Raw genomic sequence first — 230,686 nt, 5'->3', positions numbered from 1 at the left:
TATCGTTTGTTTTGGGATAAATTAAACAAAGGGGAATATGATTTAGGGGAATATAAACGTATAGGTAAAGGGGGAAAAGAAATTTGGATTCAAGCTTCTTATAATCCTATTTTTGATTTATTTGGTAAGCCCTATAAGGTTATTAAATTTGCTACAGATATAACTAGTCAAAAATTAAAAAATGCTGAATATGAAGGGCAAATTAGTGCCATTGGAAAATCACAAGCCATTATTGAATTTAATTTAGATGGTATTATTCAAAATGCGAATGATAATTTTTTAAATACAATGGGTTATTCTCTTAGTGAAGTTAAGGGAATGCATCATAGAATGTTTTGTGAATCAAATTATACAAATTCAAATGAATATCGTTTATTTTGGGAAAAATTAAACCGAGGTGAATTTGATTCTGGTGAATATAAGCGGATTGGTAAAGGTGGCAAAGAAATTTATATTTCTGCTTCATATAATCCTATTTTTGATTTAAATGGAAAACCTTTTAAAATAATTAAATATGCTTCTGATGTAAGTAAACAGAAATTAAAGGATCAAGAGTTAAATGCTCTTTCTAAAACACAAGCCGTAATTAATTTTAATTTAGATGGAACTATTATTGAAGCAAATGATAATTTTTTATCAACAATGGGATATAGAATAGATGAAATAAAGGGAAAACATCATTCTATTTTTTGCGATTCTAATTATACAAGTAAATCGGAGTATCGTGAATTTTGGAATAAGTTAAATAATGGTCAGTTTGTTACAGGACAGTTTCAAAGATTTGCTAAAGGCAATCGCGAGATTTGGCTTCAAGCATCTTATAATCCCGTATTTGATCTTGCTGGTAAAGTATTTAAAGTAGTAAAATATGCTACTGAAATAACCAAAGAAAAAAAAGAATGGCTAGAACTTGTTCGTATTTTGGGAGAAACAGCCATTCAGTTAGGCGCTGCTTCAGAAGAGCTTGCTACCACGGCTTCTCAATTAGCATCTAATGCTAAAAAAACTACAGAACAATCTATAAGTGCTTCTGCCGCTTCAGAAGAAGTTTCAAAAGGAGTTCAGTCTGTTGCAACAAGTACAGAAGAGATGGCCGCTTCCATCAAAGAAATTTCAAAAAACACAACAGCTGGTTCTGAAAAAACAAAACAAAGTATGAAACGTGCTCAAGAGACAAATGTCTTAGTGACTCAATTAGGAATGGAAAGTAAAGAAATTGGTACGGTGATGAAAACGATAAGTTCTATTGCACAGCAAACAAATTTATTAGCATTAAATGCTACAATAGAAGCGGCAAGAGCAGGAGATGCTGGTAGAGGATTTGCTGTTGTTGCAAATGAAGTCAAAGAGCTTGCAAAACAAACTGCAAAAGCGACAGAAGATATTTCAGTTAAAATTGGAACTATTCAACAAAGTACTTCAAATGCAGTGTCCGCAATTGGAGATATTTCTAAGTCTGTAGAAGAAATCAATACCATTTCAATGACAATCGCATCAGCCGTTGAAGAACAAGCTGCTACGACAAATGAAGTATCACGAATTGTTTCAGAGTCCAGTAAAGCTGTGGAAGGAATTTCTATTTCAATCAAGGATGTTTCTGAATCCGCGGCTCAAAGTTCAACGGGTGCTTCGCAACTACAGGATGCAGCAAAAGGTTTAAGTCAATTAGCAATGAAACTCCGTGATTTAGTAGCTAGATTGGAAGCAAAATAATTAAATGCTTTCAAAATAAATTTTTTATTAATAAAAATTTGCTCTAAATGTTTAAATAAAAATAGAAATAATAATACTATATGAATTTAAATTTTTATATATTTGCATTGTTTAATTATAACCTAATTTATATATAAAGAGAATTTTTATTTAAATTCAAAATTCTGTCAGTAGGTTTGATAAATAAACAATTCCTATTATTCTATAAATAAACTAAAAGGAGAATTATGTTTATCAGAAATTATTATTTTAAATTTATAAAATTATTTATTTTATTGGGTTTATTAAATAATTTTGAATCCTATAGCAAGGAATTGCTTTTTTGTCATGATGAAATAGAATCGTTTCCTTGGTTTGAGCAAAATGGAAATGGATTAAATACGGTTGAAATGAATTTGGTTGATGAAAAGCTTGAGGATATTGAAATAAAGCAACAATCATTGCCTTGGCTGAGTTGTTTAAGAGAATTAAAACAGAATAAAATAGATGGTGTATTTGCAGCTAGTTATTCACCAGAAAGGCTTGAAATAGGAGTCTATCCAGGGATACCATTAGGTGCGAAGGATGGGATACCTGATGAAAGTAAAAGAATGCATATTTCTGAATATGCTCTTTATAAAAAAAAAGGGTCTCAAATTAAATGGGATGGAAGTAAGATATCTGGTGCTAAAAGGGTTGGAGCCCAAAGTGGATTTTCAATTCTCACTTTGCTTAAGAAACAAAAGGAACAAAAAAATATTGAGTTTATAGATGAGTCAGAGCAAAGTTCAAATGCCTTGATTTATCATATTGCCAAAGGAAATTTAGATGCTGTTGCCATGTTGTCACTTCAAGCAGATAAAATTATTAAATTAAATAAAGATTTTTCAAATATTGAAAAAATAGAACCAGCATTAGAAAAAAAAGCATATTATCTAATTTTATCGCATAAACTTGTTAAAGAAGATCCTGAGCTTGCAAATAAAATATGGAAAACATTGCAAGAAGTAAGAAACTCTACCGAATACAAAGCAAAAGTAAAAGAAATTTTTAAAAAATATTTTTAAAATTCGATTTGTTCATTAAATAATTCAGTAAAAATAAAAACAGATAAAAGTTGTTCTTATCTCTCATGATAATAAGATATAAATAAAAATATTTTTAATATTTTAGTTACTTTATTTTTTATTTGAATTGGCGAAAAACTTTAAGCATTCATAATTATTATTTTAATTATAAAAAGTATTTGTTAATTATGATAAAAAAATAAATATATAATAATTAATATTTTTAAATTTTAATTTAAATCTATAGTATTTTGATAATTATTTAAATAAATAAATAATTGACTATTTGTTTATTTAATTTATAAATAATTTGGTTTGTTTTTAATACTATAAAATAAACTAAAATAAAAATTTTTATTAATATTATTGTTTCCTTGGAAAGGATTTTCTTGTGAAATTATCGCAATCAAATATTTTTTTTCTATACTCAGCATTATTTTTTAATGCAGGTAGCTATGCAATGCAAGAGAATATAGAAGATATCCAAACAAAAATATCAAATACCATTAAATGTGATAATGATTTTTTATATTCTAATAAAAATAATAATTATGATAAAGATAAGCCTAGGAGTGCACCAATTCCTCAAAATGAATTATGGCCTGAAGGCAAAGTTTATTACAAATTTTCACCAGGACATTTTAATTTTGAACAAGTTGCAAAAATTAAAGATGCAATGAGAACAATAATGGAACTTCCAAAAGTTTCTATTTCTTTTGAAGAAGCAACACGGAGTGTGGGTAACAATTATATATTAATTACCCGTGTGAATAATCAAAATCAAGATTTAGGTTGCTCTGCAAATGTGGGTAGGGTGCATCCAAATAATCCTTCTCCTCACTCTTTAACTTTGGGCACTGGGTGCGTAAATGATAAAGGAACAGTTTTGCATGAATTGCTTCATGTATTAGGATTCTATCATGAGCAATCGAGAGAAGATAGAGATGACCACGTTTCTATCTTGTGGGAAAATATATCTACAAATGCAAAATATAATTTTTCTAATTACAAAAACCACAATAATATTCGATTTACTCCATATGACTACGACTCAATTATGCATTATGATCCATATGGATTTTCACAAAACCTATATCCAACAATTATTCCTAAAGAATGTTTAGCTAATTATCGCCAAAACCCTTATAATTATTATAGATATAATACTGAAAATTGGTATGGACATCATGCCGCATTATTTAGAAGTTGTCCAAAAATAAAAGAAATATCAGTGCATAAAAATAGTTTAAGCCCTGGTGATATTTATTCTTTGCAAATGATGTATCCAAAAGCTAAAACTGATGAAAATGATGATAAAACTGATGTTATAGAAGATAATAATGGCATTCCTAAATACGACAAAAAAGAACTAGAACTTTGTTTAACTAAAAAAGAAAGTACGGAATGGAAATTAGAAGAAAAGAAAGGAATTAAAATTTGGACTATGTTCGAACCAAATCATGATGGTAAAAGTTGTACTTTATATTATCAAGTGTATACATATATAAGTGATAAAGAAGGATGGAAAGTAGAGCCCAAAAAAGAATTTATTTTTTCAAAATAAAGCAATTTTAAAGATAATTAAATTTTATAAATTTATATATCTTTTACCATAATGAAAAAATCTAATTTATAAATTAGATTTTTTCATATTTTGTCTAATAAAATAATAAAATACAAGATATAAAAAATAAGCTGTTATATTTGCAGAAATAATCCAAATGGCGTGCTCAGTTAATATGTCTAAAGAATTTCTTACATGACAATTAAATAATAAAATGATTGAAGTTGATAAAATTGGTAAAATTATTACTAACCATGAAAGCTTTAAAAATATATATCTTCTTTTATAGCGATTAAAAAATAAGAGTGTAAATAAAAAAGGCATAATAGTATAAACAACTCCGCAACAGAAAGATAATAAAAAAGAGTTATTTATTAAGTTAAGAATATTATAAGAAGATAAATTATGATTATATGTAGTGCAAATTGTTAACGAGCAAAAATATCCTAGGATAGAAAAAAATAAATATATGAAACATATTTTTATTTTTGATTGAACTAGATCTTTTGATATTTTATTTTTTAAATAATGATTTTTCTCAATAAATTTAGAGTTATCAATGTCAGAAGGATTTAAAAACTCTTCATAAAATTTATGTTGTTCTTTTTCCATAATACACCTCATTATTTTTTTTCTGAAACAATATTTTTTATTGAGCTTAATATTCTTTGATAAGACTTTCTTAAAGAAACTTCACTTTTTCCTAGTTTTATTGATATTTCTTTAAATGAAAATTCTTCCACATTTCTCATTTTAAATAAAGATCTTTCTTTTTCTTTCATGCTTTTTAAAATCATTTCTACTTTATCGAGTTTTTCGTCAGAGATTGTATCTTCTTCAATTTTAGATAATTCTTCTGGTAAGTCAGTATTTTTATTTAAAACAGAAATATTTTTTCTTAACCAGTCAATACAAGTATTATGAACTATTGTAAAAAACCAAGGAAGCGCAGCTCTTCCTTTTTCATAATGATGAATGCTTTTGTGAAGTTTAAAAAAAACTTCTTGAACAACGTCTTCCATATCATTATGCGGTATTCCCCGCTTTATTCCATATGAATAGACTTTATTGTAGTGGCGATTAAAAAAAAGATTAAAGGCAAAACTATCTCCTTCATACCAACGGTTTAACAAATTTTCATCACTCTCTAAATTAGAATCATTTTTGGGCATGATATTCCTCAATAATAAATCTTATCATTTGCAAATCAAGGTACGGAGCAAATTGATAAGAAAAAGGAAGTAACAATTTATTTTTATTTTGTCACATTTTTAAGTTCCAATACGAATACAATAAGGTAAGAAGAATGATTTAATTGTCCTTATTAAATTGTTCTTCTTTTACAAGTTTAATTAAGGGGTTAAAAAAAATGAAAAAAAATGTAATAGTAGTAGCTTCAGTTTTATTATCTGTAATTTCTTTAACTTCGATCGCAAGTGAAAAAAAAGAGAATAATATAGAATATAGTAACGATATGAGTATAGACAAAAATAAAACTCAAAATAAAAATTTAAACGATAGAATTTCCTTCTTAGAAAATGAAAATGCAAAAAGAGTTTTAAAAGAAAGGTTTGAACGTCAAGATGCAGATAAGGTTCATCAAGAAAACTTAAAGTCTCTTAAAAGCAAATGATATTTAAAAAATAAATTAAAATAGGGTCGTTTTTTTATTAAATTTTATATATATAAAATCTCATTCGTATCAATTTTTCAATTCATAGGAATGGATGGAATTTATGAAAAAAATAAATACGGCAATTGTAGGTTTTGGACTATCTGGTTCAACATTTCATGCTCCTGTTTTTCTAAGTGTTCCGCATTTTGAATTTAAATATGTTGTTTCATCAAAACCTGAAAATATAAAATTAAAATATCCAAATGTAAAAGTGATCTCTAACTTTAATGACCTATTAAATTTATCAGATCTAGATCTTATTATAATTACAACACCAAATAACACTCATTATTCTTTAGCAAAGCTTGCACTTCTGAGTGGTAAAAATGTAATCGTGGACAAGCCTTTTGTATTAAAATTTCAAGAAGGACTAGAGCTTTGCGAAATAGCGCGTTCTAAAAATCTTTTTTTAAGTGTTTATCAAAATAGACGATGGGACAATGGTTTTTTAACTTTAAAAAAATGTCTGAGTGAAGATTTATTGGGTGAAATTTTTAATTACGAATCTTATTTTGATAGGTTTCGACCAATTGTCTCTGAAACAAAATGGCGTGAGTTAGAGGGAGAGGGAACGGGTTTATTATTTGATCTAGGTTCTCATTTAATCGATCAAGCAATTGAATTATTTGGTATGCCTGAAGAAATATTGGCAGATATTGAAATGCAAAGAAACGGAGCTAAGGCTATAGACTATTTTAAATTAATTTTTAAGTATAAAAAATTAAGAGTTACCATAGGAGCTTCAAGTATAATGTCTTTGCCTCGTCCTGTTTTATCTGTACACGGAACAAAAGGAAGTTTTGTTAAATATGAACTAGATCCTCAAGAAAACGAATTAAGAGCAGGAAAAACTCCTTTAATTTCAAATTGGGGTGAAGAAAGGGAAGGTAGTGGAGGTGCTTTTGTTTCTTTATTAAAAGATGAAAAAATTTCTGAATCTAAAATAAAATGTGTTCCTGGTTCTTATCAAGAATACTATGAAAAAGTATTTCAAAGTTTGATAAATAAAAATCAAAATCCTGTAGAACCTTTATCTGCCTTAAATGTGATCAAATTAATTGAATTATCTTTAGAAAGCGCAAGTTCAAAAAAATGGATTGTTATTAATTCTTAATTATTCAATTGGTACTGATTTAAATTTTAATAATCTTAAAGCATTTAAGGTAACTAGAACAGTTGCTCCTGTATCAGCAAGAATAGCCATCCAAAGTTGAGTATCACCAAAAATTGTTAAAATGAGAAAAATAGCTTTCAAACCAATTGCTAGAAAAATATTTTGTTTAATATTAATCATAGTTTTTCTTGATAATACAATGGCATCTACAATGGAATTTAAATTATTTTTTGATATTACAATTTGAGAAGTATCTACGGCAACATCGGTACCTCCACCCATGGCAATTCCAATTTCTGCAGCGGCAAGGGCAGGTGCATCATTAATTCCGTCCCCAACCATGGCAACTTTTTGCTCTTTTGAAATGTTTTGAATATAAGAAAGTTTATTTTCTGGTAAAAGTTCTGCTATCACTTCTGTATTTATATTTTTTGTGATTGCATTTGCGGAAATTTTATTATCACCAGTTAAAATAATGCTATTAATTCCTAATTGCTTTAATTTTTCTATTGATGATTTTGCTTCGGGTTTCAGAGTGTCTGATAATGCGATAAAACCTAGGGCTTTTTGTTCTATTAATACAACAGCTATTGTTTTTCCTTGCTCTTGATAACTTTTTATTAGTGAATTCTGTTCTAAATTTAAAGCATTTAATTCATTTGCATAAATAGGAGAGCAAATGATTGCTATTTTATTCTCAATTAGAGCGCTTGCGCCTTTTCCAGATAAATTTTTGGCATTTTGTACTTCGTTTAAAGTTATTTTTCTTTCAAAAACTTCATTAAGAATCGCTATAGCAAGTGGGTGGGTTGACTTTGACTCTACCATACCCGCAAATTTTAATAATTTTTCTTCGTTACTTTCAAAAGAAATAACATTTGTTACCTTTAGTTTACCATGAGTTATTGTACCTGTTTTATCAAAAGCAATTTTTTTAATTTTTCCTAAGGACTCAAGCGCAGAAGCGTTTTTTATTAAAATACCCATTTTTGTTGCCGCTGTAATGGCAGAAGCAATTGCAGAGGGAGTGGAAATAACAAGTGCGCATGGGCAGCCAATGAGAAGTATAGTAAGACCACGGTAAATCCAGTCTACCCATTGCATTTGAAAAAATAGGGGAGGAATGATTGCGGTTAATAAACCTATTAATAGAATAATAGGAGTGTATATTCTACTGAAACTTTCAATGCTCCTCATTACTCTTGATTTTGAACTTTGAGCTTCTTCTACCATTTTGAGCATTCTGGTAACAGCATTATTATTTCCGGGTAGTGTTGCTTTAACAATAATGTTTCCGTCCGTATTAATAGAGCCTGCAACAACTTTATCTCCTTGTTTTTTATAAACAGGTAAGGACTCTCCTGTTAACAAAGATTCATCAATATTTGCTGTTCCTTTAAAAATTTCACCATCTATAGCTAAACGCTCTCCAGGTTTAATCTCTATGTGGTCTCCTATTTTTATTTCTGAAGATTTTATTTGTTTTGTTGTTCCCTCTTTTGTAACAAGGAGAGAAGTATCAGGAAGTAAAGATGCTAAGGATTGAATTCCTTTTTTAGCGCGCCTAGAAGTATATCCTTCTATTGTTTCACCTAGCATAAATAGGATAATTACTGCTGCAGCTTCTTCGGATGCTCCAATAAAAATAGCACCTATGGCAGAAATACTCATTAAGGTCTCTACACTAAAAACATATCCTACTTTCATCATGGTCCATGATTTTTTAAGGATTGGTAAAAGAGCAATTAAAGTAACAATTGCAAAAGAAACAAGACCGAAACTTTTTGAAAAATATTCAACTATCCAAGAAAGGGCAAAGGCGATGCTTAAAAAAGTAATGGGAAGCCAATTCGTTGAATCGTGGCTATGATTATGGCTATGGTCATGACTTTGTTCTTTAGTGTGATTATGCTCTAATTTATGGTTATCAACTTTTTCGGTAGAGAGCTTTTTTTCCTTTATTTTGTTAAAATAATTTGATTTTTTATTATTAGAAATTACAAACTCTCTTTTTAATTTCTCTTTAATTCTTAAATGCGTTTTTTCACCATTATATTTAATTGCTTCTGGTATTTCTGTTAATTCAAAACCAAGGTTTTTAATCCCTTTTTCTACTTTATCTCTTGTGTCGCTATTATTATAAAAATTTAGGGTAAATAACGATGCCGTAAAGTTTATTTTTGCTTGGTTTACCCCAGAGATTTTATTGCAAAAAATTTCAATTTTGTTTGCACAACTGGGACAATCCATTCCTTTAATGTTATATTTTACTGTAATTAATTCATTATGTTTCATGTTAGCCTCATTTGAACTGCAAAAAAGTTGCAAAAGTTTTGACAAACGATATCAACTTTATTATCTTATTATAGGGTAGGGGGGTATACTATGTCAAGCACTAAAAAAAACAAATTAAAACATATTATTACAAATAAAGACAAGCTTATTTCTAGGGTTAAAAAAATTAAGGGACAATTGGAAGGTGTAGAAAAGTCTTTAGAGAATGATCAAGACTGTAAAAAAATTCTTCATATTATCTCCTCTATAAGAGGAGCGTTGGGAGGGTTAATGGCTGAGGTCATGGAGAGTCATATCATTAATCACATGGAAGAAGATAAAGAAACATTAACAGATAAAGAAATAAAAATGGCTCAAGAATTAGTAGAATCTCTTAAAGTATTTATGAAATGAGGTTATCTCAATAAAAAAAATCGTGTTATTTTTTAAATTTTTTTTAATTGGCTTGACAGTCAATAATTAGATTGTTATGTTTTTCACTTAGGTGATTAAACCAAAGAGGATTTATGAAAAATATCGCTTTTCTTCTAAAAAATTCAAATGCCATCTCTGCTAAAAAACTAAATATTTCCTCTATCATCAACGTCCTCATTATTATTGTTCTAGTCATTATTAAACCCGAGGGCGATTTTTAAGGTTATTACTAAATAATAACAGCTAAAAAACCCTCCGCGCATCCGAGCCCGGGGGGTTTTTTAGTTCCAAATGAAGAGATTAAAAATGAAAAAATACAATGGTGCTTCCGTGCTATTGAAGTCGTTACTTTGTCAAAATGTAGAAATTATTTTTGGATATCCTGGTGGAGCGATCATGCCAATATACGATGCTCTCTATGACTATTCCGATTCTTTAAAACACATATTGACAAGACATGAACAAGGAGCAATTCATGCAGCAGAGGGTTACGCTAGAGTAACAGGAAAAACGGGCGTTTGTTTTGCAACATCAGGTCCAGGAGCTACAAATTTATTAACAGGCATTGCAGATGCAATGTTAGATTCAGTACCTATTGTATGCATAACAGGACAAGTATCTAGTAATTTATTAGGTACTGATGCATTTCAAGAAGCAAATATAATTTCATTAACTACATCAATTACTAAATGGAATTTTCAAATTACAAAAGCAAATGAAATTCCTTATGCTGTCGCAAAAGCTTTTTTTATTGCTCAAAATGGACGACCTGGTCCTGTATTATTAGATATTACAAAAGATGCTCAATTTGAATTTATGGAATATGTAAAAGAAAGTTTTTTCTTTGAAAAAAATAAAAAATGGCATCCATTTTTTAATGCCAATGACATAAAAAAAGCTGCTGAATTAATCCAACAAGCTAAAAAACCTTATATGTTAGTTGGGCATGGAGTAAGTATTGCCAATGCTGAAAAAGAATTACTCGAATTTGCTGAAAAAACAGATATTCCTGTCGCATGCACCTTATTAGGTTTATCTGCATTTCCATGTGACCATTCTTTATATGTTGGAATGCTTGGAATGCATGGTAACTATGGAGCAAATATATTAACAAATGAAGCAGACCTAATTATTGCAATAGGAATGAGATTTGATGATAGAGTTACAGGTAACTTAAATACTTATGCGAAACAAGCGAAAATAATTCACATTGAAATTGACCCTACAGAAATAAATAAAAATGTTTTTTGTGATGTTCCTTTAGTGGGAGATGCAAAAAATATTTTAAAGTTACTTTTACCAGAGGTTCGAAATAATAAACATAATTTGTGGATGCAAGAATTCAGAAAATGTTACGAAAAAGAGTATCATTCAATTATTAAAAATGAATTCTTTCCTAACGATAATCAGAATTTAAAAATGGCACAAGTGATAAATTGTCTTTCAGAATTAACTAATGGAAGTGCTGTAATTGTTACTGATGTTGGGCAACATCAAATGTCGGCTGCAAGATATTATAAATTTAAAACAAAGAATTCAATGATTACTTCTGGTGGCCTAGGAACAATGGGATTTGCTTTGCCTGCTGCAATTGGTGCTAAATTCGGTGCGAAAGATAGAGAAGTTATTGCCATTATCGGTGATGGTGGCTTTCAAATGAATATCCAAGAGCTTGGAGTTATAATGCAGGAAAAAATTCCTGTTAAAATAATAATTTTAAATAATAGTTTTCTTGGAATGGTAAGGCAGTGGCAGGAATTATTTTTTGAAAATCGACTTTCTTTTACTCATATGCAAAATCCAGATTTTATTCAAATAGTAAAAGGTTATGGAATTAAAGCAAAAAAAGCTGTCAACAAAGAACAATTAGAAGAATATATGCGTGAAATGATTTTATCAAAAGAATCATATTTTTTAGAAGTAAGTGTTGAAAAAGAAGAAAATATATTTCCAATGATACCTTCTGGTGCTGGTGTCAGTGATGTTCGTTTATCTTAGGGAGAAATTTTATGAGGTCTGTATATGAAATATCTTTGATAACAGAAAATACATTAGAAATTTTTCAAAGAGTTGCTATTGTTTTTTCGAGAAATCGAGTCATGATCCAAAAAATGAATTTTCAAACCTATAATAAGTCTCAAAACTCAAATATTAAAATTGAGATTTTTTCAGACGAAATTAAAGTAAATCGAATATTAAAACAATTGCAAAAAATTATTGAATTATTAGATATTCAAGTTGTAAACCCAAATCATTTTCAAAATATAGCTCATAATAAGGAAGTTTATTTATGTCAAAATTAAAATTTGCGTATACTGAAGAAACAGTTGTTACAAGAGAAGAGTTTCCTTTGCAAAAAGCAAAAGAAGTATTAAAAGATGAAGTGATAGCAGTTATTGGGTATGGCGTTCAAGGCCCAGCACAAGCGCTAAATTTAAAAGATAATGGATTTCATGTTATTGTTGGACAAAGAAAAAACTCACCTTCATGGGATAAAGCTGTTGAAGATGGATGGGAACCAAATAAAAATCTTTTTTCAATAGAAGAAGCTTGTCAAAAAGGAACTTTTATTTGTTACCTTTTATCTGATGCGGCACAAATGCAAATGTGGCCAACGGTTAGAGAGTTTCTCACACCAGGAAAAACCCTTTGTTTTTCTCATGGTTTTTCTGTTACTTATTCAGATAAAACGGGTGTTGTACCTCCACCTCATGTTGATGTTGTTTTAGTTGCACCAAAAGGTTCAGGAAGAAGTGTACGAAAATTATTTGAACAAGGAAAAGGAATTAATTCCAGCTACGCAATTGAACAGGACTATACAAAAAAAGCAGAAGAAAAAACTCTTGCTTTTGGAATTGGTGTTGGTTCAGGTTACTTATTTCAAACAAATTTTAAACATGAAGTTTACAGTGATTTATTTGGTGAACGCGGCGTATTAATGGGTGCGCTTGCAGGAATTATTTCTGCTCAATACGAGGTTCTAAGAGAAAATGGACATTCTCCAAGTGAAGCATTTAACGAAACAGTCGAAGAACTTACTCAAAGTTTAGTTCCTTTAATTTCTGAAAACGGAATGGACTGGATGTTTAAAAATTGTTCAACGACAGCACAACGAGGTGCTTTAGATTGGATGCCAAAATTTAAAAAAGCAACTCTGCCCGTTTTTCATTCTTTATATAAAAGTGTTTCCACTGGTGAAGAGGCAAGAATTGTCATTTCATCGAATAGCAGAGAAGATTATAGAGAAAAATTAGAAGCTGAACTTCAAAAATTACATAATGAAGAAATTTGGCAAGTTGGACAAACAGTTCGAAAACTTCGTCCTTAAATTTTAAATAAAAAATATTTTATGATGGAAAAAGAAATGAGCATGAAACTAAATAAATATAGCTCCCGAATCACAGAACCAGCTTCTCAAGGTGCATCTCAAGCAATGCTTTACGGAACCGGTTTAACAGAAAATGATTTAAGTAAACCGCAAATTGGGATTGTAAGCATGTGGTATGAAGGTAACACATGTAACATGCATTTATTAGATTTATCTGAAAAAGTGAAAGAAGGAGTGACTGAGTCGGGTTTAGTAGGCATGCGTTTTAATACCATAGGGGTCAGTGATGGGATATCTATGGGAACAGATGGAATGAGTTTTTCTTTGCAATCAAGAGACCTTATTGCGGATTCCATTGAAACTGTTGTTTCCGCTCAATGGTATGATGGGTGTATTGCTATTCCAGGATGTGATAAAAATATGCCCGGATGTTTAATTGCTTTAGGGAGATTAAATCGTCCTGGATTGATTGTTTATGGAGGAACAATTAATCCAGGAGTCATTGAAAATAAAAAAATTGATATTGTTTCTGCCTTTCAATGTTACGGCGAATTTCTTGCTGGAAAAATAAATGATCAAGAAAGAAAATCAATATTAAAAAAAGCCTGTCCAGGAGCAGGCGCATGTGGCGGAATGTATACTGCAAATACAATGGCAAGTGCCATTGAAGCTTTAGGAATGAGTTTGCCTTATAGTTCTTCTACGCCCGCTAAAGATCAATTAAAGTTACAAGAATGTTTTCAAAGTGGATTCGCTATGCGTAATTTACTTGAAAAAGATATAAAGCCAAAAGATATTATGACCAGAAAAGCATTTGAAAATGCCATGGTGTTAATTACAGTTTTGGGTGGATCCACGAATGCTGTGTTACATTTAATTGCTGTTGCAAGATCGGTTGATGTTCCTTTAAGCCTTGATGACTTTCAAATGATCAGCAATAAGGTACCATTACTTGCCGATTTTAAACCTAGTGGGAAATACACAATGGCTGATCTCCAAGAATATGGAGGCATTCCTGCGGTAATGAAAATGTTATTAGAAAATGGTTTATTACATGGTGATTGTATAACTGTTACAGGTGAAACTGTAGCAGAAAATTTAAAAAAAGTACCCTCACTTCATCCTGAACAAAAAATTATTCATCCTTTATCTTCTCCTATTAAAAAAACAGGGCATTTACAAATTTTAAAGGGGAACTTAGCACCAGAAGGATCAGTAGCAAAAGTAACAGGAAAAGAGGGGCTATTTTTTCGAGGACCCGCTAGAACATTTAACTCTGAAGAAGAAATGCTAAAGGCTTTAGAGAATCATAAAATTTTTAAAGGTGACGTTGTTGTTATTAGATATGAAGGACCTAAAGGTGGTCCTGGAATGCCAGAAATGTTAAGTCCAACTTCAGCACTAATGGGAGCAGGTTTTGGAAATGATGTTGCTTTAATTACAGATGGAAGATTTTCTGGCGGCTCTCACGGATTTATTATTGGACATATTTCACCAGAAGCACAAGAAGGTGGTCCTATTGCGTTGGTTTATGACAATGACTTTATTTCAATTGATGTTGAAAAAAATCAAATTCATCTCGAAGTTTCGGATGAAGAACTAAATAATAGAAAAACAAATTGGAAAATGCCTAATTATAAAGCTACAAAAGGTACTTTATTTAAGTATATAAAAAATGTTTCTTCTGCAAGTTTAGGCTGCGTAACAGATATTTAATTTATTCAACACTGGTATTAAATTTTTTCATAAAGTTTAATATTTCTTCATTTATATATGGCTTTCCAAAAATAGCGATATAGTTCATTTCAAACTTAAAATTTACATCTGCTGTTATGATTGCTTTTGGAATATTTGGGTCTAGTTCTTTTGAAATGATATCAGCAGTGAAATGGGGAAGTTTATTATCTAAGAAAAAAAGATCGGGTTTATTTACTTTACTTGTTTCAATTAAATCATTTGGGTTATTAAAAGTAGAAATAATAAAGTCTTTACTCGAAAATGTTTCTTTAAAAATATCAAGAATATCTGTTTCATCATCAAGAAAATATATTTTAATTGCCATGCGCATCCTCATTATTTAATGGAAAAAAAATTTCAAAACAGGTATTTTTAAAATTATGATTTAAATGAATAGAAGCTTTGTGTTGTTCCAGTATCCCCTTGACAATTGCTAATCCGAGGCCTGTTCCTTCACCAATTGCTTTTGTAGTAAAAAAAGGTTGAAAAATTTTCTCTTCACTTTCTTTTGAAATGCCATTGCCTGAATCAATAATTTGTAAAATGGCTTGTCCCTTATTTTTAAATAGATTTATTTTGACCCACTTTTCTTCTAAATTTTGAATGGCGTCTATTGCATTATTTAAAAGATTTACAATGACTTGTTCGATTTCAATCAAATTGCAAAAAATAAAGATATTTGGAGCTATATCTAATTTTAATTGAACAAAAGATTGTTTTGCTTTTTCTTCGATCATGATTAAAACTTCATTTAAAATTTCAGAAAATAATTCGAGGCGATATTCATTTTGGTAGTTTGATCTTGAAAACTTACGAAGCCCTCTGATAATTTTAATTATTCGTTCTGATGCTTTTTCCATAGATTTTAATTTTTCACTAAATTTAATTGGATTATCTTTTAATATCTCCAACATTTTAATATTCCCATCAATAATTGTTAAGGGATTATTTATTTCATGAACAATTCCTGCAGCCATTTCTCCTAATGAAGCTAGTCTTGAATTGTGATTCACTTTTTCTTTTTCCAAAAGCAAGCTTTTTTCAAGTTCTATTTTTTCAGTAATATCATATAAAATAGTTGTAATAGAAACAATTTGATAATCTGTATTTATAACAGGAAACATATATATATCGTAAACGCAAATGTTTCCTTTATAATTTGGTATTTGTCTTTTAAAGTTTAAAAGAGATCTTGTATTTAATATTGTTAAGTCATTGTTTCGAAAGCCCTCTGCTACTTCTTTTGGAAAAATATCAAAATCAGACTTTTGAGTAATATCTCCTTGAGGAATATTGAAATCAAATTTAAATTTTTTATTTATGAAATTATATTTTCCTTCTTTATTCTTTGAACTAACGGCACCAGGCAAATAATCTAGCGTTAATTTTAATAGACTTTGACTTTCAAATAAAGCTTTTTGGATTTTTTCCATTTCTATTTGAGATTCTTTAATATTAGTTACATCTTCAACTGTTGAAATAAAAATATAATCTTTTAGGTTATTATCAAAAAAAGTTTCCGTATAAATTTTTACCCATATAATTTTACCAGTTTTAGTGAGATATCTTTTTTCTATAAAATTATTAGTACTCATTTTATCAATAAATTTATTTGCAGCATCTTTTGTTTTTTCTTTGTCATCGGGATGTGTAACTTCAAAAATATTTTTTTTCTTGAGCTCGTCTTCAGAGTATTCAAGTAAATTACAAAATTTAGGATTAGCAGAAATAAATTCATAATTTGAATTTAACTGAGTCATGCCTATAGGTGCATTTTCAAAGATAATTCGATAAGATGTTTGAATTTTGTTATTTTGGTTTTCGAGGATTTTGATATCAGTTATATCTGTAACAATTACGTAGAAACCTTCAATTTTATTATTATTAAAATCAGGAATATAATTAGCCACAGTATATTTAGATTGCCCGTTTGGAGTTATAATTTCTCTTTCAAATGATTGAGCAGAACCTTCTAAAACTTTTTGAATAAAAGGAAGATTTTTCAAGTAAAGATCTTTACCCAAAACTTCTTCCATGTGATGGCCTATAATGTTTGAGGGCGATTTGCCAAAGTAGTTAGAATAGGATTGATTACAAATTATGTTTATCTGATTATAGTCCCAATAGCCAATCATGGATGGAATATTATCAAAAATTCTTTTCCATAATTCAGTTGAATTAAAAGATTCATTATATTTTGAATGATATTCTTCATTATTTTTTACATCAATAAGCATGCTTTTAATATTATTTTTAATATTTTCTGAATCGCTTTGATTTGTTATTTTATCAAATTCAAGAAGGATTTGATTTATTTTTTCTTTAAAAGAGTAATTTTTAAAATTCATTAAAAAACTCCTAAAATAAATCAAAATCTTTTTTCTTTTTTCTCATATTTACAGTATATGATATTAGATAAAACAAATTGAATTCAAGGGTATTAAAATTTTAAATTTATTAACTAACCCACTAATCTTTTCACTGCTTCAATTAGAACTTCAGGTTTAAATGGTTTTGTGATCCAACCACTTGCCCCCGCTTTTTTAGCTTCTGCTACAATTTCGGCAGCGCCTTCGGTTGTTAACATAAGGATTGGTGGGTGTGGTAAATCATTACTGGTATTGATTGCTGTTACCATTTCAATACCACCCATATTAGGCATATTGATATCACTAATGATCACTTTTACATCTTTATTTGCTTTTAATTTTTCTATACCATCAACACCATCTTCGGCTTCAATGACTTCAAATCCACCTTTAGTCAGGGTGAAATTTACTTGTTGGCGAATCGTTTTTGCATCATCAACAATTAATATCTTGTTAGCCATTTTATTCTCCGTACAATCGTTCATAAGAAATTTGATATCATTTAATTATACTCGGAAAAGTTTATTTTCATCAATAGACAAAATTCACACATCATCTATGTTCTGGGAAATATCTTTGTATGCTAATCTATTGAGTGGGTAAAAATTTACATTTTTATTGATTTATTAAGTTTTTAGATTTTCTCAAACTTTTATTAGTTACTTAAATCTATAAGAGGTAGCTCTATGAATGATGCAAACCAAACGATGTTAAATACAACTCCAAATTTAAATTTATCGACTATCAATCCTCTTAAAGCTGATGACTATATTGGGATGGCTGAAAACTCACCTATCAATATTTTGTATTGTGATCTTAATTTTACTATAATTTATGTTAATCCAACTAGTTTGCAAACTCTTTTAAAAATTGAAAAATATTTGCCAATCCGAGTTTCTGCAATTCTTGGATCGTCTATTGATATTTTTCATAAAGTACCAGCGCATCAAAGAAGAATTTTAGCAAATGACAAAAACCTTCCTCATAGAGCGATTATATCTGTTGGACCTGAAAAATTAGATCTTCTTGTCTCTGCTATTTATGATTCAAATAAAAATTATATTGGGGCCATGGTCACCTGGGAAATTGTTACTGAAAAATTAAAGACAGCTACAAATTTAGCACGTATTAATTCTATGATGGAAAATATTCCTATAAATGTATTGTTTAGCGATTTAGATTTTAACATTACTTATGCAAACGCAACAAGTTTAAAAACTCTAGAAAGACTTGAAAAGTATTTACCTATAAAAATTAATGAAATTGTTGGAGCTAATATAGATATTTTTCATAAAAACCCAGCCCATCAAAGGCGAATGGTTTCAAATGATAAAAACTTACCTCATAGAGCAATTATAAATGTAGGACCCGAAAAACTTAGTTTATTAGCTTCTGCAGTCTATGACTTTGATAGAAAATTTATTGGAGTCATGGTTACATGGGAGATTATTACAGATCGTGTAACCTTAACTGAAAATATTGGGGAAGCATCAAGGCAGCTGGCTGCTGCCTCTGAAGAATTAAATGCAACATCAAAACAAATGAGTTTAAATGCGGACAAAACAACATCTGTTGCAAATTCAACAGCAGCTGCTTCGGAAGAAGTTTCTCATGGAGTAAGATCGGTTGCTACAAATACAGAAGAAATGACGGCAGCTATTAAAGAAATTGCAAGAAATGCGGCAGAAGCGTCTGCAAATAGTTCATTGGCACTTAAGCAAGCTCAAAATACAAATTCTATTATTATTAAGTTAGGTGAAAGTAGTAAAGAAATTGGAAATGTAATAAAAGTAATTAGCTCTATAGCACAACAAACAAATTTATTAGCATTAAATGCAACGATTGAAGCTGCTAGAGCGGGCGATGCCGGCAGAGGTTTTGCTGTGGTTGCAAATGAAGTAAAAGAACTTGCAAAACAGACGGCAAAAGCGACTGAAGATATCACCAATAAAATTACAGGAATTCAAAACGATTCAAAAAGCTCAATTGAAGCTGTTACATTAATTAGTCAATCTATTGAAAAATTAAATAGTATTGCTACTGCCATTGCGGCTTCTGTAGAAGAGCAAGCGGCAACAACAAATGAAGTTTCCAGAATTGTTCAGCAATCTGCTGAAGGTGTATCTAGTATCTCGCAAAATATAAAGGTGGTATCTGAGGCCGCTTCGCAGACTTCAAACGGATCTTCGCAAGTTTTAATTTCTGCTAAATCATTAAGTGAATTAGCAATAAAATTAGATGAATTAGTTAAAAATATTAAAGTTTAATATAATAAAATGTTATACATGTGTTGCCATGGTAATGAGTTCTTCTGGGGTCATTCTGGCAATTTCATTTAATTCTTCTTTCAAATATTTTTCAACTTCTACCTTAATTTGTTTTAAAACCAATGCTTTGACTGCTGACTTTATTCCACTTTTAAATTCTTCTGTTAAATAAGGCATTTCAATTTTTACATTAGAAGAATTTAATTCTTGTTGAGTTTGTGTTGAGATGTTTTCAGATTCAATCATAATCCCTGCAGCTCCTTGTTTCATTATTTGAGAAATAAATTGAAAAACCTTTACCCATTCTTGATTTAGTTCATTTGACCATGAGCGCCCTAAAAACTGAGAAAACGTTTTTAAAAAAGATTGACTTATCCAATCATAATGGAAGTCTTCTATTCCAAATTTACTAACTTTATTTTCGAGTTCTATTAAAAATTTTGTTAATATCTTTGGTTTATCTAAGTTATCAATTATTGTAATCATGGTATTCATTAATGTATTTTTTTGTTTTGTGAGATCGTAGGGAGATAATAAATTAACAGATACTGGAAAATCATGGAATAAATTTTCATAAAAACGATGAATAATTTGATCCAATATAGGTTTTGTAAGATCAAAACATTCTCGAATTAAAATTAAATTCATTTTCATATTTAGTTCCTTTATATAAATTCATTTAAATATAATTATTGTATTTTAAAATTGAAATAGGAAAATTTGAACAAATGTCATTTAAACAAAATACTATAGTACAAAATTTCTATATAAATTAGGAAAATATTGCCTATATTATATTGTATTTAATATGGATTATAATTTAATAATTAAAATTTAAAAGAGTTGAAAATGGAAAATGTAGACTTAAAAATATTATGGATAGAAGATGAACCTGATTTTTTAGAAATTGCTAAAAACATAATTATAAAAACAGGATATATTCCTTTAGTTGCTCAATCTCCAGAAGAAGGAATAAAATTATTTAAAGAAGAAATAAATAATATTGTTTTAGTATTATGTGATTATATGATGCCAATTATGAATGGTTTTGAGGTAAGAAAAGCTACCTTACCTTTTGGGGAATCCGTCCCTTTTGGAATCGTATCAGCCTATGTAACAAAACAAATGGCACTAGATGCATTGGGCTTAAAAATTTGTGGTTTTTTTGATAAGCCTTTTCATATTGAAAACATGATTGAAATTATTAAAAAAGAATCAGAAAATAGAGCATCTTTTTTAAAGGAAAGCAAAATATTAGAAGGTATTTTTATAGAAGAGGCAACTTCTATCTTAGATGATATTGAGCCTGCTTTATTATCATTAGAAAATGATCGCACAAATTTAGAAATTTTAAAAACAATATCAAGAGGGGCTCATACCTTAAAAGGCTCGAGTGGTTGTTTAACAAATAATATAATAACAAAATATGTTCACAAGTATGAAGATCTTGTTTCTGCATTGCAAAAAAATACATTAAATTTGACAGATGATATATATGATATTTTATTTAAAGGTTTCGACAGAATTAAAGAGTTGATAAATAGTATTTCAAACAAAAAGTTAAATACATATAATATTGATTTACTTTTACCAGAAGTAACTATTGATTTAAATAAAAATAAAGTTGACAAACAAGAAAACAATAATAAAGAAAATAATAAAAATAATGATCATCAAGTTCAAAAATTAAAGGATAATATAGCTGTACCTATTTATATGTTAGATGAACTTTCTGGTTTTTCTGGTGAAATAACCGTAATTCGTAATATGGTTAATAAAATTATTCGAACACTAGAACAAAAATATAATGATAATAAAGATATTCAAAATCTAGGTGAATTATTTGACGAAATGAATAAAATAAATAGTACCATTCAAAATAGAATTACGGATTTATGTAAAGTTCCTTTATCAAGTGTTTTTAAACCAATTCCAAGAATAATAAGAGATCTTTCCAAAGAATTAGGAAAAAATATTTTTCTTAAAATAGAAGGTGAAAATTTACGAGTTGCGAATAGTTTAGTTGTTGTATGTAGTAATAGTTTAATACATTTAGTTAGAAATAGTGCTGATCACGGAATAGAATTGCCAGAGGATAGAATTAAATTATCAAAACCAGAAATGGGAACAATACATATTAATTGTATTGAAGATAATAATGACGTTGTTATTTCGATAAAAGACGATGGAAAAGGACTAGACTTAGAAAAAATTAGACAAAAAGCGATTGAAAAAGAATTATATACAGATAAACAATTATCACTTATGTCAGAACAACAAACTTATGAAATTATTTTTGCTTCAGGATTTAGCACAGCAGCTAAATTAACCGATGTCTCGGGGCGAGGAGTTGGAATGGATATGGTGAAATCTTCGGTTGAAGCTGTTGGTGGAAAAATTGAAATTAATTCAAAATTAGGAGAAGGAACTACTTTTAAGTTAAAGTTACCAAAACCAAAATCAGTTTTAATTATTAACTCTCTTTTAGTACAATGTTTGGATCGTTGTTTTGCTGTTCCACAAGACTCAATTGTCAGTGTTCTTTCCTTAGAAAAAGAAAAATATAGTCAAATGGTAAAAAGTTTATCTTTTGGTGAAGTTTTACAGTATGGAAATCATCTTTATCCGCTACTTGAATTAAAAAAAGTTTTAAAATTAGCTAATACTTCATTAAATGAAGAAAAAAATGTATTTGATATATTAATTTTACAAACGGATCACTTTACATATGCATTGCAAGTAGATGGTATTTTGGATTCAGAAGAAATTGTTTTAAAAAGATTAAACCCATGTTTTAATTATAAAGGAATTTATTCTGGCGCTACATTTATGGGAGATGGATCAATTGGATTAATTTTAGACGTAAAAAATATTGCGTTGGCATCGGGAATAAAATTAGAAAATATAAAAGCTGAAATGAGTAAGATTAAATCAAATCAAAATTTAGTAAAAGAAAATAATAGTTTAATAAATTATTTATTATTTAAAATAGAATCAAAGTCAACATATGGCATTCCTTTAAAAAATGTTTTTCGTTTAGAGGAAATTGATAAATCTAAAATACAATATTCAGGAGCAAATAAGGTTATTACATACCGTGATGGAATCATGCCTATTTATTCAATGGAAAATATACTAAATTTGTCAAAAAAATCAGATCTAATTGATGATTCAAAAGATCAATTATCTGTCATTGTTTTAGAAAATATTGAAGGATACATGGGTTTTGAAGTTCCAAAAATAATAGATATTGTATTAGGTGATAATGAAATAAAAAAAGAAGTTCGGGATAGAGTTGGCGTTTTAGGAAATGCCTTTATTCAGGATCATACTGTAACAATTTTAGATATGCCTTCTGTTTTAATGAAAACTAATAATTTAAATAATTAAAAAGGTCTATGGAATGAGTGTACAAAGTGAATCTGCTTTTACTGAATATATAGAAGAATGCCAAGAAATGTTAGATAGAATAGCATTAAATATTGAAGAAACAGAAAAAAAAGGATTTCATAAAGAAACTGTTGCTTCTATTTATAGAGACATACATACCATTAAAGGGTCTGCTCAATTATTTGGGTTTTCCAAAATGGGAAATATAGCTCATATTATGGAAAGTTGTCTTGATCCTTTAAGAAAAGAAAAAATAAAATTATCTCAAAAATTATTAGACAGTATCTATATTGGAATTGATTTTATCATAATCTCATTAGAAAATGTTAAAAAAACTAAAAAAGAGACTATAAAAGATGAGCGATTAAATAATTTATTTAAAAAATTTATATCATCTGTTCAAGAGATTTTCACAAATGCCAACGATCTAACTAAAGATAAAGCATTTATTTCCGAAGAACTTTTGATACCAGAAAATATTAAAAATTTAATGAAGGAAACAAAAATTGTGACCTCTGAGATAAGTAAGGAAAATCCAGGGTTTGGTGTTTTTGATGAAGTAGCAACACCTTCTATATCTGAATCGACTTCTATTCCAACTAAAACAGCCGAAGTAACAAAAGTCCCCCTAGTTTCAAGCAAAAACATAGAAAATGAAAATAAAAAAACAGAAGATTTACCTAATAATCAAGAAGTAAAAAAATCGTCAACCGACGAACAATTTAATGAAACTATAAGAGTTCAAGTTGGTTTATTAAATAGTCTAATGAATTTAGTTGGGGAGCTCGTCTTAATTCGTAACCAGTTGTTAGAGCATGCCAAATCAAATGATGAAGATCCTGAGTTTTTGAAAATGAGTCAGCGATTAAATATCCTTACTGCTGAATTACAAAATGAAGTTATGAAGACAAGAATGCAGCCAATTGGCAATATATTGACTGTATATTCTAGAGTTGTTCGAGATTTATCCCGTGAGCTTGGAAAAAAAATAGAATTGCAGCTTATAGGCATTGAAACTGAATTAGATAAAACTGTTATAGAAGCGGTCAAAGATCCTTTGATGCATATTGTTCGAAATGCAATTGATCATGGGATTGAAAATTCAGAGGATCGAAAAAAAGCAGGTAAAAAAGAAACCGCATTAATTCAAATTAAAGCATATAATGAAAATGGCCAAGTTATTATTGAAATTATTGATGATGGTAGGGGATTAGATCTAAAAAGAATTTCAGAAAAAGCAGTAGAAAAGGGAATACTAAGTTCTGAACAAGTCGCAAAAATGTCCGAAAAAGAAATTCAATTATTAATATTTTCTCCAGGTTTTTCAACAGCAGCATCTATTTCAAATATTTCAGGAAGAGGTGTTGGAATGGATGTTGTGAAAACGAATGTTGAAAAAATTGGAGGTGTTGTCGATTTAATAAGTACATATGGAATTGGAACTACAATTATTATTAAAATACCACTAAGCTTAGCAATTCTTCCTGCATTAATTGTGAAATCACATTCTCAACGTTTTGCTATTCCACAAACAAAATTAGTGGAATTATTAAGAATTGATGGTACAGAAAACACTTCAGAAAAAATTGAGCCTTTACAAGGTAACATGGTGTTTCGCTTAAGAGGTAAGCTTATTCCAATTATTTCATTATCTGAAGTATTGTTTAATAAAAAAATAAATATATCTTTTATTAATGAGAATGTAACAAATGTTGTTATTTTAAATGCAGATAATTTTATGTTTGGACTTATTGTCGATGAAATTGATGATTCCGCAGATATTGTAGTAAAACCACTGTCCCAATTTTTAAAATATTTAAAAGTATTTTCTGGTGCCTCCATAATGGGAGATGGTTCTGTTGCTTTAACGATAGATGTTTTAGGATTAGCAGAAAAAGCTCATTTAGCGATTGAATCCATTGATGTTTCGAAACAAACGGTAATTAAAAGTAAAATTTCAAATTATTACCATTTAGATATATGTGAATATTTGTTAATTGATGTAGGGTCTCCAAGTTCTTACGGAATTCCTTTGTCAATTGTAAATAGAATTGAAGAGTTTGATAATACAAGTTTTGAATACTCTGGAGAGCAAAAAGTAATTCGTTATCGAGATTCATTATTGCCTATTTTTTCCTTACCCGATTTTTTAAAATTGACCTTTGATTCTTCTGTTTCTTTAAATACAAATAAGACTCCTATTATAGTTATTAAACGTGGTGAATTATATTATGGAATAGAAGTACTAGCGGTTTATGATATTATCGAGATCTCTACTAAAATAAATCAAACAGTAAAAGATAGAGTCGGAATTTTAGGAACTGTCTCTATAAATGATAAAATTATAGTGATTGCAGATATATTTGGTATGATTGAAAATTTAAAAGAAAAATTAACAGTCGGGCATTCAAGCTCAAATCATGAAATAAAACAAATAGAAAAAATAAAAGATGTTAAAAATTTAAGGTCAAATCATCGCATTTTATTTGCTGAGGATAGTTCCTTTTTTAGAAATTACATTAAAACGGTTTTAGAAGATTCAGGCTATAGTGTAGAAACAGCATATGATGGTTCAAATGCACTCGAAATTTTAGAATCTTCTCCAAATAAACATTTTTCATTTATATTATCCGACATTGAAATGCCAACAATGGATGGATTGGAGTTTGCTAGACGAGTTAAAGAAAAAGACCATTTAAATCATATTCCTATGTTCGCAATAACAACAAAATATAGTCAAATTGATATTGAGGAAGGTAAAAAAGCGGGATTTTTAAAATATCTTGAAAAATTAAATGCTGAAACATTAATTTCAGAAATTGATTCCACAATATTTAACTCTAAAAATGAGGATTCCAAAAATGCATGAAGTATCAACAATAAATACTTCAAATACAAAATTAAGTTCAACTCATAAAGAAACAAAACAATTTTCAACATTTTATTTAGAAAATCGGTTGTATGGAATTGAAGTTGGGCGAGTTCAAGAAGTCGTTCGAGCAATGACAATGACATCAATTCCTTTGGCTCCTGAATATGTAAGGGGACTTATTAATTTACGCGGGCAAGTCGCAACAGCAATTGGTTTAAGACAGTTATTTAGGTTTTTAGATTCTATGCCTGAAGAATTTATAAATATTGTTTGTAAAGTGGAAGGAATGTTAATTTCTTTTCAAGTTGATGAAATTGGTGATGTTATAGAAGTTTCTGAAGACGATTTTGAGCAAACTCCTCAAACCATTTCTGATGATATTCGTAGTTTTATGCTTGGTGTTTATAAAATTCCAAATTCTCTTTTAAGTGTAATTAATGTTGATAATATTATTAAATATTTAAATGCTAAAGAATAATTTATTTAGTATTAGATTGGATTTAAGATGCGTGTTTTAATAGTTGATGATTCCGTTGTTTTTCGTTCCCAAATTAAAGCAGCCCTAGAAGAAAATAACGAGATTGTTGTGGTAAATACAGCCGCAAATGGAAAAATTGCTTTAGAACGCCTTGAACAAAATGTTGTTGATGTTGTTATTTTGGATCTTGAAATGCCTGTAATGGACGGCATTCAAATGTTAGAAGAAATGCGTAAAAAAGGATTTCATCAAAAAGTAATTATTTTTGCTGCCCCTACAGGTGAAGGGGTTGATCTTGCATTAAAAGGATTACGAGGAGGAGCTGCGGATTTTATTTCAAAACCAAGCTCATCGAGTGAATCTCTTGAACAGGCTCTTGAAGGAATAAAAAAAGAACTTATTCCTAAAATATTACAATTTAAAAACCAATTTAAAGGTAACACAGATAAAATTTCTCAACCTATTACTGAAAATCAAATAAAAAAATTTGATAATTTAAGAGACCATGTTTCAAAAAATGAAATTTTAAGTTTTAAAAAACCAAGAGTAATAGGGATTGGCTCTTCAACAGGAGGCCCTACAGCATTAGAAAAAATATTAATCAATATAAAAAGTCTTCCTTTAAATATTCCCATATTTATTGCTCAACATATGCCTCCTAAGTTTACAGAAGCGTTGGCAAGAAGATTGGAAACTATTTGCGGACATCCCGTGCATGAAGCAACTCATGGAGCTGTAGTTCTTTCTGGGCATATTTATGTAGCTCCAGGTGATTTTCATATGACAGTAGAAAAATTACCTGATGCAAATCATTGTATAATTCAATTAGATCAAGGGCCAAAAAGAAATTCAGTTCGTCCTGCAGTAGATAATTTATTTGAGTCTTTAGCAAAGGTTTATGGAAACCAATGTGTTGCTTTTATTTTAACGGGCATGGGCGAAGATGGAATGGTGGGAGCGAAAGCAATTAAAGATGCGTCAGGTTCCATTATTATTCAAGATGCGCAAACTTCAACAGTTTGGGGAATGCCAGGCGCTGTTTATGCTTCTGGTAATTATGACGCCATGGTTAGTATTGATGGATGTTCTGATTATTTAGTCCAAATGGTAAAGTGAGGGTTATCAAATGAGTGTTCTGTTTAGTGAATATTTAATTGAAAAAAAAATGCTAAGTATGGAACAAGTTCTTGAAATATTTATTGAACAGTTAGAAATTATCCCTTCTACAGCTGAGCTTATTTATGAATTTAATCTTTTACCTAAAAATGATCTATTAAAAATTTTAATGAAACAACAGTTTGAGGGTTTGGATTTTCATACAAGCGCAAAATCGCTTGGTTTATGGAATTCTGAAGTGTCTGACTCTGTAGTAAAAAAACTAAAAGAAGTATATAAACCCTTTACTGAAATTTTAATTCAAAAAGAATATTTAACTTTAGAAAATTTATCTAGTGCTATTATTTCATTCACTGAGCAAAACATTCAAGAATCACATACTCCAAAACCTGTAATTGAGAACGTTCATAAAATTAATAAAGAAATGTTATTTGAATATTTAGATTGTTTTGAAAATATTATTTCTGTAAAAATAAGATCTTTTATTGCTAAAATTAAAAATTCAGAAATCACTCAAGATAATTTTATGAATGAAATTAAAAATATTAAATCTGAATTTATTGCTTTACAAGCTGCAGCAAATTTTGTGAATGCAAAATATAGTGAAAAAATATCAATATTGGTTTCAAATTACATAGAAAATATTATATCGTTAAAAAATGAATTTAATATTAACAAAACAAAGGAAATTATTGAAAGAGCTTTTAATTCATTAGAGGGTTATTTTCAGTCATTAAAGTTAAATGAAACTGAAGAATTAAAAGGATTAAATTCTCAAATTGTTTATGAAGAATTAAAAGATTTTGTTGAAAAGTGTTAAAGAAATGAAATAATCTTATTTTAAGGAGATATTTAATTGGAAATGGAAAATTATAAAGACAATTTAATTAAATATTTTTCATCCTTAATAGAATTAGAAACTGGAATTCAATATGATGAAACAAACAAATATTTATTATTAACTCGTATTCAAAGTTTGTTAAAATTAATTAATATAAATAGTATTGATTCTTTATGGAATGAAATTCAAACAAAAGGATTAAATTCAGAAACTAAATCTTTAATTTTAGATTTAGCAACAAATAACGAAACCTCTTTTTTTCGTGATCCTAAAGTATTTGAATTTTTTAAAACTGAATTTGTTCCGAAAATCATGGCAAATAAAAATAGAATACGAATTTGGTGTGCAGCTACAAGTACGGGACAAGAACCTTATTCAATTGCGATTATTATGGCTGAATTAAAAGAACAAGGAATAAATAAAAATTACGAAATTTTAGCTACAGATATTAGTGATCGGGTATTAAAACAAGCAGAAAAAGGACTTTATACACAACTTGAAGTCCAAAGAGGACTTTCTCCTGAGCATTTAAGAAAATATTTTAATGAAGAATTATCTGACACTTCTTTGGTGCCAAGTTATAAAGTAAAATCAGAAATATCATCATTTATAACTTATAAACAATTAAATTTGTTACATCCTTGGCCAAATTTTGAGCCTTTTGATATTATATTTTGCAGAAATGTATTAATATATCAAAGTTTAGAAAATAAAAAAAATGTAATATCGAAATTTGCAAAATTATTAAACCCAGAAGGATATTTAATACTTGGTGGAGCTGAGAGTTTATTACAGCTTTCGAACGATTATGATTTAATAAACTTTAATAATATTACTGTTCATAAACTCAAAACTGAAATTAAGAATTAAGTTAGATTATTTCACTAGGACAAGATTATGAATAATGTTTCTTTTGAAAAAGAACTAAGAAATACATTTATAACAGAATCAAAAGAAATGCTTGATGAAACAGAAACTATTTTTATTAATTTAGAAAAAAATCCGAATGACTTTTCTCACTTTGATAAGCTTTTAAGAATTATTCATACAATAAAAGGTTCTGCTGCCGTTGTTGGTATTGAAAAATTAGTGCATTTTACTCATGTATACGAGACTTTATTAATATCCGTAAAAAATAATAAAACAATTTTATCTCAGGAAATTATTGATATATTAATTGCTGGTAACGACTCTTTAAAAAAATCTATGGATATAATAGAAATTGAGCCAAAATCAGAGCTTGCACATTTTAATCAGATTAAAGATAGTATTGAAAAAATTTTAAATATAGAAAAAAAAGATAATAGTGTTAAAAATACTGAAAAAATAACAACTTCTCAACCTATTGAAAATGTAAAATCAATAGGAAATGTTTTAATTCTTGATGATGAAAAAGAAATTTTGGAATATATGAAAATTATAATTGAGCAACAAAATTATCATGTTTATGCAATAGATAACGCTCAAGAAGCGCTTGATGTTTTAAATACAAAAAAAATTGATGTTATCTTTACAGATTTAAAAATGCCAAAAATGGATGGATTTCAATTTACAGAAAAAATTAGAAAAATTAATAAATATATTCCAATTATTCTTGTTTCGGGAAATTTAGATTTAGAAAGTTCTAAAAAATTTTTAAAACTGGGAGTAAATGATTTTATAGATAAACCTTTTAATACAAACAATCTTTTATTTGTATTAGAAAGAGCTATGAAAACTAAATATATTTGGAATGAATTGTTAAAAATATCAAAAGCATGTTTTAAAACCTACGTTTATTTTCAAAAAATGGATTCTTTTATAAACAATGAAAATGTAGCTTCTGATATTTTAAAAGACAGAGAGATTTTAAAAAATTGTCTAGATGAAATAAAAGAAACTACAATAAACATTCTCGATTTTGAGAAAAGTAAAGCAAGTTAAACGAATTAAGAGACAAAATCAGTCCATTGGGTTACGTTTAGAAATAATGAAAAACCAGCTACATTGGATATATTAAGAGAAAGTTTTTGATTTTCTCTTGGTGTAAAAATTCCAGCCTTGTATAAAGAGTCAAATGCTCTTTGAGAAAAAACCTTTGAAAAAATCGGTGGTTGAAAAGCGATTGTTCTTAAAAAGGCAGCTGAGTGTGTTGTTATTGTCTTTTGAATGAGTTCATCTCTTGAGAAAACGCCTTTTGATTTAACTAACTCAAGAGCAGTTGCCATTAATATCCCGTAGAGCTCCACTTCTGGTCTAATGAATCTTGATAAAAATTCTAGTGTTTCCAGCTTTTTAGCATTATTTGAAATTTCAATTCTTATTTTATCTTCAGACTCTGAATGAATTTGTTTTATCAAACCTAGATTTTCAAAAATATTTAAACATGAGCTAGAAATTAAATTACTTGATGTTTTACTGTCCCAAAATAATTCGTCTTGCCATATTCTTCGAATTGAGGAAATTGTAAATTCAATTTTTTGAGGAGTTCTTTCCTCTTCTTTAGAATTTAATAAAACCTGAGCAATAATACCAAAGGGTGCTAAAATATGGAAAATGGTGCCTCTATACCACCATAAATTCATTTCTTTTTCTTCATTGCGAATATATTCAGTTTTATTTTCTTGGTTTGTTTCTTTGTTCATAAGTTTCCAACGCAAACCCATTGCAAAGGTTTGTTCTGAAAGATTATGAATAGAAGGAAGATTTGTATTAGATAAATTAAAATTATTTCCCTTTTCACTCACTGAATTTTCAAACTGGCTTAAATAAGAAGTTAAGTATTCAAAAATATGCTCTGCTTCTAAACTTGTGGAAAGTTTCCAATTTATTTTTTTATTAAATATATTAATTAAATAGTTTAATAAGATGGTTTGGTATTGTAATTCTTCAAAATTAATTTTATTTGATTGTTGAGATAAAAGGCATGATGCCAATATTGAGGTACCGGAAGCCGTTGCTGCGCAGTTAATTCTTTGATTCACTCTTTTAGAAATGTATTTTACAAGACTTTGAATTTGAGGATCACGGGTGTCAAAATTATCTGGTAAATCTTTTAAATGATAGGGAAGTAATTCATTTATTGAAAGATCAGCAGGAATTTCTTTTCTTACTTTTTCATTATACTCTTGCCAAATATCTCCAATTTTAATGGGATCTCCAAATGAAACATCTACACTTCCATAATTTGTAAATACTTTTCGAATGCCGTTCAAAAACTGAAATGCGTTTTCTTTTTGTTTTTTAGCTCCTTTGAGTTCTTTTGCATATGAGTCGTCTTCCATTACTTTATCGTATCCAAAGTAAACAGGAACAATATAAGTGTTTTCAGATTTTCTTTTAATTATACTTTGTACACAAATATTAAGCATTCCCATTTTAGGAGTAAGTAATTTTCCAATTCGGCTTCTTCCTCCTTCTTGAAAAAATTCTACTGGAAAACTATTTTGTAAAAGAAAATTAACATATTCAGAAAAAGTGTGAGCATATATTTTATTTCCAGAAAAACTTCTTCTTATAAAAAAAGCGCCACCTCTTCTTAAAATAGAACCTATAGGCCAAAAGTTAAGATTTATTCCCGCTGCAATATGAGGAACAACAAAACCTTTTTTAAATAAAACATAAGAAAGTAACAAATAATCAAAGTGACTACGATGACTTGGCATCCAAATAATTTGTCCATCTTTTGCAACGCGTTCAATATGTTCAAAGTTTCGAACTCTTACCCCTTCGAATATTTTTGTCCAAATAAAATCAAAAAACTTTTCAAGAGCTCTCACGGTAACATAATTATAATTAGCACCAATTTCACGAATATATTTTACTATTTGTTCTTCCGTTTTAAGTGGATTTTCAGATGAAGAAATAAATTTCTTTGTTGTTGAAGTTGAAAGAATCCATTGACATATTTTTTCATTATCATACAGAGTAGGACCAAAAGCAGCTGTTCTTTCTTTGGCAAATTCAATATTAAATTGCCTTCTCATTCGCCTTGCATATTCATAATCTTGATCTTGATTTTCAGATGTTAGTTCAGATTTTTCTGTTAAACCAAATTCAATATTAGGAGAATTAAATGTTTTGCCAAAAGAGATGTTAACTTCGCCTCTATGTAGAATTAACATAAATAACTTTTGCAAAGCATTCCCTGTGCCATCATCTGGAAACAAAGATTTTAAAAGAAATCCTTTTTCGTTACGTTCGGGAGCTCTACTCCAAAATATACTTACTGGAATAAAAACAAGTTTTTCATTTTTTGCTCGAGGATCATTTTTAATTAATTTAACAAAATCACTTAAAAATCGATCTTTGTATGAATTTGAAAAAAGTAACGACCCTGACTTAATGGCAAGCAAGGCAGCATGTCTGAAACGTTTTGGTTTTGCTTCTGTTGAAATCTTTTTTTGTTCAAATGTTTTTAAAGTTTTATTTAATACAATGGTATCCATTACAGACATTCTTGGTAAAACATAAACAATTGCTTTTCCATTATGCTGATTAAAAAAAGTTTCTTTTGAAACAGATTTAGGATAAACCCTTATTCTCATAAAAAAAGATAAAGGTGAATACAGCCAAGCCCAGTTTGTAAAATGGATACCCATTATTTTATACATATTTGATTTTCTCCGCAAATCTAAACTAAAACGCCTTAGCAATAAGATCCTCAAGAGCTTTAGTATTTGCAGAATCGTTTCCAAGTAAGATATTGTCAATAAGACGTGTACTTGTACCTTCAAATTCTATGATTTGGGCTATGGCAACAACCGCTTCGGCTTCAGAAGAAAGGTTTCCTTCATATTTTTGGGTAAGGTCATTTACCTTTCTAAATTCAAGATATTGAGGTGTTAAGTTTTCTTTTTTTAATTCATTCAGAGAAATTTTTAATAATTGATTTATGGATTTTTCTCCATTTAGAAATTCTTTTGCAATTAATGCAAGTGCTTTAGGGATAATGGAAGCTTTTTTTCTTGCTTCTTCACTAAGGTAACGATTACGGCTGCTCATAGCTAGGCCGTCTTTTTCCCGATAAGTGGGAACCATGATTACTTTTGTCGGATGGAAAAGATCATTTGCCATTTTTTTAATAACTTGAACTTGTTGAAAATCTTTTTGTCCAAGATAAATGTAATTTGCTTGAACAAGATTCATTAATAATAAAACAACTGTTGTGACACCATTAAAGTGACCAGGCCTATGAGCACCGCATAAAACTTCTGTTATACTTGAAACACTTACTTGAGTTAAAAAACCTTGTGGATACATTTCTTCAATGCTGGGCGCAAAAATAACTTTAGCTCCATGTTGTGTTGCAATATCAATATCATTTTGAAAAGTTCGAGGATATTTAGCAAAATCTTCATTTGGACCAAACTGTTTCGGATTTACAAAAATAGAAACAACAGTACAGTCATTTTCTGACGATGATTTTTGAATTAGACTGACGTGCCCCTCATGAAGTGCCCCCATTGTAGGAACAAATCCAATTGAATTTTTATTTAATCTTTGTTCAGATAAATAGGAGAAAAGTTCATTACGTCGGGTGATGATAGCATGGGGCACAGAGTTTATCCTCCAAGATATGCCCGTTGAACGTCTTTATCATGAAGAAGTGATGAGGCTTCACCCTTTTTAATAATTGTCCCAAGTTCTAATACATAGGCTCTATGAGAAATTTTTAAAGCAAGACGAGCATTCTGTTCAGCAAGTAAAATAGTCATTCCTTCACGATTCAATTCAACGATGATTTTAAAAATTTGTTGAACAACTAAAGGAGCGATCCCAAGACTGGGTTCATCCAAAAGTAGTAACTTGGGTTTTGCCATGAGGGCACGTGCAATTGCAAGCATTTGCTGCTCACCACCAGAAAGTAAAACGGCTTTTTGATTCATGCGTTCGCCTAGTCTTGGAAACCAAGCGACCATTCTGTCAATATTACTTTGAATTTCAGCTTTGGAGAAAGAAAAACTATAACATCCCATGATCAAATTTTCTTTTACAGACATATCTGGAAAAACCATTCGTCCTTCTGGTGACTGGCTAATTCCAAGTTTAACTATTTCATGTGTCGCTAGTCCAGTAATGTTATTTTTAGCAAAAAATATTTTACCTGATTTTTGCTTTATAAGACCAGAAATGGTTCTTAAAAAAGTAGTTTTTCCAGCTCCGTTACTTCCCACTAAAGAAACTATTTCACCTTCAAAAACTTCTACATGAATTCCTTTTAAAGCTTGAATAGCACCATAATCGACTGCTAAGTTTTCAACGAGAAGCATTTTCTGTTTCCTTATCTAATTTGACAATAAAGTCGTCTTCAACATCAGAACCTAAATATGCTTCAATTACTTCATGATTTGTCTGAATATCTTTAGGAAGTCCTTCAGCTATGACGCTGCCATAGTTTAATACTGTTATGTGTTCGCATAAATTCATTACAAATTTCATATCATGTTCAATTAATAAAATTGAAATTCCTTGTTGAGAAATTTTTTTAACAAGTTCCTGTAGGGCTAATTTTTCTGTAGGATTCATACCAGCAGCAGGCTCATCAAGGAGTAGTAATTTAGGATCGGTCATAAGGGAACGCGCTATTTCTAGTTTTCGTTGTAGACCATAAGGTAACGAAGTCGCAGGATAGTTCTTAAACTTTTTTAAACCACAAAATTCAAGAAGATCCTCCATTTTTTTAATTAATTCTTTTTCTTTTTTTCTTGTCTTAGAAAAAGAAAATAATGAGGAAAAAAATTCTCCTTCTCTTTTAATGCATGCTCCCGACATTATATTTTCTGCAACAGTCATGTTGGCAAATAAACGAATATTTTGAAAGGTTCTGGAAACTTTATAGTGAGCTATTAAACAGGTAGGTAACCCAACTAACTCTGAATTTTCTACTAAAACGGAACCAGAAAATGGTTTATAAACACCTGTAATAATATTAAAAACAGTTGTTTTTCCTGCTCCATTTGGTCCAATTACCCCAGAAATGCCACCCTTACGGACATTAATATGAAAGTCATTTAGAGCAACCAGTCCACCAAATTTTACTGTTACATTAGATATAGAAAGAATATTACTCATTTGTTTTTCTCATTCTTTTAAAGCTTTCCATTAATGATGCTACACCTTTTGGATTAAGTAACATAATAATGACAACAAGCACAGAAAATACTAATGTTCTATTTGAAAATATTGAATTAAATATAGTTACAAAAGATTGACTTAAAAGCCCCTTTTCAACTAATTTATACAAATAGGGATCAAATATTTGTGGAATAAAACGAAGGAGTTCTGGAATAACAACAATAATAAAAGCACCAAATATACTTCCATATACACTATACATTCCACCTATAACAACAGCTAATACAAGAACAACACTATTGTAAAAACCCGCTTCATCAGGGCTAATAAACTGAAGGGTATGTGAATAAAACACACCAGCTAATCCAGCGAGCGATGTTCCAATAAAAAAAGAAATTAGTTTTGTTTTATAAATGTCTATGCCAATACTTTTTGCTGATATCTCATCGTCTCTAGTCGCACGTATTGCAAATCCAATATTTGTTTTATAAAAACGAATAATAAATATAGCTACAATTATCATTATTATAAATATAAGCGTAGGTGAACCAAGCTTTGGAATATCTTTAAATCCTCTTGTGCCACCAACAAAATCTAAATTTTTAAATATGGTAGCAACAATTTCGCCCACTCCTAGGGTTGCCATTGCTAAATAATCTCCCCTAAGCTTTAAACAGGGAATCGCAACAATAAGTCCCGAGATAGAAGCAGAAACCATTCCTACTATGCAGGCTAATAAAAGTAACAGCGAATGATTTTCTATTCCTAATTTTGGTGCAATAAAAACAGTAAACATAGCAGAAGTGTATCCACCAACAGTATAAAATGCCGCGTGTCCTAAAGATAATAGCCCTGTTCCACCAAGTACAATTTGAAGACTCATTGCTTGAATTGCTAATATACAAAAGACGATAAATGGCAATTGAATATAATTAAAAATATCTGTCATAGTTTATACTTTAACTAGCTGGGCTCTTCCGAGTATGCCTTGTGGCCTAACAAGAAGAACAATGATTAATATTACAAACGCAAATCCATCTTTATAAGTAGATAACTCATAACTAACGAGCATACTCTCGGATATTCCTAAAAAAAGGCCTCCTAAAACAGCTCCTCGTAAATCACCAATTCCACCTAAAACAGCAGCTGCAAAAGCTTTTAATCCTGCATTCACACCCATTAATGGAAAAATTTGATTTGTTGCCATTCCTTGAATTGTACCAGCAATCACGGCGAGCATGGCTCCAATAAAAAAAGTAAGACTTACTGTTCTATCAAATGGAACACCACAAAGTTTTGAAGCATCTGCATGCATTGCGAGTGCTTTAATTCCTTTTCCTGCTTTTGTTTTGTTAAGGAATAACTCCAATGAAATTGCTAATGCTATTGTTAGTAGAAAAATTCCAATATCTCTTATGCGGACAAATAATTCACCAAAAGTAACAATATTACCTGGAATATTTATTGGATAACTTAAAGAGTTTGGAGAGAATAAAACTTGAACAATATTTTGGAGGAATAAACTCATTGCTACTGCAGTAATTAAAGGAGCTAAGCGATTGTGCTTTCGAAGTGGTTTATAAGCTACGCGTTCAATTACAATTGCAATGGCGCCAACTGCTAAAATAGCAAATAGTAACGCAGCCCAAATTGGTGCTCCCATGGTAAGAAAAAGCATTACAAAATAAGCGCCAAGCATAAATAATTCGCCATGCGCAAAGTTAACAAATTGTAATATTCCAAAAACCATCGAATACCCTATTGCAATTAGTGCATATAAACTACCAATTGCAATTCCGTCGATCATAGCTTGAATAAAATCTAACATGAGATGCTACCTTAGTGAGAGAGTTCCATTTTTGTCTGTTTACTTAGCATCAGGTGAAATACTCGTAATAAACTTATATCCATTTGGTACATACTCTAGTATCACCGCTGGTTTAATTGGGTTATGATTCTTATCCATTGTAATAGAACCAGTTATACCATTAAAGTCTTTTACTTTCGATAGAGCTTCCGTAATTTTTTCTGAATTGTCTGATTTTATTTTTTTGATTGACTGATATACAATATTAAAGGAGTCATACCCTAAAGCAGCATGGGCACTGGGGCTAGCATTATATCTTTTAAAGTAACTGTCTACAAAAGATTTTACTTTAGGTTCATGGCTTTCAGTTGCATAGTGTGTAGATGTATAACCGCCAATTTCAGCGCCTTTAGCAATCGCTCTTAATTCAGGTGTAAACCATCCATCACCACCTAACATTTTAGATTTGATTTGCAGATCTTTTGCTTCTCTTAAAATGACTCCGACTTGTTGGTGAAACCCAGGTATAAATACGACATCAGGTTTTATTTTTCTGACATCTCCTAACTGAGCAGTAAATGTTGTATCTTTTTGTGAGTATTTTAATATCTTTAAAATTTTACCACCAGATTTTTCAAAAGTTGATGAAAAATTATCACTAAGTCCTTTACTATAGTCAGAATCAGAGTCTTCTAAAATAATTGCTGTTTTTCCATTTAAATTTTTTGATGCAAAATTTGCCATTACAACGCCTTGGAAGCTATCAATAAAACATGTCCTAAAAATATATTTTTTTCCTAAAGTAACAGCATCGTTGGTTGCTGCTGGTGATATAATTGGTACTTTAGCTTTCTCGGCAATAGATGCTGCTGCAATTGCATTTGAGCTAATAACTTCTGCGATGACAACAGAAACTCTATCTGAAGTAATTAATTTATTGATTCCTTTTGCTGCCTCTAAAGGAGTGCTTTGCGTATCTTCTACAATGAGTTTGATTTTTATGTCAGGATCATTCATTTCTTTAAAAGCAAGATCAATTCCATTTTTTGCTTCTTTACCATAAAACGCTTGACTTCCAGTTAAAGGTAACAAAACTCCTACTTTTATTTCTAAAGCGTATGCGTTAAATGAAATAACTAAACTTGAAAATAAAGAAACAATTATTTTAGAATTACTATATTTTTTCGAAAAAAAACTCATTAAAAAAATCCTCATTTGATTAGAGATGAACCTAGTTTGAAAAAATTAATTATTTGGATTAACACTAGTTATATATTTATAACCTTTTGGCGTAAACTCAAGAATTACTGCTGGCTTTGATGCGTTATGATTTTTATCTATCGTAATTACTCCAGTTGCGGCGTTTAAATTTTTTGTATTAGCAATTGCTTTATTAATTTTTTCAGGTTCATTTGAGTTTGCTTTTTTAATTGCTTCTAAGACTATATTTGCTGAGTCATAGCCTAATGCAGAAAAGGAACTTGGTTCTATATTATATTTTGCTTTATAAGCCTTCACAAAACTTTGTAAAGTAGGATCCTTTGATTCGGCAGAATAATGATTTGATATAAATCCTCCGTTTTCAGCCCCTTTAGCAATTGTTCTTAATTCCTGTGTATCCCAACCGTCTCCACCTAACATTTTGGAATTGATTTGAAGATCCTTTGATTCTCTTAAAATGACACCAACTTGTTGATGAAATCCTGGAATAAATACGACGTCTGGTTTTAATTTACGTATTTCACCCAATTGCGAAGTAAAATTTGTATCTTTTTGTGAGTAACGTAATATTTTTGTTACTTTACCACCATCTAATGTAAATTTATCTGAAAAGTTTTTACTTAAACCAATGCTATAATCTGAGTCAGAATCTTGCAAAATTACAGCAGTCTTTGCATTTAAATTTTTATATGCAAAGTTTGCCATGACTAGTCCTTGAAAACTGTCTGTAAAACATGTGCGATAAATATAATTTTTGCCGATTGTAACGGTATCATTCGTTGAGCCAGGTGACAAAATGGGGATTTTAGATTTTTCAGCAATTGATCCTGCTGCAATTGTGTTTGAACTCACCATATCTCCTATAACAACAACAACTTTATCGGAGGTAATAAGTTTATTTATTCCTCTAGCTGCTTCAGATGGAGAGCTTTGAGAGTCTTCAACAAATAGCTTAATCTTTAAATCTTTGTTATTCTTATTATGTTGCTCAAGAGCCAAATCAATTCCATTTTTTGTTTCTTTGCCATAATAAGCTTGAGACCCTGTAAAAGATAATAATATCCCTATTTTAGCTTCAAGTGCAAAAATATTTTGAATAAATGAAGCGCTTACTAGAAAACTTACGGCTGGAAATACAAATTTTTTTAAACTGGCTGTACAACCCATTTTTGATCCTTAATTGTCTATAAGTTGTTAAAATTACTGCTATAGGATAGCAAAAGTATAATGTAATAGTAGGTATACTTATTCCAAGATTTTGAGAAATATCATGAATTATCAAATAATGCAAATCTAATTAAAAAATTGAATTAAGATTTCATTAAAATCAAATGAATTTCGTTAATTTAGTTATTTTAATAATAAAAAAGCATAAAGAAACAAAATGATCTTTATGCTTTTTGAAAGTAAATTAGAAATATTTATGGATTTACACTTGTAACATACTTATATCCATTTGGAGTAAATTCTAGAACAACAGCTGGTTTTAATGGATTATGATTTTTATCCATAGAAATAACCCCTGTTACTCCTTCAAAATTTTTGATGGCAGCAAGTCCTGCTGTTATTTTTTCAGGATCGTTTGATTTTGAATCAACAATTGCTTTGCGTACCATGTACAAAGAGTCATAAGCAAGAGCTGCAAATGCACTTGGTTCTTCTTTAAATTTTTCTTTATAAGCTTTCACAAAACTCTGAAGTTTTTTATTTTCACCAGACGCAATATAATGATTTGAAATATAACTTCCATTTTCAGCGCCTTTTGCGATTTGTTTTAATTCAGGAGTATCCCAACCATCACCACCTAAAACTTTAGATTTTATTTGAAGGTCTTTAGATTCTCTCAATATAACTCCAACTTGTTGATGAAATCCTGGAATAAAAATAATATCAGGTTTTGATTTTCGGACTTCACTTAATTGAGATGTATATGAAGTGTCTTTTTGTGAATAACGCAATACTTTTGTTACTAGACCCCCATTTTTTGTAAAATGTTCAACAAAACTTTTACTTAAGCCTTTGCTGTAATCAGAGTCGGAGTCCTCAAGAATGATTGCTGTTTTTGCTTTTAAATTTTGTGATGCAAATGTGGCCATTACTGTTCCTTGAAAACTATCAATGAAACAGGCCCTAAAAATATATTTTTTTCCTTGAGTGATAGAATCGTTGGTTGCGCTAGGTGATACAATTGGAATTTTTGATTTCTCAGCAATCGAAGCGGCAGCAATTGTATTCGAACTTGTCATATCTCCAATAACTACTGAAACCTTATCAGAAGAGATCAATTTATTAATCGCTTTTGCGGCTTCGGCAGGGGTACTTAAAGTGTCTTCTGTATACATTTTTATTTTAGGTTCTGAATTTCCCATTTCAGATAGTGCAAGTTCCATTCCTTTTTTTGCATCTTGGCCATAAGATCCTAAGGTTCCAGTCAGGGACAAAACAGATCCTACTTTAACTTCTAAAGAAAAAACTTGAGTAGTAAATAAAAGTCCTGCTGGAAGCAAAAAACATTTCATAAATATATTTTTATTTGTAAGAAAAGAACTCACAGAATATACCTCCTATATTGTAGGAAAGAAAAAATTATCTTTTGAAAACTATAAATATACATGAATCAGATTCATTTTGATTATGACAAAATTTTATAAAAATACAAGAAGAATTTAAGATATACTTGTCCAATTCTATAAATTTATATTAGCCTATAATTGTTGATATGGGCTGTTAGTTTTAAGTTATTTGAGGGACCTATGAAGATTGCAATTGGACAAATTAGAGTGGTTTCAGCTAATTGTATAGAAAATTACGAAAGTATTAAAATTGAGGTAGAGAAAGCAATTCACAATGCTGTTAACTTAATTATTTTTCCAGAAATGGTTTTACCTGGCTACTTAAATGGTGATACATGGGAACAAACTTCTTTTTTAAAAGAATGTGAATATTTTCATTTTGAAATAACTAAACTATCTCATAAAATAAATATTATGTTTGGCTCAGTAGGAATCGATTGGAATAAAAAAAATGAAGATGGAAGAGTTAGAAAATACAATGCAGTTTTTATAGCTTCTAAAGGAAAACTTTTAGAAAATTCCAAAACAGGTCTACCATTTTGGATTAAATCTTTATTACCAAACTATCGAGAGTTTGATGACTCAAGGCATTTTTATGATTTAAGAAAACTATCCCAAGAGATGGATTGCAAACCAATTGATCTTTATGAACCTGCAATATTAAACATTGATCATAAAGAATTTCATATTGGATTATCAATATGTGAAGATGGTTGGAGCCATGATTATACTTTTCATCCAATAGAAGAATTTTCTAAAAGATATAAACATGATTTTTTTGTAAACTTAAGTTCTTCTCCATTTACTCTTGGTAAAAAAGAAAAAAGAGAAAAACTTTTTTCATCTATAAGCTCTAATGTAAAAGTTCCCATATTTTATGTTAATTGTGTTGGGGTTCAGAATGTAGGAAAAACTATCTATGGGTTTGATGGATCATCAACATATTACTCTTCAAATAATGAGATCGTATGTATTGGTGAATTTTTTAAAAGTTCACTAGCTATAGGTCAATTTAATTCAAATAATAAAAAATTTATTTTAGAAAATAAAATCAATAAAAACGAGAATATTTTAGTCAAAGATATGCAAATATCACTTGAATATATTATTGAAAAATGTTTACAAGAATGGAATATTAATAGAGTAGTTATTGGAGCAAGTGGTGGTATTGATTCTGCACTTAGCGCCGTTTTATTTTCACGTGTATTGGGTTCTGAAAATGTTTATTTATTAAATATGCCTTCCAAATTTAATTCAAGTCTTACAAAAAATGCGGCGTTTAAATTAGCTGAAAATTTAAATTGTCCTTTTGCATCTGTTGGGATTACAAATTCTATTGAACATACGAAGACACAATTAAATGAAATTGCTTTTTTAAGATCGACTTCCGTATTAGATATCTCAACACTCGTTTTTGAAAATATTCAAGCGAGAGACCGTGGTGGTCGAATTTTATCCGCATTGTCCGCTTCATTAAAAGGTGTGTTTTCTTGTAACGCTAATAAATCTGAATTAACTGTAGGATATTCTACTTTATACGGAGACCAGGCCGGCTTTTTAAGTCCAATAGCAGATCTTTGGAAAAAAGATGTATATGAATTATCTAAGTTTTATAACAATGAAATTTATAAATCTGAAATCATTCCTATAGAAACAATTCAAGTTGTTCCAAGTGCTGAATTAAATGAAAATCAAAATGTTTTAGAAAACAAAGGCGATCCTATTCAATATACCTATCATGATTATTTGTTTCGTTCTTGGGTAGAACATTGGGATAGAAAAACTCCTGAAGACTGTTTAAAGGCTTATTTGGATGGAACTTTAGATTCTATGATTGGTTGTGAAGAGGGGCTTTCTAAAAATTTATTTCCAACTGTTCAATCTTTTATTATTGATTTAGAACGTTGGTGGTTAAACTATAAGGGAATGGGAGCATTCAAGCGTGTTCAAGCTCCGCCCATTATAGCAATTACTAGAAGAGCATTTGGTTTTGATCATCGCGAACATATTGGAAGATCTCATTTTTCAGAATGTTATATGAGCTTAAAAAAATCTTTGGAGGTTTAAAAAAAAATATGTTGTGATATTTAATTTCAATTTTATAAGACCTATTCTCATTTTTAGATGATATTTTTACATATCAAAACTAATAATATAGATTATTAATCTATATTATAATTTCTTAAAGGAATTTAATTCTATATTTAATTTAAGATTTCTTATGTTTTGTATTGTTCAAAAAACTTTTAAGGTAATGAATTTATTAAAAGATAAAAAAAATAAATTTTATCTTTTTTAATTCATTTAAAATAAGTAGATTCAATGAAGAGGATGTAGTAACAAAAAGCCTTTTGAAGAAGGAGTCTTCAAAACGTTAAGGAGCACAAACTTTATGGATGAAGTTAAGCCAAATAAGGACGAAGAAAAACACATTCGTACCTTATCGCTATATCTAGAGAAATTTCACTTAGCAACAGGTTATCAAAATAAAGAAGTTGCTGAACTTCTTAATATGGATAAAAGTTATTATAATAAAATTAGATTAAAAAAATTCTCTCCCATTTCAAATAGTATATCCATTTTAAAAAAGTTCGCTTCTTTAAATGATAATGATTTGATAAAATTTATTTCTGAAATTGAAGAATTAAATTTTGAAAATAATTCTTTAAATAATCAAGGTTATGATTGGGAAGTTATTCTTAAAAAAGTGTTTATAGATGCAGGTCCTATTTTACGAAAAATATTAATTGAAGACCGATTGCGAAAAGTCATTGAAAAAAATGATTCTTCTATAGATTCTATTATTAAAAGTTTTATTTTACTTTGTTTGATTATTGATATTTCAAAAGATGAAAAATGGTTTAATGTGATATTAGATTTTATTTTAAATGTTCATTATAATTTAGAGGGTGTAAAAGATAGTGAAATAAGCCATTTAATTGATAAATTAAGAAAAATAAATTAACTATTATTTCAATAAATGGTTTTTTATTAATTTAAAAAGAGAAAAATAGATCTAATTATTTCTCTTTTTAAATTAAATTTTTTTTATAAATTATACTTTAAATTTCTTTAAAAATCTACAAAATTCTTATTATTAACTAAAAAATATTATTGGTTTAATTTTTGTAAATTAGTAAATATTAACTAATTGTAATTATTGTTTAATTAATAATCTATTATTTCTTTGTTATCTTCGATTCTAATGATTTTTTTGGAGGTAATTTTGAAATTTCCATCGATTAAAAGCCCTGATATTGATTTAACCATTAAAAATCCAAAAGAAATTATTGGAGATGTTAAGCAATGGAGACTTAACAGAAAGCTAAAAGATGAGTTAAAATCTAAAAAAGCAATATTACCTTTAGTCTATTTTGAGAATGAAGAAATATTTTTATATTTTGATGCCTTTATTAGATTATGTAGCGCATTTGTTGCTACAAATAAGGCTTTAGATAGCCAACCTAATAATGGTGGCATAAAAAAGGCATTGCAAGATAAAAATCAGCAATTATTATATTGCTTTCAAAATCATGTTACCGCTTATAATATTAAAAATAAATTTCATATTTATAAATTTGAAAAACAAGAAAGTAATAAAATTAATTATAATGATATATATACAAAAAATCAATTTGAAAAAAATAAATTAAAAAATATAGAATCATTAGCTAATGACTATGATAATCTTGAATATTTTAAGCAGAGTTTAGCAAATTATTTTGAGTCAAACTTTATAAAATATGCTCAAAGTAATAATTATTATGATAAATTTCGGTATTATAGAATTTTTACGAATAAAGAAATATTTGATACATTTATTGTTACCTTTATAGATTTAGCTCTTGCAGGAATATCTGCTGCTATACCAGGGATTACTCCTGCAGCTGTTACAGGTAGATTTATTTTTGCCTCTTTATCTGGAGGAAGTAAAGTTGCAAGTCCTCTTTTGCAAAGAGCATATTTTACTTTTAGAAGTGAGAAATATGACGGGTTAAATTTTGAAATACCATCAGAATTTATTGAAATATATGATAATAATACTAATAAAATACTGAATGAATTACAGAAAAAATATAATAAAAATAGTGAAAATTTAATTGAGCAAAATAAAATTATATCTCAAAATAGAATTCGTAATGAAAAAGAAATTAAATCAAATAAATCTAAATTTAAAGAAACAAATTTTAATAATATTAATCAAAAGTATAAAAATATAAAAAATGAATATGATTCTTTTAAGAGATATTTTTCTGAATTAAATTCTTTGAATAAAATTTCTGTTTCATTAGAAAAAATGACTAGACAAGCTTCAAAAAATGGATTGGTTAATTATAATTTATCTATTTTATTTCACTATTATAAAGAATTAATAGAAAAAAATGAAAAATTAAGCAAAAAAACAGGATTTGATTATATTGCTATTCAAAAAGATAATAAATTAAGAGATTTGTATAAAAAAGATCTTGATGAAATTAAACATTTGTATTTTAAGACATTAAATTATTCAAGATATTTGAAAGCTCTAAAAACTCCATTAAGTCTTCAAATAGGGTCAGCTCGTTTGGGTTTGTTAAAATCAATAGATTTTTTATTTAAGTCAGATTCAGCTTTATTTCAATTTGTTAAAAATAACATTAAAATTGATGATAAAAGTATTTATCAATATATAGAAGTAATTAAAGATACTTTAAATAAAAAATACAAAAAGAAATTAAGTGATGAAGAAGTAAATTTTTATTCAAGTTTAATATTTAAATTTTTAATTTCAAGTTATTCATCAAAAAAAGATACAGATACGTTTAATAAAAAATTAGAATCTCAATTAAATTCAGATTTCAATATTAAAAAATTTGGTAATGATGCTTCAAAATGGATGAAAAAAATTAATTCAAATTCATTATTTTCGGATAGAAACTATGGATATACTAAAAATCTTTTTACTGGAAATGATTTTGATAATGATTTAATTTTAAATAGTGTAAATAATTCATCTAAAAATGAATTAATGAGTATTAAAGGAACTTCTCAGACTTCTTATGTTACTTTGGGTGGTACTTTAATATATGATGTCGTTCTAGGCCTTTGCTATTTTCAATCCGACGGAATTCCTTCAGCAAAAAAGGAAAATTTTAATGAGTGGCTTAAGGTTCTTTTTGGCATCTCATTTATGGCTCAAAATGCTATGGGTTTTGCTAATGGGATTTCTGTTTGTTCCACAGGAGTTGCTTTAGATCAGCTTTCCAGTCATTTAAATGGAATTTCAACATCTTTAAATAGTTCTTTAATTAATCGCTTATTTCCTCCTGATCCTATCTCTATATTTGTACAAGATATAGGATATTTAGCAGTAACTAACATTATAGGACATGCTGAAAAAAAAATGTGGCAAAGTATAATTAAAAATTATTATGAATACCGTGAATATGATAAAAATTTAAGAGAAAGAGTAGAAAATTTTGAGAGAGATTCTACAAAAGAAAAAAAACTATATAGAAATCATCACAGAATAAGTAAAACAGGATTTCTTTCAAGTTTTTTTATGAACTTTTCAACTCCTGGAAGTGGTATTTTACATCCTGAAATTCTTCAATATGCTAAATATAAATTAATTCCTGATATAAAAATGGATAATCAAATTCTAAAACCAGACAGAAAAATATGGAGACCAGCATACGATTATTCTAAAAAACAAGACAAAGGTGCCACTGAATATATGAGAAATATCTCAAAGTCTTATTCAGATGCTTTATGTTCAACAATGAAGACAACAATTAGCGTAAATTCAGATATTATTAAATTAATTGATTTGATCATTCGAGTAGAAAATCAAACTAATAAAATTACTACTGATGATATTAATTCTTTTAAAACCTTTAATAGTTATTTACATGAACATGGAAAAAATGCGACTGCTGATGATGTTATTCGAAGTTTTACTAAATTAATAATGAAAATTTTAGGTGTTTCCACTCAAATTGAATCGTATAATCGCTATTTAGATGATTTTGTAGAAGCTCTTATTAATGAAGTTGATGATACCTTAAAAATTTATTTAGGATATACAATTGAAGATTTAAATGATGTTTCTAATTATGATGTTTTAAAAAATTTAGCTCAATTTGGTGAAATGGAAGAAATTTCAAAAAGCGTTTTGAATCAAGATCTCAATAGGTTTTAAATAATATTAACCTAAATAAGACCATTTTTTATTTTGCATCATTTCTAGGAAATACTTTTTTTAAGGATTCATCATGCTCTTGAAGCATTCTGCTTCCTCTAGTTACCGTTGCTATACCAACTCCAAGTTTTTCTGATATTTCTCTTTGTGCAATTCCTTTGCAAATCATATCTACAATTAAAATTCGTTGAGATATGGCATCAATTTCTGCGGGGGTTAAAAATACTTTAATAAATTGCTCACATTCAACCATATTTAAGCCTTTTGCATTTACTTCTGCAATAAAATCAAGAATTTCTCTTGCTGATTTTTGAGATTTAGTTTGATTCATATCGGGCTTCCTTTAAAAATAAAATGATATGATTGAGCTTTTGGGCTTTACGGATATCGTATTTCCACATGCTTGATTGCTCAAGCCATGTGACGGCCTTTCCAGCGAAAAATGTCCACTATAAATTGCGTTTGAAATTTCTAATTCGGAGTTGTTACTTTTGGAAAAAATAGAAAAATTCATTTTGTTTGCTTTCTTGATTTCAAATTCGACAGAAGAAATAATAATTCCTCCATGAAAGTAACAAATTCCACCAAAAGGTAATTTTGAAATAAATCTTTCTGCTTCTAAAATATTAGCCATTTCGTGATCTCTTCTTCCTCCTAATCCAAAAAAAACTTCAATAAAAATTGAGCTATTTGAATTATTAGAAAAGATCATATCAAGTAAAACAGAGAAGTCACTAAAGTTTTTATTCTTTTCAAGTAAGATGTCTTTGATATAGAAATCTTGACTTATTCTATTTTTGTTACTTATAGAATATTTGTCAAGATATTTTTTTGAAGTTTTTGTAAGGCTATCTTGATCACCAGCCCAAATTATATTTTTCACATTCTTCTTTATTTTAGTAAAATGTTTAAGAGCCCCATCTGCTACATATATCATTTCATTATTTATATTCTCAAATTTTGTTGATTTAAGATTATGAGAAATAACTTGAATATTTGAGTTCTTATTTTTACCATTTAATAAAATTACAAACTTTTTAATTTTAGGCCTCTGGTTCATGTTCTAAAGAATGTTTTTTAGAATGGTTTGAATGATTTTGATGTGGATTCACGATTTGATGATCGTTTTGATCAACAAGCCAAATATGCCTCATTTTTGCTTCAATTTCTTCTGATTTAAAGATAAGTTCACGTGCTTTTGAATAGCCTAACATTAAACCAAAAACAAAACATATAAAGGCAAATACAAATCCGACAGCAAATATTCCTGCTATAATATTTTGTATAGATGTAGCAGAAATAATTTCTGAAAGTCTTCCTTTTTGCGCTTCTTCTATTATTTTGCTTTTGAACAAGGCTATTACAAGTGCAATCGAGGCAAAAAAAACGATTGGAATTAAAAATGATAAAAGTGGATAAAAGAAACGCACAAGATTTGCGTTTGCTCGTGCTTGTAATATTCGTCTAGCATGTTCGGGAAAATTTCGTTTTAAATAGGATTCAAAACTGGAATCAAATGTTTTTTTTGAAAATACCATAAAAGAATAAAGCCTCTTTATTTTCTAAAAGTTAACTTTTAGTTTCTTGTTCATTTGAGACTTTTATTTTTTGCATAACTCCATCCGAAATTTCTCTCCATTCTTTCATTAATTCATACCATCCTCTAGGAAAGAAAAAACGGAGTTTAGCGAGTCTTAAAAAGCCTGGAAAAAAATTGACACTTTCTTGAACAATTAGACTTAACGCTAAAAACGTTGGAGTCAAGATCAAGAATGCGATCCATATTACGACTTTATTTATATGCGGTAAATAGTTTCCTAAGAAATAAGTGAAAATGGATGACATCAAAAAAGCCCAAAGAGGAAAAAACCACATTCCATGTGCAATTTTCATTGTTGCTCTAACATCACGGTCTGAGGTACTTTTTTTTGCAAGTCTTTCACAAAATTTTGCAGGTAACACCCAAACAATTGTTCCTAAAGTTTCGATAGGAAAAGAAATAAATAAATAAAACCAACCATGCCTGAAAATAATCCAAAAAAAGTTTCTTTTTTTATAATTAATATCGCCCCAAACTAATTGAGCTGCAGAAACATTTACTGCTTGCATCATGCGGCGCATTGTTTGAATTCTTGCCATTAATATAGGGTCAGAGTCAAAATCGGGACGATGTTTTTCTACAAATATTCGAAATTCTCTTGCTGAATATGCGCTTCTACCATATGCAAGTTCAAATAAAAATCTCCAGTTACGTTTTTCGTCCCAGGTAAAGAAACTAGCAAATCCCGATTCAAGAGATTCTCTTACTCCATCCATAATATCTTTTACAGAATATTCACTAGAAGTAATTACTATAGGTTCACAAAAATGGAGATAAAGCTCACTTCTAAATTCATCTTTTTCAGAATAATCAATAACTGCTGGTTGAACAACGACAGAAAAATTAGAATCTTTTGCTTTTCCCATAGCCTGTAAAGCCATTCGAGCGAGACCTGTTTTTAATTGAAATATATAAGGCTCATCATGGCTAACTCCTTCAGGAAAAATTAAAATACAATCTCCTTCTAAAAGAGCATCGCTCACTTTTTGAAAAGCCTCACTATTCGATTTTGCGCGCCAATCGGATTCAAAGTTACCTTGTTCAAGCATTTCTTTTTGTGCTTTAATATCTTTTTTAATATCTTGTAATCTTGTTACAGGAATCGCTCTTGTTAAAGCTAAAAACTGTTTCATGACAGGAATATCCCAAAGGGTATGTTTCCCAAGTGGGCGTATGGTAACAGGAGCTAAACCCAACATTACTGCTGGATCAACGATACCACTCGAATGGTTTGAAGCCCAAATAGCACCACCACCTGTGTAGGGAGTTCCTGAAATGCATATTCTTTTGAAGAAAATCCGGCACAGGATAAACGCGACAATTCGCATCATTATTAGATCGCCTCAATAGTTTTGCAGTGTTCTGAAATTGAGTATATTGCCTAAGAGGACATTAGAAAATGTCAATTTCACCTAATGGAGCAAGAATGTCATCACAAAATAATGTCAAATGGGTAGGTTCCAAAAATAACATGAATTTAAATAGTCCGTTAAAATTAATCGCCCAGACAAAAGGTAACAATATAAAAAATATCATTATTTCCTTACATGGTTTTGGTGATAATGCGGCAAATTTTTCATCATTAGCAAATGAAATAAATATTGATGACGTTTTGTGGCTATTTCCTCAAGGACCTAAAAATTATCCTATGGGTATAGAGGGTGCGCAATGGTTTCCCTTGTTTAGCGATCCTAAAGAAGAAAGACGAGTTTCAGAAGATTGTATTTTACAAATTATGTATAATGCAGCTGAGCAATGTAAATTAGAAACAAAAAAAATATTTTTGTTAGGTTTTTCTCAAGGCGCAGCCATGGCGGTTCATTGTGGCTTAAAGAGCAAAGAAAAACTTGCTGGAATTTTATCACTTAGTGGTTTTATGATTCAACCTCATGTCATTAAAAGTTCTTATTCTGGAGATCCAATTGATACTCCTTTATTTGTCGCGCATGGTAATCAAGACCAAGTTATTTTTCCAGCAACTTATTTTGATATGTTAGACTCTCTTAAAGATATGGGAGCTAAAAAAATGAGATCAAAAATGTATTCAATGGGACACAATATTTCGCAAGAAGAAATTCGAGATATTACTAAGTTTATAGAGGAATATCGTTGAATAAAAATAACATTGATATTGAAAAAACAATTGAACTTGAAAAAGCAAGGTTACAGCTTGAAAATCGTGATCAAGGAGGCATGACAGCTTACTTAGTAAGTCTTGAATTACCTGAAGATGATCCCACAGAAATTCAAGAAAGCCTTCAAGAGCTAGGTGCTTTAGTAAGAACTCTTGGTGATGAATGTATCGGTGTTACTGTTCAAAAAAAATCAAAGCCTGTTCCAGCTACTTATATTGGACTTGGAAAAGCTGAAGAAATAAAAAAATCATGTATTTTATTAAATATTGATTATGTTACTTTTGATCAAGAGTTATCACCTACACAGGTTCGAAATCTTGAAAATTTAATTAACAAACCTGTGTTAGATAGAACTAGTATTATTTTACAAATATTTAAAAAAAATGCTCGATCCAAAGAATCTCGAACTCAAGTTGAAATTGCTCATTTAGAGTATATGGCTCCTAGGTTGTCGAATGCCTGGATTACATGGGAAAGACAAAGAGGAGGCGGAGGAGTAGGCGGCCGCGTGAAGGGCGCTGGTGAAACTCAAATTGAAATTGATCGAAGACGCATGAAAGATAAACTTGCTTCTTTGAAAAAAGATCTCGAAAAAATACAGAAAGAAAGAGAAACTCAAAGAAAAAATAGACTAGATGAATGGAATGTTGTTTTAGTTGGATATACAAATGCTGGTAAAACAACATTAATGAACGCTTTAACAGAAAGCCATTTGTCTGCAAAAGACTCGCTTTTTGAAACACTAGATTCAAGTGTACGAAGAATTCGTGGCACAAATAATATGAATATATTAGTTACAGATACTGTGGGGTTTATTAGAAATCTACCGCATGGTCTGGTTGCAAGTTTTAGAAGTACTTTAGAAGAAGCATCTAAGGCCGATTTATTAATATATATTGTTGATATATCTAATCGATCTTATAAAGATCACATAAAAGTAACAGACGAAGTGCTTTCTCAAGTTGGTGCATCAGATGTACCTAAAATAATTGTATTTAATAAAATAGATTCCATTGTTGGAGAACCTCAATTACCAAGAATTTTGGCAAGAAGTTATCCAAGAAGTATTTGTATTTCAAGCCATAAAGAAGAAGATATTCGACGTTTTAGAGAAACTATAATTCAATTTCTTTCGCAGAATATGGTAGAACAAACTTTTCATGTAAATTATGGAGATTCAAAATTACTCTCTTTAATTTATTCCCACACTCGTGTATTAGATGCAAATTGGACCTCTGATGAAGGTATTTTTAAAGTTCGAATGTCTAAGAGTGTCTATCAGCGTTATTTTGTTATAGGAAAAAATGAGGAAGCTCAAGAATGGTAAGTCAAGATGAAGCGAAGCAAGTTCCAGAAATTATAAAAAATAAAATTCTTGAATTAAAAGCAATTGAAACTAAATTAGGACATTTGCCTCCTGAAAATTGGAATGTTGGTGAGTTATTTTCTCGAATCGAAAATAGCAATTATCATCAAAGTATTGCTCAAATGGAAAAACAAACAGAAATTTTATTTATGGAAATATGTGAAGAATTGTTTAAATATAATTTTGAATCTTCTGATATTGTAAAAGAAATAAATTCAGTATTATGTTATTTAGGTGGACCAAAATATTGTAATGAAGATGAAGTAATGGAAGCCCTAGGAAAATAAAATGCCAAAGTCTTTGCCCAAGTTTTTTTTTGAAAATCAATCAATAAAAGAAAAAACATATTATAAAATGGGGGGGATTGCGCGTTACTTTGCTGAACCTCAAAATATTTTTCAAATTCAAGAGTCTTTAAATTGGTGCCAAAAAAATAAATTACCATGTTCTGTTTTAGGATCAGGAAGTAATTCTGTTTATTCTGATGAAGAATTTAATGGACTCGTAATTTCTCTTGAAAAATTATCAAAATGGTTTTGGGAAACAGATGAGTATTTATTTGTAGAAGGCGGTGTTACAAACACAGAAATTGCCGAAATTTGTATGGTAGCAAACCGAGAAGGTGCTTCTTGGATGTTTCGAATGCCAGGTCAAATGGGTGCATCTATTCGCATGAATGCAAGATGCTATGGTGGTGAAGTTTCGCAAATTGTCAAACACGTTTTTACGATAGATACTCAAGGAATTTTAAAAACCTACGCTGCTGAAGAAGTTTTTCAAGGATATAAATCAACTTTATTAATGACAAAACCTGAAATTGTTATTGGGGCGCGGCTGTATTTTCCTAAAATAAAATCATCTGATAAATTACTTCAACATATGTTAGAGTGCGAAGCAGATAGACACAAAAAAAAGCATTTTTATTTGCCAAGTTGTGGCTCCACTTTCAAAAATAATTACCAAGTTGGAAAACCAAGTGGGCAGGTTTTTGATGAGCTTGGTTTAAAAGGATTCAAAGTTGGAAATGCAGAAGTAAGTCAATTTCATGCTAATTTTGTTTGGAATAAAGGAAATGCATCAACTACAGATATGCTGACTTTAACATCTAAAATGAGAGAAAAAGCAAAAAAAATTGCAAATGCGGATTTAGAACTTGAAGTCCAACCTGTAGGATTATTTTCAAAAAAACTTTTTGATGATTGTGGAATGAGATCTCTTGGTCCCTCATATGAAGGTCCTCAATCTAAAAAATGGATGGGGTTATTATATTTTCCAAATCAACTGGTAGCACAAATATTAAAAGATGAACTCTCTTATCCTATTTCTATTTTTGAATCTCCTTTTTTAGAATTTGCTCAAATTCCATTTCATGGTGTTCCTTCAATTGGTGTCTATATAAATCAACTCACTTCAGTTGAAGATGCAAAAAAGAATCCAGAAAAATCTTTTTTAGAATGGAAAACATATACAACAGAAAATCCAAATAAAGTTTTTCCTATTTCTGTTGAGAAATCATTGGAGAATAAAAATAATAAATTCATAGATGAATTATGGAAATTTAGTGTTAGTGAAATATTTTTTGCAGACATAAAAAATCCAAAACAAAATTATTTTGAATTTGAAATGACTCCTCTAGGTGAATGGATTGCAATTGAATTTGATGGAATTAGAAAACGTTCAAAAAGAAATTTAAAAATAAAAGAAAATTTGTGGAAAGGAATTCATATTGAAGATTCATGTATAAGTTTTCATAATGACCTTGAAATGCGTTATGTATTTGGTATGAAATTTCCTTATTCAATATTAAAAAATATTATTGATTCTGATGAAAACACAATTTTAATTCAATGTGCTTTAAGTTTAGGTCATTCACGTTACTTTTTATCCCCCTTTTGGAAACACAACGAATATATACAAGAGAAAAAAAGTGGAAACGTAATTGAAAATAAGGTAAATCCAGATTTTCATCAGCCAGAAAAATATTGGAAATTAAAATTAATTTAAATAATAATTAATTTAAAATTCATTCAGTCATGAAAAAACTTCTTTGACCAGTTAAGCCATTTAGCCATCAAAGCCATATCAAAACCAGAAGTGAAGTCTTCTATTATTATGTTTGCATTTTTTCTCATTGAAGTGGATAATAAATAATTATTATTTAACTTTAATAAATAATTATATTTTGTTGGACCAACAATATCTCTTAATGAATTTCCTAGAATATTATCAATTGTAGCACCCTGAATAGTATAAACTAATTGACTTTGCATAAATTTATTGTTGCTGCAAACATTAGAACGATTATCAATATTGCTTTGAAAATAGTCCCATATTTTATCTGAATTGTCCGAATTTGCCCAAAATCCACATAAATAATTAGATCTTTCCCAAATTAAATTTGTCGTTGGCTTATATTGTAAAATAATTGCACGCTTACCGCTTTCCACAAAATCGCCAAAGTGACTTTCTGGAGAAAATTGACCTGATTGTGCAGCATAATTACCTAAATATTTTGTTAAAGCTGTTTGAATTTTTAATTTCATATTAGGAGAAAAATTATCCCAATTTTGAACTGCTTGAATATCAATGATAACGACTTCATTTTTATTAACAGGCTGATCTAAAAAATTTTTCACTTGTTCTAAAATAGATTCAATTGTTAATGAATTTGCAAAAACACTATGGCAGACTAATAAGTTAGTTCCATCAGAGCATAAACGAATATCTAGATATCTTATTCCTCTATCAAGTTGTTCTGAAATAGAATAATATTGCGTTCTTGCTAAATTATTAATTTGAGCACCGCTGATAATGGCGGGCAATGTAGAGTCTGGAGATATTTTTGTACCTAAATCATAAGTACCAGAATCATGGCTTCCAGGAATCATCAATTTATTAATAGACCTGTCTTTGATTACACTATAAATTTGCCCCATCCATCCTGTTACTGTTTCTTTTTTAGCAGCACTGATAAGTATTCTATCTTGTGTGTTTCTTATGCCTAAAATAGAAACTCCATGACTCATGTAATCACCATGACTCCAATATTTTGGATTTTGCGATGTCAATCCTCCTGTTAGTGATTGATTTAAACTTAAATTTGCATGAAATATTGCAACTGGCTCTTGAAAATCATTTACAATAATATCAAATGGAGCAACTCCTAAAAATAGACATCCATTACTAAGCTGTGTATCTGTTTCAATATAATAACCCATTACGTTTGTTGTAAATTGATTTCCTGCAATATTTAAACCATTTATGCACTTCATATTTGCTGGTGAATAATGAATCCCAACATTACGGTCTAATTCTGGATCGTAATGATTTTGAAAAAAAAGAAGAGCTCCTTGCCCTGCAAAAATTTTTCCAGAGAAAAAAAGAAAAATTAAAAAAGTAAAAACCTTTATTTTCATAGTGACTCCTATTTTGGGTAATTTTGAAAATAATATTATGCAATCTAAATTTTAAAGTAAATAAATAATGAAAATATCTTTTATTTATTTGTATTTTAAAAATTATTAATAATCATAATAAATTAATTTATTCTTTAATGGAAAAATGAGATAAATTTTATGAAACTTAATTATTCATATTCTTTAATTAAAACAGCACATTTTTCAACACCATCACATTCTGTTAATGCGCTTTCAATTTCACCAAGTTCAATACGATACCCTCGTATTTTAACTTGAAAATCTTTTCTTCCAATAAATTGAATTGTTCCATTTTTCTGCCAGCATCCTAAGTCGCCAGTTTTATAAAGTCTTCCCAGTTGTTCATGTTCAAAAAAACGTTCATTTGTCAGTTCCATATTCCCCCAGTAATTAAGCGCAACACCTACACCACCAATATGGATTTCACCAATCACGCCAACAGGGCAATGCTCACTATTGTGATTTAAAATAAACATTTTTTGGTTTGGCATTGCAATTCCATAGGGAATACTACTCCAATCTTCTTCAACTTTTTTTATTTCATACCAACAAGACCAAATACTTCCTTCCGTTGCGCCACCTAAACTTGTTACGATAGATTTGTTAAAATATTCTTTTATTTTCATTGGTAATTTAACTGGAATCCAATCCCCGCTAAGTAAAAACAATCTAAGTGGTATAAGGTTTGATTGATCTTTTTCATAAGATATTTCATCTATTAATAAACTAGCTAATTGTGGTACCGTATTCCAAATAGATATTTGATATTTTTTTAAGAGTTGTAGCCAATGCCTAGGATCTTTTGTCTGATTTTGATCTGGAAAAACTATTGTTCCACCAACAGATAAAGTACCAAAAATATCATAAACGGATAAATCAAAACTGAGTTCGGATAATGCTAAAATTTTATCTTTATTAGTAATAGAAAAATTATTATTAATAGCATCAATTGTATTTAATGCTCCTTTATGACTGATTGTAACTCCTTTTGGTTTTCCAGTAGATCCCGATGTAAAAATAACATAAGCAATATCATCTGCTTTTACATCAGGTAAATGAAATTCTTTTAAATCTTCAGAACTTAAAATACTTCTATAAATATTTGATAAAATATCTTCAATAACTATTATTTCATATTTTTTTAATAAAATTTCACGAATATTTTCTATCTCAAATTGAGTTCTAGAAATTAATAAAATTTTTACATTTCCTTGATCCAAAACTTCGATTAATCTGCCAATAGGCCAATCAATATGAAGTGGTAAGTAAGCATTTCCTGATTTCATGATTGATACAGCAGATATTACTTGTGAATATCCTTTTTCAGACAAAATTCCGATTAAACCTTTATGTGTGATATTTGATTTTTTATTATATTGAATTAATATTTTTGAAAATATTTCACTTTCATCTTTTAACTGTTGATAAGTATATTGCTTAAAAGTTGAAGCATCTATAACTGAAATATGATTCCCAAGTAATTCTTTTGTTATTAATTTTTCAAATTTACCAAATAAAGTATCTTCGCTTATTTCTTGAAACATATCATTAGCAGAATTTATTAATACTAAGTCATTATTTGGAATTAAATATTTTGGAAAATATTCGCATTCCCAATCCAAATTAGTAATATTTATTAACTCATTAGAAAATGAATTCATAATTTCTTGAATTACATTGGTATCAAATAATTGTTCTACAAAATTCCACTCTAAGACTAGGCCATCTTCTGATTCAAATGTTTTAAGATCTATCCATGTTTGAGAAGTTTGAGAGTATGAAAATTGAATTTCTTGAAAAAATTCATTCAAAGAAAATTCTAGGTAATTATTTTTGTATGTGTTATCAAATAAACAAGTTAATTTAATAGGAGATATTATTTTATCGATTAAATTTTTTAATATATTATTTTCAATGGATTGAAAGTTATTTTTTTCTATAAATGAGTATTTAAGATCATTTGAATAAATATTTTGAGTTTTAACTAATCTATTATTGATTGATTCTTTTGATTTGTCATCATAAATATAAATAAATGAATTTGAGAAATTTTCAACAAGTTGATTAAATTTTTGATTTATTTGATTACGGCCAGAAAAATTTAACTGAATACCTAATTTACTTTGCCCACTCCAGTAACTAAGTGTGCTTGACAATATATCTAAAATAAAAGCAGATTTACTCACACCAATTGTATTAAGTTTATTTTTTAATACATTCCAGATATCATTATTAATTAGGATTTTGTTGCTTAAAAAATTTGGTTTTTTTATTAAACTTGGTTTACACTTTAATGGTAAATTAAAATCAAAAACATAATCATCAAATTTTTTTTCCCAGTAATCTTTAGCTTGAAGATATAGATTACTTTTATCTATATCATTTTTTTGTTTTTGATAATCTAAAAAAAATGTATCTAAATCATCAAAAACTAAATTTGGATTTAAATATAATTGAGTCCATTCGTGAAATAAAATTTCAATACTTTTAATATCTAAAATAAGGTTATTGAAATTAAGGTGTAAAATAATAGAATCATTTATTTTACTAACGAATAAATCAAATGAAGGAAATTCATTAGATTGAAAATCTTTTTCAATGATACTTTTTCTTAATTGCAAGAATTTTTCTTCGGATTCATGGGTATATATTTTTATTTTATAATAATTATAATCTCTAAGAAATATTTGATGATTATCGAAAAATATTGTTCTTAAAGCTAAATGTCTATCTATTAGCTTATTAAAAGAAATTTCTAAATTTTCTAAATCAAGATAGCTATATTTGTATTCAATATATATACTATTTGAAGTGCTACATAATTCTTTGTCATAAATTTTTGCGAAAAAGTGTTCTTTTTGCATTTTATTTAGTGAAAATACTTCAAATTTATTTTCAGAATACAATTGATTTATTATTCTATTTTTATTATAAAAATTTTGCCCTAAATTGTTCATTTTAACCTCATAATTCATTAAAATTAATAATTTCTTTTAAAATAAAATTTTCTTCTTGAATTATATTTCTATGACTTGAATTTAAAACAGGAGTTAGTTTTAAATTTTCCATTGAATTTATTACTTTTTCAAGATTATTCAATTTTAAATTCACAAATAATTCGCTTTGTTTTTCAAGATTAATTCCACCAAATTCTTTTTCTATTTGCATTGCTTTAAAAAGTAATACTTTAGTGTTTTTTAATTTTGAACAAATTTCTTGACCTAATATCTTATACTCTATATCAATATTTGAAATAATATTATCAATATAGTATTGATTATACTTTTGTGAAATTAAATAGTTTTCAGTGGATTTTTTATGCAAATTAATTTCATCTTTTGAAGACTTAGAATTTAGATCGTTAGCACTTCTTAAAATTGTATCTAATAAATAAACTTTAATATTTTTAATATTTCTTGACTCTAAAATTGCAGCAATTTCAAGTGCAATATAACCACCAAGTGACCATCCAAATAAATGATATTCCGTTTTATTTGTGCTTATCATAACTTTATCGATTTCATTAATATAATTTAGAGCTAATTCATTTAATGAATTTATTTTATCTACATGATGAATATTATAAGATTCAACACCATAACAAGAAAAATGATTTTCAAATGAAATTGCAATATTAGAATAAACTTCACATCCTGCAGTTGCAGGATGAATCATAAATAAATTTGGTTTTTCTCTTGATTCATTAAATTTAATAATAGGCTGATAGCTTATTAACTTTTGTTTTGCATGTTTTTCAATATCATTTGCTATAAAATAGTTATTATCTATTTTGCTTTGTATAAATATAGAGAGTTTTTCAATATCATAATATGTAAATATGTCTTTTAATTGAATAGAAATATCAAAATTAGCACCTAGTCTACTTACCATTTGAATACTTATGAAGCTATTTCCACCTAGTTTAAAAAAATTATCATTTATACTAATTTTATTAGATTCAATTTTTAAAAGGTCAGACCAAATATGGGCAATTGTATTTTCAATCTCATTTCTTGGTGCTATATGATTTAGAATTGGAATATTTTGATTAGTTTCTATAATGTTTTCTATATTTTTTAAATTGTTTTTATTTTCAATATTTGATTTCAAATTTTTAATTAGATCATATTTTAAATTATTTTTTTCTTCATAAGAAGAAGAAAATTTATTCAATATTTTAATATACTCATTCTTAAAATCAATAATGGTTTCTTCATGGAAAAGACTGACAGAGTAGTTGAAAGCTCCTTGTAAATTTTTTTCACTATTATCTATATGTAAGCTTAAATCAAATTTAGCTGGACTGAATAAATCATAAAGAGGTTTATAAGTTTTAATTTTATTAGATATGTGTTCATTTTGGGTTAAAATAGGACTGTGATTTTGAAGTCCAAACATAATTTGAAAGATTGGATGCTGTCCAGGGTTACGAGTTGTTACAATGTTATCAACAAGTTTTTCAAAAGGTAAATCTTGATTTTGTTGTGCTTCTATGACTCCATTGTTAACTATTTTTATAAAATCATGAACAAGCATTTCTTGATCAATATAAAAACGTAACGCTAATGAATTTACAAAAAATCCTATTAAATTCTCAATTTGTTGATAATGGCGATTAAATACAGGAGTGCCAATGATTATATCAGGTTTATTACTATATGAATTCATTAATAGATAAAAAGCAGATAATAACAAGCTAAATAAGCTTACTTGAAGTTCTTTTGCTAAATGATTTAAATTATCTGATATAAATTCATCAACTTCAAAGCGAATATTTTTACCAATGAAGTCAAATTCCAATGGCCTTATTTTATCCACAGGTATAACTAAATTTTGAAATCCTTCTAATTTTTTTTCCCAATATTTCATCTGTCTTTCGAAAATATCTTCACTTAAATATTTTTTCTGCCAATTTGAAAAATCTTTATATTGAATTTCTAATAAAGGAAGTTTTTGAATTATATCACTCTCAAAAAATTCGTCTGAAAAAGATTTATAAAGAATATCTATTTCATTTAATAAAATTTCTATAGACCATCCATCAAACGCAATATGGTGAATGATAAATCCTAAGTATATTTCATTCTGATTTTCCTCATTCATTATTTCATAAACAAATACCTTGAAAGGGACTTCATTATCTAAATGAAAAATATAACTGCAATCATTAATTAATACTAAATCTAATTGTTCTTTAGAATTAAATTTTTTGTATTCAATATTTAATGGATATTCATTTTCATCTTTTACGATTTGATAAGGCAACCCAGAATTATTTTGAACTATAATAGTTCTTAATATTTCATGCCTAGAATAAATCGAGCAAATCGCTTTTTTTAAGGCAATCATATTTATTGTTTTATCAATTTGATATATTAATGGAATATTATAAATGTTTGAACCATTACTGTATTTTTCTATAAACCAGAGTCTTTCTTGTGCAAAAGATAAAACTTGATCTTCTGGTTGAGTTATTTTAATTTTTTCGATTTTAGTTATCTTATTTTTATTAGAATTCAAAAAAATCTCTATATTTTCAATGTTTCTGCACTTATAAAGAATATTAAGATTAATGTTGCTATTTAAATGTTTATTAATTTTACTTACTAGTTTTATCGCTAGAATACTGTTACCACCAAGTTCAAAAAAATCGTCTTGTGCACTAATATTATTTAGCTCAATATTTAAAACATTTGACCAGCATTCAGCAAGATCTTTTTGAATTTTATTTTTAGGATCATATGAATAAATAGGAAAAGATAATTTTGGTTCAGGTAGGGCTTTTCTATCTAGTTTTCCATTACTTGTTAATGGCAAACCTTTGAGGTGAATAAGAGCACTTGGTATCATATATTCAGGAAGCTTTAATTTTAATTTATTTATTATTTCAACTTCATTTAATTGATATTTAGATACATAATAAGCAATAATTGATTTATTTTTAATTTTCGAAAAATCTTTTTCTGATTTTTCTGATTTTAATATTTTATTTTCATAAATTGATTTTTCTTTATTTATATCAAGGAATAATTCATTTATATTATTTGATCCAATGTATTCAAAATCTCCATCAAAATTCTCACAAAAAAGTTCCGTAGTTTTATATAGTTCAATATTTTGAATATTATTTTCATTATTTAAATAATCTGAATTGGTATCATTTTTAGTTATACACAACTCACCAATCGCTCCAATTGGAGCTTTTTTATGATCTCTTGTTAAGATATAACTTTTTATTTCTTGAGAACATACTTGAAATAATATTCTATTTAATGAATTATTTTTATCCAAGATAAAATTTATTTTAAAAGCTTCAAATTCTGAATATTCGTAATAATTAATAAAAATTTTATTACTAATTTTTTCTGGATAATAATTTATATTATTAATTTTATTATGATTCAAAATAACTCGATCCAAAAAAGGTATATTACAAAAATCAATTAATTCTGATGCCTCTTTAAATTCATTTATTGAAAAACGGCAAATATTTATTTCAAAATTTGACAATATTTGCGATATTTCATTTAGATCAAAAATATTATTAGTAATATATAATTTTGCTCCTGTTATAAGACAAGATAAAATATCATAAAAAGAATAGATTGAACTCAATTTATCTTTCCATAAAAATGAATCTGAATATTTAATATTATTATTCTTAATGTTGTTAAATAATCTAGTTTTAATAGTATCATTGTTTAGTGTAATCTCATTATTTATACCATAATTATAAGAAACAAGTTTAACTATATTATTATTGTTTGTTTTATTGTATTTTAAATTATTTATATCTGATTCTGAATCAATTTGATCTTTTGTGCTTATTTTATCTATTATTACTATATTTTGATTATAAAAAGTTTTTATTCTTTTTTCATAAAATTTATTTGTAATAATTATGTTTGCATTTGTATTATCTAAAATGAATTTTAGTTTTTTATCAGGATAAACTGTTTCTACTGGTACGATCATGGCTTCTAATTTTAAACAAGATAATAAAGAAATTATTGGATATTCATTTCGATCAAGCATGATAGCAATTTTTTCACCGGATTTGACATTATACCTCTTCTTCAAGTAATTAGATAATTTATTAGAATTATTATTTAATTCTTCATATGTATATTTTTTTTCATTAAATATTAAAGCAGTTTTTTTGGGATTATTTTTTACTTGATTTTCAAATAATTCTAAAATTGATGTTGTATTATATTGTTTGATTGGAATTAAATTTAAATTAGAAAGTTTAGAGGTTAAATAAGAAATTGAGCTTATTTTTTTTGAGTAATTTGTGCTAATATGTATTAATATATTGCTAATAAATGTAAAAATGTTATCTATACAATTAGGGTCAAAAAGTTCCCCTGCATATTTAATGCATAAGTTTAGCTCATCTTGGTTATCTTGGGCTATCAATAATAATGGATAATCAATTTTTTCAAAAGTTTTAATAAATTTTATTTTATCTTTAATGGAGGGATCTATTGTTATAGGGTAATTTTCAAAGACAACAATGCTATCAAATAGTCTCTTTCCATTTTTTTGAATAAAAGCTAAATCTACATTGCTCTTCTCATTAATAGTATTGATATCATCTTGTATTTGTTTTAATATTTCTATTATTGTTTTATCTGAATTTTGTTTATGATCTATTATTAATGGTAAAGTATTTATGTATAGTCCAACTGAATTTTCGATATCATTTACAGGAATATTTCTACCTGATAGAGTTATTCCAGCTATCGTTTGTTCACAAAATCCATAAATGTTTAAAAGTTTATGCCATGCAAATTGAATCATTGCGTTAATTGTAATTCCTTCATTTTTAGAAATTTCTTTTAAATTTTTATATAGATCATTTTTATATATAATGATCTTTTCTTGTGGGCTATTAATATGGTTATAACCCGAGATATCTAAATTATTTCTTCTGGATTCATTTGAGAGTAATCCTTTTAAGTTTGCTTTATTTTCAAAATTTAAAATATAATTATTCCAGTATTTATTATCTTTATTTTTTATATTTTGGATATATTTTTGGGATTCAGAGTGACATTCATCTGGTTCAATATTAATATTATTATTATTTCTTAAACAGAAATATGAATTGTGTAAATAATTCAATAAAATCGAAATACTCCATCCATCAAGAATGGAATGATGAGTGCTAAAAATGCATGAATATAGATTTTCACTTTGTTTGATTAAATAAACTCTAAATAGACTTCCCTTATTTAATTCATAATTTTTTAATTTGTCATCGTTCAGAATTTTATTTATAATTTCTTCTTGTTTTATTAAATTCTTATTATCTGAAATATCAATATAACTCCAATTTAATACTTGTTTATAATCAATGATTTGAACCATCTCTTCATGCCAATCAAAACGAGTACGTAACGCATCAAATTTTTGTTGTGTAAATTCCCATGCATTCTTTAAATCATTAACTGAAACTGGCATTTGATATTGCCAAATCATTTGTATAATATAGGAATCATCTATTTTGCCTTGTTTTAAAGAATGATAGATAAATCCTTGTTGCAGACTATTTGCAAGAAATATATTTTTTACTTCATTATTGCTTTGAATATTATCTAAATAATCTTGATTTATTATATAATTAATATCATTTCTTGTTAAAATTGTTCTTTTTTGATCAAGTATAAATTCTATATGACTAATTAATTCCTGTTTAAATCTATTTTTTAATTCTAAAGTAATATTTTTATTAAACCTTGAATCAATTTTAAAAAATAAAATTCCTGAAAGAACACCGCCATTTAATGTTAAATAATTTTTGTCTTGGTTTTCAGAATGTATAGAGCATCCTGAAATTTCATTAGCAATATTCCAAGCTCCTTTGGATGTATCTTGTAAACTATGTTCATAGGTTTTAAATTGACCTAAATAATTAAAACTTATTTTAGGAATTAAATCATTTTGATATCCATAAAATGATGAAAATCCTATTCCGTTATTAGGTATATTTCTTAGATATTCTTTTGTATAAATGATATTTTTTTGTATATTACTATTTACTTCAATTTGAACAGGATACATGCATGTAAACCATCCTAAAGTTTTTGTAATATTTATATTTTTTGAAATATCTTCTCTACCATGACCCTCTAATATTATAAATTGACTTGATTGATTAAATATTTTAGCAAGAGCAGATGTAAAACTTGCTATTAAAATATCGTTTATTTGAGTATTAAAAATTTTATTACATTTTTCTAAAAGATTTTTTGTTTCTTCGAATGAAAGCTCAAATTCTTCATGACTCCTCATTCCGTTTTTTTCAATAAAATTATCATATAAATTAAAATTATCTTTATAATATTTATATTTCTTTAAAATATTATCCCAATAATCTTTTTCAGACTTATTTAGACTTGCATAATCATTAATTGCAAAGGTCCATTGCCGAAAACTGCTCCCTTTTTCGCCTAAATTTTGGTTTTCATATAAATTTTTAAGATCGTCTACTAATATTCTCCAACTTACGGTATCTACAATTAAATGATGCAATGAAGTAAATAACCTTGCTGTGTTGTCTTTGTATCCATAAAGATAACCAAAGCAAGAAATAGGACCTTTTTCTAAACAAAAATGACTCTGCCATTCGGTTAAAATCTGATTTAATTTTTCATTAAATTCACTTGTTCCTTCACTTAAACCTAATGAATTTATGTCTAAGAATTTAATATCTCCATGCAATGGTTCAGGGGTGTAAAATTGGATATATTTTCCATTATCTTTTTTAAATCGAAGACTAAAAGCATCATGTCTTTTTCGCAATTCACTAACTATTCTTATAAAATTAGTTTTTTCTATAATAGGGATTTTAGTGATGAAAGATTGATTCCAATGCTCTTGTTTGGGAAAATCGTTATCAAAGAACCATTTTTGATTAGCTAATAAAGGAACTTCACCTGATAGAATCCCAGATTCAGAATAAATCGTATTTTCTTTTTCTATTGAATTCTTATTTAATCTTATATATTTGCATAAATTATCTATATTTTTATTTAAGAATATATCTTTAACACTTATATTAATTCCCATTTTCTGTCTTAACTTACTTACAATTTGAATGCTTATAATGCTATCTCCACCAAGTCTTAAAAAATGATCATTCATGCTAATTTTATTAAATTCAATTCCTAAGACTTCAGACCAAATTTCACATACTTTTCTTTCAATTTCATATCTTGGCGGAATATAATTTGTTATGTTATTTTTTTCAGGGTTAGGTAATCTTGCTTTATCTATTTTTCCACTGCTATTTAGAGGAAATTCTTTAATAGGAATTATAAATTGTGGAATCATATAATCAGGTAAATATTCTTGCAAAAATGATACTATTTCCTCTTCTTTAATTTCATTTTCATGATTCGGGATATAATAAAGGGCTAAATATTTATTTTCAGATTCTATATTTTGAGAATCAATGCGATTTTTGACTAAAACAACCGCCTGTTTTATTTTGTTATTTAGTGTTAATGTATTTTCTATTTCACTAATTTCTATACGATATCCTCTTATTTTAACTTGAAAATCAGTTCTGGCAATATATTCAAGTTCACCATTAGGTAACCAACGGACAGTATCTCCTGTTTTATAGAATTTTGTATTCTTATTTTGCTCTTTTTCAATTTTATTTTGAAATGGATTTTTTATAAACTTTCCTGAAGTTAATTCTTCATTATTTAAATATCCTCTTGCAATATAGTTTCCACCTAAATAAAGTTCACCTTCTGAACCAATTGGCAATGGTTTTAAATTTTTATCTAAAACATATGCTTTAAAATTAGAAATAGGTAAACCAATATTGTTTGATTCCTCATTTAATGAGCATTTATGTGCATGCGACATTATGGAAGCTTCAGTTGGTCCATAAAGATTATAAACTTGAATATTATTTTCAAGCATATTATTTAAAATAGATCTGTTTATTTTATCACCGCCAAGTAATAATAGTTTTAAGCGTTTAAATTTGTTTTTTTCTAAAACTACTGGTGATAAAACAGTTAAATCAATGTTATTGTTGCTTATATATTGATCTAATAAATCAATGTCTTTTCTTGTATCATTATCAATTATATGTAATGTAAATCCATTAAATAAGTATGTACAATACTCAAATACATGAGCATCAAATACATAATTCGAAAAAAATAAACAGTTTTTAATTTCGCATTTTTTATCAAAATTAATTAATTTTTTCATATATTGAGTTAGATTGTAGATATTTTTATGCTCAATCATTACACCTTTAGGTTTTCCAGTTGTTCCAGAGGTATAAATTAAGTATGATAAATGATTAGGTTTTGTATTATTTTCATGATTATTTTTATCATGTAAAATAAGTTCGTTTTGTGTTTCATTTGAATCTATTTCTATTATATGAATAGCATGATTTTCATTTATAGAGCTATGAATAAAATTAGTATGAATCTCATTAGTGATAATGATTTTTGCTTTGGTATCTTGTAATATGAAATGAATTCTTTCTTTCGGGCAATATGGGTCAATGGGTACATAAGCAGCTCCTGCTTTTAAAATACCAAAAATTGAGATCATCATATTAAAATTTCTATCTAAACATAAAGCAATTAAATCATCAGAATTAATTTCATATCTACATTTTAATAAATGAGCTAATTGATTTGATTTCTCATTAAGTTCTGAATAAGTGAGTTTCATACCATAATGAATAAGTGCTATTTGATTTGGTGTTTTTTGAACTTGTTCTTCAAATAAACCGTGAATAGTGTTTTCAGAATTATAATTTACATCTGTATTATTCCATCTATTTATAATATTTTCATAATTTTCATCGGATAAAATATTATATTTACCAATTGTTTTGAATTCATATATTTTATTTTCGTCTAAAAGGTCATTAATTACTTCTTTATAAAGTAACTTATAACTATTTATAAAATTATCAAGTAGATCTTTATCTATAGAGGCTGATTTGTAATTAACTCTAAATTTAACTTCATTATTAGAGGCTTCAAATTCAAAAATGACATCATGAATTAAAGCAATATTTGAATTTTCAATTATTTTTTCTTGAATACCATTAAAATGAGTTGGGAAATTTTGGAAATTTGCACTAGAAAAAACTGTTGTTATAAGATCTTTATTAATATAAGGAATTAGCTCATATAAAGGAAGATGATTGTTTTTAACATTATCAAATTTTAATGATTTCAAAAAATTTTTAGCTTGATTTATAACATCTAAAACTTTAAATTCATTTTTAATTTGAAAAGGAATGAGATTTAAATTTGTGTATGATCCATAAATGAAATCATTTCCCTCTTTTATTGCAAAGGGAAAGGTTATGGAAAAATTTTCTTGTTGAGTATATTTGAAAATACTAATTGCAAAAATTATTTTTGAAAATAGATATGATGTTAAAACATATTTTTTTTTGATTTCATTTAATTTTTTAAAAGTATCTTCCTCTAATTTAAATCTATATTCAGAAATTCCAAACATGGATTGTATTGAGTTAAAATTATTTTTAATAAATAATTTATTATTATTTGTTTTTTTTGTCTTTAAAAAATTCATATTTACAGGTTCTGATAGGTTTAGTTTATTTTTCCAAAACTCAATCATATGTTCTTTGTAAGTTTGAATTTCATCTATAAACTTTTTAGAAAGAAAATTTATATTGCTTATTTGTTCAGAAATACATTTTGGGTTTTTGTAGTTATCATTATTAAAATAGTTTGATAAATCATCAAGAAATTGAACCGTAGAGACACCATCAATAGCAATATGATGTATTGCCATTAATAATCTACTTTTATTTTCAGATTCATGTATAATTAAAAATCTATAAATGGGACCGTTTTGTAGATCAAAAGGTTTTTTTGCAAATTCAAGTGTTTTTTCTTCAATTTTATCTGTATAAGTAATTTCTAAATCAAATATATTTTCATTTTGAACCCAATAGTAATCATCTTTAATAATTTCTATATGTGAATTTAATATAAAATTTTCTCTAACTATTCTTTGAAATGCCTTCTTTAATTTAATTAAATCAAATTTTCCATTAATTTCTTGATTTTGAATCATTGTATAATCTGTTCTTGCTGGATCTAAATTCCAATCAAAATAAAAAGTTTTTTGATATGGGGAAAGCAATGCCTTACTCATTTATATTTTCCTAAAAAAGTTGTTTAATGTAATATTTAATTGTTAGAATTTTATTTTTAAATTAATCCATAATATATACCTAGTTAAAGCACATCATGAGCTTATGTTAAATTTTGAGATATTTATCTTTGATTGTTTATTTAAAAAATAAACTACGTTATTTTTTGGAATTTTGCAAGATTCATGATTCTTAAATTCAGATATTTTTTTTTATTTATTTAAAATTATCTTTAAATAAATATATAAATATAATAAATATAATAAAAATAAAAAAATATTTATTATATTTATATAAAAGCATATTCGATTTTGTTTTATTGTTATAAATTTAAAATATCTAAATATATAAAGTTATAGATTATTCAATTGAAAGCATTCATGCTAATTGGGCCTTTTTGCATGGGGCCAAATGATTTATAATGATTATTTGTTATCCACCAATTACCAGTTTTTCTATCAACTACAATTCTTTTTGGACCTGCTTTAGTTTGATTTTTGTGAGGAAAACGAAATTCCCAATAGTCTCCACCATCTGGTAATTTTTGTTCCTTTATACCATCACCTCTATTTTCAAACACTTTACCTTGTGAGTAATCAAGTTCCGCAATTTTCTTAAGAGCTCTATTAAAAGTACTCGAATTTCTTTTAACTTCTATAAATCCATCATCAGCATTAGATCCAGTGGCAGCTTCTGCAGAGTTATTATTTAAATCAAATGCTTCTTTAGGAGTTGTTTCTTTAACTTTTGGAGTAGCAAGTGCGTCTGGGAATCTTCCATTTGGAGCTCCTTCTATTTTAGGAACCCCTTTTGAAGTTGGATATAAAACAGTTTCTGCAGGTTCAGGAAGAGGGCCATTTAAAACAATAGAAATAGCACTTTCTTTTAATATTTCGTCTAAATGAATTCCAGAATTTGGTCCTAATGCCATTCCTTTGGGCATATGCCAATTATTACAAACTTGATCTCCTGCTTTTACATAAGCGCTATCTGTTGCTGCAATACTATAAGATGCAACACCAATTTGATCATATTCTAAGCCAAATGAACTTTGGCATGTAGTAACAAGTTCTCTGCAAACATAATTTAATTGGACACCAAAACTTTGAGATAATTTTTCATATTCATGTTTAGCGTTAATAGATTCTCTTGAATTTCTTGAAAGGACAGATTGATGGTGTAATAATTTATCCATAATAAGCATATATTTTTGGATAGAATTAATTTCTTCATCGGAATTTATAGGATACCAGTTATCTGATTTATTTAAATTCCTATTAAAATATTTATTATTTTCTGTTTGTAAATATTCATCATCAATATAATCTAATACACCATTTCTTTTTGCTATATGATGTTCTTGAATGGGAGTATTTTCGTAAGTAATAAATTGCGATAAATAAAAAATTTCTCTCCTATTTCTTGCTAATGGCTTTTCTTTTGAATCAAAATGGATTTTGAATCCAGTATGTAAATTATAATTTGGAATATTTGCTAGCCATAATTCTCCTTTAATCCAATATCCATGTTCATCCTTAGGAGCCCAAGAATATTTTTCTGTTAAATTTGGTTTAGCCCATTGCCATTTTGAGGAGTCATTTTTATTTACGCAAAATAAATATGAGCCCATTCCTTCTGAATAGAGACTTTGTGAAAATCCGTTTAAATGAAAAAAACAAATAAAATAATATAAAATGAAGCTTTTAAGAAAAAAATTAAATTTTTTTAATAACAAAGTAAACACCTCCTTGTGTTTTAATAATAGATATAACTTGTCTATAATATAGAAAAAAGGGTTATTTATAATTGAATTATGAGGATATAATTCAAATAAGATGTTTTCATATTACAAAATTCTATAAAATCAAAATTTTTTTGGTACTCTATTGAGAAAATTAAAAAGGTGAAAATAATTTTATTTTTATGATAGGATACTTAAGTTAAGATTTTTAAAGTTTCACAATAAATTTTAGGAAAAGTTTATTTTATTTACTTTTTATAAAGGATAAATTCATGAATAGATTTTTAACACTATTAATTGTAATATCGATGGAATTTTTATTACCTAGTTTCTGCTTTGCACTTGAAGTGGGAAGTTCTGCTCCTCTCTTTTCATTAAAAAATCAAAATGGCAAGACAATTTCTTTGGAAGAAAATAAAAATAAATCTTGGTCGGTAGTCTATTTTTATCCAAAAGCAGGAACTCCAGGATGTACAACGCAGGCCTGTGCTTTTCGAGACTCAATTAAATTAATTACAAAAGAGGGGGCTGTCGTTTATGGCATTAGTACAGATAGTGTTTCATCCATAAAAGAATTTTATGAAAAACATCATCTCAATTTCGATCTTTTAAGCGATGAAGATGGAAAAATATCTGTTGCTTATGGAACTAAAATGCCACTTTTAACTATGTCTAAAAGAGTTACTTTTATCGTAGATGATAAATTGATCATAAGAAGTGTCGATGAAAATGTTGACCCTGCTTTTGATGCTAAAAAAGTAGCAGAAAAAATTAAACAGTTTAAGTCATCAAAATAATAAAATAATTTCGTTAAAATCAATTATTCGTTCTTTTTATTGAGACTTTATTTGAATACATTTGTCCTTATTAGCAAAGGCATTAATTATAATATTTGTAGCTGATGCAATAACATCATCACGGTATTTTGCATTTTGTTTCTTTTGGGTAAAGTAAATTGCCACAACAATAGGAGGGCAATTTGGTGGCCAAATAACTCCAATATCGTTTGTCGTGCCATATTTACCTTTTCCTGTTTTATCAGCAACAATCCACCCTTTTGGAACGCCAGAACGAATTTGAGCATCACCAGTAATGCTATCTTTTAGCCATGTTTGCAAAAGTTCACGTTGATGTAGTGCTAAGACGTCACCTAGTACAATCTTTTGTATGCTTTTTGCCATTGCTGAAGGAGTTGATGTATCTTGTAAGTCATCAGGTATTGCTGAGTTTAGTTCTATTTCATAACGATCGAGTCTAAAATTATTGTCTCCAATTGAGCGTGCAAATGAGGTAACAGCATTAAGCCCTCCTATTTTTTTTATTAAAAGATTTATGGCAGCATTATCACTTGTCGTAATGGTTGCTTTGCAAAGTTCTTCAATTTTCATTCCATCTGAAAGATGTTTTTCAGTAATAGGGGAGTGAGCAATGATATCGTCTTTTTTATAATTTATTTTTTCTTTAAGAAAGTTCTTATTTGTCATGCTGTGCTTTAGAATGGCGGCAACGCCCATTAATTTAAATGTGCTACAAAAAGCAAAACGTTCTTCTGCACGATACTCAAGCTTTGAATTGTCAGCAGTATTTATGGCAGAAATTCCAATACGTCCATCAGAGGATTTTTCGAGTTCCAATAGTTTTTCTTGGAATGGATATAATTTTATATTTTGAATTTCTGTGTTAGGTATTGCAGGATAAGCATTGTAAGATATTAAGGGAATTAAAATTGTTATTTTAAAAACGAATTTCTTTAATAAATAGTGTCCCATATAATTTTTCCTTATAGATTCGTGTTTCTTTATTTAGAGAAATGAATTTCTTGAAAGCTGCATCGTTTCATTTTTCTTGAGACGGGTAAGCCAAAATTCTTCTATCTTTTTTTTTAGAATGAAACAATTATCTAAGAAGGTAAAATTTGAATTTTTATAAATCAAATGCTCTTCAAATAAGAAGAGCATTTATTTTTATTTCTATGGAGTAGGGGCACTATTATCTATAGAAATATGAACATTAATATTTTTAAATGAGGGAATATGCCATCCAAGAGAGTTTATTACTAACGTTCCAGTAAGTTTGGCATCGTTTGGTAAATCTTTATTTTCAGTTGGATCATAGCTAATTGAAAATTGATTTGTATAATCCGTTTTAGAAGGATCGCTGGTTGAATATACCATTGCACGATTTAATTTTGTATTTTCCCCATTTTCTGCAAAATTAAATGCATTTAATGTAATTTCATAGATTTTATTTGTTTTAACATCAGTAACACTGGCTTTGATTGCTGTTATTTTAGGATTGTCCCAATAGCCCCAAGATGTTTTATGATCATCACTTAATGAAGAATTAGGCAGAGTAAAAGCATATGAAGTATTATTTTTTATACTTAAATTTGAATTGATATTAACGGATTTATTATCACCTTTATATTCTAAATTATAAATTTCTGGAATAAGGCTATCATTATTTAATTGATTTGATAATGTGGAAAATGCAATAGTTAATGAATTAGGTTCAGTTGTTAAACCATTAAAATACAAATGATCTGTTCCATCTATTGTTGTAGTTTCAGAGTTGTATTGAATATTTTCTTGACTTGTTACATTCAATTTTTCGTCAGCGTTCATTATAAATAAGTTATTTTCTGGAATGTAAACAACATCATTTAATTTAAAAGTATTTAATGAAATATTACATTTTTTACCTGTGTCAAGTAGAAAATTAGGATCGGAATCTTGGTTTATAATTTCTATTGTGCCTTTGGGGTTTCCATCACAGTTAATAGTTGTATTTAATTCCCATTTAACTGTTTTATCATTTAGAATATTATTTGAGCTGTATTGTGAAACGGAGTAAAAATTTTTGACATTAAGTTTGGTTTGAATCACAGAAGCAGGAGTTGTATTTGATTGATCTGAAGATGGGGTATTTTGCCCTGTATGCCCACAACTTGTTAAAGCGATTGAAGATAAAGAAAGCAAAGATACAAATGCAATAGAAAATATCTTATTCATTATAAGTCCTTATGGCTAAAAATAGTGTTCTTTTAAACTTTCCATCCTTGAATTATTTAAGAAGGTCTTTATATATTCTGCAGAAAACCTTCAATTTATTTTCTATCAATATTAAAATTGAGAATGAATAGAGATTTTAATAGTCTATTTTTTTGACATAATTTTCATATTAATTAAGATTTATTTGGTATAATTGATTTAAAAATTAAAATTTCTAGTAAAATATCTTTTATTTAAAAGGACTTTAAATGTTTATTTTATTTTTTTGTCACTTTATGACTTTTTGGCTAAAATATGACATAGTATTTTTGTTTCCAAGACTCCAGAGAAGCCGATTTAGGTCTTTGCTTAAATTAAATTATAATTTTTTATTTTATGGTGAAATATGACAAATCTATCTGTTAGTCCAATGAAAGAAAATGAGATTCAATATATGGTTGATTATTGGTTTAATTGTAGTAATGCCGATTTAGATAGAATGGGTGTGGACAAAGCCAAATTATCATCTAAAGAGAAATTTCATAATGATATTCTAGCTTCATTTAAGCATCCTTTAGAGGATTGCAAATCTTTTTATATGATATGGTATATAAACAATGAACCAGTTGGGCATAATGCTTTTAGAGATATCGTTAAAGGTGAGTTGGCTAGCATGCACTTGCACATGTGGGTAGATAAGTATAGGGGAAAAGGTTTTGGAGCAAAGTTATTTTGTCTTTCTGCTTTGGAATTTTATAAATTATACGAACCCAAATTAATCCTTTGCGAACCCGCTTTTCATAATCCTATGCCAAATAGAATGCTTCAAAAAATTGGTTATAAAAGTTGGCGCACAAATTTTTCAAAGACAGGCTATATTTCAGCAATATGTGAAAATACAAGCTATATTATTGATAAAGAAACATCCTTAAACTATTTAAATAGGAATTAATTTAAATTTGAATTTTTCTTCCTGATATAAGATAAAATACAATTCCACCTGCACTGTGAGTCCTGTTATTTTGAATTCCTGATATAAAGTCTAAACTTGATTTACGCAAATTCTCCCAATTTGAATTAAAATCATTTAAAATTCCACCTCCTGCTAAAAAGTATTTTTTTGTTTCTTCATAACTCCACATTAGAAAATCTTTATCAATCCATTCTGAAAATTGTTTTAAATAAACTTTTTGTTCTTCAGAATGATAAGGGGGAATTAATGGAGAAGCTTTGTCTGATTGATAAACCTTTATGTCTGACAACTTTAGTTGAGAAAAGTAACCAGGAATAAGATCTCCAATTGAATTATGGCCAAGACCAAGAATGGATTTCCCCTTTTCACAGATGAGGGCAAACTGAATTCGTTTTAATTTTATTTCAATGGGGTCATCAAAAGAAAGTGAATGTTCAATTAAATTAGACGCAGAATTATTAGGTTCTGCAGCAAGCAAAAGTCCTCCAGGTTTTAAAACTCTTTTCATTTCGTTAAGTACTTTAATAACATCTTTTATATGAATTAATAAGGTTTGGCATGTTACCATATCAAACGTGTTATCTTGAAATGGAATTTGGTCTGCAAGAGCAACAGAATAATGAAAGCGTTTTTCTAGTTCATATGTATTTGTTAAACGAATTGCATTATGAATAGATTCAGATTCCATATCTATTCCAGAAATAACACATGTTTTAGATAAAAAGGGATTAATTACTCTACCCCAATGTCCAATACCACAGCCTACATCTAAGACTGAATTTACCTTATTTAGGCACCAACGTTTTGCCATAAGCTCGATAAAATCTTGGTTCCACCAAAAGTTACGATATTCACCAAAAAAATCTTGGGAATGAGGCTTCTTTTCTTCATAAAGAGACATATTAACCTCGTTATTATTATTTATTTAAGATTTTGCATTCAAAAATTAATTTTATTTGAAAAATAATAAAAAAATCTATTTTTATGGTGGTGTGACATTTGATTTTAATTTTAGATCAAAAATATAAGTAAACATTATAAATTCCTTTTATGTCTAAAACAAAATATTTAGAAAAGAATATCTTGTCAAGTTTAAATTATTAATTTATTGTTCTGTAAATTTTATGAAACTTTTGTTTTCATTTTATTTAGAAGTTGTCTAATTTCAAATAAATCACCACTAAAGCAACTTGCATCTAAAGCTTCCGCTTCTTTTGGCATTCCATATATAACACAAGATTCTTCATTTTGTGTTATGGTTAAACATCCATTTTGTTTTAATTTTAATAAACCATGGGCACCATCATTTCCCATACCTGTAAGTAGAATTCCTATTCCTTTTGCTTTTGTTTTAGCTATGGAATCAAATAAAATATCAACACAAGGACGGAGATCTTTTTTAGGAGGAGACATATCTGGTTCAACTCTGTAATTACCAGTACTTCCTTTTACTATAATATGATTATCACCGTCCGCTAGGTAAATATGACCATGTTTTAAAAGGGGGCGTTCCATAGGAGATACATATTTTAATCCTGAAGTTTTCTTTAATTTTTCTATAAATTCTTTAGAAAATATGTGAGGTAAATGTTGAACTATAATAATAGGTGGAAACTTATTTGGAATATTTTTTAATAATTCTACTAAAGCAACAGTGCCTCCTGTGCTAGCTCCAATAGCAATAAAATCAGGAATCAAATTATCTATAAATACTTTAACTTTTTTATTTTTATCTATTGCCTTATTATTTTCTTTTTGTTCTGTTCCTGGAGTTTCAATTGAGTTTAATAGCTTTTTTAAATACAATATAATTTGAGAGGTATTTATATCAAAAGATCTCCAATCTTGAAAATCTTTGAAAATTTGGCTTTCATGATAAATATCTAAGCTATAAGATAATTTTTGACTAGGAAATATAATTGTTTCTATTACAAAAATATTTTTGTTTTTTTTGACAATTGTTAATAATAATTGAATAAGTTCATGAGATTTTGAATCACGATCTATTGCAACAACTTTAAGTTGATTATTATCTTCAATTGATTTTAATTGATCTAAGGAGTTTATTAATTTAAAATCTTTAAATTCTTTAGAAAATCTGTCAGAAAAATTTTTTAGTCTTATGGGATCGCTATTTGAAAAAAGCAAAAAATCTATGTTTAAATTTTCTGAGTTAATTTTTATTGGAGATAAATTTTTTTTATAAATTGAATTTCCAATATGAAACAATTTAAATTTATCAGCTTCAATTTTTTCACTGTGACCAATACAAATAATTCCATTTTCGTCTGTTATTAATTTAAAATTACTAATAATTTTATCAATATCATTTTGTTTGAAATATATAAATAAATTTCGGCATAAAATAATATTAAAATGGTCATTTTTATCCAAAGAGTTATTAAAAGAAATATTATTTTTTAAAAAGTTATCATCTCTAATGTCACCTTCAAAAAATTGGCAATGATCTCTAATTTCCCTTTTTATTGCAAAAAATTCTTTAACATTTCCTGACCCATTCAGAATATATTTATGAAATTGTAAGGGAATATTTTGTAAATCATCTTTACAATACACAGCATTCTTAGATTTTTTAATTGATTGAGAATCAATGTCAATACCAATAATATTATAATTTATATGGGGAAATTTTTCAGTTATTGTTTCTAATAAAAAAGCAAGAGAATAAACTTCTTCTCCCGTAGAGCATGGAATAGATAAAATTCTTATGAATTGAATATTATGATTTTGAATTAAATTAATGATTTCATTTTCTAATATTCTAAAATGCTCAAACTCTCGGAACCATCCTGTGGTATGAACAGTAATTGCAGATAAAAATTTATCATATTCTTCTTGATTATTATCTAAAAACTTTAAATAATGATTTAATTCAAAATTTTCAGTTAAAATCATTCTTTGTTTCACATTTTCTATAACAAAACTTTTTATTTGATTAGGATGAGATTGAATTCCCGTTATTTCTAAAGATAAATCTAATAGTACATCAATTTCATCATTGTTTAATTCTATCTTCATTGGTCTTTGTTTTCATTAAATGCGGCATCATCGGCTGTTATTTCTTTTTTTTCAGGACTACTATTTTTTCTTAATTTAATATTTTTTGTTACTTTTCCTAATAAATATTTTAAATCATTATTAGATTCAATGATTTCTCCATTTTCTTTTTCTTTTATAATATTTCTATCTTCCCAGGAGTTGGAAAGTTTTTCAATTAATTGCATTTCTTTTTCTTTTTTTGAACCTAAAGAAACATTTCCTAAAATTAATACCTGTGTTGCTTTCATAATCTTCTCAACAACTATACCTTCTTGCTTTAATTCTTTTGATAATTCTCGAGCTTCAATTGCGGAGGTATTATTTTGTTTCGTTGCTTGGTCCATTTTTGACATTGCTTTCACAACTTGTTGAACACCAACTTGTTGTTCTTTCGTAGCTAAAGTTATACCTTTTAATCTTTCATTGATACTTTCAATTTCCTGTGAAATAGTTACAAATTCTTTAGCAGCATCACTTGATACAGCTTGTGCATCTGATATTTTTTTAGAAGTAATTTCAATAATTCTTGAGACTTGATTATGGCTATCTTGAAGCAGCGCTTGAATTTCTTTTGCTGCATTTCCACTTGTTAAAGCTAAATTCCCAACTTCTTCTGCAACCACAGAGAAGCCTTTACCTTGTTGTCCTGCTCTTGCTGCTTCAATGGAGGCATTAATAGATAATAATTGCGTTTTAAAAACAATATCATTAATAATAGACGTTTTATTTGTAACTTCATTTATGATGTTTGCCATGTTTTGTAGGTCGGAGTTTGCATTTTGAATAGATTCCATGGAATTTGTCAGTTTGTCCATGATCACGTTACCTTTGTCTGTTTTTTCATTAACGGTAGAAGCAAAAACACTACAGTCTTTTACATGTTCCATTGTCTGTGTGATCATACTTGAGATTTCACTCATTGCACTCACACTTTGCTGAACGGCATCGGATTGTTCTGCAGTAGCTGTTGCGACTTCATCAGAGGAAATTGCCATTTTATTTGCAGTATGAAATGTCTTTGCTGCCGAAGTTTTTAAGTGCTCACTAATTTGAATAAAGTTTTTAGTTAATATATTAATAAACATAAATGCAATAATGACAAATATAAATGCTATTAGTAAAATCGTAGAAATAAATTTATACTTTAAATAGTTAATATGGCTAAAAAATGAATTTACTTCAGCTCTAATTAACACCATCCAGCCATTAGAGTATATCCATTTTGGTGATTCAATATAGGAAAAACCACCAACTGTATCAAATTTTTTTCTTGGATGATAAGAATAATAAATTCCATTTTTCTTTTCTTTAAAATAAGTAGCTCTTTCCGGATTTCTTTTAAAAAGATTTAATTTATTTAAAACATTAAAATCTCTTTTAAACTCATTTGATTTAGAATAATAAGGATCATACTCTGCAATTACATTTCCGTTGTTATCTAATATACAAAGCTCCGTTGTTGTATATCCTTGTTTAGCTAATTGAGTGTATGTTTCTTTAAGTTCATCTTCAATATAAGAGAAATTTGCTCTATTTGAAATAACACCAATCATTTTACCAGCTTTATTAAATACGGGAGCACTATAAGAATTTGTATAAGATTTATTGCCTAAGACTTTTGATGCAATAAGATCTTCATAAGGCCCTTCAAAATATGTTCCTTGAAATTTTTTTTCTGGATCTTCTGTAAATTTTTTATTGATTACGCTTTCAAACCATTTTTCTTTAGCAAAATTATCTTGTTTTATTTTTTGATAATTAATAGGATTTCCTTTTGAATCTAATGTATTTGATGCAATTAAATTACCATTCATATCTACAAATAAAATTAAATCATAAATTCCGTAAAGTGATGAATATTGATTTAATGTTTCCTGCATTTTTTGTTTATCAATTTGCTGAAAAACAGGATTGATAGCAAAAGCTTGAACATCTCCATATCGTTCATAAAACTGAGCAGAAATAGCATTGCCTAAATTATAGGATTCAGATTCCAAAACATGTTCCATATTTTTAGATAGATCCGAACTATTATTTAGCTGTTGAAAGATGGAAACAAAGCATAATGAAAGTATTACAATAGATATTAAAGTAATTATTTTAAAACGCATAGAGAAATAATGGTTTTTTAAAATCATATTGAATCCTTTGAGCTTAATTGAATACTAGATAAATTTGTAATTTCTTGTTTATCCAAAATAGAGTGCAGATCAATTATTGTAATAATTTTATCATTAAATTGATGCATACCGAGTATGTAATCATTTGGTATTTTTGATTCAATTTTAGGCCTTTGACTGTTTTCCATAAAGTTTAAATGAAAAACACCTTCTAACTGATCTGTTAAAACAGCAATTGAGCCACCTGTGGTATTAAAAATTATCATGGCAGAATTTTTTGGTGGAATTTCTGGAACTGGATATCCAAACCTTATTCGGAGATCAATTGTACCTACTATTTCACCTCGTACATTAATTACGCCCATATAAGAATGAATAGTATTTGGAATGGGTTTTGGATTTTGGCTTTCAATGACTTCTCTTACTTGGAGTAATTGTGTTCCATAAATTTCTTCATTTAATTTAAAAACAAGATATAAATCTTTGCTTTCTTCTTCTATGTTCATAATCTTCCTTCCAATAAATTAGAATCTAATTCTTTATTTTTAGGAATTATTATTTGATTTATTAATTCTTTTAAACTTAATATAAATGCGGGTTCTCCATTTGGAAGTACAGTGGAACCGCTATAGTATTTTATAACATTAAATTTATCGCTTTTTTTTCTAAAAACAACAGATTCAATCCCAATGAGCTCTTCTATTTCAAAAGCATAATAAAAATGATTATCTTCAACAATAAGAGCAATTGCATTTTTAATTAAGCTTGATTTATTTTTATCTGTGTTTTTTAAATATTGACTTAATTCTTTTATTATTACTGTATTATTTCTTAATAAAGCCACTTTTTCGCTGTTTGTAACTTTTTCATATTTAATTTTTGATAGATCTAACACTTCAGAAATTTCTGAAATGGGAATAACATAATTTAAATTATCAACCTTAATTGTAAGCACATCAATAATGGAAAGATTTGCAGGTAGATGGAATTCAAATCGAGATCCAAAGTTAATTTGGCTTTGAATATTTACGTATCCTCCAATTTCATCTAAAACTTGTTTCACTACATCTAATCCAACACCTCTACCAGAAACTTCTGTTATTTTTTCTGCGGTTGAAAATCCAGGTAAAAAAAGTAATTGATATATTTCTTGTTCATTTAATTTTGTCTTTTCGGCAATTAAGTTTTTTTGGACGGCCTTTTGAAAAATAATTTTTGGATTTATCCCTTTGCCGTCATCAGAAATTGTAATAACAACATGACTTACATTTTGTTTAGCTTCAAGCTTAATGGAAGATTTTACAGTTTTATTTTTTTCTAATCTTTCTTGGCTTGATTCAATACCATGGTCTACTGCATTACGAATAACATGAACGAGAGGGTCTATAATTTTTTCAATTATATTTTTATCTAATTCAACAAAATCACCATCTGTTATAATTTCAAGATCTTTATTTTGTTGCATGGCGAGAGACTTTGCTGTTCTTTCTAATCTTTGAAATAATGAAGTTAGTGGAAGCATTCTTAGTGCAAAAACATTTGATTGCAATTCTTTTATAATTTTTTCACATATTTGAACAGAATTGATAAATGATTTATTATTATATTTTCCAATTGAACTACAATGTGAAATAATAGCATGATGAGAACATAATTCACTTATATAATGAATCATAATATCAATTTTGTTAGAAGGAATGCGAATCGTATCCACTTTTTGTTGTGACTTTGATGTTGTTAATTTATCATCCTTGCTTTCTTCTTTATCTTTTACAAAATTATCTTTATAATTAAATATACTAAAACCTTCAGTTTCTTTTAGTTCAGGTTTTTCAATAATCGAAAGGTATTGATTGATTTCATTTTCAATTTCAAAAACTTCATTTGGAATATAATTTAAATCGTTTGCAAACTGATCACACCAGTTATCCATTATAGAATGGCATTTTAAAAATAAGGTAATAAAACTTGAATGATATTGAATTTTTTCGTCTCTTAATAAAGTGATTAAATCTTCTATTTTATGTATAAAAGTTCCAAAGGCATTTAAATTAACTGACCTCGAAGATCCTTTTAGATTATGAGCAAAACGAAATAAATTTTTAATGGATTCGGGGTTTGGATTTTTCTCTAATTCAAGGCATGTTTTTTCCCAAAGCTCTAAGGTGTCTTTAGCTTCTTCAATAAAAGTAAGAATAAATTCTTTTAAATGCTCACTGTTATCCATTAAAGTTTTCCAGAATTGAGTAATATTTCTGTTTAATGGTGATATAATCGGTTTTTTTTTAATTTTTTTCAGTGAATATTTAGTTTTTTAATTTGAACATTTGATAAAAATATCTGCATAACCTCTATTATACCAATGCCTAAGATTTAAAATTGGTTTTAAAATGGAGTTTTGAAAAAGATAAAATTCATTTTCATAAATAGGGATAGATCTTGATAAATAGACAGTTTTACAATGATCTTTATAGAAATTTGTTTTAACAAAATCAATATTATTTTTATCTAAATATAAGTAATTATAATAAAATTTACCTTTATTTTTAAAAAGATGAATATATTCTTGATTTGAACTTAATAAAATAAAATTATGCTGATTTTTAATATAAAAATAACGATTTAAATCGCATTTTAAATTTTTTGTTATGTCATCACATTGAATGTCTTTGTTGAATCCGTAATATTCAGGAGTTTCTACATTTTTATCTAAAAATTCGAGAGCTTTTATGTCATGGTGTTTGAATCTTTGAGCGAAAGTATTTAAAAAACCAAATGAAATATTTTCAATTTTATAAATTGTAAATAAAAGAATAAGTATGCTATTTATAGAAATAATGATGAATGAGATATTAAATATTGCTTTTAATGATTTAAGCGCTATTAAATATTTATTATTAGAAATATTATCATTTATTAATTTATATAAATAAAGAATAGATTGACATAAAATAGGGACCATTAATATAAAAATAGGAAATAGAAATCTTTCCTCTTTGTGTCCAATAAGGCTATGAAAACCAACAAAGCTAAGAATAGACCATAATAAAATGCTTTTTGTAAACTTTATTATAGAGATAAAAATTCCTAAAATTATAAAAAATCCCAAAGGGGGGGCAAAAAAATCAAATAAAATATTTATATAATAATAAAAAGGAGAAACTCCAAAATTAGCAGCAACTCCTTTTAATATATTGTAATCAAAATAATTCCAGGGTGCGAATACTAATTTTCCATAGCAATATGTATCAATTAAAGTTCCTAAAAGAATACAAATTCCAATAGGTGAAAAATATGTTAATATAAATAATAATTTTCTTTTCGTATTAAAAAAGATCCATAATGCAAAGCCAATTATAAAGAAGGCACTTTGAAATCGAGTTTCAAAAGCAAATCCAGAAAAAAGTCCCGATAAAAAAATACCAAAATGATTGAAAGATAGTTTTTGTTTTAATTCTGAAATATTAAATAATTTATCTTTAATAGAAAAAATAAAGGTAGAAAAAGAAAGTAAAATAAATGTAGAAGAAATGTTTTCGGATGAGGTTCTTGCAGATAAAAAGGGAAAAATATAAAATAAAAATATAATTCCTGTTGATATCTTCCAAATTTTGTTTCCATTAAAAATTTTATATAATGTCAAACTAAATAGACATTGACCAATAAATGCAAATAAACTCGACTCAAGGCGAATTAAAAAACTTATAAAAAAAGGATCATTCAAATTAAAAAAAAGTGAAAATAATTTTAAACTCAAGAAATAAGAAAAGGGTTGAAACCAAGGACGTATTTGAGAATTATATTCCCAAACCATTTTATCTGGACTTGTATTGAAAGTTAAATTATGAATAAATTCGAGAATTTGATAATGCTCATCTTGTTGGTAATATCCTAAAGTACTATAAGCGGATAAAATATTTGCTAATAATCCTAAAGTAGCAATAAAAAAAAAGAATTTTTTATTTGAAATATTTGAAAAATAATGAAGTAACATCAAATCCTCTGATTTATAAAATATCTATAGATGATGAAATTTAATATGAATTTATTCAAAATATGATGACATTATATTTTTAAACTGTTCAATTTCATCCCAAGTATTATAAATATGCGGAGATATTCTAATACCATAACTTTCTTTTCTATCAACATATACATTTTTTTTAATTAAAAAGTCTAATAAATTTTTATCATTATTTGACTTAACGACTAGAGTTCCACCTCGCTGATTTGGCTCAATAGGTGAATTGACAGTAATAGTTTTTAAATTTTGAAAAAAATGAATTAAGGAATCAATATATTTTTGATTTAAATTATAAATTTCTTCAATTCCAATATTCATTAATTTATGAATGCTTTCTGTTGCAAGTATCATAGGCAAAATATTAGGAGTGCCATCTAAAAATTTACATGCTGAATTAGCTAACCTAAAGTCTTCTATGTCTTCTGTAAAAATATTTTCTAATGAAAACCAGCCACAAGAGTTATTTTTTAAATTTTCATTTATTTTTTCATTTATCCATATAAATCCAGCTCCAGATCCGCCACAAAGCCATTTTATACAAGACCCCATGATAAAATCACAGTTTAATTTTTTTAAATCAATGGGAACGATACCAACGGATTGGGCTATATCAACAAGACAAAAAATATCAAGTTCTTTGCATTTGTTTGCAATTTGATATATAGAATTTTTATAAGATGTGGAATATGTCGTGTGTGATATAACTGCAATATGTGTATTCATATCCAATTCTTTTTCCCAAAATTCAAATGGTACTTTCCCATTTTTACTTTTTATTATTTTTATTTCATAGTCATTTTGAATGAATTTTTTTAAAATTAGAATTATTGAGGGAAACTCTAAATCACTAATAAGTATTTTTTTTCTTTGTTTTCTCTTTGGTAATGAGGATAATATTTTAATAAAGCCTGTAGAAATATTGTTTTGATAACAAAATTCTTTGGATTTTCCATTTAATAACAAGGATAAAGATTCATGATATTTAGATATGGAAGGTATCCAATCTTCCCAAGCGAACCCCCCTTTTTTTTTCCAAGAATTAAAATACTCATTTTTAACTAATTCTTGTTCATAACTAAAACATCCTAAAGAATGGTTTATAAAATAGATACCTTCAGGTTTTATGAAGCTACTTATTAATTTATGATTCATAAATTTTATTGCCTTATCTTCTTTTTATTTATAAAATAATAAACAGATTTTATTTCTATGATATTAAATTTGGATTTGATATTTAATATAATTATATTTGAGTTTAATTTATATTAATTTACACTTGAATTTTCAGATAAACTATCTCTTACAATACCATATTGACTTCCCCATTCTGAAGTCATTTTTGATCGAATATCCCACAATTCTGGGAATAGAGAACGCGCTATTCTGTTTGTAAGATTTGTAACAACATTTCCTTTCATGGAATGCGCTTGTAATCCTATGCTTCTTCCTATTAATTTCATGTGAAAATAAAGAAATTTATTGTAGAGATCATCAAGTTCTAAAAAGGATTCCGCAATAATAAAAGCATCACATTGTTTATATTCTGTATTATAAATTTTATGAAGGTTATCTATATTGTCATTTAAGTAAAGAGATTTAAAAGAACGCCATAAATAGGGAGCAATTTTAAGAAAAGATTTAAATCCTGGGGAGTCTTGACCGCTTCCATTCCCTAATTTTAGCCTAATGTCTTGATATTCTCTTGGAGACATAGGGTATAATAATTCTATTGTAGTTAGTAAATTTTTTTGTGCTTTATGGGCTCTACTAAAATTACTTAATATCCGATTTGTATTTTTTTCTAATATATATTTATTTATTTCTAATAAGGAATGATTTAAGGATTTAAAAAAAAGTTCTTCGGCTTGGTGGACTAATTGAAAATGCAATTCATCTGGGTTGCATAATTCAGGATATGTAGTTTGTAATGATAAAAGTTCTTTTGTTTTTAAATAAATTTCATAATCACTTTTTCCTTCGCCTACCATAATATTAGCAATATCTTCATAAAGAAGTTCATTGTTTTTCATATGATTCCCTTTAAAATATTTTATAAATATATATGTTAAATATATATTTTGTTATTTAAATTCTTAATCCATTCGATCACATTAAGTGCAAGATGGAATTTATATCATATTTTGAATAAAAGGAAATCAAATTTAATAAAATTTGATTTCCTTTAAAAACGACTCATATTAAAAAATAGATTACCAAAAATTACTTAAATAAATGATTTATAAAAAAAGCCATTTTTTTATTTTTGTCTATATTATGAATTATAATATCATTCTCTGTATTTTCTTCTTTCCATTCAGGATTTTGATTTTTATATTTTAGTGTAATTGTTTCTTTAGTTTTATCTATAGTATAATTTTTTGCATTAAAGTAGAAATGATCATTTATATAAAAGTTTTTATTTAAATTTGAATCATGAAAATAGTACCTGTCATGATGATGTTTGCTTTCTCCCAAATATATTTTATTGTTTTTAGATATAATTAATTTGTTTTTATCTACATGATATTCTGCAGACTCATTATCGTTAATGATTATTTTAATTATTTTTGAATTTGTATTTATTGCATTTAAACTTTCAAATAGATTTTTTCCTAATTTATTTTGAGTCCATGTTTTACTGAGTGCTATTAAAGACAGTTCTTTTTGAGAATTTAATTTATAAATATATCCTTTTTTTGATTCAATATAAAAAGAGCCATTATCATAACTTGCTTTATGAATTGAAAAATTGTATGTTTTTATTTCTACTTCTTTATTATTAGTAATTTTAATTATCTTTGACAAGTTATCACTTGATGTAAAATAGTATTTAATGTTACCTATTAAAAAGCTATCAATAATTTCTTTTACATGAATAATTTCTTTTTTTAGTGATAAATAATAAAATTTAGTTTCATTTCCTTGAATGTCATTTGTTATTCTTACTAAATCGGATATATTTGTTTTGACTAAATTTATATCAGCTATAAATTTAATGGTATTATTTATTTTATATGCAGTAGATAATCCAAAAGGTCCAAAATGATATTTTAAATCGCAATATTTATTGTGGTTTTTATTCAGGTATAAATTTGCTTCTACCGAATTTGACAATTCATAATATTTTGTTTCTATTAAATGTAAACCTTTTTCGTTTAATTCATATAATGTATAAGTATTTGGGAATGTTTTTCTAATATAAAACTTATTATTTGCATAGTAACTGTCATATTTTATATATAATATTTCTTCCTTTGTTTTGTAAACTAATGTATTTGAATCTTTAAGCTTAAATACATAACTATTATTTATTTTTCCAATTACCTCAATTTCGTTATTATTAATGTAAGAGTATATGTACTCTCTTTTTTCGATGTCATAAAAAATAGTCTGAACTTCTGAATTCGGTTTTTCTAGGAAATTTTTTATTTTTAAATATCTATTTTTATATTTTATACTGTATTCAAAATTGTTAAAATATTTTTCAATTATATCAAATAAATCTTGATTATTGAATTTTTTAGCATCTAAAACCGGATTTATATTAAAGGGCAATATTCTACTATCTTTAAATATATAGACAACTCCAGTCGGGTCATGAATATAAATTTCACTTGGCTTTAATGTTGGAAAATGAATAGAATATTCTTTATTTTCATATTGAATATTTAACATTTTATTATTTTCATTGAAATTTACATTTTTTAATTTTTCATCAATATGAAAATGCCACGCATCTGATTTTAATAATTCTAATTCATATTTTGCTCCCTCTGATAAGTGAACATGATATGAATTTAAAGAATCTGATTTGTCATCGATAACATTAAATATATATTTAATATTATTTTTAGAAAATTGAGGTATTTTTGGAGTTAGAAAATATAAATCTTTGCTTTCTGAACTTAATTTAATTTTTATTTCTGTTTGTCTTCCTATGAAAACTAATCCAGCTAATGCTTTCTCTCCTCCCCAAAAATTAAACTCATCAAATATAAATTTTCCATTTGAATTTTCTTGTATTTTTCTTCCTACGTCAAGCTCCGCATCTCGTCTTGATATTATTCCTGGTACAGGGCTAGCATAACGGAGGCTTATTTCGTATTGAGCTTGATTTGGTAGAATGATTTTATCTATATTGTTTAATGGAAATTCAACAGATTTATTTTGTTTATAATAATTTCCTAATGATTCTCTTATTTTTATAAAGTTTTTTGGATCGGTATCAAATTCGTATATATTAGCTAAATTTCGAGATTTAATAGGAGGAGTAAGATGATCACCAAATGTTATTTTATAAGAATTATTTTTTGTGAAGTCTAATTCTTCAATAACGATGTCTAAATGATCGCTTTTTATTTCTTTATCTTTTTTTTCAAAGTTTTTATGGGCAAGAGAAATCATTGTTTCATCTTTATCAGGGTAAAAATTATTTTTAGATAAAATAAGATCATGATTTTTTTTGTAATCTAAAAAGTATTTCCCAGTGGATAATACTTGATCAATAGCATGGGCTGAAGCTTCTGCTAAAGCTGTAAATCCAACAGTAAGACCTGCGAAAACAACACCAAGTCCGCCTAAAAAAATGCCAGCCGTTGTTTCGCCAAGAATGGCTCCACTTCCAGATAAAATAACAGAAGCTGTGTCAAATGAGAGTTGGGTTTTATATTTAATAAGATCCGAATTATTTTCAGAATATCCTACCTCAAAAGCATCAAAGACAACATTAAATAGACTCAAACCGACATTTAAACCTGTAGAAATTTTTGAAAATGTTTGAAATGGTTTGATTGCTTGCATTTCATTGCTATTTATCATTTTAATAACATGAGTTATTTTAATTCCACTATCTACAACATCAGACGTAAGCTGTACTAAATTAGTATATATTTGAATTTTTATGATATTATTTAAAGTTGAATTTATTTTTATATCTTCATCATTAGCGAAAAAATCAATTATATTTTTAATTAAATAGGCATGTGATAAACCAATTGTTGGGTGCGTTAAATGAAGATCTGAGTCATTTTTCATTTTACTATGAAAAGCAGAACTATGAAATTCGATTAAATCGACAAAACCATTTATATTTTTTAATTCATTATTGTCATTAATAGAAAAATTTGTCCTTGTTTTAAATTTTTTATTATAAACTTCTATAGATTTTTTTGACTTATTAACTGTACTTAATAAAGGGAATAGGTCTTCATGAAGGTTTAATTTTTGAAATGACTCTTTAAATTTGTTTGAATAATAATGAGCTTCAAATGAAATTTCATTTTTATAGTTATAAATTTCATTTAAAAGACTCTTTTTTGTTTTTATGAAATAATCGTTATTTTTAATGTTTTTATTATTGATTTCTAAAGTATTTAGATAATTTAATACTTCATAAGCTGCATCAAATTTTTCATAAATATTTTCTGAGCTAATTTCATTTAATTGAATTAGTTTTTTATTAAAAATGATATATTCACTTTCTGTCAGTAATTCAGTAAATTCCTTTTCTTCAGTAACTATTTGCAAACAAGCTGATTTTGAAGTTGAGCGGTTTTCTGAAATATTTTTTTTATCATCAGACTTTGATTTTGAATTATTTTCAGAACAACTTGTTAAAAATAATCCAGATAATAAAATTGAGCATTTATATAAATTTTTCATATTGGGCCTTCGTGTGAATTAATTTTTTTTGCTAAAATCAGTTTCATAAAGATAATTTCTGAGTTCATTACTTACGGTTGTTATTTCTATTTTAATATTTGGTCTTAAAGCAGAAAATAAAATATAAGCATTTTTGCAAGAAGGACATGTCTCATAAGAAGTATATAATTTTAAAGTTCCAGATGCATACTGATTTAAATCACTTGTTTTTAAAGATTTAAACTTTTTAATATTTTGTATATCAATAGGAAATTTTTTTCCTAGGTTCCAAGTTTCGTGAAATTTATCATAAAGTAAACTATAAAAATTATTATTATTTTCGGTGTTTTTACTCGGGCTTGTTAGTTTTAATACTTCTTCTAAAATTAATGCTTCAGCATCCGATTTTCTTACTTTATTATTATAGTCTTTTACTTCAGAAGAATGTGTTTTTATAATTTCATCTGTTATATATTTATTTTCACCATCATATTTTTCACCTTTTTTGATTTCATTTTCTTTGTCTTCTATATCTTTATTTATTTTATTTATTTCTTCTTTTGCATTTTTAATTTGTGTTTCAAGATTCTCTTTTTTATTAGGAGATTTTGGAATTGCATTATTAAGAGTTTCAATTTTTTTATTCAAAGAATCTATTTTCTTTTTATTTTCTTCAATCACTTTTTTTAATTCGGGAAATTGATCTTTTTCGGGAGGTGAAAAATACTTTAACTTTTGAAATTCAGGTTCAATATAATTCGCAAAAATTTTATTTCCTTCAATAGCAGAATTTATTTGAAATTCGCCACTTATGGAATACAATTCATACTCTTTTTTATTTTCAAGATGTAATTTTCCAAATGAAAAAGTTTTTGGACTATGGCCTATATTAATACCTTTTTCATTTATTAATTGGTGTTTTAATTTGTTTTTTAAGAAATCACTAGTATTTGTATTATCTAATTGTGTAAAAATTTTCTTTCTTATTTCTGTTATTGCCGATTTAAAATATTCAAACTCAGTGCTATCTTTTAATGCCTTTTGAAGTTTGAAACGATTGCTGAATTCAATGCGAATATCACCAGTTATTTCCTTGTTTAAATCTTCTTTGCTTATGGATAAAGTTTGTTCTCTTAAAGAGTTGCTCGTAATTGGGCAAGTATAAACCTTAACAGAGTGTGCTTGAATACTTTGAAAGCAAAGAGTCCATACTGAGATTTTTAAAATGAATTGGACCTTTTTTTGAATAGACATTTTGTCCTTTCTTTAATTATTATTTAAAAATAATAAAATAGATATATTTCTATTTTAATTTATTTGCGTATTAAATTATTAGAAGAGCAATTTCAAATATTGGGATAATTAAAAAGATTTATAATTATTAATTATAAATCTAATATTTTTATAAATTTAAATATATGGAGGGGATATTTATTTAGAAATTAATTTTTATTTCCACGCCAATGCTCTGCTAAGATAACACTAGCAGCGCAAGCAATATTTAAACTTTCCACATTTCCAGAACTTGGAATACGGACTGTTTTATCTCCTGCTTTCATTAAGGGTGCTGTGATTCCATTTCCTTCAGAACCAAAAACAACGAGCATTTTTTCTGGTAATTTTTCTTCATAAATAGATTTACCAGTATGGCTTGAAGTGGTGAGAACTTTATAATTACTTGCTCTAAATCCTTGAACAGCTTTTTCAAAATTATCTGTAGTAATTACTTTAATCCATTCGGCACCACCTTCAGAGGTTCTATATGCAGATGCATTTAAAGCGGCTTCTGTATTTGATAAAAGAATAGCGTCTACACCAAAATTTGCACATACACGCATAATAGCGCCTAAGTTATGTGGATTTTGAACATTTTCAAGAGCAACAACACAGCCTGTTTTTCCAGTTGCTATTTTTTCTTTTAAGTATTCTTGGTAATTTTGTGATGGCATTTTTTTAATTAAAAAACAAACACCTTCATGGTGGTTTGATTCAGATACTTTAACAAGCTCTTCACTGGAAAGAATACGATAAGCAAGCTTTTTTTCGGAACAGTATTTTAATATTTTATTAAAATCTTTTATATTTTCATCTGTTAAATAAACACGGATGATATCATGAGGTCTTTTGTCAAATAGCATTTTGCATGCATGAATTCCACAAATTTTCATTTCAACATTTTTACGTGCTTTTGGAATTTTTCTATTTTCCCCATGTCTTTCTTGTGCTTCAGGTTCGTCTGAAGTTTTTTCAATTAATGGATTTTCTCTTTTTTTGAATTCAAGTTTATTTTCTTTAAATTCAGGCTTTTTTTTATTGTATTTAAATTTTTCTTTTTTTTCCAATTTTATTCTCCATTGTAGCTTATATACTCAAGTGATTCGCCTTGAGGTAATGTTTCAACTCTTGTTAACTTATTCGAGATTATTTTTGATCTGTGTGACGCTTCTCCAATTTGTTTACTTGCTTCATCAAGTTTTTCTTGTGTTTTCTCGAGAAGCTCGCCAAATCGACTAAAATCTTTTTTAATCGTACCTAGCAACTTTCGTATTTCATTTGAGCGCTTTTCAACAGCAAGAGTTCGAAATCCCATTTGTAAGCTATTCAAAAGTGCTACTAGGGTTGAAGGCCCTGTGATAACCACATTGTGTTCTCTACGCAGGTTCTCCTGCAAACCATTAATCCTTAAGACCTCAGAATACAATCCTTCTGTTGGCAAAAATAAAATGCCAAAGTCCGTGGTGTATGGAGGATCGATATATTTCCCTTTTATCTCTTTTGCAAAGAGTTTTATTTTTAATTCAAGCTGCTTTATTGAATTTTTTGTATCCTCCGTATTCCCTAATTCCGTAGACTCAATAATTCTTTGATAATCTTCTATTGGAAATTTAGAATCTATAGGAAGCCACAGTGGCGTTTTATCTTCATCATTTCCTGGAAGTTTTACAGCAAATTCAACTATGGCATTGCTGCCTTTTTTGGTTTTTACGTTTCGTTCAAATTGCTCTGGAGTTAAAAAATCGCTTAAAATTCTATCAAGTTGTTCTTCCCCAAAAATTCCTCTTGTCTTGATATTCCCTAAAACCTTTTGAAGGTTATTGACTTCTGTTGCCATTCTTTGCATTTCACCTATGCCTAAGTTGACTTGGTCAAGTCTATCACCTACTAGTTTGAAAGATTGATTTAAACGTTTTTCAAGAGTTGAATTTAGTTTTTCATCAACAGTCATACGCATTTGTTCTAATTTAATTTCATTTTCTTTTCTTAAATTTTCTAATTGGTATTCTAAAGTGTTTCGAACGTCTTTTATGCCATTTAAATTATTTAATGTTAAATTATTTAAGTGTAAAGCAAAATTTTCTGATATTTCTTGTCTTGTATTTTTCAAATTTAACATAAACTCTTCTCTGTTTAATCTCATTTCTTCTTTCATCAAATTTGCAACTTTTGAATCTGTAATTTCTATTTTTTTAATTAAATCTTTATGTTTATAAATTATTTGTATCCAGTAAATAAAAAAGGCAATTAGACTTATGAACATTATAGAATTATCATATATATAAGTCATTTATTTATCCCCAATTATTTTTAATAAATATATAAATTTTAAAGACACCTACATCTCTGATATTTTGCCATAAAAAACGGCATACCATTGAAGTTCTCATTTTGACGCTATAAGTCTTTTGTCATGCGGCGAGTTATCCACTTTCAATGTGGATAACTTATTTTGGATTTTCTTTAAATATGCCTCTTTTTTAGATTATTTAACTAAAAACTAAGATGCTGATTAAAATTGACAATTATGTTTTGTCAGGAGAAGGATGATAATTCAGAAGGGAGGGGGTTATGAGCTTAAGAGATCAGCTGTTAAAAGCGGGGCTCGTTTCAAAAAAACAGGCCCAAAAAGTCGAAGCCTCAAATCGGAAACAAGGCCACGATTCCAAAAAAAACAAAGAACTTGCAGATGCATTGCAAGCTGAAAAGCAACTAGAATTAGATAAAATTGAAGAAGAAAAAAATAAAAGAAAAGAAATAGATAAAGAGCTAAACAAACAAAGAGACTTGCTAATTCAACAAAGAGAAACTTATTATCGAGCAAGGCAGATTTTGAATAGTAATTGTTTAAACGCTCCTAATGCAACGGAAAGTTATTTTTTTGAAGAAAATAATAAAGTAAGGAAAGTTATGGTAACAGCATGGCAAAGAGAAATGCTTGCTCGAGGCAAAATGGGAATTGGCAGAATGCAAGATGAAGTGGATGAATTTTATATTATTCCTTTATTTGCAGCAAAAATTATTCAAGAAATAGCACCGCAAAGGCTTTTAACTCTACACTCGGAGCTGGACGACTCTGAAGAAATTGATTTTTATTAAAATGATTTAGAAAGTAGCTTCATTTTTTAAACTATGTATACTTATGTCAAATATTTTGGAGTACAAATCAAATGCAAGAAAATAAATCAATGAAATCAAATAATGCAAAAGTAATCGGTTTTTTTGTAGGAGGGCTAGTTCTTGGTGCCTTAGCGGCAACAGGTATTATGATTTCAAAAAATAGCAAAAAAGCAGTCGATTTGACTTCTACTTTAGGAAAACAATTTATTGTAGTTGATGGTAAAACCTGGGATTCAGGTGTATTGCCTGGCGATTCCGCAATGGATTATTTTACATTGCAAAGTAACATTTACAATGCGGAAAAAAACTTTGCAGGACAAACTGCAGTTCGTATTGCTCTTGCCAATGATGCTGGAAAAAAGGTAACAGCAACGGAACTTCCAAAAATCGAAGAATTGTTGCCTATAGCTAATGTCTCAGATGAAGAAGCTAAAAAATATTATGACAAAGTTGTAAATCAAATGGGACCTGGTTTTTTTGGAAATCAACCTTTTGAAAAAATTAAAACCCAGCTTCAAATGCAAATGTCTCAACAAAAAGCTGGTGAAACGATTATGCGTAAGTTGCAAGAATTAGAAGCAGGAGGAAGAATAAAAATACTTTTGACACCCCCTTTGTCACCTTCTGTTAACTTAGATTTAACTGGTTATCCTGTAAGAGGTAACAAAGATTCTAATATTGTTCTTGTAGAAGTAGCTGATTATCTATGTGCACATTGTAGAGAGTCTGAACCAGTAATGGAAAAAATTGTAAAAGAGTTTTCTTCAAAAGTTAAATTTATCAATATTGCGTACCCATTATCTCCTCAAGGATTAAGTGGGTCATTGGTTCGTGGTGCCTATTGTGCAACGAAACAAGGAGAAAGCTTATTTTGGGATTATCATTCAAAAGCATTTCAAGTTCCATATGCAAAAGCAAATGTTCCTACTGGTGTAGATCCTACAAAAGCGTTTAGTGATGTTGCAATTGAAGTTGCTAAAGAAACAAAATTAGATATCAATGCTTTTTCAAGTTGTTTAACATCAAATGAATCAAACGAATATATTTTAAAAGTACAAGGACAATTTAATTCATCAACAGGATTTAAAGGAACACCAACATTTTATTTAAATGGGAGATTGTTAGAGGTAAATCCTCAGCAACTTGAATCTACTTTAAAAACAGCTTTAAATTAATAGTGTCGTTTATTTTTTTTCAGAACCTTTAAGGGGGATAATGTGAAGGCTCCAGCCCGTATACTAATTGTTTCTACGTTGATTACTCTTTTTGTTGTTTTTATCGTTCTATATAGATACGATCTTTTGAAATTTAATAAAGGATCAAATGAAACGATTGCTGAAAATGCAGCTGCTCCTGTTGTCATGGAGTCAGAGGTAGCAAATGCAGCTCCGCCAAAAGGACCCTCTGCAGAACAACTAGCTAATGGTAAAAAGCTTTATGAACAAGCAACTTGTACCCTTTGTCATGGTCCTACAGGAAAAGCAGATAATCCTACTGGTCAAGCTATGAAAGCAACGAATTTAACCACAGGCCAATTTAAGCACAATAAGAATAATCTTCCTGCTGTGAAGTACATTGCTAAAGTGATTGAAGAAGGGGTTGCAGGAACAGGAATGGCAAGTTTCAAAACTCAAGTTCCAAATGAAAAAGATAGACTTGATTTAGCTGAATATGTTCATTCTTTAGCTGGAAAAAAATAACTTTTAGCTATCAAATTTTTCAGATCTTTCTGGAACATATGCAATTGAATTGCATTTTTCTAATGTCTCAATTGCAAATCCTCTTGTTTCATCATTAAAATATTTAAACTCAACGCCAGCACAATATTCTCCATTTGTGTTACTATTTCCATTCCATAAAACTTCAGCAATACCTATTATTTTTTTGCCATTTAAAAATGTAATGTCTAATTGAATAAAAATGCCTGCTTCAAGAAGATTTTTCCCAGTTGGTATTAATGCTCCGCCACGTCCCATTAAAAATGGAGTTTTTTCATTAGGGTCTTGATTGATTTTAATTTCGATTTCTATTTGTGAACTTGGTTTTATAGCGTAACGTTCGTGTGAAGGGGAACATAACCACTCTAAATTTTTTATTAAATCAGGAAGGTCAAATGGTTTAGAAATAAGACCTTCTGCTCCATGAGCATGAATTTCTTCACGTGTTACATCTGAAAAAGCTGTAATAAATAGAAAAATTGGTTTTCTTAAGTTTAATTTTTTTGTTTCATCAAGAAGCTCTATTCCATTTCCACCAGGCATACGGACATCACTTATGATTAAATCAATTTTTTCTGATTTAACAATATGAATGCCTTCTTTTCCATTTTTAGCTTCACGTGTTTTTGTATCAATAGATTGAAGCTCGGAAACCAGCATTTCTCTTAAATCAGGCTCATCATCGACAACAAGTACCAGATGATCCTTCAAGTAAGTCATAGTTTTGCTCCAATAAATTGTTACTTTTCGACCTGCTACGAACATTATCGTTTTAATATCTATCAATACAAAATTCTTGTGTTGAAAATCCGACAGTCTTACTAAAAATAATTTAAAAGAACCGATATAAGCTATGGTATTTCTGAATTCGTTCAACTTGATGAGGGTAAAAAAGTGAGTGAAACTCCTCAAAAAAATTCAATTACACATGAGGAGCTTATATCAGACATTGAAGGATTTAATAGTTTAGCAAAAATCCTTTTAGAACGCACTGGTATTTATATGGATTCAAGTGATAAAAATTTTTCATTAATGTCAAATAGAATGCATCGTGTATTAAGAAAACATGATTGTAGTTCTTATAAAGATTTTATTAAATTAATTGAATCTGGTGTAGCAGATATTATGAATGAGTTTTTAGAGGTATTAACAACAAATACTACTCATTTTTTTAGAGAAAATGAACATTTCACTTTTTTAAAGAAGACTTTATCAATAATTGAAAAAGATCTTGAAAAAGAAAAAAGAAATGAAATACGAGTTTGGTGTGCAGCGGCAAGTACGGGAGAAGAGCCTTATACAATACTCATGACTATCTTAGAATATTTAGGCAATTATCCAAAACTTAGCATAAAAATGCATGCAACAGATCTAAATACTCAGGTGCTTGAAAAAGCAAAATTAGGAATATATAGACCAGAAATTTCTGAAAATATCACTCCCGATCTTTTATTAAAATATTTTGACAAAGATTTAAAAACGCAAAATTATCAAGTAAAAGAAAAATTCAGAAGTATGATTGAATTTAGTAAATTTAATTTAAGAAATGAAACATACTCTTTTCCCTATAAATTTGATGTTATTTTTTGTCGAAATGTAATGATATATTTTACTCAAAATGTGGTAGAAGAAACAATTTTAAAACTTTCTGGATGCCTTTCTAAAAAAGGTTATTTGTTTATCGGGCATTCGGAGGCTATGATTGGTGATAAACATAAATTAAAATCTGTTATTCCCGCAGTATATCAGCATATGACTTAAATAAAATAAAAATATTCCGATAAAAATAAAAATTACTTAGGAATATTAAATGGAATTCGCTTGTAATTGTATAAATGAAAAAGATAGAATAAATACGTTAGAAAATTATTATATTCTAGATACAGAAAATGAAGAAATATTTGATGACATTACTCTATTAGCTTCTTCTATTTGTAAAACATCTATATCTCTAATTAGTTTAGTTGATAAAAATAGGCAATGGTTTAAGTCAAAACATGGTTTAAAAATTGAAGAAACATCGAGAAAAATCTCCTTTTGTGGTCATGCCATTCATCAAACTAAAATCTTAGAAATACAAGATGCTAAAAAAGATAAACGTTTTTTTGATAATCCGTTAGTGGTTGGAGAGCCTTTTATTCGATTTTATGCAGGGGCACCATTAATTTCTTCAAATGGAAATATAATAGGAACATTGTGTGTAATTGATCAAAAACCAAAAAAATTAACAAAAGAGCAAAAAAAGCATCTTGAAAAACTTTCAAAACAAGTTATAAAAATTTTAGATCTACGAATTGAAAATAATAACTATTATAAATTAAAAAATCATTTAAATACCATATTTGATAATATGAATAATGCTTTTTTAGTTCAAGACGAAAATGGAGAAATTAATAAATTCAATAAAACAGCTTTAGATATTTTAAAATTAAAATCTAATGAATCGTTAAATCTTAATTTTTTCTTAGATCAAATTGACATCCTGAATGAAGATGGAAAAAAAATTAATAAATATAAATTTCCATCTAATATTTCTTTGGAAGAAGGAGAAAATTTAAGAAATATTGTGATTGGTCTAAGAAATAAGAAAAAAGAAATAATTTGGTTACGTATAAATACAACCGTTATTTTTCATCAAAAAAGTACAAAAATACTTTTTGTAATAACTGAATTTACAGATATAACAGAAAATAAAATTTTGTCTGATAATGTTAAAAAAATTCAATTAGAGATATTAGAAAAAAGAATTTTTTTGGATATCATTTTACAAAATATTCCATCTGCAATTATAGTAAAAGATGTAAAAAATGATTTTAGAAATTTAATATGGAGTAAAGGGGCGGAACAAATTTTAATGCGTTCTGCTGAAGATGCAATTGGAAAAAATGTATACGATCACTATCCTAAAGAAATTGCAGATAAATATCATAATTGGGATTTAGAAGTTATTAAAAACGAAACTGTTCTAAAAATTGAAGCTGCAGAAACTTTAGTTCCTCATAAAGGGAAAATATTAGTACAAACAAGAAAAATTCCAATTAAAACAAATTCAAATGAAGGTTATAGGTATTTATTAACCGTTTTAGACGATATAACAGAATTATATAAAAATAAAGAAGATGCTCAGGCTGCTGCAAAAGCTAAATCTGAATTTTTAGCAAATATAAGCCATGAAATTAGAACACCAATGAATGGAATAATTGGTATGTGTGATTTATTATTAGATAATAATTCTTTGCCTAACCAAATTGAAAAATTAAAAATAATCCAAAATTGCGGAAGTGTTTTATTAAATTTAGTTAACGATGTCTTAGATTTTTCAAAACTTGAAGCTGGAAAGTTAAATTTAGAAAAAATACCATTTAATTTAAATAAAAGTTGTTTTGAAATTGTTGAATTATTAAATAATCAAGCCTCTGTAAAAGGTCTTATTCTATCCTATAAATGTGATCCTTTAATTCCAGAATGGATTTTAGGTTCTCCTAATCAATTTAGACAAATATTAATGAATTTAGTTACAAATGCAATTAAGTTTACAGAAAGAGGATATGTTAGAATCTTCTCAAAATTAATTAATGATATTGATAATAATTTAGTAATTGAAATTTCAGTTGAAGATACAGGTTTAGGAATTTCAAAAGAAAATCAAAGTAAATTATTCCAAAATTTTTCACAAGTAGATGCTTCAACAACAAGAGTTTATGGGGGAACAGGACTAGGGCTTGCCATTTGCAAAGGGCTTTGTGAATTAATGGGTGGTACCATTTGGTTAGAGAGTATAAAAGAGAAAGGTTCTGTATTTTTCTTTACTTTTACAGCTCAAAATTTAGATGAAAATCAAAAATTGAAATTAAATAAGCCCTCATTCATTTTTGATTCATTTATGGAAAAAAAATATCCATTAAATATTTTAGTCGTTGAAGATAATAAAATTAATTATCAAGTAATTAATGGAATTCTTGAAAAATTTGGATATAAACCCGATTTAGCTACCAATGGTATCATTGCTTTAGAAAAAATAGATACAAATAATTATGACCTTATTTTTATGGATAGTCATATGCCAGAGCTTGATGGATTTGAAGCAACAAAACTAATTATTAAAAAATATGAAAAGTTAAATAAGAAAAGACCACGTATTATTGCTTTAACAGCAAGTTCAATGAAAGAAGATAAAGATCACTGTTTTTCAATAGGTATGGATGGTTTTTTAAGTAAGCCCATCTTAATTGAATCTCTTTTTCAGGAAATTGAAAAATGTTTTTTGAATATTGAAAAGGAATATAATTTAAATTTTAAAAATGAGAATTCTAAATTATCATTTAATTTAAATAGTTTTTTAAATAATTTTCATGGTATAGAAGATTTAGCTTACATTACTATTGGGAATTTTGTAAAACTTTTGCCTAGCTATAAAAATAAAATAGATCAGGCAATTAAAAATAAAAATGCTTTTGATATAGAATATTCGGCTCATAATTTCAAAAGTGCTTTATCATATATAAACGCAGAAAAATCTTTATTTATTGTTGAAAAAATTGAAAAAATGGGTCGTGAGAATAAAGTTGATTTAGCAATAAATTTATATGAAGAATTAATAAATGAGTTAGATAATTTAATGAGTGAATTAATGAATTATGAACAAAAGAAAGAAAAATAATTTTTGGTATTCTATTTAATTTAAAAAAAAATTATAAATAATATTATTGAATTTTTAATTTTTATATTATATAAAAAATTTGTTATCCTGTTTTGAATTTTAAAAAATGGAATTAATCATGAAAAAAAATATAGTGGAAAAAATTTGGGAAAATCATAGTATTGATAATCTTGAAGATGATTTTTCTGTTCTTGTTATTGACTTTATTCTTTTACATGAAGTGACATCAGCTCAAGCTTTTAAAGAACTAGAAGAAAGAAAAATTCCAATATTAAGCCCAAATCAATGTGTTGCTACTGTTGATCATATTATTTCGACAAGTAAAAACAGAAAACAAATTGATAATAATGAAGCTAAAACGCAAGTTGAAATATTAAGAAATAATACCAAGATAAACAGAATTTCCTTATATGATTTTGAAAGTGGTCATCAAGGAATTGTACATGTCATTGGACCAGAATTAGGTATCACACAACCAGGTTTAACAATAATATGTGGTGATTCACATACAGCTACTCATGGTGCTTTTGGAGCCCTAGCCTTTGGAGTTGGTACAACTGAAGTTACTCATGCTTTAGGAACAGGATGTTTGTTACTTAAAAAACCGCTTGTCATGAAAGTAGAGTTTCAAGGAGAAGTTTCAAAGGGTGTTTTTGCAAAAGATCTTATCATGAAATTAATTGCTACCATTGGAATTGGTGGTGCAACAGGCCACATTATTGAATATGGTGGAGACATAATTCAAAAAATGACAATGGAAGAACGAATGACAATTTGTAATATGAGTATTGAATGTGGTGCAAAAGCAGGCTTAATTGCACCTGATAATACGACATATTCATATATAAAAGGGCGTCCCTATGCACCACTAAACAAAGATTGGGAACAAATGATTTCTTATTGGAGTTCATTTAAGAGTGATCAAGGTTGTTCATACGATAAAGAAATCATAATTGATATTTCAAATATGAAACCAATGGTAACTTGGGGGACAAACCCTTCTCAAGCAATTGAAATTGATAAAAATATACCTTTAGAAAAGGATATGAATTTAAACGATCTTATTATGTATAATCAAGCGATTGATTACATGAAACTGAATCGTGGTTTTCCTATTGAGGATACAAAGATAGATTGGGCATTTATTGGCTCATGTACAAATGGTAGAATTGAAGATTTAAGAATATCAGCTCAAATTTTAAAAAATAAAAAAATTCATCCTTCTGTTACTTTTTATATTGTTCCAGGATCTGAATCCATTTTAAAACAAGCTCAAATAGAAGGATTAGATAAAATTTTTAAAGAAGCAGGAGCCGACTTTAGAATGCCTGGGTGTTCATTATGTCTTGGTATGAATGATGATAAAGTACCAAATGGAAAAAGATGTATCAGCTCTTCAAATCGAAATTTTATGGGACGACAGGGCACTGGTAGTTTTACACACTTAGCTTCTCCCGCAACAGTAACGGCAAGCGCCATTGAAGGCAAAATTTCTTCTCCCATAAAATATTTTTTAAATTAGGAAAATTGGTATGAATAAAATAGAATTTATATCTGGTAAATGTATACCATTAGAAATGAATGATGTTGATACCGATCTCATTATACCTGCTCAGTATTGCGCTTCCATCTCAAAAACTGGATATGGTTTGAATCTGTTTAGAAGATTAAGAGACCAATCAAAAGATTTTGTTTTTAATCAGATTAAATATGAAAATTCAAATATTTTAATTAGTCAAAAAAATTTTGGATGTGGTTCTTCTCGTGAAGCTGCTGTTTGGGCATTAAAAGAGTATGGAATTAATGTTGTAATTGCAAATTCTTTCGCAGATATATTTTCAGGAAATTGTTTAAAAAATAAAATATTACTAATTACTTTAGAATTGAATATTATTTATAAATTGATTGAAGATTCTAAAAATCATTCACTCACCTTAAAAATTGATTTAATAAATAATACTATTAGAACTTCTTTAAATGAAATAATTCAAATAAAAATAAGTGATTTTCAAAAATCATTTTTTATAAATGATTTTAATGAGATTGATTTCTTGCTATCTTATAAAGAAAAAGTTTTAAGTTTCAAAAATTATCAATTAAGTAATAAAATATTGCCTATATTAAATCAATAGTAAAAAAGGGACAATGATGAAAAGATCAATTGCAATTTTGTCAGGTGATGGAATTGGACCTGAAGTTATGGATCAAACAATTCGAATAATTAAAAAAATTGAAGAAAAATTTGGTCATCAATTTCATTTGCAGTATGGAGATGTTGGTGGTGTAGCTTATGATAAATTTGAAAAACATTTACCAGAAATGACCCACCAGATATGTGAATATTCTGATGCTATTTTATTTGGTTCTGTTGGTGGACCATTAACAGAATCGCATTTAAAAAAATGGCAAGACTGCGAAAAAAACTCAATATTAGTTCTACGAAAAAAATTTCAATTTAGTACCAATATGAGACCGATTAAAGTTTTTCGTGAATTAAATGCGATAAGTCCTTTAAAAGAAAGCATAGTAGGTGCTAATGGAATAGATTTTATTATATTAAGAGAGCTTTTAGGAGATGTTTATACAGGTGAACATAAAACATATATTGAAAATAATTTAAGAACAGCAACTGATCTTTCATTATATAATGAAAAACAAATTAAAATATTGGCTCATCATAGTTTTAAAGTAGCACAAAAAAGAAAATCTAAAGTAACATCTGTTGATAAAGCAAATGCTCTAGATACTTCTAAGCTTTGGCGCACAATAATGAATGAAGTTTCAAATCAATATCCGGATGTTTTTTTGGAGCATATGCTCGTTGATAATTGTGCATATCAATTTATGATAAATCCTTCACAATTTGATGTAATTGTTACAGCAAACTTATTTGGAGATATTCTTTCTGATGCTGCTGCAGGATTAACAGGAAGTCTAGGTCTAATACCGTCTGCAAGCTTTAATGAACAGGGATTTGCTTTATATGAACCCTCTGGAGGATCTGCTCCTAATATTGCAGGAAAAAATATAGCAAATCCTATAGCGCAAATTTTATCTTTTGTTTTATTATTAAAGCATTCATTTGAATTATATGAAGAAGCAATATTAATAGAAAAAGCAATTCATCAAACCTTAAAAAATGGCTTTAGAACGCAAGATATTTGTTTTTCAGACAACAACTATGTATCCTCATCCAAATTTACAGATATTATATTAAGTTTTATTTAAAAAAATATTAAAAATTAAAAATAGAAAGAGGATAAAATGAAGAGAATAACAATACTTGATACAACTCTTCGTGATGGAGAACAAGCGCCAGGAAATTCAATGACTCTTTTTCAAAAAGTTGAATTAGCGCTTATGCTTGAAAATGCTGGTGTAGATTGTATTGAATTGGGTTTTCCTGCTTCTTCAAAAACAGACTATGAAGCCAGCAAGTTTATATCTTCTAAATTAAATAAAACAAATTATGCAACTTTTTCAAGGGCAAATATAAATGATATTAAATTAGCAATAGAATCTGGAGGTGTAAGTGAAAGACATACAGTCCAAATAGTTGCTACAGGAAGTGATCTTCATTTAAAAAATAAAAGAAAAATTACACGAGAGCAAGGACTAATTGAAGTTAAAAATTCTGTTTCATTTGCCAATCAAAATGGAATAAAAAATATAGCTTTAGGAATAGAAGATGCTAGTCGGGCTGATTTATCTTATATGAAATTAATGATAGATGAGGGAATAAAATCTGGAGCAAATCAAATTATAGTTGCAGATACTACAGGATTTGCTACACCAACAAGTTTTTCAAAATTAATAAAAATGATTCGAAGTTGGTTGTTACCTAATATAAAACTTTCTACTCATTGCCATAATGATTTAGGACTTGCTCTTCCAAATGCTTTAGCTGGAATAGAATCTGGGGCTGATGAGGTTCAAGTTACTTTAGGGGGGATAGGTGAACGTGCAGGAAATACTTCTTTAGAAGAATTAGCTGCTATTTTATATTATAAAAAAAATGATTATGAAATGTTTACAAATATTCAAATTGAAAAATTGTATGGTATTTATAATTTATTAAGAAAATTTATTCAATTAGAAGAGCCAAGAAACAAACCTATATTTGGTAAGTATACATTTAGTACAGCGGCTGGTATTCATCAACAAGGCATGATACTTGATCCAAATACTTATGAATATGTAAAGCCAGAGCATTTTTCTAGGGAGCGTTCTATGTTTATTTCTAGATATTCCGGTAGAAATATTATTAAATACGCTTTATCAACATTAGATATTTCTCTTGATTCTAAAAAAATTGATGAGCTTTATTTTGAATGTATAGAAAAAAAATCGGCGAATTATTTTGATAATTTTCAAAACTTAATAGAAATATTAAAAAATGAGATAAAAATTCCTAAACAGAATATTCAATAATTATGTTTCTGTATTTGCTAAGCCAAGATAATGAGATACTCTGGAATAAATTTTATTCCAAATAAATTTCTCTATAAGAACTTCACCCGTTAAAATTCCTTTTGCATCAAGAATTAATAAAGACTCTTTTGCTTTTGATTCTTCAAACTCTTCTTTCCATTGATAATTTAAAGCAATAAAGCCTACTTTAGTATATAAAGGTTTTAAAGGCTCTGGAGCGTTTGCAATGATATGAGTATGGCCAGACTCAATTACAATGCGAACAATTTGTCTTATCATATTTATAAATACGTCACTCTCTCTGTATTCTTTATCCCATGCGAATTTAGAAATTTCAACAAATTTTTTGGACCAAAGCCATTCTGGAACTTCATTTACAAATTGATTCATTTCTGTTTTATTTTTATCTCTTAGATTATAAATAATTCGAATACAAGCAACAGGTTTTTTTCCTACTTTACATAATACTTGTCTTGAATAGTTATCATATATATCTTTGTAACTTTCATCATTATTCTCAGTATCTGTTTTTATCGTTTCAAATAAACCAATTTTTCTAAGTTGGATTACTTTTTCCATATCAAATTTATCAAGCGCATAATAATATGATAAACTATTTTCAATAATATCTACAGGCAAATTATTTTCTCTTAGCTCTTTTGGTGTTACTTCCACTCCGCAAAACAAAATATACTCAACCATAACCTGTAAAAATTTTGAATTTGTATTTTCAAATTTTACATGCACATAATATTTATCTTTTTCAGAAGGTTTATTTGAGTTTATTGTTTGTTCTATTTTTACATTAACAAAAAACTCATCTCCAGCAGGAATGCTTACTTTTAATTGAAGTTCTAAATTAGGAATGAGCGTTTTATTTCTTGCCGATGTCATTAAAATCATTCCAGTAGAATGAATGCTTTTAATTTTAAAAATTAATTTTTCATGAAAAAAGAAAGGATCTTCACACCAACAATGAGGCGAAAAAATATCTGGAATTTCGTAATTTTTAATGTCACTTTTTAAATTATTGTCATTAATAAATTCTATGCCATATCTTAAATATTTAATTTCTTCTATTGTATTTTCAAGAATATAAACAACCCTACCACGACAAAAAGAATTTTTTTTATTTCTTGTTTCATAATATATTTTTACGGTGTCGCCTTTTTTGGGATAAGTAGATAATTTTTGATCAATAATATAAATGTTACTTCCCCAAGGTGAGATATCTGTTATTTCACCATGAATTGATCGAGCTTCATCTTCGTCTTTTATATAAATTTTTATACCTTCGCCAATAAAAACGCTTCTTCGCGTATCTCTGCGATTTTCTATTGTATCGGTCATAATTAAATTCCAATAAAACGTATTTAAAATATTAAATTCGTTCGTTTATTAAATTTTTTACTAAATGCTCTTCGGAAGAAACAAATAAATAAGAAAGAGGTACGCATGAAAGAGTCAAATTATTTATATAAAGAAAAAAACAGAAAGGCTACTGGGATACCAAGTATAAGGGAATCAATACGATCAAGAAAACCGCCATGCCCTGGTAGTAAATTGCCACTATCCTTATATCCTCCTGCACGCTTAAAAGCACTTTCCATTAGATCGCCTAACTGTCCTGCAATTCCCATACATATTCCAATAAGAATGGCATACCATGCAGGGAAGGGCAGGTTAAAAAAATGAGATAAAACAAGGGCTGTTAAACCACTGAAAAGTAACCCCCCGATGGCGCCTTCAATGCTTTTTTTAGGAGAAACTTTAGGAATCAGTTTGTGTTTTCCAAAACGAGAACCAATAAAATAAGCTCCCGTATCTCCCATGAGAATGGTTGCTAAGCAAAAATAGAGCTGTGCGCTTCGGTAAGATCCATCAAATTGAATCATGCTTAATTTAAGCAAACAAGCAGCAGGCAGGGCAAGATAGATAAAACCAGCAATGACATTTAAAAGCTTATTTGATGCCGTATGCATGTCATGAGCTCTTCTGTATATAAGTATTGCTGAAATAAAAAAACAAAGAAATGTCCAGCTAATAGGAATAATAAGTATTTTTTGAGGCTGATTTTCAAAAATATATGTTGAAAAATAATAGGAAACAATTAAAAATGCATATGAAAATCCAATTGCAAAATGTTTTGCTTTTAACTTTGGTCTAGGTTGTTCGATGGCAACGGAGCCATCCATGATGTTCCAACGAAGAGCTGCAAACTCGGTTCCGGAAAGAAAAATAGCTACTGTTATTATGATAACGAATAGATGGGGAAAAAGATGTTCTGGTGAAAAGCTTAAAACATATACAATAAGAGCGGAAAAAATGGTTGCAGTTAATAAACGAGTTTTGAGCATATATAAAAAACCAATCTTATAAATTTGAAAAGTATCCATTCCGGTTTGACCGGTTTGCATTCTGCAATATGCCATAGTAATCAAAGTCTATCAAATAGACATTCCTGCGGCCTAAATGGTCGCTTACTTTGGAGTCTAGTATATGAATGTTCTTCAGTTTAAGAAAAAGAGTAAAGATAAATCAGCAAATGTATTGTTTAGTTCTAGTGAAATTAAGATGCTTCCTCAAGAAGTATCTGCAATAGGGATAGATCTTGGAACAACAAACTCAGTGGTTTCCGTGTTTTCATATGGCGCAACCCATCCTGTTACCTTAAAATATGAAGATACTTTATTAGTTCCTTCAATGGTATATTTTGATTCTGAAAATAATATTGATATAATTGGGGAACAAGCAAAACGAAAGTTAGATACAGCACCTTCAGAGGTTATAAAAAGTACAAAAAAAAATATGGGTAAAAGCGCTTCTTATTTTAAATCAAATGAAAAGTCGTATACTCCCGAAGAAATTGCTTCTTTAGTGTTAAATTATTTAGTTTTACACCCTGTTTTACAAGAAGAAAAAAATAAATTTGGTGGCATTTGGGCTGTTATTACTGTGCCTGCGCATTTTGATGATGCAGCACGATTAGCTACAATTGCAGCAGCTGAAAAAGTAGGAATCCATGTATTAAGAATTGTGAATGAGCCTACAGCAGCTGCGCTTGCCTATAGTATGATGCCCGAAGATAAAAAAAATGATAAAGAAACACTCGCTGTTTTTGATTTTGGTGGTGGTACTTTTGATGTAAGTATTGTTGATAGAGACGGTTTTGTTTTTAATGTTCTAAGTAGTGAAGGTGATGTTCATTTAGGTGGTGATGATATTGATGATGCTGTCGCTCAATTTCTTTTAACTAAAGTCCACCCTCAATTAGTAGCACGTCGTGCATTAAAAGATTCAGAACTTTATCGTAATTTATTAGTACTTGCTGAAAACGCAAAAAAAACTCTTCAAACAGAAGGGTTAGTTGAGGTTTCACAACAAGATCTTGATGGAAAAGGTTCTAGCATTCAGGTAGAAATAAACCGAGAACAATTCGAAAATTTAATATCGCCCACTTTGCAAAGAACACTTTATTTAACTGAAAGTGCAATGCATGCTGCAAAACGCAGTCCTAAAAATATTTCTCGTATTCTTCTTGTTGGAGGAAGTACACGTTTAAGTTTAGTTAGAAAAATGCTTTCCGATTATTTTCCTTGCATGGTTGATGCTCGTCTTGAACCAGATTTAGCTGTGAGTTGGGGTGCATCTTTACAAGCTGCAATCATTTTAGGAATTCAACCAGATACTATTTTAGTTGATGTCTGTAGCCATACTTTAGGAATTGGCGTTGTTGAAAATACAGAGTCAATTAATGAAAATTTTAAAATTGTTGCTAAAAAATTTGGTATTCCATACCCTATTTCAGAACAAGAACTTCATCGAAAATTAGGTTCTCGTATTGAAGAATTTAATAAAGAGCTTCAAAAAATGTTATTTGTTGCTCCTATTTTACATAGAAATAGTGCTCTTCCTGCAAGAAGATCCGAGTTTTTTAATACTATTTACAATAATCAACATGCTGTTCATGTTGTTGTGGTTCAGGGTGACGGTGATACCGTAGGTGAAAATAGATTGATTGGTTCTTTTCTTTTTGAATTAGAACAACCTTGTCCTAAAGGAACTAGATGTGAAATTCAATTAACCTATGATGTAAATGGAATGGTACAAGTTTTTGCTAGACAATTAGGTACTAAAAATGAAGCAAAAGCACAATTCGATAGCAGAACTGGTGAGGTAACAGGCTGGACATCTCTTGTTCAAGAAGATATGAATCCATTTATAGATGATGTGAAATCAGATAACGTTGATGAGATATATGCAAATGTGAATCCAAAAGAGATAAAATCAATTTATAATGAAGAAAAAAATATATTATCTTTTCCTTTTGGTGGTAAAACAAATAAAATTGAGAATGAATATAGTTCCGATTTTAATTTGAATGCTGGTATTGTGAATGCTTTAATATTAAGGGCAAAAAGAAGATTATCACAAATGGATTCAGCTTCTTTAGAATTTCTTAAGGTTTCACAATTATTGTCTCAATATTCGGACTTATTATTAAAGTCACAACAGGGACAAGACAACGATGATGATATTGAAAGTGTTGAAATTGAGTTACTTTCTATGCTAGAGGGTAAATAAGTTGATAAAAAATTCATTAATAAAAAAAATTGCAATTGAAATAGAAAATGATTTTTCTATATTTGAGGAATACTTACTTACTCCAACAAAAATTCATGAATTTAAAAACTTTTTAGCAAAGTATAGAGGTATTTTTGATTCTGAATTTAAACATAATTATGAAATAAAAAAAAGCGCTGAACAAACAGCTGAAAATATAATTCAATTTTTTATAAATATTTTTTCAAAAATTGGGTTGGCAGAAGAATCTGTAGAAAATATTAAAGAAATTCTTTCTGAAACAGAAAAAATAGTTAATTTAACCCTCTATTATTGGTTTGGGTTAAATGATCGTAATTACCAGTTTAGAACTTTAATTCATTTTTATAATATTGATGGAATTGGTTCTGTTTTTTTAACTAAAAATAAACAAGATTTTGCCGTATCATTAAGTGAAGATGGAATTCGTTTTGGAGTTGTCGAAAGTGCGCATGAGCCAAAATGTATGCCCGTTTCAAAAGTTTGTGAACTTAGCCTTTTAAATGAGTTTTCAGATGAAAGATCTTTAATTGCAAGAATAAGAACAATTCAACGTGAAATTTGTTTATTAATAGATGATTGGGAGCATTTAAACTCCATTTTAGCAGTTGAATATGGTCGAATTTATGTTGAGCTTCAACAAGAGCAAAATAAAAAAAATGAAGAAGCCTTTGAAGAAGTAGTCTTAAAAATGAATTTAAGAAGAGATACATTAGCACAATGGTGTCTTCAATCTTTTTGTGATTTTCAAGAATGGCTTACTCAATTTATGAGTTATAAAAATCTTTCAGAAGATATTTATTCTGAATTAGATGCCACATCAGGCGTCCTGCTCTCAGGTATTCAAAAAATATTTTTACCAGCGTCTGTAAGTAGGCATAGATATTGTGATGAAGTTCTTCCGTTGTTAGAAAAATTTGCTAAATCACGAATTAAATTAAATGAAGAAGATATGTCTTCACATTTGTTACTTCAGGCTGTTCAAAGTGCAATGGGTCATGATTTTTTGTTAAATGCAATGGATATCATAAACAAAAGACCATATGAATGGAAACTTTCTTTTGATCCTTCATCAGCTTTAAAAGCATTTTGTTGGAGTTACTCAAAAGATCATCATTTATTATTAAGCATTATTTATGCAATTTGTTTCTTTAAAAAAGTATTGCCTAATTCTTTAGATTCTAATTTATTATCAGATATTGCAACAACAATTCAAATGCCAGAAACTTTTCCGCATGACCTTTCAAATAGAGTTATTCATAATAAAAAGACAAACATAAGTGATTCTGATAAACAAATTCTAATAAATACTTTAAATCAATATATAGATAACAATGTAAAAATAAATAAAAATAATGAAGAACTCATTCAATATATTCGTAACGTTATTTCTCAAAACAAGGTTGTCAGCGAATGAATCATTTTTACGATGAAAAATTTGAAGAAAATATGATTGTTCCAAGAAGAAGAGCAGCAAGTGAAATTAAATTGCTGAGACTTGAGCTTATTCCCAAAGGGAAAACACCATGTGAAGAAATAGGAAGCGAATGGTCTTCTGCTCAACCAGCAGAAAATCTTTCTCCTTCGAAAGCAGCTTCAAGTCTTGGAATTGAAATATGGTCACCACAATCTGTAGTGAAAAAAAGATATAAAATACTTCAACTCCGATATCCGCCAGATCAATTCGTAGAAAAACACATTGAATGGCGTCCTTCAGCTGAGTTACTTGGCAATCCAAGAAGTCGTTTAAATTGGTTTTGGCAAAGTGGATTTGTTCCTTTACCAGAAAGTAATTTAAATTTTAAAGAAGGTTCAATTTGGGATAAAGAAAATGCAGAGCCCATGATTCACTCACGGCTCGCATTAAAAAGATTAATTGAAAATTTTAAATAATTATTTAATAACGGTTTGGTCCATAGCCATTGCATTAAAAAAAGCATAAGTCATATAAAAGTTTCCGTTGTCTCCCGCATCTGAGCTCCAAGAATTTCTAATTTTTAATAATTTTTGACCATCATCATATCCAGTAACAATAACTTCATGGCCTGCGTCTGGTTTTTCTGGGCAGTAGTTTGTATTATCTCCTGGTTGCTTACAAGCCCAGAGTCCTCCTTGATTAAAATCTCCATCATCCACTTTTACATCAAAACCATTTACGGAAACTTTATTTCCCTTAATATCTGCTAAGGCTGTACCTATGACAACTCTATTTCCGTTATCTAAAGCCGCTTTTAAAATATCTAAATCAGCTTTTCCAAAATACTTGTAGTTTAAATTATTTGTAAATTTTTTTGTACTTCTTGTTGTGTATTTAGAAGGGCTAATGCTTTGTGAAGGATCCGCATAAGAATCTCCAAAACAATTCCCTTTTTTAATAATCCCATATTTTTTTAATGGATCTACAACTTGAGTTGCATTGTCTGCGCCATTCCAATAATCATTTCCTAAATATTTATTAAGTGCTAAAATACATTGTTGATCAATATAATCATTTAATTGAAGTTTTGCATCTAATGCCGCTGTTGTTGCAAAAGTAACACATGTACCATGAGAACCTTGATCTAAAACGTCCACGCCATTCATTCCAAGATCTACAGCATTAAAGCTGTTATCAAATGAGGTAATTCCATTTGAATAATCCCTTTCTCCGCCTTCTTGGATGAGTTTAGCCATGGCAGTTCTATTTTTTTGGATCATGGCATTCGTTGGTTGAATAGACATTAATTTGATAGTTTTAAATCCATTTAAAGCATCAACATCATAATTAGAATTTATATTATTATTTTTAATTTTCAAAGGTATCTTAGCATCAATTGTTCCGTTAACAGAAAAAAGTTCTGATTTGTCTGCAAATGCAGACAAAGAAAATAATGCAAAAGAAGAAATGAGGAGAGTGCTTTTTAAGTTACTTAACATGATAAGCTCCTTTGAAAATTATAATTAAATTAATTATTTATTTTAATCATTTTTTATCTAAATTCAGTCTGATTCATTGCCATTGCATTAAAAAAAGAATAAGTCATGTAATAATTGCCTTTTTCTCCAGCATCACTTCCCCAAGAGTTTCTAATTTTAAAGAGTTGTTGTTTGTCATCATAACCAATTATAACCACTGCATGACCTGCATTTTGGTCAGCACAATAATTAGTGGAATTTCCAGGTTGTTTACATGCCCAAAGACCGCCATCATAGCTACCTGATGATCCTTTAATTTTAACATCAAATCCATTTACTGAAATGGGATCAGATGTGTCCGCAAGAGCTGTTCCAATAGCGACTCTATAACCAGCTTTTAAAGTTGCTTTAACTACATCAGCATTTGCTTTTTCTGTATAATGATATGTAATTTGTCCTGTGTAACTTTTATCACTTCTTGTCAAATATTGCTTTAAGGTGACTATTTGAGATGGGTCTGGATATTTATGTCCAAAACAATCATTTTTATGAACAATTCCATACTTTTTAAAAAGATCTATTATTTTTCCTGGTTGTTCAAGATTACTCCAAAAATTTCTTTCATCAAATAAATTTGTTAATGCAAAACTACATTGGAGATCCATTAAATCGCCTTGTTTTAGTTTTGCTGCAAGAGCTGCAACTGAAGAAAAGGTAACAGGTGTTCCATGTGCTCCCTGATCTAATACAGGAACGCTTCCCATACCAAGATCAATAGAAGTTGCTGAATTTGTAAATGGTGTGATTCCATTTTTATAGTCAAACTCACTAATATTATTCATTTCTTGAATTGCTATTTTATTTTTTTCTTTAAATAAATCACTCACAGTGATAGAGTTTAATTGGATATTTTTAATTCCACTTAAAGATTCATTGTTAAAACTATTTGCATCTAAATTTCTATTTTTTAATGGTATAATTACGGAATGTGTCCCTTCCATTCTATAATATTCAGATTTATTATCCTCAGCAAAAGCAGATATAGATAATATCCCAAAAATAGATAAAGATATTTTATTTAACAAAATGATTCTCATAAAATTCCTCAAAAAAAAATTGTGAATATTAAATTAATTAATATTCACAATTTATATTTTTATTATTTTAATTCAGTGTGATCCATAACCATTGCATTAAAAAAGGCATATGACATATAATAATTTCCTTTTTCGCCAGCGTAAGTGCCCCAAGAGTTTCTAATTTTAAAGAGTTGTTGTTTATCATCATAACCAATTATAACCACTTCATGTCCTGCATTTTGGTCAGCACAATAATTAGTGGAATTTCCAGGTTGTTTACATGCCCAAAGACCGCCATCATAGCTACCTGATGTTCCTTTAATTTTAACATCAAATCCATTTACTGAAATGGGATCAGATGTGTCTGCAAGAGCTGTTCCTATAGCGACTCTATAACCAGCTTTTAGAGTTGCTTTAACTACATCAGCACTTGCTTTTTCTGTATAATGATATGAAATTTGTCCTGCGTAACTTTTATCACTTTTAGTCATATATTGTGTTGGACTAACTTTTTGTGATGTGTTTGCATATTTACTACCAAAACATTGATTTTTTGGAATGATGCCATATTTTTTGAGTGGTTCTAATATTTGAACAGCAGTATAAGCGCCATTCCAATAGTTGTTTCCTAAAAATTTATTTAAAGCGAGGCTACATTGTTGGTCTATGTAATCACCTTGTTTAATTTTTGCGTCTAGAGCTGCCGTCGCTGCAAAAGTAACACATGTTCCATGAGCTCCTTGGTCCAATACTGGAACATTCCCCATACCAAGATCAACTGAAGTTGCCGAGTTTGTGAAAGGAGTTATTCCGTTTCTGTAGTCTATTTCACCACCATTAGCGGTCATTTCATGAATTGCGGCTCTATTTTTTTCTTTAAAAGATTCACTTGTTGTGATTGTCATTAATTGAATAGTTTTGATACCTGTTAAACTTTCAATATCAAAACTATTAGTTTCTAAACTTTTATTTTTTAATGGAAAGCTTGCTGAATGCGATCCTTCAACACTATAATATTCAGACTTGTTTGAATCAGCAAATGCTGAAACAGATAACAATCCTAAGACAGATAACGTAACCTTACTGATCAAGTAATTACTCATAATAACCTCCAAAAGAATTGTTGATGTATCTAACAATTCAATCTATATTTAAAATTTTATTAAATAAAATAATTGTAAATATAGATTGAATTGTTAAACCTAAATTAAAGTAATTCATAAAGATAATTTCGTAAAGTAAATCAAATTTTTTTTGGTAATTTATTTAATAGGTAACCATTTATTTATATATTTTTTGTTAATTTAATATTGAAAAAAAACAAATTATAACAAAATATAAATATAATATTTTAAATATATTATTTAATGTCTTATTTTTTTGTTTATATTCAATTGAGCTTTCTCTAAAAAATAATATTAAAAATTAATAGGAATTAAAAAGGTTATCCAGCCAGAAATTTTGTAAATTTATTTAAAATAACAATTTATAATAAATCTACAAAATTTATTTATCATAAAATAAATATCTAAATTTGTTATTTTTAATAAAATATAAAAAATATTGACTTGTGAATTTTTTGTGAAAAATTTATAATAAACATTTATAACTATTTATTGATTTTATTTCTATAAATATAACATAATTTTAAATTTAAAATAAATTTTGATTATGTTGAATGATTTGAAGATAATTTTTATGAATGCTGTGTTTTAGAAAATCATTTTTAATTTATTATTTATTATAACTTTCTTTTTTATTGATATATGTCGCGTTTAATTAAAACAAAAATTTAAATTCATAAATTATTTTTTATTTTTATTTTTTAATGTCATTATTTTGACGAGGGTGGAAATAAAAAGTAAACAAAAATTAAAAAAATAATAATCTTATGAAATTACTATATAAAAATATATTTATTTCATAATTATTAATATCCTTGAAATCTCATTTACACACAAATTTTACCGAAATACCTATTGTGGAAAACTTTTGCTTTGTACTTAATAGGAGCTAATGATGGCTGATGCAAAATCAGAACATCTTCGGGTTGTCGTTATAGATGATCAATTAAATATGCGTAAAGCTCTTTACCGGATTTTTGATAAAACGGGACGTTATGAAGTAGAAGATTTTGGAAATGCAAAAGAAGCCATAGCTTGGTTAAAAACACATGGTGTTGATATTGTAATAACAGATATTTATATGCCATTAGGGGATGGGTTTGAAGTATTAGCTTATATCCGTGGCCGTGCCATGCAAAATGATATTCCTGTCTTATTTATATCTGGGGAAGCAACAAAAGAAGATATTGTTAGAAGTGTTGATCTGGGAGTGAGTGATTATATTTTAAAGCCATTTGAGCCACATGATATTGTTCAAAAAGCTGAGGTAATTATTGAAAAATATAGAAATCCTCCCGAAAATATCAAAAAATTGAGAAATGCAGAATCTTTATTTTTTAATGAAAAATATGCGGAAGCAAAAGCTGAATTCGAAAAAATACACGCTCAAAATAAACCAACAGCACGTTCATTAATTGGATTAGCCCAAACGGAAGCCAAACTTGGCAATATTTCAGAAGCAATGGTGCATGTGAATCAAGCAATAGAAAATAATAGTATGTACTATCCTGCCTATTCTGCAGGAGCAGATATTTTAATCTCAAATAAAAAACGCACCGAAGCGATCCCATTTTTAGCAAAAGAATTAAAAATTAATGGTAAACAAATTCATAGAAGAATGGTTTTAGCAGATATATATATAGAAAATTCAAAAACGCCTGGATATTATGATAAAGCTTTAGAGCAAATGAAATTAGCTTTGCAAGATGATCCAACAGATGAAACTCTTTTGTTACGTTTTGCTGAAATCATGTGGGGGTCAGGTAATAAAGAAAAGGCCATTCATTATTGCATGAAAGCAAGACGGCAAAACCCAGAAAGTACAAAATCATTAATGCAACTTGCAAATATGTATATTCAAGATGGTCACCCTATTAAAGCAATAAATTTATTTTCTGATATTTTAAATAAAAATGCGAATCAATTTGATGTTTACTTATGTCGGGCTAAGGTTTTTGAAAAAATGAATGAAAATGAGAAAGCTATAGCTGATTTAAGTAAAATACCTAAAACAATAGTTGATTTGAGACTTGAAGTATTAAAATCGAAGGGGCGTGTTTATGCAAAAATGGGTAAAATCCCTGATGCAATTGCGGCGTGCGAAGAAGTAGCAAATATGGAGCCTACTGCAGATAACTTAGCTCGTGTTGGTTTATTGTTTATTAGATTAAAAAACTACCGAAGCGCTTTAGGGTGGTACGAACAATCTACTTTAATGGATCCAGATCATTCAAAGTATGTTTATAATTTAGGTTGTTGCTATGAGGCGTTAAAAGATAAAAAGAAAGCAATTGAATGTTACGAGCGTTCATTGTATTTAGACCCTAATGGTAAGGAAACTATAGTTGCGTTATCAAGAATTAAAGGAACTCCGGTACCAAAAGCAAAAGCTCCTGTGAAATCTATGCCCCCAAAAGCAAGTTAGCATTCAAGTACTTTGATTTTTTATATATAATCAATTACATTAAGAATGATTAAGCTGCTTTTAATGAAAGGCTATAATATGAGTCATAATAAGCATATCGATAAAAATAAATCAGAAAAAAATAAAAATCAAAATGAAGATGAAAATCAAAAATGGTTTGATCGTGATGATTTTCAAGATTTGGCAAAAATAGGTGGCGATATTTTTAAAAAAACTGTTGCCACTGGTAGAGATGTCATTAAAGAAGTGAAAGATAATTTTCCAAAAGAAGCAACTCAATTATTAGCTAAAGGTAAAGAAGAATTACTTAAAGGCTTAAGTCAAGAAGTTGCTAAAAATATGGTTTCATTTGGAATTGAGAAATTTTTTGCAGTAGCCCGTCAGCATCGTATTGAGTTTTCAATACGTTTTAAAAAAAATGATGAAGATTCTCCTAAAAATGAAGAAGTAAGAAAAACATATAGAAATAAACATTAATTTTATATAAAAAAAAATCAAATTTAAATCCTAAATATATTTTAAAAAATAATTAAGAGTTTAGACTATCTTGTTATTTCTTTACTTGATTTGTTTTGATTAAGTCTTTATAAAGTTTTTTTATTTCGGATAGGAATGATTAAATGATTCTTAAAAATTTAAAAATTTATTTCTTTATAAAAATATCATTTTTTGTTTTATTTCATAATTATGCAATTGCATTAACAACTGCTGATATAATAGAAAAAAATATTATTACAAAAGATAAAAAAATATCAAATAATTTAAAAAAAGTTTTAAATTTAACATCTATATACCCCAAAGATGACTCTATTACAGAAGCTTTGTATTGGATTGATGGTACATATGATACACAATATTCCTGGATTAGAAAAGATAAAAAAGAGTTTTTAGATATAGAGAATAACATAAATATTAGCGATGATAATCTTGATGATATTATCAAAATAATTAATGAAGATATTGGATTTAAAAAAGAAGTCGCACCTTTAAATAAAAATTATAATGCAATACTATTTTTAGGTTCTACATTATTCAGAGTTCGTGATAAATTAGCTTATTTAAATCAAATTATTGATGATGGAACTATTAATCCTACAATGACCTATTTAATAGGTGGAGAAAGATTACTTTCTGAAAAAATATATGAAACAAATGAAGAGTTATTCAATAAAAAAAATGGGATAATTACATTTAATAATGACTATAAAATTCCTAAAATTCTTCCCGAATTAAAAGATGAAAGAGAAATGTTAAAGTTGGTGTTTTCACAATCGCTTCATCCTTTATTAAAAAATAAAATTGCCTTTGTATTTACTGAGAAAGAATTAAATAATAGCAAGGTATTAACTTCAAATAAAATAAAAAATTTTTTTAATGAGTTTGGTTGGAATTTAAAAGAAGGTAAATATCTTATCATAACGCAACAGCCTTATGCTTTATATCACAAACTAATTGTTGAAAAAATCTGTAAAGAAGAAAAAGATAAATGTCAGGGACTTGAATTTGAATCTATTGGTTCTTGTTCTAAAGAGACAATTGGATCTATTGTAGAAAAAAGAAAATATGTTTCAAGATTATTAGATTCTTTAGGTCGAACTCTTTTGTTAATTTCTCAAAAATAATTTTTTAATTAAAAAATTTAATAAAAAAAAGGGAGAGTTTCACTAAATAGGAAACTCTCCCTTTTAAAATATAGAACGATAAAGTATTAACCTTTTGCAGCAGCTGCAACAGTAGCTGCAACTTCAGCAGCAAAATCTTCTGCTTTTTTCTCAACACCTTGACCGAGTTCAAGACGGATAAATGAAGTTACTTTAAGGTCGTTAATTCCTAGTTTTTTACCAACTTCTGAAACATAAGCAGCAACAGATTTGCTGTCATCTTTTACAAAAAGTTGATCAACTAAACAAATTTCTTTGAACCAAGTTTTAATGCTGCTTGGAACAATTTTAGCAAGAGCAGCTTCTGGCTTGCCTTGTTGAAGAAATTTATTACGAATAATTTCTTCTTCTTGTTTGATAGTTTCAGCAGGAATTTCTTGTTCATTTAAAAATTGTGGTTTCATCGCTGCTGCTTGAAGAGCTACGTCTTTACCAAGTTCAATTAAACCTTGGTTATTTAAGTGAGCTTCAATTCCAGAACCAGCAAGTTCTACAACAACACCAATTTTACCACCGCCGTGAACGTAGGAAGTAACAAAGTTTTTGCCAGAACCAACACGTGCAAAACGGCGTACAGTGATGTTTTCGCCAATTTGTGCAACAAGTGCTGTAGCTGCATCTTTAACGTTTCCAGAAGCATCATAATTTGTTGCTAAAAGAGCGTCTAAGTCTGCAGGTTTTGCAGAGCTAATAATATTATGTAGATTGCTTACAAAAGCTTGGAAGCCATCATTTTTAGTAACAAAGTCTGTTTCACAATTTACTTCAAAAACAAAACCGAGATTATTGTTGTCTACAACAGTAGAAACAACACCTTCGCTAGCAGCTCTTGATGCTTTTTTAGCAGCGCTTGCTAAGCCTTTTTCACGAAGAATTACAACTGCTTTGTCCATATCACCTTCAGCTGCATCTAGCGCTTTTTTGCAATCGGACATACCAGCAAGTGTCATTTCGCGAAGTTCTTTAACCATTTGAGCGGTAACTGTAGCCATTCCTTATTCCTCTTTAAAATAAAATGCTGTTAATAATTAAGAAAGGCGTTCCTTACGGAACACCCAGAGGTTTAGTTCGCTTCGTCTTCATCGCGTGACTTAAGGCGTTTTACCTTAACTTGGGAACGTCCGCTGTCAGAAGAAAATGAGGAGTCTTCTTTTCCGGATTCAGATCTACGGCGTTGTTTGCCGGAAAGAGCTGCGTCTGAAATTAAGCTCGCATAAAGTTTAATTGCTTTAAGGCTGTCGTCATTACCAGGAATAATGTAGTCAACGCCGTTTGGATCACTATTTGTATCTGTAACAGCAATAACTGGAATTCCTAGGCGGTTAGCTTCTGCAATTGCTGTGAATTCTTTTTTCGCATCAATAACAAAAATCGCAGAAGGAAGTCCTGGCATATTTTTGATTCCGCCTAGAGAGCGCTCTAACTTAATGCGAAGACGCTCTTTAAGAGCTACTTCACGTTTTGTGATGCTTTCGTAAGTGCCATCGCTAGCCATTTTTTCAATACGTTTTAGTTTAGTAATACTAGAACGAACTGTTTGCCAGTTCGTCATCATACCGCCAAGCCAACGGTGGTGAATATGGAACATTCCAGCTCTTTCCGCTTCTTCAACGATGATTTCTTGAGCTTGTTTTTTTGTAGCAACAAAAAGGATATGTCCGCCTTCAGTAACAGTTTGTTCAACGAAAGATAGAGCATCTTTAAATAATTTTTGAGTTTTTTGGAGGTCGATAATATGGATACCGTTGCGCTCACCGTAAATAAACGGACGCATTTTAGGGTTCCAACGACGAACTTGGTGACCAAAGTGGACGCCCGCATCAAGGAGGTCGCGCATTTGAACTTCAATAGACATAGAAAAACTCCTGCTTGGTTATTTGGTTTAACCCCTTGTAATACCCAGACTTTTTAGTCCACCAAGCTTTGGTATTACAGAGAACGCTCTAAATCAGGCACAGAACTTAAACAATTTTTTGCCAATGAAGTCAAGGATAATTAAATTCTTGATTTACCAACAATTAAAATTTGTATAGTCTCCTCAAGTTATTTTCGCACACCCACTGTGTATGTGGGGAGCGCTATTTAAAGGAGCTATTTGTGAGTTTAATTCAAATATTTTTGCCTGATGGATCTTCTCGTTCTCTCCCTTCAACTTCTAATGTACTAGATGTTGCAAAAAGCATAAGTCCTGGACTTGCTAAAAGTTCCATTGCGGGGAAAGTGAATGGCAATTCAGTTGACCTAGATTACTCCCTCAAAGACGGGGACAAGGTTGAAATTTTAACGGATCGCTCTGCAGAAGGTCTTGAGGTTATCAGGCACTCTACAGTTCACGTTATGGCTATGGCAATTCAAGAACTTTTTCCAGGCACTCAAATTACAATTGGGCCTGTTGTAGAAAATCAATTTTATTATGATATTTACCCTAAAGATGGTGTAAAAATAGGAACAAATGATTTTCCTCAAATTGAGAAAAAAATGCAGGAAATTATTGCTGCAAATATTCCATTTGTGAAAAGAGTTGTTTCTAAAGAAGAAGCTATCCAGCATTTTGAAAAACTAGGTGAAAAGTTTAAAGTTGAAATTGTAAAAGAATTGCCAACAGAAGGCGATATAAAAATATATGCGATAAGTCATTGGGATGATCTTTGTCGTGGTCCTCATGTTTCTTCCACAGGAAAATTAGGTGCCTTTAAATTAATGAGTGTGGCTGGTGCTTACTGGCGTGCGAATAAAGACAACGAACAGCTTGTTCGTATTTATGGTACCGCTTGGGCGAATAAAAAAGATCTCGATGCTTATATAAATATGCTAGAAGAAGCAAAAAAACGTGATCATGTTTTACTTGGGCGCCAATTAAATTTATTTACATTAATGAGTGATATTGCACCTGGTGCCGCTTTTTTCTTTCCAAATGGGGCGAAAATATTTACTCTTTTACAAAATTATATTCGCGTAAAATGGGCAAAATTTGGATTTCAAGAAATTCAAAGTCCACAAGTTATGAATGTTAATTTATGGAAAGTAAGTGGTCATTACGAAAAATATCGTGATGATATGTATATTTTTAAAGATGATCATGATGATGAATTTGGAATTAAGCCAATGAGTTGTCCAGGTCATGTGCGTATGTTTATGGTTGGTCAAAAATCTTATCGTGATTTGCCGTTACGTTATGGTGAGTTTGGTGTTGTGCATCGTAACGAATTAAGTGGTACTTTACATGGTTTGACAAGAGTTCGTCGTATTACTCAGGACGATGGTCACATTTTTTGTATGTTAAGCCAGGTACAATCTGAAATTATTTCTGCATTAAAATTTGTTCAAGAAGCTTATGCTGATCTTGGTTTTAATGAAGTTGTTTATATGCTTTCTACTCGTCCCGAAAACCGAATTGGTGCAGAAGAAGTTTGGGATGTTGCAGAAAATGCTCTGGAAGAATCTTTAAAAATTTCTGGAGTAAATTATCAAATTAATGTTGGTGATGGTGCATTTTATGGTCCTAAAATCGACTTTAAAGTGAAAGACGCAATTGGGCGAATGCATCAATGCGCAACAATTCAATTAGATTTCCAAATGCCTGCTCGTTTTGGAATTTCCTATCAAGCGGCAAATAATACACAAGAAACACCAGTAATGGTGCATCGTGCGGTATTAGGTTCGGTTGAACGATTTATGGGTATCTTTATTGAGCACTGTGCAGGACATTTCCCTATTGGTTTATCTCCAGTTCAATGTCGTGTTGTTACAGTAACAGAAGCGCAAGAAGATTATGCTCGTAAAGTAACTGAATTTTTAAAATCAAATGGGATTCGTGTAGAAACAGATTATAGTAACGATAAATTAGGTGCAAAAATAAGAGATGCTCAGTTGCTTAAAATACCTTATATGTTAGTAATCGGTGATAAAGAGGTTCAAACGAATACTCTCACCGCTCGCTATCGTGATGGTAAAAATTTAGCTCCTATGTCTCCTGAAGATTTTCTATCTTTTGTTAAGTCGGAAAGTGGCGTCTTTTGGGGCTTAGATACAAATCAGAAATAATGAAACATTATCCCTATTTTTTACGAAAGGTATTTTTTTATGATTATCTTATTAATGAAAACAAATTATGGCGATATTTCTATTGAACTTAATGACGAAAAAGCGCCAATGACTGCTGCTAATTTTGTTAATTATGTTACATCAAAACATTTTGATGGCTCAATTTTTCACCGTGTTATTCCTGGATTTATGATTCAAGGTGGTGGTTTTGATTCCAGTATGAAAGAAAAATCAACAAATAGACCAATAGAAAATGAAGCAAAAAATGGATTAAGCAATGACCGTGGTACACTTGCTATGGCTCGCACAAATGATCCACATTCTGCTACAGCTCAATTTTTTATTAACTTAACAAACAATGACTTTCTAAATAATCGTGGTGACCAATGGGGTTATGCTGTTTTTGGAAAAGTAACTCAAGGTATGGAAACTGTTGATGCCATTGCTAAAGTAAAAACTGGCAACAGTGGTTTTCATAGAGATGTTCCAGTTACTCCTGTAATTATAGAATCTGTTTCAGTAGTTGAATTAAATTAATATTTTACAAATAAAAGATAATCTTTATTTTTAGTATTGAAAAAAATAAAAGAATCCTTTATAGATTAATAAATAATTTATAAAGGATTCTTTTATGCTTGAAGAGTTAAGAAAAATACCAAAAGCAGAATTGCACATTCATATTGAAGGCTCTTTAGAGCCCGAACTTTTATTCTCAATAGCAGAAAGAAATAAGATTGAATTACCTTATAAAAGTATTGATGAAGTAAGACAACTCTATCAATTTCATAATTTACAGTCATTTTTAGATATTTATTATCAAGCTACTAATGTTTTAAAATTAAAAAAAGATTTTTATGAACTTACGTATTCATATTTGGAAAGAGTACATAGAGACGGAGTTTGTCATGTGGAAATCTTTTTTGATCCACAATCTCATACTTCGCGAGGGGTTTTATTTTCTGATGTTATTGAAGGAATTCATGAAGCTCTTGAGCAAGGAAAAAAAGATTTTAATATAAGCTATTTTATTATTATGTCCTTTTTAAGGCATTTATCCGAAGAAGATGCTTTAGAAATTTTAGAGCAGTCATTACCATATAAACATTTGATAAAAGCAGTTGGTTTAGATTCTTCTGAGCAAGGAAATCCTCCAAGTAAATTTAAAACTGTATTTTCTAAATGTAAAGATCTTGGCTTTTTAACAGTTGCGCACGCAGGAGAAGAAGGACCACCGGAATATATTTGGGAAGCTTTAAATTTATTAAATGTATCTAGAATTGATCATGGTGTAAGAAGTATAGAAGATAAAAAATTAATTGAACAGATAATTGAAAATAAAATTCCACTTACCGTTTGTCCACTTTCAAATATAAAACTAAAAGTTTATGAGGATTTAAAACAACATCATATAAAAGAATTATTTGATCTAGGTGTTCGAGTTACTATCAATTCAGATGATCCCGCTTATTTTGGGGGCTATATATTAGAAAACTACATTCAATGTAAAAATAGTTTAGGTTTTACTTTTAAAGATCTCTGTAAAATTTCAAAATATTCAATCGAAGCCTCTTTTTTATCTCAGGTTGAAAAAGATCGCCTTTTAACCGAAATTGATGAAGTTGAATCAAGTTATTTAATTTAAAAAAAAGATATAAAATAATTGATATTTAGGTAAAACTTGACATTTAATTTTGTCTTCCTTAAAAGTGTGGATGTTGTCTTTGATGTGTTTTTGCATTATTGATATCGCAAATTCCTTGTAACTTTGGGACTAAAAAAAGTGACATCCGCTATTCCAAAAAAAATTCTTATTATGCTTCCAAGACAGCTTGGTGATGTTTTGCTTGCAACCCCTCTTGCTTCTGTTTTAAAACAAAAATATCCTACGGCTCAAATTGACTGGTGGGCTCATCCCATGGCTAAAGAAATATTGAGTGGAAATCCTCATATAAGCACAGTTCATTATCTGCCGGTATGGCGTAAAAAAGAATTCAAAAATGTTTTTTTTATAAAAAAGTTTTGGCATTGGTTACTTTATTTGTGGTCTGAAATTTATTTGTTTTTTTATATTAGATCACAAAAATATAATATAATAATTGATGCCATTAATTATCCACGTTCTAGTTTTCAAACTTTATTTACAGGTGCAAAAATTAGAATTTCTTTTAAATGTAATTCTATCCGAGATAAAACTTATACTCATCTTGTTCAACGTGAAAAATTAGATACCGGTTACCTTGGATATACAAGATTATATCTATTAGAACCACTTGGTATTTATATGGATAAAATAAATTTAGAAGAAGTTAAAATTGATCTTCCCATTGAAGATATGAATAAAGTAAAGCCTTCAAAATGGATAGAAGAGCAATTATCTCAATTACATGTTCAAAATTATATTGTTATGAGCCCTACATCTCGTTATCTTGTCAGATGTTGGCCTATCTCTAGTTATACGGATTTAGCTTTGCAATTAGCCCAAAAATACAATGTTGCTACTGTCTGGTCCAGGGCGCCAGGAGAAGAAGAGTATATATTAAAAGTTCATCATAGTTTTAAAGAAAAACTGAAACAAAACTCATTAAGTGAAAACATGAGTCTACTCCCACCTCTTATGTCTATTCGAGAGATTGCTTATTTAACAAATAAATCATTAGGTTGTATAGCAAATTCAAACGGTATGAGTCACATTGCTGTGGCTTCTGGGGCTAAAATGATTCAGCTTCATGGCCCTACACAACCTATAAATTGGTGTCCACCAAATAAACTTAAATATATTTCTTTGCAAAGAGATGTGGGTTGTGTTGGTTGCTCAAGTAATTTTTGCAAGTTAGCACAAAGAGAATGTTTAGATGAATTGCGTGTGAGTGTTGTTTTTAAAGCGATTGAAGAGTTATTTTTTCAAAAGTTTTAATTGATGGACAAAGAAAAGCAAGCTAAAAAAAGCCCCTTTCATAGGGGACTTTTTCATTATGAAGTCCGAATTTTCTTATAATTTTGATTTTAAGAAAATTTTATTTTTTTCAGCTAATTTCACTGGGTCAATTGGATTATTCATATCAACAAAATTATCATAATGGTCAGGTGAATACCAACGCTTTCCTGTTATTCTATCTACAATAACACGTTTTGCATCTCTGACTCTAACTAATTCTTCTACTAATGGAATATCTATTTCATAAAGCTCAGAATTTGGTGATAAATCTTTGATGCGTCCTTCATTATTATAAAATCTTTTTGCTTTATTAAAATCAATAAGATCTGAATGGCTATAAGCTCTTGAAGGTACTTTTGGTTTTGAGTTCCCTCCTATTTTATACATTTCAATTCGCAAGCTACCAGCTCTTTGGAATGAGTTCGTGGTTTCATTAAGTCGTTCCGCTGAAGCAGCTTTAGCCATATCCGCATAAGATGATTTACGTGCACCCATTCCTTCCGTATTTTGGTTGCTAGATGAAACTAAATGATCAGCTATTTGTGATGGCCTTCTTTCAGATCCAGAGGTATTCATATTTAATTCACTAGCAGAACGTGTGATTTCATTTAATCTGGTTCCAAACGGATCTATAGGAGATATAGCTCCTTCATTTGAAGGAGTGTTTGGATTTGTATTTATTCTTTCAATTTGAACAACTTTTCCTTCTATCCCACTTGAAGGTTTTTTAAACAAATCTGAATAGGATACTTTTCTTCCTGTGCCACCATTATTGGAAAATGCAAGTGAATTTGGCCTTGAAGCAAGAGAATTTGGTACATTTCCTCCTTTTGCTGCACCTTTTATTGGTCCAGATGTTATTAAATCTACTGCTATTTCTTGTACTAGATTTCCCACTGTTAATTGAGAAGTTGTTACTAACCCTTCTGGATAGTCCCAGTTAGGGCATATTAGGTTGTCTGCAACAACATAACCCCAATCCGTACTTGCTAAAGCGTTCCCAGCTGCTCCAACAAAGCGGAATGATTTTCCAAAGGTATTTACACAATAATTTACAAGAGCACTACAAGCACTTAATCCACTTCTTGAAGGAATTTTATTTACTTGTATTGAATTTTGATTATTGTGCTCAGTAATACTAGCTCTTTTTTTGCGACTTAAAGTTTCATTTGAATATGTATCCCAAGATTCCCAATTTTCAAGTTTCTCCCAATCGTATGATTCGTCCATTTCTAAATTAAAATTATTAAAAAAAGCATTAATATCTAATTCTAAAAGTGAGATTGATTGAACTTGTGAATTGATATTTGTCTTATTTTCAACTGAAGTATCTCTTTTTATACGATAATTAAGAAGATCATTTGTGTCTAAACTCAATGCGCTATGTAGAGAAATAGGAGCATTTATTAATTTTAAATTACCTTCTAGCCAAAAGTAAGGAGTATTACCACTAGGAGCGATTGGGTTTGTTGCCCAATGCCATTTGGAATTTTCATTTGAACAAAATAAAAATGAGCCATCAGCAAATGCAAAAGAATGAATGAATATTGCTGAAATTGCAATTGAAGTTTTTTTATTCAAAATTGACATAATTAATCCCTTAATTAATAAAATTTAAATTAAATATTAAAACAAATAGAGAATTAAAAATTTGAAATATAAAATAAATATCAGTTTTTTTTATTAAATAAATTTCTATGATGTTATTTTTTATTTTAATTTATTATTTAATATTCTTAAATTTTATATAACTTATAATTAATTTTAACTATGTTTTAACATATTGAAATAAAATGTATTATAAAATTTACTATAATCGATTATGTAGAATGATTAATACAATTAATCAATATTGATAGATTACCAAAAATTTAAAAAAAGTCAAATTTATATTATAAATATTAAATATAATAATTTTAGATATATTAATATTTTTTTTAATTTAAGGAATTATGTTGATTTATTTTTTTTATTTTTTTGTTTATAATTATTTAAACTCATTTTTATTTGTTTTTAAATTTATATTTATTAGTGATAGATCACTCAGAGATTTATTTTTGCTGTCAAAATTAAATAATAAATGATGAACTTCATTTGGAAGGTAAAAGGTTTCTAAAATATTTTCGCTATCATCATACCAATCATGATGAGCTGTATATAAAGCTTTGTATGATGTTGAAAGAAGTTTTTTACTTGTACGGAGCTTATTATTTCCAATATCTGTTATATTATAGGACCTTCTAAAATTTTGTTGGGTATCAATTACTTTAAAAAACCACTGATAAGGTCTTGGCATTTCTGCTTGATTAGAACAGTAATCATTTATAATCCAATCATATGAAGAGCCACCTTCTTTAATTTGTTTTGAAAAATAACATACTTGACTTCCATCTGTAACACCATAATTTGAAAAAAAGGAATGATTATGCATATTATAATAGTTTTTATACCCATCTAAGTTTGAGAGAGGAGATAAATAGTTATTTCCATTACTCGATGGGTAAATGGATAATTCAGTCGTGCTTTTTTTATCTAAATTACTTATTGAAAAAGTTTCAATATCAAATTGATAAAGTGGTTTTGAAACATTTTCTTTAATTTTATTATAATTTAAAATTTGAATAGTACCATAATCTTCAGAATTTTCTTTTGAAAGGTAGCCATAGTCTTTATAAAACCGAACTTCGTTACCTTGGTAGGAAGAGACTAGTTTTGAAGAATTCTCTTTAGTTTCATTAAAGTACCACTTTTGTCTGGGATTTCTAAGATCACAAATTTCCATTTTTAAATAAGGGTTATCTTCATTTTCTGGAAAGGAAAGACAATAATATTGATTATTTTTTCCATCATTAATTTCTGATATCAATTGACCAAACTCTGTAAATAGCCATCTATTTTTTGAATATGGTTTTTCACAATAATCAATATACAAATATTTCTCATATGGGGAGAGACAGTAAGTTTCGCTATTATTTCTACTAACCTCAATTCTTATAGATTTTTTATCAAACATGATTTTTGGAGTTTCAAGCTTTAATGAATTTGGAATGGTTTTGTTACTTGTGAGAGATAAATCGCAATCTAACTCTTGAGGAACAATGGATCTTTTTTTATACATATGACTAGAATTTTGTCTTCTTGTATTGCATAAATAATGACTATTAAAACCATGAATATATCTATAATTAGGTACGGATCCTAATAAATAATTATTTTCATGAATAGCAGGTTCAATATTTGGATTATAATGTGGATTTTGAATTGTTTCTATGAATTCGTAATTTCTTGTTTCGTTAGAATAACGGAACCTTCTTGCAGAAACAATTGAGTCATTGTGTATATTATACAAAGCTGCGTATTCTCTCCGTCTTGTATAGTATGGTCTTAAGTATTCCAAATTTTCTAAATTTATATTATCTTCATCAATTTCAAGATCACCTCCATGCGTAATATTTATGTGATTAGAGATTCCAAGTTCATTTCGATAGGCTGCATCTAATATTCTTTCATATGTTTGAGTGACACTAATAAAATTAGATTGAGGTACAATTTGATAGATATATATTTCATTATATACCTCATGAGCTCTATGTGAAGTTGGATTATACGAATTCAAAAATGCTTCATTGTTTGCCAATGCGTTATCCATTGTGTTTTGCCATACAGATGATGTTCTTATAAAAGCACTAGGGTTAGTTAATTGTGATAAAACATCTTCCGATTCAATAATTCCAGCAAATAAATTTTGATAAACGGAATACATATATTCTGAAAGATCTGTGCTTGTACCAAAAAATCTTTTAAATCCCATTTTAAAAATTTGACTTGGCGGAGTTGGTGTCGCTTTATATACATGTTTTGGTATTTCATTATCACTATTTGGAGAAGCATAAGTTTCATATGAAAAAAAATAAAATGTAACTGTACATAATAAAAAAGTAACAATTTTCATTGATCTAAAACTCCATTATGTGAAAAAAGGACAGTAGCAAAATAAAAATAAAATAATTAAACGTGAGGTTCAAGTTAAAATTTTAATATTTATTCAATATATTCATTGGTTTAATAATCTATTTTAAATTTAAAAAAAGGAAAAATTTAATTTAAAGAAATTAAAGTACCATAAATATTATTATTTTTATTTTAATAAAAATATTTTTATTAAATTTGTTAAATTTTTGCAAATAATGTAAAAAATGAAATTAAAAATTAATTATTTTTAATTTCTTAAATGTCATTTCTTTAGTGAGGTTAAACAAATGGTTATAAAAAATAATTTCCGATCTAATCTTATTATTATCAGTTTTTTCATATCACAAAATATTTTTGCAAATTACTATAGCGAAGAAGAGCTCCAACAACCTTCTCGAGAGCATGTTGTATCCATTGATTCTATTTATAAGAATCAAATGGATTTAGATAAAATTCAATATACGAAAAAACAATATGAATATCACAATTTGAAAAAACGAGGTTTGCTTGAAGATTTATGGTGCGTAATTGGAACTTACTGTCCTTGGCTTAATCCAAGACCTGCAGTGTATTCAAATCAAAATGAACAAAATAATCATATTCTTTTACCTACTCCGACAATAAATGATTTAGTGCACCCTGAATTTGATCCTCAAGCAGTGCCATCAATCCTTCTAAATGAAATTCAGGAAATAAATATAGTACAACCAAATGATGCGGCTGATTCCGCTTTGAATTTTTTACTTCCTGATACTTATGTTGATTCAAGGCAAGATCTTTACCCAAACGAAACACAAAGTATTAAAAAAGAAACATCTCGAGAAAGAATAAGAGCATTAAAAATAGAGTTTTGGAATTTAACATGGCTTCAACTAGAAGATTACAGAGATAGATTAAGTGAATATATTCATTCCATACAATTCCCTACTGCTTCTTCTGTAATAGATGTTTCGTTAGGTTCAGCAACTGAATTGGTAAGACAAGATCCAGAATCTGCTTTGAATATTCTTGATGCTTACATGCTTGTTGCTAAGTCAAACGGTGCTCAAAAACAACCCCAGCAAAAGACGATAGAGTTTACAAAGGCAGAAAGATTAATTGCGGCAACTTGTACGTTTACACGCTCTGAGCTTATTGCAGAGCCAGAAGCGGAATGTGCATCGCTTGCTTTAAAGAAAATAAAACCAAATAATAAAAAAACCATAGCGACATCAAGTCATATTTTAACATCAAAAAGTTTTTATTTGAGAGATAATAATTCGAACCAAATAACATTTAATTCAATAATATCTGGAATCAAACCTAGAAATTTACCTTCAAATTACTCACGTGATCACATAGTCGCAGTTGGTTACGATGGAGCAGAGCCTACAAATGGAAATTATAATTTATTTTATTTAATGGATTTTCGGAATACCACAAAGCAACGCAGTCCATTTGGAATTGATCATATATTAGGCAGTCCAAACAAACAAGAGAAAAGCCACAGAGATGAATGGAAAAAACTTGGTATAGATGCTGATCAAAAAGGTAGAAGCGAACTTGCACGTATTATAATGACAGCATTAACTTCGCCTGAGCAACCAGAGACTCAAAAGAAAAGAGGAGTAAACAATAATAATAACTTATCAAGAACCTATTCAAGAATTGTTGTTCCTAGGATTGATGGAAGAGGAAATGATATTTATACGGACATCCTCATAGCCTTCAGCATGAATGGAAATGTCATTACAGCTTATCCTATTCGAAATGCTGAGCATTTAATTGAAGAGACAAATAATTCACATGAGAAAGCAAAGAGTTCGCAGGAAGAGATAAAATAAATTATGAATATTTAATACGCAAATAATATTTTTCTTTTATATAATTCAAGTAAAGCATCAGTCGCAAGAAAAAAAAGGAAAGAAATTAAGGTAGCAAAATTTTAATTTAATATTTTGTTACTTCTGGAAATAATTCAGAGGCTTTGTAAGAACTTCTAACTAATGGGCCAGATGCTACAGCTTTAAAACCCATTTTCTTCGCGACTTGTTTCCAAAATTCAAATTCATCGGGATGGACAAAACGTTTTACTGTTAGGTGTTTTGGAGTGGGTTGAAGATACTGACCAATTGTAATAATTTCGACACCAACATTACGAAGATCGTGCATGGATTCTTCTACTTCATCAAATGTTTCCCCAAGGCCAAGCATAATTGCACTTTTTGTGAACATACCTTTTGGACCTATTTTTAGAGCATTAGCTAAAACAGTTAAACTTTGATCGTATTTCGCACGAGCATCGCGAACCCGAGGACTTAAGCGACGCACGGTTTCAATATTATGTGCAAAAACATCGAGACCTCTTCCTGCATGAACAATTTCATGGATAGAGGATTCTTGCCCTCGAAAGTCTCCAGCTAATATTTCAACTCTTGTATTTGGATTTTCTTTATGTATGGATTCAATTGTTTTTGATATATGATTAGAACCTCCATCAGGAAGATCATCTCTATCTACCATTGTAATGACAGCATAACTTAAATTCATAGTCTTAATGCTTTCCGCCACTTTAAAAGGCTCTTCGGCATCAAGCAATCCAGCAGGATTTCCTGTTTTTATATGGCAAAAACGACATCCTCTTGTACAGACATCGCCCATAATCATAAATGTAGCTGTTCCAGTATTCCAACAAGCAGAAATATTTGGGCAGCGTGCTTCTTCACAAACAGTGTAAAGTTTTTTTTCTCTTAAATCTTTTTTAATACTATATAAAACATCACCACCTGTAAGACCAACTTTTAACCAATTTGGTTTTAAAGGACGACCCGTTCTTGGATTGTATTCAGGTTCTACAGATAAAGCAGCAAGTTTGTGATAAACCTCTTCACGATTTTCAATCACAGATTGAAATTTTTGTTTGATGTTTTGATTGGTTATATTTTCCACCTGCATGTTTGCACTCCCTAAAAGACTTATGGCACATTCGGTCATGGCGATAACTGTTTATCCCTAACAGTGCGTTAATAATTATGCAAATTCCAAGAGGTATTCAACACAATGTCGCGAATTTCTAGCTTAGAAGTCCAACTTAGTAACGTAAAATCATTATTAAGGACAATGTGTGATGCTGTAAATACGGGTTTAGTTACGCTTATACAGCATTTTGAACATCCCAATCCAAATCGGTTAATTAAAATAGTTGTTCTTGATTCCGAAATAGATAACCTTGAACGTGCCATAGATACATCTATTTTACAAATATTAGCTACGCAACAACCTTTAGGTTATGAACTCCGGTTAGCTTATGCCTGCGCAAAAATTGCACACCATATTGAGCGTATTGGAGATGCTGTAGAAAGTTTAGCAAGGCAACTTGTAAATGGAGATATTCCTGATCAAAAAGAGATTTTTTTAGAAATGCTAAACGATTCAAAAGATCTCTTTGAAAGATCTTATACAGCTATGTTCGAGGGGGATTTATCGTTAATTCAAGAAATTCACTTGTTAGATGATAAAGTTGACTTTAAACAGAGAGAGCTTTACCACATAGCAAAAAAAATTTTAAAAAAAGAAAGTAAAGGTAACATAGATAAAGCATTAAGAATTATAAGTATGAGTGCTAAAATAGAAAAAATTGCTGATCTTTGTTGTAATTGGGCAGAACAAATTGATTTAGCTGAAAATGGAATGGTTCGTCGAAAAATTCAAAAAAGAAAATATCGTTTGGTTTTTATGGATAATGTTGGTGGTATTATTGCTAGTATTGCAGCTTCTTTTTTGTACCAAAGTGTTAAAGATATTGTCGATCTGTCTGTTGTTGCAAGTCAGCCAATTAAAACAAATAACATACTTAATTTTACAAATTTACTTTCTGAGTATGAAATTACTCCGCAAATTTTTCCTATTGCTCGAATTACGTCCATGAATTGGAATAAATCACTAATGTTAATTATATTAGGAGATTTTGAATTACCAAAAGAAGAACTTGAAGTTGTTCCTTATAAAACTGTTCAAATAATTTGGAATGAAATTAATTTTGAACCTGATGAAATAGAAACTAATCCAAAAAAATTCAAAGAATTTGTAAATTCACTTCTTATTAGAACAAATCATCTCGCTCAAATAATTGCGAGAACCCAAGAACAAAATGAATAACTATTTTTATGACAGGGTGAATTTTTTGCAAAAAAAATCTCTAATAAATACAGTAATAAAGTATTTGACACGTCAAAATTTCACTTTCTGACAATTTTCAGACTGCTATAAGTAAACATCTTTCATGTAAGCTACAAGAAATGGCATATATTTACCTGTAAATATTTTTAGGGGAAAAGAATGTTGAAGAAAAATTTCTTCACATATTCATTCTTTACATTTCTTACGGCAGTCAATTTTAATTATGACTCCATTCCTGTTTATGCTCAAAGTTCTAAAATAAAAAAAGAAAATAAAATATCTCCCTCTATTGTAGGAGAAGATAGTTACCGTTTGGTTTTTGAATTAAATCAACCAAGAAGGTATGCGACAAGATTTATTAAAGAAACAAGAACATTACAAATTAGAATCATTCCAGCAAGATCAAGCGAATTCAATGCAACTTCTTTTTATGATACAAGATATGTAAAAAGAGTTTTAATTCATGAAGATAAATCAGAAGTTATCGTAGATATTCAACTAAAAAATGTTCCCATTGGTTGGGTTGTTGCGACTCAAAATAAACCTTGGAGAATTATAGTAGATTTTTGGAGAACAGAACCGGAAGAAAAAAACTTAGAAGCCGATTGGAATTGGCAACCAGATTATATTGAAGGATTAAGTAAAGAATCAGTGAAAGAAGGTTTGCCTTCAGCGCAATTTATTGAATCAAATAAATTAGATGATAATAAAAATAAAATAATTTCTAATTTAAGTCCGATAGTAAAAACAGAGACAAAAGAAAGTGATAAGTTAACATCACAAGAAAATAAAAAAAATACAATAATATTCACTAATAAAAACAATCAATCTATAAACAAAAATGGTTTTCCGGAGATCTATGGAAGATTAGAAAAGTTTATTCCAATGCCTGAAGGAAAATCAGCTCAATTGCAAATGCAGATGGGAGCTGCTTTTGGTACAAGAGATGAAGTTGAAATTGGAAAAAAATTAGCGGAAGAGTTTTATAAGAGCGGGAATGAAGCTCAATCACTATCCATTTTTAGAAGACTAGCTGCTTTATCAGAAAAAGGAATTAAATCGGATCCAAAGTTTTTATGGTATGCAGGAGAATCTGCATATTTAACTCATAATTTTAGTTTAGCAAATGACTATTTAAGATCTATAATTCTAAATTATCCTGGAAGTTATTATTCAAGCTTAGCAAAACTCAGAATTATAGATATAGATGAACTACAAAATTCAAAAGAAAAAGGATTTGGTAAAACTAGATTTCAAAATGCAGAAATATATTCTGAAATGGCGTTATCCGAAAATTCTCCTAAAATAGTAAAAATTGCAGCGACACTTCGTGTTTTAAATCAAATTGTGAATGAAAATCCAAGTTCGGCAAAATCATACCAGCAAAATCTCGACGCCTGTGTCGTAGATAGCAGTGTTCCATTTGATTTGATGAAAAATTGTGCATATGATCGAACTAGAGCTTTAATTGAAAATGAAACTATAAATGGTTCTGATGCTGCGGTTCAGCAATTTAAAAAATTGGCACCGGGAGATAATCGGGTATCAGACTTAGAAAAAATTGTTTCTAGTAGAGTTAAAGAGCTTTTGAAAAAAACAGCTCAAACGAAACAATGGGAAGATTGGATTGCTTTTGAAAAAAAAGCGAGACCTTCTTTATTAGAATTTACCTTTGCAGATGGTGATGCTCTATTTACTAGAGCAGAAGCCTTTGAGGCTGTAGGGGAAAATCTAAAGTCAGCGCAACTTTATGGTGCGTTTTGGCAAGCATCAAATGATCAAAAAAAGAAAAATGAAGCAGCCGCATTGGCGGCAAGACTCCTGTATCGAAGTAATAAACCTTCGGAGGCAGATGATTTTTTGCGCCGAATTGAACAGGACAGTAAGAGAAAAACAGAAGGTCTTACAGATCGGTCTGTTACCTCTTTAAGGGAACTATCCGTAGCTCCCTACCGTAACAAAACAGCGTTACGTTTACTTTTAGATGAGATGAAACTTGGTCGTTATGTTGAACGCGACTTGCCAACTCTGGCTGAATGGGCTCAAAGGCTGCGTGGAACTCCTGATGTAGAACCACTTTATGCGAAAATACTCGCATATCCAGCAAAGTCTTTAGATGAAACTCAGACAGTTGAATCGTCAATCATGCAATATGCAGAAGATTTACGGGATTCAGGCAGGTTTGCAAATTCGGGAGATATGTTTCTTGCTGTCGCTAATTTAGCCCAAGGAGCACATCGAGCCGAAGCCGCATATAAAGCAGGAGTTGTATATGCGAGAGTTGGTCTTTTTGAAAAAGCAAAGACCGCTTGGCTATTAGCCGCAAATGACACCAACGACAAGCGTTTTTCATCTTTGGCAAGCGAGAGACTTGATCGCTTAAGTAAGTAAACACCTGGTTTTGGTTCATGTGAGGGAGGTTTGTTTATGAGTGAAGTGCGTCCTGTGGGATTGTTTGACTTAGATTCCACAAATTATGGAACACAGCAAGGTAACAATGCTTTAGAAGGGCGTAGCGTTCATGCAAATACTGTGCCTTCTGAATCAGACAATCGAATTTCTGAAGAGGAAATGCTTCGACACTATCCAACTAGAGATGAGAAAGTATATAAATTACTTGAAGTCGCTAGAACGATTGCACCAACTAAAGTACCAATTTTAATAACTGGTGAAAGCGGAACAGGTAAAGAAACCTTTGCTAAAGCTATTCATATTGCTGGTGGACGTGAACGTGGTCGCTTTATCGTAGCAAATAGCTCTAACATTCCAACTAATTTTTTTGAGATGGAATTATTTACAACTCAAAGATCTTCTCATGATTATAATCAGGGAGCTTTAAATAGACCTTTAGAAACATGTTCTTTAATGTTAGATGAAGTAACAGAATTAGACGCTTCCATGCAATTAAAACTTTTAAGAATATTAAAGGAACAAGATATAAATAAAGGTGCTATTCGTAGAGGAACAGCAGCTGATGCTCGTATCATTGCTTGTAGTCATAAAAATATTCAAGATGAAGTCAATGCCCAAAGATTTCGTAATGATCTTTTCTTTAAATTACATGTGATTCATTTAGAAATTCCATCTTTACGCCAAAGATTAGTGGATATTGATTTTTATTCAGAAATATTTCTTCGTGAGTTCAATATTCAGTTTTCCAAAAATGTTCAATTATCTCCAACTGCAAAACAAGCTCTTAGAACTTATACTTGGCCAGGAAATACACGTGAATTAAGAAATGTTATTCAACGTTCTGTGTTACTTTCAACAAGAGATTATATAGGTGTAGAAGAGCTTCATTTAATGAGAGCTAATAGCAGAACCGAAGTTGCTATGGGTGATCCATTACCGCAAGTTACGTTAATGGAATTAGAACAACGTTTAATTCTTCAAACTTTAAGAAGAATGAATGGAAATAGAACTCATACAGCGAAAGCACTTGGCATTTCACTTCGTGCGTTACGTTATAAATTAAATGAACTTGTTGAGTGTGGATATGAAGTTGAAGGGAAAAATGTATGAGCACTGTAGTTGGGAACCAAATATTTGGAAAACCCGATGCTGTTCTTGAAGAAAGTTTAAATCAAAGACTGAAAAGACAGAATGTGAATGTTGCAAATATTTCAAATTCTCTTACCCCAGGCTATCGGGCATTAGGTTTTGAATTTGAAAAACAACTTCAAGCAGCAATTGGTTCTGATAAAGATCTTATTATGAAAGTAAGTGATTCAAGGCATATTAAAGCACCAGGTATGGGTGCTGACGGTGTTTTAAAACCCGATCTTTTTGTGAAACCAACAGAAAGTATTGGAAATGATGGAAACACAGTAGATGTTGATCAAGAAATGACTGAAGTTGCCGGAAATCAAATTATTTATAAGGCTACAATTGAAACCTTAAATAGAAAATTAGGAATGTTACGTTACGCAATCAATGGCGGAAGGTAATTTTCTTTTTAATATTATTTTGAGGAGAAGGAAATCTTATGAGTTTTTTAGAAGGATTAAAAATAAGTGCCTCTGGATTATCTGCTGAACGTATTCGTATGAATGTAATTTCGTCAAATTTAGCGAATGCGAATACATCTAGAACAGAAGAAGGCGGGCCTTATAAAAGAAAAGATGTTTTATTTACTGCTAGAAATTCAGGTTTAAGTTTTGATAATTTAATGCGTTTAGCTTTTGACCCGAATTTAAAAGAAGTTAAGGTTGATGGAATTACAGAGGATAGAAGAGCTCCTAGACTTGTCTATAATCCAAATCATCCTGATGCAAATGAAAATGGTTATGTTGCGATGCCAAATATTTCAGTAATGGAAGAAATGGTAAATATGATTACAAGTAATCGTTCATTTGAAAGTGATACTCAAGCAATTAATGCGACAAAGTCAATGGCTATGACTGCTATTGGTATAGGTAGATAGTTTTTTTATTAAGGTAAATTATAAATGACAAAAGCAATTTCTGCAGCAGATTTAGATTATTTAAAACTAAAAAATAATTTATTAAACTCTGTTCCACAAAGTGGTGGAGGTACTCCTCCTAATCCTGCAGGTAAAACTGAATTTCAAGATCTTCTTGAAAAAGGAATTAAAGAAGTAAACACAGGCGCAAGAGAAGCGGAAAAAGCAAGTATGGACTTAGCGTCTGGTAGATCTAGTAATATCCATGAAACAATGCTTGCGGTAACAAAAGCAGAGTTAGGCTTTAATATGATGGTGCAAATGAGAAATAAAGTGATAGAGGCTTATCAAGAAGTAATGAGAATGCAAGTCTAAATTTTAGAAATAAAATTCTTAGTGTATTTGTATTCATAAGGGTTTATTAAAAATGTTAGAGAAAATAAAACAATTTTCATCGCAATTTTTAATTCAAAGCAAAGCATTTTATGCTGGACTTACAAAAGGTCGAAAGATTGCAATCGGAATTGGATTATTAACCATATTTTTTGTTCTTTCTGTGTTTATTTTTTGGAAACCAACTGTTAGATATGAACCCGCTTATACTAATCTTTCAGCTGAAGACAAAACAGCAATATTAGCTCATTTAAAAAAATCAGGATTTAAAGATTATAAAATGGAAGGTGACACTATTTCATTTCCAGATGATAAAATTATGGAAATAAAAATGTCTCTTGCTCAAGAAGGATTGCCTAATACTGGAATTGGTGTTGGTTGGGAAAAATTCGATGACCGATCTTTTGGAATGTCTGATTTTGAACAAAGAGTAAATAAACTAAGGGCTCTTCAAGGAGAGTTGTCAAGAACCATAGGAAAGTTAGAGCCTGTGGCCAATAGCAGAGTTCATATTGTGATTCCAGAAAATGCAATATTTGCAGATGATAAAAAATCACCAACAGCTAGTATTTATTTAAAACTAAAATCAGGAAAATCTTTAAGCCAAAGACAAATTCAAGGAATAATTCATTTAACTGCAAGGGCTGTAGAGGGATTGGATCCCAAAGCAGTGGCTATCATTGATCAAGACGGAAATATGTTAACTCAACCAGATGAGCAAGATGGTGGAATAGATAAGGTTACATCAGCGCAACGTGAATATCAAAGAAAAGTAGAAAGAGAATTAGAGCAAAAAATCAGGGATATTTTAGCGAGAGCAGTTGGTCATGACAAGGTAGTTTCTAAAGTAGATGCTTTAATTGAATTCAAAAAGGTAGAAACAACTATATCTGATGTAGATCCAGAGAGAACCGCTGTAATTGCCTCACAACGTAACGAGCAATCTTCACAAGGTAACGGATTAAACCCTACGGGAGTGCCAGGGGCCAAAAGTAACTTACCTGGCGAAAGAGAAGATATTGGAATAGCTGGCGGATTAACAAATAGTACTAAGTCTAGTACAGAAAATTTAAACTTTGAAGTTAAGAAAACTCTAAGTAAAATTGTAGAACCAATAGGAAATATAACCAAATTAAGTGCATCTATTTTAGTGGACGGAAAGCTTGTTGATGGAAAATATGTTGCTCGAACTCCAGAAGAAATGGCAATGGTAACAAAATTAGTAAAAAACGCGATTGGTTTTAAAGAAGGCAGAGATACGATAACAGTTGAATCTACTCAATTTGAGCTTGATGAATTTGCACTAGCAGAAAAAGCTTCATTATCTGCCCGTCAAACCACTTTAATTCAAACCGCAATATTAGGTTTAGTTGCGATTGCAGCCATGTTTTTTATCTACTACGCTTTGGTTCGGCCTTATTTCAGGTGGCTTACTTACGATCCTGAAAAACGTTCAAAAGAGCAATTGGCTCTTGTGGATTATGAGCTTGAAAGAACAGGTGCAGGCGCAAGGAGAGTTAAATTAAAAGAAGATGTTCCATTTGATAAATTGTCCCCAAAAGAGCAAATTTTATATTTGGCTAAAAATGATCCTCAAAAAACAACAGAAGCAATACGCCAGTTACTCAATCCAAATCATTAGATATTTTATGTACTAGTAAAAAGATTATAATCGGATAAGTATCATGAAAAATCGAATAAATGTCTTGATATGTATTTAGAACTAGTATACATTAATAATCAGAATACCTATATGCATTTTAAATGTTTTGTGTATTTATTATATTTTATTAATTTTTATTTTAAATAAACACTTTTTCTTAATACTTATTAAATAACATATTTTTGCTCTTTGGATATAAATAACTTTAATTAAAATATATTTAAAAACAGCAAATTTTTTGACAAAAAATCTAAAATAAACAATTATATATTCAAAATAGTACTATATTGCATTAATTTTGTGCGAAATATATGAAAGATTTTGAAAAATACCATTTGATTTTTTCATAATAATTTATTATGGTAAATTAACATAAATTTAATCAAATTGTAAAAATTAATTTGTCTTTTTTTAATAAAAAAGTTAACTTATGTCATATTATTAAAGTATAAGTTTGTTATTAAATAAAGAGAGCTCCTCTTTTAAAAGAGGAGCTCTCTTTATTTAATTTTAAGATATTTAAATTTGATCTATATAAATGTTCAATTCAAAAAAGAAAAAATTTGCTACTGAAATTTATTACATAATATAAATATATTACATAAAATAATTATACACAAAAAATACATAGTATTATTAATAATTATATATATTTATAAACATTTTAAATAATCTTTTTTCATTGGAATCAGGCTTAAGCGGAAGTAAATAAACTTGGCCTAGATTTTGCTTATAGAAAATTAGCGAGTTGATTGTTGATTCAATCATTCAAGACGTCATTTTAGATTTTCAGGAAAAGGAATATATAATGTCAAAAGGCACACAACAAAAGCTTTCTACATATAAACCACCACGTGTACAAATCACCTATGATTTGCAAGCGAATGGTTCTGTTAAAGAGCAAGATATTCCATTTGTAATTGGAGTTATGGCAAATTTTTCTGGTCATCTTCATACGAAAACCAAAAAAATCAAAAATGAAAAGTTTTTAGAAATAAGTAAAGAAAACTTTAGCTCTGTTGTTCAATCTGTTGCTCCTAAATTAAAGCTAAAAGTAGAGAATAAACTCAAGAATGATGGTTCTTTTTCTCAAATTGAATTGGATATTACTTCAATTGAAGACTTTAATCCTGGGAAAATTGCTAATAAAGTGGATTCTCTTAGAGAGCTTCTAGAAACAAGAAAAAAATTAATTGAATTGCAAACGAATGTAGATTGTAATGAAAAACTAGAAGAAACTTTATTACAATTTATGAAAACTCCTGAAGCACTTAAGCAAATTGCAAGTTCTGCTGGTACAGAAAATAAAGCAAAAGAAGCAGAATAATCATTTTAAAATTATGAGGAAGAAGTCATGAGTTCAACAGAATTTGCAACAGAAACAAAATCATTTTTCGATCTTGAAAATTTAGAAATTCCTATTATGGATCAAGCTTTAGCAAAAGCTGATTTAAATAAAAACAATCAGCAAATCAACAATGTAAAAGATATGTTGACCGTTTTTGCTACAGAAGTTGTTAATGAAAAAATGGAATTTAAAAAAACCATTACACATATGATCAGCCAAAGAATTGCTGATATAGATGAAGATCTTACTCTTCAAATTAATGAGATTATTCATAATTCTGAATTCCAAAAGCTTGAAGCTACTTGGAAAGGTTTACATAATTTAGTTAAATTTTCAGAACCAGATGATAAGCTTAAAGTTCGTATTTTAGACGTTACGAAAGAAGATATCTTATCTGATGCGGACTCTGCTCCACAATTTGATGAGTCAGGTTTATTTAAACTTGTTTATGAAAACGAATACGGAACATTTGGTGGAACGCCATACGGGCTATTATTAGGCGATTTCACTTTTGGTAAAGGCATTGAAGACATCGAGTGCTTAAAGGCAATTTCTAGTGTTGCAGCAGCAGCTCATGCTCCTTTTATTGATGCTGCTAGCCATGAATTATTTAATATTAACTCTTTCGATGATTTAGATAAACCTAAGCAATTGAGTAAATTATTTAATACTGCTGAATTTGCTTCATGGGGTCATTTTAGAGCTTTAGAAGATTCTAAATATGTTACCTTAACTCTACCAAGAGTAATTATACGTGAACCATACGGTGGAAAAAATGGAGTTCCTGTTAAAGAATTTCATTTTGAAGAAGCACTTGATGGCACTGAACATAACAAATATTTATGGGGAAATCCTTCTTTCTCTTTAGCTCAAAGAATGGTTGAGTCATATAGGCAATACGGATGGTTTTCAAACATTCGTGGTTCAGAAAACGGTGGTACTGTAACACAACTTCCTATTCATACCTTTACGGATAATGAAGGTAACAGTACTTTCAAAATGCCAGTTGAAACAGTAATTACAGATCGTCGTGAAAAAGAGCTAGATGATCTTGGATTTCTATCTCTTGTTTATAAAAGAGGAACAGATTCTGCTACATTTTTTGGGTCAAAAACAATTCATAAATTGACAGAGTATGACAATGATCTTGCAAATGCAAATGCAGAACTTTCTATCCAGTTACCTTATGTTATGGCTGTTTCTCGATTTGCTCATTATTTAAAAGTGATTATGAGAGACAAGATCGGTTCATTTACATCACAAGGAGAAATAAATGAGTACTTAAATAATTGGATCTCAAGATATGTTATTTTGGATGACAATGCTAGTATCTATTCAAAAAGTTGTTTTCCTCTAAGGGAAGCAAGAGTTGATGTTGTTCCAGTTCCTGGAAAAGTTGGTGCTTATAAAGCAGTTATGTATTTAAGACCACATTTTTATCTTAACGAGCTAACAGTATCGTTGAGACTAGTAACTGAACTACCTGAGTAATATAAATATTTAATTATTAAAAGGAAAATGTAATATGCAAGATACAAATGACAAAGTATTATTAACTTTACCAGCCGATATGAAAATTGAAGGATCTTATCCTAAAAATAAAGAAATTATTTGTGAGCAAATTAGTTTCCCTATTTTATCTGAAAGAGAAACTGATAAATATTCTTTAAACTTTTTACCAAGTATTACTATTGTTGATAAAAAGGCAATTCCTTTATTTCAAAAATACCAAACAGATCTTTTAGATATTGTTACTTTAAAACTAACAAGTATAAACGAACAAAAAGGTGTTGGCGACAAAGATGGTAAACCAATGAAAAAATCTGAGTTAACTTTTTTCAACGTTAGAATGAAAATAGAAACTCTTACTTCAGAAAAAGTTGAACTTGTTTTTAATTCCATTTCTGGAAACGGAAAACAAGGTGGCGTAAGACAAATTCTTTTCAGTCTTGCTGGTGATAAAAATAACCAATCTATTAGTGACATTCATGCTGACCTTGCTACTAGCCAAAAAATGGTAGATAACGTTCCAGCTGAATGGAAATATGATGGAGCTCCAAGCGTAAAAATTTAAGTTGAATAAGCAAGGCATATTATTGCTAAATAGCCATAATATGCATTTGTTTTTTAGCTGTTAAGTCTTCATATTCAGGAATATAAAAATGAAAAGTATCGAAAGATTATTTTATAATTATAATGAAAAAGATGAAGACTCTTTTTTTTTTCACTAATTAGAAATATTTATAATATTTTAAATACAAGAAGTTCTCTTTCTTGTTCTGACTTTCAAGAATGTTCTAAATTATCTGCTATCCATTTTGGCTTACCAAGTATTACCCATCTCTCTATGGAATCAAAAATTGAAAGACAGCTTTTGTGTAATCTTGTTGAGAAATCAATCAATGCATTTGAGCATAGGCTAAACTTTATTAATGTTGACTTTACTCATTACGATTCTTTAAAGAAAGAAGCAAAGCTTTCATTGAAGGCTGAATATAATGAAGATGATATTGTTTTGAATTTAATTCTTAAAATATCAATTTGGGAGTTTATAGTATATGAGTAAAACAAGTAATCAAGATTTTTTGGGGATTTATATTAATATTCTTGAAGAGTTAAGGGAGAATGGTAAAATATTTTCCCAGCAAAATCCTGAATTAGCACCCTATTTAGATCTATCTTATAGAAAAAGTAATGACCCTGAAACAGAAAGATTAATTGAATCTTTTGCCTATATGTTTGCTCAAGTTGAACATAAATCTCTAATGGCACAAAACGATTATTCTATTAACTTTATACAAAATATTTTTCCTGAATTAATTTCGCCTCTTCCTGCTTTGACAATATTAAAATTAATTCCAGAAAAAAACTCATTTAATAAAGAAAAAAATACTACTACTATCCCAAAAAATACTTTATTTACAGCTTTGAATCAAAATAACATTCAATGTAAGTTTTCTTCTATACATGAAATGATAATTTCTTGTTTAACCATTAATAAATCTCACTATATTGATTCAAATAATAGCAGTCAAAATATTTATTCAAATCGAAGGGCATTTGTTCTTAATCTTGAAACAATCCAGCCATTAGAATTGCAATCTAATAATTCAATAGACATGCCAGTTTATATTGATTCTGATTTTTATTCTACAATTTCTATATATGACGCTATATTTTCTTCTGATAAACCAATTTATATCACTGTTGATGATGAAGAAACACCAATTGTTTTATCAAGAAACAATATAACATTTAAATTTAATTTTGATAGTTTATATAATAGCGATAATATTATTTATCCATTATTTGATTTTATAAACTGTTATCAAAAGTATTTCTTTTTTAATATTAACTTAAAATTTAATAAAAATATCAAAAATAAAATTAGAATTGTAATTCCAATTGAAGAAAAATTTGATAATTTATCTAAAATTGGCAATGATTTTTTGCAATCTAATTGTATTCCAGTATCGAATCATTTTGAATCAAAAATGATTCCAATTAAAGCTAATAAAGATAAAGATGAATATTTGCTTAGAGTTGAAGGCGAAAGTGAAGTAGATATTTTAAATATATATTCAATCAAAGCATATGATTCAGATTCGGGTGAATCCTATTTATTACCTGAATATCATAATCAAAAAAAGACGACAATATTAAAGAATTCTAAAGATATTTATAATGACTTTTGCTGGGCTTCAAGAAGAAATTTTACAAATACGGTTAAAGAAAGTGGAAGTTTTTATGTAAAGATCTTTTTTAATAATCAAAATGTAAATTTTGATAATGTAGTTTGGCCTGATTATCTGTTCCCTTTAGGAAATTGTACAAATGGGATAGAAGCTAATTATATTAAACCATATACTGAATTTAATTGTAGAAATAATAATATATTATTAAGTAAAGTTTACTCTTTATTTGTTCCAAAATATTCTAATCGTCCTTTGAAGCATTTTGGAAATATTGAGATTTTAAAACTACTTTATAGAGTAAATCAAGAAATAGTTTCTAAAAAAATTATTAATGATTCCGAATTTGAAAAAATATTGGAATATATTACAACTAAAGGTAACCCTGTTAGGGCTCTTATCAAACAAATACTTCATAATTCAAATGGATTTAAGGCAGAAGAAAGTGTGAATAAAAGTATTTGGAAAAATCAAGTATATTTTGTTCCTGAAATTTCTTATAAATTAAATTTTAGCAAAAAAGATGGAATTCCAAGAGGCGCATTATTTTTTATAAACTTTTTAAATTCTTATTTTAATTTTATTAGAGATTTTAATTTATCTATCAGTTTTAAAGCAGAATTAATATGAAAATAAATAGTTTTTTCTCAAAATATCTTTCAATTACTGATAATGAACGTATTTACAATATAATGCGTGAAATTATATCATATAATAATATTGATATAGATGAAAAAATGTTTTTTTCCTCGACAGCATATTATAATTTTAATATTGACAATAGAGTAATAATAAAAGAAAGATTCCCATTAAAAATATTTATTCCTGATTTTATTTTAGAAAATTTTTCTTTGCATACTAAAGATCAAAAGAAAGTAATTATAAGTTTTCTCAAAATATTTATTAAAGAGCTTATTTTTTTAAATCATTATTTTGAAGTAAATAAGAATGTATTAAATTATTTGTTTAATTTTAAAAACTATAATGAAAATGATTTTTTAAATAGTCAAAAAAACTTAAATTTGTTTTTTCAGAATTTTTTCAAGCGAAAGCCTAAAATTATTGAAAACATTCCAAAATTAATTACTAATAATAAACAGTTTGTTCTTGGTAAAAATACAATTAGTAGTAAAATTTTAAGTAATGATTATTCTTTAGGAAGCTATTTTTATTCATTTGTAAATAGAATTAAAGTAGTTATTGAAATAGATTCGAGTGAAATTGTGAATTTTAAAGTTTTTCTAAAAATAATTGGGATATCTGGGGTGCAAATTATTTTTTCTAATAATAATTTGAAAAATAACATCTATAAATATTCATTTATTTTTGAAAAGAATAAATGTTTAGGTGTTTATGCAATTCCTAAAACAAATGATTTTTTATATGATGGAGATTTTTATGCTTAGAAATGATGACTTTAAAATATTGCATTTCAATAATTCAGAAGATTTATTGGCGCCAATCTCTTCTGAAAATCCTTGTGGAGTTTATTCAAAAAGAAATCAACTCATTATTAATTTAAAAGATTCAAGAAACTCTTTAGCTTCTGCTGAAATAGAAGATGAGTTATGGTCAAAAAAAGATAAAGATAAATTAGGCTGGGATGATATCTCTAAATTATGTGAAGATATAATTATAAATAATATAAAAGACCTTCAGGTCTTTTCTTATTATGCTGAATCTAAATTTCATACCGATGGTTTTCCAGGCTTAGCAAAATCAATGAGTTTAATTCTTTCGTTATGTCAAAATTATTGGCAAGAAGTAAACCCACCTATCATAGATGAAGATTATTCATTAAGAGCCGCGCCCTTTTTATGGTTAAAGCTAAATTTACCGATTATTATTAAAAATTATTCACTAAATTCTTCAAATGATCCTGAGAGTGCTTTGTCTTGGTATTGGCTTGAAACTCAATCATCTCTGGGCACAGAATTTGCTGCAAAAGCTAAAAACAAATTATCTTTTGAATTAGACTCTTTAAGTTCTAATACCATCAATGAAATCTTTGAATCTCTTCAATCAATTATTCTAGTTCTTAAAATGCTAGAGGAAGAATTTATTATAGAATTAGCAGAATTAGCGGATGAAGATTTATCCTTCTATGATGTCATCACTCTTTGTGAAAATATTATTACTGTTTTTGAAAGCAAATATAATAAAGATAAAAATATTTTTAGAGAAGAACCTTTACTTAATGTAACTTCAGAAAATGAAAAATCTAATAATTTAGCAATAAACTTTGATTCAAATCATGTTAATTCAGTAGAGCAGGCTTATAAAGTAATAGAAGCAGCAAATAAGTTTCTGCTAATGAATGATCCTCATTCTCCATCCCCTTATTTAATAAGACGTGGTCTTGATTGGCGTAAAAAATCTTTATATGAGGTTTTGATGGAGTTATTTTCTACAACATCAAATCCGCAAGAAATTTTTACATTATTAGGTCTTTCACACCTTGATAATAAGAATGAATAAAAATTTAAAGATTGGAAATTATCTATGTTCGCTAATTTTGAAAATACAAATTTGACTAAGCCATTTACATTAAGCAATGGTATGATTCTTCTTGAAATAATGAATCAAAAAAAGAAAAAATTTGACGATTTATTTTCTATTTTAGGGCCAAGAGTTTTAATTTTAGAAATTATAAATGGAAAAAGAAAACTAACGGTAAATCAAATTAAAAAACTTTCTGAATATTTTGAAATGAGCCCTGATATTTTTTTGATTGAAGAGAATCAGCCTAATTCTTCATCATCCCATTTTGAAAACCAAAGTTTAGAACAAAACCCTTTTTCAAATCAGGAAGATCAAAATATGGAAAATTTTGGTTCATCAAGTATGGATAATGAAAACTCAAACTCTCATTTAGAGAACTCTTTTGAGCATAATGATTCATCTAATTATCCTATGAAACCTTTTTGGGAAGACTAATTAAATTTCATTAATGCTGTTTAAGCTGGCAATTACATTCTGTTAAGAAAAAATTAAAAAAAACATATGGAATTTTGTTTATAAGAACGAAGCGGACTAAAATTTACACATAATATTGTCAGATAAATTTTAGTCAGGGAGTCCTCATGAGTAAATTACGCGTATCGTGTTTTAGTCTTTCCATAGACGGTTACGGAGCTGGTCCCAATCAAGATCTCGACAATCCTTTAGGAGTAAACGGTCACTCTTTGCACGAATGGATATTTGAAACACAAACATTTAAAAAAATGTTGTTTAATCAAAGCGGGGGTACAACAGGAATTGATGAAGAGTTTGCAGCACGCGGTTTTCAAAATATTGGAGCTTGGATATTAGGGCGCAATATGTTTAGCCCAAGTCGAGGTAAATGGCCTAATTTTGACTGGAAAGGTTGGTGGGGAGATAATCCACCCTATCACACTCCTGTTTTTATTCTAACTCACCACCCTCGTCCAGTTATCGTAATGGAGGGCGGAACAATATTTCATTTTGTAACCGATGGTATTGAAAGTGCTCTTAAGCAGGCTAAAGATGCAGCTGGAAAAAAAGATGTGCGTCTTGGTGGCGGTGTGGCCACAATTAGGCAATATCTTCAAGCAGGACTTGTTGATGAATTGCATTTAGCAATTTCACCTACGCTTTTGGGAAGCGGGGAACACTTCTTTGTTGGAACAGATCTTTCCAAATTGGGTTTTCGATGTATTGAGCATATCTCATCACTAAAAGCTACTCACATTGTTTTGAAAAAATAATAAGCTCTTTTCTAAATTTTATAAGTTCTAAAACCAATTTTCTATCAATCTACTAAAAATATTCTTTATTAAAAAAGATAACTTTAGATATATTATCTGCTTGAATTATTCTGTTCAAACGGACATAAAGAAAAAAGATAGAGAGATTTTCACATCTTTCTATCTTTTTTGATAAATGAATTCATAAAAGATAAATCTATTAATTCGCCTTTAACTTATTAATGTCAATTGATGACGAGCTTTTTAAAGATATTTTATCTGAACTCTTAATTTCAACTCCTAATTTATTACTTTCTAGTTTACCACCTTCTGATTTAATATTTATGTTCTCAGAGCTATCAATTGAAGCATTTTTATTTTTAATTTCTAGTTTTTCAATAGTGCTTATTGAGGCATTTTCGTTTGAAATATCGAGTTTTTCTTTGGTCTTTATTGTTGAGTTTTTATTTTGAATATCTAATAATCCTTCGTTATTTAAATTAAATCTCACAAAAGTTTCTTTATCATCAAGTGAGTTAACATAAATTAAAAGATTTTCTTTTGTAACAATCCCTCTTTTGGTCTCATCGAGATCAACAGGAGGCTTATTTTTAGAGTTATAAAATGAGCCAACAATAATAGGCTGATCAATATCATTATCGTTGTACTTAATATCTACTTCGTCACCAGGCAGAGGGATAAATAGAGCGCCATGGTCTTTACTGGCATAAATTTCACGGAGTCTAGCCCAAACAAAATTTTTAGATTCTTTCTCGTTGATTTCATGCCAAAAATATTGAATTCCAATATAAATTGCACCATCTTTTTTTTCAATTTTTAGGTCTTTTATTTCTTTTCCAAAAACAATTGCGGTCGTATTATGAGCAGAAGCATTTAAATTAATATTTTTGTAATTAGTTACATATGCACCTTCAAAATAAGCGGATTCGCTTTTCACAAAAGGGTACATTTTTAATTTAGCATTATACTCTTCTTCATATGTATCTTTTTTAGATGAATTTGGATCTGTTGTGGTATTTGAAATATTATTTTTTCTTGAATACTCATAATCAACTTCGTAAACTATAAAGTTTGTTTTTAGATCGATCGGTAAATTGTCTTTAAGGTGTTGATTTAATTTATTATCAAAATTAATACAGTCACCTAAAGTATAAAACTTGTTATTTCTATTTAAAACTAATGAATTAGATTCATTATTTTTTCTATTTAATTCATTAATAGAATAGTATTCTGATAGTTTTAGACTTTCAGAATTTTTTTGATAATTAGGATGATTTGTCCATGAAACTTTATTTTTATTTGCTTCTTTTGATGGATATGTATTTGAGTTAGGATTGTCAAAGCTTCTATTGTCAAGAAATGCTGTTTGAATATTGTCAATTTTACTTCTGCTAAAATATGAGAGATCTAAAAATTCACCTACAGTATTTGATCTAGTCAATTGTAAGTTAATAGGTTTACTTGTAGAGCTCTTATAATAATTTTCAACATTATTTGTAATTACTAATGAAACGCTTTCGGGTTCTTGAACATAGGTGAAAGTTAAATAATCTTCATTTAAAAGTCGACAAATGAAATCAAAATCTGTTTCACCATTTTGAATTGTATTTTTTCTTTTTAAAAGTTTATCTTTATCTACTAGCTTAAATATCGGTTCAATTTTAAATATTTTACTAAACGTAGAATATTTTTTGTATATTTCTGTAATAATTTCTTCGGAAGTTTTGTCATTCCATGTTTGATATTGATTGCCATAAGTTGCATAAAATAGTGGAGGTACAAGTATAAATTCAAAGCTAAATCTATCTTTATTTGCTTCGTTTACTGAAAAATTAATATTTTCAACAATTCCGGAAAGTGTTTTTTCTCCAACTACAAATTTATTTTCATAGTTATATTTATATGAAATACAAAACTGAATAGTTTCTTTTGATAATTCTTTTAGGGCTTTACTATTAATTTTATTTTTTGTGATATCAACTGAAACATAAAGATGTATTTTATATAACTTAGAAAATCCTTCACTTATTTTGAATGAAGTGATTTCTAAGTCTTTTAGCAACTTAGTAGTATTATTTGTGAACTTAACTTTTTGTATAATGCATTCTTTATTAGCCATAATTAAGCCTTTATAAAAATATCATACCTTTTATTCAAGATTGTCACTTACACTGCTAACTTTTGCTCCTTTTTTCTCAATATAAGGGGCTAAAGTAGGAAAATTAGGGATATTGATCCTAATTCCTTTCGCATTCTTTAAATACAAGGTTATGAAGAACTTAACTTGTTTATCATTATTAATAGGTAATTCAAACTTTAACGTGTTTTTTAAGCAATAATTAATGTTTGAACAATCAGCATAGTCATTAATAAATTTTAATAAAGACCAGCGATTTCTCACATTGAAATATATCGTATTATTAGTAATAAAGATATTTTTATCTTCGGAAATTTTATCTAAAGAATATTTAGAGGTTTGCGCTAATGTTACCGAAAACTGCATAGGGTCTGAATATGTCCAGAGAAATTTACCTTTTGATATATTGCCTTGGTCCGACCCAATTATTTCATTACCAGATTGTAATGACCAGTTAATAATTTGATTTCCTAATATTTCTCTATCAGTATTTGTTCTAAAATCAATATCTACATTCCATTTCGCAGGTACGGAATTGCCATCTTTATCAGTTTGAATATTAAAGAAATTTTGTGCATTAGTTAAGCTCTGAATAAAGTTCTGAATTTCAGGTCTCCCACGATATAAAGCGCTATATTGCCTTAAGATAGGAAGATCTTGTTTTTGAAACTGGCTAAAATCAGTAAACAAAGAATTTAAGTCATCAATAGATGCGCTATCCATGGTTTTTGAGTTGCTCTGGAAAGGAAACTTGTTCGCAATTGCAGAGTTAAACTGAGATGCAATTTTGTCATAATTTGTATAAGCTTGCTTTATTAGTAAGCTTTGGCATCTTTTTGCAAGAGGGGAATAAATACTTCTTAGTTTATTAGAAAAAAAGTCGCTATTTCCAATCACAGGAGGTTGAGCAATAAATTTAGCGCAGCTTTCCGTTCTAAGGGTTGACATAGTTGTGGTTAAAAAATTGGAAAATAATCCAAAAGTATTTGTTTTTGGAGTAGGGGATAAAGAGTCTTGTAAACTTAATAAATATTCAATTGATTTATCGTTATTTGCGATAGAGTCTTTAAAAAAGGTTGCTCTAGAAATAAGAATCGGAGAAATATTTTTATTAAAAAACTGTTCTAAAGAAGCTTTTTGGTTTGAGATATATAATTTAAGATCTTCATCAGAGCCAACTCCAAAAGCATTATAAGCGGCTGAGGAGTCTCCATTCCATGTCATAAAATCAGGGTTTATAGGAGAATAAAAATTCATACTATTAATTAAGCTTGAATATTTTTTAGCCTGTCTATCAATTTGTTGGCTAATTATTGAAACAAGACTAGAATTTATTTCAGTATTATGGCTTGCCAGTAAAAGATCTGAAATTGATTTTAAGATAGGTGCTGAAAGTTGTAAGTTTTGAATGTTGGGATCTAGTTGAGGATTTGATGGATTTGGTAATTGATCATTTATATTAAATATTTTAATTGAATTTGATAGGTTTTTATTCCAAAAAATATAGCTCTCTTTTTTTGTCACTTTATTGAAAAATATTGACAAAGATTCTGGAATAACAGTCTGATTTACTGAGTTAAATGCAGCTAAAAAGTTGTTTCCTTGTTGAAGAACTGGTTGTAAATTATCAATTTGCCATAATCCATTTGCTGGCAGGTTTTGAGCAATTGATTTTAGATCAGAGTAAATTGCTTTATTATCTGTACTATTTTGAGTGCTATTTGTATTTGGGCTTAAAATAGAATTCATTTTTGTTAGTGCCATTGCGATTTGTGACAACAATGGGTTCATAACTATACTTTTTGTATCATTTATAATAATTGGAAATGAAGCACCTATTGGTAAAAGTGAACTTAAATTTGATTTAAAGTCTTCAAATTTTTGGTTACCAACAATAATTGTTTTATTAGAAAACTCTTTTCCTAAAATTGGATTTTTTTCAACTTTATTTAAAAACAAGCCAAAATTTTCTCCAAAAAAACTATTTGTATTTTTTAAGCTTTCTTGATTTTTGACAAGAGAATCATTTAAATGATTTAAATTATCTATAAAATCTTGAACAAATTTTGGATCTAATAATTTTTCATCATCATTTAAAGAATCTCTAATTAGCTGTAAATTATCATTTACTTTTTTAGCTGCAACGGTTATTTCGTGATGTGAAGTGTAATAATCAAAATATATTTGTAATGAGTTTTTTAATATATCTTTAGTTTGTTGTTCGAAATCTGTATAATTAGGATTTACTAATGAAATGATATTTCTATTGTCTAAAACAGAAAAAACATTTCTTTCAGCTAACGTTTTTCCACAGTCAAGTCCATAGAGAAAGTAAGCCATTTGAGTTAAAGCTTGTGTATCTTTTTGAGGATTATTAGAATAAATTAAACTATAAATACTATTTATTTGAGTGTTGTCTTTAACAAATAACCCTAAATTTTTAATTATCTCATCACCAGATTCATTGGTTAAATTCCAAGATTTATTTTTTATTAAGTGTTCTGAAACCTTATCATTAAAATTTTGAATTAATATTTTTGATACAAAGTTACCAAGTTTTTCATTGTATATAGAGCTATATTTTTTTCCTACATCTGAATTCCAGGAAGGATATAATAAAGAATAGTAGAAGTTTGTAGCTGCAAGTTTGTTGGAATTATTTATCAAAGAACATATTTTGTTTTGCATTAATTCATTATTATTAACGGATTTGTCTACTTTATTATATCCATTAATAAAGTTAGTTAATTCCGAAAAGCTATTTAGAAATATACTTCTTTTTTGCTGTAAAAATGAAGTTGAACTAAATAAAGCATAGGAAACAAAAACTATATTTAATAAGGTAAGTCCTGATAAAATATATCTATTTAAAATTTTATTTCTAATAAATTCTTTTGATGTATGAGATCCATTAATTAAATTTGAAGAAATGTAATTAAACATATTAAATAATTGAGAGTCTTTATCATTAAATTCATCTCTTTTATAAAAACTACTTATATTTATTATGTAATGAGAATAGGTTAATTCTTTTTCTTTTAATGAAAAGCCTTTATAGAAATAATCTACATAGTTTTTTGAGAAAGAAATTAAGCTTGATTTTAAACCAAAGAAGAAACGTATGATATCACCTTGTGAACTGCCTTCAAAGTTTAATAAAAAGTGTTGGCAATTTAGTTCATAAGAAGCAATACAACTTTCAATTGCTTTTTTAATTTCCTTATTTAGTTCTTCTGTATTTTCATGAGTTCTATGTGAAAGACCGAATACAGAGCTTGAATCGCTTTCATCCTTTATTAATGGGTATAAATGTAATGGTGGTACATTATTAGTAATAGTTGTATCAATAAAAAATAAAGGTATTTTGGCTTTTAGTTTTTTACATATTTCTTTATATAGTTTTGATAATATAAACGCTTCTTCAGATAGCTCTTTATAATTAATACTTTTCTTAGTAAATGAGAGCTGATTTGGAAAAAATATAACTCCATCAAGTATGCTATTTTTTCTTAGTTTTAATATTTTTCTTAACGTTAATTTAAGTCTTATTAAGTTTATTTCTTTAGAATCTTTAAGTAAGAAGTCATTAAAAAATAAATAATTTATGGAATTAATGTTAATAATTTCAAAAACTTTTTTTGATTCTTCAAAGTATTTATAAATTTCAGTTGTTTCTATTTGTTCGCTTAATTCTTGTAAATATTCATTTGAATTAGGGGATAGTATAATGAATAAATTTTTCTGTTTTAATCTTTTTTTGTTTTCGTAAAACCAGTATCTATCAAATAAAAATGTTTTAATTTTTTCATTTGAAAAAAATCTTGAAATATCCGGATTCCACAAGTTAAACAAATAGTAAATAGATACTATAAATAAAACTAATGCTAAAAAAATATAAATTAACGTGAGTGACATAATTACCTACTTTGAGTTACCTTTTACATGATACCTTTGGATAAAATATTATTATTAATTAACCAGATATAAATTGAAGCTGCTAGGAATATTGTAAATAGAAAAAGGTTAGTAAGGAGTAGGGAATACATGATTTTTTTATGGTTTATTTCAAATTCAATATTTGATGATTCATAGGAAATACTTGGTAATACTCCAGTGAGTTCTGGTTCAGTTTCAAAGTTTGTTTCGTTATAAAATTGATATAAATTTGTTTTAATTTGCTCTACTTTATCATTGTCATTATTTGAATGATATTTTCCTTTAAATCCAGAGCATAAACATAGATAAAAACACATAGCAAGTTCTCTATATTTATAATCTCTATCTAAAAGAATTCTATCGCAATAGTCATAAAACAAATCACCAGAGGAGCTAGAAGAAAATATTCTATTCTCAAGTGTCAAGTTTTTCCAAATTTCTTTTCCAGGCCAAGTTGAAGTAATTAGCATTTCGTCAATAAGCGAAACAAGTGCAAAATGAAGTAATTTTAAAACATCTGTTCCATAGTACTTTTTATTCTTTTTTAATGAATCAATTTTACGCAAAATAAATTCTTCTATTTCTTTTGAAATATTACTTACGTCATTTTCATTAAGAGTTACAATTTCATTTAAAGTCTCTGGATCATCATTTTTATTTAAATTACTTACTTCATTCAGCTTATTAAAGAAAAAATGAATAACTTCTTGGCTAATAAGTATTATATTTTCATTAATAGGTGTTTCAGTTTGTTTCGCTAAATTCATTATGCTTTCCTAGAATAAATAATAACTTCTTCTGGTAAATAGTGAATATTTTCATTTACGCTTGAAGAAATAACAATATTTATTTTATCCTTTTTAATGTTATCAAGTTTGACATATACCAAATATATATTTTTCTTTGGAATTAGATTTTCATACTTTTCAATTATTGATCTAGATAAACCTAAAGATCTTCTTTCAACTACCATTGATAAATTTTCTTCTTCACAGATGATTGAAGATTTTATCCAATTTATAAAGTTTTCTTCAGATACAGAGTAACTTTTTTTAAGTCCAATTAAAATATGTGTATTATTGTCTAATGTATTTTCTTTAGTAAGAATAGTTGACTGGAATTTTTTGTCAATTTTTGAAATTTTAGTGACATTAAATCCAGTTGGAATTTCTCTTTCTAAATACTCAATAATATAGTTGTTAATTACTTCAAAAGTTTCTAATAAATTAAAGTGGTTATAAGGCACTAAAGATTTAGGATTTTCATCTATATCATTGGAAGAAATATGAGCATATACATTATAAAGTTCAAGATAAAGTTGAAAAGGATGTAATTGATTAGAATGTATACTTGCTTCAAGTCGAGGTAAACAAGCTTTCATTGTTTTAAGGGCTTGTCTTCTGTTAAAAAATGTTCCTTTATACTCTTCATTGTCAAATTTATATATGTCTGCAATGATATCTTGTATTTTATAACGTAACAATAAGCAAACAGAGTTGCTTATTTTCCAAATAGGAGATTCTTGTGTAATTGAGGTTGTTGGCGGACAGAATAATTTTGTCTTATAAAAGCTATTTTCTAAATAAACTTGAGCAATAGGAATTGCAATAAAGTTTGAGCTTATTTCGTGTTCAAGCATAAAACTAACATTTGGTTTAATTCTTGGAATGTAAATTTCATCTTCACCTGTATTTTCATCAATAGAATAACTATCGATATTTACAGATTTGAATCTTGAATTTGAAGAGTTTAAAATATAATTATTTGTTTTGTTTTTTGGCAAGCAAATTACTAAAGTCACAGGTTTTTTAGATAAAATGTCTTTGTATTTGGTTAGATCAAACTCCAGTGTTTCCTTATCCTTGCTAGAATTAAAATAATACTCTAGCCCATCTTGAAAAGTGCACTCTAATTCTTCAACTTTTAAAAGCCCGTTTGTGAAAGTATTTTCATCAAATGTAAAAGTTTTTACTCCAAATGGATAGGGAATATTTTGAAAAAATTGATATTTATAGATGTTTTCGGAACGTTTAAAAGCCTGCTGAAAATGTTGTGGAGATAAAAGCATTCCATCATGCCACATAATTTGTTCGGGAATGTTTTTCAAACTTTTCATAATGAAATCCTTTTTATTACTTAAAGTTATATGAAATAGAAGCTGTTCCTTCTAATCCAGATGTATTTGTTGCTAAGTCGCTTGAATCGTTTGAAAAAACAAGTTGATAAGCTGCTCCTAAAGAGAATTTAAAACTTTCTGAAATATTAAACTCAGCTAATGCAGTAGGTTTTAATGACCAATAATAAAGAACTAAACTTTTTGGTACTTTAGAGTTTGTATTATCTGTTCCGTAGGCTTGTCCTGCACCACCATAAATTTTGAATTTAGGATGAATTACGGACGAGGCAAATGGAACAACGGCAAGTGCATTCCCGCAGTACCAAAAATTATCAATTAATTTTTTTTGTTTATCGTCTATAAAAAAGCTTTGAAATGTATAACTACAAAACATAGAAGTTTGAAAATAATGATTTAATTCAACTCCAACTTCAGTTGTTGTAGGAAATAAATTTTGTCCAAGAACTTGCTTATAGCTAATGCTTTGATTCATAAAAATATGAAAACTATCGTAATCTGTATTTTTAGATATATCTGTTACAAGATTTTGTTGAATATAAATATCGTTATTAGGCGGTATTTGATAAGCATTTATTTCCATTTATTTCTCCGAATCTTGTAAGTAATTAAATCCTAAATTAAAAAAACTGACCTTTAAATCTTTGTATGGATTTATTTGAACAGGGTATGTATTTAAATTATTAGACAATCTATTAAATAAAAAAGCACCCACTGCGCTTGAATTTACATCAATTAAATATGATGATTGCAAAGAATCTGGAGTCGTTTCAAAACGGTAAACTTGCAAATCATTCGATTTTTTTAATGCAATAATTGCTTGCGTATTTGTAAACCAATCTTTCACAGTTATTGAAGATATTTGTGAATATAATTCTGGTTTATAAATAATAACAATTTCTGAAAGAATTGATGAATTGTTATTTGCTTCTCTCTGTATATTTATTTGCACTGAGCAAATTCTTCCAAAAATTCGATCAAATATCCCGCCAGGTTTACTAGGAGGGTTGGAATTAGGAGGAGGAGAATTTGGAGAAGATTTTCCATCAGGATTATCGCTACCTTTAGGGATAAATTCTTTAACTGTATTACCTGTTTCTTTAGCTGTATTTGCTGAAGATGTAGCGGTATCAATATTTCCTTTTACTGAGTCAATTCCTGAGGTATTAGTAGCATTTGGAGTATCAGCTAAACTAGTGCAGTTAATCGAAAATAAAATTGCGAGAGGGCTTAAAATGCGTAATATTTTAGCAGACTTTTTTTTTTAATGTATAGTTTTAGCAAGCTAATCTCCACTTGATAATTAAATAAACCTAGCTATATACACAAACTCATGTAAAAATTAGCTTATATAAGCTCCTTTAAAAAGGCGCTCAAGGTAACTATAGTTTTAAATTTATAATTTATCAAGATGAATATTTTATGTTTTAAATTAATTTATTTCGTATTAATTTAATATATATAGTAATTACATTGACTTAAATGAAGCTATTCGTTTTTAGACCTTTGCGTTAAAAAATATTAAAAATATCTTGATACATATAATTTATCAAGATAGTTTCAAATAATGTTTGTTTCTTTGTGATTGACTCTGGAATTCCTTTAATATCAGTAGGTTTCTTTTAAACAAATTGCAATTAAATAATTCAAGGGGGTAAGGTGCTGAAATTTAAGCAATTTGTTAAAAATATTTTAAGTAACATTTTAATTACAAAAAAATTAAATATTCACTTTTTTAAACGATATTTTAGATCAATATTAATATGGATTTTTATATTATATATTATAATTGGTGGCTTGAGTTTAATTTCTAAAAAATATCGTGTAGATGGATTTATAGATTTTTCTCAGTCTTATATAATGAAAAAATCACTGATACAGCAAGAAAAGTTAATTCCTTTATTAATTAAAAATACAAAATCATTTTCAGATAAAAATCTTACAGAATTGTCTAAAGAAATTTATAATTTAGATGAAAATTCTGTTTTTTTATTTTTAAACGAAAAAGAAGATTTTTTAGCTACTCCTATGGGAGTAAAAAAGAATATATTAAAATCTTTAAATTTAAAGTATATTAATGAAAATAATTCAACAAATTTTATTATACAAAAATCTTCTGAAATTGGATTAAATAATTTATATCCTGATACTTATTTTATTTCCAAAAAAATAAATATAAATTCTGAAAATATTGTAGTAATAATTGGCGCAAAAAAATCGGCATTTCAGTATTTTAGTGATGATCTCTTAAAAAACTCTTTACATATTGATTTTATTGTGATATTTATTTTTTTTGTTCTTTATGTTTTGATAACTATTTTTGCTATTACGCCTGTTTTTATTTTCTTAAAGAAATTTAATTTGAATAGTTTAAATTCTTCAATGTTTAAATCAAATAAAATTTTTGAATTTAATCATATAAGGCGGTTGAGATTAACATTATTAAAGTCCTTTAGAAAGCTTGAAAAATTTGAAGCCGAAAAACTTGAAATGATGAATTCTTTGATTCGGCATCAAAATGATATAGATACTGGCAAAGTTGTTTCTCAAATCATTCATGATCTTAAAAGTCCTTTATCTGTTTTTGAAGAACTTCTTCATGATAAAACGGCAATAAAAAATGAAGAAGTTTATAAAAAATCAAATTTAGCTCTTATTAAATTGCACTCTTTAATTGAAAGTATTCGTGATCCTAAAAAAGAAAAACTTTTAAATAAAAAAAATGATATTTTTGATTTTAATAAATTAGTTTCTGAAATAAGTTGGTTTGCACAAAAAAGAAATTCTGAAATTATCGTTTCCCCATCGTTAACAACTCCTGTCATTTTTTGTGATCATGGAAAACTTGAAAGATGTCTTCAAAATTTAATTAGGAACGCTATTTATTTTTGCAATTCATATTGTTTAGTAGATTGGAAAATAAATGATAATGGCGAACTTTATATTGAAGTTATTGATGACGGAAGAGGAATTTCTTCAGATATTCAAGACAAAATATTTGATTGGCGAATGACGTTTAATAAATTAGAAGGAACTGGGGTTGGTTTAACTTTTGTTAAATTTGTTGCAAATAGCCATGGTGGTCGTATTTCTTATTTTAGAAGAAATGGATTAACCGTTTTTGCTTTAACAATTCCAAATGTTTTAAATATAATTCCAAAATCAACTCAAATAAATGAAAATAAATTGGTAAATAATTCCCAAAAAAATATTGGTATTAAAAATAAAGTCATTATTTTAATTGAAAATCCTCTTTCTTATGAGAAAATAAGCACAATTTGCTGGCCAAAAGATACTCTCATCGAGTATCATAATATCTCAGATAAAGCATTTGATTTATCTGAATGCTTTTGTATCTATACGGATACGAATTCGGATATTATAGAAAAGGCTCTTTCTTTGGGTATAAGCGTGGTACTCCATAAAAGCTTTTATAGTGGCGAGTTCATTTTGAAAAAGGTACTTCAAACAAGAAAAAAGTAATGGTGTGTATAGAATGATTTTTGAAGAGCTAAGTATTTTAATTGTTGATGATAATAAAGATGAACTAGAGAAATATATTTCTCTTTCGCAATCTTGTGGATTGCATTCCTATGGTGCCACTTCTCTAGATGAAGCGAAACAAATGCTTTCTGCAAATGGTTATGATATTCTGTTAACAGATATCCATTTGGGTGAAGAGGATAATTCAAAATCAAATAAATCTGGTTTTGATATTATTCAATTTGCTTTAGAAACTCAGCCACAATTAACTGTTTTAGCTATGTCTCATGATTTAGATAAATCTATTTTTGATAAGGCATTTTCTCTAGGCGCTTCTCACTTTTTAAGAAAACCTATATATAACTCAGATGAAATTCTAATTTATATTAAGTTAGCTTTGCAAAAAAAACACTCTAATCTTTCGAATAACTCGGTGGAAGTTTCATCAAACCGTTTTTTAAAAGACAATTCATTTAGAATATATAAAAATGGAGTCATTGTTTCATCAAAGCATGACAAGTTTTTAAATGGAGTTGCAAAAAATAAAAAAATACCTTTAGTTTTATTTGGAGAAACAGGAACAGGTAAAGAAGAATTTGCTAAAATTCTTCATAAAAAAAGAGTTGAAATTGAAGGAATGATCCCTTTTGTTACTGTAAACTGTCCGCTTTTAGATAATGATTTAACATCTTCTCTATTATTTGGACATAAAAAAGGTGCTTTTACGGGTGCAAACGAAACAACAAATGGCTACGTTGCTGCTGCTGATGGAGGTATTTTATTTCTTGATGAGATTCATACTCTAGACCTCTCTACCCAAAGAAAATTATTACGTGTTTTAAACGATGGTAGTTACAATAGAGTTGGCGATATGCGCATTATTCATTCTTATTTTCAACTTGTTGTTGCTACTACAAAAGATTTAGATGAAGAAGTTGAATCAGGTAGAATGCTTGCTGACTTTAAGTATCGTATTAGTGGAGCCGAAATTATTTTAGATCCATTAAGAGAAAGGCTTGAGGATATTCCACTTTTTGTTACTGTATTCTTTAAAAGAGAAAATATAGAGGTAAGTGAAGAGCTTATATATGAAATCAGTCAAATGTGCCAAAAATCCCTTTGGAAAGGGAATATTAGACAGTTATTTCGTGTATTGCAGCGTATGTTAATTAATGCTCAGCTTCATGAAGAAGAATTAAGTATTCATCATCTTGTTTTGCCAAATAAGGAACCATTAACTCATAGATTTCAAAAACAAATTGGTTCCACAGAGCCTAAACCAGTTTCTTTGCCAAAAGATCAAATTGATCAATATATTTTAGACTTATTACAAAATGCTTTAAATAACGATTGTTCTTTAAATGATGTAATTGATGAAATAGAAAAGACAATTTTAATTAAAGCTATGAATAGGCATGATAGTATTGCAAAATCTCATATTGCATTAGGTATCAGTAGAAATGCAATTGATGCAAAAAGAAAAAAATATAAAATATAATCATTTTAAAATTTGATAATAATTATCATTTTTACCGCTTCATTTTTTAATTTATTTCAGAAATAAAATTGCATTTTATATGTTATAGGGTGTATCTCTTTTTTGGTAAATCTTATTTGATTGGTTTACCTAAAAAAAAGGAGAGTTCCTATGCAAAAAAATGTTTCTACTAGGAGTGCTGAATTCCTAAATCAAAATCCAATTATTAATATGGATAATATTAATAATAATCCGCTTGCAGACTCTTTATATCAAGATCCTATTTGGCAATTAGCTAAAAGTGATCAAAATGAAAATCCATTTTCAAATGAAATTTTACAGCTCTTCATTTTTGTTAGAAATATAAATAAAACTGCTTTTAATACGATTGAAGGTAAAGAAGCATGTCAGCCGAAAATTTGGAATGCAAAAGAACATAACCCAGATAGAAATCTAAGCGGTGGCGGAGTAATGACTGTTATTCGTGCAGATCATCTTGAAAAATCGGCAGTAAATTTTAGCTGTGTCTGGGGCCCAAAATATCCCGCTTTAGAAGGTGAATATGCAAATAAACCTTTTGCAGCAGCAGGTGTTTCTTTAATTTCACATCCAAGAAATCCTTTTGCACCAATAATGCATTTAAATGTAAGATGTATTAAAGTATTTGATAAAGACAAAACAATAACTTGGATTGGTGGTGGTGCAGATCTCACACCAATGATTCCTTTTGAAGAAGATACAGAGCTGTTTCACAATGCTATGAAAACAGTTTGTGAAAGAAATGCAAAAATAGCAAATTATGAAAAATATAAAAAATGGGCTGAAGAGTATTTTTATATTCCTCATAGAAAAGAAGAAAGAGGCGTTGGTGGTATCTTTTTTGATTTTGTAAAAACAGAAAGCGACTCCGATCTCTCTCTATTACTGGATGTTGGGCAATATTCTGCGAGAGCTTATGCTGAAATTCTGTCTCGTCGTATTGAAATGCCTTATGATGAATCACTTGTAGAAAAACATCATTATTGGCGAGGTCGATATGCTGAATTTAATTTGGTATATGATCGAGGCACAAAATTTGGATTAATGACTGGTGGAAACCACGAGGCCATTTTTTGTTCCTTACCTCCTCAAGTCAAATGGTGAACTATGGTTGAAGTTGGTTTTTTTTCTCTCTGCATGGGTTTGATTTTATCTATATACGGCTTAGTAATGGGAACTTATTCCTTGTATAAGCCATTAACTGGAATTGTGGCAAGCTCTAGAAATTCACTTATAGCTGTTTTTATTTGTGTACTTATATCATCTCTTATAATGTGGAATTCCATTTTTTTTCATGATTTTTCAGTAAAATATGTATATCAACATTCTGCAGTAGATATGCCACCGCTTTATTTATTCACATCATTTTGGAGCGCTCTTGAAGGAAGTCATTTATTATGGACTTTAATTATGAGTGCTATTGTTACTTTTTCTTTAGTTACGGTTCGTAAAGAAAATGTTTCTCTATACCCCGCATTGTGTGTTGCTTATGGTTGTGCATTAACATTTATGCTTTTTTTAAATGTAAGCTATTCAGCACCTCTGGATAGATTATTTCCTGTAGGAAAATTTGGCGAAGGGATGAACGCCCTTTTACAAAATCCGTATATGGCAATACACCCGCCTATGTTATTTACAGGTTATTGTTTACTTATTGTTCCTTTTGCTTATTCCTTTGCTGCCTTAGTTCGAGGTGGATTTACAAGCGAATGGCTTGGTACAGTAAGAAGATGGTCTTTATTAGCTTGGGCTATATTGTCTATAGCTATTTTTCTAGGTGGGAAATGGGCTTATGTCGAATTAGGTTGGGGTGGGTATTGGGGATGGGATCCTGTTGAAAATAGTTCACTAATGCCTTGGCTTGCTATTACGGCAGCACTTCATACTTTATTAATCACAGACAAAACAGGAAGACTGCCACGTCTTCTTTTGTTTTTAAATATGCTTTCGTTTTCACTGACATTTTTGGGAACATTTATAACAAGATCGGGCGTAATTAGCAGTGTGCATTCATTTGCAGAAAGTGAAATCGGTCCTTCTTACTTAGTATGGGTTGTATTTTTACTCGCTTTGACGATTGGTCTTATATTTACACGTGGTCATTATATTCAGGGTGCTGCAAAAACCAATGAATGGAAAGTTTCAAAAGAGAGTGCTCTTTTATTTACAATCTTTTTTGTTCTTTTCCTGCTTGCACTTGTGTTTATTGGTACGATTCTTCCTTTAGTTGTAGAAGCGACAAGAGGAATAAAAATTTCTATCCAACAGCCTTTTTTCAATGCTTTTGCTCCTTGGATTGGTGCAGGTCTTGTCTTAATTTTAGGGGTTGGAAATTTAATGCGTTGGAAAAACGGAAAAATAGAAGATCCTATTACATGTCTTGTCTTTCCATTTATTTGGGCCCTTATTCTTACTTTTATTCTTTCTGAACGTAAAAATTTTGATTTAATAAGTTCATTCGTTTTTTTGATAGTTTTATGGACAAGTGGCGTACTTATTATGGATCTTGTTTATAAACTAAAATCAATGAGATGGAATGGTAAAGTATTTTTGTATTATAATAGACCCTATTTAGGAGCCTTTATTATACATATAGGATTTTTATTTGCGATTGCAGGGTTTGCAGGAAATTACAGAGGAATTTCTGCTGAAGCACATTTAAATTTAAATGAATCTACTTCTTTTAATGGTTATACAATTACAAATGAAGGTCTATCCTATAAACGTGAATATAACGCGCAATATGTTATTGGTAATTTAAAATCTGTTGATAATCAAAATAATGAAAAAATAATGATTCATCCAATGAGAAGTAAATTTACAAATAACGAGCAATGGTTCAATGAAATTGGAATACATTCTACGTTTTGGCACGATTTATATATTGTTTTAGCTTCTTTTGATGTCAATAATCAAAGTGTATCTTTAAAATTAAATTGGAATCCTACTGTGAAACTGGTCTGGACAAGTCTTATAATTATGGTTTTAGGCGCTGCTGTTTCTATATCACATCGAATTCGAAAAAGAAGTCTTGAAATTGATGATGAAGGTAAAATAAAAGAATCTGATGATTCATTGGATTCTTATTTAAAAGATGTAATTTCAAATTCTGCCTTAAAAACTCAATTATCTTCTAAAATAATTTCATTAGGAATTATTAGTTTTTCCATTTTTGTTACATTGTTTTGTTTTACTGGAGTTTCACTAGCTCAAACAAATTCAGAAAATCAAAACGCAGGGCCAACCCAAAATAAGTTGCTTCAAGATGGTGCTGGAAATGGCTCGCTACTTAAAGGAACAAAATTAGAGTCAGGACAAATTGTTCCTACAATGATCAATCCAAAAGTAGAAGAAGTTGCCAAAGAGTTAAGATGCCCTACTTGTATTGGAATGAGTGTTTTAGAAAGTGGCACTCTCCAAAGCATTGCAATGAGAACGGAAATTGAAAAACAAGTTTCTGAAGGCAAATCAAAAACCGAAATAATTCAATATTTTAAAAAAGCATATGGTCCTTGGATTTTGAGAGAACCCGATATCCATTCTTCTGTTGGATTCTTAGTTTGGGGTATTCCGATATTGGGATTATTATTTGGCCCTATTTTTATTATTTTAGGTTTAAGACAATCGAAAAAAAGAAAATTAAGTAATGAAAAAGAATTGTTAAATGAAATAAAAAAATTTATAGAAGAGAAAAAGAAGGGGGTTGAGGTATGATTATCGTTTTATTCTTATGTTTACTTACTGCAACACCCATTGTTTTTTTTGTATTATCTCCGTTATTGTCCAATAATTTTAAAAAACCTCTTACTCAAATTTTTGACGATTTTTCAAGCGAAAAAGAATTGCGTAATGTTACTTTTTTAAGAGATTTCTTATTTCAAAAGTTGATATACGGTAGATCAGAGCATGAAGATATAGATAAACTAACTGAGAATGAATCCTTAGCACTACTTGTTACTTTATGTGAGCGACTACAACAAGCTGAATTAAGCTGGCTTCCAAGTCAAATTCAGAAACCCAATTCAGATAGGATATTTGAAAAAGGTTCTTCATTATTAGATTGTTTATTTTTTATTTTAATTTCTTTTCTTTTTTCATTAGGAATATTAGCGACTAATTCTTCTTTTTCTTTGGAAAGTCAAACTGTTAGAACGGCTTCTGAAAAAGTGGCAACACCCTCAGATGTTACAATTCCTCCTCCAACCATATTACCTGGAAAAGGATATTGGCTTCCTTCGGTAAATCAATTTATTTTAATTCCTGCGCAAGGAAAACTAAATGTATATTATGTAGGAATGTTTAATAATACTTTTAATGCCAAAGGTGCTATTGTTCAAATTCCTTTGCCTAAAGATTTTTATAATCTTCAAATTTATGGAAATCCAAATTTAATTATGGAAAAAAATCAGGAAGGTGGCTCTCCTGTAATTAATACTCCTTTATCTAGTGGAGTGAATCAAATTAGTGTTGAATTTTCATTACCTGCTTTATCTGGTAATACAATTTGGCGACCTTCAGATTTAATTATTTTACCAGGAGTCACAATTTTTATGATGCCTGAATATAGCAGTGGATTAAGAAATTTATTTTCAAATTTTAGTGATACAGCAAATATTTGGCCTCCTCGTATTACAAATATTCCAAATAGTTTTCGATCATTTGTTGGTCCCGATCCTTTAGACAACAATGCGGCATCACAAAAGGATCCAAATCATTTATCGAGACAACTTGTGCGGGTAGGAAATCAATCATCAGAATTTCCGACCTTTGATATAAATGGAATTTTACCTTCACGCACACCTATTTATGTCCTGTCTGTATTTTTTGCTTTTTTTCTTTTTGGAGTTACAGCTTTTTGTATTTTTAAAACGTCAAAATAATTTGTGTGTTTAAGTATTCATAATAAAAAAAAATGGAAACCCTTCTTGCTCACATGAAATCTCATGGATAAGATAGAATGTGTCTGATATGGAGGTTTCTTTTTATGATATTAAATAGTGAGTCAGTAGAATTAATTAGATTAAATGCAATTCGTTTAGCAACTTCAATTCGTAGTAAAGATGATTTAGTTGATCTTGCTACCGCAAGTTCTTTTGAACAAGTATTTTCTGCTATAGAAACAATACTTACAAATACAGAAATGTATTTTGATGATGATTTGCTTATTCAGCTTGATGTTCAATCATGGCAAAGTTTTAAAGCAATTTTACTTGTGTACACATTAAACGTTGTGAACCGTCAAATTAATTTAGCAAGAGAGTCTGGTTTTTCACAACAAGCTGGTCGTGATTTTGGAGCAAGTACCACAAATCTTTAATTTATTCCTTTCTCTCTCTTGCACTATTCTTTTTCCTCAAATATGATGTGATTGTATCTCAAGTTTAAAGTCTGTTTCGTTAGTTAATATTGTCAACAGTTTCTTTATTGTTACTTTATTGGAGGACCTACATGAAACGTCTGCTAAAGACCACGTCACTTTTTTCTTTGATTGCTATTTCTGGTAGTGCATTTGCTGAGTCAGCAACAGATGCTGCTAATTTTTCACCTCGCCTTAAGTTACAAAGCCGTTATTCATTTACTGATAGCTATCGTAAAAATGAATTGGACTTGATTACAGCTACGGCACGTTTTGGTTTAAATTATCGTTACAAAAATGTATTTGGTACTTTAGAAGTACAAGCAGGAAGTCCTACTGAAGGGTTTACAAATACTTCTTCTGAATCCGTCCCAACAACGAATGGTAGAGAAAGTGTATTTGATGTTCGCAGGGCAAATATTGGATTAGATCTTTATAAGTCCGATCCTGCTACTGTTTCTTTTGTAATTGGTAGAGATCGAATTGTTGCTTCATTAGTTTATGCTCCAGATGCATTAACGCAAATTTTAGCAACAAACTTAGATAACGTATCAAGCTTAACAAGCTCCGATGGTCTAGGGTTAAAATATGCAGGCAAATTTGATTTTGGTATGATCAACTTTGGCATTGGTGCATATAATAATATTGCAGTTGCTACTCAATCCACTGGATCAGGATGGTTTGGCAATACATCACTAGTTCAAGGCGACAATTCCTTTAACTCCTCTCCTAAAACGCAATCTCGCGCTATCCAAGCAAATTTAGGTGCAGATATTAACGCTGGTGATGGCATTGTAGAAGCAAGAGTAGGCTATGGTTCTCAATCAAATGCTGTAAATAAAATAACAGCAACTTCAACTACTGATGCGACGACTTTGGTAACAACTTATACAAATACATATAAAGTATTTGATGTTACAAACACCGAAGTTTCTTTAGGCTATAACTATATGAATGCTGCTCTTAAAGGTGGTGTTTGGTATCAATCTGTTACAACTAGCAAGAGCCAAACAGGCGTACTTGGTGCTTCAAATAACATTGATAATTACACAGCAAGTACGACTGATGATTCTCAAACAATCAACACGGTCGGAGTTGGTGTAACTGGTAATTCAAAACTTTGGGGAATGAGTGATTTATTGGGCTCTGGTGATGCTCTTACTTATGCACTTGGATATCAAAACTCTACTGGTCTTTTAGTTTCTGGAGGAGGCGGGACAACTGGTGTAACTAAATTTACAAACTCCACTTTAACAACAGATCTTTACAATGTAGGCCTGGGTTATATGCAAGAAAAATTCTCTCTAGAATTTAACTATGCTATGATCAATGCAAGCAAAGAAATATATACTAATAATGATGGTAAACAGAATCAAACATCTGCTAACCTCTTTTACTTAGTTGGTACTTTATCATTATAATTTTGAAACATAATTTGTTTCTTTGTTATAAAAAAAGAAAGGTTTAAACACCTTTCTTTTTTTATATAGTATCTGTTACTTTATTTAAGTTTTTAGGAAGGTCTGGATTTCGGCCTAATTTTTGCGACAAAAAAGCAGCTAATTTATAAAAATGATAAATACTTAAAATATTATCACATAATGAATTTATGGAATTTGCTGTTTTAAATATGTAAGTATTTGAAAGGTTTTTTTCATATTTAAGAGCAATTTCATTTGTTGTAATAATAAAAATTTTTGCATTTTTATTCTGTAAAGTTTCAATTAATTTGAGCATGCTATCTAAAGTTTCATCATTCGATAAATATAGTAAAATAGGATAGTTTTTTTGGATTAATTCAAAAGGCCCGTGTAAAATTTCAGCACCACTAAAGGCTTCAGCATGGAGCCCACAGGTTTCTTTTAATTTTAAAGCAGACTCAAGTGCAATGGGGAAGGAATGACCTCTGCCAATAACTAATATACTTTTTTCATTTAATAAATTTTCAACAAAGAGATTCATTTCATTCTCATTGAAATTTAATAATTGATCTGAAGTATTTAAAAGCTGTTTATTTAAATTGGAATCTTTTTTCCAATAGGAAATAAGCTGTATTATTCTTGAAAGCGATGCAATAAAACTTTTTGTTGCCGCTACAGATTGTTCTTTGTTAGCTAAAAGAGGAATACAATATTCACTTTCATGTTCTAGCGGTGAATTTTTTTCGTTCACAAATGCTAAGGTAATGGCTCCCTTTTTCCTGGCAAATGCCATGCTTTCAACTAGGTCGCTGCTTTTACCAGATTGAGAAATGCCAATAACAAAACTATTTTTATAATTTATATTTGATTTATAAATTGTATGGACTGAAGGCGCTATAGAGGCAGTCATTATTCCTAAATGGGTTTCAATTGCATATTTTGAAAAAGAAGCAGCGTGATCGGAGCTTCCTCTGGCTAAAGTAGCAACAAAATTTGGTGGTACTTTTTGAAGTCTGTTTGTTACTTCATTTAATATTTCTACACTGTCAATTTGTTGATTTTTAATAATACTTGCAGATTCTTCAGTTTCTTTCTGCATCCAAAATTTTAAGCTCATTTAGAAATCCTTAAATTTACATAAAAAGAGGATATTTATTTTCAGTCTTTGTTAAATTTTTTTCAATAGCAGAGGAAATAATTGAATTTACAGAACCAGAAAGTTTTTCACGTAAAGACTCTTTTTTAGGAGTATAAATTTGATACACTTCAAACTGTTTACTAGCTTCTAATAAATAGTCATCACTTGTTTTTAACTCATCTACTAATTTAATTTCAAGAGCCTTAATTCCATACCAATATTCACCAGTAGCAACAACTTGAATATCAACAATATTTCTATATTTTTGAACATGACTTTTGAAAAGTTCATGAACGTCATCAATTTGTTCTTGGAATTTAGCTTTTTTCTTTTCTGTAATTTCACCTAATGGGGTAAGAGTTCTTTTGTATTCTCCAGCTGTAATCTCTAAATAATCAATATCATTTTTATGAAGAAATTTATTTAAATTAGGTAAACTTGCTATAACACCAATTGATCCTAAAATAGCAAAAGGTGCGGCAATAATTTTATCGGCAAGGCAAGCCATCATATAACCACCGCTTGCTGCAACTTTATCAACGCAAATGGTTAAAGGTATTTTTTGATCTTTTATGCGTGCTAACTGTGATGAAGCTAGACCATATGCATGAACCATCCCGCCAGGACTTTCTAAGCGAACAACAACTTCATCACATGTTCTTGCTGTTTGTAAAAGTGCTGTAACTTGTTCTCTGAATACGGTAACAGCAGATGCAGCAACATCACCATTGAAATCTAAAACAAAAATACGTTTTGGTTTTTCAGTTTTTACATCGGACTTGGCTTCCGTTTTTTCAAGTTTCTTTTTTTCTTTTTCATCCAATTTTTCTTGTTTTACAATTTCTTTTAATTCGCTCTCTGATAAAATTTCTTTTAATATTTTATCTTTATTTTCTTTATAAATTTCATTTAAATTTTTAATATTAATTTTTATTTCTTGAGATTGTTTTTTCTTTTTAATGGCAATTAAGGCAACAATTCCAATAAACAATAAAAAAAGTCCGATCACTCCTAAAAATCCGAGAGAAAGTTGAAACCAAGAAAATAACGAACTAGACATAATGTTAACTCCCACTAATTAATTTTTATTATTTATATTTAATGCAGCGCTTAATATTTTATTTCCTGATGCATAACCCTGATATAAAATATCTGGTTTTTCATTAAAATTTGAATTTGCTTTAAAAAAACTTGTAGCGGGAAGTCCGTTAACTTCCCATCTATTAACTAAATTTTGAATACTATCAGCTAATTCAGTATAATCTAACTTAACAGGGATAAAATTCGTATTGATATATTCGATCAATTTTTTGTCTTTCCAGGTTGTTTCTTCCATTTCAAGGCAAGCCGTGCACCACTCTGCCCAGATATCTACTAAAATAGGCTTACCTGATTGTTTAGATAATACAACGGCATCATCAAAGTTTGTTTCCCATTTAATTCCATTTGGATTTACATTTTGCGCATGTGAAATATTTTTAGGATGAAAAAAACTATTTGAAGTAAATAGGGTAAGCCATAAAGCTAAAACACAGCATGTTAATGTCATGCCTACCTTTGAAATCTTACCTAAAATATCTTTTTTTGTAGAAAGAGCAATAAAAGTTATTGAAAGTAACAAGAGTATTGCAATCGATAAAAGTTGGGGTTTACTAAAAATATCTTGGATTAAAGGAATTTTTTGAAAAGTACCTCGAGCATAATATAAAGCAAGAGCAAACATGAGAGATGCAAAAAATATTTTAATAAAATTAACAAGGCGTGGAAATTTGGGCATTCTACTTAAACGTTGACCAAAAAAACCTAATGCTACATAGGGAAGTCCAAAGCCTAAAGCGAAAAATAACATATAGGTAAATCCTGATACAGGATTTTTATTTTGGGCAATTAATAACAAAATGGTGCTTAGGACGGGACCTGTACATGGGGCGGAAATTAAACCAGAGACAGCGCCCATTGTTACCACTGCCGTTCTAGGATAATTTTGTGCAAGAGGAATTTTATTCGCAAAAGTTTGAACTGCCGTAAAATTAAAAACACCTAACATAGATAGACCTAGTAAGAACATAACAATAGCAATTATCCAATTAAAAATAGGATTCGCTAGCTGTGCACCAAATATATTTCCTGTCATACCAGCAAAAACACCAAGCAGAGAGTATGTTATAATCATCCCTCCTACATAAATAAAAGGTAACGATTTTATTTTTTGTTTCCTGGAGTTACTTTGTCCAAATTGCGACATTACATTTAAAGTAATAGGGATCATTGGATATACACATGGTGTTAAATTCATAAGCAAGCCTGCTAGAAAAAGAGCTGGAAATAATATCCAACTTCCTTTTTTTAAAGCTTCTTGAATTTGAAAAGCAATATTATCATTTAATAAGGTAATTTTTTCGGAAGTATCAATTTCTGTTTTTTTTACAACTGGTTCTTTAATAGTGTTAATTTGATTGGATAAATTTGTGGTTTGGTTATTAATTTTATTTGAGAATGTATTTGTATTATTTAAATCGGATAAATTGCCTTCTATCATATAAACAGCAAGTTTTGCAGGAACTAAACAGACTGCATTTGAACAGGATTGAATATCAATTTCAAGCTTATCGTTTGATTGAAAAGGAGATTTACTTTCAATATAAAATACGGATAAGTTTTTAAATATTTTTTTTTCTTTTTTGTAAAATGGATCAAAATAAGACTCTGGCGGTTTTAAAGATGTATATTTTAAAAGATGGGGAAGATTATTTTGAGGATGTAAATTAAATTTTAATTTGTCTTCATATATTTTAAAATCATTTTTTGTCTTAAGCTCAATTTTTGCTTTATAAAGATCTTTCTCTTTTTCAATTTTTAAAATTTTAAATTGAACAACTTCTTGGACTTTTATATTTGCAGAATCTACAAATTGAGATTCAGGTGCAACAAATATTTCATTTGCTCTTAGGAAATTAGGCGAAAGAATTACGAATAATCCTAAGATTAAAAATTTTATAACTTGATTTAGCTTTGAAATCACTTTTTACCTCTAAACCCTTTCTTAAATTGACCAACTGCCAATGCATGAGTAAATTAAATAAGCGCTTCGAAAATAGATAGAATCGAAGCTAAACTTTGGAGCAAAAAAGACAATGACTCAATTAAAATCGTTTCAATTAAACCGAATTTCGCCTCTCTCTGGCAATAAAAAAATACTTACAATCGTAATGGATGGAGTTGGATACACCAACCCAAATGCCAATATTACATCTGAGCTCAAAAACCAAAAAGGACTTTTACCTTCTGAGGCTTTTATTACAGGTAATGCTGTAAACGCAGCTTATACTCCAAATTTAGACACCTTGATTTCAAGTTCTTTATTTCGAACATTAAAAGCTCATGGGACAGCTGTAGGTTTACCAAGCGATGACGACATGGGCAACAGTGAAGTGGGTCATAATGCTTTGGGGGCAGGAAGAGTTTTTGCGCAGGGAGCAAAACTTGTGAATTCTGCTATTCATTCTGGTAAAATTTTTGAAGGTATTGCTTGGAAACAAGTTGTTGGAAGAGAAGAACTAAAAAACAAAAAAAATACACTTCATTTATGTGGTTTACTATCTGATGGAAATGTCCATAGTCATATTGATCATTTATTTGCATTAATTAAAGGCGCAAAGAGTGAAGGTGTTCAAAAAGTTCGTTTACATGTTCTTCTTGATGGAAGAGATGTTGGCCCATTAACGGCAACGGAATATATTTTAAAATTAGATTCTTTTTTAAAAGAAATAAATTCTAATCATTTCGATTGTAAAGTAGCTTCCGGTGGTGGAAGAACTTTTGTTACCATGGATAGGTATGAAAGTGATTGGAGTATTGTTGAAAGAGGATATCAAGCTCATATACTTGGTGAAGGACGTGGATTTTCTTCCTTATTAAATGCTGTTGAAACTTTACGCCAAGAAAAAAACTATTATGATCAAGATTTACCACCATTTGTTATAATCGATCAAGGTAAACCCCTAGGTACAGTTGAAGAAAACGATAGTTTTATCTTTTTTAACTTTAGAGGGGATAGAGCGATTGAAATTTCAAGAGCATTAACAGAGCAAAACTTTAAATCATTTCCTCGCAAGCGATTTCCTAAAATTTATTATGCAGGCATGATGCAATATGATGGAGATCTAAAATTACCCGAATTATTTTTAGTAACTCCACCTGCAATAGATAGAACACTTACTGAATTATTGTGTAATGCATCTGTAAAACAATTTGCTTGCAGTGAAACACAAAAATTCGGACATGTTACTTACTTTTGGAATGGAAATAGAAGTGGAAAATTTAATGCTGAATTAGAAAATTATATTGAAATTCCTTCTGATCTTATCCCTTTTCAAGAACGTCCATGGATGAAATCAGCAGAAATTGCAGATATTACAATTAAAAATATGTATGATAATTCTTTTGAAATTGGTCGTATAAATTTTGCAAATGGAGATATGGTGGGCCATTCTGGAGATTTTGCAGCTGCCGTTCTTTCTGTTGCCGCTGTTGATTTAGCATTAGGCCGTATTATGAAAGCAGCTAAAGAAACAAATACTATTTTAATTGTAGTTGCAGATCACGGAAACGCAGATGAAATGTATGAGTTAGATAAAAAAACAAAAAAAGTTATATTTGATGATAATGGAAAACCTAAGCTAAAAACAAGCCATACTTTAGCGCCCGTACCTTGTGTAATTTATAATACTGAAATTTTAGAAAAAAATGTTTCTTTAAAAACAGATATGCCGAATGCAGGTCTTGCTAATATTGCTTCTACAATTTTAGATTTAGCAGGTTTTAACACACCTGATTTCTATGAACCGTCTTTGATTGAATTTAATTCAGAAAAAAAAAAGATTTTAAAATAAATTTAAATTCTAATAATGAAGTTGTATTTCAAAAAAATAATTTCTCAAAACGTTATCAATTAGCTAAATTATCTTTAGATTTTGCAGATACAATTGCCAAATTAAGAGCACCAGACGGATGTCCTTGGGACAAAGAGCAAACATTAACTTCTTTAAAAAGTTATTTGATTGAAGAATCTTATGAGGCAATTGATGCCTTAAATTCGTTTGATGCTATTCCTTCTGAAAAACAAATTAAAAATTATTATAGCGAATTAGGTGATGTTCTTTTACAAGTTTATTTAAATGCACAAGTAGCTCATGATGAAAATTTATTTTGCTTAAATGATGTTATTTCTAGTATAAATAAAAAAATGATTCAAAGACATCCTCATGTATTTCAAAAAAATGATTCTACAATTCAAAATACAGACGACGTGTTAAAACAATGGGATAAAATCAAAGAAAAAGAAAATATAGATAACCCAAAACAAAATGATTCTTTATTAAAAAAAGCTCTTAAAAAAAGAGCATTGCCAACATTAAACTTTGGAGTAGAAGTTTCAAAAAGAGCAAAAAAAGTTGGATTTAGCTGGAATACTTTAGAAGAAGTGTTTCAAGATGTTATTTCTGAAGTGAAAGAACTTCAATATGAGATTGAGCAAAACGAGAAAAATATAGAAAAAATTGAAGATGAAATTGGTGATGTTGTTTATGCTTTGTGTAACGTAGTTCAGTTTTTTAAAGAAACAAATGAAGGGGCAAAACATTTTGACTTTGATCTTATCGCTCGAGCTGCTATAGATAAATTTATCAATAGATTTAAAGAGATGGAGAGAATTTGTCTAGAAATGGAAACTCCATTAACGGAAACCTCAGTAAAAAATATCTCTCTTGAGCAGTGGAATGATCTTTGGAAGCAAGCTAAAAAAAGGCGATATAGGTGAATTTAGAAGCCTTGCCAAATTTGGCTAGGCGTAGCATGTTTACTAACTGTTGTATGACGTAATTATAAAGGAAGCTATGATATGGTGTTAAAAAATTTATTTGGAAAAAAAGATCAAAGTAAAAAGTTTGAAAATCCAACTTTAAATGGAAATCAAACAGATACAATTGAAGAAACCCAGGCTTCTGATTCAGCTCAGCAACAAAATGAACCAACTCCTGCTTTGCATTTGGAAAACGCACTAGTAGAAAATGCAAGGAATGACACGCCAGAAACAAGAGCAAAAGTATACCAAGAACTTTTATTCTCTGATCTTTTATTAGCTCTTGCAGATACGGGTGCTCCAAGTGCAGCTGTAAACGAAGCTACTGTTGCTGCAGAAAATCCAAGTGTGAATGTCGCTATTTTATCAAATTCGCAAGGTGTTCAATTTTCAGCCGCTTTTACAAGTGCTGCGGCTGCTCGTAGATGGCGTGCAGAAGGGGGACAATATGTTTCCATACGTGGACAAGATGTTTTTAAATTATTAGAACCAAGTCCTGCCGAAGTGATTGTTGTGAACCCTGGAAGTGCCCCATTTGTTGTTCTAAATAAAGTTGAATATAAACAGCTTGCTATGGGAATTGTTCCTCAAACCCAAAGAAGCCCTGTTCAGGTAAACGTTTCTAATGAACAGGCTAGCTCTGCTCAAGCCCCATCTGAAGGAATGCAAATCGCTTTTCCACCAGATGCGTTTAATGATGTCCAAAAACAACATGCTTTAAAAATATTAGCAGAATTTGAAAATATCGAAGCTGCTGCATTAGGAGCTATTCTTCCTCCAAATGCCCCACAAGATTCAGGTTGGTTGCGCACTGTATTTTTAAGAGTTGTTGGTTTAGAAGAAAATCAAGAACAAGTGCAAAGTTTTTGCTTAAGCGTCCGCGATTCTATGCGCAAAGATAATGAATATTTTATTGAAACTCAGTTTGAAGTAGGTGTAATGCCTGATCCTTCCTTTTGGGTTGCCATGCACCAAAATAATTTTATCTTATTAGACAAAAATCCACCTCAAATTCCTGCTGTTGATAATTCAATTAAAGACTAATGATTTTATTATTTTGAGGTTTGTTTATTTATGATAAATTCTGTGATTGAGAGTGCAATAAAAAGAACCGATCATTTTTCTCAAGCTTTATTATGGTATAATCATACTTTAAAAAATAATGCTCAATTTCAAAAAAGTTTTTTATTAATAACAAATGAGCTTGTTGCCTGTGCAAGAGCAAATAGTTCATTAAAACAAGTTTTTTTTATTGCTGTGGGAAAATCAGCTCAAGTTGCTCAACTTGCCGTTTCTATGCTTGTAAGTGTAGGAATTGTTGCGCGCTTTGTTCATCCAACAGAAGCTTTTCATGGTGATCTAGGTGTTGTTGGAAAAGAAGATACTGTTATTTTAATATCTAACAATGGAAAAAGTAGCGAACTTTTACAGCTTTTACCTGGTCTACAAGAACGAAATGTTAAAATATTTGTTTTAACCTCAAAAGAAGATTCTCCTTTAGCAAAATCAGCAAATCATGTGTTACTTATTCCTCCTTTTGAAGAAATGTGTCCATTGAGTCAAGCTCCCGTAACAAGTACTGTTACTTCTCTTGCTTTATGCCAGCTTTTTGTTGCTGCTTCAGTAGAAATTCGTAATTATCCAATTGAAGAATATGCAAAAAATCATCCTGGTGGAGCGATTGGAAAAAGAATATTTTTAAAAGCAGATAATCTTATGGTTCAAGGAGATGAATTGCCCTTAGTTGGAAAAGACGATCTTTTTAAATCGGTGATTTCTGTATTTACAAAATATTCTAAAGCAGCTGTTTTGGTGGTTGAAAATAAAAAATTCTTAGGTCTTATTTCAGAAAAAGATCTTAGAAAGGCAATGGAAAAACATGGAGCTCATGTTTTTGATTTAAAAGCATCGGAATTTATGAATAAAAATCCTTCCGTAATTCAGCCAGGTTTGCTAGCTATCGATGTTTTAAAAATAATGTGTTCTAAAAATCCACCATTTAATCTAATGCCAGTAGTAGATAATAATGGAAATGCTGTAGGCCTTGTTCGTATGCTTGATTTTGTTGCTGCAGGAGTTACTTTATAAAGTAACTTTATTTTTTAGTTGCAATTTTTTCGAGAGTATTTAAAGCTAAGGTGCGAATTCTTCCATCGCTATGATATTTAGAAATCCAAATTATTTCTAGTTTAATATTCCCATCCTTTTTTCCGAGCCTTTGCATAATGGGAAAAAGTCTAAATTGGACCCAATGCTCTTCTTTTCTGTAACTTAATAACCAATCTTTAGGATTATTGGCAACAATTTTAGTTATTTGTTCTACAAATGTTTCTCTGTAAGAAGTTGTAGTAGAAGAATAAATAATATTTAATTCATTAAACTCATTTTCTGTTAATTTTGTTTTACGAGCAATCATTTCATTTAAAAATCGATTCATCAATATAGGAGTCCAAATTCTTACCATATCGGGATATTTAATTTCTTTTCCATCGGTAGATGGTTTTCCGTATAAAGATGGATCTAATATTTTTGTGTTATCTTTTTCTCTTATTTCTTTAGCAACTCTTTTAATCCAGCTTTTTAAAGATTGAATATACCCTGCATCATTTGTTTCTTTTAGAATATCAATCCAACTACTTAAATATCCTTTATCAATTTCTTTTTCAATAACTTGGCTAGCTTCAGGAATTTTTGCAATTAATCCCAATGTAATAAAAGCTTGTTCGCCTTGTTTTGGAGTATATTCTTTTTCTGAAAGAGTTTTTTTCAAGTAATCTTTTATTGCTAATTCACATTTTGGATATTTTTTTCGAGCTAGACCAGAAGCAAGTTCTGCTCTTCTTTTTTCATTACTTAATATTTCTTTTGTCATGTCATTAAAAAAATCTTTTTGATTGTCATATTTTTCACAAAAATCTTTCACAATACTTGGAGAATCTTCTTCAGTTTTAGAATCTTTTTGTGTTGTTAATTTTTCGATTTGATTTGCAAAAATAAAAGTTTGAAACATACCTATTAATAGGCAATATAAGAATTTAAACATTATCAATCTCCGCGAGCCAGTAATAATTTTTTTCTATTGTTTGATTAAGTATAAAATTTAAATTTTTAACTTTAGTTCGTTTTTTTATATTTATAACAAGCTCAGATAAAGTTAAATAATTATTTTCAAATAAAATGTTTTTTTCATTATCAATGATATTATTATTAAAAAACAAACAGAATGCTCTAAATATATTGGGGTTATAAATACTGTTTTCTTTTATTTTGCAATTTATTTTGACTTTTGTTTGAATTTTAATTGATAATTCTTCTTCTAATGATTTAACTCCTCTAATAAATATGCTTCGATGTTTTGGGAATTCAATTTTATTAAGGCTTAATAAAGGAACTAAAGCGTTTCTTATTGAAGAGGATCTATTATTTTGAATAAACCACGCAACGCAAGCCCATATCGTAAATACAGCAAAAACAAAATGAAAAATAAAATTAGATATCAAAAACTTCTCCTTATCTTTACAAAATACTTGTCTTTGTGCAAAATCTATAATGCAAATTATTGCATCTTCTCCGAATTCTTAGCACAAAGGGAGTTATTCCTGAATGGGATCTGATAATATTAAAACATCTCTTCCAAATGAGGAAGAAGCGCCGTCTCAATCTTCTAATACTCCCACTGAAGATATAGAAAAAATTGCGAATGATGCCTATCTTTCTTTGAAAGAAAAATGTCTGCAATATTTAGATTTCTCTTTGGAAACAACTTTATTTAAAGCGTTTCGTTTTGCCCATAATCTGCATGCAGGCCAAAGACGAAAAAGTGGTGAACCTTATATTATTCATCCATTAGCAGTTGCCGAAATTTTAGCTGAATTTAAAATGGATGAAACCTCTTTAATTGCCGCCATATTACATGATGTTGTTGAAGATACTCACGTTTCTGTTGAAGAGGTTTCAAAAGAGTTTGGTGAGCCTGTTGCCGCCTTAGTGGAAGGTTTAACTAAGTTAGCAAAAGTCCAATTTCGTTCTTCACAAGAAAAAATGGCAGAAAATTTTAGAAAGATGATAGTTGCTATGTCTAGGGACATAAGAGTTATTATCGTAAAACTTGCTGATCGTACTCATAATATGAGAACATTAAGGGCATTAAATTTAGAAAAAAGACAGCGTATTGCTGAGGAAACTCTTGAAATATACGCCCCATTAGCGGGGCGCCTCGGTATGTACAAAATAAAAGCAGAGTTAGAAGATCTTTGTTTAAGAGAGCTAAAACCATCGGTTTATTACAGCCTAATTGCTAGAGTTGCCCAAAAAAAGACGGAACGTGATAAAATAATTGAGCAAGCAAGAGAACATCTTGATTCAAGATTAAAAGAAGCAAATATTAATGCAAAAGTATATGGGCGAGCAAAACATTTTTATTCAATTTATAGAAAAATGTCAGACAAGCAAATTGAATTTGAAGATATTTACGATCTATTTGCCTTACGTGTTATCGTAAATACTCCAAATGAATGTTATGAAACATTAGGAATTATTCATAATATCTACCGACCTGTGCCAGGGCGATTTAAAGACTTTATCGCTATGCCAAAAGCCAATTTGTACCAAAGTTTACATACAACCATTGTTGCTGCCAAAGGTGAGTTGCTTGAGGTTCAAATAAGAACAGCTCAAATGCATCATATTGCAGAAAACGGGATCGCAGCACACTGGGCATATAAAGAAAAAAGAAAAGATCCAAACAATACACAGTTAAATCCCGCTGATTTTGAAAAATTTAAATGGTTAAAACAAATTGTAAGACATCAAAAAGAACTTTCAGATCCGGATGAGTTTCTTGAAGCGGTTAAAGTCGATCTTTTTGATGAAGAAGTTTACGTCTTTTCTCCAAAAGGTGATGTTTTTGAATTACGCAAAGGGTCTACTTGCCTTGATTTTGCTTTTGCCATTCATACAGATTTAGGTTTAAAAACCACAGGCGCAAAAATTAATGGCCGAATTGCTACATTAAGAACCCGTCTGCATAGTGGTGATGTAATTGAACTGTTGGTTGGAAATAAAGTAAGAGCGACCAAAGATTGGTTAAACTTTACTACAACAACAAAAGCTAGAAATAAAATTAGAGCTTGGCTACGCAGCGAAGAAAGAACAAATTCAAAACAAATTGGACAAAATTTATTGGAAGAAGAACTATCAAAAAGCTCTTCTAGTTTTGAAAAACTTCAAAAAATTGGGGTTTTTCAGGAAATTCATAGATACTTTAGCGTCGGTGGTTACGAAGATTTTATTTTGCAAATTGGCTATGGTAAAATAGATGCAAAATCAGCTGTTCAAAAATTATTGTCTGTATTGCAAATTCCAAAAGTGGTTGAGACAGCAACGTCTGCAGAACCTCAAAAAACAATGCAACAAGAGTTTCAAGAAATTAGAACGGTTCAAGAAGCCTTAAAACAAAGACAGGGTAAAAATAGAGCAGGCGGTGAAGATGCCGTTCGTGTTCAGGGCATGACAGGAATTGTAGTGCGTATGGCTCGTTGTTGTGAACCTTTACCAGGCCAACCTATCGTAGGTTTTGTTTCTCGTAGCCGAGGTGTTACCGTTCACGCTGCTAGTTGTCAGTGGGCATTATCAAATGACCCTGCAAGACGTGTTGATTGTTCTTGGAATATTATTTCTTCTACAGTTCATAATGTGAGAGTAAGGATAACAGCACATGATAAACCTGGAATTCTAGCTGCCATTACTAAAATGGTTTCATCTTCGCAAATTAATATTGCAGGTATGGAATGTTTTACAAACCCTCAAAAAAGAGCCGTTATTCTTTTAAAACTTGAATTAACAGATATTCATCAGTTAAAAGATATTCATCAAAAAATTGAAGCTGTAGATGGTGTTATTTATGTAGAAAGAACAATGGGATGATACAAAATAAATATTTCTCATTTTTTTTGTTACTTCTTGCAGAATCTATCGAACGATTCTCATATTTTTTCGTTTCATTTGTTCTTATATTTTATATGATGACAAATATTGAAAATGGAGGTCTGGAATTTTCTCAGGAAAGTGCCATGAATATAGGAGGATATTTTTCTTTTGGCATTCTTGTTTTCCCTTTAATTATGGCGCCTATGATAGATAAATATTTAGGGTATTTTAAAGCTGCAATTTATGGTGGAATCGCTTTATCAGTAGGGTATTTATTTGCTTTTTTGTCTGGATATTTATCCGTTTATTTTATTGTTGGCGCTTTAATTATGATAGTTGTTGGTTCTGCATTTATAAAACCAAGTATAAGCGTATTAGTCGGAAAGTTATCAAATTTTTCATCTATATCTCATGATTTAGGCTATATTTTATATGTTATTTCAGTAAGTGCAGCTTCAATGGGCTCAGCGTATTTTTCGGCGAAATTAATAAATAAATATTTTACTTATATGCCGTTTTTTGTAATTTCTTTTTTTTGTATGCTTTTGTTTACATTTATAATTTATTACTTAAATAAAAATATAAAATTAAATGATCATAATGAGAGAAGTGAAAAAATAACTAAAAAAACCTCTTATTTTCTTGCTGGAGCTATGTTATTTTGTCTTTTCATTGGAGCTTCAACTACCATTTCCTCTAAAATATTTTCCTTTCCAAACACGTTATCATTTTGGTTAACATCTTTATTTTCTATTTTATTTCTTTTATTTGTGTGTTTAAAGTTTTTAAAAACAAACATCAAAATGTTATATGTAATTTTGATCAGCTCCTTTTTTATCATTTTTTTAATGGTTAATCTTTTTATTAGAAATTTAGGTGATATTTCTCCTATTCTTCCAGGAATATTTTCATCATTTGATATGTTGCAAAACTTTTTTATTTTCCCAATCGTGCTTTCCATCATAGCTAAATATTCACCAACCGGTGCTCAGGCAACAATGCAATCGTTAGCTTTTTTTCTTTTCAGTTTATCAACTATTTTAGTGAAAAATATACTTCCGCTATCTTCTATTACAGGTAGTAAATTGATTTTAATTTTAGCATTGTTAATTATTATGATTACAGCAGCTTTTGTTAGATATGTATATAAAGTTAAAGAATAAATTAATGAATTTTCAATTTACTATAAAATAAATAATTAGAAAACGAGAAGTTGTTTTTATTAATAAGGGATTGTATTTTATTTGTTCTTTGAAACTCAGCATAAACGAATTTTTTTCTATCTAAAATCAAACTATTGAGAATATTTAAACAAGATGTTTTTGCTAATTCACTAGAAAAGAATATTTTCCCTATTTGGATTTCATTGTTCTTTAAATATTTATTATAAATATCATTGATAATTTTATCATTATGAATATAAATTAAATAATCACCTATTTTTTTGAAAATATTATAAAGCTCAGGTTTGCATTTCATTAAGTTTAAATTTCTATAAGCTTTGTCTTTTTCTATTTCTGATTCATAATAATTATATTTTTTTTCACTATTTAAGTCATTTATAATATTTTCTATATTTTTTTCATTTGGTTTTCTTAATATACTAATAGGATTTTTTAGTGAAAATATGTCAATTGTATTTGATTTGTGGGAATCAAGTTCATTTTTAGGGCTTTTCTCGCGGAATATATTAATTGCATTAAAAAAATTATTTTTATGATATACTGCCGCTGCTCTATATGTACTTGCGTAATTTTTATTATTTTTAGAAAGAGTTGCTATCTTAGAGATTTCTTCTATCATTATTAAACCAGAATCAAGATATGATTTATGAATTAAAGATTTTATCATATCTTCATTAAATATTTTAGCATTGGGATAAAGTGTAATAAAATGATTGCCGCTTCCTCTATTACCTTCTTGCTTTATAATAATTTCAGTATAATTACCAAAATGTGATCTAATTCTATTTTCTAAATTTTTAATATTATTTTCACTTAATTCGTCTTTATGAAATAAATAAACATTTGGTATATAGTTTTGTAATTCTTTATCTGTATTTAAAATTAATCTTTGTTTAATTTTAGATTCTAAAATAGAGCAAATAAATGAATCTGATTCATAAATTCCATTAATTCCTAACGGAATGAGATCTTTTTTTCTTTTATTATCTGCAATTAGATATTTAATATATTTTATATGTTTTTCTTCAAGTTTATCTTTATTTTTAAATAAAAAATTTAAATCAATAGAATTTAAAAAATTTCTATATTTTATAGAACCATTATATTCAAAATTTTTTGGGCAATCTGCAAGACGTAAAGCTGAATTATTTTGATAAAGTAATTCAATCGCAGTTGAGTCTACAAAATTATGAAAGCTTCCTAAATCAGAACAAGAAAGTGACTGAAGTTCATATATTATAATTTTATATTTTCCATAATTATCTTTATTTTTAGCATAATCTATAATAAAGTCTGTATAGATATCATTCATAATATACCCTTTAGTATAGTTTAATAACAATATATTATATTAATTATATTGTTAAGATATGATTAAGTTATAATGAAATTAAAATAATATTCGAAGGTTTAAATTGTCATAAACGATCAATTCAAACAAAAAATTTTAGATTGTTTAAATTTTCTTGCATTCGCTATAAAAAGAGGGTAATGGATAAATAGCCATATTTTGGTTTTTTATCCATTTTTGAGAAGTTAGGGCCCACATGTTACGACGAACCATACTCTTTTACAGCAAATCTTAAACTCAAATTTTAAATAAATTTAATATTATTAAATATTTATACTAATTTAGATTTCATTTTTATTTTAAAAGGATTTTCATATGAATATAGCTTCTACACAACAATTATGGGGTGGCAGATTTAAAAAGCCACTTGATAAAAAAACAGTAAAATTCAATGCTTCCATTCTTTTTGATCAAAAGCTTGCCATGCAGGACATATTAGGAAGTCAGGTCCATGCGGAAATGTTAGGGGTTCAAGGGATTATAACTTTGGAAGAATCTCAAATCCTTATTAAGGGACTAGAGAATATAAAACAAAAAATAATTGATCAAAAGGTTGAATTTACAGAAGAAGCTGAAGATATTCATATGAATATTGAATTGCTGCTTTTAAAAGAAGTAGGCGATGTCGCAAAAAAGCTCCACACGGCTAGAAGTCGTAATGATCAAGTTGCCTTGGATCTTCGGCTTTATTTAAGAGAAGAAATTTTAAATATAAAAAATCAAATTCAATCTTTATTAGTTACGTTAAAAAATTTAAGTCAACAAAACAAAAATACCATGCTGCCTGGTTATACTCATTTGCAAAGAGCCCAGCCTATTTCTCTAGAAAAATATTTTGGAGCTTATTCTTCCATGTTTGAGAGAGATTTAAGCCGTTTAGAAGATTGTTTTAAAAGGATGAACTTCTCTCCTTTGGGAGCAGGGGCTATAGCAGGAACTACATTACCAATAGATAGAATTTTTGTAGCACAGAAACTTAATTTTAGTGGAATTATACAAAATACTTTAGATGCAGTTAGTGATAGAGATTTTGTCATAGAATTTATATCTACTTCAAGTATATTAATAACTCATTTATCACGTTTTTGTGAAGATATTATTGTTTGGGCAACGGAAGAATTTGGTTTTATTAAATTAGATGATGCTTTTGCCACAGGTTCCTCTTTAATGCCGAATAAAAAAAATCCAGATATTCCCGAATTAATTCGTGGTAAAACGGGAAGAGTATTTGGGCATTTATTTGGAATTTTAACTATTATGAAAGCTTTACCTATAGGTTATAATAAAGATCTTCAAGAAGATAAAGAAGGTTTGTTTGATACAGTTGATACCATAAAAAATTGTTTGGAAATATTTATTCCATTTATAGAATCTCTTCAGTTTCAAAAAGAAATTATGAAAAAATCGACTGTAGATAGCTATATTTGGTCTACACATTTGCTTGAAGAGCTTGTTAAATCTGGTGTTGCTTTTCGTCAAGCTCATGAGCTAATCGGAAATTTAGTAATTTATTGTTTAGAAAGTAACAAATATTTTAAAAACTTAACAAAAGAAGAGTGTGATAAAATTTCAGCATTTATATATCCCTCTTTAATTCAATTAAAAATAATTTAATGATTAGGGAAAAATATGAAAATATTAAATATAATAAAATTAAAATTAATTCTTGTTTTAAACTTAATTTCTTTAAGTTCGTTTCCGCAAGAAGGAAATTCGTTAGAAAAAATTAAAAACACTAAAGTCATTAAAGTATGTACTGCAGGGGGCTTTATACCCTTTTCTGTAAATACAAAAGAAGGCTGGGTAGGTTTTGATATAGATATGGTGAAAGGCTATGCTGAATATTTAAATGCAAAACTAGAAGTAATTGATTACCACTTTGATGGAATAATACCCGCTTTAAATACAAAAAAATGTGACTTAATTGCTTCAGGAATGACAATCACAGCGGATCGTAAAAAATCAGTACTATTTAGTGAGCCCTATTTTAAAGATGGTCTTAGTTATTTATATAGAAAAAATAATGTAAAATTTGAAAAAATTAAAGATATTTCAATGCTAAATGATGAGCAATATAAAATTGGAGTTCGTGTTGGCTATACTAGTGATTTTTATGTGACTAAAAACCTTTCTAAAGCAAAAATATTAAAATTTAATGAAACTGCTGATATTATAAATGCTTTAAGAAATAATAAAATAGATGCCATTGTTACTGACACAAATAATACAAAAATACTTCAAAAGAAATTTAATGATATTTTTGAATATAAAAATACAAATGTTCAAAATGAATATTTTGGTGTTGCAGTCCGTTTAAAAGATGATGAATTGCTTCATTCATTTAATGATTATTTAAATTTTTGGAAAAAATCAGGTCAGTATGAAAAAGATTATGAGAAAAATTTTATTAGTCTAACTAAAAATAAATAGCTTACTCTAATTTAACATTTAATGAATTGGGAAATATGCTATCATTTGGCCACCATCCTAAATTGTAAAATTGTAAAAATGAATTGTGATTTAAATCTTTAAGGAAAGATAATCTCGCATTCATTTCATAATCTAAAATAGATTTTTTGTTAGCACAAATTGTTCCTTTATGCTTATCATTTACATAAATAGATATATCCCATCCATGAGCTTTTTTCTTTTTACTAAAAATATGTATCCATGAACATTCAGTTTGTTGGGTAGCAAAAGAAATTTTGTATTTATTTTCAAGAATAATATGATCTAATGGTTTTAATCTTAATTTTTCACCTGCTTCTAAGGATTGAAGCTCATTCACAAATTCAGAAGGAATTTCGAAAGTACTTTGAGAGTTGGCCAAATTATAATGAATAAAATTTATTTTTAAATTGGAATAGTTTATGAATTCAATCTTGAATAAAGCAAAGGAAATATTGTGATTAGTAAAAGTAATTATCATTAAAATTAATTTTTTAAGCATATCTTCTCTTATTTAAACAAAATAAATTTATTCACTAAAAATTTCCAAGGCGTAATTTTTATATAAGAATATGTTATTTTTAGCAAATTTTATTCTTTTTTTATTTTTGATTATGATAATCATTATTAGCAGATTTAAAGAGAAATAAAGCTGTTAGTAATAAATTCATAATAATTTTAATAACATACTGATTATGTCGGTTCAGGCATGCAAATGTCATTTTTAGTTAATGATTTCTTTATTATTTATATAGGATAATAATCTTTCTCAATAGAATAACGAACGAAAAATAGGGTTGTTTATATTTTGAAGGATTTTATCTATGCTTAATAGATTAAAAACAAAAGTTAAGAACTGTTTTAGGACTCCAGAAGAAATAGAGAAAAATAGATTAAAAGAAGAAGAAAAAAAACTTTATAAAAAAAAGAAAATAGCATCTGAAGTAATCTTAAGTGAAGAAGAATTTTATACTTATTATTATACTTCTTATAGGATATGTATAGCTTATTTTTCTGTTTTTATTTATCGAAGAAATTACTTAAAATATTTAAATAATATTAATGAAATAAAAAATGAAAATCAAACTAAAAGTGAGTTTCCATATATTCTTGCTGAATTCATTAGTAATGAAAATTTAAATTTTTCACAAGCACAAAAATATGAAAATTTCAAAAATTTATTAACTTCTCTTTATAAAATAAAACAAAATGAAATTAATAATACTATTAATGTTATTTCTAAATTCGAAAATTATGATATATTTATTTCTTATTATAGAAGCTTAGAAAAATTTTTTGAAGATTTAGCTCATTCAAAAAATACAAATGATTATAATAGAAATTTAATAAATATTAGGTCATATGAAATTTTAAATAAATCAAAATCTCAAATAAAAAATTTAGACTTGTATAAGTCTACTTTTGAAAGCATTAAATCATTCCATGACGAGTATTTAGGTGAAATTCATAATAAATACATCAATAATGGAATGAATTTAGATAGAAGAAATTTTTATAATCAATTTAATAAAAATCTTGAAAAAATAGCATTAAGTAGAAATTATGGAGATAAATTTAAATATCATATTCAGCTTTCACCGGCAGAAATATTTTCATTAACAGCAAGTACTCTGGTAGATTTATTATTAATTTCTATTGTTATTGTTTTTCCTCCTGTTGGGGCACCTGGGTATGCTGCAGCTATAGCTGCAAATGCCGCATCTGCAGCTATAACGGGAAGTATTACAGCTGGTGGAAGCATTGGAACAAGATTGGGTGGTATTATTTATAAAAAAGGGAAAAAAATATTAAAAAAAGATAGATATAAAGCAAGACGTTTAGCTATTCCAGAAGGATATTTATCATTAAATTCAAATTCCGCTTTTCAAAATTCTTTACCTGTTTTTAGAAATTCTTATGATTATGAATTATTTGAAATGGAAAAATCTAAAAAAATAATGAATGAAGTTATTAAGTCGGTTAGTAAAAATGGTCAATATAATTTTAATATGACGACTTTGTTTACTTATTATATAAATTTAATAGAAAAAATAGAAGATCTTAAAACAAAAAAAGTAAATCACCATAATTTACAAGAAGATTATATGAAATTAATGAATTATTATAGATATACATTAATTTTAAAACAACCATTACAAATTCAAATAGAAACAGTAAAATTAAATTTATATAAATCTATAAGTTTATTATTTGAAACAAACTCTTCTTTTTCAGAGTTTTTGAGAATTCATGTTAATAGGAATCCAAATAATTATGAGACTATTAAAAAATCTCTAAAAAAACATTTAAAAATAGATAATAAAGAAGTTAGAGAAAGTTTTGCTAGACTTATTTTTGATTCAATGATAACTGGAGAGCTTTCTATTGATAAAACAAACCAGTATCTTAAACATTTTGGACAGAATAGTAGTATTGATATTCGTTTAAGAGACATTTTTATAAAGTCGGAATCCGATGCTTACCAAGCAGTAACAAAACCAGGAATTATTGCTACAAAAGTGGTAGGGCCTATTTATTTTAAAAATATAAATGTAGATCAATTGTCTCTTTCAGCTAAAGAGCAAATTAATGGTATTAATGCCGCAATTTCTGCAGGTGGAATTTTGGTATTTAATATTATTTCTTCGCTAATTTCTGATTATGCAAGTGAAAATGTAGAGAAGAGATATGAGATAATATGTAAAGTTATGTCTGGAGCCTATTCTGCTTTAAATGTTGTGCAGGCCGGAACTGGAGTTGTAAAGATAACGGATAATTTTATTCATTTTATTTCTGATTCTTTAACACATAATATTCTTTCAAGTTTTGCAATAATGCCCTTCAAAATTATTTTTAGTATGGGTGTTTCTTATGTTACTTCTAAAATAGACGAGCATGAGCAAAAATTTTGGAATCAATTAATGGAAAAATATATTATTGAAAAAAGAAAACGAGACAAAGTTGAGCCAGGAAGTGAACAAGATAAATTTTGGCGTCCTTGCTATGATTTTTACAAAGAAAATAGAAACTATTTTCCAACTCGTTATATGAAAGCAATTACAGAGTTGCAAGATAAACGGCTAGAAAATATTTCAAAATTAATGTTAAAAATAAATAATAATATAAATGAATTAATGGAGCTCACTCAAAAATATAATACAAGAGATAAAAAATATTATAATCCTAAAGAAAATAATATGGGATATATGCCTGAATCAGAATTTAATGATTATAAATCATACCGTTTGTGTGATACAGATGAAATGGATAAAATTATTTACACGTATACAAAAATAATAATTAGAATGTTTACAGTTGCTAAAGAAATTCAAATATTTGAAGATTATTTGAAATATTTTGTAGATGGATTCCTTCAAGAAGTAGATATTTCTTTACAATTATATATGCCACTTTTAAAAGTTGAAAATTCTAAAGTAAGTGAATTGATACATTTTGCAAGTCATGATGATATTTATCGTTCTTTTTTTAAAGCTCCAAAGCCCATTGAGAATAATAAAGAATGGGAAGATTTAGTCCAATCATTAGATGACAGTGAATCTGTGACCACATCATTATAAAAAATCACCCTATTTTATCTAATGAAGGGTGATTTTTTTAAAGTTTAATTTATTTTTTGAATGAAGTTAAATCAGGTTTTAAATGTGGATCTGCTTGAGGCATAACAGATTTCACTTCCGACATATTGATCATAGGAAGGTAACGAACAAATAAACAGAATAAATGGAAAAATAGTCCAATTGATCCAATAAATAAAGAAATATCCCAGAAAGATGGAATAAAATAGCCCCAAGAACTTGGTAAAAAGGTACGGCTTAAAGTAGTAACAATAAGCACAAAACGCTCAAGCCACATTCCAATATTAATTAAAATGGCAGCAATAAATAACCAAATTATATTTTGGCGGAATTTTTTAATCCAAAATGTTTGTGGAATAGCGATATTTAAAATGACCATTGCCCAGTATGCCCAGCCATAAGGTCCGTTGATACGGTTCCAGTTCCAAAATTTTTCATAAGGGTTGCCACTATAAAAAATAGTAAAAAACTCGATTACATAAACATAAGCCATAATGATGCTTGTAAATAATATAAAGCGAGCACAGATATCTATATGTCTGTCAGTAACTAAGTCTTTAAAATTAAATATTGAACGAACCATAATAAGTAAATTTAAACAAAGACAAAATCCTGAGAAAATTGCGCCAGCAATAAAATAAGGAGGAAAGATAGTTGCATGCCAACCAGGAAGAATGGAAGTCGCAAAGTCTAAGGAAACAATGCCCGCAGTTGAGAATACGGCAGGTGTTGCAATTCCGGCAAGTAGAATACAAGCTCTTTCATAGTTAACCCATTGCCGAGCAGAACCTGTCCAACCAAGAGCTACTAATCCGTAAGCAAATTTTCCTATTTTAGATTTTGCTTGATCGCGTAGGGTTGCAAAATCGGGAATCATTCCAACAAACCAGAAAATGATACCAATACTTAAATAAGTGTTAACTGCAAAAACGTCCCATTCAAGAGGGCTCTTAAAGTTTGTCCACATGGACATTTGATTTGGAAAAGGAAATAACCAATAAGCAAACCAAGGTCTACCAATATGTACAGCTGGGAAAATAGCGGCAGCCATAACAGCAAAAATAGTCATACCTTCTGCAAGTCTATTAATCGATGTACGCCATTTTTGACGAAACAAGAGAAGAATTGCAGAAATAAGTGTACCAGCGTGAGCAATTTCAATCCAAAAAACAAAGTTGGTGATATCCCATGCCCAGTCCACTCTGTTATTATTTCCCCAAACACCAATACCTTCCCAAAAAAGATATCCAAGAGAAACGAATAAAAGAACGACTCCTAGTGTCGAAAGGAAAAATGTAATATGCCAGCCTGGCCCTGCTTTGCGACCGGCGAGAGAGGCTACTGATTGTGTTACCATATGAAAAGAAGGATCTTTTCCTGTAACAAGAGCAGGCCTTCTATCTACTGGATCTCTGCCCTGAAGTTCAACCGAATGTTCCATGGTTCACCTGTATTAGATATAGGTCAAAAATAAAAAACCAAGTGAGGTTTAACGAATTTGCACTACGTGATCAAGTATACGGGAAAAATTATCAAAAAAATACTTCACATAGTTCACTCAACAAATTATTGTCGTGTGAATAAGAAACTCAAATGTTTTTCTTATCCGCTATTAAATTATTAAAGGAAATTATGCAACGTATTGATGCTTCAAAATTAATGTTAAATCTTATTGCAGATGATAAATCTGCAATGATAAAAGTAATATTGAGTGAAAATTCAATTTATAAAAAAATTGTAGATGAAAAAATCTTTTTAGAATCACAAAAATCACCACAGTTTTTTAGCGGTAAAAATGCAATTGTAGACTACATGGAATACGCTGCTGCAGGATCCTTATTTTTTGCACAACAAAAGAGCATTGTTGTGCTGCCTGAAAAAATGACAGCCAAGCAATGGGAAGAAGAAAAAAAACAGATCAAAAGACTGCCTGTTCCTTTAGAGTCTTCAGCTTATTTTTTTGCACCTGTTTCTTATCGCAATATCATTAAAGAAACAGATTTTCAAAATTTAGGTTGCGTGTACTTATGCTATGAGCCGAACGATTTAGAGTTGTATAAATCTGTTGAGACTTTGGCTTGTCGCTATTCATCACTATCTAAAAAATCTAAAAATGAAATTATGGAGCTATCTCATTTAGCAATTGAAACATATTCTGGTGATCTAATTGCATGTGATATACATTTCGCTCTTATGGAAAAGACGGGAATGACATTTTCAGAGGCTTTAGTAGGAAACCCAGAAGTGAATGGGTTTCATGTTGCAGAAGCCATTTCTAAAGGAGATATATTTTTATTAGAGCTTAGAATGTCTCAGTGTGAATCTTGTGGAGAAGAGGCTTCGAGTGTTTTTATGGCTCTTGTTTACTTTTTAAAACAAGTATGTTTTGTTATGAAAAATTTAGAAGAAACAAAAAATTTACGTACTGCATTTGAAAAATCATTTATTCCGTTTCCTGCACAAGCGCGAATCCAAAAAGCAATGCAAGTTCTTAATAAAGAAAAATTAACTCAATTTTTTATTGCAGCTCCTAAAATTGAACTTTATTTACGGACACAAAAAAATGCGCACAAATGGCTTGCGGCAGAGTTGATTGCTTGGTTGTCTTAAAAAGAGTTTATTAAAATAGTTTTATAATTGTTTTACCAATGGATCCATTTTGTTCTGTTTCTTTATAGGCAATGATCGAGTTTTCAAAAGAATATGTTTTAAATATTTTTACTTTAAGTCCATTTTTTAAAAAAGTTGTTAATTCATTTAAAAATTCTTTGTTAAATTTTGTTAACAATACTTTACATTTTTTTGAGGATACTAAATTAATAAAAAATGATTTTAACATCACCTCTGGTGTTGCATTGGGGTCAATATATATAGAACTTGGATTCATCATATTTTTTGCATTTGAATAGGTCAGTTTGCTAGATAAATCTAAAATAATATCAAACTTTTGTTTTATATTTAAAATATTTTCTTTATTATAATCAATGACGACATGGCAGCCATATTCTTTAGAAATTTCAACTCCTTTTGTTGAGCAAACTCCATAAATATTTAATCCCATTTTATTTGCTAATTGGATCGAAAATAATCCTATTCCGCCTGTACATCCATGAATTAATATACTCTGGCCAGATTGAGCTTGGGCTATTGTTTTTAAAGATTGTAAAGCGGCAAGACCACAAACAGAAACAGCAGAAGCTTCTTCTAAAGAAAGAGTTGATGGGACTTCTTGAATGCAATTTAACGTTGAGCAAATGTATTCGCTAAGAACTCCATTTTTCATAGGATTATCTGCAAATCCAAAAACTTTTTTTCCGATTAAATTTTCATTAATTTCTTCACCCATTTTTTCAACTATTCCAGAAAACTCACAGCCTATGTTTTTAGGAAAATGATTTCCAGTTATTATTTTTAGCATGCCATTTCGAATTTTCCAATCTAATGGATTAATGGCAACACTATTTATTTTTATAAGAACTTCATTTTTTTTAGGAATAGGAATTGCTACTTCACATATTTTTAGAACACTAGAATCACCGTATCGATCATAATTCAATGTTTTCATAAATTTGTTTCCTTTTATTAGCTGCGGTGAAAAAAAAGATTACTTGAAGTTCAAATTATTATATAAAACATTTGTTTTATTTTGTATACTATATGAATTATTAAAAGGGATTCTCGTCATCTTTTATCTGTCTGATAATGAAAGGATTTAAATATGAGAGCAAATAAAATATGCTTATTAATATTTGTAAATTTATTATTTTTAACATCGTTTAATTCTTATTCTAAAGAAATTAAAAATAAACAAGATTTTCCTATTACTGAAACAACTCAGATATTCAATCCTGTTTTTGGAAAAAAGGGTATTGTCGTTACTCAAGAAGAAATAGCATCACGAGTAGGTGCCCAAATTTTAAGTCAGGGTGGAAATGCTGTCGATGCTGCCGTTGCTGTTGGATATGCTCTTGCTGTTACTTTACCTAAAGCGGGAAATATTGGTGGCGGTGGATTTATGTTAATTTGGTTAAATAAACAAAAAAAATCTATTGTTATAAATTATAGAGAAACTGCTCCCAAAAAAGCATATAAGGATATGTTTTTAAATAAAGACTTATCTGTAAATGGAGATATTGTTGATAAAAGCTACAAATCTGTTGGCGTTCCTGGGACTGTTTATGGTTTAAACATGGCTTTAAAAAAATACGGTACAATGTCTTTAAGTAAAGTAATGCAACCTTCAATTGATTTAGCAAAAAAAGGATTTAAAATAAGTCACCCTTTATATAAATCACTTGTTAAAGATAAAGATCTTCTTTTAACAAGTGATGAATCTGTAAAAATATTTTTTGATGAAAATAAAAAACCAAAATTTATAGGAAATTTATTAGTTCAAAGTGATTTAGCAAAAACTCTTGAGCTCATTTCTAAGCAGGGGACAAAGGCATTTTATGAGGGAGCTATTGCCGATAAAATTGTAAAAGATATGGAAGTCAATGGTGGTCTTATAACAAAAGAGGATCTAAAAAATTATAAAGCCGAAGAAATGGAACCTATTATTGGAACATACCGTGGGTATCAAATTTTATCCGTTCCTCCTCCGAGTTCAGGCGGTGTTACTTTAATTGAAATGCTAAATATTCTTGAAAATTTTAATATGAAAGAAATTTCATTAAATAGTGCTAAATATTATCATATTGTAACTGAAATAATGAATTACGCATATTATGATAGAAATACACAGTTAGGTGATCCTAATTTTGTAAAAAATCCTATTGAGCAACTTATTTCTAAATCATATGCTAGAAAAATATTTGAAAAAATGAATAAAGATTATCATACACCATCAAATGAAATTCAGACAAATGGTCTAAAAATTGAAGCAAATCAAAATGGAAATACAACTCATTTTTCGGTGATTGATAAAGATGGAAATATGGTATCAAATACTTATACTCTCAATTTTTTATTTGGAAATGGCAAAGTTGTTAAAGGAACAGGAATTCTTTTAAATAATGAAATGGGTGATTTTACAATTAAGGTAGGCGCAGCAAATTCTTTTGGACTCATTCAAGGGGAAGCAAATTCAATTGAGCCTTCAAAAAGACCATTAAGTTCTATGACGCCAACATTAGTTTTAAATGAAAAGAATGAACCTTTATTAGCAACCGGAGCTCCAGGAGGAAGCCGTATAATTACCCAAATTTTTAATTTTTTAGTTGGCTACATTGATTATAATTTAAATATAGCAACTTCATTATCAAGATCAAGAACACATAGTCAGTTATGGCCAGATGAAATTTATTATGAAGAGGGATTAAGCGAAGATACAATTGAAAAATTAAAAAGTATGGGTCATAAATTAAACCAAAGTAGACCCTTTGGTTCTATACAGGCAGCAGAACAAAAAATACAAAATGAAATTTATTTTGGCGCCTCTGATCCTAGATCCGAAGGTGATGCTGCCATAGGTGTCTTTGAAAAATAAATTATTTTTTTACTTCATCAATATTTTTTATAATTTGTTGTCTTTTTAAAGAAATTTTACAGGCAAAAAAGAATACAAATAAGCTAAACAAGATTGCTATAATATTGCTATTTATAGTTGAAAGTTGTCCTGTGCCATTTCCAAATTTAGAAAAATAATTTATTATTGTAAATCCAGTTAAGTAAACGAATATCCAAGAAGAGCTTTTAAGATCTAACGTTTTTATTAGACTTCTTCTTTTTTGATAAAGCACAATTGAGTAAATTCCAACAAAAAGAATAATAATGCATGTGAGTTTAATTAATACAGTAAAACCAATCCAGTGCATCATTAAACCACAAATACAAAATGCAATTAAAGATATAAACTTAAAGAAGGGGAGTTTAAAAGGTCTTTTAAGTTCAGGATATTTATCTCTTAAAACAACAAGAGCTATAGGTGTTACAGATAAAGTAACAACATAGGATGATGTTAAAAATGTAACCATTTCTTTCCAGCCAGGAAAAGGAAAGATTAGAATTAATCCTACAGCAAAACTTAACCATAATGAATTTTCTGGCGAACCATGTTTATTTAATTTAGTTACAAATTTAGGTGCGGCATCTATTGTGCCTAATCCATGCATAACTCTAGCTGTTGTTGAGGTCATAATTAATCCCGAACCAAATGGAGAAACAACAGCATCTATATATAATAAAGCACATAAAATGGTAAAGCCTGCAGCAATTGCAAGTCCTGCAAAGGGTCCCAAATCGCCAACAAAATTTAATTGACTCCACCCTTGTGCTAGGGAAGTATCTGGAACAGCTACAACAAATGCAGTTTGAATAAGTACATATAAAATTGTCACAATAAATAGAGAACTAATTGTTGCTAGAGGTATATTTCTTTGAGGGTTTTTCGTTTCTCCAGCTAGAATAATTCCAGACTGGAATCCACCAAATGCAAAAATAATTCCTCCGACAGATAAACTTGCCATGATTCCCTGAATTCCATAAGGAGCAAATCCATCATATTGAGTTAAATTATTATAATTACTTTGCGAGCTAAATATAAATGCAAATGCAATTAATAAGGGAACAAGAACTTTCCAAATTGTTGCAATTGAGTTTGTTCTTGTTAATAATTTAATGCTATATCTATTTACAAAAATCATAATAAATAAAATAATTGCAGCTGCAAAATAACCTATTGTTGATAATTCATGTTTGCCTAATGAATTACTTGTTACTAGCATTGGAAAATAAGTACTTGAATATTGAACTACTGCTAAAGACTCTATAGGTACAATAGTTGCAAAACAAAGAAAATAAATCCACCCAGTAATTATTCCTGTAAATTTTCCATGTGAAAAAAAGGAATAACTTGTAAGTCCTCCCATAATAGGGAACATTGAGGACAACTCTGAGAAAACTAAAACTATAAAAATAAAGAAAAAGCCGCCTAAAAACCAAGAAAGAATAGAAGCAGGACCAGCCATTTGAGCTGCATAAAGAGGACCAAAAAGCCATCCCGATCCGATCATACTTCCGACAGAGGCAAGCGTAACTCCAATTAAGCCAATATTCCTTTTAGGTAACACAAGAACGCTCTCCTCATTTATTTGAACTGCTGCTCTTTAGCAATTTAGGAACTATTATGCTAGTGTATGCACTTTTGTCAAGTAATTAAATCTCTAAAATAATAGGAATATCTATATATTCTTTATTATTTAAAAAAAATATTTTGTCAATATTATCTTAGAATTAATGGGAGGATAGAATAAGGTAAGGATCTTAAAATCTATTTAAGATCTAAAAAGATTCTTTAAAACAAAAAATACGTTTTCTTTTCTTTCTGCTAATCTTCTTGTGTAATATGCTTGCCAATCTTCACCATATGGAACATAAATTGTCATATTATGTCCTTTTTCTCTGATGCGAGACCATGTCTTTTCACGCATTCCATAGAGCATTTGAAATTCATATCTGTCTTTAGGAATGTTATTATTTTCAATAAAATTAATACAAAATTCAATTATTTCATCATCATGACTTGCAATGCAAACTCTTTTGCCATTTAGTAAAAGTTTTTGAATTAATTTTTTATAATTTTCAACAATGAGGGGCATTTTTTGAAGGGCTTTTTCTTGTGGTTCTTTATAAGCACCTTTGCATAAACGGATTTTTCCATTTGCAGCAATAATACGATTGATATCCTCTTCTGTTCTTAATAAATAAGCTTGAAGTACAATTTCAGGGCTTGTAAATTCTTTTGCAGCACGTTCGTACATAGCAATTGTACGTTCTGTATAGTCTGTTCCTTCCATGTCTAAAGCAACACGAATTTTCTTTTCATCGGCAATAGATAAAATTCTGGAAAGATTTTCGTAGCAAAATTCATGATCAATATCGAGTCCAAGCATTGTTAGTTTAATAGAAACATAGCAATCTCGTGGTTTTTCTGCGATACGTTTTAATAATAGATCGTACTCTTCAACAAATTTAAGGGCTTGTGGCTTGTCTTTAATATTTTCGCCAAGGACATCTAAGGTAACGCAGATTTTTTTATCGTTTAGTTTTTCAACTACACTGAAAGCTTCTTCAAAGTTAGATCCTGATACAAATCTTTTTGCGTAGAATGGTATGCTTCCCATAAAGTAACCCTCTTATATTGAACAAAGTAAAAAAAATCTCTGACGGTGTCTTTTTTACAATAAATTGAGGGAATGACAACTTAATGGGGATATTATTTATTTGGTTTGTCCGAGATTTGCTTTAATTCAGAAATAAGTTTATTGATCCGTTGAACGCTTTGTTTAATATTGTGAATTCTATTTGATATGTCAATTTCATCCAATGATTTTGGTTTGTTATTTAAATTTATAAGATTATTAGAAACTTTTTGATAAATAAATTGATTTAGTTTTTCTTTTTTGCGTAATTTAAAAAATTCAAAATCAAGCACGTTTTTTCTTTTATTAGAAGAACTTGAAATCATATTTTATTTCCTTTGAGTAAATTAAATCAAATTTTGTAAATTTAAATTAAGAGTTTGCTTTTAATTTAAGCAAACTCTTTTAGGAGTGGTTAATTATTTAATTCTATAACTTTTCATAACGTTTTTATTTGCTTGATCGCGCTCTTTGCGTAATCTTTCTTGATTTGCTTTGTTACGTGATGCTTGTTTTTCAAAAGTGGTTTTAGCATCTTCAGTACTAGCTGTTTTTATTGTGTTTTCCTTCTCTTTAACGATTTTTCTTGAGAAAATATCGATTACGTCTCCCATTGTGTCCTACCTCTTCAAAATGCGTTCTGATTTTGGTTAAGCAATTTTAATGCCACACCTAAATGTATTTGTTTTTCAATAAAAACAGAGGATAATGTTTGGTCTTTCTTAAAAAGTTTGTCGAAAGACTAAACACTCTCTGCTTATTAAAAGAGCTAATAGAAAATAGGATGAGATACAAGTATAAGCTTTCATTTTGAGCAAAAAAAAATAAGTCTTTATAATTACAGAGTAATTTTTCAAAGAGAATGCCATTAAAATAAATTTTTTTTAATCATATTTTCAAAGATACGAGTATTTTCTGAATGATCTTCTCTAATAAAAACCCACTGTAAATTGTTTATACAGTGCCTAATGAATAATTGTCAATTTACAATTATTATAAGTTGAGTTAAAGCTGTCATAGTAGGATTATATCTTCGTATATCTGACCTAGACGCTGACAAGGAGAATTTTTTGATGAAATTTGTTTACTTTTTTGGTTGCGGAGTCGCCGACGGTAATGCCTCTATGAAAGCAGAATTAGGTGGTAAAGGTGCAAATTTAGCAGAAATGACGTCTTTAAAACTTCCTGTTCCTGCTGGTTTTACTATCTCTACAAAGGTTTGTTTAGACTTTTTAAAAGAAGAAGGAAACTTTTCTCCTGAAGTAAAAAAGCAAGTTGAAGAATCTCTTAGAAAAACTGAGGAGGCAATGGGTGCAAAATTTGCAGATCCCATCAACCCTTTGCTTGTAAGTGTACGTTCTGGGGCAAGGGTATCCATGCCAGGTATGATGGATACGGTTCTTAATTTAGGACTGAATCCTTCCACTGTAGAAGCGTTAGCAAAAAAATCAGCAAATCCTCGTTTTGCTTATGATTCTTACAGAAGATTTATTCAAATGTATTCGAATGTTGTAAAAGAATTAGATTCTCACTACATGGAAGACTGTCTTGAAAATTACAAAAAAAACAAAGGTTATCATGAAGATACAAGTCTTTCTGCAGAAGATTTAAAGTCGTTGTGTCTTTCCTTTAAACAAATTTATCATAAACATTTGGGAGAAGATTTCCCAGAGAATCCTTTTGAGCAACTTTGGTCCGCCATAGGCGCTGTTTTTAAAAGTTGGAATTGCAATAGAGCTAAAAAATATCGTGAAATTCACTCCATTCCAAATGATTGGGGAACTGCAGTAAATGTTTGTTCTATGGTTTATGGAAATATGGGCAATGACTCTGGAACAGGGGTTTGTTTTACAAGAGATCCCTCAACGGGAGAAAATATTTTCTACGGTGAATATTTAATCAATGCTCAAGGAGAAGATGTCGTTGCGGGTATTCGTACTCCAAAAACTCTTTCTTTATTAGAAAAAGAAATGCCAGAAGTTTTTGTTCAGCTTCAAGATGTTAGAAAAAAATTAGAAAAACATTATAGAGATGTTCAAGATATAGAATTTACCATTCAAGAAGGTAAGCTATATTTATTGCAGACAAGAAATGCAAAAAGAACAACACAGGCAGCTTTAAAAATTGCAATTGATTTTGCTAAAGAAGGAACACTTACGAAAGAAGAAGCCTTATTACGAGTGAATCCACAAGATTTAGATAAACTATTGCACCCAACCCTCGATCCAAGGGCTCATAAACAAGTAATTGCGAAAGGTTTGCCAGCTTCTCCAGGAGCTGTTTCTGGTCGTGCCGTATTTACTGCGATTGAAGCAGAAAGCTGGGCAGCTCGTGGCGAGCTTGTTATTTTAGTTCGTGACGAAACCTCACCTGAAGATATTGGTGGAATGTATGCTTCTCAGGGCTTTTTAACAGCACGTGGTGGTATGACTTCACATGCAGCTGTTGTGGCGCGTCAAATGGGTAAATGTTGTGTAGCAGGCTGTTCTTCGCTTACTATTTCTCAATCACATAAATCTGTAAAAGTTTCAGGAATTGAAGTTTTAGAAGGGGATTGGATCACTTTAGACGGCTCTACTGGCGAAGTCATGCTTGGAAAAGTGGAGACAAAAAATGCAGAACTTAGTGGTGACTTTAATACCTTCATGGATTGGGCTAAAGAATGTAGAAAAATGAAAATTAGAGCCAATGCAGATACTCCTCGAGATGCTATTTATGCAAGAAGTTTTGGCGCTGAAGGAATTGGTTTATGCCGAACCGAACATATGTTCTTTGATGAAAGCAGACTTCCTTATGTGAGACAAATGATTCTCGCTAAAAATGCTCAAGAAAGAAAAGAAGCTCTTGAAAAATTGTTACCTTTTCAACGTGAAGATTTTGTAAGTATTTTAAGTGCAATGGAAGGCTTTGAGGTAACAATACGTTTATTAGATCCTCCACTGCATGAGTTTTTGCCTCACACAGACAAAGATATGATGAGTTTATCTAATCAATTAGGATTGTCTGCTGAAGATATCAAACAAAGAGTTAAAGCATTATATGAAGCGAATCCTATGCTTGGGCATAGAGGTTGTAGATTAGGTATTTCTCACCCTGAAATTTATGAAATGCAAGTGAAAGCAATTGTTGAAGCTGTTGAAAAATGCCGTGCTCAAGGGAAAAAAGTTTATCCTGAAATCATGATTCCCCTTGTTGGGATTGCTCAAGAATTGAAATGGTTACGAGATAGATTATCTAAACTAGCACCACAAATTCCTTTTGGAACCATGATTGAGGTTCCAAGAGCGGCTCTTGTAGCAGATAAAATTTCACAATATGCCGATTTTTTTAGCTTTGGCACAAATGATTTAACACAAACGACATATGGTTTTAGCCGCGATGATTCCGCTCCCTTTTTAAGAGTTTATAAACAAGAAGCTATTTTGCATGAAGATCCTTTTGCTGTGCTTGATCAAGAAGGAGTTGGTCAGCTCATAAAAATGGCTACGGAATTAGGAAGAAAGACGAATCCTTCTTTAAAAGTAGGAATTTGTGGGGAGCATGGAGGAGAGCCTTCCAGTGTTAAATTTTGTCATTCCATGGGGCTAAATTATGTAAGTTGTTCACCTTTTCGTATTCCAATCGCAATGCTAGCTTCGGCTCAGGCGGCAATCGAACAGAATTCAAGTAAAAAATAAACGTTAATAATTATAAATTTCTTGTTATACTTTGTTTTTTTTGAAAAATGTACTTAATACAATTATTTAATTGTTTTTTTGAATAAAATTGATTGTAAAAAAGTCTCATATTGCTTATCAATGTAGCCAAAGATAGGCATTTTTTTTATTTTTAATGTTTTTAAACAATAAAATTTGTGACGAATTTATTGTTCTCTCTTAAGCATTTTTAAATTGCAACAAAATTGTGATAACAAATGCAAGGATGTTATTTAGAGGTATCCATTTTTTTATTGAGAAGAGGTTTTTAATGGTCTCAGCTGTGAAGTACACTCAGCCTAAAGAGCCGCATGTTTTGCAAAAAAAGCAAAATCATAATGTTGCCATTGGTGTTGTTTCTACCTTGTTTTTTCTATTTGGTTTTATTACTTGCCTAAATGATATTTTAGTTCCTCATTTAAAAGAGGTTTTCTCTTTAAATTATACAGAATCCATGTTAGTTCAGTTCACTTTTTTTGGTGCTTATTTTTTAATTTCTTGGCCTGCAAGTAAATTAATTTCAAAATACGGCTATAAAAAAAGTTTTATCATAGGACTTTCTTTAACAGCTTTAGGTTGTTTATCCTTTATTTTTTCCGCCAAAATTTCTATTTATTTAGTGTTTTTATGTGGCTTGTTTGTACTAGCTAGTGGCATCGTTATATTACAAGTTGCAGCAAATCCATATTTAACTATTTTAGGTGGTCCAGAAAGAGCTTCTAGTAGACTTATTTTTGCGCAAGGCTTGAATTCCTTAGGTACAACAATTGCACCTATTATTGGCTCTGCTTTAATTTTATCTGTAGCAATGCTTTCTAAAGACGAGCTCTTAAAATTACCAGAATCTGAGGTTGTTGCTTATCACACTGCTCAGGCAAGCGCTGTTCAGCTTCCTTATTTTGGACTTGCTTGTTTTGCTATTATGATAGCAGTAGCTCTCGCCTTCTTTAAATTTCCAAACGACAAGATAGAAGTATCTTCTGCTCTAAAAAATGAGACAAAAGATTTTAAATTATTTGATCATCCAAAACTTGTTTTGGGAACCTTGGCTATTTTTGCTTATGTTGGTGCAGAAGTTGCCATTGGTAGTTTAATGGTAAACTTTATTGCTTCTCCAACTGTTGGAAATATGAGTCTAAAAGACGCGGGCGATAAACTCAGTTTATACTGGGGCGGAGCAATGGTAGGTCGTTTTGTTGGTTCTTTTATCACAACAAAATTTAAAACAAATAAAGTTTTATTTGTGCATGGTGTTGTTGCATCTATTTTAGTATTATTTACAATATTTGGATCGGGGCATTTTGCATTATATAGTATTATTGCTGTTGGTTTATTTAATTCCATTATGTTCCCATCCATTTTTGTATTAAGTACACAAAATCTCGGAAAGTTCATGGAAAAAGGTTCTGGAATTATATGCATGGCTATTGTTGGTGGTGCAATTATTCCAATGATACAAGGATATATTGCTGATAATGGTGGTCTCCATTTAAGTTATATCGTACCTTTAATCTGTTATGTTTATATTGCTGTATTTGCATTAAAAGTGAAGTCAAATAATTAATTTTTTTATATTTTATTTTTAAATGTATTCATTATGAAAAATAGATGACAAATTTATACTTGTCATCTATTTTTTTTGTTTGTCACACCTATTTTTTAGATAATGGTATGTTAATTTTATATAAAATATTGTAAATATATATTTGTATTTCAATATTTTTTTCCTTTTTTTAAGGAAACAATATTTTGACTTTTGTAAATTATTCTAGTATTCATAACCGTTGATACGAAAAAATATATATATTTATTAGGAGCTATTATGAATAAGCTTTCACGCCACTCATTTGTCTTCCTTTCAATCGTTGGATTAACATTTTCTTTTTCTGCATATTCAAAAGAAATTCGTATTGGTGTTTCTTTACCTACACAACGAGATATTGGTTGGGTAAGATATAAACAAGGTCTTGAAGACGCTGCAAAAAAAAGTGGTGCTAAAATATTTATTCAAGTTGCCGACCAAGATGCCTCCGTTCAAGCTTCCCAAGTTGATAATTTACTTTCTCAAAAAATAGATATTTTAATATTAGCACCTCAAGATGCAGCAGCAGCTGCTGCTCTTGTAACGACTGCGCATAAAGCAGGAGTAAAAGTAATTTCTCTTGATCGTCTCGTATTAAATTCAAATCTTGATATGTATGTTTCATTTAATAACGTAAAAATTGGAGAGCTTCAAGGAGAGTATATTGCTAAAAACCTTTCCAAAGGCAATATTGTGTTACTTTCTGGAGCACCTACAGATAACAATTCTAAATTACTTAAAGACGGTGCTTTAGTTCATTTACAACCACGAATAAAAAATGGGAATTTTAAAGTTGTTACCGAACAACCAATTACAGATTGGCAGCCCAGTGTGGCTCAAAAAATTATGGAAAACTCTTTAACAGCTAATAAAAATAATATTCAAGCTGTAATTGCTCCAAATGATAATACAGCAGGAGCGGTTGTTCAGGCTCTAGCAGCTCAAAAATTAACCGGTAAAGTATTTGTAACTGGACAAGATGGAGAACTTACTGCTGCCCAGAGAATTGTTGCTGGAACACAATCCATGACGGTTTATAAAGATCAAAAGAAATTAGCTGCTGAAGCAATTAAAGTTGCTATGGAAATGGCAGAAAATAAATCTGTGAATACAAACGGTAAAACAAATAATGGAAAAATAGATGTTCCTTCCGTTCTTTTAGCTCCTATTGTTGTAGATAAAAATAATCTTGATAAAGAAATGATTCAATCTGGTTTATTTAAAAAAGAAGAAGTTTATAAATATATTAAATAAAATTTAAAAATGTGATTTTCCGGAGACGAGAAATTGAATCATTTTGCATTAGAAATGAAAAATATTGTTAAGAGTTTTGGAAACGTAAAGGCATTATCAAAAGTGAATTTTTCTGTTAAAAAAGGAACAATTCATGCCTTATGCGGAGAAAATGGGGCAGGAAAATCTACATTAATGAAAATATTAAGTGGATTTTATCCAAATGATTCCTATGAAGGCGAAATTTTTATAGATAATCTTTTACAAAATTTTTCAGGAACAATAGATAGTGAAAATGCAGGAATAGCAATCATTTACCAAGAGCTCGCTTTAGTAAAAGAGATGACCGTCTGTGAAAATATTTTTTTGGGACATGAAATTACCAAAGGTTTATTTATAGATTGGGATTTAGCTTACTCTAAAACAAAAGATATTTTGAAAGAAGTAAAATTAAATGTAAATCCATCTGCAAAAGTTTCAAGCTTAGGTGTAGGAGAACAACAATTAGTTGAAATTGCAAAAGCAATTGCAAAAAATGCGAATATATTAATTTTAGATGAACCTACTGCTGCTCTTACTGAAATAGAAGCTAATAATTTACTTGAAATTATAAAAGAATTAAGAGTCAAGGGAAAAACTTGTATCTATATTTCCCATAGATTAAAAGAAGTTTTTCAAATAGCAGATCACATTACAATTCTTCGTGATGGTAGAACAATTTCAAGTGATCTTGTAAAAGAATTAAACGAAGAAAAGTTAATTTCAAAAATGGTTGGACGTGAATTAACTAATATTTTTCCTAGAGAAAAAAGAGAATTTGGGAAAACTATTTTTAAAGTTAAAAATTGGACCGTGTTGCATCCTGAAACGGGATTAAAAGTAATAGATAATGTTAGTTTTCAAATAAATAAAGGTGAAATTATTGGTATCTCTGGTCTCATGGGCGCAGGGCGTACTGAATTAGCAATGAGTATATTTGGTGCATGGGGTAAGGTAACAAGTGGTGAATTGTTTATTGAAGGAAAAAAAGTAACAATTCAAAATGAATCCGATGCTATTGAATCTGGCCTTGCTTTAGTATCTGAAGACAGAAAACGTTTTGGTCTTGTTTTAGGCATGGATATAAAAGAAAATACAACCCTTTCTAGTATAGAAAAAATTTCTAATTATGGATTTATGGATAAAAATAAAGAAATATTTTCTACTCGTAAATTTGTTGGCGATTTAAAAATTAAAACAAATACAATTGAACAATTTGTTGGTAATTTAAGTGGTGGAAATCAACAAAAAGTTGTTTTATCAAAATGGTTAATGACAAAACCAAAAATATTAATTTTAGATGAACCTACGCGAGGAATTGATGTGGGGGCTAAATCTGAAATTTATAATATTATGAATCAATTATTAGACCAAGGGATTTTATGTATAATAATGATATCTTCTGAATTACCTGAAATATTAGGGATGAGTGATAGAATTTTAGTAATGCATAATGGAAAAATTTCGGGAGATATATTGCAAAAAAATGCGAATCAAGAAACTATTATGCAATATGCAACTGGTCATTTGTCATAGAAAGTACGATCAATGAACTTAACACTAAATAAAATAATTGAAAATTTGAAATTTGATGCAAATCATTTTTTACTTCAATCATTTAAAAAAAATATTCGTCAATATACAATGGTTATTGCGTTACTTGTTATTTGGGTTACTTTTACTTTTTTAACGGGATCATTATTTCTTTCTCCGCGTAATTTATCTAATTTATTTTTACAAAGTGCTACTATAGGTGTTTTAGCCATAGGTATGACAATGGTTCTTGTTGCGGGCCATCTCGATTTATCTGTCGGATCTGTTGCTGGTTTTATAGGAGCTGCGGCAGCAATTTTACAAGTAAATTATAATTGGCCAACAATTCCTACAGTTCTTGCGGCTATTTTAATAGGTGCTATTGTTGGATTATGGCATGGCTTTTGGGTGGCTTATAGAAAAATACCAGCTTTTATTGTTACTTTAGCGAGTATGATAGCCTTTCGAGGGGCAATTTTAGGAATTACAGAGGGTAGGACAATTGGTCCTATGAATGATTCTTTTAAAGCCTTTGGACAAGGGTATGTTCCAACCTTTTTATTTTCTCCTGCAACCCAATTAGACTCCTTAGGTAACGTTGTTAAAAATAATTTTGGAGATCCCATAACAGGATTTCATTTTTTATTAAACGGAAAATTTTATGCAGGAGATGCCCCTCCTTTTAATGACGTTTCTATTTTAATTGCAATTTTATGCATATTTATTTTTGTTTATCTTCAAATTAAAAAAAGAAAATCAAGAATAAAATATGGATTTGAAGTGTTACCTTATCCTTTAGAAATATTAAAACTTGTCTTTTTTTCAATCATAATAGCAGCCTTTTTCTCTATAATGGCATTTTATATGGGAATACCTTATGCAGTGCTTATTGCATTTGGACTTGCCGTTTTATTTTCTATTGTAACCAATAACACTGTTTTTGGCAGACATCTTTATGCTATGGGCGGAAATTTAGAGGCTGCTAAATTATCTGGAATTCATATTAAAAAAAGAACTTTAAGTGTTTTTGTATTAATGGGATCATTGGCTGCTGTTGCCGGAATTATTTTAACAGCGCGATTAAATGCGGCAACAACCTCAGCTGGGCAAAATTTTGAATTAGATGCCATATCGGCGGCTATTATTGGTGGAACAAGTACCATGGGTGGGGTTGGAACCATATTTGGTGCAATCATTGGTGCATTGGTAATGGCAAGTTTGGATAATGGAATGAGTCTGATGAACTTGGATGTCACTTGGCAATATATTGTAAAAGGAAGCATTTTACTTTTGGCAGTTTGGGTTGATATTGCAACAAGAAAAAAGAATTAATTGAAATACTTTATGTCTAATAATCGGCAAATTTGTCTCTAACATAACCTACCTAAGATATTGATAATGGTTATCAATAATGCTAGCCTTAAAAAGAATTACGGCTATTTTTAATAAAATTTGCTGTTAAATCTTGTTTTATTTAAATATTTTAAGAGGTTATTCATGTTTTCTAAATTGGTTCTTAAGGGAACTACTTTAAAGACGAGTGAGGCTTTAAAAAGTGCCTCCTCTCAGGCCATTTTTCCTTTAAGCTCATTAAAAAAAGGAGAAAGAGCTGAAGTCGTTCAAATTACAGAAGAACATTTAGGAAAAGATAATATATTGCCAAAAGGTGAATTAGAACGTCGATTGCTTGAAATGGGATTTGTTGAAGGAACCGAAGTTACATTGCAGCATGAAGGATTCATTAAAAAAGACCCTATGGCTGTTTTAATTCGTGTTTGTTCATTAGTTGCCATTCGTAGAAAAGAAGCTCAAGCTATTTTAGTTAGGAAATTACCTTAACATGTCATCAAATTCATTTATAAACCCAAGAATTGCGTTGGTTGGAAATCCAAACTGTGGAAAAACAGCACTTTTTAATGCTTTAACAGGTGCACGTCAAAAAGTTGCAAATTACTCAGGCGTTACTGTAGAGAAAAAAGAAGGAGTTTTTGTTGGGCCACAAGGAACAAAAGTTCGTGTTTTAGACTTACCTGGGACCTATAGTTTAAGAGCTCGTAGTCCAGACGAGGCGGTTACACGAGATATCGTTTTAGGAAAATTTGTTGATGAATCTGTTCCAGACGCCATTGTCTGTGTTGCTGATGCAACAAATCTTCATTTAGGGCTCCGACTTGTATTAGAATTAAAAAAAGTGGGAAAACCAATTATTTTAGCTTTAAACATGATGGATGTTGCTAAAAAAAGAGGATATGACATTGACTTAAATATTCTTTCTAAAGAAATTGGAGTTCCCGTAATTCCAACAATAGCGATTAAAAAAAATGGGATCAATGATCTTGTTGTCGCAGTTGAAAAAGAAATTGAAAAATATTCTGCTGAAAATACTCCAAATAATAATTCTAATATGCAATGGAAAGAGCCTGTAGCCCAAGAAGTTCGTGCTTACCATAGAGAAGTCGAAAGAATATTATGCGCTGCCCATAGAAAACAAGGGCTAGCGTCAGAATGGACAAAAAAATTAGATTCTATATTATTACACCCTGTTTTAGGTATTTTAACTTTATTTGCCATTTTGTTTGTTGTTTTCCAAGCTGTATTTATTCTTCCAGAATATCCAAAAGAACTAATTGAATCTGGAATGGCGTCATTACAAGCCTGGATAGGACATGTTATGCCTGACGGGGCTCTAAAAAGTTTAATTAATGATGGCGTTATTGCTGGTGTAGGCGGTGTTCTTGTATTTGTTCCTCAAATTATTACATTATTCTTTTTTATATTATTACTAGAAGATTCTGGATACATGGCGCGGGCTGCTTTTTTAATGGATAAATTAATGGGCGGTGTGGGCTTACATGGGAAAGCTTTTATTCCTTTATTATCTAGTTTCGCATGTGCAATACCTGGCATTATGTCTGCCAGAACAATTGAAAATAAAAATGATAGACTCATAACAATTTTAATTGCGCCTCTTATGACATGTTCTGCTCGTTTACCAGTTTATACATTAATTATTGCTGCTTTTATTCCATCTGTTACCTTGTTTGGTTTTGCCAATTCCCAGGGACTTGTGATGTTTGGGCTTTATGTAAGTGGTATTCTAGCTGGATTAATTGTAGCCTTTATTTTGAAAACCTTTTTCCTAAAAGGGGAGCTACACCCACTTTTAATGGAATTACCAACATATAAATTACCACGAATTAAAAATGTAGCTCTTGGTTTATTTGAACGTTCCGTTATTTTTATAAGAAGAGCAGGAACAATTATTTTAGCTTTAATGATTATAATTTGGTTTTTAAGTACTTACCCAGCTCCGCCAGCAAATGCTACAGATCCAGCAATAGATTATTCTTTTGCGGGAATGATTGGAAAATTCTTTGAACCTATTTTGACTCCAATTGGTTTTAATTGGCAAATTGCGATTGCTCTCATTCCTGGTATGGCTGCTCGTGAAGTGGCAGTAGCAGCACTGGGAACCGTATATTCCATTAGTGGTAACGAGGAAGCGGTTCATCAAGGGCTTGCTTCTGCAATCTCACATTCTTGGGGTTTACCAACTGCTCTAGCCTTTTTAACTTGGTATATTTTTGCACCACAATGCGCTTCAACGCTTGCCGTTGCAAAAAGAGAAACAAATTCTTGGATATGGCCAACAATTATGTTTACTTACTTAATTGGATTAGCTTACTTTGCTGCTTTTGTTGTCTTTAATGTAACAAAGTATTTTGTAGGTTAATTAAAGGGTTGAATATGTCTCAGCAAATTATTGTTTATATTATTGTATTAATAGCAGCCGTTTATTTGGTTTATAAATGGAAAATTCAAAAAATGATTTCGAAAAAATTAAATAAGAACGAAAATAAAGAACCAGCGCCTTCTTGTGGTTCTGGCTGTGGATCTTGTTCTACACCTAGTAAACCTAAAAAATTCTCTTAAGTTTTATGACAAATGAATCCGATGCCTTTTGTTAGGAATTTCTTTTACTAAGAAATAAAATGAGAGGCGATATGGTTTTAAAGCATCAATATCCTTCTGATAAGGATGTTTTTAACCTTATTCAATTAGATGATGATCCTTTAGAATTAAAAAATTTAGCTAAAATATTAAAATCAAATCCAAAAAATATAAAATTTCAAGTGTCCTCTTTTTTAACGATTCGTGATCTTAAATTGGGAATAAAAGAAATTTCTGAAATTGATTTTGCTATTTTAGATATTTATTTATCTGATGATATGAATCAGACTGGAATTTCTGTCGTTCAAGAATTAAAAAATAATCATCCCAATATTATTATTTTAATGAGCTCTAATTTAGATGATCCCGATACCATTTTGCAAAGTTTAAGAGCTGGTGCAGATGAATTTATCTCAAAAAAAATGGAAAAAAATAATGTTGTAGAAAAAATTTTTCAGGTTAGAAAATCTGTAATGAATAAGCGTGGAATAAATATTTCAGATAAAAAAGAAGAATATATTTTTAATAAATATTCTGGTGAAACAATGAAAAAAATTAGTAGGAGAATTCCTCAAATTATGAATTCTGCTATTACATCTGTATATATTGAAGGAGAATCTGGTACTGGAAAAGAAGTTGTTGCAGAATTATTTGAAGATTATGCTAAAAATATTCCTTTTGTAAAAATGAATTGTGGCAGTATTTCACCTAGTTTATTAGAAAGTGAATTATTTGGTTATGTAAAAGGTGCTTTTACGGGTGCAACTTCAAATAAACCGGGATTATTAGAGTCTGCTTCTGGTGGATGGTTTTTTTTAGATGAAGTGGCTAGTTTGTCCCATAGTGCTCAAGTAGCACTTTTACGGGCTCTTGAAAATCAAGAGGTAACTAGAATTGGAGAATCTGTTTCAAGAAAAATTAATATAAGATTTATTGCTGCTTCAAATGTTCCTTTAATTTTAAGAGTAAAGGAAGGATTATTTCGAAATGACCTTTGGCAAAGATTATGTGAAACTGAAATTATTTTAAAGCCTTTAAGAGAAAGAAAAACTGAAATTCCTGATCTTATTATGTACTTTTGTAGAACAATGAAAGGAGGTCCTTATAAAATAGAAAATACGGCTTTAAATGTTTTATGTAAGCTTTCATGGAATGAAGGAAATGTAAGAGAATTGCGTAATTGTCTTCGCGCAATGACAGAACACCAAACAAATAAAATTTTAACTCCTTTGGGTATACCAGAAAGAATTTTATTAAAAAATAAAGATTTAAAAGATTTAACTAAAATTAATGAAGAAGAGTTTATTAAAATTCCTATTAAAAATGAAAATCAAGAGTTTTTAAGTTATGAAAAAATGACTGAAATTCTTTGGGAAAAATATTTTCAAAAAATTTCAGAAGAAAAAATAAATATTACAAAATTATCGAAAAAACTTGGTATTGCAAGAAGTACTTTACAATTAAAAATTAAAAAATTGAAATTAAAAAAATAAACTAATAATATTTAATTTTTAAGGTATATAAGAACAAGCAATTTTGTTACTTAGAATTTTATATTTTTCAGGTTTTTCAATATCTGGAACTTCAATGTAAATAAAAAAATGATTGCCCGATATATTATTTAAATAAGAAGGATCAACGGAATATTTTTTAAGTCTTTTAATTTCTTCTTTTATCGTTTTTAGACAATATGTATAATTTAAATTTGCTGATAAATTGTTTGATATTTTAATTTTATCTAAACAATTTTTTTCATATACAGAACAATCAAAATCTGCTTTTAAATTTTTCCAATATCGAACACCCAATGTATGATTTTTATTTCTTATGTATTCATAATTTTTCATGGAATGTCTGATATCTTCATAAACAGGAAAAATTTTGTCGTTATTTATTTTATTTATTTGAAAGAGATACTGAGCTCCAAAACCATCATCGCCATTATTTATAATAAAATTATTTACTTTACCTCCAAAATAACCATCTGCAGTCATTTTTATTTTGAATTTAGAATAATCTTTTTTGCAGGTTTTTGTAAAGTTTATTTTATTATTTAAGGGCTCGATGCCAATTAATGCTTCTCCTTTGTTACCTTTGTCATTTATTTCAACTAAAATAAAGTCTGAGTATTGATAACAAGTTCTTATGAGATCGGCATTGCCATATTCATTTTTTCCCATATTAAATTCTTTTTTTTGCAAGGGATTATCGTAATTTATTATGGGCTCATTGGAAGAATCGGTAGCAAATACTTCTTGCTTAAAAATATTTATTAGTAAAACTAGATATAAATATTTATTTATTTTTTTAATATTCATTAAGATTAAAACCATTTCTATACATAAAAAAAATTAAATTGAGGCTTCATCGACAACAGCGTCTTCTTCTTTTTCTGTCCATTTACTTTGAGGTTTAATTCGTTTATTTATGATATTATAAACATCTTGCATATATTCACGATTACCTGCACGGCGCTCAATTAAAGCTAAATGTAATTTTAAAGAATCTATCGTATTATAAGTTGTATCAATAATGACATCTGCTTGTTCATATGCAGAACGTCTTTTTTCAATTAATTCATTTACAATACTTTGAGTTTCTTCGAGAGAACTACATTTTGAAAACATGGGCCTTGTTTCTTTTTGAGCAAATATTCGATTTGCAATTTCACTTGGCGCAAGATCTAATAAAACAATTAGCCCAAGCTTACGTGCAAAAGAGATATTTTCAGGTTTAATTAAAGTACCTCCACCCATAGCAATGACAAAATTATGACGTCTTTCCAGTTTTAATAGAATTTTGTCTTCAAGTGCGCGAAAGCCTTCTTCTCCTTCTTGTTCAAAAATCTGAGGAATCGTTCTTTTAGTAGTTGATTCAATAAATTGGTCGAAATCTAAAAAAAATCGTTCACTGTGTTGAGCATATATCTTTCCAAACAAAGATTTTCCAGTAGCTGGCATCCCTGTAAGAATTATATTTCTGAAACGTTTTGCCCAATATTTTGTCATTTGTCCCTCGTTCTTAAATTTTAGTAAAAATCTAAGGATTGCTCATATAGAAATTCACTTGTAAACTATAACTAAAGAAAAAGTAAAATACAGGAAAGTTGAATATTTTGTCTGCATAAATTTTCAATCCTCTTTTTGAAAGGAATGGAGAATGAAAAAGAAAGTCTTTTATTTTGCCTCAAGTATTGCTTTAATGAGTTATTCATTATTTGCCTATTCTGAAGGCCCGCATTGGAATTATGTTGGTGAGCATGGTCCTAAAGATTGGGGTAATTTAGATCCTGCAAATAAGCCTTGTTCTGTAGGTAAAAGACAATCTCCGATTGATATCAATTCATCAAATACGAAAGAAAATAAATCTTTACCTAGTTTAATGTTTTCCTATGTAAGTGCTCCCTTAAAAATATTAAATAATGGCCATACAATTCAAATGAATTATCCAAAAGGGAGTAAAGTTGCCATTGGTGGAAATAATTATGAACTTTTACAATTTCATTTTCATACGCCAAGTGAGCATGCTGTCAAAGGGAAAAGAACCGAACTTGAAGTCCATTTTGTAAATAAAAATGCGGATGGTCTTGCCGTCGTAGGAGTTATGTTAAAAAAAGGAAAAAAGAATGCCGCTTTAGCTGGTATGTTTAATAATTTGCCTAATAAAGAAGGTGAAGTGACTGTCGATAAAGAAACTATAAATCCAATAGAATTGATTCCTAATGATAAGGACTATTATACTTATCCAGGTTCTTTAACAACTCCTCCATGCTCTGAAATTGTCACTTGGTATGTAGTTAAAGATCAAATCGAAGTTTCTGAAGAACAAATTAAAAATTTTAAAAAGATATTTTCTATGAATGCAAGGCCTCTTCAAAGCTTATCTCAAAGAATTGTTGAGGAAAAAGATTAGAAATGGAAAAGGACTTTTTTGTTGGCATTGACGGCGGTGGTAGTAAAACCCATCTTCGACTTGAAACGTCCGATGGAAAAGTTCTTGCGGAGAGTTTTTCTGGTCCTGGGAATATTCGTCTTTCTATTGAAACAACCTACAATTCTATTCAAGAAGCATTAAATAAAGCATTAGAAAAATCAAAATTAATTCATAAAAATGATATTCGGATTCATGCAGGAATTGGAGTAGCCGGTTTCGAAGTTCCAACAGCAAGAAATGGATTTTTAGAAAGAAAAAATAAATTTAATTTTGCTAGTTTTGTTGTTCAATCCGATGCTTATATTGCTTGTTTAGGAGCTCATGCTGGAAAGCCAGGATCTGTTGTTATTGTAGGTACTGGAGTTGTTGGATTAAAAATAGATCGAAAATTAAAAAGACAAGTGGGAGGTTGGGGATTCCCTCATGGTGATGAGGGAGGAGCTGCTTGGCTAGGTTTAGAAGCAATAAGGGTTCTTTTGTATTATTGTGATGGTAGGGGAGCTGCTTCTCCTCTTTTAAAATATTTAAAACAAAAATTTAAAGGCAGAGTTGAAGAAATTACACAATGGGCTTGTTATGCTAATGCAAGTCAATTTGCAGAAATTGCAAGAGATGTTTTTAAATTTGCAGATAAAGGTGATGAGCTCGCTATTCAACTCTTAAAATTATCTGCAAAACATATAGAAAAAATTATTTTAGCCTTAGATGAAAAAGAAAAAAATAAAGATAAACTTCCAATTGTTTTATTTGGTGGTGTTGCTCCTTTTATTCTTGAATTTTTAAAGCCATCACTTAAAAAAAGACTCGCCACCCCCCAAGGTGATGCGTGCGATGGGGCTCTTCTTATGATAAGAAAAAATATCAATCACATTAACAAATGATTGATATTCCATAAGAGGCCCAATTATGCTTTGTTTAACTAATGCATGTTTGTTTGACGGAAATTCTTTTATAAAAAACAAAAATATTTATATTAAAGATGGAAAGATTATAGATATCTCTTCAAAAAAAAATAAAAATAATTATCAAGAAATTGATGTTAATAAGAATATTGTTTGCCCTGGATTTATTGATATACAATTAAATGGAGGAGGTGGTGCATTTTTTAATGACAATCCTTCAATTGAGCATTTAAAAAAAATGGCATTAGCTCATTTAACTTTTGGCACAACTTCTTTTTTACCAACTTTTATAACAGATGATAAAAATAAAATTCCATTAGCAATATCTTGTATTAATAAAGCATTATCTCAGAAAATGAGCGGGATTTTGGGAATTCATTTGGAAGGTCCTTTTTTAAACAAGGAAAAAAAAGGAATTCATCCTTCTAAATTTATTCGCTTACCAAATGAAGCAGATATCGATAATATAATAAAAATAAAAGAAGGGATTGTTCTGGTAACTTTAGCTCCAGAAATGGTTGAAGCTAATTTTATTAAAAGACTGATAGAAAATAAAGTAATTGTTTTTGCAGGTCATACAAATGCGACCTATGAAAAAATGAATGAGTCTTTTCAATTGGGAATAAAAGGAGTCACTCATCTATTTAACGCCTGTTCTCCTTTAAGTAGTAGAGAACCTGGTGTTGTTGGTGCTTCTTTATTGCATGAAAATTCTTGGTGTGGAATTATTGCAGATGGACATCATGTTTCCTTTGAAACAATTAAGTTAGCCTTTAAAACAAAAGCTAAAAATAAATTTATATTAGTTTCTGATGCCATGTCTCCTGTGGGAACTGAATTAGAATCGTTTTATATTAATGAAAATAAAATATTTGTTAAAAATGGAAAATATGTTGATCAATCTGGAACTTTAGCAGGTTCTGCTATTACGGTATATGATGCATTTAAAAATTTATTATCTAAAAATCTTGTAACTTTAGAAGAATCTCTTCAAATGTCTTCAACAAATGCAGCGCAATGTTTGGGTATAGATAATGAAAAATCTTTATTTAAAAAGGGGAGAGTGCTCCCTCATTTTGATGCTGATTTGCTTATATTAAATAAACAAAACTTTAATATTTTAAATATTATTCAAAATGGACAATTAAAAACATTTCATTAATTTAATGAATATAAAATAGGAGTAATTGTTTTGAAAATTAAAGCCCACTGGTATGCAAGACCATATCCTCATGATTGGGAATTTTATGCAGAGTGTGATGAAGGGGCAAATATAGATATTGCGGTCAAGAATGATCCAGATATAAAAAAAATTGGTCCAAATCCTAAAGAAATTGTTTTACAAGGAATGGCAACTTGTACTTCTGTAGATGTTGTGAGTAGTTTAAATAAAATGAGACAGCCCTTACATTCTTTGGTTGTTGAATGCGAAGCGACACAGACAGAAACGCACCCAAAAGTTTTTAAAGAATGTATTATGACATATAAAGTAACAGGTGAGAATTTAAATATTGAACGTGTTGCTCACTGTGTTCAGCTTAGTTATACGAAATATTGTGGTGTAAGTGCTATGATTGAAAAATCGGGATGTCATGTCACTCCAAAATTATTTGTAAATGAAAGAGAAGTACCTATTTGGGATCCTGAAGAATCCATTTCAAATAAATTAAAAAAATGGTTACAAGAAATTGCAATTCATCAACCTAGAGGAATTGTTTTAATTACAGGTTCATCAAGAGGGATTGGAGCAGCTCTTGTCAATTATTTTGCAGAAAAAGGATTTGCTGTTCTTCCTACCTCACGAAACAAAGTCATATTTGAAAATAAAAATATTTTTGAATCTTTATATTTAGACGTATCAAAATTGGGGTCTATTTTAAATTTAAAAAATTTATTACAAAAAAATGGTGTTAAGTTAAATTTAATTATTCAAAATGCTGGAATATCTTCTATCGATCCAAATGCAGACGATTTAAATGCTTTAAATTTAACAATGGCAGATTTAAGACATGTATATGAAACTAATGTTTTTGGATTAATTGAAACAAATAATATCTTTATGGAGTTAATGAATAAGGATGGAACAATTGCTTTTATGTCAAGTACAATGGGGCAAGTAGTTCGAGATTCTTACTTAAATGCCTCCTACCGTTTAACTAAACGATCGGTAATACAATTTGCAAAACAAGCAGCACTTCAATTGAAAGAAGAAAATAAAGAAATTGCGATGCTAAGTATACATCCAGGAAGTGTTAAAACAGAATTAAATCCAAATGGTAGAATTTCTGTAGAACAAAGTGCAAAAAATATGGAATTACTTTTTACATCGAAATTTAGAGAAAAATTAATTCAAAACAACGGTTCATTTTGGATATTTGATGAATCGGATCATATATGGAAATGTGTTGAATAATAAAAAGTATTTTGATACTTTTTTTTAATATATTTTCGTTAAGGAGATGAGCTCATGTTATCAGCAGGATTACTTATTACAGGAAATGAGGTTTTATCTGCAAAAACGAAAGACACAAATGGACCTTTTATTGGAATGCATTTAAGAAAAATTGGAGTATCCGTTAGAGCCTCTATGATGTGTGGTGATTATGAAAATGATTTATTAGATTGTCTTAATTATTTAGCAGAAAAATCAGATATCATTTTTATGACTGGAGGGCTTGGTCCTACATCAGATGATTTAACAGCTGATGTTGTAGCCAAATTCTTTAATATTCCAACCGAATTTAATCAAGTAGCTTGGGATGCATGCGCCGATTTTTTTATAAAAGCAGGCCGCACACAAATTCCTGAAAGCAATAAAAAACAAGCTCATTTACCAAAAGACTGTCAACTGTTACCTAATAAACTTGGAACAGCAGCAGGATTTAGTGTTACAGGTAAAAAGTTTTCAAAAAATGTAACTATTTATAGTATGCCTGGTGTGCCATATGAAATGGAAGGTATGTTTTTAGAACATGTCTTACCAAAATTAGAAAATCAATCCCATGTTCCTATTTCATTAAGCTGGCAAGTATTTTTTATGGGTGAATCTTTTATGCAGAATGCAATAAATATTGCAGAAAAGAATTTAATTGCTAAATATCCAAATGCTTCTGTATCTTACCAAGCTCATGCTTATTATGTGTCCTATACTGTTACCTTATTTGCAAATTCAGACTCTCAAAAAAAAGAATGTGACAATTATTTAAAAAATGAATTTTCTAAAGAAGTAGATAAAGCTTTTGGAGAACATATTTTATATGCTGATGAAAGAAAAGTATCTTCTTATTTAATTTATTTGTTAAAACAGCAAAGTTTATCATTATCTTTTTGCGAAACTTCTTGTGCAGGATATCTTAGTAAAGAGTTTAGCATTTATACTCATGATCCATCTATTTATAAGGGGTCTATAGTTGCTAATTCTGACTATGTTAAGAAAAAATTATTAAATATTCCAGAGAAAATAATTCATAATCAATTAGAAAATCCTGAAGATTTAGTTTCTTATCTTTCTGCAAGCACGTTAAAAGAAATGAATACAGATATTTGTTTGGCAGAATATGGATTTCCAATAGATCCTTTTTTAAAAGATGAAAAATCATTTCAAGGTTTTTATTTGTCTATTGCCATTTTAAAAGATAAATTTACAAATATTGAGAAAATTCAAAATAAAATATCAAATTATTCTTGGAAATTAAGTGAATTATCTTTTGATAATTCTATAGCCGTTTTTTTATGTTTTATTAAGTATAATAAGAGACATGTAAGAGAAATTCAACAAACAAGAGCTTCTTTATATTTGTTATGTTCTCTTGCAAAAATGTTAGCTTAATTAAAATTGGAAATAAAATTTATTTATCGTCAAAATAAAAATAATGCTCTTCTTTCCAATTTTTAATGACTTCTTTTTCACAACGGCCCATCCATAAGTATTCATTGTGAACACCAGTACAAAGCATTTTTTGTGGATTTGTCAGGTCACTTTCAAAGTTTTTAATAAAAATTTTATCTAAATTTTCTGGATTTTCAGATTCTAAATTTGAATAAATTGCAAATTGTTCTTTTCCGTTCCAAGTCTCTTTTGATGTTAGAAAAAATTGTTCATTTGGTGATATTTTAGAAGAGCAGTCATCAATTTCTAAATAAGTATAATTTGATATGTCTTCAATATTACCAGAATGAAACTTGCTAATACCATCGCTTTTAATTAAACATTTTTGTTTATTTCTTTCGTTTGATTTTAAATCAAAACCTATTATTCTCATTGAAGTAGGATCATATCTAAATTTAAAATTTGTTTCTGAATATAAAGCTGCAAAATTTTTATGATTTGGGGCAACATATTTATTGCCAGATTTTAAGTAAAAATAGTTATAATTTAAATCAGGAACTTTTGATATACCTCTATTATTTGGAATAAAACTTAGCTTAAGAAGATAACTATTTTCATCATATTCATTGCAATGTGATAAAAATAATTCACCCCAATGAATATGCCTATTTTTCATTCTTAAACAAATATCTTTGTCTTTTAATTTTAAATTTTCCATACGAAAATTATCAGCTGTATTAGTTTTTTCAGATATAAAATTGAGATCCCATTTTTGATAATTTTCATAGGACTTACTACAAGGTAAAAAGCCAACATGTTGCCAAGAAGATTCATTTAAATTTGAAGCTGTTAAACAAAGTGGCATTGAATCTCTATTTCCTGATTTTGTTATTATTTGTCCACTTTCAGATAAATAGTATTCAATATTATCATCTTTTGCGGAAACTTCAAATTTAGGTTGATAATGATTAAGACCATCTAAATCAGTTAAAAAGAAGTTATTATAAGAATTATTCGATATTTTTATCTTCCATGTAACAGGACTTTCAAAGTATTCATTTTTATTTAAATCATGTTTAAAAATAATTTTGCTTTTAAATTGGTTATCATTATTTATATTTGCATGAATTATTTCTTTCTCATTTTTACAAACTGTTTCAATTGCTTTTCCTGCATTTAAAATTTTTCCATCTGTAATATATTCTTTTAAATGTTCATAACTATCTGCTGTTTCAAGTAATATACTTTTAATAAAACTGGCATTTGCATCGGGCATACAGCTTTTCATTATAGCGACAACACCAGAAACAATTGCTGCGGATTCAGATGTTCCATTTGCAATTTTTACTTGATGATCTTCTGTTAAAAAAGGAATATTAAAACCTGGGGCTCCAATATCTACTCGTCCTTTTCCATAACGAGATCCTGTTCCTCTATGAGTAATAAAAAGTTCTGGTAAATTTTTTTCAAAAGAAATTGCGGCCACTCGAATTACAGGATCATTTAATTTATATTTTTTATTTTTTGGATTGTATGCAGCAGGCCAATATTGATTATCAGGTTGTGTTGTTCTGATATCTCTTTGGTCATTTCCAACAGATGCAATAATTAAAACTTTATTTTTATCTCCTGTTTTATTTAAGAGATCATTCCAATCATTCGCATTTTTAGTTCCAATATCAGCTCCTGAAATATTTATAATAAATTCATTTTCTGAAAAAATAGCATCACTTGCAGCCTCTAAAATAGATAAGGGATATCCTGAATTAGGCATAGCTATTCGGTTGATTATTTTAACGCTTGGAAATATGCCAACATAAGCTTCTTCTCTTCCTCTAAATTGTTTTGATCCAATGATCGATGCCATAGCAGTACCATGTAAATTAAATGCATCATCCTTTTCTTTTGATTTTTTATAATTTGAGGAAATATAGTATTCTTTACCTATGAGATTAAGTTCTTCTATATTTGCAATTTCTGAATCGATAACAGTTACTATAATATTTTCATTTTTCACATGAAATAATTCAGGAAAATTTATATATTTAAAATAATCAGGTTTATAATCAAAATAACTAAATGCTTGATTTGAAATCATAGATAATATAATAATAATTTTATTTATCGGCCTATTTTTTATAAACATATTAAACCTTTCAAAATTTGTATAAAACTCTAAAAAAATTTCGAGTTCTATTTTCAATTATATAATTAATTTTTATTTGTAAATTAATAACAATAATAAATTATAATTATTTATTAATAAACTTTACTTTTAGTTAAAATATTATTATTAATTAATAATTATAATTTATTAATGGATATTGTTGATATGAATAAGAATATTTTAAAATCGGTTAAAATACCTTTTGATCGTGATAAAAAAATATTGAAATAGTAAAACAAGGAAAAAATTAATTAAAATATTTACCAAAAGATTTTGAATGGAACAAACTAGAAGATAGAATGTATTTATGGATTCATAATACAAAAGAGAAGTCTTCTTTAAGAATATATTTTGCTACTACTGCAATGAAAAATAAAGTTAAAGAAGGTATCAAGAGATTATCTAAAATTTTTAACTTATAATATTAAATCTTTATTTTTTATAATTTAAATGACGGCAATAAGGATTTGCAAATCCATGATTTGCTTCTCTTAATTTAAACTCAACATTTTCTGTGTAGTTAAAATGCTCAGCGGCAGTCATTCCCCAAAAATTGATAGTATCATTTTTATTATTTAATTTTTTAAAATAAATATCAGTGCTTACTCCAGGTAATACATAGATACTTACGCATACTTCTTGTCCTTCAGATAATGGTACTTTTACAGATTGGCCTACAAATTTAAAAGAAGAACAACCTAAATCTGTACAAACACTTGCCATAAAAGCGGTTCCTGCAACAAAATTAACCATAACAGCACCATTTTTTATGGTGCTTTCATTTGTATCTGATTTTTCATTTGAAAATGCAAATAAAGATGAAGTTGTTAAATTAAAAAAAATTGCTAGTTTTACTATTTTTGATAATATTTTCATAGTTGTTTATATCCTTAAAGAGAAAATTATTATAAATATAATCATCGTTGATTTATGTAATTTAAATTTAATAAATTGTAAATGATTATTTTAATAAATATAATGTATAAAATAATTTTTAAAATAAAGCATAAATATTATAAATAAACAAAATATATTAAAATTAAATAAAAAATTCTGTATAATTAAATGGGTATTAATTAATAAAAATCATAAAATTATTTTCTAATTTTATGATTAAAGTTGATGTTAATATTGATTTATTTTGCTTTTTATTTGATATTATTGCTGAAATTTTAAAATTAGAATGTTATTTAACACGTTTTAATTTATGAAATATATCAGCAATGTCAATTTTGTATTTTGGATTTTGAACAGCTTCAAGAGGAATTTGGAGGTTTTCCGCAATAATTTCTTGAATTCGTGCTAAATGTAGGTTTTTTCTTTCTAATTGGCTTTTCTTAGCCCATTTTGCAGCGGCTACAATAAGACTTGAAACCTGATCGGCAGTAAGTTTTTCCGTATTTATTGTAATATCAAAGTCACTATGATCTTCAATATCAAGTCCATAAAGCCTGAGGTATCTTTTTCTATTTTGCTCGTCACGTTTTAAGGTTTTATATAAAACTTGTTCATATGAGGATTCTTTTTCGGTTTCACGACGATTTATTCTAGAGGCACGTGCTTCGAGTGGTGCATGTAACCAAATTCGAAGTTCCGCATCCATTAACCAAGCGGCCAACCTAGTCCCTATGACAATATTTTCGTTAGAAACCGCATTTCTTATTAAAGTTAGATCAGTTAAATAATCATAAATTAGATTTGTAGAAGCTTCTTTGTGCAATTCCTCAAAATTAACAGAAAGATCTCGCGCTAAATCGCGGAAAGTGTAGTTTACTATTTTTAACTGTAGGGCTTTCCCTACATTTGTTGTTGCTGTTGAGTTTCCGCAGCCACTATGTCCTGATATTGCAATTCTCATGAGTGTCTCCAATTTAAACGAGTCATTTTTATCCTTAATTGCATTTGATAGTTGATTCAATGCTTCTATCAGATTACTTTGTCAATTTGTTCTATTTGAAGGCTTTGAAAGGATTTTTCTAATATGGCAACAGAATTTTCTCGTGAAACCGTTAAACGTATTGCTGAATTAGGTAGATTATATCTCACAGAAGAAGAGATTTCTACTTACCAAGCAGAGCTTGCTAAAATTTTAGAAGCATTTAATGCTCTTGCGCAACTTCCTTTACCAGAAGATTTTGCAGGTGATGCTAGATCTGCTTTAGTAATGGCGAAAGCAGTTGAAAAAGCGGAATCGGATTCCATTTCTCGCTTACGCCCAGATGAAGCAAATAATTCAATTGCGACACAAGTATTTTTGAATCAAGCACCAGAGCGTGAAGGTGTTTTTGTCAAAGTTCCTGCAATACTTGCTCCTTCAACTTAATATTACGGGTCTGTATTTATGATTACGAAAAATAAATTTGCTTCAAAATATACTGTAAATCAAAATACCCATTCCGCTTTTGAAATTGTAAAAGATTTTCAAAATGGGAAACAATCTCCATCTGAATATTTAAATGATCTATTTTCTAATATAGAAAAATTAAATCCAGAACTAAATGCTTTAACCAGCATACAAAAAGATTATGCTTATGAAAAAGCTAAATTATTAGAAAAAAGTTCTCATAAAATGGAGCTTCCATTGTTTGGAGTTCCCATTATTATAAAAGAAAATATTCAGAAAATTGGCTTTCCTGTTGAATGTGCATCAAAAATACTAAAAGGTTATAAAGGGCAATATGATGCCACTGTTGTAAGTTCTTTAGAAAATGCAGGTGCTATTTTGATTGGCACTGCAAATATGGATGAATTTGCAATGGGTTCCGCTAATGAACATAGTTGCCATGGTGTCGTAAGAAATCCACATAATACAAGTCGCGTAAGTGGTGGATCGAGTGGTGGTTCTGCTGTTGCTTGTGCAGCGGGTTTTGCTCCTATTACATTTGGTTCTGATACAGGTGGGAGTGTAAGACAACCTGCAGGATTTTGTGGAATATATGGTATTAAACCTACTTATGGACGCGTTTCTCGTTTTGGATTAGTTGCATTTGGATCAAGCCTTGATCAAATTTCTCCTTTTGCTCGTAATGTAAAAGATCTTGATACTGTAATGAGTATCGTTGCTCATGAAGATGCAAATGACTCTACATCTTTAAAAGGGAGTTATAAATCGAAACTTGGTTCTGTTACTTTAAAAGGCAAAACGGTTGGAGTTTTAAGAAGTATTTTAAAACAAGGTGTTGATGATAATGTCATGAAAGAATTTTTAACTCTTGAAGAAAATTTAAAGAAACAAGGTGTTAAATTTATTGATATTGAAATTCCATCATTAGAACATACTTTAAGTGTTTATTATTTAATTGCCTGTGCAGAAGCCTCAACAAATTTATCTCGTTTTGATGGGATTCGATTTGGACACCGCGCACAAAATTCAGAAGATTTATTCGATTTATATTGCAAAACACGTTCAGAAGGTTTTGGAAAAGAAGTAAAACGCCGTATTATGCTTGGTACTTTCTCATTAAGTGCAGGCTTTTATGATGCCTTTTATGGAAAAGCACAAGCTGTAAGAGAGCTCATGTCGAAACAGTTTGATGAAGTTTTTGAAACAGTAGATTATATTTATTTGCCAACATCACCTGCAAGTGCATTTGAGTTTGGAATTAATGCTTTTGATCCTATTAAAGAATACCTTTATGATGTGTTTACAATTCCTGCCAATTTAATTGGAGTTCCTGGTATTTCTGTTCCTGCTAATGTTCCAAAGGGAAGTTTACCTGTAGGTTTACAATTTTTGGCCAAAAGAGGAAACGATGCAGAGCTTTTAGCATTTGCTGAAGTTCTAGAAAAAGAAAGTCTTGTTGGAACGACGAGCCTCGAATAATTCTCTGGAAAGGTAATAAAATATATTATGAGTGGAAATAGTCTTGTCAATTATCCAAAAATTATAGAAATTTTAAAAAAATATGATGTTGTGATTGGTATTGAAGTTCACTGCCAGCTTGCAACAAAAAGTAAAATGTTTAGTTCCAGTAAAAATGCATATGGTGATACACCAAATTCAAATATTGATCCAACTTGTTTAGGTTTACCAGGAGCGTTGCCAACATTAAATGAAGAAGCGATCGACTTAGCAATTCGAATGGGTTTAGCATTAAAAAGTGAAATTCAATCAGTAAGTGTTTTTGCGCGAAAAAATTATTTTTATCCCGATTTACCAAAAGGGTATCAAATTACTCAATATGATAGACCGATCTGTTTTGGTGGAGAACTTATTTTATCCAGTGGTAAAAAAATTGGAATTGAAAGAATTCAAATAGAAGAAGATGCGGGAAAAAATATTCACGTAGGAACCTGTTCCTTAGTTGATTATAACCGATCAGGTGTTGGGTTAATTGAAATTGTAAGTGCCCCTGATATTTCTTCACCTGAAGAAGCTTCTGAATATTTACGTAAACTTCATAGCTATGTTGTTAACTTAGATATTTCGGATGGAGATTTAGAGAGAGGTAATTTTAGAGCGGATGCAAATGTTTCTATAAAACCAAAAGGTTCAAATATTTTTGGAAGACGTTGTGAAATTAAAAATGTGAATTCGTTTAAATATATAGAAAAAGCTATTGTTTATGAAATAGAGCGCCAGTTTGATGTTATTGAAACTGGAGGCGAAATTCAAATGGAAACAAGAGGCTATGATAGTGACAAAAATGTTACTTTTAGCCAAAGAAGCAAAGAGTCCGCCAAAGATTATCGCTATTTTCCAGAACCCGATTTACCTCCGTTAATTGTTACCAAAGCTCGAATAGAAAAAGTAAAAAACAATATGCCAGAGCTTCCAGAAAGTAAGGCTGCGCGATTGATTCAAAATTATTCTCTTCCCGAATATGATGCAAAAGTAATTACTGCATCAAGAATAAATAGTGCTTATTTTGAAAAGCTTGTTAAATCACTAGAAGGAAAAATAGAGCCTAAACTAATTTCTAATTATTTTATGACAGAAATAATGAGAGCTTGCAAAGTTTATGCGGAAGAAAAAGGAATTTCTATTGATGAATTAACAGAGGTTCCTGTTCCGTTAGAATATAGTGTTTCTTTATTAAATCTCCAAGCTGCAGGAACAATAAGCGGTCGTATAGCAAAAGAAGTTTTTGAAGAAATGATGTTATTTAACAAATCTCCTGAAGAAATTGTTAAATCAAAAAATTTAATTCAAATTTCGGATAATACTTCGATAGCAAAAATATGTGAGCAAGTTATAAATGAAAACCCTGCAATATTATCTGAATATTATTCGGGTAAAGAAAAACTTTTTGGTTTTTTTGTAGGCCAGGCAATGAAGTTATCTGGAGGAAAATTAAATCCAGCAAAAGTGAATGAAGTTCTAAAAAAATTACTTGATGCAAAAAAGTAAAATACATAAGTTTTATAAAAAAATTATGTATTTTATAAAATAATATTTTAACTAAAGAACCATATATAAATAAGGTTCTTCTCCGGATATTTGATCTTCCGGAGAGGTTCTTAGCCTTTAGCATTGTCTCTTGTTGTTTACTTTAAGCTATCTTAATCTAAGAATACTGTCAAATTTTTTTTCTATAACTAATTAAAATACTAAGCAAAGTTTAGTAATAAAAAATTATAATTAAATGATTATTTTTCTATAAAAATATTTAATTAAAAAAAATTAAATTCCATGAGAAATGATTTTAGAATATCTTTTGGCTAAATTTAGGCATTCTTCTTTTGAATAACCTAGTAATGATTGCCTATTAAATCCTATCGAAAAAGTGACTGAATAAATTAGTAATGCAAGAGCTTCGCAATCAGAATTATTCGAAATATCGTTTATTTTTTGCCTTTCTTTAAAATGCTCAATTTGTTTTTTTAAAAATGTAGTATCTTTAAACAAGGTTTTTGTTTCTTCAAAACTTGGGTCATTTAAGGCACGCGAAAACATCATACGAATAAGTTGTTCGTAATCTTTAAACTTATTTATATAAACTTCCATGATTTTATAAATTTGATCTTCTTTTGATAGTCGAAACGAAAAACATTCTTCAATTGTTACTTCATTTCTAATTTTACCTTCATTAATAATAGCAATAAAAAGATCAGCTTTAGATTTAAAGTAACGAAACATTAACCCGTCAGAACAGCCAGCTTCTCGCGCAATATCTCGTATCGTTGTTGCATTATATCCCTTAGCAATGAATATTTTTTTTGCGCAATCTATAAATTCATTTAATCTATTTTCTTTTGATTTTCTTTGTCTTTTTTGCGCATTTGAATTTATCACATTAATCGTTTCTAAGAGCATAGAATAAAGGTTATGTTAGTAAATGAGTATTCATTCACTAACTCTAATATTGATTAGATATCTTAATTGTTGGTTAAAAGTCAATCTTTATTTTAAAATAGATCTAAAAAAATAGGATGTTATAGTAAGACTATCTTAGTTTTTCGGGAGCAGTGTTGTATACTTTAGGAAGATCTTTTGACCAACGTATTAATTGAGCTTGTTCATTTTTTAGAGAGTCTGTTACTTTTTTATTTGCAGGATTTGATCTTAATACATCAATTCTTTTTTGAAGTTCTATAATTCTCTCTGAGTTTTCACCCATAGACATAATATCATCCATAATATCGTTAAACATATCTTTTTCTTTTGGAGTTAAGCCTGTTGTTATTGAATGTCTATGGAACTGTTTGATTTTTTCTTTATCCGTATCAATAATAATTGTGCCATCTTCTTTTTTTTCAGCAACAACTCCAGGGTTTGTATAAATCCCAACTTTAGGGACATAATCTCCAATTTGAATAAAAGCTGATTTCGATGGTGGTGGAATAAAAACCATATTAACAAACTCCTTATGAAAGAAAAGAAAACTTAAATACCAAGTGTAAGAGCATCAACAGCAAAATTTTCGGGAGTAAATTTCTCTCTAACAATTCTAAATTGAAGCTCATTTTCTAAGTATTTTAAAACTCGTGGATCTGTATTCTCATTTTTAAGCTGAGTTATTTTATTGTATAAATCCCTAATTTCTTGATGTCTATCATCTGAATTTTCGACATTTGAAAGTTCTAAATGATACGCTTCTTTTTGAGCGGGTTCTAAAGCATTTTTAATTCCAAATTTTGCAGTTTCTTGTACATGAGCAAAGTCTGGGTCTAATATTATTTTTCCATTTTTATTGTTTCGATCTGCGATCCGAACGGGGTCTCCATTTCGGTTCCACAGAATATCATTTGGAGAAATTGTAAATGCCATAAAATTTTCCTTAATTTGAAAGGAATAAATATTCTTTTTTATATTTACCAGTAAATACAGATTGGCTGGGGGAACGTTTTTTTAGGGTAACAGGGTTTTGACATTAGAATTTTATAAAAATTATAATTATATTTAATAAAGTTAAATTGTTATTAATTTCTTTGCGTCAGAATTCTAGTGTTTTCTTGTTGGAAATTATAGAGTTCTTTTGTAAAAATAAATTGCTTTTCATTTGATTTTAAAACGCCATCCGCATCAAATATTTTTCTAAAATCGGAAGCCTTTGATTGAGAGCAAAGATCAAACCCTTTCATAATTGCTTGGGTTACAAAATTTGGAATTCCTTGGTTTGCTGTGATTACATTACCAGGTAAATTTTGAGAAATTCCTAAAACAATATAATCACTAAATTGGCTTCCTAACTTTATTGGTGTTGAATTCGGAAATTTTGTGTCAATAAAGTTTTCTGAGACGACACCAATTGTTGCTAAATTTTCATTTAAAGAATCTAAAATGGAGTTGTAACTTCCAACAAAAATGGCTGCATTTGGGAAAATGTTTCTTTGTAAAAAATACATTCTTGGTAAATAAAATCCAATTATATTTTCTGGATCAATAAATGCCACTGTTGAGTTATTAAAGTAAGGTAAAAGAGCATCATGATGAAATGTAAATTGATTTAAAGCTAAACCTGCTTTTTGAAAATAAGTTTTCCAGATTGATGATTTGCCAAGTATCACAGATCGTGTTGTTGCTATCCCTTTTTTTGAAAAAATTAAAACACTCTTTAATGAAGTTCTAGTTGATGCACTAATGTAACCCATAGATGACATGACGCCGAATTGAGCATTACCTCTCGCAAGTGCTGAAATAACGGCTTTTTCATCGGGGACAAAATTAAAATGTATTCGATATCCTGTTTTATCTTCGATACAGGACTGGAGGCTTGCTGAAGCTGCTTCCTCATTAATTAATGAGTTTGAATTATCTAAATAAAATTCAATGGGAAGTGCTTTAGAACCCAACTCTGGGGTACCTAACCAAAATTTAACACAACCATTTAATAATAATGTAATTAAAGCAATTATATAAATATTTAATTTTATTTTAGGCTGGTAAAACATGAACTAAGTTCCCTTTTTAATCCATGACTCATTAATTTCATTAATTTCTTCACTTTCTGTCATTTTGTATAGTTCTCTATCAATTTTTGCTTTAAGCATTTCATATTTTTCTTTCTTTAACTTTTTAGAAAATACTAAAAAGAATTCTTTCCAATACAGTATATTTTTATACTGGAAAATGGTTTCATCAGCACCTATTTTTTTAAGAATTATGTTTGTCCTTTCACGATCTGCAATCAAAAGATCAATTTTTCTCTCTTTAAGTTTAATAATATTATCTCTAATATTTTTGCCCTCAAATAAATGACTATTTAATTGCTTATTTTCGAATGGATATGCTTCCCAAAATACTTTTGGATATGAAAATCCAATTAAAATTCCAACAGAGTAGTTGTGAGCTACGGCATCTTCAAAGCTCATGACAAAGGTATCTTTTAATTGACTTGAAAGTCCATAAAATGAATAATTTTTTGTGTAAGTTGGGGTTCTAGTAAAGTTTACATACTTATCAAATTTTGAATTTTTTTCTATTCCTATTGCCATGTCAGCTTCTCCAGAAATCATTTTTGGCAACATTTCTGTCCAATGTACGATTTCAATTTCAAATGGAATTTTTAGTTTATTAAAAATCCTTGAAACAATATCAATTTCAGAACCAACTATTTTTTGTGTTGTAGATATCGTTGGAGTGGCATTTTCAGGAGATTTTTGATCTTTATTCTCTTTTTTATCATTTTTTTTATCATTGCCAGGTTCTTCAAAAAAAGAACGAATTGGGGTTTCCTCTGCAATTATTTTAATTTTATCTATATTTTTAATTAAGTTCTCTTTCTCTATGATTTTTTTAGTTTCGACTGCAAATGTTTTATTTTGCAAATTCAATAAGAAAAATATAATAAAAAAGAGAATGTTTTTATTCGTTGTTGTCACGGGATGCTCCAAGATGTAAAGTCATAGTGTTTATTTAAATTTTTACCTATGGTTTTATTGTCTTATGGTATTATAGCATGTTTAAAGGAAATTTATGAAGATATGGATAGATGCTGACGCTTGTCCGGGTGCAATTAAAGAAATTATTTTTAAAGCTGCAGAAAGAGTAAAAGTTCAAACTTGTTTAGTAGCGAACCAGCCAATTAAATATCCACAATCTCAATATATTTCAGCAGTACAAGTTCCAAAAGGATTTGATGTTGCAGATGCTTATATTG

178 protein-coding genes (2 of these 178 cut by a window edge) are annotated in these 230,686 nt (G+C 28.9%); 100 read left to right on the top strand and 78 right to left on the bottom strand.

Annotation, left to right across the window (positions count from 1 at the left end; translation table 11 throughout):
• The 3 genes from GCL60_RS05655 to GCL60_RS05645 form a co-directional block, all read left to right on the top strand.
• Positions 1 to 1,713, top strand: the 3' portion of a protein-coding gene (locus GCL60_RS05655) for a methyl-accepting chemotaxis protein (RefSeq protein ID WP_153419097.1). 258 nt of this gene lie to the left of the window's left edge; the window shows 1,713 of its 1,971 coding nt (coding positions 259-1,971); its start codon lies beyond the left edge, outside the window; its stop codon occupies positions 1,711 to 1,713.
• A gap of 227 nt (positions 1,714 to 1,940) precedes the next feature.
• Positions 1,941 to 2,759, top strand: coding sequence for a substrate-binding periplasmic protein (locus tag GCL60_RS05650; RefSeq protein ID WP_153419094.1), 819 nt, complete (start codon positions 1,941 to 1,943; stop codon positions 2,757 to 2,759).
• Between the two features lie 391 nt (positions 2,760 to 3,150).
• Positions 3,151 to 4,323, top strand: a complete 1,173-nt coding sequence (locus GCL60_RS05645; protein WP_153419091.1) for a M12 family metallopeptidase — start codon at positions 3,151 to 3,153, stop codon at positions 4,321 to 4,323.
• Positions 4,324 to 4,389: 66 nt separating this feature from the next.
• On the opposite strand, the gene GCL60_RS05640 is transcribed toward GCL60_RS05645, so the two are convergent.
• On the bottom strand, positions 4,390 to 4,935 hold the full coding sequence (locus GCL60_RS05640; RefSeq protein WP_153419089.1) for a hypothetical protein: 546 nt from the start codon (positions 4,933 to 4,935) through the stop codon (positions 4,390 to 4,392).
• Between the two features lie 11 nt (positions 4,936 to 4,946).
• Positions 4,947 to 5,495 carry an RNA polymerase sigma factor gene (locus GCL60_RS05635; protein WP_153419087.1) on the bottom strand — a complete coding sequence of 183 codons (549 nt, stop codon included), beginning with the start codon at positions 5,493 to 5,495 and terminating at the stop codon, positions 4,947 to 4,949.
• Positions 5,496 to 5,692: 197 nt separating this feature from the next.
• Between GCL60_RS05635 and GCL60_RS05630 the strand changes: the two genes are divergently transcribed.
• Both GCL60_RS05630 and GCL60_RS05625 read left to right on the top strand, forming a co-directional pair.
• Positions 5,693 to 5,956, top strand: coding sequence for a hypothetical protein (locus GCL60_RS05630; protein ID WP_153419085.1), 264 nt, complete (start codon positions 5,693 to 5,695; stop codon positions 5,954 to 5,956).
• A gap of 103 nt (positions 5,957 to 6,059) precedes the next feature.
• Positions 6,060 to 7,112 (top strand): oxidoreductase, encoded by a 1,053-nt coding sequence (locus GCL60_RS05625; RefSeq protein ID WP_161998096.1) that lies wholly within the window; start codon positions 6,060 to 6,062, stop codon positions 7,110 to 7,112.
• Here the strand turns inward: GCL60_RS05625 and GCL60_RS05620 are convergent, their stop codons facing one another.
• The gene (locus GCL60_RS05620; RefSeq protein WP_153419081.1) at positions 7,113 to 9,407 is read right to left on the bottom strand and encodes a heavy metal translocating P-type ATPase; all 2,295 of its coding nucleotides are present in this window, start codon (positions 9,405 to 9,407) and stop codon (positions 7,113 to 7,115) included.
• Between the two features lie 90 nt (positions 9,408 to 9,497).
• Here GCL60_RS05620 and GCL60_RS05615 point away from each other — a divergent pair, with 90 nt between their 5' ends.
• The 5 genes from GCL60_RS05615 (at position 9,498) to ilvD (ending at position 14,865) form a co-directional block, all read left to right on the top strand.
• Positions 9,498 to 9,800 carry a metal/formaldehyde-sensitive transcriptional repressor gene (locus GCL60_RS05615; RefSeq protein WP_153419079.1) on the top strand — a complete coding sequence of 101 codons (303 nt, stop codon included), beginning with the start codon at positions 9,498 to 9,500 and terminating at the stop codon, positions 9,798 to 9,800.
• Positions 9,801 to 10,127: 327 nt separating this feature from the next.
• Positions 10,128 to 11,819 (top strand): biosynthetic-type acetolactate synthase large subunit, encoded by a 1,692-nt coding sequence (gene ilvB / locus GCL60_RS05610; RefSeq protein WP_202614000.1) that lies wholly within the window; start codon positions 10,128 to 10,130, stop codon positions 11,817 to 11,819.
• Between the two features lie 11 nt (positions 11,820 to 11,830).
• The gene (locus GCL60_RS05605; protein WP_153419076.1) at positions 11,831 to 12,124 is read left to right on the top strand and encodes an ACT domain-containing protein; all 294 of its coding nucleotides are present in this window, start codon (positions 11,831 to 11,833) and stop codon (positions 12,122 to 12,124) included.
• A complete protein-coding gene (gene ilvC, locus GCL60_RS05600; RefSeq protein WP_153419074.1) occupies positions 12,112 to 13,149 on the top strand; it encodes a ketol-acid reductoisomerase in 1,038 nt (345 codons plus the stop codon). Before GCL60_RS05605 ends, ilvC begins: the two co-directional genes overlap by 13 nt.
• Before the next feature lie 36 nt (positions 13,150 to 13,185).
• Positions 13,186 to 14,865, top strand: a complete 1,680-nt coding sequence (ilvD, locus tag GCL60_RS05595) for a dihydroxy-acid dehydratase (protein ID WP_153419073.1) — start codon at positions 13,186 to 13,188, stop codon at positions 14,863 to 14,865.
• A 1-nt stretch (position 14,866) separates the two neighbouring features.
• Here the strand turns inward: ilvD and GCL60_RS05590 are convergent, their stop codons facing one another.
• The 3 genes from GCL60_RS05590 to GCL60_RS05580 all read right to left on the bottom strand — a co-directional run bounded on the left by GCL60_RS05590 (position 14,867) and on the right by GCL60_RS05580 (position 17,740).
• On the bottom strand, positions 14,867 to 15,211 hold the full coding sequence (locus GCL60_RS05590; protein ID WP_161998095.1) for a hypothetical protein: 345 nt from the start codon (positions 15,209 to 15,211) through the stop codon (positions 14,867 to 14,869).
• Positions 15,201 to 17,234 carry a PAS domain S-box protein gene (locus GCL60_RS05585; RefSeq protein ID WP_153419069.1) on the bottom strand — a complete coding sequence of 678 codons (2,034 nt, stop codon included), beginning with the start codon at positions 17,232 to 17,234 and terminating at the stop codon, positions 15,201 to 15,203. Before GCL60_RS05585 ends, GCL60_RS05590 begins: the two co-directional genes overlap by 11 nt.
• A 113-nt stretch (positions 17,235 to 17,347) precedes the next feature.
• Positions 17,348 to 17,740 carry a response regulator gene (locus GCL60_RS05580; RefSeq protein ID WP_202613999.1) on the bottom strand — a complete coding sequence of 131 codons (393 nt, stop codon included), beginning with the start codon at positions 17,738 to 17,740 and terminating at the stop codon, positions 17,348 to 17,350.
• Positions 17,741 to 17,941: 201 nt separating this feature from the next.
• Here GCL60_RS05580 and GCL60_RS05575 point away from each other — a divergent pair, with 201 nt between their 5' ends.
• Positions 17,942 to 19,522: a methyl-accepting chemotaxis protein gene (locus GCL60_RS05575; protein ID WP_153419067.1), complete on the top strand. Its 1,581-nt coding sequence runs from the start codon at positions 17,942 to 17,944 to the stop codon at positions 19,520 to 19,522.
• 12 nt (positions 19,523 to 19,534) lie between these two features.
• Here the strand turns inward: GCL60_RS05575 and GCL60_RS05570 are convergent, their stop codons facing one another.
• Positions 19,535 to 20,176, bottom strand: a complete 642-nt coding sequence (locus GCL60_RS05570; RefSeq protein WP_153419065.1) for a globin domain-containing protein — start codon at positions 20,174 to 20,176, stop codon at positions 19,535 to 19,537.
• A 195-nt stretch (positions 20,177 to 20,371) separates the two neighbouring features.
• On the opposite strand from GCL60_RS05570, the gene GCL60_RS05565 reads away from it, so the two are divergent.
• Genes GCL60_RS05565 through GCL60_RS05535 form a run of 7 tightly spaced genes read left to right on the top strand, consistent with a single transcriptional unit; the run spans position 20,372 to position 30,142 of the window.
• Positions 20,372 to 22,912, top strand: coding sequence for a chemotaxis protein CheW (locus tag GCL60_RS05565; RefSeq protein ID WP_153419063.1), 2,541 nt, complete (start codon positions 20,372 to 20,374; stop codon positions 22,910 to 22,912).
• A 13-nt stretch (positions 22,913 to 22,925) separates the two neighbouring features.
• Positions 22,926 to 25,781, top strand: coding sequence for a hybrid sensor histidine kinase/response regulator (locus GCL60_RS05560; protein ID WP_153419061.1), 2,856 nt, complete (start codon positions 22,926 to 22,928; stop codon positions 25,779 to 25,781).
• Positions 25,774 to 26,262 (top strand): chemotaxis protein CheW, encoded by a 489-nt coding sequence (locus tag GCL60_RS05555; protein WP_161998094.1) that lies wholly within the window; start codon positions 25,774 to 25,776, stop codon positions 26,260 to 26,262. The genes GCL60_RS05560 and GCL60_RS05555 overlap by 8 nt, the downstream gene beginning before the upstream one ends.
• A gap of 27 nt (positions 26,263 to 26,289) precedes the next feature.
• On the top strand, positions 26,290 to 27,378 hold the full coding sequence (gene cheB, locus GCL60_RS05550) for a chemotaxis-specific protein-glutamate methyltransferase CheB (RefSeq protein WP_153419057.1): 1,089 nt from the start codon (positions 26,290 to 26,292) through the stop codon (positions 27,376 to 27,378).
• A gap of 10 nt (positions 27,379 to 27,388) precedes the next feature.
• The gene (locus tag GCL60_RS05545) at positions 27,389 to 28,198 is read left to right on the top strand and encodes a hypothetical protein (RefSeq protein WP_153419055.1); all 810 of its coding nucleotides are present in this window, start codon (positions 27,389 to 27,391) and stop codon (positions 28,196 to 28,198) included.
• Between the two features lie 42 nt (positions 28,199 to 28,240).
• Entirely contained in the window at positions 28,241 to 29,089 is an 849-nt protein-coding gene (locus GCL60_RS05540; RefSeq protein ID WP_237639054.1) for a CheR family methyltransferase, read from the top strand.
• A gap of 27 nt (positions 29,090 to 29,116) precedes the next feature.
• Complete coding sequence (locus GCL60_RS05535; RefSeq protein WP_153419051.1) at positions 29,117 to 30,142, top strand: ATP-binding response regulator; 1,026 nt, start codon at positions 29,117 to 29,119, stop codon at positions 30,140 to 30,142.
• 5 nt (positions 30,143 to 30,147) lie between these two features.
• On the opposite strand, the gene GCL60_RS05530 is transcribed toward GCL60_RS05535, so the two are convergent.
• The 9 genes from GCL60_RS05530 to GCL60_RS05490 all read right to left on the bottom strand — a co-directional run bounded on the left by GCL60_RS05530 (position 30,148) and on the right by GCL60_RS05490 (position 40,855).
• Positions 30,148 to 32,811, bottom strand: coding sequence for a 1-acyl-sn-glycerol-3-phosphate acyltransferase (locus GCL60_RS05530; RefSeq protein ID WP_153419049.1), 2,664 nt, complete (start codon positions 32,809 to 32,811; stop codon positions 30,148 to 30,150).
• A 25-nt stretch (positions 32,812 to 32,836) separates the two neighbouring features.
• The gene (gene panC / locus GCL60_RS05525) at positions 32,837 to 33,757 is read right to left on the bottom strand and encodes a pantoate--beta-alanine ligase (protein ID WP_202613998.1); all 921 of its coding nucleotides are present in this window, start codon (positions 33,755 to 33,757) and stop codon (positions 32,837 to 32,839) included.
• A gap of 5 nt (positions 33,758 to 33,762) precedes the next feature.
• Positions 33,763 to 34,470 (bottom strand): ABC transporter ATP-binding protein, encoded by a 708-nt coding sequence (locus GCL60_RS05520; RefSeq protein ID WP_153419047.1) that lies wholly within the window; start codon positions 34,468 to 34,470, stop codon positions 33,763 to 33,765.
• On the bottom strand, positions 34,457 to 35,272 hold the full coding sequence (locus tag GCL60_RS05515; protein ID WP_153419045.1) for an ABC transporter ATP-binding protein: 816 nt from the start codon (positions 35,270 to 35,272) through the stop codon (positions 34,457 to 34,459). Before GCL60_RS05515 ends, GCL60_RS05520 begins: the two co-directional genes overlap by 14 nt.
• Complete coding sequence (locus GCL60_RS05510) at positions 35,265 to 36,224, bottom strand: branched-chain amino acid ABC transporter permease (protein ID WP_153419042.1); 960 nt, start codon at positions 36,222 to 36,224, stop codon at positions 35,265 to 35,267. Before GCL60_RS05510 ends, GCL60_RS05515 begins: the two co-directional genes overlap by 8 nt.
• Positions 36,225 to 36,227: 3 nt before the next feature.
• Positions 36,228 to 37,103: a branched-chain amino acid ABC transporter permease gene (locus GCL60_RS05505; protein WP_153419040.1), complete on the bottom strand. Its 876-nt coding sequence runs from the start codon at positions 37,101 to 37,103 to the stop codon at positions 36,228 to 36,230.
• Positions 37,104 to 37,142: 39 nt separating this feature from the next.
• Positions 37,143 to 38,282 carry an ABC transporter substrate-binding protein gene (locus tag GCL60_RS05500; RefSeq protein ID WP_161998093.1) on the bottom strand — a complete coding sequence of 380 codons (1,140 nt, stop codon included), beginning with the start codon at positions 38,280 to 38,282 and terminating at the stop codon, positions 37,143 to 37,145.
• 45 nt (positions 38,283 to 38,327) lie between these two features.
• Positions 38,328 to 39,470, bottom strand: coding sequence for an ABC transporter substrate-binding protein (locus tag GCL60_RS05495; RefSeq protein WP_153419036.1), 1,143 nt, complete (start codon positions 39,468 to 39,470; stop codon positions 38,328 to 38,330).
• 254 nt (positions 39,471 to 39,724) lie between these two features.
• Positions 39,725 to 40,855 carry an ABC transporter substrate-binding protein gene (locus GCL60_RS05490; protein ID WP_153419034.1) on the bottom strand — a complete coding sequence of 377 codons (1,131 nt, stop codon included), beginning with the start codon at positions 40,853 to 40,855 and terminating at the stop codon, positions 39,725 to 39,727.
• A gap of 201 nt (positions 40,856 to 41,056) precedes the next feature.
• Between GCL60_RS05490 and nadE the strand changes: the two genes are divergently transcribed.
• The 3 genes from nadE (at position 41,057) to GCL60_RS05475 (ending at position 47,057) form a co-directional block, all read left to right on the top strand.
• Entirely contained in the window at positions 41,057 to 42,943 is a 1,887-nt protein-coding gene (gene nadE, locus GCL60_RS05485) for an NAD(+) synthase (RefSeq protein ID WP_153419032.1), read from the top strand.
• Positions 42,944 to 43,268: 325 nt separating this feature from the next.
• Positions 43,269 to 43,841: a hypothetical protein gene (locus tag GCL60_RS17345; RefSeq protein WP_153419030.1), complete on the top strand. Its 573-nt coding sequence runs from the start codon at positions 43,269 to 43,271 to the stop codon at positions 43,839 to 43,841.
• A 261-nt stretch (positions 43,842 to 44,102) separates the two neighbouring features.
• Positions 44,103 to 47,057 (top strand): hypothetical protein, encoded by a 2,955-nt coding sequence (locus tag GCL60_RS05475; RefSeq protein ID WP_153419029.1) that lies wholly within the window; start codon positions 44,103 to 44,105, stop codon positions 47,055 to 47,057.
• Between the two features lie 28 nt (positions 47,058 to 47,085).
• Here the strand turns inward: GCL60_RS05475 and GCL60_RS05470 are convergent, their stop codons facing one another.
• The 4 genes from GCL60_RS05470 to GCL60_RS05455 all read right to left on the bottom strand — a co-directional run bounded on the left by GCL60_RS05470 (position 47,086) and on the right by GCL60_RS05455 (position 49,988).
• The gene (locus GCL60_RS05470) at positions 47,086 to 47,388 is read right to left on the bottom strand and encodes a Trp family transcriptional regulator (RefSeq protein WP_153419026.1); all 303 of its coding nucleotides are present in this window, start codon (positions 47,386 to 47,388) and stop codon (positions 47,086 to 47,088) included.
• Positions 47,389 to 47,400: 12 nt separating this feature from the next.
• Positions 47,401 to 47,994, bottom strand: a complete 594-nt coding sequence (locus GCL60_RS05465) for a motility associated factor glycosyltransferase family protein (protein ID WP_272914813.1) — start codon at positions 47,992 to 47,994, stop codon at positions 47,401 to 47,403.
• A 106-nt stretch (positions 47,995 to 48,100) separates the two neighbouring features.
• Positions 48,101 to 48,595 carry a hypothetical protein gene (locus GCL60_RS05460; protein ID WP_153419023.1) on the bottom strand — a complete coding sequence of 165 codons (495 nt, stop codon included), beginning with the start codon at positions 48,593 to 48,595 and terminating at the stop codon, positions 48,101 to 48,103.
• A gap of 31 nt (positions 48,596 to 48,626) precedes the next feature.
• Entirely contained in the window at positions 48,627 to 49,988 is a 1,362-nt protein-coding gene (locus GCL60_RS05455) for a 1-acyl-sn-glycerol-3-phosphate acyltransferase (protein ID WP_153419003.1), read from the bottom strand.
• Between the two features lie 68 nt (positions 49,989 to 50,056).
• On the opposite strand from GCL60_RS05455, the gene GCL60_RS05450 reads away from it, so the two are divergent.
• Genes GCL60_RS05450 through murB form a run of 4 tightly spaced genes read left to right on the top strand, consistent with a single transcriptional unit; the run spans position 50,057 to position 54,162 of the window.
• On the top strand, positions 50,057 to 50,770 hold the full coding sequence (locus GCL60_RS05450) for an alpha/beta hydrolase (protein ID WP_153419001.1): 714 nt from the start codon (positions 50,057 to 50,059) through the stop codon (positions 50,768 to 50,770).
• A complete protein-coding gene (gene hflX, locus GCL60_RS05445; RefSeq protein WP_153419000.1) occupies positions 50,767 to 52,119 on the top strand; it encodes a GTPase HflX in 1,353 nt (450 codons plus the stop codon). Before GCL60_RS05450 ends, hflX begins: the two co-directional genes overlap by 4 nt.
• Complete coding sequence (locus GCL60_RS05440; RefSeq protein WP_153418998.1) at positions 52,113 to 52,445, top strand: hypothetical protein; 333 nt, start codon at positions 52,113 to 52,115, stop codon at positions 52,443 to 52,445. The genes hflX and GCL60_RS05440 overlap by 7 nt, the downstream gene beginning before the upstream one ends.
• Position 52,446: 1 nt before the next feature.
• Positions 52,447 to 54,162: a UDP-N-acetylmuramate dehydrogenase gene (gene murB / locus GCL60_RS05435; protein WP_153418996.1), complete on the top strand. Its 1,716-nt coding sequence runs from the start codon at positions 52,447 to 52,449 to the stop codon at positions 54,160 to 54,162.
• A gap of 23 nt (positions 54,163 to 54,185) precedes the next feature.
• Here murB and GCL60_RS05430 read toward each other — a convergent pair whose 3' ends face one another.
• The 4 genes from GCL60_RS05430 to GCL60_RS05415 all read right to left on the bottom strand — a co-directional run bounded on the left by GCL60_RS05430 (position 54,186) and on the right by GCL60_RS05415 (position 70,513).
• Positions 54,186 to 55,574 (bottom strand): phosphatidylinositol-specific phospholipase C domain-containing protein, encoded by a 1,389-nt coding sequence (locus GCL60_RS05430; RefSeq protein ID WP_153418994.1) that lies wholly within the window; start codon positions 55,572 to 55,574, stop codon positions 54,186 to 54,188.
• 170 nt (positions 55,575 to 55,744) lie between these two features.
• Positions 55,745 to 58,552: an amino acid adenylation domain-containing protein gene (locus GCL60_RS05425; protein ID WP_161998092.1), complete on the bottom strand. Its 2,808-nt coding sequence runs from the start codon at positions 58,550 to 58,552 to the stop codon at positions 55,745 to 55,747.
• Positions 58,553 to 58,559: 7 nt separating this feature from the next.
• Entirely contained in the window at positions 58,560 to 68,780 is a 10,221-nt protein-coding gene (locus GCL60_RS05420) for a non-ribosomal peptide synthetase (protein WP_153418990.1), read from the bottom strand.
• A gap of 362 nt (positions 68,781 to 69,142) precedes the next feature.
• Entirely contained in the window at positions 69,143 to 70,513 is a 1,371-nt protein-coding gene (locus GCL60_RS05415; RefSeq protein WP_153418987.1) for a ribonuclease domain-containing protein, read from the bottom strand.
• 278 nt (positions 70,514 to 70,791) lie between these two features.
• On the opposite strand from GCL60_RS05415, the gene GCL60_RS05410 reads away from it, so the two are divergent.
• Entirely contained in the window at positions 70,792 to 71,316 is a 525-nt protein-coding gene (locus tag GCL60_RS05410; RefSeq protein ID WP_153418985.1) for a peroxiredoxin, read from the top strand.
• A gap of 36 nt (positions 71,317 to 71,352) precedes the next feature.
• On the opposite strand, the gene bla is transcribed toward GCL60_RS05410, so the two are convergent.
• Complete coding sequence (gene bla, locus GCL60_RS05405) at positions 71,353 to 72,288, bottom strand: class A beta-lactamase (protein WP_153418983.1); 936 nt, start codon at positions 72,286 to 72,288, stop codon at positions 71,353 to 71,355.
• Positions 72,289 to 72,489: 201 nt separating this feature from the next.
• A complete protein-coding gene (locus GCL60_RS05400; RefSeq protein ID WP_153418981.1) occupies positions 72,490 to 73,530 on the bottom strand; it encodes a hypothetical protein in 1,041 nt (346 codons plus the stop codon).
• A gap of 385 nt (positions 73,531 to 73,915) precedes the next feature.
• Between GCL60_RS05400 and GCL60_RS05395 the strand changes: the two genes are divergently transcribed.
• Entirely contained in the window at positions 73,916 to 74,461 is a 546-nt protein-coding gene (locus GCL60_RS05395) for a GNAT family N-acetyltransferase (protein WP_153418979.1), read from the top strand.
• A 1-nt stretch (position 74,462) separates the two neighbouring features.
• Here GCL60_RS05395 and GCL60_RS05390 read toward each other — a convergent pair whose 3' ends face one another.
• From GCL60_RS05390 to GCL60_RS05335, 12 genes are all read right to left on the bottom strand, one after another.
• Entirely contained in the window at positions 74,463 to 75,383 is a 921-nt protein-coding gene (locus GCL60_RS05390; protein ID WP_153418977.1) for a class I SAM-dependent methyltransferase, read from the bottom strand.
• A gap of 221 nt (positions 75,384 to 75,604) precedes the next feature.
• Positions 75,605 to 77,521, bottom strand: a complete 1,917-nt coding sequence (locus GCL60_RS05385) for a chemotaxis protein CheB (protein ID WP_153418976.1) — start codon at positions 77,519 to 77,521, stop codon at positions 75,605 to 75,607.
• Positions 77,518 to 79,680 carry a methyl-accepting chemotaxis protein gene (locus GCL60_RS05380; protein ID WP_153418974.1) on the bottom strand — a complete coding sequence of 721 codons (2,163 nt, stop codon included), beginning with the start codon at positions 79,678 to 79,680 and terminating at the stop codon, positions 77,518 to 77,520. Before GCL60_RS05380 ends, GCL60_RS05385 begins: the two co-directional genes overlap by 4 nt.
• Positions 79,677 to 80,168 carry a chemotaxis protein CheW gene (locus GCL60_RS05375; RefSeq protein ID WP_153418972.1) on the bottom strand — a complete coding sequence of 164 codons (492 nt, stop codon included), beginning with the start codon at positions 80,166 to 80,168 and terminating at the stop codon, positions 79,677 to 79,679. Before GCL60_RS05375 ends, GCL60_RS05380 begins: the two co-directional genes overlap by 4 nt.
• Positions 80,165 to 81,889, bottom strand: a complete 1,725-nt coding sequence (locus GCL60_RS05370) for a chemotaxis protein CheA (protein ID WP_153418970.1) — start codon at positions 81,887 to 81,889, stop codon at positions 80,165 to 80,167. Before GCL60_RS05370 ends, GCL60_RS05375 begins: the two co-directional genes overlap by 4 nt.
• Positions 81,890 to 81,976: 87 nt before the next feature.
• A complete protein-coding gene (locus GCL60_RS05365; RefSeq protein ID WP_153418968.1) occupies positions 81,977 to 83,656 on the bottom strand; it encodes a glycosyltransferase family protein in 1,680 nt (559 codons plus the stop codon).
• A 51-nt stretch (positions 83,657 to 83,707) separates the two neighbouring features.
• Positions 83,708 to 84,838 (bottom strand): aminotransferase class V-fold PLP-dependent enzyme, encoded by a 1,131-nt coding sequence (locus GCL60_RS05360; RefSeq protein ID WP_153418966.1) that lies wholly within the window; start codon positions 84,836 to 84,838, stop codon positions 83,708 to 83,710.
• A 113-nt stretch (positions 84,839 to 84,951) separates the two neighbouring features.
• The gene (locus GCL60_RS05355) at positions 84,952 to 85,716 is read right to left on the bottom strand and encodes a tryptophan 2,3-dioxygenase family protein (protein ID WP_153418963.1); all 765 of its coding nucleotides are present in this window, start codon (positions 85,714 to 85,716) and stop codon (positions 84,952 to 84,954) included.
• A gap of 190 nt (positions 85,717 to 85,906) precedes the next feature.
• Positions 85,907 to 89,347 carry a TcdA/TcdB pore-forming domain-containing protein gene (locus GCL60_RS05350; protein ID WP_153418961.1) on the bottom strand — a complete coding sequence of 1,147 codons (3,441 nt, stop codon included), beginning with the start codon at positions 89,345 to 89,347 and terminating at the stop codon, positions 85,907 to 85,909.
• Positions 89,348 to 89,365: 18 nt separating this feature from the next.
• Entirely contained in the window at positions 89,366 to 90,580 is a 1,215-nt protein-coding gene (locus GCL60_RS05345; protein ID WP_153418959.1) for a hypothetical protein, read from the bottom strand.
• Positions 90,581 to 90,768: 188 nt separating this feature from the next.
• Positions 90,769 to 91,668, bottom strand: coding sequence for a TrmH family RNA methyltransferase (locus GCL60_RS05340; RefSeq protein WP_153418957.1), 900 nt, complete (start codon positions 91,666 to 91,668; stop codon positions 90,769 to 90,771).
• A gap of 2 nt (positions 91,669 to 91,670) precedes the next feature.
• Positions 91,671 to 92,891: a DNA recombination protein RmuC gene (locus GCL60_RS05335; protein ID WP_153418955.1), complete on the bottom strand. Its 1,221-nt coding sequence runs from the start codon at positions 92,889 to 92,891 to the stop codon at positions 91,671 to 91,673.
• A 281-nt stretch (positions 92,892 to 93,172) separates the two neighbouring features.
• Between GCL60_RS05335 and GCL60_RS05330 the strand changes: the two genes are divergently transcribed.
• The 3 genes from GCL60_RS05330 (at position 93,173) to GCL60_RS05320 (ending at position 95,421) form a co-directional block, all read left to right on the top strand.
• Positions 93,173 to 93,700 (top strand): DUF2058 family protein, encoded by a 528-nt coding sequence (locus GCL60_RS05330; protein ID WP_153418953.1) that lies wholly within the window; start codon positions 93,173 to 93,175, stop codon positions 93,698 to 93,700.
• A 71-nt stretch (positions 93,701 to 93,771) separates the two neighbouring features.
• A complete protein-coding gene (locus GCL60_RS05325) occupies positions 93,772 to 94,896 on the top strand; it encodes a DsbA family protein (protein WP_153418951.1) in 1,125 nt (374 codons plus the stop codon).
• Positions 94,897 to 94,938: 42 nt separating this feature from the next.
• Positions 94,939 to 95,421, top strand: coding sequence for a c-type cytochrome (locus GCL60_RS05320; protein ID WP_153418949.1), 483 nt, complete (start codon positions 94,939 to 94,941; stop codon positions 95,419 to 95,421).
• A 3-nt stretch (positions 95,422 to 95,424) separates the two neighbouring features.
• Here GCL60_RS05320 and GCL60_RS05315 read toward each other — a convergent pair whose 3' ends face one another.
• A complete protein-coding gene (locus GCL60_RS05315; protein WP_161998091.1) occupies positions 95,425 to 96,159 on the bottom strand; it encodes a response regulator in 735 nt (244 codons plus the stop codon).
• 174 nt (positions 96,160 to 96,333) lie between these two features.
• On the opposite strand from GCL60_RS05315, the gene GCL60_RS05310 reads away from it, so the two are divergent.
• The 6 genes from GCL60_RS05310 (at position 96,334) to GCL60_RS05285 (ending at position 104,530) form a co-directional block, all read left to right on the top strand.
• Positions 96,334 to 97,200, top strand: coding sequence for a CheR family methyltransferase (locus GCL60_RS05310; RefSeq protein ID WP_153418945.1), 867 nt, complete (start codon positions 96,334 to 96,336; stop codon positions 97,198 to 97,200).
• 49 nt (positions 97,201 to 97,249) lie between these two features.
• On the top strand, positions 97,250 to 100,099 hold the full coding sequence (locus GCL60_RS05305) for an ATP-binding protein (protein WP_153418943.1): 2,850 nt from the start codon (positions 97,250 to 97,252) through the stop codon (positions 100,097 to 100,099).
• 118 nt (positions 100,100 to 100,217) lie between these two features.
• Positions 100,218 to 101,621, top strand: coding sequence for a 3-isopropylmalate dehydratase large subunit (leuC, locus tag GCL60_RS05300; RefSeq protein WP_153418941.1), 1,404 nt, complete (start codon positions 100,218 to 100,220; stop codon positions 101,619 to 101,621).
• A 10-nt stretch (positions 101,622 to 101,631) separates the two neighbouring features.
• On the top strand, positions 101,632 to 102,231 hold the full coding sequence (leuD, locus tag GCL60_RS05295; protein WP_153418939.1) for a 3-isopropylmalate dehydratase small subunit: 600 nt from the start codon (positions 101,632 to 101,634) through the stop codon (positions 102,229 to 102,231).
• A gap of 16 nt (positions 102,232 to 102,247) precedes the next feature.
• Positions 102,248 to 103,327, top strand: a complete 1,080-nt coding sequence (leuB, locus tag GCL60_RS05290; RefSeq protein ID WP_153418937.1) for a 3-isopropylmalate dehydrogenase — start codon at positions 102,248 to 102,250, stop codon at positions 103,325 to 103,327.
• Between the two features lie 36 nt (positions 103,328 to 103,363).
• Complete coding sequence (locus GCL60_RS05285; RefSeq protein ID WP_153418935.1) at positions 103,364 to 104,530, top strand: LeuA family protein; 1,167 nt, start codon at positions 103,364 to 103,366, stop codon at positions 104,528 to 104,530.
• Here the strand turns inward: GCL60_RS05285 and GCL60_RS05280 are convergent, their stop codons facing one another.
• On the bottom strand, positions 104,531 to 105,880 hold the full coding sequence (locus GCL60_RS05280; RefSeq protein WP_153418933.1) for a GNAT family N-acetyltransferase: 1,350 nt from the start codon (positions 105,878 to 105,880) through the stop codon (positions 104,531 to 104,533).
• A 119-nt stretch (positions 105,881 to 105,999) separates the two neighbouring features.
• On the bottom strand, positions 106,000 to 106,947 hold the full coding sequence (locus tag GCL60_RS05275; protein WP_161998090.1) for a phosphatidate cytidylyltransferase: 948 nt from the start codon (positions 106,945 to 106,947) through the stop codon (positions 106,000 to 106,002).
• Positions 106,948 to 107,029: 82 nt separating this feature from the next.
• Between GCL60_RS05275 and GCL60_RS05270 the strand changes: the two genes are divergently transcribed.
• From GCL60_RS05270 to GCL60_RS05260, 3 genes are read left to right on the top strand one after another with little or no spacing between them, the layout of a single operon-like run.
• Entirely contained in the window at positions 107,030 to 109,114 is a 2,085-nt protein-coding gene (locus GCL60_RS05270) for an Hsp70 family protein (protein WP_153418929.1), read from the top strand.
• A 1-nt stretch (position 109,115) separates the two neighbouring features.
• Positions 109,116 to 110,549, top strand: coding sequence for a hypothetical protein (locus tag GCL60_RS05265; protein WP_153418927.1), 1,434 nt, complete (start codon positions 109,116 to 109,118; stop codon positions 110,547 to 110,549).
• Positions 110,546 to 111,025: a hypothetical protein gene (locus GCL60_RS05260; protein ID WP_153418925.1), complete on the top strand. Its 480-nt coding sequence runs from the start codon at positions 110,546 to 110,548 to the stop codon at positions 111,023 to 111,025. Before GCL60_RS05265 ends, GCL60_RS05260 begins: the two co-directional genes overlap by 4 nt.
• On the opposite strand, the gene GCL60_RS05255 is transcribed toward GCL60_RS05260, so the two are convergent.
• From GCL60_RS05255 to GCL60_RS05245, 3 genes are all read right to left on the bottom strand, one after another.
• The gene (locus GCL60_RS05255) at positions 111,026 to 112,048 is read right to left on the bottom strand and encodes a C1 family peptidase (protein WP_153418923.1); all 1,023 of its coding nucleotides are present in this window, start codon (positions 112,046 to 112,048) and stop codon (positions 111,026 to 111,028) included.
• 53 nt (positions 112,049 to 112,101) lie between these two features.
• A complete protein-coding gene (locus tag GCL60_RS05250) occupies positions 112,102 to 113,124 on the bottom strand; it encodes a C1 family peptidase (RefSeq protein WP_153418921.1) in 1,023 nt (340 codons plus the stop codon).
• Positions 113,125 to 113,186: 62 nt separating this feature from the next.
• Entirely contained in the window at positions 113,187 to 114,209 is a 1,023-nt protein-coding gene (locus GCL60_RS05245) for a C1 family peptidase (RefSeq protein ID WP_153418919.1), read from the bottom strand.
• A gap of 916 nt (positions 114,210 to 115,125) precedes the next feature.
• On the opposite strand from GCL60_RS05245, the gene GCL60_RS05240 reads away from it, so the two are divergent.
• The 3 genes from GCL60_RS05240 to GCL60_RS05230 all read left to right on the top strand — a co-directional run bounded on the left by GCL60_RS05240 (position 115,126) and on the right by GCL60_RS05230 (position 118,277).
• Positions 115,126 to 116,655, top strand: a complete 1,530-nt coding sequence (locus GCL60_RS05240) for a tetratricopeptide repeat protein (protein WP_161998089.1) — start codon at positions 115,126 to 115,128, stop codon at positions 116,653 to 116,655.
• A gap of 78 nt (positions 116,656 to 116,733) precedes the next feature.
• Entirely contained in the window at positions 116,734 to 117,132 is a 399-nt protein-coding gene (locus GCL60_RS05235) for a hypothetical protein (protein WP_153418915.1), read from the top strand.
• 143 nt (positions 117,133 to 117,275) lie between these two features.
• Entirely contained in the window at positions 117,276 to 118,277 is a 1,002-nt protein-coding gene (locus tag GCL60_RS05230; RefSeq protein ID WP_153418913.1) for a hypothetical protein, read from the top strand.
• A gap of 86 nt (positions 118,278 to 118,363) precedes the next feature.
• Here GCL60_RS05230 and tsf read toward each other — a convergent pair whose 3' ends face one another.
• Positions 118,364 to 119,308, bottom strand: a complete 945-nt coding sequence (gene tsf, locus GCL60_RS05225) for a translation elongation factor Ts (RefSeq protein ID WP_153418911.1) — start codon at positions 119,306 to 119,308, stop codon at positions 118,364 to 118,366.
• Positions 119,309 to 119,379: 71 nt separating this feature from the next.
• Positions 119,380 to 120,171, bottom strand: coding sequence for a 30S ribosomal protein S2 (rpsB, locus tag GCL60_RS05220; protein ID WP_153418909.1), 792 nt, complete (start codon positions 120,169 to 120,171; stop codon positions 119,380 to 119,382).
• 242 nt (positions 120,172 to 120,413) lie between these two features.
• Between rpsB and thrS the strand changes: the two genes are divergently transcribed.
• From thrS to GCL60_RS05200, 4 genes are all read left to right on the top strand, one after another.
• On the top strand, positions 120,414 to 122,360 hold the full coding sequence (gene thrS, locus GCL60_RS05215; protein WP_153418907.1) for a threonine--tRNA ligase: 1,947 nt from the start codon (positions 120,414 to 120,416) through the stop codon (positions 122,358 to 122,360).
• Between the two features lie 39 nt (positions 122,361 to 122,399).
• Positions 122,400 to 122,897 (top strand): peptidylprolyl isomerase, encoded by a 498-nt coding sequence (locus GCL60_RS05210; RefSeq protein WP_153418905.1) that lies wholly within the window; start codon positions 122,400 to 122,402, stop codon positions 122,895 to 122,897.
• A gap of 94 nt (positions 122,898 to 122,991) precedes the next feature.
• Entirely contained in the window at positions 122,992 to 124,002 is a 1,011-nt protein-coding gene (locus GCL60_RS05205; RefSeq protein ID WP_153418903.1) for an adenosine deaminase, read from the top strand.
• 138 nt (positions 124,003 to 124,140) lie between these two features.
• Positions 124,141 to 125,274, top strand: coding sequence for a glycosyltransferase family 9 protein (locus GCL60_RS05200; RefSeq protein WP_153418901.1), 1,134 nt, complete (start codon positions 124,141 to 124,143; stop codon positions 125,272 to 125,274).
• 75 nt (positions 125,275 to 125,349) lie between these two features.
• On the opposite strand, the gene GCL60_RS05195 is transcribed toward GCL60_RS05200, so the two are convergent.
• Together GCL60_RS05195 and GCL60_RS05190 are read right to left on the bottom strand one after the other, a co-directional pair.
• Positions 125,350 to 126,885 carry a ribonuclease domain-containing protein gene (locus GCL60_RS05195; RefSeq protein WP_153418899.1) on the bottom strand — a complete coding sequence of 512 codons (1,536 nt, stop codon included), beginning with the start codon at positions 126,883 to 126,885 and terminating at the stop codon, positions 125,350 to 125,352.
• 397 nt (positions 126,886 to 127,282) lie between these two features.
• Positions 127,283 to 129,247 carry an RICIN domain-containing protein gene (locus tag GCL60_RS05190; protein ID WP_153418897.1) on the bottom strand — a complete coding sequence of 655 codons (1,965 nt, stop codon included), beginning with the start codon at positions 129,245 to 129,247 and terminating at the stop codon, positions 127,283 to 127,285.
• Positions 129,248 to 129,554: 307 nt separating this feature from the next.
• Between GCL60_RS05190 and GCL60_RS05185 the strand changes: the two genes are divergently transcribed.
• A complete protein-coding gene (locus GCL60_RS05185; RefSeq protein ID WP_153418895.1) occupies positions 129,555 to 131,090 on the top strand; it encodes a carbohydrate kinase family protein in 1,536 nt (511 codons plus the stop codon).
• 106 nt (positions 131,091 to 131,196) lie between these two features.
• Here GCL60_RS05185 and lipA read toward each other — a convergent pair whose 3' ends face one another.
• A complete protein-coding gene (gene lipA / locus GCL60_RS05180; protein ID WP_153418893.1) occupies positions 131,197 to 132,201 on the bottom strand; it encodes a lipoyl synthase in 1,005 nt (334 codons plus the stop codon).
• 105 nt (positions 132,202 to 132,306) lie between these two features.
• On the opposite strand from lipA, the gene GCL60_RS05175 reads away from it, so the two are divergent.
• The 16 genes from GCL60_RS05175 to GCL60_RS05100 all read left to right on the top strand — a co-directional run bounded on the left by GCL60_RS05175 (position 132,307) and on the right by GCL60_RS05100 (position 148,651).
• Positions 132,307 to 133,404 (top strand): phosphate signaling complex PhoU family protein, encoded by a 1,098-nt coding sequence (locus GCL60_RS05175; protein ID WP_153418892.1) that lies wholly within the window; start codon positions 132,307 to 132,309, stop codon positions 133,402 to 133,404.
• Positions 133,405 to 133,584: 180 nt separating this feature from the next.
• The gene (locus GCL60_RS05170; RefSeq protein ID WP_153418891.1) at positions 133,585 to 135,816 is read left to right on the top strand and encodes a tetratricopeptide repeat protein; all 2,232 of its coding nucleotides are present in this window, start codon (positions 133,585 to 133,587) and stop codon (positions 135,814 to 135,816) included.
• A gap of 36 nt (positions 135,817 to 135,852) precedes the next feature.
• Positions 135,853 to 136,947 carry a sigma 54-interacting transcriptional regulator gene (locus GCL60_RS05165; protein ID WP_153418890.1) on the top strand — a complete coding sequence of 365 codons (1,095 nt, stop codon included), beginning with the start codon at positions 135,853 to 135,855 and terminating at the stop codon, positions 136,945 to 136,947.
• Positions 136,944 to 137,372, top strand: a complete 429-nt coding sequence (gene flgB, locus GCL60_RS05160) for a flagellar basal body rod protein FlgB (protein ID WP_153418889.1) — start codon at positions 136,944 to 136,946, stop codon at positions 137,370 to 137,372. The genes GCL60_RS05165 and flgB overlap by 4 nt, the downstream gene beginning before the upstream one ends.
• A 38-nt stretch (positions 137,373 to 137,410) precedes the next feature.
• Complete coding sequence (gene flgC, locus GCL60_RS05155) at positions 137,411 to 137,848, top strand: flagellar basal body rod protein FlgC (protein WP_153418888.1); 438 nt, start codon at positions 137,411 to 137,413, stop codon at positions 137,846 to 137,848.
• Between the two features lie 24 nt (positions 137,849 to 137,872).
• Positions 137,873 to 138,202, top strand: a complete 330-nt coding sequence (gene fliE, locus GCL60_RS05150) for a flagellar hook-basal body complex protein FliE (protein WP_153418887.1) — start codon at positions 137,873 to 137,875, stop codon at positions 138,200 to 138,202.
• Positions 138,203 to 138,254: 52 nt separating this feature from the next.
• On the top strand, positions 138,255 to 139,862 hold the full coding sequence (gene fliF / locus GCL60_RS05145) for a flagellar basal-body MS-ring/collar protein FliF (RefSeq protein ID WP_153418886.1): 1,608 nt from the start codon (positions 138,255 to 138,257) through the stop codon (positions 139,860 to 139,862).
• 829 nt (positions 139,863 to 140,691) lie between these two features.
• Positions 140,692 to 141,210 (top strand): type VI secretion system contractile sheath small subunit, encoded by a 519-nt coding sequence (gene tssB, locus GCL60_RS05140; protein WP_153418885.1) that lies wholly within the window; start codon positions 140,692 to 140,694, stop codon positions 141,208 to 141,210.
• 27 nt (positions 141,211 to 141,237) lie between these two features.
• A complete protein-coding gene (tssC, locus tag GCL60_RS05135) occupies positions 141,238 to 142,722 on the top strand; it encodes a type VI secretion system contractile sheath large subunit (protein ID WP_153418884.1) in 1,485 nt (494 codons plus the stop codon).
• A 34-nt stretch (positions 142,723 to 142,756) separates the two neighbouring features.
• Positions 142,757 to 143,305, top strand: a complete 549-nt coding sequence (locus GCL60_RS05130; protein ID WP_153418883.1) for a hypothetical protein — start codon at positions 142,757 to 142,759, stop codon at positions 143,303 to 143,305.
• Between the two features lie 156 nt (positions 143,306 to 143,461).
• Positions 143,462 to 143,797: a GPW/gp25 family protein gene (locus GCL60_RS17535; RefSeq protein ID WP_153418882.1), complete on the top strand. Its 336-nt coding sequence runs from the start codon at positions 143,462 to 143,464 to the stop codon at positions 143,795 to 143,797.
• Positions 143,790 to 145,553 carry a type VI secretion system baseplate subunit TssF gene (locus GCL60_RS05120; protein ID WP_153418881.1) on the top strand — a complete coding sequence of 588 codons (1,764 nt, stop codon included), beginning with the start codon at positions 143,790 to 143,792 and terminating at the stop codon, positions 145,551 to 145,553. Before GCL60_RS17535 ends, GCL60_RS05120 begins: the two co-directional genes overlap by 8 nt.
• Positions 145,550 to 146,329 (top strand): hypothetical protein, encoded by a 780-nt coding sequence (locus tag GCL60_RS05115; RefSeq protein ID WP_153418880.1) that lies wholly within the window; start codon positions 145,550 to 145,552, stop codon positions 146,327 to 146,329. Before GCL60_RS05120 ends, GCL60_RS05115 begins: the two co-directional genes overlap by 4 nt.
• The gene (locus GCL60_RS05110) at positions 146,322 to 147,401 is read left to right on the top strand and encodes a type VI secretion system protein TssA (RefSeq protein ID WP_161998088.1); all 1,080 of its coding nucleotides are present in this window, start codon (positions 146,322 to 146,324) and stop codon (positions 147,399 to 147,401) included. The genes GCL60_RS05115 and GCL60_RS05110 overlap by 8 nt, the downstream gene beginning before the upstream one ends.
• Positions 147,402 to 147,425: 24 nt before the next feature.
• Complete coding sequence (locus GCL60_RS05105) at positions 147,426 to 147,860, top strand: hypothetical protein (protein WP_153418878.1); 435 nt, start codon at positions 147,426 to 147,428, stop codon at positions 147,858 to 147,860.
• A gap of 146 nt (positions 147,861 to 148,006) precedes the next feature.
• On the top strand, positions 148,007 to 148,651 hold the full coding sequence (locus GCL60_RS05100) for a dihydrofolate reductase family protein (protein WP_153418876.1): 645 nt from the start codon (positions 148,007 to 148,009) through the stop codon (positions 148,649 to 148,651).
• A gap of 199 nt (positions 148,652 to 148,850) precedes the next feature.
• On the opposite strand, the gene GCL60_RS05095 is transcribed toward GCL60_RS05100, so the two are convergent.
• Genes GCL60_RS05095 through GCL60_RS05070 form a run of 6 tightly spaced genes read right to left on the bottom strand, consistent with a single transcriptional unit; the run spans position 148,851 to position 157,810 of the window.
• Positions 148,851 to 150,770, bottom strand: coding sequence for a contractile injection system protein, VgrG/Pvc8 family (locus GCL60_RS05095; protein WP_153418874.1), 1,920 nt, complete (start codon positions 150,768 to 150,770; stop codon positions 148,851 to 148,853).
• Between the two features lie 30 nt (positions 150,771 to 150,800).
• On the bottom strand, positions 150,801 to 154,703 hold the full coding sequence (locus tag GCL60_RS05090) for a hypothetical protein (protein ID WP_153418873.1): 3,903 nt from the start codon (positions 154,701 to 154,703) through the stop codon (positions 150,801 to 150,803).
• Between the two features lie 23 nt (positions 154,704 to 154,726).
• Complete coding sequence (gene icmH / locus GCL60_RS05085; protein WP_153418871.1) at positions 154,727 to 155,491, bottom strand: type IVB secretion system protein IcmH/DotU; 765 nt, start codon at positions 155,489 to 155,491, stop codon at positions 154,727 to 154,729.
• Positions 155,491 to 156,840 carry a type VI secretion system baseplate subunit TssK gene (gene tssK, locus GCL60_RS05080; protein ID WP_153418869.1) on the bottom strand — a complete coding sequence of 450 codons (1,350 nt, stop codon included), beginning with the start codon at positions 156,838 to 156,840 and terminating at the stop codon, positions 155,491 to 155,493. The genes icmH and tssK overlap by 1 nt, the downstream gene beginning before the upstream one ends.
• Before the next feature lie 16 nt (positions 156,841 to 156,856).
• Positions 156,857 to 157,441 carry a hypothetical protein gene (locus GCL60_RS05075; RefSeq protein ID WP_153418867.1) on the bottom strand — a complete coding sequence of 195 codons (585 nt, stop codon included), beginning with the start codon at positions 157,439 to 157,441 and terminating at the stop codon, positions 156,857 to 156,859.
• Positions 157,442 to 157,810 carry a hypothetical protein gene (locus GCL60_RS05070; RefSeq protein WP_153418865.1) on the bottom strand — a complete coding sequence of 123 codons (369 nt, stop codon included), beginning with the start codon at positions 157,808 to 157,810 and terminating at the stop codon, positions 157,442 to 157,444.
• A gap of 55 nt (positions 157,811 to 157,865) precedes the next feature.
• Here GCL60_RS05070 and GCL60_RS05065 point away from each other — a divergent pair, with 55 nt between their 5' ends.
• From GCL60_RS05065 to GCL60_RS05030, 8 genes are all read left to right on the top strand, one after another.
• The gene (locus GCL60_RS05065) at positions 157,866 to 158,126 is read left to right on the top strand and encodes a hypothetical protein (RefSeq protein WP_153418863.1); all 261 of its coding nucleotides are present in this window, start codon (positions 157,866 to 157,868) and stop codon (positions 158,124 to 158,126) included.
• 391 nt (positions 158,127 to 158,517) lie between these two features.
• Complete coding sequence (locus GCL60_RS05060; protein WP_153418861.1) at positions 158,518 to 160,341, top strand: sensor histidine kinase; 1,824 nt, start codon at positions 158,518 to 158,520, stop codon at positions 160,339 to 160,341.
• 13 nt (positions 160,342 to 160,354) lie between these two features.
• The gene (locus GCL60_RS05055) at positions 160,355 to 161,839 is read left to right on the top strand and encodes a sigma-54-dependent transcriptional regulator (RefSeq protein WP_153418859.1); all 1,485 of its coding nucleotides are present in this window, start codon (positions 160,355 to 160,357) and stop codon (positions 161,837 to 161,839) included.
• A 150-nt stretch (positions 161,840 to 161,989) separates the two neighbouring features.
• Positions 161,990 to 162,961: a coproporphyrinogen III oxidase gene (locus tag GCL60_RS05050; protein ID WP_153418857.1), complete on the top strand. Its 972-nt coding sequence runs from the start codon at positions 161,990 to 161,992 to the stop codon at positions 162,959 to 162,961.
• A gap of 3 nt (positions 162,962 to 162,964) precedes the next feature.
• Positions 162,965 to 165,571 (top strand): cytochrome c-type biogenesis CcmF C-terminal domain-containing protein, encoded by a 2,607-nt coding sequence (locus GCL60_RS05045; protein ID WP_153418855.1) that lies wholly within the window; start codon positions 162,965 to 162,967, stop codon positions 165,569 to 165,571.
• A complete protein-coding gene (locus GCL60_RS05040; protein WP_153418853.1) occupies positions 165,568 to 166,737 on the top strand; it encodes a hypothetical protein in 1,170 nt (389 codons plus the stop codon). The genes GCL60_RS05045 and GCL60_RS05040 overlap by 4 nt, the downstream gene beginning before the upstream one ends.
• A gap of 104 nt (positions 166,738 to 166,841) precedes the next feature.
• Positions 166,842 to 167,174 (top strand): hypothetical protein, encoded by a 333-nt coding sequence (locus GCL60_RS05035; protein WP_153418851.1) that lies wholly within the window; start codon positions 166,842 to 166,844, stop codon positions 167,172 to 167,174.
• Between the two features lie 131 nt (positions 167,175 to 167,305).
• Positions 167,306 to 168,634: a hypothetical protein gene (locus tag GCL60_RS05030; protein ID WP_153418849.1), complete on the top strand. Its 1,329-nt coding sequence runs from the start codon at positions 167,306 to 167,308 to the stop codon at positions 168,632 to 168,634.
• A 61-nt stretch (positions 168,635 to 168,695) separates the two neighbouring features.
• Here GCL60_RS05030 and GCL60_RS05025 read toward each other — a convergent pair whose 3' ends face one another.
• Genes GCL60_RS05025 through GCL60_RS05015 form a run of 3 tightly spaced genes read right to left on the bottom strand, consistent with a single transcriptional unit; the run spans position 168,696 to position 172,794 of the window.
• A complete protein-coding gene (locus GCL60_RS05025; RefSeq protein WP_153418847.1) occupies positions 168,696 to 169,751 on the bottom strand; it encodes an SIS domain-containing protein in 1,056 nt (351 codons plus the stop codon).
• Positions 169,752 to 169,767: 16 nt separating this feature from the next.
• Complete coding sequence (gene sohB, locus GCL60_RS05020; protein ID WP_153418845.1) at positions 169,768 to 170,832, bottom strand: protease SohB; 1,065 nt, start codon at positions 170,830 to 170,832, stop codon at positions 169,768 to 169,770.
• Positions 170,833 to 170,850: 18 nt separating this feature from the next.
• Positions 170,851 to 172,794 (bottom strand): protein-disulfide reductase DsbD family protein, encoded by a 1,944-nt coding sequence (locus GCL60_RS05015; protein ID WP_153418843.1) that lies wholly within the window; start codon positions 172,792 to 172,794, stop codon positions 170,851 to 170,853.
• Between the two features lie 112 nt (positions 172,795 to 172,906).
• On the opposite strand from GCL60_RS05015, the gene gpmI reads away from it, so the two are divergent.
• The 4 genes from gpmI to GCL60_RS04995 all read left to right on the top strand — a co-directional run bounded on the left by gpmI (position 172,907) and on the right by GCL60_RS04995 (position 177,720).
• A complete protein-coding gene (gene gpmI, locus GCL60_RS05010; RefSeq protein WP_153418840.1) occupies positions 172,907 to 174,664 on the top strand; it encodes a 2,3-bisphosphoglycerate-independent phosphoglycerate mutase in 1,758 nt (585 codons plus the stop codon).
• Positions 174,661 to 175,590: a nucleoside triphosphate pyrophosphohydrolase gene (gene mazG / locus GCL60_RS05005; RefSeq protein ID WP_153418838.1), complete on the top strand. Its 930-nt coding sequence runs from the start codon at positions 174,661 to 174,663 to the stop codon at positions 175,588 to 175,590. The genes gpmI and mazG overlap by 4 nt, the downstream gene beginning before the upstream one ends.
• 81 nt (positions 175,591 to 175,671) lie before the next feature.
• Positions 175,672 to 176,676, top strand: coding sequence for an SseB family protein (locus tag GCL60_RS05000; protein WP_153418836.1), 1,005 nt, complete (start codon positions 175,672 to 175,674; stop codon positions 176,674 to 176,676).
• A 30-nt stretch (positions 176,677 to 176,706) separates the two neighbouring features.
• The gene (locus tag GCL60_RS04995) at positions 176,707 to 177,720 is read left to right on the top strand and encodes a KpsF/GutQ family sugar-phosphate isomerase (RefSeq protein WP_153418834.1); all 1,014 of its coding nucleotides are present in this window, start codon (positions 176,707 to 176,709) and stop codon (positions 177,718 to 177,720) included.
• A gap of 7 nt (positions 177,721 to 177,727) precedes the next feature.
• Here the strand turns inward: GCL60_RS04995 and GCL60_RS04990 are convergent, their stop codons facing one another.
• Complete coding sequence (locus tag GCL60_RS04990; protein ID WP_153418832.1) at positions 177,728 to 178,675, bottom strand: hypothetical protein; 948 nt, start codon at positions 178,673 to 178,675, stop codon at positions 177,728 to 177,730.
• Entirely contained in the window at positions 178,668 to 179,132 is a 465-nt protein-coding gene (locus GCL60_RS04985) for a hypothetical protein (protein ID WP_153418830.1), read from the bottom strand. Before GCL60_RS04985 ends, GCL60_RS04990 begins: the two co-directional genes overlap by 8 nt.
• A 103-nt stretch (positions 179,133 to 179,235) precedes the next feature.
• Here GCL60_RS04985 and GCL60_RS04980 point away from each other — a divergent pair, with 103 nt between their 5' ends.
• A complete protein-coding gene (locus tag GCL60_RS04980; RefSeq protein ID WP_153418828.1) occupies positions 179,236 to 181,557 on the top strand; it encodes a RelA/SpoT family protein in 2,322 nt (773 codons plus the stop codon).
• Positions 181,554 to 182,723, top strand: a complete 1,170-nt coding sequence (locus GCL60_RS04975) for an MFS transporter (RefSeq protein ID WP_153418826.1) — start codon at positions 181,554 to 181,556, stop codon at positions 182,721 to 182,723. Before GCL60_RS04980 ends, GCL60_RS04975 begins: the two co-directional genes overlap by 4 nt.
• Before the next feature lies 1 nt (position 182,724).
• Here the strand turns inward: GCL60_RS04975 and GCL60_RS04970 are convergent, their stop codons facing one another.
• Positions 182,725 to 184,056, bottom strand: a complete 1,332-nt coding sequence (locus GCL60_RS04970) for a hypothetical protein (RefSeq protein ID WP_153418824.1) — start codon at positions 184,054 to 184,056, stop codon at positions 182,725 to 182,727.
• A 354-nt stretch (positions 184,057 to 184,410) separates the two neighbouring features.
• On the opposite strand from GCL60_RS04970, the gene argH reads away from it, so the two are divergent.
• Entirely contained in the window at positions 184,411 to 185,709 is a 1,299-nt protein-coding gene (argH, locus tag GCL60_RS04965; protein WP_153418822.1) for an argininosuccinate lyase, read from the top strand.
• A gap of 15 nt (positions 185,710 to 185,724) precedes the next feature.
• Positions 185,725 to 186,525: a transporter substrate-binding domain-containing protein gene (locus GCL60_RS04960; RefSeq protein WP_153418820.1), complete on the top strand. Its 801-nt coding sequence runs from the start codon at positions 185,725 to 185,727 to the stop codon at positions 186,523 to 186,525.
• A 1-nt stretch (position 186,526) separates the two neighbouring features.
• On the opposite strand, the gene GCL60_RS04955 is transcribed toward GCL60_RS04960, so the two are convergent.
• The gene (locus GCL60_RS04955) at positions 186,527 to 187,045 is read right to left on the bottom strand and encodes a hypothetical protein (RefSeq protein WP_153418818.1); all 519 of its coding nucleotides are present in this window, start codon (positions 187,043 to 187,045) and stop codon (positions 186,527 to 186,529) included.
• Positions 187,046 to 187,367: 322 nt separating this feature from the next.
• Here GCL60_RS04955 and GCL60_RS04950 point away from each other — a divergent pair, with 322 nt between their 5' ends.
• On the top strand, positions 187,368 to 190,121 hold the full coding sequence (locus tag GCL60_RS04950; RefSeq protein WP_153418816.1) for a hypothetical protein: 2,754 nt from the start codon (positions 187,368 to 187,370) through the stop codon (positions 190,119 to 190,121).
• Positions 190,122 to 190,170: 49 nt separating this feature from the next.
• Here GCL60_RS04950 and nrfD read toward each other — a convergent pair whose 3' ends face one another.
• On the bottom strand, positions 190,171 to 191,580 hold the full coding sequence (gene nrfD, locus GCL60_RS04945; protein ID WP_153418814.1) for an NrfD/PsrC family molybdoenzyme membrane anchor subunit: 1,410 nt from the start codon (positions 191,578 to 191,580) through the stop codon (positions 190,171 to 190,173).
• A 191-nt stretch (positions 191,581 to 191,771) separates the two neighbouring features.
• Here nrfD and GCL60_RS04940 point away from each other — a divergent pair, with 191 nt between their 5' ends.
• Entirely contained in the window at positions 191,772 to 192,749 is a 978-nt protein-coding gene (locus GCL60_RS04940; RefSeq protein ID WP_161998087.1) for a DNA polymerase III subunit delta, read from the top strand.
• A gap of 10 nt (positions 192,750 to 192,759) precedes the next feature.
• Here the strand turns inward: GCL60_RS04940 and GCL60_RS04935 are convergent, their stop codons facing one another.
• The gene (locus tag GCL60_RS04935) at positions 192,760 to 193,704 is read right to left on the bottom strand and encodes an NAD(P)-dependent alcohol dehydrogenase (protein ID WP_153418810.1); all 945 of its coding nucleotides are present in this window, start codon (positions 193,702 to 193,704) and stop codon (positions 192,760 to 192,762) included.
• Positions 193,705 to 193,857: 153 nt separating this feature from the next.
• Between GCL60_RS04935 and ggt the strand changes: the two genes are divergently transcribed.
• Positions 193,858 to 195,627: a gamma-glutamyltransferase gene (gene ggt / locus GCL60_RS04930; protein ID WP_153418807.1), complete on the top strand. Its 1,770-nt coding sequence runs from the start codon at positions 193,858 to 193,860 to the stop codon at positions 195,625 to 195,627.
• A 1-nt stretch (position 195,628) separates the two neighbouring features.
• Here the strand turns inward: ggt and GCL60_RS04925 are convergent, their stop codons facing one another.
• The 4 genes from GCL60_RS04925 to GCL60_RS04910 form a co-directional block, all read right to left on the bottom strand.
• Entirely contained in the window at positions 195,629 to 197,209 is a 1,581-nt protein-coding gene (locus tag GCL60_RS04925; protein WP_153418805.1) for an APC family permease, read from the bottom strand.
• A 204-nt stretch (positions 197,210 to 197,413) separates the two neighbouring features.
• Positions 197,414 to 198,262, bottom strand: a complete 849-nt coding sequence (locus tag GCL60_RS04920) for a proline dehydrogenase family protein (RefSeq protein ID WP_153418803.1) — start codon at positions 198,260 to 198,262, stop codon at positions 197,414 to 197,416.
• Positions 198,263 to 198,354: 92 nt separating this feature from the next.
• The gene (locus GCL60_RS04915) at positions 198,355 to 198,606 is read right to left on the bottom strand and encodes a hypothetical protein (RefSeq protein WP_153418801.1); all 252 of its coding nucleotides are present in this window, start codon (positions 198,604 to 198,606) and stop codon (positions 198,355 to 198,357) included.
• 93 nt (positions 198,607 to 198,699) lie between these two features.
• Positions 198,700 to 198,894: a hypothetical protein gene (locus tag GCL60_RS04910; protein WP_153418799.1), complete on the bottom strand. Its 195-nt coding sequence runs from the start codon at positions 198,892 to 198,894 to the stop codon at positions 198,700 to 198,702.
• Between the two features lie 459 nt (positions 198,895 to 199,353).
• Between GCL60_RS04910 and ppdK the strand changes: the two genes are divergently transcribed.
• The 9 genes from ppdK (at position 199,354) to GCL60_RS04865 (ending at position 211,806) form a co-directional block, all read left to right on the top strand.
• On the top strand, positions 199,354 to 201,957 hold the full coding sequence (ppdK, locus tag GCL60_RS04905) for a pyruvate, phosphate dikinase (RefSeq protein ID WP_153418797.1): 2,604 nt from the start codon (positions 199,354 to 199,356) through the stop codon (positions 201,955 to 201,957).
• 289 nt (positions 201,958 to 202,246) lie between these two features.
• Positions 202,247 to 203,539 carry a sugar MFS transporter gene (locus tag GCL60_RS04900; RefSeq protein WP_153418795.1) on the top strand — a complete coding sequence of 431 codons (1,293 nt, stop codon included), beginning with the start codon at positions 202,247 to 202,249 and terminating at the stop codon, positions 203,537 to 203,539.
• A 258-nt stretch (positions 203,540 to 203,797) separates the two neighbouring features.
• Positions 203,798 to 204,811 carry a sugar ABC transporter substrate-binding protein gene (locus tag GCL60_RS04895; protein WP_153418793.1) on the top strand — a complete coding sequence of 338 codons (1,014 nt, stop codon included), beginning with the start codon at positions 203,798 to 203,800 and terminating at the stop codon, positions 204,809 to 204,811.
• Positions 204,812 to 204,844: 33 nt separating this feature from the next.
• Positions 204,845 to 206,365 carry a xylose ABC transporter ATP-binding protein gene (locus tag GCL60_RS04890; protein ID WP_153418791.1) on the top strand — a complete coding sequence of 507 codons (1,521 nt, stop codon included), beginning with the start codon at positions 204,845 to 204,847 and terminating at the stop codon, positions 206,363 to 206,365.
• Between the two features lie 12 nt (positions 206,366 to 206,377).
• The gene (locus GCL60_RS04885) at positions 206,378 to 207,694 is read left to right on the top strand and encodes a sugar ABC transporter permease (protein WP_153418789.1); all 1,317 of its coding nucleotides are present in this window, start codon (positions 206,378 to 206,380) and stop codon (positions 207,692 to 207,694) included.
• 165 nt (positions 207,695 to 207,859) lie between these two features.
• On the top strand, positions 207,860 to 208,201 hold the full coding sequence (locus GCL60_RS04880; protein WP_153418787.1) for a FeoA family protein: 342 nt from the start codon (positions 207,860 to 207,862) through the stop codon (positions 208,199 to 208,201).
• Position 208,202: 1 nt separating this feature from the next.
• A complete protein-coding gene (gene feoB / locus GCL60_RS04875) occupies positions 208,203 to 210,095 on the top strand; it encodes a ferrous iron transport protein B (RefSeq protein ID WP_153418785.1) in 1,893 nt (630 codons plus the stop codon).
• Between the two features lie 14 nt (positions 210,096 to 210,109).
• Positions 210,110 to 210,295 carry a hypothetical protein gene (locus GCL60_RS04870; RefSeq protein ID WP_153418783.1) on the top strand — a complete coding sequence of 62 codons (186 nt, stop codon included), beginning with the start codon at positions 210,110 to 210,112 and terminating at the stop codon, positions 210,293 to 210,295.
• A gap of 71 nt (positions 210,296 to 210,366) precedes the next feature.
• A complete protein-coding gene (locus GCL60_RS04865) occupies positions 210,367 to 211,806 on the top strand; it encodes a sigma-54-dependent transcriptional regulator (RefSeq protein ID WP_161998086.1) in 1,440 nt (479 codons plus the stop codon).
• A gap of 18 nt (positions 211,807 to 211,824) precedes the next feature.
• Here the strand turns inward: GCL60_RS04865 and GCL60_RS04860 are convergent, their stop codons facing one another.
• Complete coding sequence (locus GCL60_RS04860; protein WP_153418779.1) at positions 211,825 to 212,631, bottom strand: hypothetical protein; 807 nt, start codon at positions 212,629 to 212,631, stop codon at positions 211,825 to 211,827.
• A gap of 33 nt (positions 212,632 to 212,664) precedes the next feature.
• Positions 212,665 to 213,321, bottom strand: a complete 657-nt coding sequence (locus tag GCL60_RS04855; RefSeq protein WP_153418777.1) for a shikimate kinase — start codon at positions 213,319 to 213,321, stop codon at positions 212,665 to 212,667.
• 151 nt (positions 213,322 to 213,472) lie between these two features.
• On the opposite strand from GCL60_RS04855, the gene GCL60_RS04850 reads away from it, so the two are divergent.
• Genes GCL60_RS04850 through GCL60_RS04830 form a run of 5 tightly spaced genes read left to right on the top strand, consistent with a single transcriptional unit; the run spans position 213,473 to position 218,977 of the window.
• Positions 213,473 to 214,225 (top strand): carbonic anhydrase, encoded by a 753-nt coding sequence (locus GCL60_RS04850; protein WP_153418775.1) that lies wholly within the window; start codon positions 213,473 to 213,475, stop codon positions 214,223 to 214,225.
• A 2-nt stretch (positions 214,226 to 214,227) separates the two neighbouring features.
• Positions 214,228 to 215,127, top strand: a complete 900-nt coding sequence (locus GCL60_RS04845; RefSeq protein ID WP_153418772.1) for a glucosamine kinase nucleotide-binding domain-containing protein — start codon at positions 214,228 to 214,230, stop codon at positions 215,125 to 215,127.
• Between the two features lie 25 nt (positions 215,128 to 215,152).
• Positions 215,153 to 216,310 (top strand): N-acetylglucosamine-6-phosphate deacetylase, encoded by a 1,158-nt coding sequence (gene nagA / locus GCL60_RS04840; RefSeq protein ID WP_153418770.1) that lies wholly within the window; start codon positions 215,153 to 215,155, stop codon positions 216,308 to 216,310.
• 30 nt (positions 216,311 to 216,340) lie between these two features.
• Positions 216,341 to 217,561, top strand: coding sequence for an SDR family NAD(P)-dependent oxidoreductase (locus GCL60_RS04835; protein ID WP_153418768.1), 1,221 nt, complete (start codon positions 216,341 to 216,343; stop codon positions 217,559 to 217,561).
• A 54-nt stretch (positions 217,562 to 217,615) separates the two neighbouring features.
• On the top strand, positions 217,616 to 218,977 hold the full coding sequence (locus GCL60_RS04830; protein ID WP_153418766.1) for a competence/damage-inducible protein A: 1,362 nt from the start codon (positions 217,616 to 217,618) through the stop codon (positions 218,975 to 218,977).
• Between the two features lie 19 nt (positions 218,978 to 218,996).
• Here GCL60_RS04830 and GCL60_RS04825 read toward each other — a convergent pair whose 3' ends face one another.
• From GCL60_RS04825 to cmk, 3 genes are all read right to left on the bottom strand, one after another.
• A complete protein-coding gene (locus tag GCL60_RS04825; protein WP_153418764.1) occupies positions 218,997 to 221,123 on the bottom strand; it encodes a S8/S53 family peptidase in 2,127 nt (708 codons plus the stop codon).
• 453 nt (positions 221,124 to 221,576) lie between these two features.
• Positions 221,577 to 222,020 (bottom strand): hypothetical protein, encoded by a 444-nt coding sequence (locus GCL60_RS04820; protein WP_153418763.1) that lies wholly within the window; start codon positions 222,018 to 222,020, stop codon positions 221,577 to 221,579.
• Between the two features lie 310 nt (positions 222,021 to 222,330).
• Positions 222,331 to 223,002 (bottom strand): (d)CMP kinase, encoded by a 672-nt coding sequence (gene cmk / locus GCL60_RS04815; protein ID WP_153418761.1) that lies wholly within the window; start codon positions 223,000 to 223,002, stop codon positions 222,331 to 222,333.
• A 123-nt stretch (positions 223,003 to 223,125) separates the two neighbouring features.
• Between cmk and GCL60_RS04810 the strand changes: the two genes are divergently transcribed.
• From GCL60_RS04810 to gatB, 3 genes are read left to right on the top strand one after another with little or no spacing between them, the layout of a single operon-like run.
• On the top strand, positions 223,126 to 223,467 hold the full coding sequence (locus GCL60_RS04810; RefSeq protein ID WP_153418759.1) for an Asp-tRNA(Asn)/Glu-tRNA(Gln) amidotransferase subunit GatC: 342 nt from the start codon (positions 223,126 to 223,128) through the stop codon (positions 223,465 to 223,467).
• 18 nt (positions 223,468 to 223,485) lie between these two features.
• A complete protein-coding gene (gatA, locus tag GCL60_RS04805) occupies positions 223,486 to 224,967 on the top strand; it encodes an Asp-tRNA(Asn)/Glu-tRNA(Gln) amidotransferase subunit GatA (protein WP_153418757.1) in 1,482 nt (493 codons plus the stop codon).
• Positions 224,968 to 224,994: 27 nt separating this feature from the next.
• A complete protein-coding gene (gatB, locus tag GCL60_RS04800; protein WP_153418755.1) occupies positions 224,995 to 226,494 on the top strand; it encodes an Asp-tRNA(Asn)/Glu-tRNA(Gln) amidotransferase subunit GatB in 1,500 nt (499 codons plus the stop codon).
• A gap of 273 nt (positions 226,495 to 226,767) precedes the next feature.
• On the opposite strand, the gene GCL60_RS04795 is transcribed toward gatB, so the two are convergent.
• The 5 genes from GCL60_RS04795 to GCL60_RS04775 form a co-directional block, all read right to left on the bottom strand.
• Positions 226,768 to 227,379 carry a TetR/AcrR family transcriptional regulator gene (locus GCL60_RS04795; RefSeq protein ID WP_161998085.1) on the bottom strand — a complete coding sequence of 204 codons (612 nt, stop codon included), beginning with the start codon at positions 227,377 to 227,379 and terminating at the stop codon, positions 226,768 to 226,770.
• A gap of 151 nt (positions 227,380 to 227,530) precedes the next feature.
• Entirely contained in the window at positions 227,531 to 227,938 is a 408-nt protein-coding gene (locus GCL60_RS04790) for a hypothetical protein (RefSeq protein WP_153418751.1), read from the bottom strand.
• A 32-nt stretch (positions 227,939 to 227,970) separates the two neighbouring features.
• Positions 227,971 to 228,354, bottom strand: a complete 384-nt coding sequence (locus GCL60_RS04785) for a hypothetical protein (RefSeq protein ID WP_153418749.1) — start codon at positions 228,352 to 228,354, stop codon at positions 227,971 to 227,973.
• A gap of 152 nt (positions 228,355 to 228,506) precedes the next feature.
• Positions 228,507 to 229,478, bottom strand: coding sequence for a phosphate/phosphite/phosphonate ABC transporter substrate-binding protein (locus GCL60_RS04780; protein WP_153418748.1), 972 nt, complete (start codon positions 229,476 to 229,478; stop codon positions 228,507 to 228,509).
• A gap of 3 nt (positions 229,479 to 229,481) precedes the next feature.
• A complete protein-coding gene (locus GCL60_RS04775) occupies positions 229,482 to 230,408 on the bottom strand; it encodes a substrate-binding periplasmic protein (RefSeq protein ID WP_161998084.1) in 927 nt (308 codons plus the stop codon).
• Between the two features lie 94 nt (positions 230,409 to 230,502).
• Between GCL60_RS04775 and GCL60_RS04770 the strand changes: the two genes are divergently transcribed.
• Positions 230,503 to 230,686: the 5' portion of a YaiI/YqxD family protein gene (locus GCL60_RS04770; RefSeq protein WP_153418744.1), read on the top strand. Its footprint extends 284 nt past the window's final position; 184 of the gene's 468 nt are visible here — the first part of the coding sequence; it begins with the start codon at positions 230,503 to 230,505; the stop codon falls past the right edge of the window.

The sequence above is a fragment of the Silvanigrella paludirubra genome (genome assembly GCF_009208775.1).
Taxonomy (GTDB): domain Bacteria; phylum Bdellovibrionota_B; class Oligoflexia; order Silvanigrellales; family Silvanigrellaceae; genus Silvanigrella; species Silvanigrella paludirubra.
Note: the sequence above shows the minus strand (reverse complement) of the source record. Positions and strands in the feature narration are given on the sequence as shown.

Excerpts from the sequence above, each read along its gene's own strand:
- GCL60_RS05650 (WP_153419094.1), top strand. The coding sequence starts at position 1,941 with ATGTTTATCAGAAATTATTATTTTAAATTTATAAAATTATTTATTTTA.
- GCL60_RS05640 (WP_153419089.1), bottom strand. The coding sequence starts at position 4,935 with ATGGAAAAAGAACAACATAAATTTTATGAAGAGTTTTTAAATCCTTCT.
- GCL60_RS05635 (WP_153419087.1), bottom strand. The coding sequence starts at position 5,495 with ATGCCCAAAAATGATTCTAATTTAGAGAGTGATGAAAATTTGTTAAAC.
- GCL60_RS05630 (WP_153419085.1), top strand. The coding sequence starts at position 5,693 with ATGAAAAAAAATGTAATAGTAGTAGCTTCAGTTTTATTATCTGTAATT.
- GCL60_RS05625 (WP_161998096.1), top strand. The coding sequence starts at position 6,060 with ATGAAAAAAATAAATACGGCAATTGTAGGTTTTGGACTATCTGGTTCA.
- GCL60_RS05620 (WP_153419081.1), bottom strand. The coding sequence starts at position 9,407 with ATGAAACATAATGAATTAATTACAGTAAAATATAACATTAAAGGAATG.
- GCL60_RS05615 (WP_153419079.1), top strand. The coding sequence starts at position 9,498 with ATGTCAAGCACTAAAAAAAACAAATTAAAACATATTATTACAAATAAA.
- ilvB (WP_202614000.1), top strand. The coding sequence starts at position 10,128 with ATGAAAAAATACAATGGTGCTTCCGTGCTATTGAAGTCGTTACTTTGT.
- GCL60_RS05605 (WP_153419076.1), top strand. The coding sequence starts at position 11,831 with ATGAGGTCTGTATATGAAATATCTTTGATAACAGAAAATACATTAGAA.
- ilvC (WP_153419074.1), top strand. The coding sequence starts at position 12,112 with ATGTCAAAATTAAAATTTGCGTATACTGAAGAAACAGTTGTTACAAGA.
- ilvD (WP_153419073.1), top strand. The coding sequence starts at position 13,186 with ATGAGCATGAAACTAAATAAATATAGCTCCCGAATCACAGAACCAGCT.
- GCL60_RS05590 (WP_161998095.1), bottom strand. The coding sequence starts at position 15,211 with ATGGCAATTAAAATATATTTTCTTGATGATGAAACAGATATTCTTGAT.
- GCL60_RS05585 (WP_153419069.1), bottom strand. The coding sequence starts at position 17,234 with ATGAATTTTAAAAATTACTCTTTTAAAGAAAAAATAAATCAAATCCTT.
- GCL60_RS05580 (WP_202613999.1), bottom strand. The coding sequence starts at position 17,740 with ATGAACGATTGTACGGAGAATAAAATGGCTAACAAGATATTAATTGTT.
- GCL60_RS05575 (WP_153419067.1), top strand. The coding sequence starts at position 17,942 with ATGAATGATGCAAACCAAACGATGTTAAATACAACTCCAAATTTAAAT.
- GCL60_RS05570 (WP_153419065.1), bottom strand. The coding sequence starts at position 20,176 with ATGAAAATGAATTTAATTTTAATTCGAGAATGTTTTGATCTTACAAAA.
- GCL60_RS05565 (WP_153419063.1), top strand. The coding sequence starts at position 20,372 with ATGGAAAATGTAGACTTAAAAATATTATGGATAGAAGATGAACCTGAT.
- GCL60_RS05560 (WP_153419061.1), top strand. The coding sequence starts at position 22,926 with ATGAGTGTACAAAGTGAATCTGCTTTTACTGAATATATAGAAGAATGC.
- GCL60_RS05555 (WP_161998094.1), top strand. The coding sequence starts at position 25,774 with ATGCATGAAGTATCAACAATAAATACTTCAAATACAAAATTAAGTTCA.
- cheB (WP_153419057.1), top strand. The coding sequence starts at position 26,290 with ATGCGTGTTTTAATAGTTGATGATTCCGTTGTTTTTCGTTCCCAAATT.
- GCL60_RS05545 (WP_153419055.1), top strand. The coding sequence starts at position 27,389 with ATGAGTGTTCTGTTTAGTGAATATTTAATTGAAAAAAAAATGCTAAGT.
- GCL60_RS05540 (WP_237639054.1), top strand. The coding sequence starts at position 28,241 with ATGGAAAATTATAAAGACAATTTAATTAAATATTTTTCATCCTTAATA.
- GCL60_RS05535 (WP_153419051.1), top strand. The coding sequence starts at position 29,117 with ATGAATAATGTTTCTTTTGAAAAAGAACTAAGAAATACATTTATAACA.
- GCL60_RS05530 (WP_153419049.1), bottom strand. The coding sequence starts at position 32,811 with ATGTATAAAATAATGGGTATCCATTTTACAAACTGGGCTTGGCTGTAT.
- GCL60_RS05520 (WP_153419047.1), bottom strand. The coding sequence starts at position 34,470 with ATGCTTCTCGTTGAAAACTTAGCAGTCGATTATGGTGCTATTCAAGCT.
- GCL60_RS05515 (WP_153419045.1), bottom strand. The coding sequence starts at position 35,272 with ATGAGTAATATTCTTTCTATATCTAATGTAACAGTAAAATTTGGTGGA.
- GCL60_RS05510 (WP_153419042.1), bottom strand. The coding sequence starts at position 36,224 with ATGACAGATATTTTTAATTATATTCAATTGCCATTTATCGTCTTTTGT.
- GCL60_RS05505 (WP_153419040.1), bottom strand. The coding sequence starts at position 37,103 with ATGTTAGATTTTATTCAAGCTATGATCGACGGAATTGCAATTGGTAGT.
- GCL60_RS05500 (WP_161998093.1), bottom strand. The coding sequence starts at position 38,282 with ATGAGTTTTTTTTCGAAAAAATATAGTAATTCTAAAATAATTGTTTCT.
- GCL60_RS05495 (WP_153419036.1), bottom strand. The coding sequence starts at position 39,470 with ATGGGTTGTACAGCCAGTTTAAAAAAATTTGTATTTCCAGCCGTAAGT.
- nadE (WP_153419032.1), top strand. The coding sequence starts at position 41,057 with ATGAAGATTGCAATTGGACAAATTAGAGTGGTTTCAGCTAATTGTATA.
- GCL60_RS17345 (WP_153419030.1), top strand. The coding sequence starts at position 43,269 with ATGGATGAAGTTAAGCCAAATAAGGACGAAGAAAAACACATTCGTACC.
- GCL60_RS05470 (WP_153419026.1), bottom strand. The coding sequence starts at position 47,388 with ATGAATCAAACTAAATCTCAAAAATCAGCAAGAGAAATTCTTGATTTT.
- GCL60_RS05465 (WP_272914813.1), bottom strand. The coding sequence starts at position 47,994 with ATGATATATGTAGCAGATGGGGCTCTTAAACATTTTACTAAAATAAAG.
- GCL60_RS05460 (WP_153419023.1), bottom strand. The coding sequence starts at position 48,595 with ATGGTATTTTCAAAAAAAACATTTGATTCCAGTTTTGAATCCTATTTA.
- GCL60_RS05455 (WP_153419003.1), bottom strand. The coding sequence starts at position 49,988 with ATGATGCGAATTGTCGCGTTTATCCTGTGCCGGATTTTCTTCAAAAGA.
- GCL60_RS05450 (WP_153419001.1), top strand. The coding sequence starts at position 50,057 with ATGTCAATTTCACCTAATGGAGCAAGAATGTCATCACAAAATAATGTC.
- GCL60_RS05440 (WP_153418998.1), top strand. The coding sequence starts at position 52,113 with ATGGTAAGTCAAGATGAAGCGAAGCAAGTTCCAGAAATTATAAAAAAT.
- murB (WP_153418996.1), top strand. The coding sequence starts at position 52,447 with ATGCCAAAGTCTTTGCCCAAGTTTTTTTTTGAAAATCAATCAATAAAA.
- GCL60_RS05430 (WP_153418994.1), bottom strand. The coding sequence starts at position 55,574 with ATGAAAATAAAGGTTTTTACTTTTTTAATTTTTCTTTTTTTCTCTGGA.
- GCL60_RS05425 (WP_161998092.1), bottom strand. The coding sequence starts at position 58,552 with ATGAACAATTTAGGGCAAAATTTTTATAATAAAAATAGAATAATAAAT.
- GCL60_RS05420 (WP_153418990.1), bottom strand. The coding sequence starts at position 68,780 with ATGAGTAAGGCATTGCTTTCCCCATATCAAAAAACTTTTTATTTTGAT.
- GCL60_RS05410 (WP_153418985.1), top strand. The coding sequence starts at position 70,792 with ATGAATAGATTTTTAACACTATTAATTGTAATATCGATGGAATTTTTA.
- bla (WP_153418983.1), bottom strand. The coding sequence starts at position 72,288 with ATGGGACACTATTTATTAAAGAAATTCGTTTTTAAAATAACAATTTTA.
- GCL60_RS05400 (WP_153418981.1), bottom strand. The coding sequence starts at position 73,530 with ATGAATAAGATATTTTCTATTGCATTTGTATCTTTGCTTTCTTTATCT.
- GCL60_RS05395 (WP_153418979.1), top strand. The coding sequence starts at position 73,916 with ATGACAAATCTATCTGTTAGTCCAATGAAAGAAAATGAGATTCAATAT.
- GCL60_RS05390 (WP_153418977.1), bottom strand. The coding sequence starts at position 75,383 with ATGTCTCTTTATGAAGAAAAGAAGCCTCATTCCCAAGATTTTTTTGGT.
- GCL60_RS05385 (WP_153418976.1), bottom strand. The coding sequence starts at position 77,521 with ATGAAGATAGAATTAAACAATGATGAAATTGATGTACTATTAGATTTA.
- GCL60_RS05380 (WP_153418974.1), bottom strand. The coding sequence starts at position 79,680 with ATGATTTTAAAAAACCATTATTTCTCTATGCGTTTTAAAATAATTACT.
- GCL60_RS05375 (WP_153418972.1), bottom strand. The coding sequence starts at position 80,168 with ATGAACATAGAAGAAGAAAGCAAAGATTTATATCTTGTTTTTAAATTA.
- GCL60_RS05370 (WP_153418970.1), bottom strand. The coding sequence starts at position 81,889 with ATGGATAACAGTGAGCATTTAAAAGAATTTATTCTTACTTTTATTGAA.
- GCL60_RS05365 (WP_153418968.1), bottom strand. The coding sequence starts at position 83,656 with ATGTTACTTCATTATTTTTCAAATATTTCAAATAAAAAATTCTTTTTT.
- GCL60_RS05360 (WP_153418966.1), bottom strand. The coding sequence starts at position 84,838 with ATGAATCATAAATTAATAAGTAGCTTCATAAAACCTGAAGGTATCTAT.
- GCL60_RS05355 (WP_153418963.1), bottom strand. The coding sequence starts at position 85,716 with ATGAAAAACAATGAACTTCTTTATGAAGATATTGCTAATATTATGGTA.
- GCL60_RS05350 (WP_153418961.1), bottom strand. The coding sequence starts at position 89,347 with ATGAAAAATTTATATAAATGCTCAATTTTATTATCTGGATTATTTTTA.
- GCL60_RS05345 (WP_153418959.1), bottom strand. The coding sequence starts at position 90,580 with ATGTCTATTCAAAAAAAGGTCCAATTCATTTTAAAAATCTCAGTATGG.
- GCL60_RS05335 (WP_153418955.1), bottom strand. The coding sequence starts at position 92,891 with ATGACTTATATATATGATAATTCTATAATGTTCATAAGTCTAATTGCC.
- GCL60_RS05330 (WP_153418953.1), top strand. The coding sequence starts at position 93,173 with ATGAGCTTAAGAGATCAGCTGTTAAAAGCGGGGCTCGTTTCAAAAAAA.
- GCL60_RS05325 (WP_153418951.1), top strand. The coding sequence starts at position 93,772 with ATGCAAGAAAATAAATCAATGAAATCAAATAATGCAAAAGTAATCGGT.
- GCL60_RS05315 (WP_161998091.1), bottom strand. The coding sequence starts at position 96,159 with ATGACTTACTTGAAGGATCATCTGGTACTTGTTGTCGATGATGAGCCT.
- GCL60_RS05305 (WP_153418943.1), top strand. The coding sequence starts at position 97,250 with ATGGAATTCGCTTGTAATTGTATAAATGAAAAAGATAGAATAAATACG.
- leuC (WP_153418941.1), top strand. The coding sequence starts at position 100,218 with ATGAAAAAAAATATAGTGGAAAAAATTTGGGAAAATCATAGTATTGAT.
- leuD (WP_153418939.1), top strand. The coding sequence starts at position 101,632 with ATGAATAAAATAGAATTTATATCTGGTAAATGTATACCATTAGAAATG.
- leuB (WP_153418937.1), top strand. The coding sequence starts at position 102,248 with ATGAAAAGATCAATTGCAATTTTGTCAGGTGATGGAATTGGACCTGAA.
- GCL60_RS05285 (WP_153418935.1), top strand. The coding sequence starts at position 103,364 with ATGAAGAGAATAACAATACTTGATACAACTCTTCGTGATGGAGAACAA.
- GCL60_RS05280 (WP_153418933.1), bottom strand. The coding sequence starts at position 105,880 with ATGACCGATACAATAGAAAATCGCAGAGATACGCGAAGAAGCGTTTTT.
- GCL60_RS05275 (WP_161998090.1), bottom strand. The coding sequence starts at position 106,947 with ATGCAAACCGGTCAAACCGGAATGGATACTTTTCAAATTTATAAGATT.
- GCL60_RS05270 (WP_153418929.1), top strand. The coding sequence starts at position 107,030 with ATGAATGTTCTTCAGTTTAAGAAAAAGAGTAAAGATAAATCAGCAAAT.
- GCL60_RS05260 (WP_153418925.1), top strand. The coding sequence starts at position 110,546 with ATGAATCATTTTTACGATGAAAAATTTGAAGAAAATATGATTGTTCCA.
- GCL60_RS05255 (WP_153418923.1), bottom strand. The coding sequence starts at position 112,048 with ATGTTAAGTAACTTAAAAAGCACTCTCCTCATTTCTTCTTTTGCATTA.
- GCL60_RS05250 (WP_153418921.1), bottom strand. The coding sequence starts at position 113,124 with ATGAGAATCATTTTGTTAAATAAAATATCTTTATCTATTTTTGGGATA.
- GCL60_RS05245 (WP_153418919.1), bottom strand. The coding sequence starts at position 114,209 with ATGAGTAATTACTTGATCAGTAAGGTTACGTTATCTGTCTTAGGATTG.
- GCL60_RS05240 (WP_161998089.1), top strand. The coding sequence starts at position 115,126 with ATGGCTGATGCAAAATCAGAACATCTTCGGGTTGTCGTTATAGATGAT.
- GCL60_RS05235 (WP_153418915.1), top strand. The coding sequence starts at position 116,734 with ATGAGTCATAATAAGCATATCGATAAAAATAAATCAGAAAAAAATAAA.
- GCL60_RS05230 (WP_153418913.1), top strand. The coding sequence starts at position 117,276 with ATGATTCTTAAAAATTTAAAAATTTATTTCTTTATAAAAATATCATTT.
- tsf (WP_153418911.1), bottom strand. The coding sequence starts at position 119,308 with ATGGCTACAGTTACCGCTCAAATGGTTAAAGAACTTCGCGAAATGACA.
- rpsB (WP_153418909.1), bottom strand. The coding sequence starts at position 120,171 with ATGTCTATTGAAGTTCAAATGCGCGACCTCCTTGATGCGGGCGTCCAC.
- GCL60_RS05210 (WP_153418905.1), top strand. The coding sequence starts at position 122,400 with ATGATTATCTTATTAATGAAAACAAATTATGGCGATATTTCTATTGAA.
- GCL60_RS05205 (WP_153418903.1), top strand. The coding sequence starts at position 122,992 with ATGCTTGAAGAGTTAAGAAAAATACCAAAAGCAGAATTGCACATTCAT.
- GCL60_RS05195 (WP_153418899.1), bottom strand. The coding sequence starts at position 126,885 with ATGTCAATTTTGAATAAAAAAACTTCAATTGCAATTTCAGCAATATTC.
- GCL60_RS05190 (WP_153418897.1), bottom strand. The coding sequence starts at position 129,247 with ATGAAAATTGTTACTTTTTTATTATGTACAGTTACATTTTATTTTTTT.
- GCL60_RS05185 (WP_153418895.1), top strand. The coding sequence starts at position 129,555 with ATGGTTATAAAAAATAATTTCCGATCTAATCTTATTATTATCAGTTTT.
- lipA (WP_153418893.1), bottom strand. The coding sequence starts at position 132,201 with ATGCAGGTGGAAAATATAACCAATCAAAACATCAAACAAAAATTTCAA.
- GCL60_RS05175 (WP_153418892.1), top strand. The coding sequence starts at position 132,307 with ATGTCGCGAATTTCTAGCTTAGAAGTCCAACTTAGTAACGTAAAATCA.
- GCL60_RS05170 (WP_153418891.1), top strand. The coding sequence starts at position 133,585 with ATGTTGAAGAAAAATTTCTTCACATATTCATTCTTTACATTTCTTACG.
- GCL60_RS05165 (WP_153418890.1), top strand. The coding sequence starts at position 135,853 with ATGAGTGAAGTGCGTCCTGTGGGATTGTTTGACTTAGATTCCACAAAT.
- flgB (WP_153418889.1), top strand. The coding sequence starts at position 136,944 with ATGAGCACTGTAGTTGGGAACCAAATATTTGGAAAACCCGATGCTGTT.
- flgC (WP_153418888.1), top strand. The coding sequence starts at position 137,411 with ATGAGTTTTTTAGAAGGATTAAAAATAAGTGCCTCTGGATTATCTGCT.
- fliE (WP_153418887.1), top strand. The coding sequence starts at position 137,873 with ATGACAAAAGCAATTTCTGCAGCAGATTTAGATTATTTAAAACTAAAA.
- fliF (WP_153418886.1), top strand. The coding sequence starts at position 138,255 with ATGTTAGAGAAAATAAAACAATTTTCATCGCAATTTTTAATTCAAAGC.
- tssB (WP_153418885.1), top strand. The coding sequence starts at position 140,692 with ATGTCAAAAGGCACACAACAAAAGCTTTCTACATATAAACCACCACGT.
- tssC (WP_153418884.1), top strand. The coding sequence starts at position 141,238 with ATGAGTTCAACAGAATTTGCAACAGAAACAAAATCATTTTTCGATCTT.
- GCL60_RS05130 (WP_153418883.1), top strand. The coding sequence starts at position 142,757 with ATGCAAGATACAAATGACAAAGTATTATTAACTTTACCAGCCGATATG.
- GCL60_RS05120 (WP_153418881.1), top strand. The coding sequence starts at position 143,790 with ATGAGTAAAACAAGTAATCAAGATTTTTTGGGGATTTATATTAATATT.
- GCL60_RS05115 (WP_153418880.1), top strand. The coding sequence starts at position 145,550 with ATGAAAATAAATAGTTTTTTCTCAAAATATCTTTCAATTACTGATAAT.
- GCL60_RS05110 (WP_161998088.1), top strand. The coding sequence starts at position 146,322 with ATGCTTAGAAATGATGACTTTAAAATATTGCATTTCAATAATTCAGAA.
- GCL60_RS05105 (WP_153418878.1), top strand. The coding sequence starts at position 147,426 with ATGTTCGCTAATTTTGAAAATACAAATTTGACTAAGCCATTTACATTA.
- GCL60_RS05100 (WP_153418876.1), top strand. The coding sequence starts at position 148,007 with ATGAGTAAATTACGCGTATCGTGTTTTAGTCTTTCCATAGACGGTTAC.
- GCL60_RS05095 (WP_153418874.1), bottom strand. The coding sequence starts at position 150,770 with ATGGCTAATAAAGAATGCATTATACAAAAAGTTAAGTTCACAAATAAT.
- GCL60_RS05090 (WP_153418873.1), bottom strand. The coding sequence starts at position 154,703 with ATGTCACTCACGTTAATTTATATTTTTTTAGCATTAGTTTTATTTATA.
- icmH (WP_153418871.1), bottom strand. The coding sequence starts at position 155,491 with ATGAATTTAGCGAAACAAACTGAAACACCTATTAATGAAAATATAATA.
- tssK (WP_153418869.1), bottom strand. The coding sequence starts at position 156,840 with ATGAAAAGTTTGAAAAACATTCCCGAACAAATTATGTGGCATGATGGA.
- GCL60_RS05075 (WP_153418867.1), bottom strand. The coding sequence starts at position 157,441 with ATGGAAATAAATGCTTATCAAATACCGCCTAATAACGATATTTATATT.
- GCL60_RS05055 (WP_153418859.1), top strand. The coding sequence starts at position 160,355 with ATGATTTTTGAAGAGCTAAGTATTTTAATTGTTGATGATAATAAAGAT.
- GCL60_RS05050 (WP_153418857.1), top strand. The coding sequence starts at position 161,990 with ATGCAAAAAAATGTTTCTACTAGGAGTGCTGAATTCCTAAATCAAAAT.
- GCL60_RS05045 (WP_153418855.1), top strand. The coding sequence starts at position 162,965 with ATGGTTGAAGTTGGTTTTTTTTCTCTCTGCATGGGTTTGATTTTATCT.
- GCL60_RS05040 (WP_153418853.1), top strand. The coding sequence starts at position 165,568 with ATGATTATCGTTTTATTCTTATGTTTACTTACTGCAACACCCATTGTT.
- GCL60_RS05035 (WP_153418851.1), top strand. The coding sequence starts at position 166,842 with ATGATATTAAATAGTGAGTCAGTAGAATTAATTAGATTAAATGCAATT.
- GCL60_RS05030 (WP_153418849.1), top strand. The coding sequence starts at position 167,306 with ATGAAACGTCTGCTAAAGACCACGTCACTTTTTTCTTTGATTGCTATT.
- GCL60_RS05025 (WP_153418847.1), bottom strand. The coding sequence starts at position 169,751 with ATGAGCTTAAAATTTTGGATGCAGAAAGAAACTGAAGAATCTGCAAGT.
- sohB (WP_153418845.1), bottom strand. The coding sequence starts at position 170,832 with ATGTCTAGTTCGTTATTTTCTTGGTTTCAACTTTCTCTCGGATTTTTA.
- gpmI (WP_153418840.1), top strand. The coding sequence starts at position 172,907 with ATGACTCAATTAAAATCGTTTCAATTAAACCGAATTTCGCCTCTCTCT.
- GCL60_RS05000 (WP_153418836.1), top strand. The coding sequence starts at position 175,672 with ATGGTGTTAAAAAATTTATTTGGAAAAAAAGATCAAAGTAAAAAGTTT.
- GCL60_RS04995 (WP_153418834.1), top strand. The coding sequence starts at position 176,707 with ATGATAAATTCTGTGATTGAGAGTGCAATAAAAAGAACCGATCATTTT.
- GCL60_RS04990 (WP_153418832.1), bottom strand. The coding sequence starts at position 178,675 with ATGTTTAAATTCTTATATTGCCTATTAATAGGTATGTTTCAAACTTTT.
- GCL60_RS04980 (WP_153418828.1), top strand. The coding sequence starts at position 179,236 with ATGGGATCTGATAATATTAAAACATCTCTTCCAAATGAGGAAGAAGCG.
- GCL60_RS04975 (WP_153418826.1), top strand. The coding sequence starts at position 181,554 with ATGATACAAAATAAATATTTCTCATTTTTTTTGTTACTTCTTGCAGAA.
- GCL60_RS04970 (WP_153418824.1), bottom strand. The coding sequence starts at position 184,056 with ATGAATGATATCTATACAGACTTTATTATAGATTATGCTAAAAATAAA.
- argH (WP_153418822.1), top strand. The coding sequence starts at position 184,411 with ATGAATATAGCTTCTACACAACAATTATGGGGTGGCAGATTTAAAAAG.
- GCL60_RS04960 (WP_153418820.1), top strand. The coding sequence starts at position 185,725 with ATGAAAATATTAAATATAATAAAATTAAAATTAATTCTTGTTTTAAAC.
- GCL60_RS04955 (WP_153418818.1), bottom strand. The coding sequence starts at position 187,045 with ATGCTTAAAAAATTAATTTTAATGATAATTACTTTTACTAATCACAAT.
- GCL60_RS04950 (WP_153418816.1), top strand. The coding sequence starts at position 187,368 with ATGCTTAATAGATTAAAAACAAAAGTTAAGAACTGTTTTAGGACTCCA.
- nrfD (WP_153418814.1), bottom strand. The coding sequence starts at position 191,580 with ATGGAACATTCGGTTGAACTTCAGGGCAGAGATCCAGTAGATAGAAGG.
- GCL60_RS04940 (WP_161998087.1), top strand. The coding sequence starts at position 191,772 with ATGCAACGTATTGATGCTTCAAAATTAATGTTAAATCTTATTGCAGAT.
- GCL60_RS04935 (WP_153418810.1), bottom strand. The coding sequence starts at position 193,704 with ATGAAAACATTGAATTATGATCGATACGGTGATTCTAGTGTTCTAAAA.
- ggt (WP_153418807.1), top strand. The coding sequence starts at position 193,858 with ATGAGAGCAAATAAAATATGCTTATTAATATTTGTAAATTTATTATTT.
- GCL60_RS04920 (WP_153418803.1), bottom strand. The coding sequence starts at position 198,262 with ATGGGAAGCATACCATTCTACGCAAAAAGATTTGTATCAGGATCTAAC.
- GCL60_RS04915 (WP_153418801.1), bottom strand. The coding sequence starts at position 198,606 with ATGATTTCAAGTTCTTCTAATAAAAGAAAAAACGTGCTTGATTTTGAA.
- GCL60_RS04910 (WP_153418799.1), bottom strand. The coding sequence starts at position 198,894 with ATGGGAGACGTAATCGATATTTTCTCAAGAAAAATCGTTAAAGAGAAG.
- ppdK (WP_153418797.1), top strand. The coding sequence starts at position 199,354 with ATGAAATTTGTTTACTTTTTTGGTTGCGGAGTCGCCGACGGTAATGCC.
- GCL60_RS04900 (WP_153418795.1), top strand. The coding sequence starts at position 202,247 with ATGGTCTCAGCTGTGAAGTACACTCAGCCTAAAGAGCCGCATGTTTTG.
- GCL60_RS04895 (WP_153418793.1), top strand. The coding sequence starts at position 203,798 with ATGAATAAGCTTTCACGCCACTCATTTGTCTTCCTTTCAATCGTTGGA.
- GCL60_RS04885 (WP_153418789.1), top strand. The coding sequence starts at position 206,378 with ATGAACTTAACACTAAATAAAATAATTGAAAATTTGAAATTTGATGCA.
- GCL60_RS04880 (WP_153418787.1), top strand. The coding sequence starts at position 207,860 with ATGTTTTCTAAATTGGTTCTTAAGGGAACTACTTTAAAGACGAGTGAG.
- feoB (WP_153418785.1), top strand. The coding sequence starts at position 208,203 with ATGTCATCAAATTCATTTATAAACCCAAGAATTGCGTTGGTTGGAAAT.
- GCL60_RS04870 (WP_153418783.1), top strand. The coding sequence starts at position 210,110 with ATGTCTCAGCAAATTATTGTTTATATTATTGTATTAATAGCAGCCGTT.
- GCL60_RS04865 (WP_161998086.1), top strand. The coding sequence starts at position 210,367 with ATGGTTTTAAAGCATCAATATCCTTCTGATAAGGATGTTTTTAACCTT.
- GCL60_RS04860 (WP_153418779.1), bottom strand. The coding sequence starts at position 212,631 with ATGAATATTAAAAAAATAAATAAATATTTATATCTAGTTTTACTAATA.
- GCL60_RS04855 (WP_153418777.1), bottom strand. The coding sequence starts at position 213,321 with ATGACAAAATATTGGGCAAAACGTTTCAGAAATATAATTCTTACAGGG.
- GCL60_RS04850 (WP_153418775.1), top strand. The coding sequence starts at position 213,473 with ATGAAAAAGAAAGTCTTTTATTTTGCCTCAAGTATTGCTTTAATGAGT.
- GCL60_RS04845 (WP_153418772.1), top strand. The coding sequence starts at position 214,228 with ATGGAAAAGGACTTTTTTGTTGGCATTGACGGCGGTGGTAGTAAAACC.
- nagA (WP_153418770.1), top strand. The coding sequence starts at position 215,153 with ATGCTTTGTTTAACTAATGCATGTTTGTTTGACGGAAATTCTTTTATA.
- GCL60_RS04830 (WP_153418766.1), top strand. The coding sequence starts at position 217,616 with ATGTTATCAGCAGGATTACTTATTACAGGAAATGAGGTTTTATCTGCA.
- GCL60_RS04825 (WP_153418764.1), bottom strand. The coding sequence starts at position 221,123 with ATGTTTATAAAAAATAGGCCGATAAATAAAATTATTATTATATTATCT.
- GCL60_RS04820 (WP_153418763.1), bottom strand. The coding sequence starts at position 222,020 with ATGAAAATATTATCAAAAATAGTAAAACTAGCAATTTTTTTTAATTTA.
- cmk (WP_153418761.1), bottom strand. The coding sequence starts at position 223,002 with ATGAGAATTGCAATATCAGGACATAGTGGCTGCGGAAACTCAACAGCA.
- GCL60_RS04810 (WP_153418759.1), top strand. The coding sequence starts at position 223,126 with ATGGCAACAGAATTTTCTCGTGAAACCGTTAAACGTATTGCTGAATTA.
- gatA (WP_153418757.1), top strand. The coding sequence starts at position 223,486 with ATGATTACGAAAAATAAATTTGCTTCAAAATATACTGTAAATCAAAAT.
- gatB (WP_153418755.1), top strand. The coding sequence starts at position 224,995 with ATGAGTGGAAATAGTCTTGTCAATTATCCAAAAATTATAGAAATTTTA.
- GCL60_RS04790 (WP_153418751.1), bottom strand. The coding sequence starts at position 227,938 with ATGGTTTTTATTCCACCACCATCGAAATCAGCTTTTATTCAAATTGGA.
- GCL60_RS04785 (WP_153418749.1), bottom strand. The coding sequence starts at position 228,354 with ATGGCATTTACAATTTCTCCAAATGATATTCTGTGGAACCGAAATGGA.
- GCL60_RS04780 (WP_153418748.1), bottom strand. The coding sequence starts at position 229,478 with ATGTTTTACCAGCCTAAAATAAAATTAAATATTTATATAATTGCTTTA.